Genomic DNA, 225,409 nt, shown 5'->3' on the forward strand with positions numbered 1-225,409 from the left:
ACGGCGCTGTGGTGGAAGCAGCTGGCGACCGCTGTGGTCTTTGGTCTTGGCATTGCCACCGTACTGACGCTGGTGGTGACCCCGTCCTTGCTGGCGATCCGGGTCTGGCTGTCGACCTACATGCACGCCCTCGGGCGGGTACTGTCCCGGATTACCCGTGGGCGCTCAAGCCGCATCGCACAGGATTCGCGCCTCTTCAAAAAGGCCCGCACCCTGCCCAGCACCGAAGTTCTGTGGGAAGACGACGACACCGATGCGACGACCTCCGATCCCCAGCCCCCCTCGCAAGCGCCCTCCGCAGGTGGCGACCTGCGCGCGGCTGAATAGGCTGCCCAAACAAACTGGCCCCGTCATATAGACGGGGCCAGTCCATGGCATCTCGGCCTCACCCTATGGGGGGGGAAACGTACAGTTGGTCTCGAGGCTCTTGCTTGGGGGAGGTCCAGAGCCGACCTGTCCTGAACGGGGTCAGGCCAAAGATGCGTCCCTGGCGTTAGCCAGATTTCGCCAGAACGCCGGCGTTCACGGCCGCCTGAACTTCTTCTTCGTCGGCCTCGCCGTCCGCGTTGGCATCAATCGCTGCAAAGGTTTCCGCGTCCAGCTCGGGATAGGCGGCCTGCAGCTCTTCCATCGAGAAGGTGCCATTGCCGTCCACATCGGCCTCTGCGCCGATTCCAACGCTGACGCCGGTGTTCAGGTCCAGCGCGGCAACCGGTGCAGCGGCAAGTGCGGTCAGGGCGGCGGCGGTCAGGGCAAAAGTCTTCATCTTGTATACTCCATTTTCATCTGTGTGAGAGGACGGCGCGCGAAGCCCTCGCGCGCCAAAGAAAGTCACGAGGATCAGCCTTCCTTAGTCAGCAGGCCCGCATCCACCGCGGCCTGCACTTCGTCCTCGGTTGCCTCGCCATCAGCGTCGGCATCGATGGTCGCAAAGGTCTCGGCGCTCAATTCAGGGTAGACAACCTGCAGCTCATCCAGCGAGTAGGAGCCGTCGCCATCCATATCCGTTGCGCCATCAAGATCCAGCGCTGCCAGAGGGGAAGCAGCAAGCGCGGTCACGGCAGCAGCCGTCAGTGCAAAGGACTTCATTTGAGATACTCCATTCATTCTGTTCATTTTTTCCAGACTCACGGTTTCTCCCGTGAGCCATGAACAGAGGTAAGTGGAGGCCGCGCTCCACACCAGATGCCAGCGCAGAACAGCAAATTTCCGGCGTCCGCTCGCCCAAACCCGGCCCGGGGCTGAGCGCAAAGCCGCCCCAGCGATCCGCTTGGACCTTTCTCCGCTCAACCTGAGGTGTGCATCTTGCAGGTTTCCGCCGTGCGCCTCATCCCGGACGCGGAAAGGCGCTTTTCCGGGAACTTTTTCTCAACTGCCAAAACTGACCGTGACGGCCATCAAGCGCTGTCTTGATCCGATTGCTGTCGTTGCCACAGCCGGGCATAGCGCCCCTGGCGGGCCAGAAGCTCCTGATGGGTGCCGGTTTCGGCAATCTCGCCCTGTTCCAGAACGACGATACGGTCGGCGTCAGCGATCGTGGACAGGCGATGGGCAATGGTGATCACCGTGCGCCCTTGCCCGGCACGCGCCAGGGCTCCCTGGATTTCCTGCTCGGTATCGCTGTCCAGCGCCGAGGTCGCCTCGTCCAGAAGAAGGATCGGCGGGTTCTTCAACAAGGTCCGCGCGATACCAACCCGCTGTTTCTCGCCGCCAGACAGCTTCAGGCCGCGCTCGCCCACCTGAGTGTCATAGCCTTCGGGCAAGGCCGCGATGAAGTCATGGATCTGGGCGTCCCGCGCCGCCTGCTCGATCTCTTCCTGCGTGGCGCCTTCGCGGCCATAGGCGATATTGTAGCGGATGGTGTCATTGAACAGCACCGTGTCCTGCGGCACGACGCCAATCGCCTGATGCAGGCTTTTCTGCGTCACATCGCGAACATCCTGACCATCAATGCACAACGCGCCGCCGCTGACATCGTAGAAACGGAACAACAGCCGACCGATGGTCGATTTTCCCGATCCGGTGGAGCCGACGATTGCCACGGTCTGGCCCGGCTCCACGTCGAGTGAAATCCCTTTCAGGATCTCCCGGTCCGGCTCGTAGGAAAACCGCACATTGTCCAAGGTGACCCGACCACCCGAGACCTTCAGCTCAGTTGCTCCGGGACGATCACTGACATCCGCAGGCTGCCCCAGAAGATCGAACATCTCCCCCATGTCGACAAGGCTCTGACGGATTTCCCGGTATACCGTGCCCAGGAAATTGAGCGGCACGGTGATCTGGATCATGTAGGCGTTGACCATGACGAAATCGCCCACCGTCAACCCGCCCTGCTGCACGCCGATAGCCGCCATGACCATCACGCCGATCAGGCCCGCGGTGATGATGACGCTTTGGCCGAAGTTGAGAAAGGCCAGCGAATAGGCTGTCTTCAGCGCCGCCTGCGCATAGGCCTTCATCGCGCTGTCATAGCGCGCCGCCTCACGCTCTTCGGCCACGAAATACTTCACGGTTTCATAGTTCAGCAGGCTGTCGATGGCCTTTTGATTGGCGTCGGTATCCTGCTGGTTCATCTCCCGGCGCAGCTTCACCCGCCACTCGGTAACAGCGAAGGTGAACCAGACATAAAGCGCGATGGTCCCGGCCACCACGGCAAGATAGCGCGCATCGAACAGCACTGTCAGAATGACCGCCACCAGGGACAGTTCCAGGATCAGCGGCCCGATGGAAAACAGCATGAACCGCAGCAGGAACTCGACGCCCTTCACGCCGCGCTCGATGATCCGGCTCAGACCACCGGTCTTGCGGGTAATGTGGTAGCGCATCGACAGGCGGTGGATATGGGTAAAGGTCTCCAGCGCCAGCCGACGCAGCGCGCGCTGGCCGACAGGGGCGAACACCGCATCGCGCAATTGCTGGAAACCAGTGGTGAGGATCCGTGCCACGCCATATGCCACGGTCAGCCCAACGGCCCCCAGCGCCAGCGGGGGCACGCCTTCCCCGGCGAGGGTATCGACCGCCCCCTTGTACAGCATCGGCGTGTAAACAGCGATGATCTTGGCCAGCACCAGAACCGCCAGAGCCAGCACCACCCGCAGCTTGACGCCCCGATTGCCGCGCGGCCAAAGGTACGGTCCCACTTTCCGCAAGGTGCGCAGACCGGAACGCCGTTCGGCCCTTGCGATTGCGGCGGAAGACGATGGCGCGGCGGCTTGCTCGGTCTGGCTCATGGCGGCTCCTGGCGAAGGCGGGCTGGGGTGTCTGAACCGGCACGGTTAATGCTTTTCCCGCAAAACCGCGAGAGGCGGATCAACGCGCGTGCCGACAGACGCAGGGGGAAATCACTCGGGGATCGTAAAGACCTGCCCCGGATAGATCAGATCAGGATTGCGAATGGCTTCCCGGTTGGCTTCGAACACGCGGACATACAGAAACCCGCTGCCATAGCGCTGCTGAGAAATCGCCCACAACGTGTCGCCCTTCTGGACCGTGACAGCCCGCACCAGCGGCGCAGCCGCATCCGGGGCAGGATCGTCGGTCGGCGTCGGCAAGGCTTCCGGGGCTTCCCGTTTGAACGGGGTTTCCAGACGGCTCACGACAGAACCAGTCGCGACCTCAACCTCATCCAGCCGAAGGGTGTAGATCCCGGGAGACACACCTTCCAGCCGTCCACTCCAGCGACCATCTTCCGCAGCTTCCAGCTCGGCGACGGCCCGGTTGTCCACATAGATCCGGACCCGCGACTGCGGCCGCGCGCGCCCCGAGAGTTCCACGCCACCGGTCCCATTGTAGCTGATCGCATCCAGCGCGACCTCATCGCTGAGCTCGGGATCGGCGGGTATGGCGGGCTGTACGACCTCGACCCCGTCCTGATCGGCACGCAACACCGCGACCGCCTGCCCCGGCTGCTGGTCTGCCCCCGCGGTGGCAGGCGTGGCATCCTCAGGACCGCTCTGCCCCTCGGACGTTGCGCGTCCGGTCGCCTCGGGTTGCGAGCCCGTGAGGTCCGCCCCCTGTTCGTCCACGTCCTGATTACCCTCGGACAGACTTGCGACAGTCTCCTCAGTGACCGGCGCCGTGCCCTCACTATCTCCAGCAGGCGACTGTTGCTCCGGCTCCCGCGTGCCCGCGGCGACGATCTGGTCGGCCGGGGCAAGAATGAAACTCTCGGCCGAGGCGATCTTCTTTCCTGCATGTTCAGCGAGCAGGGAAATCACCCGGGGTGTATCGCTCGGTGTGATCGTGGTCAGGACCGCGAACTCGCCCCCGGCAGGCACTTCCAGTTGCTCCAGTGGCGCGCCGTCAACCAGCACGGTCAACTGCACGCCGCCCTGTGCCTGACCGGCAATCACCACGGACCCATCACGGTCCACCCGCACCAGGTCCAGCGACGGCGCCGAAAGCGCACCATCTTGCGGCTCCCCAGCCGCCGTGGTGTCCTCCGTGCCCGAGGCAGCACTGTCCGCGCCGTCCTCCGTTGCCTCCTCAACTGCGAGATCTGTCGGGCGATCGTCTTCCGTTTTCGCCCCATCCATCTCGGGTTCTCCCGACGCCGCTGCGTCGCCAGCGATCGACGACGCGCCTTCAGGATCAAGATTTATCCCTTCAGACTCGCCGCTTGCAGCAATATCTTCATGTTCCGCTGTCGAGACATCTCCGCTCTCCGGGGCAATGTCTTGGGACCCGCCTTGATTCTGGTCACCGGCTTGCGGGGCGTGTGTTTCCGCCAGTTCCTGTCCCGCACCTTGCGTCGGTTGGTCTTCTGCGACCGCGGTCTCTTGGCTGGAACGGTTCTGCAATGGCTGACCGGATTCATCGCCAGCGCCGTCAAAATCGGCGCTCTGGGTGTTGCGGTCAGCCTCCTGCCGCGGCGTGTTGACCGCATCCGGGCCATGTATCGAAAACACGCCAAGCTGATACAGCACGACACCGCCAACGACGACCGCCGTTCCGACAATACCCCCAATGGTCAGAGCCCCGAGGCTCCTGCTTCCAGTTCCATCCGCCATTTCGATCCCTTCGACGTTTGCGGAATGTTCCCTTCCGCTTAGTTGAGCAAACCTAGCAACCTCGCTATCACTGGTCAAAACACCAATTTCGTTTCGCTTTGAAATTCCACAGAAAGGCTGGCCAATGAGCATCAAATCCGTCTGCGTCTACTGCGGGTCGCGCCACGGTGCGGATCCAGCCTATGCCGAGGCCGCGCGCGAAACCGGCACCTTGCTGGCCCAGGAAGGGCTGCAGCTGGTTTACGGTGCCGGCGATGTCGGTCTGATGGGCGAAGTCGCGCGCGCCGCACAGGCTGCGGGTGGGCGCACCTTTGGCGTCATTCCCGAGCATCTGGTCCGGCGAGAGGTCGGTAAAAGCGATCTGTCCACCTATGTCGTGACGGAGACCATGCATGAGCGCAAGAAAGTCATGCTGTGGAACGCCGATGCCATCCTGCTGCTGCCCGGCGGTGCCGGATCGCTGGATGAATTGTTCGAAGCGCTGACTTGGCGGCAGCTGGGGCTGCACGGCAAGACGATTGTCGTGCTGAACACTAATGGCTACTGGGATCCGCTGCGGGCGCTGCTTCGGCAGGTCACCGAACAGGGGTTTGCCGGACCGGAGACCGCGGACTACCTGATCTGGGCCGACACGCCGGTGGCTGCCATTGCCGCCCTGCGCGACGCGCGCTCCTGACGCAGCGCCGACATCGAGAACACCGCAACCGCGCTCCAGATCAGCACAAAGGCGGCGGCGTGCCACGGGCTGAAGGGCTCGGCAAAGATCAGCACCGCCACCAGGAATTGCAGTGTCGGGTTCAGGTACTGCAGCACCCCGACGGTGCCCAGCTGCACCCGCCGCGCGGCATAGCCGAACAGGATCAGCGGCAGCCCGGTCAGCAGGCCCGAGAACGCCAGCATCGCGGCATCACGCGTGCCGCCCAGAAAACCGCCGCCGTCGGTCAGCCAGATCAGCGGCAGCGCCAGCGGCAGCAGCAGCAGGACCTCAGCCGTGACAGAAACCACCGGTCCCAGGGGAAGCTGTTTCTTTGCAACACCATAGAGGGAAAAGCTGACCGCCAGCGCCAGTGGAATCCAGGGCGCGGCACCCAGCCCGAAAGACAGTAGCGCCACCGCAAGCCCTGCCAGCGCCACGGCCACCAGTTGGGCCGTTGCCAGACGCTCCCCGAACAGCAGCCGACCCAGCAGCACGCTCAGCAGCGGGAATACGTAATAACCCAGGCTCGCCTCGGTGGCATAGCCAGACTGCACCGAAAAGATGAAGATGAACCAGTTCAGCGAGATCATCACCGTGGCGCAGACCAAGAGCAGCGCATTGCGCCGCTCGGCAAAGGCGGCGGCCAGCTCGCGCAACCGCCCCTGCAGCATCAGGACCATGGCAAAGAAGATAAACGACCAGACCGCACGGTGCGACAGCACCTGTTCCGGCGGAATATGCGACAGCGCCTTGTAATAGATGCCCGACAGCCCCCAGACCGTACAGGCGGCGATCATCGCCAAGACGCCCTTGTGTGTTTCGCGCATGTTTTGCCCCTGCCCCGTGCCTGCCATGACAGACACCGGACAGGGGCGATGGTCAAGTCCCCGGCTCGGCCATCAGAGATCCGAAATCGCCTCTTTGACCATGTGTTCGATCTTGCTGGTTTCATGGTTGGTCAGGTTCTTCGCGACCTCGCCAATCACCTTGTCCGACACCTCCTGGTGCAGGTTCTTGCGCAGCTCGCCCAGAACCTCGGGAGCCGCGACGAGCACCAGTTGTTCAAACTCGCCCTTGTGCGCCAGCTTATAGAGGCGGTCCGCAAGGTCGGATGCAAAACGCTCCTTGGCCAGCTCGTGCCAATCAGTGTCATCCACGGCCGAACGGTGCACGCTGGGACCGTCATTGAAGCGTCCCGGCCGGTTGGCCGATTGCTCGCGGTCGGACGGGTTGTCCTGCTCATCCTTGCGCCGCACCTTCAGGTGCGGATCCTGCGTGTCGGTCACATTTTCCAGAAACAGTGCTTTCTCACTGTCAGCGACAAGCACCCAGGTGCCTTTCTTCAGCATGACCATGGTGTTACTCCTGCTCTTTCGACTTGGTGACGCGGGTCTTCCCCGCAGGTCGCGATTTCGATCGCTTCAGTTCGTCTTCGGAAGCAATGTCGCGCTGCAGGTCGCCTCCGATCCGTCCCTGTTGGGAAATCGTGCCCTGTGCGCCCGGGATCTCTTCGGTATCGCGGCGCCCGTCCTTGGATCTTTTACGTTCAGCCATCGCAACCTCCATCGTTTCAACATGTAGGGAGTCAACGCGGACGAGCGGGGCCGGGTTCCTGTCGGGCAGGAAAAAGCCCGCGCAGCCAAGGCTGCGCGGGCGACTGTATCAGCCTTGCCCCCGGCGACGGAGGCGGGCGGGAGGAATGTGATCTCAGCCCAGGCGGGACGCCACGTTTTCCCAGTTCACCAGGTTGTCCAGGAAGTTGGTCAGGTAGGCCGGACGCTTGTTGCGGAAGTCGATGTAGTAGGAGTGCTCCCACACGTCGCAGCCCAGAAGCGCGGTCTGGCCGAAGCACAGCGGGTTGACGCCGTTCTCGGTCTTGGTCACCGCCAGCGAGCCATCGGCGTTCTTCACCAGCCAGGCCCAGCCGGAACCGAACTGGCCGGCACCTGCTGCGGAAAATTCCTCTTTGAATTTGTCGACCGAGCCGAAGTTCTCAACCAGTGCCTTTTCCAGCTCGCCGGGCATCTTGCTTTCGCCCGGGCCCATCATTTCCCAGAACTGGTTGTGGTTCCAGAGCTGCGAGATGTTGTTGAAGATACCGTTTTGCGCAACGGCGTTCTTGTCGTAGGTGCCGGTGATGATCTCTTCCAGCGACTTGCCTTCCCACTCGGTGCCGGCGATCAGCTTGTTGCCGTTGTCGACATAGGCCTTGTGGTGCAGGTCGTGGTGGTATTCCAGGGTTTCCGCGGACATGCCTTTGTCGGCCAGCGCGTCATGAGCGTAGGGAAGATCGGGAAGTTCAAAAGCCATTTGGGCCCCCTGTCATTAAAGTTTGCGTTGCTGAGCAGATACATGCGATTCATAGTTGAGCAGGTCAAGAGCAGCTGTGTGAATTCCTGCATTCCATCTGCGCAATCAGTAGAGAGACCGGCCCTTGACTTCCTGGCAACGACCGACACCGCGCGGCAAGTTGGCCGCATTGTTCATCGGAAACGACGCTTTCAGTTGAAGCTCATTGCTGCCGGGTGTCAGCGTCGCGGTATAGTTCACGCGCAATTTTCCCGAGCCCCGGCTCGGCAATTGCAGTCTCCAGTTCATCCGGTACTTGCCGCGCACCGTTTTGAACTTCACATCAATCGGCTTCTCGTGCGCGTGATGGATGAACCCATCGTATGCCCGCGCCTTTCCGGTCTCTGGGTCGAAGGACAGCTGCACGCGGTCGGGCATCCAGCCATGCTGTTCGATGCTTTTGACAGTGCAGTCATAGTTCTGAACGGCCGCATGGGCCCCGGTTCCGGCGCACATCATCGCAATGGCGGCAAACATCAGTTTCTTCATATTGTTTCCAATTTCCTTCTTTTCGTCAGCCCGGCCCAGCTCCACGGCCACAACGCCGAGATTGCGCGCAGGTCGGGCAGATTCTTCAGATTTGTCCTTGAATATACAGCGGGTATGGGCTGTAGCGCCGTGACTGCACCCGGTAGCACCGCCCGGCACCCCGCACCAATTTGTTGACAGAGTGACTGGGCGCAACAACCACGCTCATCTTCAGATTGTCGACATTGAGCACGACCCGAAACCGACGTGAGCCGACAGCGTCGCCGTCGATGTCGTCGTCAACTGGCTCATGCATGGCCGAGTCCCATGTCAGCACCAGAGAGCGCGGGCTTCGGTGCCGCACGATTGCCGTCTCGATACGATCCATCACCGTGTCGACGACCTTTGCCTGCACGAACCCGCGGTCAAACTCGATCTTGTAATTCTGCGGCATCCAGCTGGAACGAGACAAAGGTGTCACCGCGCAATCATACGTGGCGCTGGCAAAGGCACTGGTAAACACAAGTGAGCAAGCCGACGCCAATACCGCACATGCCGACGCTCGCATCTGGTCCTCCCCAATTCACTATGCTCAATTTTTTTGGACCCCGGATCTGCGCCCAGGATCAAATATTTCCCCCAATAGGGGCAGAATGCCGACCAATGAAAAACGGTGCCCGACATCCCTGTCGCGCACCGTAATTGACGCAGTATCACGTCACAAGCAGAAAGCGAGTAACAACGTTAATAGACGCCAACCTTGCTCTGCGGATGGGCGGCTGTCTTCAGCAATTTGAACACATACTCCCCAACCGAGCGGAAGCAGATGATGCCAAAGCTTCCATCCTCTTCCATCCAGAAGGCCCCTGCCACCTGGGCCAGCCGCGAGCGGCGGAACTGGCCCGGACCAAAGGCCGCCGGGTCCAGATCGACCGGGCTGACCTTGGCCAGCACCTCGCGCGCGCCCTCGCCGGACAGACGCAGGAAGGTCCGTGCGTCCGAAACGTTGACGGCGAGTGCATGTTCTCCGGCCAGCGCCGCCTGCAACGCGGCGAGTTTCGCGCCCGCCTCCTCGTAGGGTACGAGGAGCAGCAGTTCGTCCGGCGACATCCACGCCACGGCGCCCTCTGCCGCGACAGAGATCCGCCCGATCCCCGGCATGCCAGCGCCAGTCGCGGCCTGCACGGCCGACTTCAGCACCACAGAGTCCAGATCGCCGCGCAGCGTGATCATCCCACGCAAACCCGCGTCAGCGACTTCCGCCAGACCTGCGTAACGGGCACCGTTCAGTTCGGAAACAGCCTTAGACATTCTGCTTTTCCCCTTCCTTGTCGTAGAAGACCGGATCAACGATCTTGGCCTTGTAGGTCTTGCCATCGGTGCCAGGGAACTCAATCACCTCGCCCATGCGCTTGGGGCCATGCTTGACCAGCCCCATGGCGATACCGCGGCCCAGCGTTGCCGAATGATAGGTCGAGGTCACGCGTCCGATCATGTTGCGCTGGCCGTTGGCATTGACGCCTTCACCCACCGCATAGGCGCCATCGGGCAGCACAGAACCATCCACGGTCTCCAGGCCCACCAGTTGCCAGCGATCCGGGTCCACCATGTGCGACCGCTGTTGCGCCCGTTTGCCCAGGTAGTCTTCCTTCTTCTTCGAGAGCGCCCAGTTCAGGCCCAGATCCTGCGGGATCACGGTGCCGTCGGTTTCGTCCCCGATCATGATGAAGCCCTTCTCGGCCCGCAGGATGTGCAGGGTCTCGGTGCCATAGGGCATGACCCCGAATTCCTTGCCCGCATCCATCAGCGCATCCCAGAATGCCTGACCTTCCGAAGCCGCAACCGCGATCTCGTAAGACAGCTCCCCCGAGAAGGAGATCCGGTAGGCGCGTGCATCAAAGCCGCCGATCTGACCATCGCGCCATTCCATGAACGGCAGCGCCTCGCGGCTGACATCCATGCCGCCACCCGCCTGCGCGTTCAGCTTTTCCAGCACCTTGCGGGCGTTGGGGCCGACCACGGCGATCTGGGCGTATTGCTCGGTCACGTTGGCGACATAGACCTTCCAGTCCCACCATTCGGTCTGCAGCCATTCTTCCATCCAGCCATGGATGTGCTCGGCGCCGCCGGTGGTGGTGTGGCACAGCCAGGTGTCCTCGTCGATGCGGGCCACGACGCCGTCGTCCATCAGGAACCCGTTTTCCGAGCACATCAGACCATAGCGGCATTTGCCGATTTTCAGCGTCGACATCATGTTCGTGTACATCATATCGAGGAACTTGCCTGCGTCCGGGCCTTTGACGATCAGCTTGCCCAGCGTCGAGGCGTCCAGCAGGCCGAGGTTCTCGCGGGTGTTCTTTACCTCGCGATTGACCGCGGCATGGCGGTCTTCACCGTCGCGCAGGTAGGCAAAGGGACGTCGCCACTGGCCTACCGGTTCCCAATCCGCGCCGTTGCGATCGTGCCAATCGTACATCGGCGTCTTGCGGATCGGCTGGAAGATCTCGCCGCGTGCTTCGCCGGCGATCGCGCCGAGCGAGATCGGATGGTAAGGCGGGCGGAACGTGGTGGTCCCGACCTGCGGAATCTCCGCATTCAGACTGTCGGCCAGGATCGCGAGACCGTTGATGTTGGACAGCTTGCCCTGGTCTGTCGCCATGCCCAGCGTGGTGTAACGCTTGGTGTGCTCGACGCTCTCGTAGCCCTCGCGGGCTGCCAATTGCACGTCCGACACCTTCACGTCGTTCTGGTAGTCGAGCCAGGACTTCATGCGCAGTTTGACGTCGGCCTTCGCAGGCATCAGCCAGACGGCTTCCATCTGGGCTTCGGCCACCGACTCGCCCTTGGCCGCAGCCACGGTCGTTGCGGGGAACCCTGCAGCCTCGGCCGCTTTTGCCCCCGCCGCAGCGGCGTCCTCCAGCAGCGCGGCCAGGCCGAACTCGCCGTTGGCGGCCCCCGCAGGCACCACGAAGCCCTGCCCCTTGTCACCCAGCGGCGGGCGCTCGGGATCGGGGCGGAAGCTGGCGGTGACTTCGTCCCAGATCAGCTTGCCGCCGCAGTGGGACCAGAGGTGAACCACCGGCGACCAGCCGCCGGACATCGCAACCGCGTCGGCCTGCACGATTTCGCGCGCACCACCTTCGCCGTTCTGCGCGCAGATCGCGACTTCGGTGACGGATTTGCCATCCTTGACCTTGGCGATGGCCCGACCCAATTCAACCCGGATGCCTTTTTCGCGCACCGCTTCCATCAGCGCGCCGCCGCCGGTCTCGCGGGTGTCGACCACGCGCACCACTTCGACGCCTGCGTCATGCAGCACCAGCGCGGTGCGGTAGGCATCATCGTTGTTGGTGGCCACGACCACGCGCTCTCCGGGTTTGACACCCCAGTTCACCACGTAATCCCGCATCGCTCCGGCCAGCATCACGCCCGGCACGTCATTGCCTGCGAAGGACAAGGGCCGTTCGATCGCCCCAGTCGCCGTAACGATCTGGCTGGCGCGGATCCGCCACAGGCGGTGGCGCGGACCACCTTGGCCGGGCGCATGATCGGTCAGACGCTCATAGCCCAGGGCATAGCCGTGGTCATAGACGCCGGACCCCATGCAGCGGTCACGCAGGGTGACGTTGTCCATGGCGCGCAGCTCACCCAGGGTCTTCTGGATCCAGGCCTCGGGGGCCTCACCGTCGATGGTGCCGCCATCGACCGGCGCGCGGCCACCCCAGTAGCTGTTCTGTTCGAGCACGAGCACCTTGGCGCCCGAAGCCGCCGCCGCCTTGGCCGCCTGCAGGCCGGCAACGCCGCCGCCGATGACCAGCACATCTGCGAAGAAGTAGAAATGCTCGTAGGTGTCAGCGTCTTTCAATTCCGCATCCGGCGCGGCACCAAGGCCCGCGGATTTGCGGATGATCGGCTCATAGACGTGTTTCCACAGCGGACGCGGGTGGATGAACATCTTGTAGTAGAAGCCTGCGGTGAGGAACCGCGACAGCTTGTTGTTGATCGACAGAACGTCGAACTCGAGGCTGGGCCAGTGGTTCTGCGATTGCGCCTGCAGGCCCGAGAACAGCTCGGTCGTGGTGGCGCGCTGGTTCGGCTCATAGCGGTCGCCGGTGCCCAGCTGCATCAGTGCATTGGGCTCTTCGGCACCGGATGCCACCACGCCGCGCGGGCGGTGATACTTGAACGAACGGCCCATCATGACCTGGCCGTTGGCCAGCAGGGCGGACGCGAGCGTATCGCCGGCGTAACCCTTCATGGTCTTGCCGTTGAAGGTAAAGTCGATCTGTTTGGAGCGGTCGATCAGCCGGCCATGCTTGGCAAGACGCGTGCTCATATTTGCTGATCCTTCAGAGGAATGTCAGATGGTTTTGTCAGGCGGCAGAGGATTTGCGGCCGTCGGAGAATTCGCGCCAGCTCCAGCCGGGGCGCTTGGCGGTGATCTTGTCACAGATCTCCTGCGGCGGCTCGGTGGTCTGGGCGGGATAGGTGCCGAACACCTCCAGCGTCATCGTGCAGCGGGCCGCGTGGAACCACTTGCCGCAGCCGTTGGCGTGGCGCCAACGCTCGAAATGCACCCCCTTGGGGTTTTCGCGCATGAACAGGTAATCATGGAACTCATCATCCGAGGAGCCGGGGCCATAGCGCTTCAGATGCGCCTCGCCGCCTGCGGCCAGTTCGGTTTCTTCGGCTTTGACACCGCAATAAGGGCATTCAAGGATCAGCATTGTGCGTGCTCCATGGTGAGGGAAACAACAGCGCCCAGGCCAGGGCCACGAGGCGTGGAGCGGGCCTGGCGCGCAAGCGCGGCCCGGTCCGCAGACGCGGCACCGGTTGAACGGTTCATCGGATGTCGGGACGAGCCCGCGGCCTGCCGCAGGACGGCAGACCCTTCGGTATCACGCACCAGACGGGCCAGCATGGTGCGACCGGTAAGAACCGGCACGCCGCCACTGCGGGCAGCGTGCCCGCGATGGTTACTGGCTTGCGCCTTCGACTTCACCTTCGATGGCGCTGCCGTCAGGCAGTTCGATGCGCAGGTCCGGTTCATCCACCGGGTTTTCGCCGCCAAGGACGAACCAGCCGATGACGGCCAGCGCGACAACGACGCCGCCGAGGATGAAGGCCAGCGCGCCCATACCGCCGCCGGAACCAGAACCGGAGTTGTTGTGGATTTCGTCAGACATGAGAGCCTCCTGTGCAGTTTGCAATTCGGGTCAACAACGCCCGAACCTGCATGGAGGTTCCCCGTCTCTGCCTGTCGCGGCTGCGGCAGGCAGGACTTTGCCAAACGGGTCTGCATCAGTGCGCCACCCCGGCCGCAACGCTCTCGTCGATGAACTTGCCTTCGCGGAAGCGCATCATCGAGAACTCCTCGGTCAGCGGCGAATGGCCGGTGGCCATCAGCTCGGCCATCGCCCAGCCGGACCCCGGGATCGCCTTAAAGCCGCCGGTGCCCCAACCGCAGTTGACAAAGCAGTTTTCGACCGGCGTTTTCGAGATGATCGGCGAGCGGTCGCCGGTCACGTCGACGATACCACCCCACTGGCGCAGCATCTTGAGACGGCTGACCATCGGGAAGGTCTCGACCAGCGCGCGCACGGTTTCCTCAATGTGGTGGAACGAGCCGCGCTGGGTGTAGTTGTTGAACCCGTCGGTGCCGCCACCGATCACCATCTCACCCTTGTCGGACTGCGACATGTAGCCATGCACGGTGTTGGCCATCACGACCACGTCCATGCAGGGTTTGATCGGCTCGGAGACCATCGCCTGCAGCGCCACGGATTCCATCGGCAGACGGAAGCCCGCCTGCTCTGCCAGAACCGAGGCATTGCCGGCCACGACCATGCCCAGCTTGTCGCAATCGATCGGACCTTTGGTGGTGTCCACACCGACGGTGCGACCGTTCTCGACCCGCACGCCGGTGACTTCGCATTTCTGGATGATGTCCATGCCCATGTCGGAACAGGCCCGCGCATAGCCCCAGGCCACCGCATCGTGGCGCGCGGTGCCACCGCGCTCCTGCCACAAGCCACCCAGAACGGGGTAACGCGGCCCGTGCAGGTTGATGATCGGAACCAGTTCCTTCACACGCTCCGGCGTGATCCATTCGGTCTGCACACCCTGCTGCTGGTTCGCATGCGCGGTGCGCTTGTAGCCGCGGATCTCATGTTCGGTCTGCGCCAGCATGATGACGCCGCGGGGGGAGAACATCACGTTGTAGTTCAGATCCTGCGACATCGTCTCATACAGGCTGCGCGCCTTCTCGTAGATCGCAGCCGAGGGATCCTGCAGGTAGTTCGAGCGGATGATGGTGGTGTTGCGGCCGGTGTTGCCGCCCCCCAGCCAGCCCTTCTCGATGATGGCGACATTGGTGATGCCGAAATTCTTGCCCAGGTAATAGGCAGTCGCGAGGCCATGGCCGCCCGCGCCGACAATGACCACATCATAATGACGTTTGGGCTCCGGCGAGCGCCAGGCGCGCTCCCACCCGGTGTGATAGCGCAGGGCTTCCCGCGCGACGGCAAAAACTGAATAGCGTTTCATGGGCGAATCCGATGGTTCGTGTCTGTTAGCCGGTATGCCTGAAATGCATGGCTGACCGACGCCGTTTATCGTCCTCTTTCTGCGCTATTGCGACATTCATGTCGGGGAGCAGCAGAGACGCCGCGGCAGTTTGGCCCTTTTGTTCCACCGTCCCCGGTTATAGATGAGGAACAAACCACGGAGACGGCATGGTATTCTGGACAGTCACCGCACTCATCGCATCCGCGGCAGCCTTTTTGCTGGCGATGATTCTCATCCGCGCCCGCGAACAGAGCGAACCCGCCGCAGCCTACGACCTGCGTGTCTATCGCCAGCAATTGCGTGAAGTTGAAAAGGATCTCGCCCGCGGCGTCATCCAGCAAAACGACGCCGAACGCATCCGCACCGAAATTTCCCGTCGCATTCTCGCGGCCGACACACAGTTGCAACAGGCCCGCAAGGGCGCGAGCCAGCCATCGGGTGTGTCGCGCACGATGGCCGCCGTGACGGCGCTGGTGATCGTCGGCGGCACTCTGGGTCTCTACTGGCATCTGGGCGCCCCCGGCTATGGGGATCTTGGCTTGCGGGACCGCATCCGACTGGCGGCCGAACGCGCCGAGAGCCGCCCCTCCCAGGCCGCCGCCGAGGCCGAGATGCCCGCGATGGGCAAACCGCAGGTCGACGAGAGCTATCTGCAACTGGTCGAACAATTGCGCCAGACCGCGGGCAGCCGTCCCGACGATGCCCAGGGGCAGGCGCTGCTCGCCCAGCACGAAGCAAACCTTGGCAATTTTTCCGCCGCATATGCCGCCAAAAGCCGTCAAATCGACCTTTTGGGACCACAGGCCACGGCCCGCGACTACACCGAACTGGCGGAGCTCCGGATCATGGCCGCCGGTGGGTATGTCTCCCCCGAGGCGGAACGCGACCTGCAACAGGCGCTGTCGCTCGACCCCACCCACGGACCTGCCCGCTACTACTGGGGCTTGATGCTGGGGCAGTTGGGGCGGCCTGACCTTGCCTATCGCGAGTGGGCCGCAACCCTGCGTGACGGCCCCGCTGGCGCGCCCTGGGTCGAAGGCATTCAGGCGCAGATTGAAGACATGGCCTATCGCGCCGGTGTCCAGTACCAGCCGATCACCCCGGGCGGATCCAACGCTGCCCCCCTGCCCGGCCCAAGCGCCGAGGACATGGAAGCCGCAGGAGACCTCAGCTCCGAGGAGCGTCAGGAGATGATCCGCGGCATGGTCAGCCGCCTGTCCGACCGGCTGGCGACCGAGGGCGGCAGCGCCGAGGAATGGGCGCGGCTGATCGGTGCCTTGTCGGTTTTGGGCGACAGCGCCCGCGCCCGCGCAATCTATGATGAGGCGAAAATGGTCTTTGCGAGCGACAGTGAAGCCCTGACGCTGCTGCAAACAACCGCCCGACAGGCAGGAGTGGCTGAATGATCCACGACGTATTCGAAGACTTCGCCGCCGCCCTGCCGCCGATGAGCGCGCTGATGGGGCTGGACCTTGGCACCAAGACCATCGGGGTTGCCGTCTCTGACCGCATCGGCGCGGTGGCGACGCCGCTGGAAACCGTGAAGCGCAAGAAATTCACACTGGACGCCGCCCGCCTGCAGGAGATCATCCAGCAACGCGACATCGGCGGCATCCTTTTAGGCCTGCCGCGCAACATGGACGGCACCGAAGGCCCGCGCTGCCAGTCCACCCGCGCCTTTGCCCGCAACCTGGCGCAGCTCAGCGATCTGCCGATCGGCTTCTGGGACGAGCGGCTCAGCACCGTGGCAGCGGAACGGGCGCTGCTGGAGGCGGATACCACCCGCAAACGCCGCGCCGAAGTGATCGACCATGTTGCGGCCTCTTACATCCTCCAGGGCGCGCTGGACCGGCTGCGGCATTTGAAGAATGGGTGAGCAATGACGGATGAGGTTTGGAAACGGGACGAGATCCAGTCCCCCTGCATCAAGATCTGCGTCGTCCACCCCGAGGCACGCATCTGCACCGGCTGCTACCGCTCCATCGACGAGATCCGCGATTGGTCGAAAATGACCAATGGCCAGCGCGCAGAGATCATGACCGAGCTGCCAGACCGCGCCAGCAGATTGGTCAAGCGCCGCGGCGGGCGCAGCGCGAGGTTGAAGCGCAGGTAGCGCCGCAGGCGACGAAGTAACGACTTGTCAACCATGCGGAATGGATGCTGACCCAATGTTTCGCGCGCGAAACATTACGGCAGAGGTGCTGACCTATCCGATCCGCGCCGCCGGCCTGTCGGGGTCAGATCACCCCTCTGCCAGCCACGCCGATGTCCAATCCGCCAACTCCGGGCGGAAATAGGCGATCATGCGGCCCTCTTCCGGCGCGCTTGCCCCCTCGCCCCAGGGCGCGACCCCGTGCAGGCACAGCCGGTGCATCAAATAGGATTCACCGGGTTTGGCATGCACCGTGATCCGCGGGCAGGTTTCGAACACCTCGGCCCGTGCGGCCGTATAGGCGTCGGTCACGTCGACATCCGCCCACTCCGCAGGCGACACCCCCTCGAACGCAGCGGCAAAGGCGCGGCGCATGATCTTGTGGCTCCCCTCCCAGATCACCAGCGGGGCCGCGTCCGGGCTGCTTTCGTTCAGCGGGATCCCCAGCACCCAGGCATGCGGCTCCTCGACCTTGCGGCGGCGGTGATCGCCGTACATCTTCACCCCGTCCACATGCGCCGCATCGCGCTTGACGCGGTAGCGGAACGCCGCCTCGCCCTCGCCGGGACGCGGGCGCGGATAGCCGGGAAAGACCGAGGATACCTGCGCCCGATGCAGGCTCGGCAAGGGGCCGTGATGGTCGGCAATGAACCGCAGCGCTTCCCCGGCCAGCGCGGGGCCGTCCGGCAGCCGACCCGCGGTATCATTGGGCAGCGCATCCACCCCGATGAACCAGGTCCGTTCGCACTGAAACCAATCGGCACAGGCCGGATCGTCGAGCGCCGCAACGCCGTACGGCAGCGCGTGCTCGGCCCAGGCCGCAAGCTGCGGATCGTACCCAAAGCGCAGCCAGCCCTTGTCCAGATAGTGAAGATCCGCGTCCTGCATCACGCCTCCGTCCGATCCCGGTCAGTAGCCAAGCGCCTTGCGCAGCATATTCAACGCCACCAGTACCAGGAACCCCCCGAACAGGCGCTTCAACGGTTTGGGGTCCATCGCATGGGCGAGCTTGACGCCCCAGGGCGCGGTGATCAGCGTCATCGCGATCACGATCACGAAGGCAGGAAGGTTGACCGCGCCGAATGTCAACGGAGGCCGATTGGCCGGATCGATCTGCAGCAGCAGGAAACCCGCCACGGAGGGAACCGCGATGATCACGCCAAAGCCCGCCGCGGTGGCAACCGCCCGGTGCACCGCGACCCCGTGCAAGGTCATCAGCGGAACGCCAAAGCTGCCGCCGCCAATTCCCATCAGAACTGACAGAAAGCCAACCACCGGCGACAGTATCACGCGCCGAATACCCTTGGGCATGGCCTCGGCCAGCCGCCAGTCCGCCTTGCCGAGCCCCAGGTAGAAACCGATCACGAGGGCGAGGCCGCCGAACACCCCCTGCAAAACCGAAGACCGCAGCGCCGAGGCCGCCAGCACGCCAACGACCGCCCCCAGCGCAATGCCGACCCACCAGCCGCGCAGGATCTGCCAGTCCACGGCGCCTTTCTTGTTGTGGCTCATGACCGAGCGAAGCGACGTGACGATGATCGTCGCCAGCGAGGTCGCCAGACAAATCTGCATCAGCTGGTCACTGCCATAGCCGAGCGTCTGAAACGCATAGAAAAACGCAGGCACCAGCACGATGCCGCCCCCCACGCCCAACAACCCCGCAAGCACGCCCGCGAACCCGCCAATGACGACCAGAAGCGCGGCCATCTGCATCAAAAGACCCGGCTCCGGCCAGAGTGCGACAGTAATGTTGGGATCGGTCATGCGGGCGGAACCTCGGGCGTATGTGTCTGTTGCGAAAGGGTTAGCGACGCCAGCGCCCCCCCGCAAGCCAATACCGGGTTACCGGGATATCAGGCCGCAGCCTGCCGGGTAACCTCAGCCAGCGCCTGTTCCACCAGCTCCGGCCCGGCCCCGCTGCGACAGGCCCCTTCGGACAGGGTGCGACGCCATTGCCGCGCACCCGGCTTGCCCGCGAACAGACCCAGCATGTGCCGCGTGATCTGGTTCAACTTGGCGCCGCCCGCCAGTTGCGCCTCGATATAGGGCAACATCCGGCGCACCGCCTCGACCGGATCGCTCACGTGACCGCCGCCATAGATCTGCAGATCTGCGGCACACAGGATATCGGCCGGCTGGTGATAGGCCGCCCGGCCGATCATCACCCCGTCCAGCCCACGCTCGAGATGTGACCGCGCGTCATCCAAGGTTGCGATGCCACCGTTGATCGAGACATGCATGTCCGCAAACGCCGCCTTCATGCGATGCACAAGGTCATAATCCAGTGGCGGGATGTCGCGGTTTTCCTTCGGGCTCAAGCCCTGCAACCACGCCTTTCGCGCATGTATCGTCACCCGATTGCAGCCCGCTGCGCGAATTTTCTCGAGAAAGTCGGGCAGCACCTGCTCCGGGTCCTGCTCATCGACACCGATGCGGCATTTGACGGTCACCTCCACGTCCACCGCCTCACGCATCGCGGCCACGCAATCGGCCACCAGCTCAGGTGTCTGCATCAATACAGCGCCGAAAGCCCCGGATTGCACGCGGTCGCTCGGGCAACCACAATTGAGGTTGATTTCATCATAGCCCGCTTCGGCACCAAGACGAGCCGCCTCGGCAAGCTCCACCGGGTCGGACCCTCCCAGCTGCAAGGCCAGGGGATGTTCCTCGGAATTGAATGTCAGCAAATGGAGCGCCCCGCCTCGCACCAAGGCCGGAGCGGTGACCATTTCGGTGTACAACAGGGTTTCGCGGCTGAGCAGCCGATGCAAGTATCGGCAATGGCGATCCGTCCAATCCATCATGGGTGCGACGGAAAGGCGGGCAGAGCGCCAAATGGGCTCATTCACTTGTTTTTCAACGATCTTGTCACTCATGCCAGTTGCTCATTCACAGCCGAATTTTGCCTGTTTCGACCCGTTTTGTCGGGCTGGAACACCAAAGGTTGTCCCGATTTCCAAAAGTGGTTCCGCTATAGCCAACATGATCGAGCGCAAGCGAAAGGGCGGTTCGACCGCTTATCTCGCACAAATTGCCATCAAAAGGAAAGGTCAATGGGGTCGTCACGGAACCCGAATGTTCGCCCAAGAGGTCTTCCGCCAACGCCTGCCCCCCAGAAGCGGCCTCAAGGCATGGCGCCGCGGGCGACGACCCGCGCAAGATCAGGGCCTTGGGGAAAACGCCTCGAGACGCGAAAGGCTGGTGGTCTCTCAACCTGCGCGCCCCGACACGCGGGGCAAAAAAGAGGGGCGGATTTCTCCGCCCCGAAGTGAGCGAGGGCATGGCAACCCTCGTCGGTCCCTCCCCTGTCAGAAACCGTAGACCAGCGAGACGCCCAGCTTGTTGTCGGTGCTCTTCAGGCCCGGCAGTGGATCGCTGTCCCATTCGGTCCGATAGGACACCCGGGTCGCAAGCCGGTCGGTGATCTTGAAGTTCACGCCGAGGTCGTTGGTCACCACCGTGTCCGAGTCCGAGAACAGCACATCGGTGTCCATGGTCAGGAAAGCGGTTTCGCTGAAGGCAAAGTAGTAGCGCGACGCCGCGATGCCTGCCACTTCGGTGGTGTCGTTACGCAGCTGATCCTCGATGTAGCGCACGCCGGGGCCCGCCTGGACCCGCCAGGTCTGGGTCGGGGTGTTGATCACCCGGTAGCCCGGTCCAAAGCCCAGAAAAGCGTCCAAACGGTTGGAGTCGAAATCGTCGTAGCGCACCGAACCAAGGCCGAACACGTAGAACTGCTCATTGAAGTAACGGTTCACATCATAGGTCAGGAAGATCTCTTCCTTGTTGCGCACGTCATTGTCCTCGGAGAATTCACCCGCGAAGCCCAGGGTGTGGTTCCACAGCCCGTGGCCGTAGCGCAGGCGGCCCGCGAAATCGAGATCGGCAGTGTCCGTGTTGCCGGTGGTGCCGGAAAACCCGAGTGACACGCTGCCGCTCCAGCCCTGGGCGTACTGGTTGGGCCCGAAGCGGTCCTTGTCGCCGCCTTCGGCCAGATCGTCGCCGACGTCCTCCTGGATGTCGTCAATGCGGTCGTCCAGATCCTCGATACCGACGATGGCGCCCTGCGCGAACACAGGCGCAGCCACGAGGAGAGCGAGGACCGACGCGGCCAGAGTGTTACGTGTTTGCATGGGTCTATCCTTTCCCAATCTAGTGACCCGTCCCGGATGGGCGGGGGCATCTCTGCCTGAGATGGAAATAGAAACTGCTGATGGATAAGTGAAATTCGTAATAATTGAGGATGACTCAATAATTACTCACTTGAAAAGCCGTTCTCAGCGTTTCCAAGCACTTCGACAATGTCATTGGTGCTCAGATCGCGCAGCTCAGCGATGACAGCCTCTTGCTCGGCGTCAATCTGTGACCGAATTGCCACAAGCGTTGCCTCGGCATTGGCCCGCACCTCGGCGTCCAGATCGTCGCGCCAGATCGACCAGACCGGATATGGAAAGCGCGGCGTGTCCGCCACCAGGTGCAGGCGGCCCTCGTCCAGGTATTTCTTGATGTAGCGGGCGGGCAGATAGGCCGCGGCCCGGCGAGAGACGATGTATTCGGCCGCCAGCGCGCCGAGCGACAGGGTCAACCCCGGGTTGGTCAACTCCGGCAACTCCAGCGCATGGGCGTGCACGAACTCCGGGCCCCAGTCGACGAAGACATAGTGGGGCACGATTTCATCGAAGGAAGCAGGCCAGGATGCCGCGAGCACCAGGTCTTCCTCGATGAACTTGTGTGCGGTCAGGCCGGGCCGCAATTGCGGGCTGTACATGAGGCCGATTTGCACCACGCCTTCGATGAGAAAGCGCATGATCCGGTCCGGCATGCCAAGCTCGGCCCGGATGTTCAGCGACAGCATTTCCCGCTGCATCGTATCAATCCAGCGGAATCCCAGACGCGGCCACAAGGAATATTGAGCGCCGATGGTGAGGGACTTGGTATAGCCCTCGGGCACACCAACCTGCTGGCGTGCCTCTTCCCAGATCTTGATCAGCGACAGCGCGTAGCGCTCGAATTCCCGACCCGCCGGTGTCAGTTCAGCACCGGCTTTGGAGCGCGTGAACAATTGCTTGCCCAAGGCCTCTTCCAATCGCTGAACGCGCAGGCTGACAGCTGACTGCGTCACGAACAATCGTTCACTGGCATTCACGAAAGAGCCGGTGGCGGCGACCTCCAGAAAGGTCCGAATGAGAGCAATGTCCATCAGCTCAATCCATAATGAATACTTGCGACAACCATAATTCCTATTCATTTTTCTGAAGATATTGAACCCCCTATGGTCAGGCCATCAAGCGGAAGGGCACTCCTGCCCTTCGCCGCACATCCCACGACGAACCCGCACCACGGGGAAGGAGACTGAAATGAAACTGAACGTGCTCTTCAAGACGACCTCTGCCGCTCTCATCTTCGCCGGGTTCGCATTGTCCGCATGCTCGGCAGATCGGGCAATAGACAACACCGTCGGCGTTGCGGCCGGAACCACGAAGGTTTTGGCCAAAGGGGCCGTCGGCGCGGGCAAGCTCGCCTACAAGGGCGGCAAGGCTCTGGTGGTTGGAGGCGAATAAGCGCCTCATCGCATTGATTTTAGCCCCCGAGCGTCTTCCGGACGGGGCAATAACGCGATGAGCCTTGGCTGTCTCGGGGACAGCTTGTTGCCAAGCGACGCATGGCACGCGGCCAGCACACAGCCGCGAATGGCATCATTGGCAATGGACTGCCCCACGGGCCGACAAAATCGGCCCGCGGGTATCATTCAGTGATCAGAGAAAGGCCTGTGCCACGATGGCCGAGCCCACATAGGTACCGGTCATCACCAGGACACCAACCACGGCGATCTTCCAGCCCGAGGTCTTGGCGATCTCGATCTCGCGCCGGGCGATGGCGACACCTGCATAGGCAAGACAGGGCGTTGCCAGCGTCAGGAAGTTCACGTGGCTCACCTTGCCCAGCACCCAGTCACTGCCCGGCGTCCAGGGCATGGTCGCGAGGATCCCGACGAGTGAGATCCAGGCCACCGACGGCAGCTTGAACGGCACGATTTTGGTCAGCAGCATTCCGATCATGCACATGATCCACAGGACGATCAGCCCCACCAATCCTTCCGGCACGGTGTTCTCGGTCGCCACGGTGTTGCCGACAAGGGCGATGACGCAGACCACCGCCAGCGCCGCCGCGTGGGCACCGAGACCGAACTTCGCTTCTTCGGACAGGTCGAGATCTTGGGTGTGTGTGTCGCTCATGGCTCAGGCTCCGGCTTTGGCGGGCTCTTTGCGGCCCAAGAGGTCATAGAGTTTTTCGGTCACCGGCAGCGCCACGAAGACGCAGAGGTAGAGGCCGGTGGCATAGGTCAGCACGTTGGACGCACCCGCGAGCGCGAGGATCTGCTCCTCCATTTCCGGCACCGCGTGCACCAGCGCGCCGGAACAGGCCGCCATCATGCTGCCCGAGCCGATGCCGCAGGCCATCGCCAGTGCCTCGACCGAGAAGGCGCCGGTGGTCGCGAGGATCGAGGCGAGGATGGCAAAGATGAAAGTGCCAAAGAGGGTGCCGATCACATAGACGCCCATGACACCGGCGCCTTCCTGACTTTTCAGGCCATATTTGTCGGCGATGATCGCGATATTGGGTTCGCGCGCCACCGAGAAGCAGGCGCCGATCGCCTCGCGGCCCATGCCCAGCACCAGAACGGCGATCGGGAAGGCCAGCACGATGGTGCCGAGGTTGCCCAGTTCCTGCAGGATAAGCGCGGGACCGGCGGCGACGATCTTGTCCATCGACGGGCCGATGATGGTGCCGAACTTGGCGATGAACGGCATGATCGCAATGACGATCATCGGCGAGGCGGCGTTCACCTGGCGGTCACGGATCAGGGCACGGGCACCGGAGATGACATTGGGGTTGATCAGAAGCCCCATCACGAAGGCATAAAGCAGCGGCAGCAGCAGGATCGAGCCAATGCCGATCGGCACGGCGATGACGCCGACCAGCTCGGCGATCACGGTGATGACCAGCATGCTCAGATGGAGCCGCCAGTCGAGGAGGATGTCTTTAATTGGCATGAGGGGACCTCTCTGTTGGCGTCCCCTTCGGGGGACGCATTGGCCGGGACCGGGCCCATACCCGGTCCGCAGCAGATTGTGAAGTGTAATTACTTTTTGATCAGCCCGGCGCGTAACCGAAGCCCTGCACAGGATTTTCCGCGGTTTCGACCCAGACGGACTTGGTCTGCGTATAGGCGGCCAGCGCCTCGCGGCCGGACGAGCGGCCATAGCCGGAGCGGCCGAAACCGCCAAACGGTGACATGACGTTGATCGTCTTGTAGCTGTTGACCCAGAAGGTGCCTGCACGTACCTGCGCCGCCATGCGGTGCGCGCGGCCCACGTCCTGCGTCCAGACCGCACCTGCCAGCCCGTAAGGCGTGGCATTGGCCAGCGCGATGGCCTCTTCCTCGGTATCGAAAGGCAGGACCGAGACCACGGGGCCGAAAACCTCCTCGTTGGCGATGGTCATCTGCGGCGTTACCTGGTCGATCACCGTGGGGGCGAAATAGAACCCGCCGCTCTGCGACAGGGCCACGGGCTTGGCTCCGCCGCTGGCGATCTCTGCCCCCTGCCCCTCTGCCTCGCGCACCATCTGGTCGATCTTGTCCCATTGCCGCGCGTTGTTCACCGGACCGACCTGCGTGGCTGGGTCCATCGGCGCCCCAACGGGGATGTTGGCGGCCGCGACGCTCAGCTTTTCGACCATTTCGGCATGAACGGACCGGTGCACCAGCAACCGCGACCCCGCTACGCAGCTTTGCCCGCAGGAAGCAAAGATCGCCGCCTGTGCGCCCACCACCGCGCGGTCGAGATCGGCATCGCCAAACACGATGTTGGCGGATTTGCCGCCCAGTTCCAGTACTGACGGCACCAGCCGCCTGGCTGCGGCACCTGCGATTTTGCTGCCCGCCTCGGCGGAGCCGACAAAGACCACCAGCGCCGTTTCCGGGTGCTCGATCATCGCCTGACCCGTGCCGGGACCGTCACCCGCGATGACATTGACAAGCCCCTTGGGCACGCCCGCCTTTTCACACAGGATGCCGACCACGATGGACGACAGCGGCGTCAGCTCCGACGGCTTGATCATCACGCCGTTGCCCGCGCAGATCGCCGGGGCAACCTGCCAACAGCAGGTGAACAGCGGCGCATTCCATGGGGTGATCTGGCTGACAACGCCCAGCGGCTCGTGGCGGGTGTAGTTCAGATGCGTCGAGGGCACCGGGATCACGTCGCCGGAGATCTTGTCGCACCAGCCGGCGTAATATTCGAACATCTCCGCCATGCGGGCAGGCTCGCCGGTTGTGTCGCGGATCGGGCGACCAGAGGAGAGCGCCTCCAGCTCGGACAGCGCCGCCGCGTTCTCGCGCAGCTGGCGGCCGATCTCGAACATGATGCGCCCGCGCTCCGAGGCGGTCTTTGCGTACCATTCCTTCTGGGCGCGACGCGCGGCCTCGGCGGCCTGGGCAACCACGTCTGCGCCTGCGTCCTTGTAGCGCGCAAAGACTTCACCCGTGGCCGGGTCGGTCAGCTCCAACTCCTTGCCGGAGCCCGGAACCAGCGCGCCGCCAACCCAGGACTGGACCTCGGACGAGCCGGTGAGTTCCTTCAACAGCCCGGCCACGCGGGCCGCCGTATCGACCGTTTCAATGGCCATCACATCTTCTCCTTTTTGCTGAGCCGATCCACCGCGGGATCGCCCATGTGCATGAAATCATCCGCGTCCTTCAGGCCCGAGTTCTCCTCGGCCCACAGCTCCGCCACCAGATCGGCCACCGGCATGGCGCAGCCGGAGCGCTGGGCCAGTTCGCGCGCGAGGCGCACGTCCTTGCGCATCAGCCCGGTGCTGAAGCCGGAGGCAAAGCTGCGTGGCAGCACCCAGTTGGGGTAGTGAATTTCCGAAATCGCGCTGCGCCCGGTGGCCGAGTTGATTACCCGCAGGGCATCCTCGGCGCCGACCCCGGCCGCCTCGGCCAGCCGCAGCGCCTCCAGCGTCGTGATCATGTGGCTGGCGACCAGCATGTTGTTGACCAGCTTGGCCACATTGCCCGCGCCGCTGGGCCCGACGTGAAGGATCTTCGCCGCCATCGCCTCCAGCGCGGGCATGGCACGGCCCGCCCATGCCTCGTCGCCGCCGAGCATGACCGAAAGCTGCCCAGCTGCCGCACCGGACGGCCCACCGCTGACCGGCGCATCGAGAAAGCCGTGCCCGGCGTCCGCCAGCTCGGCCGCCAGCTTGCGGCTGACCTCGGCCTCGGAGGTGGAGGTGTCGATGATCACCTTCGGGGCGGCACCCACCGCCAGAAGCCCGGCCCCCTGCGCCGCAGCAATCGCGGCCTGGACATGCGCCGCGGCGGGGAGCGAAAGCACGATGATCTCCGTAGTGGCAAAGACCTCCTCGGGGCTGGCCAGCGGTGCGATGCCCGCGTCGCTTGCGCGTTCCTGTGCTGCCGGTGCGGGATCGTAACCCGACACCTCGAAACCGGCCCGCGCGAGGCTCGACGCCATGCCAAAGCCCATCGCCCCTAGTCCGATCACCCCGGCCCGTTTGACCGTATCATCTGCCATGTGAATACCTGTCCCTGTCCGTTGCCGACCGCTGCCGGCCGATCCTGCAGCCAGCTAAGCGGACAAGGGGCGTTCACAGATAGGGGGTATCATGCGCACATTGCGTTGCCGCTACAGCAACACAAAACCGTCACGCGCGGAAAGCCACCATACGGTCGGACAGGAAGCTTGCGACCAGCTCCACCGATTTCGGCAGACGTCGGCGGGCGCGCACCATTAGGTGCGAGCTGACCCGATGCAGCGCCGGTTCGTCCAGTTCCACCACCGACAGGTCGCCGCTATCAGCCTGGCTGGAGGCGGAAAACCGCGGCAGGAAGGTGACGCCCATGCCCGCGCTCACGTAGCGCAGCAGCAGCGCGATGGAAGCGGTCTCCACCTGCACCCGCAGCGCAAGTCCGCGTTCGGCGGCGACCTGCCCGACAAGGTGGCGCACGGCGTGGCGGGTATCCAGCATGGCGACGGGATGGGTCAGAACCTCGGCAAGCGCCACGCGCTGGCGCCCGGCGAGCGGGGAATCGGCCGGCACCACCGCGCAAAGCGGCTGCCGCCCCACCGCCAGCGACCGGGTTGCCTCGGTCACCACCGGGTTGTAGGCAATGCCGATGTCGGCCTCGCCCTCGATCACCCGGCGCTGCAGCTCCTCGGTGCCGGCGTGATCGATGGAAAAGCGCAGATCAGGTTGCAGGCGGCCCAGCTCCGCCAGCCCGTTTTCCATCAGGTCCACGGTAAACCCCTCGCCCAGCGCGATCCGAACGGTCTGCATACGGCCGGAGCGGTAGCGGCCGATCTGGTCCAGCAGGAAGGTCTGCTCATCCTGAAGGTGAAGCGCGTGCTCGCGCAGCAGCTCCCCCGCCGCGGTTACCGTCACCCCTTTTGAACTGCGCTCGAAGAGGGTGACACCGAGACGCGCCTCGGCTTCGGAGATCTTGCGCGAGATCGCCGAGGGCACGACATTCAGCCGCTCCGCCGCACGGCGGATCGATCCCTCCTGCGCCACCGCGAGGAATTCGCGCAGGAAGCGGCTGTCGAGCGCGTCCATTGCGCGCCTCAGCCCCGCGCCGCGCGGCGGACAAGCCGCACCCAGAACTCCGCCCCGGCGGGCAGCACGGCGTCGTTGAAGTCGAACTTGGGCGAATGAAGCCCGGGGTTTTCGCCCTCGCGCGCGGCGCCGAGCCACAGATAGGCGCCCGGAACCTCGTTCAGCATGAAGGCGAAGTCTTCCGAGGCCATGCTGGGGCCAGTCATGGCCGTATCCAGCCCCATATCCGCTGCCACGTCGCGCGCCAGCGCGGCTTCGGCGGCGGTGTTGATGGTGGCGGGATAGCGGCGCTGGTAGTCGATTGTGGCGGTGCAGCCCTGCGCCGCCGCCTCGCCATTGGCAACACGGCGCAGGCGTTCTTCGATGATGTCTCCGGCCTCGGCATCGAACCAGCGGCAGGTGCCGCTCAGGACGGCGCGGTCGGGGCAGACGTTGTAGGCGGAGCCGCTGTGGATCTGGGTGACCGAAACCACGCCCGGCTCCAGCGGAGACAGCGCGCGGGCCGGGATTTCCTGCAGCGCAGCCGCCATGCGCCCGGCCGCGGCAATCACCCCGTCGGATTGCTCGGGCATGGCGCCGTGGCCGCCCTTGCCGCGGATCTCGATATCAAAGACCGAAAAAGCCGCCATCATCTTGTCGTCGCGCGCCACGAAACGGCCCGGCGCAAGACCCGGCCAGTTGTGGATGCCAAACACCCTGTCGACCGGGAACTGCTTGAACAAGCCCTGCTCGACCATCACCCGCGCGCCGCCTTCGTTTTCCTCGGCGGGCTGGAAGATCAGCGTGACGGTGCCGGACTCAACCCCTTCCTCGGCGATCTTGCGCGCGGCGAGCAGCAGCATCGCGGTATGGCCGTCATGGCCGCAGGCATGCATCTTGCCGGGAACGGTCGAGGCGTAATCGACGCCCGAAGCCTCATGTATGGGCAGCGCGTCGATGTCGGCGCGCAGGCCGATCATGGGCGCACCCTGCCCCATCTGCGCCACAACACCGGTGCCTGCAAGGCCGCGGTGCACCCGCCACCCCCAGGCGCTGAGCAGCCCGGCGATCATCTCGGAGGTCCGGTGTTCCTCGAATCCCAGCTCGGGGTGACGGTGCAGGTCGTGACGCCAGGCGATGGCCTCGGCAATGTGGTCTTGGTCGAACATGGGTCTCCTTTGGGCGCGGTTGCGCCGCGGCTTGTGTCAGGGCGCCTTGGGCGCTTCCTGGAAGGTCAGAAGAATGCCGCCCAGCCGGGCGGGCTCAGTCAGGACCAGCGCGCCGCCGGTCTCGCGGAAATCAAAGCCGCCTGCCTCAACGAAGGGGCGGACCTTGTCAAGCGCGCTGCAGGCGATGTCGAGCGACACCACCGAAGGTGCGCCATCGGGGGCAAGGTCTTGGGGCAGCGGGCCGAACAGGTCGCTGGCGGTGTCGCGGCTGAACACCCGCCAGTGCCCCCTGCCGGTGGCAACGGTAAAGCCCTGGTCCGTATCGGCAACTGCATCGGCCCCGTGCAGCGTGGCGAGCCAGTCCTTCACCGCGGGCTGGTCGTCCGGTTCGGCCAGGATCGTGGCAAAAACGAAACCATGCGCGCCGTTCGGGTGGTCCATCCACCCGGGAAATTCGATCAGGTCGCGGCGGTGCTGCTGGCAGGCGAACATGGTCAGCCGCGGCAGGCCGGGCCGGGAAAAGATCTTCAGCGTGGTTGCGGTGCGGTCGGGGGTGCCATCATCGTCGACCACGTCGCGGCCAAACTCTATGGTGCCTTCGCAATTGCCGCCGCGGGCCACCACGGCCACCTCATCCGCCGCCGCATCGGTCGAGTTGAGCGCCGTGAGCGGCACCCCTTCGCGCTCGGCCAGCCAATGCTGGACGTGGCGTCCAAAGCGGAACTCCCCGGCGGCAAAGCCATCAAGCAGGCTCTCATCGCCGATGCCCACCAACTCCAGCAGCTGGTTTTCAAAGATCACCAGTGCGGTCGAGGTGCCCCACGGGTGCATCCCCGGCGGTTTCATGCAAAAACCGAGGGACAGGTAGGTCTTATGCGCAGCCGCGAGATCGCGCACGCAGACAAGCGGATGATCGATGCCGAGCGAGGTCACGTCTGGCGCCCCTTCAGATCTGAGAGAGGTGCAAATCCGGCAAATCGGCCCGCGCCCCGGTCAGCGGCGCGCGCACCTGCGACCACGTGGCCGGGCGGCACGTCCCTGGTGACGATCGCCCCTGCCGCCACCGTCGCGCCCGCGCCGATCTCCACCGGACCGAGGATCAGCGCCCCGGCCCCGATCACGGCACCGCGGCGCAGTGTCGGGTGACGCCCCTCGCCCATATCGACAAAGTTCGAGCCAAGCGTAACGCCGTGCCAGAGGCTGACATCTTCTTCGATCACCGCGGTCTGGCCGATCACCAGCCCAAGCCCGTGATCAATCCAGACACCCCGCCCGATCTGCGCCTGTGGCCAAATCTCTACCGAGAGGGCGCGGGTGAACTGTGCCTTCACCGCAAGCGCCAGGGTTTCACGCCCGGACAGCCACAGCGCGCGGCTGAGCCTGTAGGACAACAGCGCGTGGTAGCCGTTGGCAAACAGCAGCACCTGCGGCGCGCCGCCGGGCTGATCGTCGCGCGCGCTGGTCACCAGCAGATCATCAAGAGCTGTCTCCAGCAGCTCCGCATCATTGCGAAACTGCTCGGTCGCCAATTGATGCAGCTGACCTCGGGCATCCCCTGCGGGCAGGCAGGCGGCCAGCGTCGCGCCGAGCAGATCCGGCAGATCGGACACCTCGCCCGCCTTGATCCCGACAAGCCCCGACAGCGCAGGGTCGCTGCCGAGCATGTCGCGCGTTTCGGACAGAAGCGTTGGCATTAACACGCTGGCACTCATGGGACCTCGGATCAGGAACGGCGGTTCTGCGCAAAGTTGCCCCGAAGGCAGTGCTGCGCACAAGACCGGAAACGCCCCTACCGTGTTGCCCTGAGGAGAACACCCCCCCCTGCGTCCGCGTCAGGTCGCTCCGGTGCCCACTATGTCGGGTCGATATGTCATAGCCGCCTGGATCGTTTCGAGATGCAGGCGCATCGCCGATGCTGCCTCTTGCGGATCGCGATTGGCAATTCCATCCACGACGGCATCATGTTGGTCGCTGTGAATGCTCTGGAACTCGTTGGGGGCAATTCTGCGATAGGTCCGATCCCACTCGCGTTGCCAGGCGACCCGGCGACGCGCGCCTGACAAATAGACGAGAAACCCGATCAGAACCGGATTGCGAGAGGTTTCCGCAACCGCACGGTGAAAGGCGTCATCCGCCTGTTCGCAAGCGGCGCGATCCGTAGCCCGGCGGCCCTGGGCAACTTTGTCCCGCAGGTGGAACACATCGTTCTCGTCCGCTGCCAACGCGGCCTCGGCGGCGACCTGGGGCTCCAGCAAGAGGCGGGCGCGGATGATATCCGGTGGTGTCGCGCCTTCCACCAGGAGCGTATCGCGGATCGGCAAATGCACCGGGCGGCGACCGCGAAAGGTGCCCTGCCCAACATGCCGCCAGATCAGACCTTCGGCCTCCAGCTGCGCATAGCACCGACGCAGCGTTTCGCGGCTGCACGCCAGCATGGAACATAAACTCCGCTCTGGTGGCAGACGATCGCCATTGATGGGCGCCAAACGATCAATGGCCTGACGAAGCTCGTCCAGGACCTCCTTCTGACTTCTCCGCAACGTCCCCTCCCAACCAGACAAGTTTTTCTAATACCGCAGCCAATTTTTTCTCGTTTGAGGCGACAAACCGCAAGCCTTAGAGCGGATTTTGCCCAACCAAGGGCAAATCAATGAGGCTGACATGAAAATTTTTACCGCCGCAGCGCTTGCGCTGCTGTCGTTTCCCACCGCGCTGATTGCCGCCCCCCGCAGCGAAGCCGAGGTGCAGGCGCTCGCCGCGCAGAGCTTTGCGCCGCTGATGGAAGAATTCAATGTGCCTGGCCTTGTGGTCGGCATTACCTACGGCGGGCAGGACCACTATTTCAGTACGGGTGTTGCCGCGCGCGCGGCAGGCACCGCTGCCACACCGGACACGCTGTTTGAGCTGGGATCAATCAGCAAGCTGTTCACGGCAACCCTCGCCACCATGGCCGAAGGTCGCGGACACCTCGACCTGAACCAGCAAGTTGCGGATCACGTGCCGGAGCTTGCAGGCACGGTCTTTGGCGAACTTTCCCTGCGGGAGTTGGCAACACATCAATCCGGCGGCTTGCCACTGCAGGTCCCGGACACCGCGCAAACGACAGAAGAGCTCGTGGAGTGGCTGCGCGGCTGGCGGCCTGAAACACCGGGGGCCCGAAGCTATTCCAATATCAGCATCGGCCTGCTGGGCCACATAGCGGCAAATGCCCTGGATCGCGATTTCGCCGACGCGCTGGAAGAGGATCTTTTCCCGGTGCTGGGATTGGGGAACACGTGGGTCGACGTGCCGGACCAGGCCATGCAGCGCTACGCATTTGGTTACGACCGCAAGACCGACCGCCCCATTCGGGTTAGCCCCGGTGTATTGGACAGCGAGGCGTATGGCGTGAAATCGAGCGCTCGTGACATGGTGCGTTTTCTGAACCTGCATCTGGGGCACGCAGAGGTCTCCGACGAACTCAGCGCTGCGCTGGAAAAAACACGGTATGGGCTGGCCCAAACGGAGGCCTATGTGCAAGGCATGATCTGGGAGCAATACCCCTGGCCCGTCGCCCAGGAGCAGATGATCAAAGGCAACAGCTACGCCTATATCCTGAACCCCCAGCCCATGCGCAAGCTGACCCCGGCCTTGCCGCCGCAAGAACATGTCATCCTCAACAAGACCGGAGCGACCAACGGGTTCGGCGCCTATGTCGTGTTGCTGCCCGGAGAAGATCTCGGCGTGGTGATGCTGGCCAACCGCAACATCCCCAACGAGGCCCGGATCCGCGCGACCTATGGCTTTGTCCAAAAATTGCTGACAGACCCACAGGGCTGACCACCGCTCTGCATCAGTCTTGCCTTGCAGTTCCCCGAACGCCGGGCAAGGCTGATGCGGACTTCCCGCTCCACCGCCAGGACATGCCATTCGATGGACCGCCCCAATCTCCCACTCAACGCATTGCGCGCATTCGAGGTGGCCGCCCGCCAGGGCAGTTTTACCCGCGCTGCCATTGAGCTTCGTGTCAGTCAGGCCGCCGTCAGCCACCAGATCAAGGGGTTGGAGGACCTGCTGGGCGTGGCTCTGTTCACCCGGACCCCCAAGGGGCTTTTGTTGACCGACGAGGCAATGGCATTGTTTCCGGTGATCAGCGACAGTCTGGACCGGGTGGCCCGGGTGCTCGACGGGTTTCAGGACGGGCACTACCGCGAGACTTTGCACGTCGGGGTCGTGACCACATTTGCAGTCGGATGGCTGATGCCGCGGCTCAGGGAATTTCGCAGCGCCTACCCAAGCGTTGATCTGCGGCTTTGGACAAACAACAACCGGGTGGACATCACCAAGGAAGGCCTGAACATGGCCATCCGCTTTGGGGCCGGACGGTGGAGCGGCTGTGAGGCAGTTGCCCTCATGGAAACGCCGCTGACCGTGCTCTGCGCGCCAGAGCTTGCCGCAATGCTAAGGACACCCGGCGACCTGCAGGGGCAGGTTTTGCTACGCTCCTACCGTGCCGACGAATGGCCCAGCTGGTTCGAAGCCGCCGGGGAGACTTGCCCGAATTTATGCGGCCCGGTCTTCGACAGCTCCATCGCCATGGCTGACCTCGCCGAATCCGGCGAAGGGGTGGCGCTACTGCCCGCCGCCATGTTTGCCGCACGCCTGGACCGCGGAACATTGATCGCGCCCTTTGAAACCGAAGTCACCAATGGCCGCTACTGGCTGACGCGCCCGGCCCATAAACCGGCAACCCCGGCGATGCGCTGCTTTCAGGAGTGGCTCCTTCAGCAAATGGGCGACGCTGCCGCAACAGCGCCGCAGGGCCAGCTTTGCCCTCAGCCCGCCAGCGACGGCAAGTAGAGAACGATCCCCGGGAATGCCACCAGCAGCCCGATGGTAACCGCATCGGCGATGAAGAACGGTGTCACGCCACGAAACACGTCCTGCACGCTCAAATCATCGCGCACCCCCGCCACGACAAAGCAGTTGAGCCCGATGGGCGGGGTGATCAGGCAGAACTCGGCCATTTTCACCACCAGGATGCCAAACCAGATCGCACACATCGGCCCGCTCATGCCAAAGGCACTGTCGGCCGCGGCGACGCTTTCGCCCCCGTTCAGCGCCATCACCGCCGGGTAGACCACCGGGAGCGTCAGCAGCAGCATGCCGATGGCGTCCATGAACATCCCCAGCACCGCATAGGCCAGCAGGATGCAGATCAGGATCACCATCGGTGACATCTCGAGAGAGGTGATCCAGTCGGAAAACGCCCCCGGAAGATCGGCAAAACCGAGAAAGCGCACGTAGATCAGGACACCCCAGATGATGGTGAAGATCATCACCGTCAGCTTGGCAGTCTCCAGCAGCGCAGACTTCAGTTCCGCCCACTTCATGCCGCGGTAGACCGCCATGCAGAAGACGACAAACGCGCCCAATGCCCCGCCTTCGGTCGGCGTACCCCAGGCATCGCCGCCAAAGGGATTGTATACAAAGCAGATGATGATCACGACGACAAAGATGATCGGCAAAGCGCCAGGCAGCGCCGCAAAACGCTGCCCCCAGGTGAAGCCGCGCACCGGCGGGCCAACGGATTTGAAGATCACCGCGATGCCGACGATGAGCAAGCCATAGATGACCGCCGAGAATGCGCCCGGGATGAAACCTGCCAGCAGCAGCTTGCCCACGTCCTGTTCGACGATGATTGCGTAGATCACCAGAATTGCCGAGGGCGGAATGAGCGAGGCCAGCGTGCCGCCTGCCGCCACCACGCCTGCCGCGAATTGCTTATTATAGCCGATCTTGAGCATTTCAGGGATGGCGATGCGTGCAAACACAGCCGAAGTCGCCACACTGGCGCCCGACACTGCGGCGAAACCCGCCGTGGCAAACACGGTGGAGACCGCCAGCCCGCCCGGCACCCAGGCCAGCCAGCGCTTGGCGGCCTCGAACAGCGCTCGGGTAAGACCCGCGTAATAGGCGAGGTAGCCGATCAGGATGAAGGTCGGGATGAGGCTCAGCGCCTGGCTGGAGACCTTGGAATGCGGCACCTGGCCCGCGATCTTGACCGACACGGTCAGCGCCTTGCCGAACCGGTTCGGATCAAAGCCGAACTTGGCCCAGAAAATCCAGACCAGGCCGACCAGCCCGGCGAGGCCCGCAGCAAACGCCACGCGCATCCCCAGCACAACCATCAGCAACAGCCCGCCCGTGACCCACAGGCCGATTTCAATCGGTTCCATTTTGCTTACCCCTGCCCGTTGTCACCGCGGTCGGACGCCACGGCATCGCTGTCGTGACCCTCCAGCTGTTCTGCTTCGGCCGCCGCCAGTTCCGCCGCGCTCTGGATCAGCGGCACCGCAACCGGGCGATCCAGCCCGAGAACCAGCGCCCGTCCGTACCCCCAGACCTGCAGCAGCAGCCGCACCGCCAGCACGGCAAAGGCCACCGGCGCCAGCAGTTTGGCTGGCCAGATCGGCAAACCGATATCGATAGAGCTGTCACGGCTCCACATCGGCGCGGCAAAATCGAAGGAGCGCAGGAAGTGCGACCAGCTGCCCCAGACCAGCGCAAGGATCAGCAGCAGGATCAGCAGAACCGAGAGCAGTTCGAACAGCCACAAGGCGCGCCCTTTCAGGGCACCGATGAAGATGTCCATGCGGATGTGGCCGCCACCGCGCTGCACATAAGAGATGCCCATGAAGGCAATCAGCGGCATGATCTGCTCGATCCAGTCGACATAGCCGGGCAGCGGCGCGTTGGCCGCGTTGCGCCCTCCCACCGAGACCACCGCGAGCACCATCAAAGAGAACACTGCCAGCCCACTGAGCAACGCCAGCAGGCGTTCAACCTGCACCAAGTTTCGATCAAGCCTGCTGATCAGGCTGCCATCTTCCAGCACTGCTGCGCCTGCGGCCATACCCTGCCCCCTCCTTGGAAATTTCGCCACGACAAGAAAGGGCCGGAGCAGATGCGCCCGGCCCTACCGCGTGTCACGCCCGTATCAGCTGCCTGAGCGGACGTCGTTCAGCGTCTTCTGAACCAGGTCGTACAGTTCCTGCGCGGGCAAGCCCTGATCGGTCATGTCCTTGATCCACTGCGCGTGGATCGGATCACCCGCCACCTTGCGGAACTCGGCCAGTGTCTCGTCCGAGATGACCACTTTCTCAACGCCTTTTTCCTCCAGCACGCTGTCCCATTTTTCCAGCAGCGCACCGTAGTTTTCGAGGTAATGGGCGATGGCTTCATCCACCGAGCTGTCCAGCGCTTCGCGCTCGGCATCGCTCAGGGCCTCATAGGCATCGGTGTTGACGACCACCGGGCAGTTCACGGTGCCGGGGTTCAGGTTGGAAGTCCACCAGTCGGCCTTGTTGATGGTGCCAAAGCTCAGATGTGCGTGCTGGGCAAAGGCGACGGTGTCGACAACGCCGGATTCCATCGCGTTATAGGCCTCGGTCGCGGTCACCGAGGTCGGCACCGCGCCAACCGCAGAGAACGCCTGCCCGATGCCACCGGTGGCCCGCACCCGCATGTCCTTGAACTCTGCGAGTTCGTCACGGGGCTCACCTGTGCCGACGATGTTGTACTGCGGCATCGGCGAGGTCATCAGCAGCTTCGCATTCCAGCGCGCCAGATCCGCCTGCACCGCCGGATGCGCATAGACCGCGTGAGACACCGCCACTTCTTCTTCCAGCGTGTTCACGCCCAAGAACGGCAGTTCCAAAACCGTGATCGAGGGGTTCTTGTCCCGGTGGTAGCCGGCACAGAACTGCGCCATCTCGAAGGCACCGATCGAGATGCCATCAAGGTTTTCCTTGTTCTTGGACAGGCCACCATAGCTGATGTTCATGGTGAACTCGCCGTTGGTTTTTTCCGAAACCAGCTCGGCCAGCTTTTCGACGTGCTCGGTAAAAGCGCGGCGTTTGCCCCACAGTGACACGTTCCATTCAGTTGCCGCGGCCTCCCCCGCCATTGCAACACCAGCCGTGGCCGCCACGGCAGCGGTCAAAATTCTGTTCATGATGTAACTCTCCCTTATTGCGCCCTTCTTGGCCCGGCAGCGGGCCGGAGAGGTGCGCTTGCAAATCAGGCTAGCGGCAAGGTTTAGCGCTGCCAACCCCTAAGAGGTCAGCGCAACACCAGACCTTCGACGCATCATGGCTGCGCCCCGATCCCGGCCCTGGCACAATATGCCGCAGCCGACACGGTGCCATTTGCCACGCGGTGGAGGCCCAACCCGGGGACCGCCGGGCGGCTGCGACAAGACATCACAAAAGAATATTTACACCCAAGACACTGATTTTAGGCACTAGACTTACGAAAATAGAAAAATTCTTCACATACAACTCAGACCTCGGGAAACTTCTTCACAAGCAAATGCTGAAAATCCAGATAGTTATTCACAAATTTTCAAGCTGCCGTATTATCAGGCACAGGAGGAAACGGTTTGACAGCCACGACACAGCGTTGTCGTTTGTCTTGCCAATATATTTCTGGGAGGAAACCGAATGAACGCGCTGCATGCAGACGCCGTCTATCCGCCATCCGACGAAACCGTTGCCCGTGCACATGTGGACGCCGCAAAATACCAGGAGTTGTATGACGCCTCGCTGGCCGACCCCGAAGCTTTCTGGGACGAACAGGGCAAGCGCATCGACTGGATCAAGCCCTATAGCAAGGTCAAGGACGTCGATTTCAACTTCGGCAATGTCTCGATCAACTGGTACGCCGATGGCACGCTGAACGTTTCCGCCAACTGCATCGACCGCCACCTGGAAACCCGCGGTGACCAGACCGCCATCATCTGGGAGCCCGACGATCCGAACGAGGCCGCGCAGCACATCACCTACAAGGAGTTGCACCGCAACACCTGCCGCATGGCCAATGTGCTGAAAGACCTCGGGGTCTCCAAGGGCGACCGGGTGGTGATCTACCTGCCGATGATTCCCGAAGCGGCTTACGCGATGCTGGCCTGCGCCCGAATCGGCGCGATACATTCCATTGTCTTTGCAGGGTTTTCGCCTGATGCGCTGGCCGCTCGTATCAATGGTTGCGACGCCAAGGTGATCATCACCGCCGACGAAGCCCCCCGCGGTGGCCGCAAAACGCCGCTGAAGTCCAACGCCGATGCCGCGCTGCTGCATACCAAGGACACGGTGAAATGCCTGGTGGTGAAACGCACCGGCGGCCAGACCACCTGGGTAGACGGGCGCGACCACGACTACAACGCGCTGGCCCAGAACGCCGCCGACAGCTGCGAACCGGCCGAGATGAACGCCGAAGATCCGCTGTTCATCCTGTATACCTCCGGCTCCACCGGCCAGCCCAAGGGCGTGGTGCACACCTCCGGCGGCTATCTGACCTATGCGGCGCTGACCCATGAGGTCACATTCGATTACCACGACGGCGACATCTACTGGTGTACCGCGGACGTGGGCTGGGTTACCGGCCACAGCTACATCGTCTACGGCCCGCTGGCCAATGGCGCCACCACGCTGATGTTCGAGGGCGTGCCGACCTACCCCGATGCCAGCCGCTTCTGGCAGGTCTGCGAAAAGCACAAGGTGAACCAGTTCTACACCGCCCCCACCGCCATCCGCGCGCTGATGGGCCAGGGGCCGGAGTTCGTCGAGAAATGCGATCTCAGCAGCCTCAAGGTGCTGGGCACCGTGGGCGAGCCGATCAACCCTGAGGCCTGGAACTGGTACAATGACGTGGTCGGCAAGGGCAAATGCCCGATCGTCGACACCTGGTGGCAGACCGAGACCGGCGGCCATCTGATGACGCCGCTGCCGGGAGCCCACGCGACCAAGCCGGGCGCGGCGATGAAGCCCTTCTTCGGCATCCAGCCGGTGGTTCTGGACCCCACCAGCGGCGTCGAGATCGAGGGCAACGGCGTCGAGGGCGTGCTCTGCATCAAGGACAGCTGGCCGGGCCAGATGCGCACGGTCTGGGGCGATCATGAGCGCTTCGAGAAGACCTATTTCTCGGACTACAAGGGCTACTACTTCACCGGCGACGGCTGCCGCCGGGACGAGGACGGCGATTACTGGATCACCGGTCGTGTCGATGACGTGATCAACGTCTCCGGCCACCGCATGGGCACCGCCGAGGTCGAAAGCGCGCTGGTGGCCCATGCCGCCGTGGCCGAGGCCGCCGTCGTGGGCTATCCGCATGACATCAAGGGCCAGGGCATCTACTGCTACGTGACCCTGATGAACGACCGCGAACCCTCCGAGGAGCTGCGCAAGGAACTGCGCACCTGGGTGCGGACGGAAATCGGCCCGATTGCCTCGCCGGACGTCATTCAGTGGGCCCCGGGCCTGCCGAAGACACGCTCGGGCAAGATCATGCGCCGCATCCTGCGCAAGATCGCCGAAAACGACTTTGGCAGCCTCGGCGACACCTCGACGCTGGCGGATCCGTCGGTGGTCGACGACCTGATCGCAAACCGTGCAAAATGACACGACCCGCGGTACTGATCCTGCTGGGGCCTCCGGGCGCCGGCAAAGGCACCCAGGCGCGGATGCTGGAGGATGAGTTTGGCTATGTGCAGCTGTCCACGGGCGACCTTCTGCGCGCGGCGGTGGCTGCGGGCTCGCCTGCGGGCCTCGCTGCCAAGGCAGTGATGGAAGCCGGCCAGCTGGTCAGCGACGAGATCGTGATCAACATCCTGCGCGACCGTTTGGCGGAGCCGGACTGCGCCAAGGGGGTGATCCTTGACGGCTTTCCGCGCACCACGGTGCAGGCCGAGGCGCTGGACGATCTGCTGGGCGAGACCGGCCAGAAGATCAACGCCGCCATCAGCCTCGAGGTGGACGATGCCGCGATGGTCGAACGCATCTCGGGTCGCTACACCTGCGCTGGTTGCGGCGAAGGCTATCACGACAGCTTCAAGCAGCCCGCCAAGGCAGGCACCTGCGACAAATGCGGCGGCACGGAGATGAAGCGCCGCGCCGACGACAATGCCGAAACCGTTGCCAGCCGACTGGCGGCCTATCACGCGCAGACCGCGCCGCTGATTGCCTATTATGGCGGCAAGGGCGTGCTGAAATCGACAAATGCCATGGGCGGCATCGACGATATCGCCCGTGACATGGCGGCCATCGTGACGACGGCCACCAGCTAACAAACAGAAACGGGGCCGGTGCCGACCGCGCCGGACCCCGTCTTATCCGAAATGGAAATACCCGCCGGATCCGGCAGGCCCAGCGCCTGTCGGCACGGAGGTTGCATGCCTGCGCGCCCTGACCCGCGCCGGGCAAACGGAGAGCGTGTGCCCAGCCCCCGAAGGCCGGGCCGCACAGGAGAGGAAGAAGGAGGAGCCGCTGATGGCGGAACAAACCACACATTCTGCGCAGACCGCCGAGTCCGACAAGGGCTACTGGGCGGCAAACGTGCGCATCATTCTGGTCAGCCTGGTGATTTGGGCTGTCGTGTCATTCGGCTTTGGCATCCTGCTGCGACCGATGCTTGCAGGCATCAAGGTCGGCGGCAGCGATCTGGGCTTCTGGTTCGCCCAGCAGGGATCGATCCTGGTGTTCCTGGGGCTGATCTTTTTCTACGCGTTCCGGATGAACAAGCTGGACCGCGAATACGGCGTGGAGGAAGAATAAGATGGATCAGTTTACCATCAACCTGCTGTTTGTGGGCGCGTCCTTCGCGCTCTACATCGGCATCGCGATCTGGGCCCGCGCGGGTTCCACATCTGAATTCTATGCCGCCGGCCGGGGCGTTCACCCGGTCACCAACGGCATGGCCACAGCGGCCGACTGGATGTCGGCGGCGTCTTTCATCTCGATGGCGGGCCTCATCGCCTTCACCGGTTATGACAATTCGACCTTCCTGATGGGCTGGACCGGCGGTTACGTGCTGCTGGCGCTGCTGCTTGCCCCCTACCTGCGCAAGTTCGGCAAGTTCACCGTCTCCGAGTTCATCGGCGACCGGTTCTACTCCCCGACCGCGCGCGTGGTGGCGGTGATCTGCCTGATCGTGGCTTCGACCACCTACGTGATCGGCCAGATGACCGGCGTCGGCGTCGCCTTCGGCCGCTTCCTCGAGGTCTCCAACACCGCGGGTCTGCTGATCGGCGCCTGTGTGGTCTTTGCCTATGCCGTGTTTGGCGGCATGAAGGGCGTGACCTACACTCAGGTGGCACAGTACTGCGTGCTGATCATGGCCTATACCATCCCGGCCATCTTCATCTCGCTGCAGCTGACCGGCAACCCGATCCCGGCGCTGGGCCTGTTCGGCGACCACGCTGCAAGCGGCGAGCCACTGCTGGCCAAGCTGGACGCCATCGTGACCGAGCTGGGCTTCAACGAGTACACCGCGCATCACGGCGACACCTTCAACATGGTGCTGTTCACCCTGTCGCTGATGATCGGCACCGCGGGTCTGCCGCATGTCATCATGCGCTTCTTCACCGTGCCGCGCGTGGCGGACGCCCGCTGGTCGGCCGGCTGGTCGCTGGTGTTCATCGCGCTGCTGTATCTTACCGCTCCGGCTGTCGGTGCCATGGCGCGTCTCAACATCACCGAGATGATGTGGCCCAACGGCGGCATCGAAGGCGGCGCCGTGACCGTGCAGCAGATTGAGGATGATCCCAAGTACGACTGGATGGCGACCTGGCAGCAGACCGGCCTTCTGGGCTGGGAAGACAAGAACGGCGACGGTGCGATCCAGTACTACAACGACAAGAACGCTGACATGCAGGCCGTGGCCGAAGCCAACGGCTGGGCGGGCAATGAGCTGACCAACTTCAACCGCGACATCCTGGTTCTGGCCAATCCTGAGATTGCCAACCTGCCGGGCTGGGTGATCGGCCTGGTGGCGGCGGGCGGTCTGGCGGCGGCGCTGTCGACTGCGGCGGGCCTGCTGCTGGCGATCTCGTCCGCGGTGTCGCACGACCTCATCAAGGGGTCGATCAATCCGAACATCTCGGAAAAAGGCGAGCTGTTGTCGGCGCGTATCGCCATGGCCGTAGCCATTGCGGTGGCGACCTATCTGGGTCTGAACCCGCCGGGCTTTGCGGCGCAGACCGTGGCGCTGGCCTTCGGCCTCGCAGCCGCCTCGATCTTCCCGGCGCTGATGATGGGCATCTTCACCAAGGTGAACAACAAGGGTGCCGTGGCCGGTATGCTGGCAGGTCTGATCGTGACGCTGGTCTATATCTTCCTGCACAAGGGCTGGCTGTTCATCCCGGACACCAACTCCTTCACCGATGCGGACCCGCTGCTGGGCACCGTCAAATCCACCTCCTTTGGTGCAATCGGCGCGATGGTGAACTTTGCAGTAGCCTACTTCGTGTCGAAATCGACCGAGGCGATCCCCGCCGAGATCGAAGAGCTGGTGGAAAGCGTGCGCATCCCCCGCGGCGCAGGTGCCGCGCAGGACCACTAATCCCCGCAGAGACGGGCTGTCCTCCCTGCGGCCCGCCTCTTTCCTCTTGGTCCCGCCCGGTTCACACGTGGCGGGACCATTTTTGCCTCCCCCGTATTGAAGGCAAAGCCTCCAATTGCGGAGACCATCCGGGCCAGACCAGACCCATGATCCGTGAAGGCAACGATATCCCGAAGACGGAGACGCCCTGCTGATGCCCCTGTCCGACACCGCCCTGCTCCGTTTTCTGAACTCGGTTCATCCCTATGACAGCCTGCCGCCGGTCGTGCTTCGGAAACTGGCCCCCAAATTCCATCTGATCGAGGCTCCGGCCAGAACGCAGGTCTACGCCCTCGGAGAAAATCTGGACGGGCTTTACCTGGTGCACACCGGCGAGGTGGAGGTCACCGATGAAAACGGCATTCCCGTCTCCAACCTCGGACCGCGCAATTCCTTTGGCGAACGCGGGCTGACCCGCGGCGGGCGGGCCGTAACCTCGGCCGTGACCACCGCCGACAGCCTGCTGCTGCTGCTGCCCGCAGCGGACTTTCACGGCCTGATGGCCAGCCAGCCAAAGGTCGCCCGCTTCTTTGACCGTCGCCGCCCCGGTAGCCCCGCAAGCAACACCCTGGCCACCATGCGGGTCGCCGACATCATGTCCCGCCCCCCTGTCACCTGCCCGGTTGAACAGACCTGCCAGGGCGCCGCGCAGCTGATGCGCGATCAAAACATCTCCTCGGTCTGCGTTACCCAGCGCGACCAACTGAAGGGTATCCTCACCACCCGCGACCTCACGTCGAAACTGCTGGCACAGGGATGGCCCGCCACCACGCCGGTCGCCGATGTGATGAGCCGGGATCCGCTGACGCTATCGCCCTCCGCACTCGGCTCGGAGGTCCTGCAGATGATGATGGAACACGGCATCGGACATATCCCGGTGGTCCAAGGCGACGCATTGGTCGGAATCGTCACACAGACCGACCTCACGCGGTTTCAGGCCGTGAACTCCGGCGAGCTGGTGCTGACCATCGCACGCGCCGCCAGTGTCGAGGACATGGCGCGGGCCACTGCCGAAATCCCCCGTCTGCTGGTGCAGCTGGTCGCTGCCGGAAACCGGCACGAGGTCGTGACACGTCTGATCTCCGACATCGCCGACAGCGTAACCCGCCGTCTGCTCGCGCTGGCCGAGAAGACACTGGGACCACCGCCGGTGCCTTATCTGTGGCTGGCCTGCGGCTCGCAAGGTCGGCGCGAGCAGACCGGCGTGACGGATCAAGATAACTGCCTCATCCTGGCGGACGGGCTGGCACCGGGCGACGACGCATATTTCGCCCAACTTGCGCAGATCGTCTGCGATGGCCTCCACCATTGCGGTTACATCTATTGCCCCGGCGACATGATGGCGACCAACGCAAGATGGCGCCAGCCGGTTCACATCTGGCGCAGCTATTTCCGCAACTGGATCGCGCGCCCCGATCCAGAAGCGCAGATGCTGGCCTCGGTCATGTTTGACCTGCGGCCGATCGGCGGCGACCATTCGCTGTATGGCGTTCTGCAGGGAGAAACCCTGGGAGCGGCGCGTCAGAATTCCATCTTCACCGCCCACATGGTGGCCAATTCCCTAAAACACCAACCGCCGCTGGGATTGCTGCGCGGTCTGGCGACCATTCGGTCGGGCGAACACCGCAACACGCTGGACATGAAGCACAACGGCGTTGTGCCAGTGGTTGACCTGGGCCGCATCTATGCGCTGACCGGCGCCATTCACTCCGTCAACACCCGCGCCCGCCTGGAAGCCGCTGCCGCCACCGGCCTGCTGAGCCCGGCAGGTGCGCAGGATCTGCTCGACGCCTACGACCTTATCGCCCAGACACGGCTGGAACATCAGGCGCAGCAAATCCGCAGCGGCGAAATGCCAGACAACTATCTGGCGCCGTCTGATTTGTCGGATCTTGAGAGAAGTCATCTGCGTGATGCGTTCGTTGTGGTAAAAACCATGCAATCAGCGGTGGGTTACGGCAGGAGGCTGCTGAGCTGATGTTCGCCCCGCGCAGCCTGCCGGGCGCTGGACGCCAGCGCCAAGTGAGCAAGACAGGACGGCCCCGGGCCTATGGAGAAGAGACATGTTTCTGGAACTGATCGGCGTGATTTTCGCAGGTTTCGCAGCTGCGGGTCTGGTAATGCTGCTGGGCAAGTTGCTGGGAGGTCGCCTGCCGCGCTGGCTGGCCCCCGTGGCGGCGGGCCTAGCCATGATCGCAGCGACAATCACCTCGGAATACGGGTGGTACGCGCGCAGCGCGGCTGCCCTGCCGGAGGGGGTGGTGGTCGCACAAACCGTCGAAAACCGCAGTTTCTATCGTCCGTGGACCTACGCAGTGCCCTATGTCGACCGCTTTGCAGCCGTCGACACGGCCACCCTCAAGTCCCACGTGGACCATCCCGGCATCTACCTGGCGGATGTGTATTTCTTCGGTCGCTGGTCCGCCGTGCAGAAACGGCCGGTCTGGCTCGACTGCGCGGGTGGGCGCCGCGCCCTTGCCACGACCGGCACGCCCTTCACCGACGGACGCCCCGCGGCAGAAAACTGGATCCCCGCCGCTGAGGATGACCCCATCCTGCGCGTTGCTTGCGGAGCCTGACCATGCTGTCCGCTCTTGGCCTGCGCCTGCGCATTTTCCTCTTTTTCTGCCTCCTGGCCCTCGGGGCCATCGTGGTCACTGTCGCCGCGCTCTGGCTCGGGTACAGCCGTGCAGGAGAACCGGCGTTGCGCGATGCGTTCGTCTTTGTCGGCCTCTTCAGCGGGTTCTGCATGCTCGGCCTATGCGCCGCGATCTGGCTGCTGTTCGACGAAAACGTCGCCAAACCCATCGAGCAGCTGGCGGCAGCCATGCGCGCCCGCGCCCATGCAGGCGTCAACCGCGAGCTGGACACCCATGGCGCGCGCTACCTTGGCGACCTCGCCCCGGCGGCACAGGGGCTCGCGGGGCAGCTAGGTCAGGCCGCGCTCGCCTCTGCCGAAGCCATCGCGCGGGAAACCGAACATCTGGAAGCCGAAAAGAAGCGTCTCGCCGCCCTGCTCACCGATATTCCCATCGCGACGGTCATGGCCAGCACCACCCACCAGATCGTGCTGTATGATGGACAGGCCGCCGCTGTGCTGGCACAGGAGGCCCCGCCCCGCCTGAACGCCCCCTTGTCGGACTATTTGGACCTGAACGGTCTGCAGGCCGCCTATGGCCGCATGATGCGCAGTGGTCGCGACTTGCGCACGCGCGTCAAAAGCGCAAATGGCGAGAGAGTTCATGACCTCCACCTGAAGCCATTGGGCGACGCGCCGGGCTATATCATCCTGTTCGAAGGCACCGCAGCAGACGCTGCCCCGCCGCAGTCCCGCCCTCTGGTCTATGATTTTGCCCTGCTCGATTCGAACCATGAGGAATTGAACGACCGCACGCTCGACAGTCTCAGCTACGTGGTGTTCGATACCGAAACCACCGGGCTGTTGCCCCACAAGGATGAGATCGTGCAGATCGGCGCCCTGCGCGTCGTCCGCGGCCGCATCATTCCGGGCGAAACCTTCGAGACACTGGTCGATCCCGCCATCAAAATCCCCGCCAGCGCCACGCGGGTGCATGGGATCACCGACGCCATGGTCGAGGGCGCGCCAGGCATCGCCGAAGCGGCACGCGCCTTTCATCGTTTTGCCTCCGACGCCGTGATCGTGGCCCATAACGCGCCTTTCGACATGGCCTTTCTGCACCGCCACGCCAAGCGCAGTGGCGTCACCTGGGACCAGCCTGTCCTGGACACCGTCCTGCTGAGTGCCGTGCTGTTTGGCACCTCACAATCGCACACGCTGGATGCGATCTGCGACCGGCTGGAGATCTCGATCCCTGCGAAGCTGCGCCACACCGCGATGGGGGATGCGCGGGCCACGGCGGAGGCCTTCTGCAAGATGCTGCCCATGCTGCAGGCGCGTGGCCTGACCACCTTTGAGGCACTGCTCGAGGAAACCCGACGGCATTCGCGTTTGATTGCGGATATGAACTAGGTAGACAATTGCGCCCATGCGTGGCAGGTCACTGCCCGAACCGGAGAGAAGGCGCAGGACATGGCCGACACCAGCTTTATACCAGGTCCGGACATGGTCCGGGCCTACCGCGATGCGCTCGGCTGCTTTGGCACCGGCGTGACCGTCGTCACGACCATGACCCCCAACGGACCGCTTGCAATCACCGTCAACAGCTTCACCTCCGTTTCGCTGGATCCTCCGCTGCTGCTGTGGTGCCCCGCCCGCAGTTCGCTGCGCCACGACACTTTCGTCGCCGCACAGCATTTTGCCATACACGTAATGGCGGAAGACCAGCTACTGATGGCAAAACATTTTGCCGCCCATGGCGAGGATTTTTCCCCCTTCTCTTGGGCGCCCAATGCAAATGGCGCCCCCGCCCTGGAGGGCGTTCTCGCACGGTTCGATTGCCGCCATTACGCGACCCATCCGGCAGGTGATCACAGCATCATTCTGGGCCAGGTCGACAATGTGACCACCCGCCCCGGCAAGGGGCTGATGTTCAAACGTGGTCAATACGGCGGCTTCCTGCAGCAAAGCTGAAACACGTCGAGGCAACAATTCGCGAATTGTCCGCGTGGCAGCATGCGGATGCGTTTGCGGTCAGGACACGTTCTGCCTCCGCGTCTCCGCTGTAGAAACGGAGCGAGGCGAAGCAGGCGCAAGTCGCAACGGAAGAACCGCGCCCGCGGACAAGTCCATCTGTGGTGCCAACCCCAGAGCGCGTTGCGGACATATGGAAACACACAATCCGCATTGAACGCAGTTTGTTTCAACAAGGTTCAATTCGCAGCCATTTTCCGACAGGCTCAACGCGTCCGAAGGGCATACCCAGACGCAGCTGCTGCAGCTGTTGCACAGGTCACGATCCAACACGACCGCCCCGTAGGGTGATTGGTCAGGCAACGGCACCAGCTTCCGCTCCAGGGGCAGAAGCGCCGCAGCACTGGCCCGGGCTGAATCACGACGACTGCCCACGGCCAACACTCTAGGGTCGACAGGCGCGTGCCACTCAACCCCTTGCGACAACCCTTGCAGCAACTCCCGGGAGGTGTTGAACAGCTTGATCCGATCGGCAGCGCCCAATCTGCAAGCCAGCTCGACCTCCCGCAACTGGTTACGAAGACCATGGCGGCCAATGGTCTGAAGGAAAATCATGTCGAACCCGCCGGCCAGGGCATGCAGAAGATCCGGGTGCGTGATCTTCTCGAGGCAGCAGACCGCCACCGGACAAACATCCCCCTGCAGAGGTCCGCTCATCTCTGGCACCATCGGCTCGACTTCGAACAGCAGCAATATCTGCGCGCGTCCCGTCTCCTGCTTGCGCAGGTAGGCCGCATCGCATTGGGAAATCAAAGGGAGGTCGCAGCTGCGCTTGATCAGAGACCGCAAGGCAGGACGGCCCTGAACGGCATCGCGCTTGCAACAGCCATCCACATCCGACGAGGCGCACAGGCACAACTTCTGAGGTGGACTGCCAGCCCATGCTTGCCCTTCCGAGATATAGGCGCGCATTTCTCCCATAGGATGTATATTAACACATTTATCCACACCGCAAACTTGTATGTGGGAAATTCCTCTGTTTTATCGCCCCTTTAACTTCACGATGGAATTGCATAACCCGCCGCATCATCTGACACGGCGGGTGTGGCTACCGCGACGCTGCGGGTCGCAGCAGTGTACTGCGCGACCGCACAGCGAACGCCTGCGGCCTATTTCAAGGCTGCGTCGGTGATCACATGGGTCCAGGCACCTTCCGGCTCCTTGGTAATGACGGGCGACGAACCGCCAGTCAGCAGCGTGTCCACCGTGCGCTGGTAATCTGCGGGATCAAGTGCGCCGTCGCTTCCGGACGTCAACTTGGCAATCTCACGCATCATTCGTTGCTGGTGGGTCTCCGTCTGGGCGCCCGAAGCATCGTTGTCGAGCACGATTTCTGCCGCTTCATCCGGGTTCTCTTCAGCGTATTTCCAACCCTTCATGGAGGCCCGCACGAAACGCTGCATCTTGTCGACGAACTCAGGGTCCTCCAGCTTGTCCTCCAGCACATAGAGGCCATCCTCCAGCGTTGCGACGCCCTGATCCTCGTATTTGAAGGTGATCAGCTCATCCTCGGAGACACCCGCGTCAATGACCTGCCAATATTCATTGTAGGTCATGGTCGAGATGCAGTCGGCCTGTCGCTGCAACAACGGGTCCACGTTGAAACCTTGTTTCAAGACCTCGACACCGTTTTCGCTTTTGCCTTCCGTGGAGATGCCCAGCTGGCTCATCCAGCTCATGAATGGGAATTCATTGCCGAAGAACCACACGCCCAAGGTACGGTTGGCCAGGTCCGCAGGCTCGGAAATGCCGGTGTCCTTCCAACATGTCAGCATCATCCCTGACGACTTGAAGGGCTGGGCGATGTTGACCAGCGGCAAGCCCTTTTCGCGTGCCGCGAGGGCGGCAGGCATCCATTCCACAGTGACATCGGCACCGCCGCCTGCGATCACCTGGGTCGGGGCAATGTCGGGGCCGCCGGGCAGAATGGTGACATTGAGGTCCTCTTCCTCGTAGAACCCTTTGTCCTGTGCCACATAGTAGCCGGCGAACTGCGCCTGGGTCACCCACTTCAACTGCAGGGTCACGTCATCCGCGGCCTGCACCGCGGAGCCAGCCCCCAAAGCCAAGGCCGCCGCTGTCATGATATATTTCATCGCATAGTCTCCCAGTTGGTTGTTTTTGACTTCTGTTTATTCTTGTTGTTGATCCTTCCCTGCCCGGCCTCAGCTGCGCTGCGACGGGTGCCAGAAGGTCAGGGTCTTCTCTATCAGCGCAACCAGCCCGTAAAAGGCCGAGCCAGCCAGCGCCGCCACCACGATTTCCGCCCAGACCATGTCCAGTGCCAGCTGACCGACGCTGGTGGATATGCGAAACCCCATGCCTACAGTGGGCGAGCCGAAGAACTCCGCCACGATCGCGCCGATCAGCGCGAGGGTGGTCGAGATCTTCAGCCCGTTGAAGACAAACGGCAGCGCCGCAGGCAACCGCAGCTTGAAGAAAGCCTGCCAATAGCTTGCCGCGTAGGTCTGCATCAGATCGCGCTGGATGGCCGAGGTTTCGCGCAAGCCCGCCACGGTGTTCACCAGCATCGGGAAGAACACCATCACAACCACGACCGCCGCCTTGGACTGCCAGTCAAAGCCGAACCACATCACCAGGATCGGCGCGGTGCCGACGATGGGCAGCGCGGCCACGAAGTTGCCCACGGGCAGCAGCCCGCGGCGCAGAAAATCACTGCGGTCCACCAGGATCGCGGTCAGGAAGGCCGCCGCGCAGCCGATCACATACCCCCCCAGCGCGCCCTTCAGGATGGTCTGCACGAAGTCCTGCCACAGGATCGGCAGGCTGTCGGCAAAGCGCGCTGCAATCACCGAAGGCGCCGGCAGGATCACTAGGGACACCGCCAGCCCGCGCACCAACAGCTCCCAGACCAGCAGAACTGTCATGCCAAAGATCGCCGGCACCAGCAGCTGCACTGTTCGGGTCTGCGCTGCCGGACTGGTTGCCAAACGCGCGTTCAGCCACCAGCCGAGACACCACACCACCACCGCAAGCACGACCATCACCATGGCGCACCGCCTTTCTGCCTCTTGCCGAGATACCCCTGGGTGGGTCGCACAATTGCGAGGCCGAAGCCCTCAATTAAATGGTCGATCATGCGCTGACCCCCATGCGTTTCAGAACCAGCCGTTCAATCAGCCCCAAAAGCGCCACCAGCAGCGCCGCCAGGATCGCCGCCGCAAACAGCGCCGACCAGATCTGCACGGTCTGCCCGTAATAGCTGCCCGCCAATAGCCGCGCGCCCAGACCAGACACCGCCCCTGTCGGCAGCTCGCCCACGATGGCCCCCACCAGCGACGCTGCGATGCCGATCTTGAGCGAGGCAAACAGATAGGGCATCGATGACGGCAACCGCAGCTTCCAGAACCCCTGCGATGTGCTGGCGTTATAGGTTTTCAGCAGGTCCAGCTGCATCGCGTCCGGCGCGCGCAGCCCCTTGACCATGCCGACAACCACCGGAAAGAAGCTGAGATAGGCTGAGATCACCGCCTTTGGGATGATCCCCTGCACGCCGATGGAATAGAGCACCACGATGATCATCGGCGCCAGTGCGATGATGGGGATGGTCTGGCTGACAATCGCCCAGGGCATCACCGACATGTCCATGACGCGGCTGTGCACGATCCCCACCGCCAGCAGGATCCCGAGGCCCGTACCAATGGCAAAACCAAGAAGCGTCGCCGACAACGTCACCTGCCCGTGGTAGATCAGGCTGCGTTTCGAGGTGATCTTCTTCTCGACCGTGGTCTGCCACAGCTCAACCGCGACCTGGTGCGGCGCAGGCAGGCGCGGTCGTTCCTGCACCCAGGTATCCCCGATGGCAAAGCTGTTGTTCGCCACCAGCCCCATCGTGCCCAGATCGCGGCGCGCTTTGGGGGTTGCGGGCGTCACCTCGGCCCCGGCGCGTTCGGCCTGGTCCAGCACGCCCTTGATGTTCATTGGTACGCAGGCCGCGTACCACAGCGCAATGATCGCGGCGAGCACGGTCAGGACGGCAAAAAACGTCTTCATGCCCACGCCCCCCGCAGCCCGTCGGCGGCAAACGCGGAGCGGCCGGAGATTCCAAGTTCAGTCATCGGCATGCCCCGCCCGCAGGCCTTCCCGCACCCGGTGGGCAATCTCGATGAACTCCGGACTGTCGCGGATGTCCAGCGGGCGCTCTTTGGGCAGGGTGCTGTCGATCACGTCGTGGATGCGGCCGGGCCGCGGCGACATGACGACGATCTTGGTCGAAAGATACACCGCCTCGGGGATCGAGTGGGTGACGAAACCGATGGTCTTGTTGGTGCGCGCCCAGAGCTTCAAGAGCTGCTCGTTCAGGTGATCGCGCACGATCTCGTCCAGCGCCCCGAAAGGCTCATCCATCAGCAGGATATCGGCGTCGAATGCGAGCGCCCGCGCAATGCTCGCCCGCTGCTGCATTCCGCCGGACAGCTGCCAGGGAAATTTGCCGCCAAAGCCTGACAATTCAACCAGTTCCAGCACGTCTTTCACGCGCCTTTCCTGCTCGGCCTTGGAGTATCCCATGATCTCAAGCGGCAGTTTGATGTTCTTGGAAATCGTCCGCCAGGGGTACAGCCCCGCGGCCTGAAACACATAACCATAGGCGCGATTGCGCCGTGCCTCATCCGGCGTCATGCCATTGACGGTCAGCGAGCCACCTGTCGGGGTTTCCAGCGCCGCGATGCAACGCAGAAAGGTGGTCTTGCCGCAGCCTGACGGCCCGATAAAGGAGACGAAGTCACCTTTGTTGATGTCCAGGCTCACATCTTTCAGCGCATGCACCGCGCCTTCACCGGATCCGAACGTCAGGTCCAGATTGCGCGCGGCGATCACTGGCGCGCCAAGGCTGGCATGGGGGGCGGCACTTGCGGGCCGGAGGGCCTCGGGTGGAGTTTCCATGTTCATTTCTTCGCCTTGAGTTCCAAAAGGAAAACGGGCCGCCCCGTAGGGCAGCCCGTTCCTGATTTACACGCCTGTCGCCGGAATGCCGCTGCGCTCTACCGGGCGCGGCGCTGTCAGTTCCTTCCAGGTCGACAGCGCCTTGTTCACCGTGGTGTTGGCCTCGCGGGCGACAAACTTGCCATGGCCCTCCTGGCACTTGATCTCGCCGTCGTCGACTGCCACCTGGCCGCGGGTTAGCGTATAGCGCGGCAGGCCCTTGACCTTCTGCCCCTCAAAAACGTTGTAGTCGATCGCAGACTGCTGGCTGGCGGCAGAGATGGTCTTGGTCTTGGCCGGATCCCAGACCACCAGGTCGGCATCCGCGCCGACAAGGACCGCACCCTTCTTGGGATAGCAGTTCAGGATCTTGGCGATATTGGTCGAGGTCACCGCGACAAATTCATTCGGCGTCAGCCGCCCAGTCTCCACGCCATGGGTCCACAGCATCGGCATCCGGTCCTCCAGCCCGCCGGTGCCATTCGGGATCTTGGTGAAATCGCCGACGCCATAGCGTTTCTGCTCGGTCGTGAAGGCGCAATGGTCCGTGGCCACCACCGACAAGGAGCCCGATTGCAGACCGGCCCACAGGGAGTCCTGATGCTGCTTGTTGCGGAACGGCGGCGACATCACCCGGCGGGCGGCGTGATCCCAGTCCTTGTTGAAGTACTCGCTTTCATCCAGCGTCAGATGCTGGATCAGCGGCTCGCCCCAGACACGTTTGCCCTGCATCCGGGCGCGGCGGATGGCCTCGTGGCTGTCCTCGCAGGAGGTATGCACCACATACAGCGGCACACCCGCCATATCCGCGATCATGATGGCGCGGTTGGTCGCCTCGCCCTCCACCTGCGGCGGGCGGGAATAGGCATGCGCCTCGGGGCCGGTGTTGCCCGCCGCCAACAGCTTGGCCGACAGCTCCGCCACCACATCACCGTTCTCGGCATGTACCATTGCAATGCCGCCCAGCTCCGCCAGCCGCTGGAACGACGCATAAAGCTCGTCATCATTCACCATCAACGCGCCCTTGTAGGCCATGAAGTGCTTGAAGGTATTGATGCCGCGCTCCTCGATCACGGTCTTCATGTCGTCAAAGACCTGCTCACCCCACCAGGTGACAGCCATGTGAAAGGAATAGTCGCAGTTGGCGCGGGTCGACTTGTTGTCCCAGCGCTTCAGCGCGTCCAGCAGGCTTTCGCCCGGATTGGGCAGCGCAAAGTCCACCACCATGGTGGTGCCGCCCGCCAGCCCCGCCCGGGTGCCGCTCTCGAAATCATCCGAGCTGTAGGTGCCCATGAAGGGCATCTCCAGATGGGTATGCGGATCGATCCCACCCGGCATCACGTAACAGCCGGTGGCATCCAGCTCCTCGTCCCCTTTCAGGTTCGGACCAATCTGGGTAATGACACCGTTCTCGATCAGAACATCGGCCTTGTAGGTCAGGTCCGCGGTCACGATGGTGCCGTTTCGGATGACTGTGCTCATGGTTTATTCTCCCTGGAACGGAGCGCTTTTTCGCGCTTTCCTTATCTCTTCCGCCGTCTGACGCGGCATTCTTTCATCTTTCCCGAAATACTCCGGGGGAGCGGCCCAACGGGCCGCGGGGGCAGCGCCCCCCCTATTCGACGATCTGCGCTGTCTCGACCACCGCGTGGAACAGCACGTTGGCACCGGCCTCCGCCCACTCCTTGCTGATTTCCTCCGCCTCATTGTGGCTGAGGCCATCCACACAGGGGCACATCACCATCGCCGTTGGCGCGACCCGGTTGATCCAGCAGGCGTCGTGACCCGCACCGGAAATGATGTCGAGATGCGAATAGCCCAGCCGCTGCGCCGCATTGCGCACCGCACTGACGCAGCCCTCGTCAAAGGCGACCGGGTCAAAACCACCGACCTTTTCAAAGGCGATCTCCACCCCCATCGCCTCCGCGATCTCGGTGCCTTTCTCGCGCAACCGGTTCTCCATATCAGTAATCACGCCGAGCTCCGGGCTACGGAAGTCGACGGTAAAGACGACCTTGCCCGGGATCACGTTCCGCGAATTCGGGTAGACATCGATGTGACCAGCCGCCCCCACCGCATGCGGCGCATGAGACCACGCGATTTTGTCAACTTCCTCCAGAATCCGCGCCATTGCCAAACCGGCATTCCGCCGCATCGGCATCGGGGTCGACCCAGTATGGGCATCCTTTCCGGTAATCGTCACCTGCGTCCAGCTCAGCCCCTGGCCATGGGTGACGACACCAATGTCCTTGCCTTCCGCCTCCAGGATCGGTCCCTGCTCGATGTGCAACTCGAAAAAGGCGTGCATCTTGCGGGCCCCGGTTTCCTCCTCACCGCGCCAGCCTATGCGCTTCAGCTCATCGCCGAATTTCTTGCCTTCGGCATCCTGCCGGTCGTAGGCCCAGTCCTGCGTGTGCACGCCCGCGAACACCCCCGAGGACAGCATGGCCGGCGCAAAACGTGTTCCCTCCTCGTTGGTGAAATTGGTCACCACGATCGGATGTTTTGTCTTGATGTTCATGTCATTGAGCGACCGGATCAGTTCCAGCCCACCCAAAACGCCCAGGACACCGTCATATTTGCCACCCGTCGGCTGGGTATCCAGGTGCGAGCCGACGTAGACCGGAAGCGCGTCCGGGTCCGTTCCCTCGCGCCGCGCGAACATGTTGCCCATCTGATCCAAGCCCATGGAGCACCCTGCCTCCTCGCACCATTTCTGGAACAGGGCGCGACCCTCGGCATCGGCATCGGTCAGCGTCTGGCGGTTGTTTCCGCCCGCTACACCGGGACCAATTTTGGCCATCTCCATCAGGCTGTCCCACAGCCTGTCGCCATTGATCTTCAGATTTTGTCCAAGCGACGTCATCACGAGCTTCCTTCCCTGTGGGCCTGTCGTTACAGGCTCGCCTCGGATTATGGTTCCGAGTTCGGTGGCTTCGCGGCGCTGGTCACGTGCGTGCCAGCCTGTGCCGGACCGGTTTTTGTTCCGGTCATTGATTTGACCAACTGGTCAAACTCACGCTATCACGGGACGGGTATCAGTCAAGAAATTGACGCATAGCCCCGGAAAAAACCGCGCTGCCCCCAAAAAACAGGCGTTGAATCGTGCAGTCGCACACTGGGACGGCGACAACAGACGAGGACGACCATGCCCGCACCCCGCGCGCCGACCCGGATTCAGCGAAAGAATCGAGCGACCATTCTCGAAGCCGCCCTGGATGTGTTCTCACGCAGCGGCTTTCGCGGATCGACCGTCGATCAGATCGCCAAGGCGGCGGGGCTCTCCAAGCCGAACCTTCTGTATTACTTTCCCTCCAAGGAAGCCATTTTCAACGAATTGATGGCCGGGCTGATGGACAGCTGGCTGGATCCGCTGCGGCGTCTGGATGCAGACGGTGACCCGCTTGAGGAAATCCTCGCCTATGTTCAGCGCAAGCTTCAGATGAGCCGGGATTTTCCGCGGGAAAGCCGTCTTTATGCAAATGAGATCGTGCAAGGAGCGCCGCGCCTGCATGGGGTCATCGCGGGCGAGTTGAAGGATCTGGTGGAGGAGAAGACCGCGTTGCTGCAAAGCTGGATGGACGACGGTCGCATCAATCATGCGCATCCCAAGCACCTGCTGTTCTCGATCTGGTCGTTGACGCAGCATTATGCCGACTTCGACGCACAGGTGCGGCTTCTGATGGGCGACGAAGACCCCTTCAATGCCGCCCCGGATTACCTGGAAACACTTTATCGGCGGATGCTTACACCCCAAAGCTAACCCAATCTCCACCCCTACGTCGGCACCCCTCAGTAGGATGCCACCGCTCCCTTAACGGCGTTGGGCCCGGCACCGCGCCTTCGCGGTGCCGGGCCCAACGGGAGGAGCATCTCCTGAACAGGAGATCGACGACGGGCGGGAGCGCCGCCGGATCTCGCTGAACCTCACGCCAAACCTCGGCAAACTACTCCGCTGCAGTGGCTGAGGGGTTGTTGGGATGCGTGGTCCAGTTGGCGTATTCACCCGAGACGACCTGCCCTGTGCGCTCGTCAACCTGGCCGGCAGGCACTTCCTCCATCGTGATGCAGCCCTCGACCGGGCAGACGTTCACGCACAGATTGCACGCCACGCATTCGTCGTCCTTCACCGTGAACACCCGGTCCTCGCCCATCGCGATCGCCTGATGCGAAGTGTCCTCGCAGGCGGCGTAGCAGCGACCACACTTGATGCAGTCGTCCTGGCTGATCCGCGCCTTGGTGACGTAGTTCAGATCCAGATACTGCCAGTCGGTCACATTCGGCACCGCCATGCCGATGAAGTCCTGGGTGGAGGTGTACCCTTTTTCATCCATCCAGTTCGACAGCCCCGAGATCATCTCCTGAACGACTTTGAACCCATAGGTCATAGCCGCGGTGCAGACCTGCACGTTGCCTGCCCCCATTGCCATGAATTCAGCCGCGTCACGCCAGGTGGTCACCCCACCGATGGCAGAGATCGGCAGGCCGCGGGTCTGCGGGTCTCGCGCGATTTCCGCCACCATGTTCAGCGCGATGGGCTTCACCGCCGGACCACAATAACCGCCGTGGGTGCCCTTGCCGCCGATGGTCGGCTCCGGTGCCATATTGTCCAGATCGACCGAGGTGATCGAATTGATCGTGTTGATCAGGCTCACAGCGTCGGCGTGGCCAGCATGTGCCGCGCGCGCCGGGTGGCGAATGTCGGTGATGTTCGGCGTCAGTTTCACGATCACCGGCTTGGAGTAATACTTCTTGCACCACTCGGTGACCATCTGGATGTATTCCGGCACCTGCCCCACGGCCGAGCCCATGCCGCGCTCGGCCATGCCGTGCGGGCAGCCGAAGTTCAGCTCGATCCCGTCGGCGCCGGTGGCCTCGACCTGCGGCAGGATGTCCTTCCAGGCCTGCTCCTCGCAGGGCACCATGATCGACACGATCACGGCGCGGTCCGGGTAGTCTTTCTTGACCCGGGTGATTTCCTCGAGGTTGGTCTGCAAGGGGCGGTCGGTGATCAACTCGATGTTGTTCAGCCCCAGCAGGCGGCGGTCGGCACCCCAGATCGCACCATAACGCGGACCGTTCACGTTGACGACCGGTGGACCTTCCGCGCCCAGCGTTTTCCAGACCACGCCGCCCCAGCCGGCCTCGAAGGCGCGACGGACGTTATACTCCTTGTCGGTGGGCGGCGCCGAGGCCAGCCAGAACGGGTTCGGGGACTTGATCCCAAGGAATTCTGTTGTCAGATCAGCCATTTGATCTCTCCTCTTAAGGCGAGCTTGGGTGCAGAACGTCCGCACCCGAGCTGGCTCAGCCCATCAGGCTGGAGTGAATGTCCATCGCCGCATCGCGCCCTTCGGCAACGGCCGTTACGGTCAGGTCCTCGCCGCCCGAGGCACAGTCGCCCCCGGCCCAGACCCCCGCGACCGAGGTGCGCCCGTTGGCATCAACCTTGATCTTGCCACCTTCAAGCGCGATCGCTTCCGGTTGGCCTTGCAACGTTTGACCGATCGCCTTGAACACCTGGTCGGCAACAAGCCGAAACCGTTCGCTGGTTCCCGTCACTTTGCCGCCTGAGACCTCGGTATATTCCAGTTCGATCTCGGACACGGCCCCGTCGCCATGGATCGCCACCGGCATCACGTTGAACATGAGCTTCACCCCCTTGGAGGCGGCGAGGTCCTGTTCAAATCGGCTTGCGCCCATCTCTTCGCGGCTGCGTCGATAGGCGATGGTGACGTTCTCCGCGCCCAGGAGTTTTGACTGCACGGCGGCATCGACCGCCGTCATCCCACCACCGATGACCACCACATTGCGCCCCACCGGCAAGGTGGTCAGGTCATCCGTCTGGCGCAGATCGGCGATGAATTCCACCGCGTCGCGCACCCCTTTCAGGTCTTCCCCCACGGCCCGAAGCGTGTTCACGCCCGCCAGACCGATCGACAGGAATACCGCGTCAAACTGCTCCTTCAATTCATCCAGCGAGATTTGCGCGCCAAGCTTCTGGCCATATTGCATAGTGATGCCGCCGATCTGCAGCAACCAGTCAACCTCGCGCTGCGCGAAATCATCGGTGGCCTTGTAGGCCGCGATTCCGAATTCATTCAGACCGCCCGGCTTTTCCCGCGCATCATACACTTGCACGTCATGCCCCAGCATGGCCAAACGATGCGCAGCCGCAAGTCCCGCTGGCCCGGCTCCGACCACGGCGATCCGCATTCCTGTCGCCTCTGCACGAGTAAATGGATGCTCGTTCTTTTCCATCACCCTGTCGGTTGCGTAGCGTTGCAGGCGCCCGATCTCGACGGGCTTTCCTTCGGCAGCCTCCCGCACGCAGGCCTCTTCACACAGGGTTTCGGTAGGGCAGACGCGGGCGCACATACCGCCGAGGATGTTCTGATCAAGAATGGTCTTGGCAGCGCTTTCGGGATGCCCGGCCTGAATCTCGCGGATGAACTGCGGAATGTCGATGCTGGTCGGACAGGCCGTCATGCAGGGCGCATCAAAACAGAAGTAACAGCGATCGGCCGCCACGGCAGCCTCATGCGCGTCGAACGGGGGATGCAGATCCGAGAAGTTTTCGGCAATTCCAGCCGCGTCCAAGCGCGCGGCCTGAATTCCGGATGCCTGATGGCTGGTCGCCATTGGGTGTCTCCCTGTTTTTATGTTTTCTTGCCCTCCAGAGTGCCACAGTTCGGTTTTTTATCAACTGGTAAAATTTTCTGCGGCTGCACAAAAAATGGCCGCCCTCAAAGGGCGGCCCGCAACAAGCTGAAACAATTGTATTTTTAAAGATCATTCGCCCGCGGCGCCGTGCCTCAGTTGGGCAGCACTGCGGTCGCTTCGATCTCGATCTTGGCTTCGTCTTCGACCAAGGCAGACACAACCACCATGGTCATGGCCGGAAAATGGTACCCCATAACCTCCCGGTACGCCTTGCCGACCTCGGCCTGATTGGCCAGATATTCCGCTTTGTCGGTGACATACCAGGTCAGTCGCGTGATATCCTCGGCGCGACCGCCAGCGGTTTCGACCACCTCAAGAATGTTGCGCAGCGCCTGGCTCATCTGGCCGATGAAATCCTGCGCTTCGAAAACCTGATCGGCGGTCCAACCGATCTGCCCCCCCACAAACAGCAGACGGCCCTCGGCCACCATGCCATTTGCATAACCTTTGGCGGGTTTCCATCCTTCGGGATGCACGCTGATAGCCGGCATGACGGGATTCCTTCCTTGCAACTGGTCCTAGACAGGTTGCTGGCGACCATAGCGGAGGAGCGGAATTTATTTCAAGCTTAAAACTTTGTATCCCTGCCCGCCTCGCGCTCAAAGCTTGAGTTTCTTGAACACTGGTTCCGGGATGTTGCGGATGACCGCCATCACCAGCTGCCAGATCGGCCGAACATAGATGATATTTCGGCGCTTGCGTGTCGCCCTGACAATGGCGCTCGCGACTTCTTGGGGCTGGGCGGTCAACTTCGCGGGCAGGTCCATGCCTTCGGTCATCCGGGTGGCAACGAACCCCGGCAGTACCGTCACCACATGCACCCCCGCCCCAGCCAACCGGTTGCGCAGACCGGAGAGAAAGGCGGTAAACCCCGCCTTGGCGCTACCGTAGATATAGTTTATTGCCCGTCCGCGCTCTCCGGCCACAGAGCTGATGCCCACCAACACACCGCTGCCACGTTCCGCAAAACGGTTGGCAAGATGAGCGAGGATACTGGCCGGGCCTTCGAAATTGCTCCGTAGAACCTCGGTGGCGACCATTGGCTTTGCCTCGCTGGCGGACTGCTCTCCCATAAGTCCCACAGCACAGACCGCGATCCCCGGAAGTTGCGGCAAGCTATCGATGAACCCGGCATGATCTGCGAGCGCAAGCGCATCGAACTCATGCAGGGTTACGCTTTGCCCATACCGCAATTCCAGATCGTTTTTCTCCGCCGACAATCCATTCGCATTGCGAGCGGCCAGTTGCACCGGATAACCTTCAGCAGCAAAGGCATGCGCGACGGCAAGGCCGATGTCTGAACGCGCCCCGAGGATCAGGACCGGGAGTTTCGTCATAGCGATAACCTTTGCGACTGGGCGGAACGAAACCGGCCGCTCAGCCCGCCCGCCTGCCTCATTTCCTTGAACGCCTCGACACGTGAATCCGACTGGCGCAACACATCCGCAGACATTCGACTGTCTTTGGCCAAATAAAAACGACCGCCGTGGGCCAGAGTGATCCGGTCGAGTCTTTCCATCAGCGCAAGGCTGCGGCGGCTGACCGGGAAATCAAGCGCCAACGTGTAGCCCTCCATCGGAAAGGAGAACGGCCCCGCGCCCGGGCCCAACCGTTTGAGCACCGCCAGGAATGAACCCTGCCCGGCGCTTGAGGTTTCCTCCAGCAGTGCCCGCAGGCCGTTCGTCGCCTGATCCGGCGGCAGCACGCATTGAAACTGCATGAACCCCTTGCGTCCGTAAATCCGGTTCCAGCCCAACAGCGCATCCAGCGGAAAGAAGTAGCTGTCGCAATCAGCGATCTGAAATCCTGCCCGCCGTTGCCCGGCCCAATAGTACGCGGCGTTAAAGGCCCTTACGCTGTAGCGGTTCAAAAGGAAGGACGGAAATGGCCGCGGCAGAGGTCGGCCGCGCACCCGACGCGCCGTTAAGGGCTGCGCCGCTTGCTGGGGCGGCAATTCCGCTGGGGTTGCGTGTTCGCCCAACATCACGACCGACCGCCCCAATTGCGCACCTCTGGCAAGACAGTCTATCCAGGCAACCGAATAGGAAGCGTCAACCGAACGCTCCAGGGCTTGCATTGCATCCCCGAGATCCACCGCAGGCAAGGTTTGCTGACGGATCCATGCCGAAGGCACCCGCCTCAGTCGAATTGCGGCGCGCAGAATGATCCCGGTCAGGCCCATGCCACCCGCTGTCCAGTCGAACATCTCACGGTTCTGTTCCGGTGAACAACGGCGAACCACTCCGTCCGCCCCGAGCACATCGATCCAGACCAGACAATTGCGGAAACTTCCATCGCGGTGGTGGTTCTTGCCATGCACATCGGCGGCGATAGCGCCGCCAAGCGTCACGAACTTCGTGCCCGGCACAACAAGCGGGAACCAGCCACGTGGCAAGAAAGCTGCGATAATGTCCCCCAGCAACACGCCGCTTTCCGCCTCCAGCAGGCCGGTATTCGCATCGAAAGCCAGCATCTTGTTGAAATGACGCATGTGCACGGTGGTTGGAACGCCAATGGCGCTGTCGCCATAGGCACGACCGTTGCCACGGGCGATCACCGACGGATTGCTGGCCAGCAGGTCAATAAGCAGATGCTCGCTCCGTGGCGCCAGCAAAGTCGTCTCTTTCACGGGGAAATTGCCCCAGCCTGCCAGATGTGTCACCGATCTGCCTCCGCCGCCGATCCGCTGAACACGTACTTGCGATCCAATTGGTATTTCGCGGCGTAACCGGCCGCGAGGCCAAGAATTGCCCCGGCCTCGCGAGCCGCATCGGTGCCCCAGGTCAGCCAGAACACTGTTTCAGTGATCCAGAACAGCGCCGTGGTCGCTACCCCCATCAGCGAATACAGAAAGAAGGTCCGCCCATGATGCGCAGCGCCGCGCCCCTGGTCCTGAAAAATCCAACGCCGGTCCAGATGGTATTTCACCACCAGACCGCAAAGCGTGCCGCAAGCCATCGCAAGCATGAGCATGCCTGAGCCCGTGCCCCATATCAGGACGACACGTTGCACAGCCAGATTGACGCCCGTCGATAGCACGGCAAAACTGACATACAGGAGCAAGAGCTTCTTAGCGGTCACAGCGCGCTGCTCCAGATCGCGAGCCCAAGTGTCAGAAGAAAGCACAGCTGACTGCCCCTGTCCCGCGCCGCGTACACCACCGGATCGTCCTGCATCTGGCCGCGATGCGCCAGCATAACGGTCTTGGTGATCCAATAGAGCAAGACCGCGCAGATCCCCCACAACCCCTGCGGCGTTGCATAGAGCGCTGCCACCGCGGGCGAATTCACATATAGTGCGAGCACCAGCACAGAAACATATCCCGACGCGATCGCAATCATCGAGATCATCGGAAGATCGTCGACATGATACCCCCGCCCACGCGCCGTGAGTTGTTTGCGGCGAGCGCTATCGACCAGCTCGGCCTGACGTTTGACCGCTGCGAGGGAAAAGAAAAAGAAGATCGAAAACGCCAGCAGCCAGACCGACAATTCGATCCCGGTGGCAGCACCGCCGGCGATGATACGAATAGTGTACAGCCCTGCCAGAAGGCAAATGTCCATCACGATGCGCCGCTTGAAGTACAGCGAGTAGGCTGTTGTCATAGAATAATAAAGCAAGACAACAAGCAGAAACGACACCCCCAACGGTGCCGCCGCAGCCAGCCCGGACGCAAACAACCCAGCCGCCATCCAGATCCCATGTTCGATGGGGATAGTCCCTGCGGCAAAAGGTCGGTGCCGCTTGCGCGGATGTGCCCGATCGGCCCCGAGATCAAGAAGATCATTCACCACGTAGACGCTGGAAGCGATCAGGCTGAAGCTCACGAAGGCCAGGAGCGCTTGCCCTACCGTCGGCACCTCAAGCTGATGCGCCGCCAGCATCGGCAGGAACACGAGGATATTCTTCAACCACTGGTGCGGCCGCATGGCGCGGGCATAAGCGCGCACTGTTGGCGCGCCTGTGGTCAGATGCTCAGTGCTGCGCGCCACGGCCTCGGACTTCTGGCGCAGCTTGGGGGCTGCATTCACCGTTATCGCCTTCTCCGCCACTTGCCACACCGGCAAATCCGCATAGGCGTCCCCCGCGTAGGAAAAGCCACCATCCCCAAAGCGTTTTTGCAAGAAGTCTGCCTTGATCGCGCCCTTCAAATTTCGCCCGTCACCCGTGCCGTGCACTTCGTCAAAAAGATTCAGGTGTGCAGCAATCCGTTCGGCAACGGCCTGGTCCGTGGCAGTAACCAGCACCGTCCGCCCCCCGCGATCGCGCCAAGCCTGCACGTAGGCGAGCACCTCGGCGTCATATGGCAAGGTGGTGACGTCCACGCGGCCGGTCTGGGCCAAATGCCGCTTCAGAGCAGCACGTCCCCGCAACAACGCATGCGCCGCGGTAAAAGGGCTTTTCCAGTTGCGCCCGAACGAGGACCAGAAAGTTTCATGCAGCATGTTGCTGCGCAAAAGGGTTCCGTCGAGGTCAACGGCGAGCACGCCGGGCTGACCGGCCTCAGGCGAAGGTTGTGTCGTCAAATCAGGTCAACCAAAGTATAAGCTCTTTCGGTGGATTGCTTCTACCAGCGCAGGTCAGGCCTGACTAGGCGCTCGCCCCCCCGTGCCCAGCCCACACCGACAAGTGTTGCGAACAAGCCCACTCGGTGTGGTCGCACGCGGCAGCCAATTCCATGGACGCGGACGATCAAGTATAAGACGCAAAAGACCGAGGACAGGCATGGCATTCGCGCAAATCGACACCTCCCGAAACTCTGCGGCCCTGCCGCGTGGCAGATTGATCCGTGAAACCCTGGTCGTCGTTTTTATCCTTGCAGCCCTTGTGACCAGCACCAGGCTGATGGCTGCATACGGACTCCAGATCCTGCCAGACCCCGTGCACCTGGAAACCGCTTACCAACACCTTTCAATTCGACAGCTCCACGACGACTTGTCAGGCGCTCTGCTAAACCTGCATTCCCAACCGCCTTTGTGGAACTTCTTCCTGGGGGTCGTTGCCAAGGCCTGTGCGGCTGAAGCGCCCTGCATGATCCAGCTGATCTGGCAGGTACATGTGGTGTTGACAGTCGCAACCGCGACGACGCTCTATGTCAGCTTGCGGCTACTCGCCTGCTCAATCATGATGGCGGTCCTTCTGGCCCTCAGCTATGCGCTGACGCCTGCGGCTTTCTACTACGAGAACTTCATCCAATATGCCCATGTTACGGCTGCGTTTTTCTCGTTTTCAAGTCTTGCTGCGCTGCTGCTGTTAAAAACCGGTAAAAGCCGCTACTTCGCGCTGTTCTGCGCGTTCCTAGCGATACTGTCGCTGATCTGGACCCTCTTTCATCCGATCTACATCCTGCTGGTCGGAGGGCTGCTGTTGGCCAAGGCCGGAGCAACGCCGCTGCGCGTGAGTATCCTTGCACTGACGCTGGCGGTTACCCTGCTTCCATCGGTGAAGAACAAGATGGTGTTTGGAATGTTCAGCTCTGGCAGTTGGCTGGGGCTGAACGTGTCCCAAGTCGCGCCGTCACCAGTCGAAGGCTGTTCCTTCAAGACCTTTGCCGAGACCCACGACCTGATCGGAGTACATATTGGCACCGCATTGAACGATCCGCGAATGATCCCCTATTCCAAGGATTGCCTGAAACGGTCCCTGGACGTGATCAGCGACCAGCCGCTGGCATATGTCAGCGGCGCTGTGGTGCGAACAGCAACCAGCCTGTCGCTCTGGCCGAACGAGTATCTGTTTCCACCGCTGAACTGGAATCGGTTTCCGAAAATCCCGGATACCTATCGTGAGCTGACCGCGGACAACTTGATCGTCATCCCGCCCAGCCTGTCGCGTTTCCTCACGCTGGCGCTCAATCTGTTCGCACTGATCGCGCTTGCCGAACTGGCGCGCCGCGCGCCGACCCAAGCACAGCGCGCGTTCTTTCAGGTGATGCTTCTATCCGTCGTGCTGTTTCTTGGCCTCGCACACGCGGTCAACGGTCCGGAACAGGAGCGCATGCGCTACACGCTGCATCCCTTGTTCTGGGGGCTCTATTCGGTGGTCGCTATCGAAGCTGTATCGCGACTGCGGCGTTGGTCAAAACGCTAGCAGTCGTCAATTCCGCACAAAGCCGGGCCCAGTTGAGGCCCGCCCGGCAATTAGCACCGGGCGAGCATCAGGCAGCTTACATGCCCAAGGCTTCTTTATACATTTCAAGTACCGCCTCTTCCTCGGCGATATCATTTTCATCGCGCTTGCGCAGGGCAATGATCTTGCGCAGCACCTTGGTGTCATAACCACGACCCTTGGCTTCTGCCATGACCTCTTTCTGCTGCTCGGCGATGGTTTTCTTTTCCTCATCCAGCCGCTCAAACCGTTCCACGAACTGGCGCAGTTCGCCGGCTGTCACGCGGTAGTTTTCGCTTTTCTCGTCTTCGGTCATATCCATCTGCGGCTCCGTCGGCACTTGCTGTCAGTTGCTGTCAGCGCAAGGGGATAGCGCCCCGCCCGCTGCGCCGCAAGCCGGCAAAGGCGTCGAGAGGGATTTCCCGCTCAGAACCGCATGGGCGTCTGGCAGGTGCAGCTGACTTGCGCTCCTGAGCAGGATCGGCTAGGCGCTGCGCGTCACGCGCAGGAGCAATAAACATGTTCGATTTCATCGTCTGGGCCGGAGCCGCATTGTCCATCGCCGGTTTGATTGGGCTGCTGTGGTGCATAATAAAAGTGGCCCGCGCGCGACGCCGCAGCTTGGATGACGAAGCCATGCGGGCCGTCGTCCAATCCGTGCTGCCTTACAACCTCGGCGCGTTGCTGCTGTCGGTCCTTGGCCTGATGCTGGTCATGGTCGGAATCTTCCTCGGCTGAGCATGCGTCAGCAAGACGTGATCAAAGCCAAGCGACCACGCGCAACCATCTGGTGGTACGACAGAAAATCTATGGGTGTCAGTGTTCAGACCGGGATGTTGTCGAACATTTCCTCGACAGCATCCTGAACCAGTGCAGCCTCCAGACGGCGCAAACGCCCTGGCACCGCGGCACCGTTCTGGCGCAAACGGTCGACGACCCGACTGAATTCGGGGCGCAGAGCCATGCGAACAGCCCCGTCGGCGCCGAGAATACTCGCCTCTAGCGACCGGGCGCGGTGCAACAGATCCTCGTTTGTCATGTTCAATCCTCCCTACCTGCAGGCAGTATGCCAGATTTTTGCGACAACAATGCAAAACTCGGGTAAAAACGCTCGCCGGTGATGTGAATTTGTGCAGGCTTGGGCGCAACTCGGCACGGTCTGCTGCGGGATGCAGCACGCAGACAACCGGCACCGTAAGTTTCTTCGCGGCGCAAAGGTCGTGCTTGAAACATATTCCCAAAATGATATATGAAGATCTACCCCACTTCAGGCACGAGGGAGCGCCGCCAATGACCCCCGAAGTTAAGGCCTTTTTTGATGAGGCCACCAACACGGTCTCTTACGTAGTAAAGGAACCGGAAGGCAGCGCCTGCGCCATCATCGACGCGGTTCTGGACTACGATCAGGCTGCCGGACGCACGGCCACCACATCGGCTGATGAAATCGTCGCCTGGGTCGAAGCGCGCGGATTGCAGACGCAATGGATCCTGGAGAGCCATGTCCATGCCGACCACCTGTCAGCCGCCCCCTACCTGCAAGAGCAACTCGGGGGCAAGATCGGGATCGGCGAGCAGATCACCGTTGTGCAGGACACCTTCGGCAAAGTCTTCAACGAAGGCACTCAATTCCAGCGCGATGGCAGCCAGTTCGACCTCCTGTTTCGCGAAGGCGATGTCTTCATGATCGGCCAGATGCGTGGTGAGGTTCTGCACACGCCGGGCCATACGCCCGCCTGCCTGACCTATGTGATCGGTGACGCCGCGTTTGTGGGCGATACGCTGTTCATGCCCGACTTTGGCACCGCCCGCTGCGACTTCCCCGGCGGTTCCTCGGCAGAGCTCTACCGCTCCATCCAGAAAATCCTCGCCCTGCCCGATGACACGCGGATTTTTGTCGGACACGATTACAAGGCGCCCGGCCGAAGCGATTACGCCTGGGAAACCACAGTCGGTGAGCAAAAGGCGCTGAACGTGCACATCGGGCAAGGTCGCAGCCTCGAGGAATTCGTGGAGATGCGCGATGCCCGCGATGCCACTCTGGGCATGCCGCGGCTGATCCTGCCCTCGCTGCAAGTCAACATGCGGGCAGGCCAGATGCCAGAACCCGACGAACAGGGCGACGTCTTTCTGAAAATCCCCATCAACAAAATCTGACACGATGGAGCCTGCCACGCAAATGGACTGGATCTGGGCGCTGGCTGGCGGGCTGGTGATCGGACTCGTCGGCCTGTTGGTCAGCTCTGGCACCAGGGTGCCAAACGACGGCACTTCCAGCCACAGCGTCTGCGGCCTTTCATGACTGTCGTGGCGGGGTATTGTTGCCACGATATTCGACATGCTGGCAGGTTTAGTGCCCCTCGCGGTTGCCCTCCTCCTCCGGGAGCTTGTCTGGTGGTGCGCTTGATCACGGCGATGGTTCCAAGGGGGGACGTTTTCTTTACCGCTATGGCCTGCGGCATGATTGTCGCCCAAGTCTTCAACCGGTATCTGGACCGGCAGCAAACAACCGCGTAAAGACACATCATGGAAGCACGTGAAATCACCCCCCGCTACTCGGTCTCGCCGCAGATCTCGGTCGAAGATCTGCCCGCAATTGTTGCCGCCGGTTTCAAAACGGTGATCTGCAATCGCCCGGATGAGGAAGTTCCCCCCAGCCATCACGCCGCAACCATCGGTGCCGCGGCCGAAGAACTGGGTCTGCACTTTGAAGTGCTGCCATTGACCCACCAGACGATGACGCCTGAGAACGTGGCGCGCCAGCGAGCGCTGTACGAGAACTGCGAAGGGCCGGTCCTGGCCTATTGTGCATCCGGCACTCGTTGTTCGGTGGTCTGGGCGCTGAGCCAGGCAAGTGATCTGCCGACGGAGGAAATTCTGTCGCGGACACAGGCTGCTGGCTATCAGCTTGACGGGCTGCGCCCAACGCTGGAGAGCCTAGCGAGCAGCTGACGTCAAATCACTGGCCTCGCCCTTTCGGCGCGGCCAGTTAGTGCGCGCCCGCTTTGCCCTAGGCTGATTTATGCGGTAGCTGGCTTGCCGTGTTCCGGGCAAAGCACCCACATGCGGATCCCGGGCACAGCGCACCTCCGGACACCCCACTATTTACGATAGCTGTTCCAACTCCGCCCTTGGGCACACCCCCTCACCTCAGGGCGGTGGGTTGCCTAGGTGCCTTCCTGCAAAGCAGAATCCAGCCCGGCCAATTGAGAGATTTCAAGCGCAGCATCGCCCGGATCAAAATCGCCAAGGTCCGCTGCGGGCAGGTCCGGCAGGTCTGGCAAACCTCCATCCAGCCCCGCATTAAACTCTCCCATAAGTTCATCCGCAAGATCGCCGGTCAGTCCGCCGGAAAGGTCTCCGTCGAACCCATTGGACAGGTCACCGCCCATCGCGGGCTCAAGACCACCAGCATTCCCCAAGGCAGGCGTTGCTTCCAATTGCGGCACCGCATCCAGTGCCATCGGGTCCTGCAGACCTTGGTCCGCGATGCCCATATCCAGCGTCGGCGCGCCGCCTGACAGACCATCAGCCGCAGCCGCACCGCCCTCGGAAAAGGCCATCTCATCCGCCCCGACATCGCTGACCAGCCGCGTTCGAGTCTGGTTCAGGCGCACCGCGCGTGACCCATTCAATTGCCCAAGCCGTCCTTGCGCGACCGATTGACCGCCAATCGTCAGCAAATCCGTCTCATAGAGGAATGCGGCATCCAGAGGCAGCAGGTCTCCCTCCTTCAGATTCGCAAACTCCTGCAGCGGCACGCGCATTTTGCACAGCACCGCGGAGAGTTCCGCCCTGATCGCGCCCATGTTGCCGCCCAAAGACGGTCCTTTCAAAGCGCCGCCGTTGGCCTCTTGCAGCTCTTCGGCAGTCGGCTCGGGCAGGACCAGCTTCATCACGCCCTGCATCGCCCCCGATGCGAGGTCCAGGTTCAGCTCGATCACCCGGTAATCTTCGGCCTCCAGCCCCAATACGAGGCTGCGCACGGAATCCACCTGCGCCCCGAAACGATAGCCCGAGAAGATGCCCTGATCCGTCTGCCCCTCCAGCATCGAGACCACCTTGGCGAAGCTACGCTCAAGAAACTCGGCGGTCATGGCGGCGTCGGTCGGCGTGTAGGTCCGGCCCTCGGGCGGCATACCAATCACGGCACCAATGGTCTGTTTCTGGATCAAGGCGGTCACGGTTGCCGCGTCCATACAAACCGCGCCCATGCGCCCCTGCGGGCAATCCAGCACCACCAGAAGATCGTCGTCGGACAATTGCGGTGCCAGGTCTTCGGGGGGGCGGTTACACTGCCGCGCGGCCAATACAGCCACCGGCAGGTCACACAAATCCGCTGCCGCGCGCGCGACGGAGCGGCGCAATGCCTTCAACGTTGGGGAGCTACCGGTCGAACTGGTCCCCTCTTTCGTCGCCGCAAGCTTGCGTGCAAGCACGCTCTGCTTGCCGCGGTCTGCCTCTGCTGGATTCATTTCAGACATAGGCTGCCTTACCCGCCCTTCACGCGTCTCGTTTGCCCCTTTTTAGCAGAAAAAAGGTTAACAACTCCTGTATCCAAGCCATTGTCACGCCGCCTTTATTTCGATTTCCGGAATCGAAACCCTGAAGGCACCTCCGGCGTGGTCAGCAAGGTAGGTCACGTCCCCGCCCAATCGCTGCATGACCTCGCGACAGATTGCCAAACCGAGACCTGCGCCACCGGCACGCTCGGGGCGCACGCGGGCAAATTTCTCGAAAATCATCTGCCGGTATTCCACCGGCACGCCGCTGCCATTGTCCGTAAAATCGACGTGCAGCCGCCCTCCGGACAAATTGGCGGCAATGGTCAATTCCGGCTCCGCGGCATCGCAATACTTCTGGGCGTTGGAGATCAGGTTGATGAAAACCTGGGCCAGTCGGTCTAGGTCAGACGATAGCCGGAAGGTCTCCAGTTCCGGGCTGCGCCGCACCCGCAGCGGCCGTTCGGACCCGGCAAGAGCCGCGGCGATGGCGTGATCCAGAACCTCCGACAGGCTGCCTTCGCTGAGGTTCAGGTTAACCTGACCGTTTTCCAGCACACTGAGATCCAGGAGATCGTTCAAAAGCCGTGTCAGCCGAAGGGTTTCATCGTGAATGATGCCCGCGTAGTGGCGCTGCTCCTCGGCGCTGAGCTGGCCATCGTCGCGCAGAATTTCCGAAAAGGCCCGGATCGAGGTCATCGGTGTCCGGAGCTCGTGGCTGACCTGGCTAAGGAATGCATCCTTTTGCTTGGATATCTGCGTCAGTTTTTCGTTTGTTTCCTGTAGTTTACGCGCCGTATCAGACAACTCCGCGGACTGCGCCTCCAATCGGCTGGAGTATTCCAGGATCTGCGCGGTCTCATCCGCCACCGCTAGCAGGTCCTGCACGGAAACCGAAGATCCCCCCACGATCTGACCGATCATTGCATGGGCCGCCGCAGCCCCGATCGAGGCGCTGAGTTCCCGCTCCAGTCGTTCGAGGAACACCGGGGTGGGTTCAGGCAGCGTGCCGCGCCCGCCCTGGCGGCGCAACTCGCTCTGGAACAGCGCCTGTGCCTCGGCCGCCCCAAGGATGCGCTGTGACATGATCATCAGGTCTTCGCTCTGCGCCACCGAACCGGTCCAGCCACCCGGCGCGGCGGAATGTTCAAAGACATTGACGAACTGCGCGCCCTGCAACCGCTCAAGCGGACTGGGAAAGCTGATGAGAGACACCACGCAGAACGCCAGTGCATTCAATGTTAGTGACCACATGACCGCATGAACGGTCGGGTCCAGCCCTTCAATGCCGAACAGGGCCCGCGGGCGCAGCCAGTCGAGACCAAACAGCCCCTCGCGCAGGATATGATCGGGCAGCAGCCCCCCGCCAAGCGCCGGCAGCAGCATGGTATACAGCCAGATCGTAAATCCGACCGTCAGCCCGGCCAATGCCCCGCTGCGCGTGGCGCCGCGCCAGAACAGCCCGCCAACCAGCGCAGGCAGGATCTGCGCCACACCGGCAAAGGAAATAAGCCCAATCGCCGCAAGCGCCTCTGCGCCGCCGGACAGGTGATAGTAGAAGTATCCCAGCCCCATGACGGCGGCGATCGAAACCCGACGCGCCAGGAGCACCACGTCGCGCACGTCGCCGGAGACCGAGGCCCTGCGATCTTGCAGCCGCAGCCACACCGGCATCACGATGTGGTTCGACACCATGGTCGACAGGGCCATCGCTGCGACGATCACCATCGACGTAGCCGAGGAGAACCCGCCGAGAAACGACAGCATGGCAAGCCCTTGCTGGCCCTGCTGCAACGGCAGCGTCAACACGAACATGTCGGGGTTACTGCCCTCTGGCATCAATTCAAGGCCGATGGCGGCGATCGGCACCACGAACATCGACATCAACAAAAGGTACAGAGGGAACGCCCAGGACGCGATCCGCAGATGACGCTCGTCCTCGTTCTCGACAACCATCACCTGGAACATACGCGGCAGGCAGACAAATGCGGCCGCCGCCAGAAAGGTCACGGTCGCCCAGCGGCTGCCATCCACGTTCCACTGGCCGATCTGTGATGCATCGATGCGCGCCAGCGCCTCTCCGGCTCCTCCGGCGACCCCCCAGACCACGAAAATCCCGACGGCCAGCAACGCCGCCAGTTTGACGATGGCCTCGAAGGCGACGGCCGTCACCACCCCGTGATGGCGCTCATTGGCATTGAGGTTGCGGGTGCCGAACAAGATCGCAAAGACCGCCAGCCCACAGGCCACCCAGAATACGATTGACGTCTCGTTGTGGCCCCGCTGCGGGTCCGCCTCGGCGAAGATGGCGAACGACAGCGTGACGGATTGCAACTGCAACGAAATATATGGCGTCACCCCGATCACCGCGAGGATCGTCACCCCGGTCGCCAGCAGGTTCGATTTGCCGTAACGCGATGACAGAAGGTCCGCGATCGAGGTGATGCGCTGGCTGCGGCCGATCCGCACCAGTTTGCGCAGCCCCCACCACCAGCCAACCATCACCAGCGATGGGCCGAGATAGATCGTGACGAATTCCAGTCCCGAGCGAACCGCGTACCCGACCGCGCCATAAAAAGTCCAGGCCGTACAATAGATTGACAGGGACAACGTATAGATCAGCGGCGAACGCATCCACGCCGCGCTTCGCCCGCGCGACGCCATGCGGTCGGCCCAGAACGCGATGAAAAACAGGAACGCAACGTAGGCGAGGCAAACAAAGACCAGCAGGTTCAGAGAGGCCATCACCGGCCCTCCTGCCGCCCCGGCGAGACTGCTTGCCCCGTGTCACGGCCAATCCAATGTTCCGCCCACCGCTGCACCGCAAGGCTGAAGGCAAAACAGGCCGCGATCAGCCCCGCCCAGACCGCAAAGACATAGATTATGGCGGTAGACATGCTGACGCCATCCCGCGCGGCCGGATGGGTGGAGGCTTCGGCCCACAACAGCGGCAAGGCCAGCAGCAACGCCCCAAGGACCGGCAACAACCTTGCGATATCCATCAACCGCCGACGCCGATAGGTCAGCCGTTCCGCGGGTGATCCAGTTTCACTCGGCACCTCATGGCGGAAATCCCTGCTGCGTCTGGCGCTCTTGGTCCCGTCTGGTCTGTCGAGGTCCGCCTCGGCGCTGCCTGCTTGCCTGTCGTACATGGCTGTTGCTCTGGACGTAGTGCCCGCTGGCGCCTGTCTGTCGTGGCCCTCGCCGGGTTTCATCGCGAGATCATCCCTGCCCCGCCTGAGCATGCAAGTCGCGCACCGCGGTCAACACTTCGGCGTTGGAGAACGGTTTGGTCATGAAACGGGTGACACCAGCCTTTTCGGCCATTTCACGATCGCGCAACTGACCGCGCGCCGTCAGCATTAGCACCGGCAAAGCCTGCATGTCCGGATGCGCCCGCAATTCCCGAACAATCTCCAGCCCACTTTTTCCCGGCAGCATGAGATCCAGTATCACGAGATCCGGTCCCGCCTGCCGGATCAACTCAACAGCTGCACTGCCTTCGGCGTGCGCGTCGACGTCCCAGCCATCTCGCGTCAACAGAAACCGAATGGCTTCGGTGATATTTGGTTCATCTTCAATCAGAACAACATGCCTGCCCATCCGCAGCTCTTCCTCCCGACGCACCGCCTCCGGCCGGGCCGGCGCGGAGACGCTGTCCCCCTTGTTTCGGCGCAGGTTAGCGCCGGAGTTGCCCAACTGTCAAAACTGTTCCTTTAGAATCGACGGCTCCCGGCGTGCCGGGCAGCCCCGGCGTGGACAGATCCGACAGCTGGCGCCGACCGGCTGCGCGTCCTGCGTCGGCTGTCCTGAGGGCAGGATCAGCATGACGGCGCGGTACACGGGATCGCTCCCGAAATCCGGCTGTTCCTGCGGCCAGGCAACTGCCATGCATTCGAATGCGGCTGCATTGCGCCCCTGCTGCACCACATGGCGTCGCACGGGAACATGCGGGTGGACCAAGGCCGTATACAGGGGCCACAGCGGACAGGACGCCCCAAAACGCGGCATCGCAAACCCCGTGACAGGTTTGCGGAACAACAGGGTGCCCGAGGCATCACAGATCACCAGACCGGCCTCGCGCCCCAGAACGGCTTCCGGCAACACCCCCAGTCGTCGCAGAACCGCGGGCAGACCACAGCCGAAACGCCTGGCCAGACCGACGGGATCGATGCCCGCGGATGCAATCTCGGCGGCCAGCGGCTCCATGGGCAGGTCCCGCGCATCGGACAGGTATTGCTCGAGCGCAACCTGAACCAGACTGCGCGCAGCCGCGCTCAGCTCGGCGGGGACCTCAGCCATCATATCCGCAATACCGAGTTGCCCGTCCTCCAAAGCCGGAAAATGGAATCCTTTTGACTGGAAATAATCCTCCGCCTCTTCCTGCGGCATGCCACGGCGTGGGCTGTCGGTGTCGCGCTCGTCGAGAAAACTCACGAGTGCTCGACTGCTCTCCGCGAGCCGCAGCGAATCCTCGTTCAGGTTCTTGTGGAACCGATCACGCCACTGCGGCTCCAGTTCACCCGGTTCGGCCAGGATAGAGGCGGTCGAACGGATCGCAGCCGCAGTCGACAAGACTTCGTGCACCGAGGCCGCGAGGTTGGGGTCATGGGTCAACCTGTCCGACAGGGTTTCAACCATTTGTTCAAGCGTTGCAATCCGCCTGTGGCAGGCCGCCAGCACCTCGGCCCAGCCGGGAAAGCGGCCGGCAAATTCATCGACCCGGTCCAGTTCCGCCACCGGCACACCGCTGTCTGCCGCCGCCTCGCGCAGGGTCGAGATCAGCGCCGCCTCGGCACCTTCACTCAGCATTGAGGGCTCAACTCCCAGCACTGCGGCAATATCGACCAGCAATTTCCCGCCGATTCTGCGCCGGTTGTGCTCGATCAGGTTGAGGTAGGACGCCGAAATCCCGGCCTGACGGGCCAGTTCGGCCTGCCGCAACCCAAGGATGAGCCTGCGTTCACGGATCCGGCTGCCGGTGAGAGTGTCGCGTGCCATTTTGCGGGCGCTCCCCAAAACGCTTCTATTTCAAGGGCTTTCTGCGTCGCAACATAAGGTTCTTTACAGTACACCCAAAACCACTGTTCAGTTATTTACATAATTTTCAAGCCACCAAAGGGTTTTATTGCCTGAATTTACATCGCGCTCTCATACTGATTTTGCACGAAAAGTGCTGATACCGCGCAGAAGTGAGGAGCTGCAAGGTGTCAATCACACTAGGGAGGAATACATGTCCAAATTTGACGTATCGCGTCGCGGCGTGCTGAGAACCGGCGCCATGGCCGGGGCCGGCGTGGCGCTGCCGACGATCTTTACAGCTTCATCCGCCGCGGCCTTTACAAACGAGCCCACCGGCAGCAGCGTGACCCTGGGCTTCAACGTGCCCCAGACCGGGCCCTACGCAGACGAGGGCGCGGACGAGCTGCGCGCCTATGAACTGGCGGTCGAGCACCTGAACGGCGGCGGCGACGGCGGCATGATGAACACCTTCAGCTCCAAGGCGCTGCAAGGCAACGGCATTCTCGGCAAGAAGGTGGAGTATGTCACCGGCGACACCCAGACCAAGTCTGACGCCGCCCGCGCCTCAGCCAAGTCGATGATTGAAAAAGACGGCGCGGTGATGATCACCGGCGGTTCTTCCTCGGGCGTGGCGATTGCCGTCCAGGGGCTGTGCCAGGAAGCGGGCGTGATCTTCATGGCTGGCCTCACGCACTCCAACGACACCACCGGCAAGGACAAGAAAGCCAACGGTTTCCGTCACTTCTTCAACGGCTACATGTCGGCGGCAGCGCTGGCGCCGGTGCTGAAGAACCTCTATGGCACCGACCGCGTCGCCTATCACCTGACCGCCGACTACACTTGGGGCTGGACCCAGGAAGAATCGATCGCCGCCGCCACCGAGGCGCTGGGCTGGCAGACCGTGAACAAGGTCCGCACGCCGCTGGCGGCCACCGACTTCTCCTCCTACATCGCGCCGGTTCTGAACTCGGGCGCGGATGTGCTGGTGCTGAACCACTATGGCGGTAACATGGTGAACTCGCTGACCAACGCGGTGCAGTTCGGCCTGCGTGACAAGGTGGTGAACGGCAAGAACTTCGAAATCGTGGTGCCGCTCTATTCCCGCCTGATGGCCAAGGGTGCGGGCGAAAACGTGAAGGGCATCCATGGCTCCACCAACTGGCACTGGACGCTGCAGGATGAGGGTTCCAAGGCCTTCGTGAAATCCTTCGGCACCAAATACGGCTTCCCGCCGAGCCAGGCAGCGCACACCTGCTACGTGCAGACGCTGCTTTATGCGGATGCGGTGGAACGGGCCGGCAGCTTCAACCCCTGTGCCGTCGTCGAAGCCCTTGAGGGCTATGAGTTCGACGGTCTGGGCAACGGCCCGACCCTCTACCGCGCCGAAGACCACCAGTGCTTCAAGGACGTCCTCGTGGTGCGCGGGAAGGAAAACCCGACCTCGGAATTCGACCTTCTGGAAGTGGTCGAGGTCACGCCGCGCGCGCAGGTGGAATACGCACCGGATCACCCGATGTTTGCCGGCGGCAACCTCGGCGCCTGCAATCCGGGCGCCTAAGCCCCGCAGATCCGGCCGGGCGCCCGACGCGCCCGGCCTTCCATCCCGGACCGGCAACCGGACGCGCGGCGTTCGACCGGGGGCGCGAAGCCCCTGAACCGACCGGTTTTATCTCTACCACCCAGACTAACCCCGGGGGCGGGATCCATGGACGCAATCCTTTTGCAAATCTTGAACGGGCTCGACAAGGGCTCGGCCTATGCGCTCATCGCGCTGGGTTTGACACTTATCTTTGGCACGCTGGGCGTGGTGAACTTTGCCCATGGGGCCTTGTTCATGATCGGCGCCTTCTGCGCCGTCACCCTGCAGCGGCTGCTGAACCTCAGCTATGAAGTGGTCGACGAAACGCAGACCGACTTCCTCGGCAACCCGCTGAAGGTGAAGACCCCTTATGTCGAGGCCTGGTTCGGCCCCGAGTTCGGCGGAGCCATCATCGACTGGGCGGTTCCGCTGGCCATCCTGTTTGCCATCCCGATCATGATCGGCGTCGGCTACGTGATGGAACGCGGGCTGATCAAGCATTTCTACAAACGCCCCCATGCTGACCAGATCCTAGTGACCTTCGGCCTCGCCATCGTGCTGCAGGAAGTGGTCAAGTATTTCTACGGCGCCAACCCGATCCAGACCCCGGCGCCGGACGCGCTGAACGGCGTGGTCAACCTGGGCGCCGCGATCGGCATGGACATCGTCTATCCGGTCTGGCGCGTGGTCTATTTCTTCTTTGCCGTGGTCATCATCGGGGGAATCTTCAGCTTCCTGCAGTTCACCACCTTTGGCATGGTGGTGCGGGCCGGCATGGCGGACCGCGAGACAGTGGGCCTTCTGGGCATCAACATCGACCGCCGCTTCACCATCATGTTCGGCATCGCCGCCGCCGTCGCCGGTCTGGCGGGTGTCATGTACACCCCGATCAACTCGCCGAACTACCACATGGGCATGGACTTCCTGGTCCTCAGCTTCGTGGTGGTGGTCGTCGGCGGCATGGGCTCCCTGCCCGGTGCGGTTCTGGCGGGCTTCCTCTTGGGCATCCTCGAGAGCTTTGCCTCGATGAACGAGATCAAGTCGCTGATCCCCGGCATCGACCAGATCATCATCTATCTGGTGGCCATCATCATTCTGCTGACCCGTCCGCGAGGCCTGATGGGCCGCAAAGGCGTGATGGAGGACTAAAGACATGTTCGGACTGAACAAAAAAGACACCTCTTTGCTGATCATCGTGGCCTGCCTGACGATGTTCGCCCCCTTCATCCTGAACCCCTTCCCCACCGACAGCGGGCTGGCGCAGTTCAACGCGGGCTATCCGGACCTGATGCAGCGTTTCGTGATTTTCGGGATCTTCGCCATCGGCTTCAATATCCTGTTCGGGCTCACCGGTTACCTGTCGTTCGGCCATGCGGCCTTCCTCGGCGTCGGCTCCTACTCGGCCGTGTGGATGTTCAAGCTGATCGGCATGAACGTGATCCCGGCGATTGTGCTGTCGGTGATCGTGGCGGGCCTGTTTGCGCTGTTGATCGGATTTATCTCGCTGCGCCGCTCTGGTATCTACTTCTCGATCCTGACGCTGGCATTTGCGCAGATGTCGTTCAACCTCGCCTACTCGGTGCTGACCCCGATCACCAACGGTGAAACCGGCCTGCAGCTGACACTGGAAGACCCCCGCATCCTGGGCGTCTCCGCCACAGAAGACGGCTCGATCCCGGTGACCAACCTGTTTGGCCTGGAAATGCGCTCCACCTTCGAGATGGCGGTCGGCCCCTGGGCGTTCCAGTTCAACGCGGGCTACTACCTCTGCGCCTTCATCATGCTGGCGGCCTTTTACCTGTCGATCCGCATCTTCCGCTCGCCCTTTGGCATGATGCTGCGGGCGGTGAAATCGAACCAGCAGCGGATGAACTACACCGGACTGAACACCCGGCCCTACACGCTGGCAGCCTTCGTGATTTCCGGAATGTATGCCGGTCTTGCGGGCGGGCTAATGGCCTCGATGGACCCGCTGGCCGGGGCGGAGCGGATGCAGTGGACGGCCTCGGGCGAGGTGGTGCTGATGACCATCCTCGGCGGCGCCGGTACGCTGATCGGCCCGGTGCTGGGCGCCGGTTTCATCAAGTACTTCGAAAATATCTTCTCGAAGATCAACGACAACGTGCTGCACAGCTGGTTCAGTTTCATGCCCGACGGCATGGAAGACGCGGTGGTCTTCCTGATCCACCCCTTCATCGGCAAGGGCTGGCATCTGACGCTGGGCATCCTGTTCATGCTGGTGGTGATCTTCCTGCCCGGCGGCCTGGTTGAAGGCGGTCAGCGCATCAGGGGCTGGATCCAGGGCCGCAGGGCCAAGGACAGCAGCACCGCCAAAGAAACCAACCCCGCGGAATAAGGAGACAAAGCAATGGGTATCCTTGAAGTCAAAGACGTGGGGAAACGGTTCGGCGGGCTGCAGGCCCTGTCCGATGTGAACCTCAGCGTAAAGGAAAACTCGGTCCACGCCATCATCGGGCCGAACGGCGCGGGCAAATCCACCCTGCTGAACTGCCTGGTGGGCAAGCTGATCCCCGACACCGGATCGGTGATGTTCGACGGCCAGTCGGTGCTGGGACGCGCGCCATACGAGATCAACCAGATGGGCATCTCCCGCGTGTTCCAGACGCCCGAGATCTTTGGCGATCTGACGGTGCTGGAGAACATGATGATCCCCTGTTTCGCCAAGCGCGACGGCGCGTTCGAGCTGAACGCCCTGTCGGCGGTGCTGAAACAGCAGGACATCCTGGATCGCGCTGAAGCCATGCTGGTGGAGATGAACATGGCGGACAAGCGGCACATGCATGCCGCTGCCCTGTCCCGCGGTGACAAGCGACGGCTTGAGATCGGCATGTGCCTCAGCCAGGAGCCGCGCCTGCTGCTGCTGGACGAACCCACCGCGGGTATGGCGCGGGCCGACACCAACAACACCATCGACCTGCTGAAACAGATCAGCGACGAGCGCGACATCACCATCGCCATCATCGAACACGACATGCATGTGGTGTTCAGCCTGGCCAATCGGATCACCGTGCTGGCCCAGGGCACGCCGCTGGTCGAGGACGATCCGCAGAACATCCGCGGCAATCCCAAGGTACGCGAAGCCTACCTCGGCGAGTCGGCGTAAGGAGCAGACCCCATGAACGTGAAACCCGATTTCTCGAAGAACGCCAACCAGGCCACCACCGCGCCCGCCTTCCTGTCGGTCTGGGACGTGCATGCCTACTATGGCGAGAGCTACATCGTGCAGGGCATCAACTTCAACGTCCACGAGGGCGAGATCCTCGCACTTCTGGGCCGCAACGGCGCTGGCAAGACCTCGACCCTGCGCTCGATCGCGCGCACCGGCTCCCCGATGGTGACGCGCGGCGAAATCTGGCTGGATCACCAGCCCCTTCACAAAATGGCCTCGCATGAAGCGGCGGCGGCCGGGCTGGGGCTTGTCCCCGAAGACCGCCGCATCATCCCCGGTCTGACGGTGGAGGAAAACCTGCAACTGGCCCAGATCGCGCCGCCGATCGGCTGGTCACTGGAGCGTCTCTACGACCTTTTCCCGCGCCTTGGGGAACGACGCAAACAAGAGGGCGTGACGCTGTCCGGTGGCGAACAGCAGATGCTGGCCATCGCCCGTGCCCTGGCGCGCGACATCAAGGTGCTCTTGCTGGATGAACCTTACGAAGGTCTGGCACCGGTGATCGTGGACGAGATCGAAAAGACGCTCATCCACATCAAGGAACAGGGTATGACAACCATCATCGTGGAGCAAAACGCAGTGCGCGCTCTGGAACTAGCCGACCGGGCGGTGATTCTCGACACTGGCGGCATCGTGTTCGACGGAACTGCCGCCGAGGTGCTCGAAAACGAGGAACTGCGCGCCGAATATCTGGCGATCTGAATTCTCCGCCCCCGCCGCAGGGCTTCGGCCCGTATGCGGGGGCAATTGCCGCCGGGCAAGGACACGCAAAACGAACCGAATCTTCCGCTTACCGTCGGCGATACGTCTCTACATCCACGCAGCCGTGTGCGCGGCCTGGCGAATCCAATTCGTGACTCGCGAAACTCCCCTCTTCATTTCTTCGGACAGGACGGGGTAAGACACCCGAATGAGTGACCTTGCCTTCGATCATGCCCCTGTCGGCCTCGCGGTGCTGGAGCATCGCATCATCACCCGGTGCAACCTGCAATTTGCCGAAACCTTCGGCGGTGCGCCGGGCGACTATACCGGCCTGCCGGTGGCCGACCTGTACCCGAGCCAGGAAGACTACAACCGCATCGGCACCGTCTTACGCCAACCCGAGGCCCGTTGCGGCCGATACAGCGATGAACGCATCATGCGGCGGCGCAGCGGTGCGTTGTTCTGGTGTCGCGTGCGCGGCCGCTCCGTCACGCCCGAGGAGCCATTTCAGACCGGCGTCTGGTCCTTTGCCGACATCTCCGACGACCGCCCCGTGGTGTCGCTGACACCGCGCGAGCGCGAGGTGGCAATCCTGACCTGCAAGGGGTTGTCGGCCAAGGAAATCGGCCAGCAGCTGGAGCTTTCCTACCGCACGGTGGAAAGCCATCGCGCCCATCTGCTGCAGAAGTTCGGGGCCCGCAAACTCCCGGAACTGGTGGCGAAACTGACCGGCATGCCGCTCTGAGCCGAAATACGGCACAGCAATTGCAAATCCGGGCCGAAACCTCCATGTTACGGCACGGATCGACAGCGCTTTCCTTGCGGTAATCCTTACCCTATAAGCGCCATAATTTCCTGCCCGCCGGACCGGCGGGCCTGTCGGAATTGGCTGAGGACAAAATGACCAACAAATCTCACGAAGCTGACGTGGCATTCATCAAGGCGCTGGCAGAACTGCTGCGCGACAACGATCTGACCGAACTGCAGGTCAAACGAGAATACGGCGAGGAAGACAGCCTGAATGTGCGCGTGTCGCGCCAGACTGTGATGGCCGCCGCCCCCGCTCCTGCAGCTGCCGCACCCGCCCCTGTTGCCGCTGCGCCCGCACCGGCTGCTGCCCCCGCCGCAGCACCCGCTGCCGCCAACGAAGACCCCGCCAGCCACCCCGGTGCGGTTACCTCCCCGATGGTTGGCACCGTGTATCTGCAGGCAGAACCCGGTGCACCGGCGTTCATCTCTGTCGGCAAGCAGGTCAGCGAAGGCGAAACCCTGCTGATCGTCGAAGCGATGAAGACCATGAACCACATCCCGGCGCCGAAAGCGGGCACCGTGAAGCGCATCCTGGTGGAAGACGGCGCCGCCGTGGAATTCGGGTCTCCCCTGGTCATCATCGAGTAAGGATCTGCCATGTTTGACAAGATCCTGATTGCCAACCGTGGCGAGATCGCCCTGCGCGTGATCCGTGCCTGCCGGGAAATGGGCATCAAGTCGGTCGCGGTGCACTCCACCGCTGACGCGGACGCAATGCACGTACGCATGGCAGACGAATCCGTCTGCATCGGCCCGCCGTCCGGCGCGCAAAGCTACCTGTCGATCCCGGCCATCATCTCGGCCTGCGAGATCACCGGTGCCCAGGCGATTCACCCGGGCTATGGCTTCCTGTCGGAAAACGCCAACTTCGTGCAGATCATCGAAGACCACGGGCTGACCTTCATCGGCCCCTCGGCCGAGCATATCCGCATCATGGGTGACAAGATCACCGCCAAGGAAACCGCCAAGAAGCTCGGCATCCCGGTGGTGCCCGGCTCCGAGGGCGGCGTGCCCGACCTGGCCACCGCCAAGAAGGTGGCGGCCGACATGGGCTATCCCGTCATCATCAAGGCAACCGCCGGCGGTGGTGGTCGCGGGATGAAAGTGGCTCTGAACGAAAAAGAGCTGGAGATGGCCTTCTCCACCGCCCGCTCCGAAGCCAAGGCGGCCTTTGGCAATGACGAAGTCTACATGGAGAAATACCTCCAAAAACCGCGTCATATCGAAGTGCAGGTTTTCGGTGACGGCAAGGGCACCGGCCTTCACCTGGCGGAACGGGACTGCTCGCTGCAGCGCCGCCACCAGAAGGTGTTCGAGGAAGCCCCCGGCCCATGCATCACCCCCGAAGAACGGGCCCGCATCGGCAAGATCTGCGCCGACGCGATCGGCAAGATGGGGTACTCCGGCGCTGGCACCGTGGAATTCCTCTATGAAGACGGCGAGTTCTATTTCATCGAAATGAACACCCGCCTTCAGGTCGAACACCCGGTCACCGAAGCCATCTTTGGCGTCGACCTGGTCCGTGAGCAGATCCGGGTGGCCGAAGGCCTGCCGCTGTCGTTCACACAGGACGAACTGGAGATCAACGGCCACGCCATCGAGGTCCGGATCAACGCCGAGAAACTGCCGAACTTTGCCCCTTGCCCGGGCAAGATCACCGCGTTCCATGCGCCGGGTGGTCTGGGCGTGCGGATGGATTCGGCGCTCTATGACGGCTACTCGATCCCGCCCTATTACGACTCGCTGATCGGCAAGCTGATCGTGCACGGTCGTGACCGGGCCGAGGCGCTGGCACGTCTGCACCGCGCCCTGGGTGAGCTGATCATCGACGGCATCGACACCACCGTGCCCCTGTTCCACGCGCTGCTGCAGGAGGAGGACATCCACAGCGGCGACTACGGCATTCACTGGCTGGAACGGTGGCTGGAAGAAAACCGTCCGGGCTAAGACCAACATAGACGGGGCGCACCACTGGCTGCGCCCCGTTTTACTTTTTCGCCCAAATCTGTCCTATACTCCCACTATCATGAGCCTGACCGCGGATCTTTTGCTGCACGCCTATTCAGCCGGGGTGTTCCCCATGGCCGAGCACCGTGACGACCCCGAAGTGTTCTGGGTCGATCCCAAACGGCGCGGGGTGTTGCCATTGGATGCGTTTCACATCTCGCGCTCGCTCGCCAAACGCATCCGCAACGGCGGCTTCGACGTGACCGTGAACCGGGCTTTCGCCGCCGTGGTGGATGGCTGCGCAGACCGTGCCGAAACCTGGATCAATGATGAAATCCGCGCCCGCTACCAGGAACTGCACCAGTTGGGCAACGCCCATTCCCTAGAGATCTGGAAGGATGGCGAACTGGTCGGCGGCACCTATGGCGTGTCTTTGGGCGGTGCCTTTTTCGGCGAAAGCATGTTTTCGCGCTGCCGGGATGCGTCCAAGGTCGCTTTGGCCTACCTCACCGACAGGTTGCGGCAGGCTGGCTATGTGCTGTGTGACACCCAGTTCCTGACACCGCATCTGGCGTCGTTGGGGGGTGTCGAGATTACCCGCGCCCGCTATCGCGCACAACTGCGTGAAGCGCTACAGGTCGAGGCAGACTTCACCCGCCCGCCTATTCCCAGCCCTCAGCTGTTATTGCAGCGGATGACCCAAACGTCATAGCGGCTGTGATCCAGCGCGTTCAACGCCGGGCTGGATGCGATCATCCACCCTTCGAAATGGGATGTGCCATCTTCGGGGTCATGCACGCTCAGGAAGGCATAGGCATCACCGGTTGGGTTGTCGGCGGGGTAGCGGCAATCCCGCACTGACACCAGCAGCCCAAACATGGCCGCCTTGTCCCCAACAGCGACTTCGGCGTCAATGGTGTGACCGTTGACCTTGTCCAGTGCACGCAGCACCGCCGCTGTGCCCGGCTTGGCGGTCTCACCCTGTTTTGCCTGCTCCTGAGCGTGACCAGACTGCCCTGTAAGGGGCAGCGCAAACGCGACAGCGGTCAAAAGCGCGGCCACACGCATCAGGAATCGTCCCCGCCTGCGACGAATTTCACCAGCAGCGAGATGAGACTGACCGCCCCTTGGGTGTCGACGATCTCATCCCCCGCCTCCAGGGCAAAGGGGGACCCGCCCGGCATGATTTCCACGAAGTTGCCCCCGAGAAGCCCCTCCGAGGAGATCACAACCGAACTGTCATCCGGGATCTGGATGCCCTCTTTCACCGAAAAAACGGTGTCGGCGCGGAAGGTTTCAGGGTTGAGTTCCACCCCGGTCACGGTGCCGATCTTGACACCGGCAAGGCGGACGTCGGTGCCGATGCTGACCCCTTCCAGAGAACGGAAAGACGCACTCAGATCGTAGGACGCGCCGCCCTGGGCGAGGCCCGCGGCTTGACCGGCATAAACGGCGAAAGCCACGGCAGCGGCCAGCACGATCCCGCCGGCGAAAACTTCGGTTGGATTATGGGACATTCTTATCGGCCTTCTGGCGATGGTTTACTCGGGCACCCAAGCCTCGTAGTCACGGCGCTCTTTCGGCTCTCCGCCTGCGCGGATCGATCCGGCGGGCGCATAGGCCAACATTGTGCCGGTCAGGTTTTCCTGATGGGGCTTTTCCCAAGGCTTGTGCTTCAACGGTTTCTCGCTAGGCACCTCGTCGAACGTACGATGCAGCCAGCCATGCCAATCTGGGCTGACCCGGGAGGCTTCCGCTTCGCCGTTGAAAATCACCCAGCGCTTGCTGTCATCGGCGTTGCGATAGAACACGTTGCCCTGATCATCCTCGCCCACCTTGATCCCCTTGCGGGCGGTAAAAATCGCGGTGTTGAGCGTGCTGCCGTTCCACCAGGTCACGGCGCGCAGAAGAGTGTTCAGGATTCCCATGGATGCCTCCGGATTTATCCGCAACCGATATGACCCAATTTCCCGCCAAGGTCCAGTGGCTTGGCCTCTGCAAGCCGTTTGGACGGCGGGAATTGGCAGTTTTGCCCCACAAGGGTTTCCGCCAGCCTAATGCTGGACTGATCAGGCCGGAGCCAGTGCCGTGACCTCGATCTCGATCCGGTACTTCGGATCAATCAGATTGCATTCGATCATCGTCGCCGCGGGCGGGTTGGCGCCAAAGGTTTCCGCCAATACCGGCCAGCACGGCTCGAACTCGGCCGCGTCCGGCAGGTAATAGTTCACCCGCACGACATCCGCAAAGGTGGCTCCGGCTTCCTCCAGTGCGGCTCCAATCGTCTGCAGTGCCGATCGGCACTGTTCGACCACGTTATCGCCCTGCCCAACGGTTCCCGCGACATGGACAAAACCGCCCGCCACAACCGCGCGGCAGTACCCGATTTTGGCCTCGAATTCACCGCCCGATGAAATCCGTCTGATCATCTCGAAATCCTTCAAAAGAAAACGGCGCGGAAGGCCCCGCGCCGCTATATCGGTAATCTTCGTAGGTTATCCCGCCGAGGCCGGCTCTTTCTCGGCATCGGCGTGGATCATCAGCGGCTGCGCATCGGAGGTCACGGCCTCCTCGTTGACGACAACCTTGGTGACACTGTCCATGCCCGGAAGTTCGAACATGGTATCCAGCAGGATGTCCTCCATGATCGAGCGCAGGCCACGCGCGCCGGTTTTGCGCTCGATCGCCTTGCGGGCAATCGCTTTCAGCGCTTCTTCGGTAAAGTCCAGTTCGGTGTCTTCCAGCTCGAACAGGCGCTGGTACTGCTTCACCAGGGCGTTCTTCGGCTGGGTCAGGATGATGACAAGCGCATCCTCGTCCAGATCTTCCAGCGTCGCCAGAACCGGCAAGCGGCCGACGAATTCCGGAATAAGGCCGAACTTCAGCAAGTCTTCCGGCTCCAGATCCTGGAAGATCTCGCCAACACCACGCTCGTCATTGTCACGCACATCGGCGCCAAAGCCCATTGCGGAGCCCTTGCCACGCTGCGCGATAATCTTGTCGAGGCCGGCGAACGCACCGCCACAGATGAACAGGATGTTGGTCGTATCCACCTGCAGGAACTCCTGCTGAGGATGCTTGCGCCCGCCCTGCGGCGGCACCGAGGCGACCGTGCCCTCCATCAACTTCAAGAGCGCCTGCTGCACACCCTCGCCCGACACGTCGCGGGTGATCGAGGGGTTTTCCGACTTGCGGGTGATCTTGTCGACCTCGTCGATGTAGACGATGCCGCGCTGCGCCCGTTCGACGTTGTATTCCGACGCCTGCAAGAGCTTCAGAATGATGTTCTCGACATCCTCGCCCACGTAACCCGCTTCGGTCAGCGTGGTCGCGTCGGCCATGGTGAAGGGCACGTCCAGAATCCGCGCCAGCGTCTGCGCCAGCAACGTCTTGCCGCAGCCGGTGGGGCCGATCAGCAGGATGTTCGACTTCGCCAGTTCGATGTCTGATCCTGCCTTCTGGGCGTGGTTCAGACGTTTGTAGTGATTGTGCACCGCAACGGACAGCACCCGCTTGGCGGTGGCCTGGCCGATCACGTAGTCATCCAGAACCTGGCAGATGTCCTTGGGCGTGGGCACGCCGTCGGTCGCCTTCAGGCCAGAGGCCTTGGTCTCTTCCCGGATGATGTCCATGCACAGCTCAACGCATTCATCACAGATGAACACTGTGGGGCCTGCGATCAGCTTGCGCACTTCATGCTGGCTCTTGCCGCAGAAGCTGCAATAGAGGGTGTTCTTGCTGTCGCCGCCTGAATTCGTTGCCATGATCTACCTTTCAGTCCGCTCGGTCTTTGGTGTCCGCAAGGCGGAGCAATCCTACTTTGTGCCAGCTTATGCCACTGCTCAACCCGCCACAATGTGAAAGTGCGCCCCGGTCCGAACCGGGGCACCGGTTGTGCCAAGCAGCGACGTCAGCCCTGCTCGTCATCGCCCTTGGCGCGGTTTTCGACGATTTCGTCAATCAGGCCGAATTCCTTGGCTTCCTCGGGCGACATGAAGTTGTCGCGTTCCAGCGCATTCACGATGCTGTCGTAGTCCTGGCCGGTGTGCTTCACATAGATCTCGTTGAGGCGCTTTTTAAGCTTCAGCGTTTCCTCTGCGTGGATCATGATGTCGGTCGCCTGCCCCTGGAAGCCACCGGACGGCTGGTGAACCATCACACGCGAGTTCGGCAGCGAAAAGCGCATGCCCGGCTCCCCCGCGGTCAGCAGAAGCGAGCCCATCGACGCTGCCTGGCCGATCACCAGGGTGGAAACCTTGGGCTTGATGTACTGCATCGTATCATAGATCGACAGGCCCGAGGTCACCACACCGCCGGGGCTGTTAATGTACATCGAGATTTCCTTGGACGGGTTTTCCGCCTCAAGGTGCAGCAGCTGCGCCACGATCAGGGAGCTCATCCCGTCGTGCACCGGACCATTCAGGAAAATGATCCGCTCCTTCAACAGGCGGGAAAAGATGTCGTATGCGCGCTCGCCCCGGCTGGTCTGCTCAACCACCATCGGGACCAGGGTATTCATGTATGTTTCTCTGGGATCAATCATTTCGACCTGCCTGCGTTGTTTATGTCCGGTACCATACCCGACACAGTGTTACCTGAGTCTTAGTCGCGCCCCTTTTGGGCTGCAAGAGGCGGCAGTGATTTTCGCAACGGCGCAAAGCTGCAACAGGTGTCGCAATCTGCCAGAACGCTGTCGCAATTCTTGGGCTTGAGAGAGGCATGGCATCTTAGGAAACGACTAAGAAGTCTGCAACTTGCCGGGCCCGCTACGCCCCGGCTTTCGCATTGGGAAACGTCATGACCGATGACAGCTTTGTACAGAAAGGGGCGGCAGCCAATCTGGCCATCCCCTTTGATGGCGCGCCAAAGGATTTCTACTTCCTGCTGCTGCCCAAAGCGACAATGCTACCGGTGGCTGCGGCCATCGAACCCCTGCGCATTGCCAATCAGGTTACCGGCACCCGGCTTTATCGCTGGTTCATCATGACCGAGGATGGGCATCCCGTCAGGTGTTCCAACGGCATGGTGGTGACCCCCGACATGCCGCTTCAGCCGCTGCCCGCGGAGTCGATGGGCTTTGTCTGCGCAGGCGTCGAACCGCAGAATGCAGCCAGTGAAGTCACCCTGAACTGGCTGCGCCGCGAAAGCCGCTTTGGCCGCGCCATTGGCGGCGTCTGCACCGGCGCATTCGCGCTGGCTCAGGCCGGTCTGATCAAGGAGCACAAGTTTACGCTGCATTGGGAGAACCAGCCGGGATTTCTGGAAAGCTATCCGAATCTCACCCCCTCTCCCAACATCTTCGAGATCTCGGGGCCGTTGATGACTTGCGGAGGCGGCAATGCCGCGACCGACATGATGCTGCACCTGATCGAGGAGCACCACGGCAAGCAACTGGCAATCATCGTGGCCGACATGTGCCTGCACGTGCGTTCCGGAGGTCAGGCTGCGCCGCAGAAATCGAACTATGCCGTCGCCATCGGCAGCCGCAACCAGAGATTGCTGAACGCCCTCCAGCTGATGCAGGAATCGATAGAAGAACCGTTGTCGATCGGTGAACTCTGCGACCGGCTCGACATCTCGCGCCGCCAGTTGGAACGGCTGTTCTCTCGCTATCTGAACCAAAGCCCGATGCACGTCTATTTCGACATGCGGCTGAGCCACGCCTTTGCGCTGATGAACGAAACCTCCATGAGCGTGACAGAAATCGCGCTGGCCTCGGGCTTCAACTCCGCGACGCATTTTTCGCGCCAGTTCAAACGCAAATTCGGCGCCAGCCCGCATTTCTTCCGCAAAGGCTGGAGCTGATCACGGCAGAAACCGAAAGCTTCAGGATTTGCTGCGGAAGCCTTATCACTGCCGTATTCCTGCGCGAACATCCTTGGCACGACTTTCTTTTCGGTTGCTGCCAAGACCTGCCTTTATGTTTGCAAAATTTTCCCCTTTGGGCCCGAAAACTTCCGTTGCTCCACATCGTCAAGCCTTCGTGATTGCGTTTGCCGTTGCCGGGCCGCTTCTGTTGGCCCTGTCAGCGGGCAACCTCCTGGATCCCATTCTCCGCTACGACGACTACCCGGCCTTGCTGGCACAGCCTGACGGATTTTGGGACAAGACCCTGACCGAAGGCCGCTGGCTGAACTACCTGTGGCACTTGCGCGGGCTGGTGACGCCTGCTGGCCTGAATTTTGCCCTCTACCAATTGCTTTGGGCAACAACCGCAGCCGCGCTGGCAGCTGCTGCGGCAGGCGCATATGAGCGGCGCTGGTTCACCGTGGTTCTGGCTTTGGCATTGCTGCCGACACCGCCGGTCTTTCTCATGGCACCCTGGGCCAGCACCGTCATTCCCGGCTTGGCGGTTCTGGCGCTTTATGCGTGGCTGGCCCTGCGGCTGTCTCAAAAGCACATGCGACTATTGCTGCCACCTTTCACGCTGCTCGCGTTTACTGCCTATACGACCTTTCCCATCATCATCCTGATCATCTGCGCTGTCGCGACCCGCAGGCGGTCGCTGCGTGATTTGACCAGCCTTGTCCTGCTATTTGCAGCCAGCCTCGCCGCCAGTCTGGTACTGGTCTATACGCTAAACTGGCTGGTTCACGGGATCTTCGGAATTCAACTGGACCCGCGCCGAAGCGCGGACCCAGCACAGGGACTGTCCGAAATGGCCGCCCATCTGCCACTCCTGCGTGAGACCTTCGCAGTGTTCCTTCAAAAGATGAGCTTCCAATCAGAGCTGGTGCTGGCGTTCCATATAGGACTTCTGGCTGTGTCGACTGTGGTGGTCGCGTATAGGAAACCGCTGGAGGCAATCTACCTCTGGACTGTCATGGCGCTGGGCCTCGCGCTCATGGCACTGCAGGTACTGAAACTCGGTTTTACTATCCCGGCCAGAGCCTTTCATTTTGCCTGGATCCTCTATGCCGTGCTTATCGTCCGGTCTGCCCAGGAGTTGAGCCAATCCAGCAACCTGGCTGGACGACTGGCGCGCAATGCAGTGCTTCTTGTGGCCGCAAGCTATCTGGTTCAGACAGCGGTGCAATTCACCCAGTTTCGCCCATGGCAATCCGAAACCAGGATCATCGCGCGACACGTTCAGGATCTGCCGGGCCTCGTGCTGATCAGCGGCGATGTCCGCAATTTCCCCAGCGCCCGCAAGGCAGGGGTCCATGAGGCCAGCAGCCTTGCCAGTCGACTGAACCTTCTGACCCAGCGCGACGTGATCCTCTGCGAGGACCACCCATTCAGGCAACCGCCCCCGTCGGTCTGCGACACTCTACCGGCCCATCTGCGCCAGCCAAAGCCAGAAGCCGAGCCCAGCTGGCGTATCGAGCCCTTCGCCGGAGGTCATGTGATCTTGTTCCCTCCGGCGCAAGGTCACGCTGTAACCCATCCGGCAATATCTAGTCGGACTGCGCCTTGAGATAAGCAATCACGGCGGCGATATCCTCGGCCTTTCGCAGCCCGGCAAATGACATCTTGGTGCCTTTCAGAAATGCCTTCGGCTTGGCCAGAAAGGTGCCGAGTGTCTCCTCGTCCCAAACCAGGCCATCAGCCGCAGCCGCCGACATCGCTTTGGAATACCGGAACCCCTCTACTTGCGCGACCGGCGCACCTACCACGTTATTCAGGGCCGGTCCGCTGCGGGATTGCGCCCCTTTGCCGACCTGGTGGCACGCCTTGCACTTGCGAAACACTTTTTCGCCTGCAGCAACCAGCTCTGGATCCGGCACCGGTTCCAGCGCTTTTGCCACATCACTTTGCTGGGTCACTGCCGTTTCAGGCTGGGCAGCAGCCGCTGTCTCAGGGGTCACGTCCAGTGTCCGCGCACGCATGGTGATCTCCACCGTGGTCTTGCAATTCTCCATGCAGGGCGAGTCAGTCCAGAAATGCCGCTCGACCTCCTGCCGGTCATCCACGACGAACCCCTCCCGGTTCGGCATGCGGACCTCCAGGATATTCTGGTCCGTCAGGGTAAAATCGTCGTCCACCAGGTCATTGGAATAGAGAATATAGGCGGTTACCGCGTAGACCTCATCCGCCGACAACGTCTGCGCCGCGCCAAACGGCATCGAGCGGTTGATGTAATCCCAAACCGAAGTCGCATGCGGCCAGTAGCTGCCGACAGTCTTGACCGGATCGTCATGATCCAGCGTGTCCCAGCCACCCGCAAGCTTCGGCCAATTTCCGACGCCCTCAGCGAAATCGCCATGACAGGCGGCACATTTTTCCGCGAAAATCTCTTCACCTGTCAGGACATCGCCCGATCCCTCCGGCAAGCCACTGCCATCGGGTGGGACGTCCACATCCCAGGCCGCGATTTCCTCGGGCAATGCGGGGCGGCCCAGGCCGAATTTTCCGGCTGACGCGGGCAAAGCCGCCAGGCAAACCAGCGTTGCGGTCACTGCGATGTATCGTCCGGCCTTCAGATCCGGGCGCGCCTCAAGAAACCTCGACATTCTCCGCCTCCCCGTTTGCCTTCACCCACCAGGTCTGGATGGCATTGTTGTGATAGATCGAATTCAGACCCCGGACCTCGCGCAGCTGCGCCTTGGTGGGCTGCACATAACCGCTGGTGTCCCTCGCCCGGCTTTGCAGCAGCATTTCCGCGCCGTCCCAATTGATGTCGAGGTAAAACCGTGTCAGCGCCTTGTCGGCGCCCGGAGCCGACAGCCGCGCCTGCTGCCAAGTCTTGCCGCCATCCAGCGACACATCAACGCCGCTGATTGCGCCGCGTCCCGACCATGCAAGACCGGTGATCACCAACGGCCCCTTGCCATGCGTGACCGGCGCCTGTGGGCTGGGGCTGGTGATGACGGATTTGGCGTCCATCTCCCAGGTCCATTTGCGGCTGATGCCATTGGCCAGCGTATCGGTGTATTTCGAGGTCTCCTCGCGGCTTTCCACCGGCTGGTCCATCACCTCGACCCGGCGCAGCCACTTGACCCACAGGTTGCCCTCCCAACCCGGCACCACCAGCCGCACCGGGTAGCCGTGTTCCTTGCGCAACGCTTCGCCGTTGGCCTTGAAGGCGACCAGCACATCGTCCATCGCCTTCTCAAGCGGGATCGAACGGCCGTTGGAGGAGGCATCCGCCCCCTCGACATAGACCCATTTGCCCGCCGGGCTGACTCCCGCCTCTTCCAGCAGCGTCCGAAGCGGCACGCCGGAGTATTCCATGTTGTGGATCATGCCGTGGGTGAACTGCGCGCCGTTCAGCTGGGCGCCAGCCCATTCCATCCCGGAATTCGCCGCGCATTCGCAGAAATATACCCGGTTTTCGCGCGGAAAACGTTCAAGATCCGCGTAGGTGAAGACCAGTGGCGTATCCACCAGCCCGTTGATCATCAACCGGTAGTCTTCCTTTCGCAGTTCGATCGCACCCGAATGATGCCGCTCAAACGCGCAACCCTGCGGCGTGATGGTGCCGTCCAGCGCATGGATCGGCGTGAAATTGATTGAGCTGATGGTGTCCGCCGTCAGCCACTCCACATTGCGGCGCACCACGTCGCTCTCGTATTCGATCGGCAACCCGTAGGGAGTGACGTCGACGCCATCGCCCAGACCACTGGCCCAGTCCTGCACCTCCGTAATCAGCGGATCGGGTGCGGCGGCGCGACTCGCCCCGGCAGCCATCGCCCCGGCCCCGGCTGCCGCCGCCCCGGTCAAAAACTGGCGGCGCGAGGGCGCTATGCCCTTGGCATCATCACTCATCTTGCTTGCCTCCTCACATAGATAAATTCACGTTCATGAATTCAACTGCGCAAAATTTTTTCATTGAGCGCCGGGACGGCTCCTTGCCGCCCCGGCGCCAGCGGGTACCTTCAGACGCCCGCCACCTGAACCGAGGTATTCGGGGCCAGGCTGACGGTTCCCAGCTTGCGAATGTGGTCCTCCACCACATCCCAGATCATCGGACCTTCGGTGCCCTCGTTGACGCTGGCCCAGCCAGAGACCACGTAGGATTTCGATGGATCGATCAACTCGCCGGTGCGCAGCAGGGTCATCTCGCTGATGCGTTCACCTTGCGGCTTGCTGATGTCGATGCGGTAGCCCATGCCGCCGATCCGCACCATGTCACCGCCCTGCTGGTAATAGGGGTCGGGGTTGAAGATGTTGTCAGCCACGTCTTCAAGAATGACCTTGATAAATTCCCCGGTCATCTCGGACCGGTAGGCAGCGCCATAGGACATCGAGGTGACGTTCCAGATATCCTCGCGGGTGATGTCATCGCCCGGCACCAGAGACGGCCCCCAACGCACCCCCGGCGACATGGCGATATCCGCCTCCCGCTCGCTCAGCAGCGCGTCGCAGATCAGGTCGTCCCAGGTGCCGTTAAAGTTGCCGCGCCGGTACAGCAGTGTATCCGTCTGGCCGATCACCTCCGCCAGCTGGTCCTTGAAGGGCGCGCGCTCCGCCTCGATCAGCTGCGTAACCGCCGGGTCCGGTGCAATCACGTCCGAGAACACCGGGATCAGCTTGTGCCGCAGCCCCATCAGCTGGCCGTCGCGCACATCCAGATCGACGCGGGAGACGAATTTCCCGTTGGAGCCAGACGCGATGATATGCGTCTTGCCCACCAGAACCGGCTCCGGCAGCGCATCGTGGGTGTGGCCCGACAGGATCACGTCGATGCCCTGCACCTTGCCTGCCATCTTCTTGTCGACGTCAAAGCCGTTGTGGCTGAGCACCACGACCAGATCGGCACCGGCTGCGCGGACCTCGTCCACCATGGCCTGCATGTTCTCGTCCCGGATGCCATAGGAATATTCCGGGAACATCCAGCCAGGGTTGGCAATCGGCATGTAAGGGAAAGCCTGGCCGATCACCGCCACCTTGGCGCCGCCGCGTTCAAAGAACTTATAGGGCTTGAACAGCTCGGCCGGTTCGTCCCATTCGGCATCAAAGATGTTCTGACCAAGCGCCGCAAAGGGCAGGCTTTCGACGATTTCCTGCACGCGTTCCGATCCGAGCGTGAACTCCCAATGGAAGGTCATCGCATCCGGCTTCAGCGCGTTCATCACGTTGACCATGTCCTGGCCCGCCGTGTGGTGGCAGGTGTAGGATCCGTGCCAGGTGTCACCGCCATCAAACAGCAACGCATCAGGGCGGTCGGCGCGTATAGCGTTGATGATCGTCGCAACCCGATCCAGCCCACCAACCCGGCCATAGGCCTGCGCCAGCGCGGAAAAATCATCATGGGTCAGCGCATAGGCCGACGGGCTACCATCGGCGATGCCATAGGCCTTGCGGAAATCGGCACCGGTGATGTGCGGCACATGCCCCTTGTTGGCGCCCACCCCGATATTCACCGAAGGTTCGCGGAAATAGATCGGCTTCAGTTGACCGTGGATATCGGTCACATGGATCAGGCTGATGTTGCCGTAGGTGTCGAACTCCAGCAGTTGATCCTGCGATAGCGACTGCTGAGCCGCCAGACGCGCCCAGTTGCCAAAGCCTGACACCCCCACCAATGCGGAGGCCGCCATTGAAACCTGAAGAAAATCGCGGCGCGAGATCATCGGTACCCTCATCCTCTATGCAAGCGCTACACATTCACGCGAACGAATGTTTAAAGAAAGACAAGCCCCGCGCCCTGGTTCAGGCGCGGGGCAAGTAAGTCAGTTGCGAACGGAGGGTGCTTCGACCGACAGCCCGTTTCCACGCGAAGCAACATACAGCTCCAACGCTACGAACTCCTCGGAACCCGGCGCATAGGTTTCAGCGCGGGTATCGCGCACGCACCCTTTGAAGCGCGCATGTGCCGTGTTCAGCTTTGTGTTCTTCAAGCGATAAACAGGGAAGCCGTTGATCTGGCCCTGGCTCAGATGGTCAGCGCGGATCATGTTGCCATAGTTGTCCTCGTGGCAGTTCGCGCAGGACAACTCCAACTGGCCGGTGCGGGTGTAATACATCTCGCGGCCCTTCTCCCAGACCGATTGGGCGGGACCATCAATCGCCACATTCACCGGCAGCCCGCGCGATTGCACCGAGATAAGCGCCTCCATCGCTGCCATCTTGCCGCCGGTGTATTTCCACGGCTCGGCCCCCATTTGGGTTTCGCGACAGTCATTGATCTGCATGTTCAAAGTGCGAACTTCACCGGCGGTCTCGTTCCACTTGGGATAGACCGCACGCACACCCGCCATGCTCTCCTCAACGTCACCATGGCAGCCAGCGCAAGACTTGCCCTTGGAGCCCTCAACCGTTTCCCAGGTCTCAAGCGCCTGATCCACGAACACCATGGCCGGGTTCTCGAAATCGTCCATCTGCAGCGCCTGCGTCTCATCCGAACGGAAATGCCAACCAGACATTATCTCATCCATGACATCCGACAGATGCTCCGGAGCCGCTGTTTTCGTCACCATTTCGATCTCGTCGTTCACCACGAGCGTGTCGTCATCAGGGCCAGCGCCCGCGGCGAAAGGCAGCGCCAGCGCGGCGGCGGCTGCAATTACCTGTCTCTTCATTCCTTGTCCTCCCGTGGGTGCCTGCCCTGCCCGGCCAAGCCCCGGCCAGTGCGCGTGCCTGAAGATCCGGACCGGATCAGGAAACGGCGATCTTCTTGCTTGTGTCATAGACCGAGCCGTCATCGTCGTACCAGGTGAAGACAAACTCACCCGACTCGGACACCACGGCATCGAACTGGAAGTAAGGGTTGGTCGAGATCGCAGGCTCCATCGCAACGTCCACCACCATTTCGCCGTTGAAGGCACAGGTGAAGCGGTTGATGATCGAACGCGGGATGGTGTTGCCATCCTTGTCCTTGCGCTGGCCGCTTTCCATCTTGTGACTGATCAGGGTCTTGATCGTGACCGTCTCGCCGGCGGCAGCTGTTTTCGGGACCTTGACGCGGGGTTTAACACCGGATGCCATGTCTTTGTTTCTCCTTCATAATACCGATTGGAGCGAGGCTATTTAGCCGCCGCAACCGCCGATCGTGACCTTGATCGTGGCACTGGTCTTGGCAAAGCTGCCATCGGCCAGCTTGGCGACCGCCACAACGTCCTGCGTGCCAGCCAAGCGGATCCGCGTGGACGCCGCCTGCTGCGCCGCTGCAGGGCCAAATTTGAAAGTTGCAACGCCCGGCTCGGGGTTCCCGGTCGCCAGAAGCATGATGGCAGTGGCCCCCGGTGCCTCAACCGAGATCGGTACGGTGTTGCCGTTCTCGGCGATTTCCGGTGCGTTCAGCGTGATGCCGGCATCCGCCATCTCAGCTCCACCGGTGAATTCGGCGATCCGGTCTTCAGCTTTTGCGTTCACGCGGAACGGCAGCACGGTTACCATGGCGGCGCCTAGGCCCAGGGCCAAGGTCTCACGGCGTGAGAACTCCATCTTATTTCTCCTTTGATTGTCCCGCGGTCGGTCAGCGGCTTGGAACCGCAACCAGCGTCATTCTTCCTTCAGGGTCTCCAGAAAGGCGACCACATCCTCGATTTCCTGTGCCGTCAGGATAGGCGGAAGCGGTTCCGTCCCGGCTTTCCCGGTGTAGGCATCGCCGGGGCGGATGAAGCCCTCGACCTTGTAAAATGCGGGCATCATCGTGCCCTCGAACGTCTTCTTGGCATTGGCCACAAGACCGCGCAGCTCGGCCGTTGTCCAGCGGTCTCCGGCGCCATCCAGCGAGGGGCCGATTTCGCCGTGGAACGGCACATCCGCCAACGCGCTTACCTGATGGCACGCAACACAGTTGCCCTTGGACTTGCTACCGGCAATCACCGCGCCCGCTTCTGCGTCGCCCGGCACGCCGGTCAGCGAAGTTTCCACTTCGCCGTATTCCCCGTATTGCACCGCGTTCGTCGCGACCTCCTCCGCCTGAGCCGCGGTCCCGGCCAGCGCCAGACCTGCGCCCATAGTTGCGGCCAGACCGGCGGCCTGCGCCAGTGTCACAGTTAGATGCTTCATGTGTCCTCCCGTTGGCTGCCGCACGCGCTTGGCGGCTTGGCTAGCTGCGGACCAGCCTAGGCGGCGGCCCGGGCAATACGCAACAACAAATTCAATCATGTGAATTTTTCCAAAAGCTGCGCCGACCCCCTAGTCCGTCGACCCATTGTTGCGCTCGCGGATGCGGCGCGCGTGGTAGCGCTGGAAATCTTCCTCATTGTCAAGCGCATAGCGCTTTTCATTGACCCATGTAAACATGTCCATCGTGGTTCCCGGTCCAAAAGCGCCGGGCATCACCGCCACTGCGGCCTGTGGGGCCGTTTTACCTTCCTCCACCTCTTCCGGCAGGAAAAGAATCGTCGGCGTGAACAGCAAACCCCACTTTCGGGCCATGTCTTTCTCTGCCAGAACCTCGCCGTCGAAATCGGTCACTTCGATGTCACCGTGCAGGTTCAGCTGCACAACAAAGAAGTTTTCAGCGATGTATTCGCTGATGTCCGGCCGCGACAGCACCTCTTCGTGCATCTGGGTGCAATAGATGCAGCCGCGCTGCTCAAAAATCAGCGCCAGCCGTTTGCCCTCATCGTTGGCTTCCTGCAGGTCTTCGCGCAGATCCTTGAAGGTGTCGCGCATCCAGGGCGCCTTGTGCAGACCGTCATCGCCCAGCTCAGCAGCGGCAAGCGGCGTCGCAACGGCCAACGCCACGACAAATTTTGCAAAGTATTTCAGCATGCTATCCTCCAAACCTCAGTCAACCTATTGTGCTGAACGCGGGCATCCAGCGGATCATCGCCTCGGCAATCAGCCGCACGCCGCCGGTTGCGATCAGCACCGCGAATACCACCAGCATCGCGCCCATGCCCTTTTCCACCCACGCAAAAGCCGCGCGGTGGCGCGCCACCCAGGCCAGGAACGGCCGCGCAAACAGCGCCGCAACCACGAAAGGCGCGGTCATGCCCAGCCCGTAGACCAGCAGCAGCACCCCGCCGCGCCAGATGTCCCCCATGCCCGAGGCAATCATCAGGATCGAAGCCAGCGCCGGCCCCACGCAGGGAGTCCAGCCAAAGCCGAAGGCGAGCCCCATCAGATAGGCTCCCAGCACCGTTGACGGCTCGGCACGGCTTTCCATCCGCGCCTCACGGTAGAGCAGCGGGATTTTCACGACCCCCAGGAAATGCAGCCCAAACAGCAGCAGCAGCGCGGCCGCGCCATAGGACAGGATGTCCAAGTACTGCCCGAACAGCTGCCCCAGCGCAGTTGCACCCATTCCCATCAGCATGAACACCGTCGTCACCCCGGCGGCGAAACAGACCGCCGAAATCAGCAACCGCCGCTGCGCGCCCGGCGCAATCGCGCCATTTCCGCGCAGTTCGGTCATGGACAGCCCCCCCATGTAAGACAGGTAGAACGGCACCATTGGCAAAATGCAGGGCGTGAAAAAGCTCAGCAGCCCAGCCGCCAGCGCACCAAACAGGGTTATTTCCAGCATCCCGTTCCCGCCCTTCGTTTGCCGCGCCCACAGGGTCGTCAACGGGTCCGGCTTGTATCATTCACATATTCGAATTACGTTGAATCTCAACGAACCGTCAACAGATGGATGACACGGATGCGGCGCTTTCGGCAACTGCTGACCCTGGCAGCCCTGACTCTGGCGCCCCTGCCCGCGCTGGCGGCTGAACTGGTCATGGTCGAACAAACAGGCTGCGAATGGTGCGCGCGCTGGGACGCCGAGATCGCACCGATTTACCCGAAGACAGCCGAGGGGCGCTTTGCGCCGCTGCGGCGGGTGGACCTGCAAGACATGCCACCGAACCTGCAACTGCGTCGCCGTGTCCTTTTCACTCCCACGTTTCTTCTGGTCGAAAACGGGCAGGAAATGGCCCGACTGGAAGGATATCCGGGAGAAGACTTTTTCTGGCCCCTTTGGGCCGATCTGCTCACCGACCACACAGACTTTGCCGACACCGCGCAATCATCAGACGGCAGCTGAGCGCGCTGTCGATTTCGCAAACGGTAACAGGCGCGGAACCGCCAGGAGACAAAAATGCCCCTACCGCAGTTTTCTGCTGACATGGAGCCCGAGGACATGGACCGCATGGTCAGCAATGCCGCGAAGGCGTCGAATTTCCTCAAGGCGATCAGCCACGAAGGGCGGCTGATGATCCTGTGCCACCTGGTCTCCGGCGAAAAATCCGTGACCGAGCTGGAAGAGCTTTTATCGGCACGCCAAGCCGCTGTTTCCCAGCAACTGTCGCGCTTGCGTCTCGAAGGGCTGGTGATCCCGAGACGCGAAGGCAAGGCGATCTACTACCGACTGGCCGATGACAAGCCGCGCCGCATACTTGAAGTTGTCTATGACCTCTTCTGCAAGGACGGCAGCTGATGCCCCCCGACACGAAACATGCTTGAGCTTTTGACAGAACACCAGCTCGCAGCCTTGATCGGGCTGTTTGGCGGTATTCTGTTGGGGCTGGCCGCCCGGCTGGGTCGCTTCTGTACATTGGGCGCCATAGAAGATGTCCTCTATGGCGGATCCTCGTTGCGGTTGCGAATGTGGGGCATAGCCATCGGTGTTTCGGTCATTTCCACATTCGCGCTGGCCGCCGCCGGTTTGGTCGAGATGAAAGCCTCCCTCTACCTTTCGACCCGCTGGATGCCGATGGCCTCGATCCTGGGCGGGCTGATGTTCGGCTACGGGATGGCTTTGAGCGGCAACTGCGGCTACGGCGCGATTGCACGGCTGGGAGGGGGCGACCTGCGCAGTTTCGTGATCGTGCTGGTAATGGGAATTTCCACCTACGTGGTGCTGGCAGGACCGTTGGCACCGCTTCGGCATTGGCTGTTCCCCCAAGAGGACGTGACGACGGAGCTGCCGCCTGGACTGGCCCAGATGGTCGCCGCCGGAACCGGCGTGCCGCCAACGGCAATTGGCCTCGGGTTTGGGGCGGTGATCCTGCTCGCCTCGCTCTGGGGCGGCGGCATCCGGAGGGACCCCCGCGCCTTGATGTGGGCCGCGATTGTGGGGTTTGCCATCACGTCCGGCTGGCTTGGCAGCAGCTTTCTTGCGACGACTGGCTTTGACGCCCTGCCCGTGGTCTCACACTCCTTTTCCGCCCCATTGGGAGAGAGCATCCTCTGGTGGATGACCGGCAGCCTGCGACCCGTGTCGTTTGCCGTCGGTTCTGTCGGCGGCGTGTGGTGCGGCGCTTTTCTGGGCTCATTGATCAAGGGACATTTTCGCTGGGAGGCCTGCGAAGACCCGCGCGAATTGCGCCGCCAGATCATCGGAGCCGCCATCATGGGGGCTGGCGCCGTGATTGCGATGGGCTGTACGGTCGGCCAGGGGCTCAGCGCGTTTTCTCTCTTGTCACTCTCGGCCCCGGTGACCACTGCCGCGATCTTTGTCGGCGCCGCACTGGGATTGCGCCAGTTGATCGTTGGCTTTCGCCCCGCAGCCTGATCGCCCCGCAATTATGATAATTTTATTATTTTTCATGGTGTTTCAAACAGCTGTTACAGAACCATCCATGATGCAGGCGATCCGCAGCTGAACAGCCTTGGCTGCGCCAACCGAGCGACAGAATTTGGAGCCAGACATGGACCGCAAACAGATCATCAATGATCCGCAGACCGGTAACAAGGGCGAAGCCTTCGAAGCCTATGACGACATTCCTGCCAATCCCAATCTGCAGCGCACGATAGGCGACGTCATTGCCGCCCGGTATGGTCGCCGGGAACTGCTGAAAGGCATCCTTGGCGTCTCCGCAACCACCGCGCTGTTTGGTGCGACCGCGCTCAGCGCCCCGCGCCCAAGCGCGGCTGCCGTGTCGCCCGAACAGGGGCGCTACAACTTTGCGGAGCTGCAATGGGGCAACGACGAAACCCACCACGTCGCCGACGGCTATGACGCTGACATTCTGCTGCGCTGGGGCGATCCGATTACCGCCGACGCCCCCGAATTCGACGTCATGAACCAAAGCGCCGAAGCCCAGTTGAAGCAATTTGGCTACAACAATGACTACGTCGGCTTCGTGCCACTGAACGAGGACGGCAGCCGCGGCCTGCTGTGCGTCAACCACGAATACACCAACGAAGAGGTCATGTTCCCGGGCCTTGGCCGTCAGGACCGCGCGGATTTCGCCGGTATGACCCGCGAACTGGTGGACACCGAAATGGCTGCCCACGGTGGCTCCGTCGTAGAGATTGCCCGAGGTAACGATGGAAAGTGGCAAGTGGTGCGCGATGGCAAAATGAACCGGCGCATCTCGCCGCTGCACACGGAGATGACCATCGACGGTCCGGCTGCCGGACATCCGCGGATGCAGACCAGCGCCGACCCCACCGGCACCCGCGTGATCGGCACGCTCAACAACTGCGCCGGCGGGATGACCCCATGGGGCACCTGGCTGATGGCCGAGGAGAACTTCCACGGCTACTTCTGGACCGACAAACTGGACGAAGACGGCAAGCCGGATCTCTCCGAGCAGGCGGAAGCGGAACAAATGAAGCGTTACGGTGCACCGGGGCGCTGGTACGCCTGGGGCAAGTATCATGATCGCTTCAATATCGACAAGGAACCCAACGAGCTGAACCGCTTTGGTTGGGTGGTCGAAGTTGACCCGTGCAATCCTGACGCCACACCTGTGAAGCATACCGCCTTGGGCCGCTTCCGCCACGAAGGCGCGGAAACCACCGTCTCCAGCTCTGGGCGCCTCGTGGTGTACATGGGCGATGATGCGCGTTTTGATTACCAGTATAAATATGTCTCCGACGGCGTGGTCTCCGAAGATCCCGCAGCCAACGCCCGACTGCTCAGTGAAGGTACGCTTTACGTGGCGCGGTTCGACGAGGACGGCTCGCTGACCTGGCTGCCGCTGGTGCATGGCGAGGGACCGCTGACAGCGGAAAACGGCTTTGCCAGCCAGGCGGACGTGTTGATCGACACCCGGCTGGCAGCGGATGCGCTTGGCGCAACCCCAATGGACCGCCCGGAGGACGCACAGCCGCGCGGTGACGGCATGGCCTACGTGATGTTGACGAACAATACCCGCCGCGGGGCGGATCAGGTCGATGCGGCCAATCCACGTGCCGAATCCAGCTTTGGTCACATCATCGAGATCAAGGAAGCCGGGGGTGATCATGCCGCAACCCACGGTCACTGGTCCATTCTCGTGAAATGCGGTGACCCGGCCTTGGCCGAGGTCGGCGCCGAATGGAACCCGGAGACCTCTGAAAACGGCTGGTTCGGCTCTCCGGACAATTGCGCCTTTGACGCCGAGGGTCGCCTGTGGGTCTCAACCGACCAGGGCAGCGGCTGGGGCAAGACGGGCAAGTCCGATGGGCTTTATGGTGTCGAAACCGAGGGGGAACTGCGGGGGCATTCCAAGCTGTTTTTCCGCTGCCCGGTCGGCGGAGAGCTGTGCGGCCCCTACTTCACGCCGGACAACGAAACCCTGTTCCTCGCGGTCCAACACCCGGGCACCGATGGAACCAAGGCTCTGAAGGGGTTCGAGCGCGCGTCGACGTTTGAAGATCCGGCCACCCGCTGGCCAGATTTCGATCCGAAGATGCCGCCGCGCCCATCGGTCGTCGTGGTCACCCGCCAGGGCGGTGGCAAGATTGCGGTATAACCGCCACCTACCATGACAAAAGCCTGCGCGCGCCTCGAAGGGCGCGCGCTTTTCGTCCATCCTCCTCGGCCGTGACAGGCATGGAAGCCTTACGTCCTCGCCCTCCAACGATTGCGTGTCGCCCCCGGCATGTCTGCGCAGATAGCCTGCCACTGCCTATTTCAGCGGCACCCAGGGTTTGAACGTGGGTGGATTTCCGCGCTTCGCTGCCGTCACCAAGTGTCACACTGGCGTGAGAGGGCTTGCACGCGCTGACAACCTCGGCAATCTGGCGATAATTCAACAAGCTGGACAACGGGCATGACACCGAAACATCGAGCTGCTGACGTACTGGCGCAGCGCCTTTATCAAGCAGGCTGCCGCCACGCCTTCGGCATGCCCGGCGGCGAAGTTCTGACACTGGTCGATGCCCTGACACGGGCGGGAATCGCGTTCCATCTGGCAAAGCACGAAAACTGTGCGGGTTTCATCGGCGAGGGCGTCCACCACGCGGATGGGGCCCCGGTTGTGCTAGTGGCCACCCTCGGCCCCGGCGCGCTGAACGGTGTCAACGTCGTCGCCAATGCCTTGCAGGATCGTGTTCCAATGCTGGTGCTGACAGGCTGCGTCGACGCCGACGAGGCCCATTGCTATACCCATCAGGTTCTCGATCATCAGGCAGTCATGCGCCCCATCACCAAGGCGAGCTTTCGGCTCGACGCAAATGCTGCGGGGCTGATTGCCGACAAGGCGATCTCGATTGCAACCGCACCACGCAACGGGCCGGTGCACATCGACGTTCCGATCTCCGTTGCGGATGCACCAGCCCCGAGAGCCTCGCCACGCAGCGCGCCAGCAAGTGCAACTGTGCCAGACAGCGCGGCGCTGGAGCGGGCGCACGACTGGCTCGCTGCGTCAGACCGACCGCTGGCGGTGATAGGATTGGATGCCTTGCAGGAAAATGCGGGCGATACGCTTCGCAGTTTCCTCGAGAAATTCCAGATCCCCTTTGTCACCACGTACAAGGCCAAGGGTATCATCCCCGAAGACCACCCGCTCTGTCTTGGCGCGGCCGGTCTGTCGCCGCTGGCTGACAAGTTCCTGCTGCCACTGTTGCGCGCGGCCGACCTCGTGCTGTGTTTCGGCTATGATCCGATCGAGATGCGGCCGGGCTGGCGCGATGTGTGGGATCCGGATCGACAAAGAGTGATCGACATCGCCCCCGAGACAAACACCCATTACATGCACCAGGCAGGGCTGAACTTCGTCGCAGCCCTCAACCCCACACTCACGGCCTTGTCAACTGGCGCAGCGCCTCGCGCGACCTGGACCTGCGGGCAACATCTCGAAGTCAAAGCCGCGCTGGCCGAGGCGTTTCCGCAAAATGATGCCTGGGGGCCAGCGGGCGTCATCGCGGAATGCCGCGCGACCTTGCCGTCGGATACGCTTGCCACGGCCGACAGCGGCGCGCACCGAATTCTGCTCAGCCAGATGTGGCAGTGCGACGAGCCTCGCGGGCTGATCCAGTCTTCCGGGCTTTGCACAATGGGCTGCGCCGTGCCGATGGCCATTGGTCGAAAACTGGCACAGCCGGACCGCCCGGTTGTCAGCTTCTCCGGAGACGCGGGCTTTTTGATGGTCGCAGGCGAACTCGCCACCGCGGCTGAACTGGGTGTTGCTCCGATCTTCGCGGTATTTGCAGATGCCAGTCTCGCCCTTATCGAGCTGAAGCAACGCCAGAGACAGTTGAAAAACGCCGGGGTGGACTTCGGCAGGCACGACTTCGCCGCCATGGGCCGCGCCTTTGGTGGCAATGGAGCAACCGTGCGCGATCGCCTTCAGCTGCGCGAGGCGTTGCAAGAGGCGTTGAATGCCGACACATTTACCGTAATTTCGGCAGAGATCGACGCAGGAGGCTACGATGGGCGGATCTGAACAATTACCTCACGGGGCGCTGAAGGGCGTCAAGGTTCTCGACCTGTCGCGCATTCTGGCAGGTCCTACCTGCACCCAGCTGCTGGGCGACCTCGGGGCCACGGTCATCAAAGTGGAAAACCCAGCAACCGGCGGGGATGACACCCGCCAATGGGGGCCACCCTACGTCGTGGACTCCGCTGGCAAACAATCCGATCTCTCGGCCTACTTCATGGCTGCGAACCGCAACAAGCATTCGATCGCGGTGGATATCGCCAGCGCAGAGGGCCAACGCACCATCCTCCGCCTCGCGGCGGAGGCAGACATCCTGATCGAGAATTTCAAACCCGGCGGCCTTGCAAAATACGGACTGGATTACGCGAGTCTGCGCGACGAGTTTCCAGGGCTGATCTATTGCTCGATCTCCGGCTACGGCCAGACCGGCCCGAACAGCCACAAACCGGGCTATGACATCATGGCCCAGGGTTTCGGCGGGTTCATGTCCCTGACCGGAGAGCCGGACGGCGAACCGATGAAGGCGGGCGTCGGCATCGCCGACGTGATGTGTGGCATGTATGCCTGCATCGGCATCCTGTCCGCGCTGCACCACCGGGAGAAGACCGGCGAAGGTCAGCAGATCGATCTGTCGCTGGTCGATTCCCAGACCGCCTGGCTGATCAACGAGGGTGTCGCCCATCTTAACACCGGCATGAATCCCCGGCGGCGAGGCAACGAACATCCCAGCATCGTGCCCTATGGAACCTATGAAACCGCCGATGGTCATGTCATTCTGGCCGTCGGCAACGACAGCCAGTTTCGCCGCTTCATGGAGTTTCTGAAGCTGGAAGGGCTGGCCGAAGACCCGCGATTTTCCACCAACCCGGCACGCCTGGACAACCGCGACGCTCTGAACGCGATCCTCCGCCCGGCTGTGCAGCGCCACACCACCGAGGAAGTGCTGGCGGCCATGGAAACACGCAAGGTCCCCGCTGGACCGGTGCAGGACCTGCCAACCCTCTTCAAGACAGAACAGGTGACAGCCCGCAACATGGTGGTCGATATGGATACGGTCGCCGGTCCCGTCAAACTCTTGGGCAACCCGCTTAATTTCTCCCGAACCCCGGTCACATACCGTCGACCGCCCCCCGCCTGCGGCGACAGCACCGATGAAATCCTGGGCGCGACCTCCCCCTTTGACCTGACTTAGGGCGCCGTCCTGCGGCAGGTTTTTGCCAAGTATTTCAGTTTCCGGCAAAACACCGCCAAAACGGCGGTGTTTCTGTCGTTTCTCGCCCTGAGCTCTTGCAAAAAAATCTCTAGAAATCTTACACCTGCGCCAAATTCTGCCGTCTGGACCACACGGGCAATCACCAAAGCGCGAGCGGGGTTCGCCGGAAGCAATACGATGATCTAACCTTTCTTGGACCGGCCTGACCGCGATTGCTTTACGACAGAGATTGGACCCCATGACGCATGATATCTTCGGCCAAGACACCAGCCTGACCGCTGGCGCCGCCCTGAACGACTGGAACGCGGTGCAGCTTGGGATATTGTCCCATTCCGCGTCCACGGCCCAACACCTCGCCGCAGTGCTGCAGAGCGCGCCGCGATTTACCCTCGGCCATGCGATCAAGGGACTGTCGCTTTTGATGCTGGGCCGCAGCGAACTCATCCCCTCGGCGCGAGAGGCACTTCGTGACGCCCGTGCCTGCTACGAGGCTGCCCTGCCGCGCGAGCGCAAGTATGTCGACGCCCTGGGCAGCTGGCTGCAGGGCCAGCCCAGCCGCGCAGTCAGCCAAATGGAAGAGGTCCTGGCCCGTTGGCCGCAGGACAGCCTCGCGATGAAGCTGAGCCACGGCATCCGCTTCATCCTCGGCGATGCCAAGGGGATGCGCGGTTCGCTTGAACGGGTGCTGCCCGCCTACGCCCCGGACCATCCCGGGCACGGCTACCTGCTGGGATGCCACGCCTTTGCACTTGAAGAAACCGGCGAGTACGAGCGTGCGGCAACAGCCGGGCGTCAGGCGCTCTGGACGGCACCTGACGACGCCTGGGGGCTGCACGCTGTCGCACATGTCCATGACATGACCGGCAACGCCCGAGCCGGGCTCGAGTGGCTTGAGGGCCGCGAGGGTGCCTGGGCCCACTGCAACAATTTCCGCTATCACGTGTGGTGGCACAAGGCGCTGATGTATCTGGATCTGGGCCAGATGGACCAAGCTCTCGCGCTCTATGACACGAAAGTGCGCAGCGACAAGACTGACGATTACCGCGACATTTCCAATGCCACGTCTCTCTTGATGCGGCTGGAACTGGAAGGCGTCAGCGTCGGAGATCGTTGGGAGGAGCTGGCCGAGCTCTGCGCACAGCGGACCGAAGACGGCAGCCTGGTGTTTGCTGACCTGCATTACCTGATGGCTCTGGTCGGCCACCGCCCGGAAGAGGCGCATCGTCTGGTACAGCGCATTCATTCCGATGGACGCAGCCCACAGACCGAAGCACAGACACGCATGGCCTCTCCCGGCTGCGCCGCTGCCGACGGCTTGGAGGCTTTTGGAGAAGGCAACTACGCCGCTGCCTTTGCCCACCTGTGCGCGGCGCGCCCCACCATGCAGCTGGCCGGCGGAAGCCACGCCCAGCGCGACGTCTTCGAGCGCATCACCATCGACGCAGGCTTGCGCGCGGGACGACTGAACGAGATCGAGACACTCCTCGACGACCGCCGCCGACTGCGCGGCGGCACTGAAGACAACTATTCTCTGGCCCGACGCGAATTAATTGCGGAGGCGCGGAACCCGCCCGCCCCAACGAGCGTTCCAGCGGAATAGATTGCAGCGGATTTCCGCATTCACATTTCAACCCACCAAGGACCAGAAACGACAGATGTCCACCGTTGCGCCCTTTCCCGGGCCCGTCAAAGACCCCGGCGCCGCCAATCAAGCGGTGCCGCCACAGCAAACGGCCGAAGCCCCAAGACCTGCATCGCCACGCCCACGTGATCCGCGTCTCGATTTCTATCGCGGTATCGCCATGTTCATCATCCTAGTGGCCCATATCCCCGGCAACCGGTGGGCCAACTGGATTCCGGCCAGATTTGGGTTTTCCGATGCAACGGAGATCTTCGTCTTCTGTTCCGGGATGGCCTCGGCGATTGCCTTTGGCGGCACATTCGACCGGCAAAGCTGGTGGTTGGGCACGGCGCGCGTGGTGTTCCGATGCTGGCAGGTGTTCTGGGCGCACATCGGCTTGTTCTTCTTTCTCGCGATGTCGATGGCAGCGCTGGACCTCTATGGCGGCTTCGAGAAAAGCTATGTGAACTCGCTGAACCTTGGACATTTCTTCAAGGATCCGATGACGCAGATCGTCGGCATCTTCACCCTGACCTACGTGCCCAATTATTTCGACATCCTGCCGATGTACCTTGGGGTCCTGGTGCTGCTGCCCCTGATGATGGCGTTGCACAAGGTCGGAATGTGGGCAGTGGTGACGGCCAGCTGCCTGATCTGGCTTACGGCCAACCCCTACATCCTGGGCCTCGGCCCCAACGGCATTTCCTTCCCGGCCGAGCCATGGTCGGATCGCGAATGGTTCTTCAACCCGCTCGGCTGGCAACTGCTGTTCTTTACCGGGTTCGCCTTCATGAAAGGGTGGCTGCCGAAACCCCCGGTCTCCAGACTGCTGGTGGCGCTGGCTCTGGCCTTTGTCATCCTGTCCGCCCCATTCGGCAGCCACAAGGTCTTCACCTGGGTGAACGCGGCCAGCCCGGATTTGGCGCAAATGATCGAACCCGGCCGCGAGGCGATCCGGGAATGGCGCGAGAAGACCGACTTCGGCTTGCTGCGCTACGGCCACTTCCTCGCGCTAGCATACTTGGGCTGGGTTGCGGCAGGCACCGGCGGCAAACGACTGGTTGCAGCAGGGCAGACAGTTGGTGCGCGCACATGGGCGCTGTTCCTGCGCCTGGTCACCAAGGTTGGGCAACAATCGCTGGCGGTCTTCGTGTTCTCGATGGCGTTGGCGCGCTTTATCGGGTTTGCCCTGGATCAGACCGAGCGTGCGGTCCTGACCACCGCCGCAGCCAACCTTGCAGGGTTTGCACTGATCATCGGTTGCGCCTATGGCGCTGCCTGGTTCAAATCCCAACCGTGGAGGGCGCGCAAATGACTTCGCTCACTCGTCGCTCCTTCCTCACAACCGCCCTGGGTACGACCATACTGGCGGCTCTGCCGATGAAAGGCCGGGCCGATCTCCCCTTTAGCCATGACAGGGTGGTGGAAAAGGCCCGCGCGCTGGCCCAACAGGACTACGCGGAACGCCCCACTGTACCGAAAGACTGGCTCAAACTATCCTATGACGACTACAGAACGCGCTGGTTCCGCACCGCCGACGCGTTGTGGTCTGACACGCAACGCAGCTACAACGTGGACTTCTTCCTGCCCGGCCTCTACTTCCCACGTCCCGTGCAGATCAACACGGTGACCGATGGACAAACAGCGCCGGTACCGTTCGATCTGTCCTTGTTCGACAAATCCGACAAGGCACCGGAGCTTTCGAGCGAAGGGCACCTTGGCTATTCCGGACTTCGCCTGCGCACCAATCTGGACACGGCGGACCACAAGACCGAGTTCTGCGTCTTTCAGGGGGCCAGTTATTTTCGCGCCATCGGAATCGGCAACACATACGGGCTGTCTGCCCGAGGGCTTGCGCTGAAAACCGCGGACCCGGAAGGCGAGGAATTCCCTGAATTCATCGAGTTCTGGCTCGAAGCACCCGAACCTGAGCAGCGCCATTTCATCCTGCATGCCCTGATGGATTCGCCCTCGGTCACCGGCGCCTACCGGTTTCATGTCACCCCGGGGGCCAACACCGTGATGGAAGTGGAGGCGACACTTTTCCCACGGAAGGAACTGAAACATGCGGGTCTCGCGCCCCTAACCTCCATGTTCCTGTTCGACGCCACCAATCGCCACCGCTTTGATGATTTCCGGCCCGCGGTACATGACAGCGACGGGCTGCTGGTCGCAAACGGCAATGGCGAGATCCTGTGGAGACCCTTGGCCAACCCCAACCGTCTGGAAGTCTCTTCCTTCATCGACGAAAATCCGCGCGGCTTCGGGTTGAGCCAAAGAGCGCGGAAATTGACCGATTACAACGATCTCGAGGCTCTCTACCACAAACGCCCCAGTCTTTGGGTGGAACCGAAACACGAGTGGGGCAAGGGGGCCGTCACGCTTGTCGAAATTCCGGCCGACAAGGAAATCTATGACAATATCGTCGCGTATTGGCGACCGCAGACGCCTTATGCCGCAGGGTCCGAAGTCAACCTCAGCTACCGGCTGAGCTGGGGCGCGGAACCGTCCCTGCCCCTGCCCCGCGTAGTGGAAACCGCAAGCGGCGCACGGATCTTTGGCGGGCCGGGACGGATCATGACCATCGAATATGAGCCGCACCCTCTGCACGAGGGCAATCCGGATGGGCTGACCGTGCATATCCATTCTCCGCACGTTCAAACCTCCGACGGCATCTTGCAACGCAACCCGGAAACCGGCGGCCTGCGCCTGGCGTTCTATTTCGATCCCGGAGATCGCGATCATGTGGAATTGCGCGCGCAACTGCGCAAGGATGGTGCCCCCGCGTCCGAGGTCTGGCTTTACAGGTGGACAGCATGACACGGGAGCTTTCCACATTGCAGTCAACAGAACCAAACGTGGCAACCACGCCCGCTGACAGCCTGATGCCGCCGGAGCAACCTCTGGCCATGCCCGCGCAGGATTTTGCTTGCGAGTTTCATGACAGTGCCGCTCCGGAACAGAAACCACCGAGACAGGTGGCCCTCTGGCGCCTGCTGGCCTTCTCACCCGCGATGCTGGCAACGGCCCTGTTGTGCTGGGTCATGCAGGGGTGGTTCGCCGCCGACGGTTTCATGGCGCTCGAAGTGTTGCTTCTGACGCTGATCGGCTTCAACTTCTTCTGGATCGCCTTTACGGTCTCCACCGTTCTTCTGGGGCTCTACGGGCTATCCCGCCGTCCCAGAACACGAAACCTTGGCCCGTCACGCCCAATGAAGGTCGCGTTGCTGATCCCCGTCTACAACGAGAACCCTTGGTACGTGCTGGGGAACGCACACTCCATGCTGCAGGATTTGCACGGACGCGGTGGTCAGCACGATTACGAGATGTTCATCCTGTCCGACACCCGAGACGAGGTCATCGCGGAACAGGAGCGCGCCAGCGTCGAGGCTCTGCGCAGCATGTTGCCGCCGGGCAGTCGACTGTACTATCGTCGTCGCCCGGACAACGCCGGGCGCAAGGTCGGCAACATCTCGGATTGGGTGCGCCGCTGGGGCGCGGGCTATGACGCGATGCTGGTGCTGGACGCCGACAGCCTGATGACGGGGCGCGCCATTGCCCGTTTGACCGATGCATTGTCACGCGATCCCGGAGCCGGACTGATCCAGAGCTACCCGCAACTGATCGGTGCGCAATCGGTCTTTGGCCGCATGCAGCAGTTTGCCAACGGCGTTTACGGACTGGCGCTGGCCGAAGGGCTGGCGCGTTGGGCCGGTCACGAAGGCAACTACTGGGGTCATAACGCGATCATTCGAACCCGAGCCTTTGCCGCCTGCGCCGGACTGCCGCTGCTGCGGTCTCCTTTCGGGGGCGGCGAAAAGCTGATCATGAGTCACGATTTCGTCGAGGCGGGCCTTCTGCGTCGGGCTGGGTGGTCGGTTCGGTTCCTCCCTCGCATCCGCGGCTCCTACGAGGAAACCCCTGCGACACTGATCGACCACATCCTGCGCGACCGGCGCTGGTGCCAGGGCAACCTTCAGCACCTCAACCTGCTGGGTGCCAAGGGATTCCGGGCGATCTCGCGCTTTCACCTGTTCCATGGCGCAATCGGCTATCTGATGGCCCCGGTCTGGTTTGCGCTTCTGGTCCTCTGGGCGGTGATCGGTCGAAGCGAAAAAGCATCGGTCATCCGCTATTTCAGCGAGAGCAACCCGTTCCGCCCCAGCTGGCCTGACATGTCGCAACCCAACCACGTGCTGGTCATCGTGCTGATCTACGCCATGCTGCTGGCGCCGAAATTGCTGGCGGCGATCGCCTTGCCGCTCACCGGGAGCCGGTTCTCGGAATACGGTGGTCCGCTACACTTCATGCTGTCCTTCCTGTCGGAAGTCGTGCTGGCGATCCTCTATGCCCCGATCCTGATGGTACAGCAGATGATTGCAGTCTTCCGGACCATGCTTGGCTTGCAAAAAGGGTGGGAGCCGCAGGCCCGTGACGGCGGCAGCTACGGGGTGCGCACGCTGCTTGTGTGCCATGCGCTCGAAACGATAAGCGGCGCGGCGCTATGGGCAGGGATCCTGTCGGGCGCAGTGTCCTGGTGGTTGGCTCCGATCGCCTTGTCGCTGGCTCTCGCGGTGCCGCTGTCAGCGCTGTCGGGTCTTCGGCCTGCAAACCGCATCCGCCACTGGATGGCCACCCGGGAGGAGTTCCGGGAACCCCGCATCACCTGCGCCGCGCGGGCTGCACGCGCCGAGCTGAAGGCCATGCTCGAAGGCGGCCCACGCCATCATACGCCGGCAGAATGAAAGCGATTGCGACGCGCCTCCTCGGGCGCGTCGCGCATTTTTCGCCGTCCTGTAGCTATTCTGCAGGCCAACGCGCCACGGGAAGTTTGCGCGCAATCCACCCTGGCCCATCTGCCGAGCCCAACATGCCTTCGGCGACATCGACCACATTGCTGAACCCCATATCCGCGAGGAGCCGCGCCTGTCGGGCGGAGCGCACTCCGCGCGCACAAATCAGCGCCACCGGCGCGTGTTTGTCTCCGCCCAAGGCGGCAAGCAGCTGCGGCGCAAAATCAGCGCGCCGCATGTCGATCTGCTGGCTATCCAAAGGAACGCCCGTGGCCCGCCATTCCTTTGGCGTCCGGATATCGACCAGGGTAAGGACACCAGCCTGCGTTGCCGAAAACGCCTGCGCCGCGCCAAGCTTGGGCTGTTCAGGGGAGTTCGGGCGCTGCCAAAGCGCATAGCCCGCACCGGCCATGACAGTTGCAAGGCCGAGAACGAGCACCCGACGCCGCGACCAGTCGGTGCCATCATCGCCTCTCGTGTTCATGTCTCCCTCCATTGCCGCGCCGGACGGACGTTTGCGGATGTCCCGCCACGGCCCCCCTTCCCAAGTAGTAGCCGCCACACCCCGGCCAATCACCAAAAACAGGCATTTTCGGGCGGTCAAGTTCTTGTTATTGCGCCAACGCACCCCAATTATGCCGATGACAAGCGTCCGGCTTGCACGATGGCCTGCGGCATTCCGACCGCAGCATGAGCAGCAAGGGTGGTTCTGAGCGCGAAAATCGCTTAGCACTGACCAAAAACAAGACGCGCGAAAACCGACAGGAGACCTGCACGTGTCCCTTTTCCTGATTGCGGCCCTGCCCTTTCTCGGAGCCGTTTTCCCAGCGCTATTGATCCGCGCTGGACGTAACGCCGCGGCCTCTGCCGCAGGTTTCACCACTCTTTTGGCCTTTGTCGGGCTGATGCTGCACATCCCCGCAGTCTTCCGCGGCGAAACCGTGCAAGCCAGCATAGACTGGCTGCCGGCATTGGGTCTAAACGCCAATTTCTTTCTGGATGGCCTCGGCTTCCTGTTTGCCGCGATGATCCTCGGCATCGGGCTGTTGATCATCCTCTACGCCCGTTTTTACCTTTCGCGCGAAGACCCGATGGGGCAGTTCTTTTGCTACCTGCTGCTGTTCCAGGGCGCTATGGTTGGCATAGTTCTGTCCGACAACATATTGCTTTTGCTTGTTTTCTGGGAGCTAACCTCGCTGAGCTCCTTCCTCCTTATCGGCTATTGGAAACATCTCCCCGAAGGGCGCCAGGGCGCGCGTATGGCGCTCGCCGTGACCGGCTCCGGCGGCCTGGCGATGATCGCAGGCATGCTGATGCTTGGGCACATCGTCGGCTCCTACGATCTCAGCGTGATCCTGCAAAACAAGGACGCCATTCAAGCCTCGCCGCTGTACCTGCCGGCACTGATCCTGATCCTGTTGGGCTGTTTCACCAAATCCGCGCAGTTCCCGTTCCATTTCTGGCTGCCACATGCGATGGCGGCGCCGACACCGGTTTCCGCCTACCTGCACTCGGCAACGATGGTGAAGGCCGGTCTGTTCCTGATGGCGCGGCTGTGGCCGGTTCTGGCCGGCACGCCGGAGTGGTTCTACATCGTCGCAACCACCGGACTTGTGACCATGCTGGTGGGCGCCGTGATTGCGCTGTTCAAGGACGACCTCAAAGCACTTTTGGCCTTTTCCACCGTCAGCCATCTCGGCCTGATCACCATGCTGTTGGGCTTCGGGACCAAGATTGCGGCGGTGGTGGCCGTGTTCCACATCATCAACCACGCCACGTTCAAGGCGGCCCTGTTCATGACCGCCGGTATCGTCGATCACGAAGCTGGAACCCGCGACATCAAACGTCTGGGTGGGCTGCGACACCTGATGCCTGTCACCTTTGCCATCGGTACGGTGGCAGCACTGTCGATGGCAGGCATTCCGCCGCTCAATGGCTTTCTGTCAAAGGAAATGATGCTGGAAGAAGCGGCTCATACCACCTGGTACGGCTCCGCTCTGCTGGTACCGGTTCTCGTCACCGTGGCGGCGCTGTTTTCTGCCGCCTATTCGTTCCGCTTCATCGCCCATGTCTTCCTTGGCCCCAAGCGCGACGACTATCCCGGGCACCCACATGACCCGAACACCGGCATGTGGATCGGGCCAGCTTTCCTGGTCACCTTGGTGGTGTTGATCGGCCTCGCTTCGGCCAAGATCGCCGGGCCGCTGGTGGCGACGGCTGCCGGTGCCGTGATCGGCGGCGGCGAGCTGCCTTATTACTCGCTCAAGCTGTGGCACGGGCTGACACCGGCGCTCTACATGTCGATTGTCGCCGTCATCGGTGGTGTGGTGTTCCTCGCGCTGCATGCTCAGCTCTCACGGATCTGGACTGCACTGCCGCGCCCCGAAGCCAAGCAGATCTTTGAAGCTTTGGTCCATGCCCTGACCCGCACGGCGCGGGTGGTGACGGACGGGCTGCACAATGGCGCGCTGACGCGATACGCGGCGATCATGGTGACCTTCACGGTAATCATCGGCTATGCCGCCTACCGGGGCGGTACGCTGGGCGCGGCCACGCGTGAGATGCAGACGGCCGGGCTGCTGCCCGTTGTCGGGTGGTTCGCTCTCGTCGTGTCGACGCTGTTCATCGTAGCAAAGCACCGCAACCGCCTGGTTGCCTTGGTGTTGATCGGTGTCGTCGGTCTCGTCGTCTCGATGGCGTTCAACTATCTCTCGGCACCGGATCTGGCCCTGACACAGATCTCGGTCGAAGTGGTTACCATCATCCTGATGCTTCTGGCGCTGAATTTCATGCCCAAGGAAACCCCGGTCGAGACGCCGTTGCCCACCCGTCTGCGGGATGGTGCGATCTCGGTGGTCGCCGGTCTGGGCGCAGGCGGTCTGATCTACGCCCTGATGATGCGCGATTTCGCCTTCCCGACGATCTCGGACTACCACCTGGCCAATTCCTACAAGGGCGGTGGCGGCACCAATGTCGTCAACGTGATCCTTGTGGATTTCCGCGGCTATGACACGTTCGGCGAAATCATCGTTCTCGGCATCGCCGCGATGGTGATCTTTGCCCTCACCGAGGCCGTGCTGAACAGCCGGGTGCGCGCCTATCTCCTGAACCGCAAGCCCGATCTGCCGCAGGCTGGCGATGCGCACCCGCTGATGATGGTCGTGGCAACACGGGTGATGATGCCGCTGGCACTGATGGTGGCGGCCTATATCTTCTTCCGTGGGCACAACCTGCCGGGCGGTGGCTTCATCGCTGGTCTCATCGCCGCCATTGCGATCATCATGCAGTACATGGCCTCTGGCTTTGGCTGGGCGACCGAGCGGCAGCGCTACCCGTATCATGCGATCATCGGGTCTGGCGTATTGATTGCCGCCGCCACCGGCATGGGCGCCTGGTTCAATGGCATGCCCTTCCTGACCAGCGCCTTTGGCTACATCCATTGGGAACCGCTGGAGGAATTTGAATGGGCCACCGCGGCGCTGTTCGATCTTGGCGTCTTCCTCGCCGTGGTCGGGGCGGTGCTGTTGGCACTGGAAAGCCTGTCGCGCTTTGCCTGGCAACCCGGCATCAGCTCCGAACATGCAATGGACATCAACCCGGCACGCGACGAAGCGGCCAAGACCGGGACGGAGGGATAACAATGGAACTTCTCGTCGCCTCGGCCGTGGGCATCCTGACCGCGGCCGGTATCTATCTGATCCTGCGTCGCCGCAGTTTCCCGGTGATCCTGGGCCTGTCGCTGCTGACCTATGCAGTCAACGTGTTTCTGTTCGCCTCAGGACGCCTGATGTCCGGCGCGCCACCGATCCTCAACAAATACGAGGAGGTTCTGTACACGGATCCCTTGCCGCAGGCGCTGGTGCTGACCGCGATCGTAATCTCCTTTGGCATGACCGCGGTGGTGGTGATGATTGCGCTTGGCGCCTATCTGTCGTCGCGCGATGATCGTACCGCCCTCAACGCAGAACCCGAGGGATCCGGAGGCGACGCATGATGGACCACTTGCTGATTGCCCCGGTTGTGCTGCCGGCCCTGGTGGCGCCCTTCATCATCATGGCGGTGCGCCACCACATCGACCTGCAGCGAATTTTCTCGGTCGCCAGCGCCGTTTTGCTGGCCGCGATCTCGTTGACACTGGCGGCGAAGGCCGCCGACGGCAGCGTTTACGTCTACGAGCTGGGTGACTGGCCCGCCCCCTTTGGCATCGTACTGGTTCTGGATCGTCTGTCCGGCATGATGATCGTGCTGACCGCCCTGCTGGCATTGCCAGTTCTGCTCTACGCGATCGGGTCCGGCTGGGACACCCGCGGCAGCAACTTTCACGCGCTGTTCCAATTTCAGCTGATGGGCATCATGGGCGCCTTCCTGACGGGCGACGCCTTCAACCTTTTCGTATTTTTCGAAGTCCTCCTCATCGCGTCTTACGGCCTGATGATCCACTCCGGGGGCACCCGCCGCTTTCAGGCGGGCGTGCAATACGTTGTTTTCAACCTCCTTGGGTCCACCCTGTTCCTGTTTGCACTTGGCACGCTCTATGCCGTGACGGGCACGCTGAATATGGCCGACCTCGCCGTGAAGGTCGCCCAGATCCCTGCCGAGGAAACCGCCTTGCTGCGCGTCGCCGCAGTGCTCCTGTTGCTGGTCTTCGCAATCAAGGCGGCCCTGCTGCCGTTGCACTTCTGGTTGCCCTCCGCCTATGCCAACGCGCCGATGCCGGTCGCCGCACTTTTTGCCATCATGACAAAGGTCGGTGCCTATTCGATCCTGCGGATCTACACGCTGGTGTTCGGTCCAGAGGTCGAGGCGACCAATGGGCTGACGCAAAGCTGGCTCCTGCCCGCGGCGCTGCTGACCCTTCTCGCCGGGGCAATCGGTGTGCTGGGCTCGCGCAAGCTGGGGCGCCTTGCGGCGTTCGGCGCGATCTCCTCCATGGGGACATTGCTGATTGCGATCTCGCTGTTCACCCCTGCTGCCACGGCTGCCGCGCTCTATTATCTGGTCCATTCTACCCTGGCGGCCGCACTTCTGTTCCTGGTCGCGGATCTGGTCATCGAGCGCCAGGGACGCTGGATCCTGCCCCAGTTGCCGATGCCGCAAACCGGATTGATCTCGGCGCTGTTCTTTGCCGCGGCCATCGCGCTGGCAGGGATGCCGCCGCTGTCGGGTTTCCTGGGCAAGCTTCTGGTGCTGGACGCCACCCGAAACAACACGATGGCGACCTGGATCTGGGGCGTCATCCTGGTGGGCTCTCTCATCACCATCCTGGGGATGGCGCGCGCAGGCTCGCAACTGTTTTGGAAGGGGCACGGCTTACCGCAGGAAACCGCGGATGAACCGGGGGAAGTGCCCGCTGTGGCCGCACCTGTTGCCCAGCTGCCCTTCGTTGCCTGCTTTGGCCTGCTGTTCGGACTGGTGGTGCTGACAGTCTTTGCCGGACCGGCAACCCGTTATGCCGAGGCCACAGCTGCGCAACTCTTCACGCCGACGGCCTATATCGAAACCGTACTTGGCACGGAGGCCGAATGACCTTGTTTCGCCGCCTGTTTCCGCACCCGCTGCTCACCCTGCTGCTGACCGTAACGTGGCTTTTGCTGGTCAACGGCTGGTCGCTGAACTCGCTCTTGTTCGGCTTGGGACTGGGGATACTGATCCCCTTTCTGACCCAGGCCTATTGGCCGAACCGCCCGCGGCTGAGCCGCCCCTTGAAGGTGATTGAATATGTTCTGGTGGTTCTGGCGGACATCGTGCAGGCCAATATCATCGTTGCCCGCATCGTCTTGTTCAAACCCAACGGCGAACGCCGCCCCAACTGGATCACCATTCCGCTGGACCTGAAAACGCCCGAAGCGATCACCGCCCTTGCGGGGACCATCACCATGACCCCCGGGACACTGTCGGCAGATGTCTCGGACGAAGGCCACACGCTGCTTGTCCACTGCCTTGATGCGCCAAATCCGGAAGCGGTGCGTGACGAAATCAAGGAGCGCTACGAACGCCGCCTGAGGGAGATCTTCGAATGATCGGAATTGCCACCTATTTCGCCTTTGGCTGTTTCGCGCTGGCGCTGTTGATGAACCTCTGGAAGATCGTCACGGCGCCCGATGTCGCCGACCGCATTCTGGCGCTGGATACCATGTTCATCAACGCGATCGCCCTGATGGTGCTTTATGGTCTGGCGCTGGGGAGCGCGATTTTCTTCGAGGCTGCCATGATCATCGCGATGCTCGGCTTCGTGTCCACAGTGGCTTATGCGCGCTTTATCCTGCGCGGAAACATCATCGAGTGAGGGGCGGACATGGACAGCCTGTTTGAATTTCTGGTTTCAGCCTTTCTGGTGATCGCTGGCATTTTCGGCATCGTCGGCTCCTTCGGGCTGCTCAAGCTCGACGACCCGATGTCCCGTTTGCACGCCCCCACAAAGGCCACCACTCTGGGTGTGGGCGGTGTGCTGTTGGCGTCAATGCTGAACGCGGCGGCCTTTGGCGAATACTTCTCGATGCATGAGCTGATGATCACGCTGTTTTTGTTCCTGACCGCGCCGATCACTGCTCATTTCATCGCAAAGGTCCATATCCACCGGCAGGAGACCCGCGAAACCATGCCCGCCGCCGGGGAAGACGATCATTGGGCGACCCATGACACCCCCGAAGACGAGGAACGCCGCAACGCCGCAGCAGATCCCGCAGATCTCTGAGGCCCGCAGCACAGAGGGACTGAGCCCGCCATGCACGCCCCACCTCTGCCCCTGACCCGCGACCTGGTGCTGATCGGCGGCGGCCATAGCCATGCGCTGGTGCTGCGCAAATGGGCGATGAAACCCTTGCCCGGCGCCCGGCTGACCCTGATCAACCCCGGGCCTTGCGCGCCCTACTCGGGAATGCTGCCCGGGTTTGTTGCAGGTCATTATCGCCGCGAGGAGCTGGACATAGATCTCGTCCGACTCGCACGATTTGCCGGCTCCCGCATTATATTGGGGGCCGCGGAGCATATCGACACGGTGCAGCAACGCGTGCATGTGCGGGGACGCGCGCCAATTGCCTATGATGTCGCTTCCATCGACATCGGGATCACCTCGGACATGCCCGACCTGCCGGGCTTTGCCGACCATGCGACCCCGGCGAAACCCCTGGATGAGTTTGCAGCCCGTTGGCAAACGTTCCGCGAAGAGAGCCGCCCCGCACATGTGGCAGTGATCGGTGGCGGCATTGCTGGAACGGAGCTTGTCCTGGCGATGGCGCATGCCTTGAAATCCCGAGGGCGACTTGCGCAGGCGACGTTGATCGACAGCGACAGGGCGCTGGCGACTGTCAATGACCAAGCTCGGCAGACCCTGCGGCGCGCCATGAGCACTCTGGGTGTGCGGTTGGAGGAATACGCCTCGGTCGCGCGGATCGAGAAAGATCACATCCGGTTGCAGGACGGCCGCGAGATCCTGTCGGACTTCACCACCGGGGCCGCGGGTGCCCTGCCCTACGGCTGGCTGGAAAACAGCGGATTGGACCTGCAGGACGGGTTCATCCGCGTAGGCCCGACGTTGCAAAGTTCGGCTGCCAATCTGTTTGCAGTCGGCGATTGTGCCCACATGGATCACGCACCTCGCCCCAAGGCCGGGGTGTACGCCGTGCGCCAGGCCCCCGTCCTATTTCACAACTTGCGGGCCAGCCTGACGGGCGACCCGCTGCGCACATATCATCCGCAAAAGGACTACTTGAAACTCGTCTCTCTGGGGGAACGTCAGGCCTTGGCCGAGCGCTTCGGCCGCAGCTTCAGCGGACCATTGATGTGGCGATGGAAGAACCGGATTGACCAGAGCTTCATGGAACAATTCCGCGAGCCGCCAACCATGGAGCCGCCGGAACTGCCTGCCGAGCATACTGTTGGCATGGCGGAAGCCTTGGGAGACAAGCCATTGTGCGGAGGGTGCGGCGCCAAGGTTGGTCGCGGTGCTCTGTGGTCCGCCCTGGGCGGCATCAAGACAGCGGAACGGGAGGACATCACCTCATTGCCCGGTGATGACGCAGCACTGTTGACTACTGGCGGGGCCCAACAAGTGATATCGACAGATCATCTTCGCAGCTTCTGCACTGACCCTGCGATGATGACCCGGATCTCGGCGGTGCATGCACTGGGAGACATTTGGGCCATGGGCGCCGAACCGCAAGCGGCGACTGTGAACGTCATCCTCCCCCGCATGTCACCGGAGCTTCAGACCCGCAGCCTGGCTGAAATCATGGAGGTCGCCAGCGACGTCTTTACCTCGGCAGGTGCCGCGATTGTGGGCGGTCATACCTCGATCGGGGATGAGTTGACGATCGGTTTCACCGTGACCGGTCTCTGCCCCAAAGCGCCCATCACGCTCACAGGCAGCCGCCCCGGTGACGCCCTGATCCTGACCAAGCCGATCGGCTCCGGGGTGCTGATGGCCGCCGAGATGGCCGGCAAGGCAAATGGCGCCTGGGTGGCCAGCGCGTGGCAGCAGATGTGCCAACCACAAGACATCGCCTCTCAGATCTTGAGGCCTGCGTGCCATGCAATGACCGATGTGACGGGCTTTGGCCTGATAGGCCATCTTCTAGGCATCTGCGAGGCCTCATCTGTTGGTGCAGAGGTGTTCACCGGCCAAGTTCCCCTGATGCAGGGAGCCAAGACTTTGGCTGAAGCCGGGATCCGCTCTTCTCTTTTCGGCGCAAATCAAGGGGCCACCCCCGAACTGGTGACGCGCGGCTGGAAAGAACTGCTGTTCGACCCGCAAACTGCCGGCGGCCTGCTGGCAGCCGTGCCCGCATCCGACGCCCCGGCGCTTCTCAGCCAGTTGCAGGACGCGGGATACCCGGCGGAAATCATCGGCCGGACCAATTCTGTTGCCGGCGCGATCACCTTGAGCGAGGGAAATCCCTGATCGCAACGGTCCAGAATACTCTTGAGACCGGGAGGCGAGATCAGCCGAGAGGCGCCTCACTGCGCCGCCAAAAGCTCCGCCACTTTCCGCGCGGTCTCGTCCAACCCCGTATCGTCCAACCTGTCCGTGTCAAAGCGCGCCAGCACCTTTGCCCCGATCGCCGCCCGCGACTTGCGGTAGGCCGGGTCGTAATGCTCGACCATCAGCGCTTGGGTCAAACCGGCACGGTCCCCGGCCGAAATGCATTTGAACCAGCCATCCACCACGGCCCCGGATCGATGCGCACGCAGCGGCGCCAGTTTTTCGCGCAGGCGGTCCGCATCCGACAAGATGTCGTCATAGGCGCGAACCAGATAGCTGCTGCGCGCCTCCACTGGCGCATGAATTTCCACCCGGGGGGACTTCTTCATGGCCTCCCAAAGGGTCGGCGGGAGGATGCGTTGGCCAATCTTGTTGGATTCCGCCTCGACCAGGATGGGACGTGCGGGATCCAGCTGCATCAACGCCCCGGCCACGGCCGATTCAAACGCTTTCTGCGATGGCTGCGGTGTGGACCGCTCGCCCAACAGTGACCCTCGGTGATTGGCAAGCCCTTCAAGATCCAGAACCTGCACGCCAAGCGCGCCCGCGCGCTTCAGGATTTCTGTCTTGGCCGAGCCGGTGTACCCGTCCAGCAGAACCAGTCGATGCGGCAGCTCGGTTTCATACATCGCCTGATGCACCAGCCGACGATAGCTTTGATAGCCTCCGGCCACGACCTCTGCCCGCCAGCCAATCTGCTGCAGCATCCAGGTAAACGAACCCGACCGCTGCCCGCCACGCCAACAGTAGACCAATGGCTTCCACCCGCCTTCGTGGTGGCTGAGACTGCGCTCGATGTGGTCAGCGGTGTTGCGAAACACCAATGCCGCGCCAAGTTTGCGCGCCTTGAAAGGGCTGTCCTGAACGTAAATGGTGCCGACCCGCGCGCGCTCCTCGTTGTTCAGCACGGGAAGGTTGATGGCACCCGGAACATGGTCCTCGGCGTGTTCGGCAGGGCTGCGCACGTCGATCACCGTATCGAACCCATGGGCATAAAAGTCTTGCAATGATGTGAAAGTCAGCGCCATGCCACCGGTGTAATCCGCGATCCCGCGTGGGGGAAGCGGCAATTGATCGCTTCGTGGCAATAAACCTTGCACCCTGCGCGCGACGGGCGCTATGGCAGGAGAAATCACGAAAACCACTGCGCCGCGGACGCATCCGCGGGCCGTAATCGGGAAAATGCCGCGATGGACACCGACGCACTGGACACTGACCCCCTGGATATTCACGCTCTGCCCGGCCATCTGATCCGGCGCCTGCACCAGATTTCCGTTGCCCAGTTCATGGACCGCATGGCCGAGGAAGACATTGACCTGACGCCTGTGCAGTTCTCGGCAATGGCCGCGATCCGCCGCCATCCGGGGATCGACCAAGCCACGGTGGCTGGTCTGGTCGCCTACGACCGGGCGACACTGGGCAAGGTCGTGGACAGGCTGGTCGACAAGGGGCTTGTGGCCCGACAGATTTCGTCCGTGGACAGGCGGGCCCGCGAAGTGCGGCTCACCGACGCTGGCATCGCCTTGCTGGACCGTGTTTTGCCAATCGTGAAGGCTGCGCAGACACGCTTCCTGTCCGGGTTGAACGCGGAAGAGCGCGAGCAGTTCATCAGCCTTCTGCAAAAGGCGACCCTCGCTGCGAATGAACTCAGCCGTGCGCCGCAGCGCGACCTGCCCGAGAACCAGTCCGGCGACCTGACCTAGCGCTCTGACAAACCAGTATCGGTTTCATAGCAACCGCCCCGGCGGGGTGTCCGCGGCGTGGAAGGGCTCGATCAACGCTTCCCCTTCTGCCCGGTTTGAATTCACCTGCGGGTCCACCGGATGGTAGCGCAGGATGTCCTCCGCAGCGGGCTGCATCAGGCTGGCGGCGCCATGGCCTTCCTCGCCGAGCCATTTCGCCCAGACATCCGGTTCCAGCACCAGCGGCATCCGGTGGTGAATTGCCGCGACATGTTCGTTCGCAGCGGTGGTAACGATCGCGCAGGTCTGAATGGCCTCAGTCTCGCCGCCCCAGCTCTGCCAGATCGCCGCGAAGGCCAGGATCCCCCCGTCACGACGCTGAAAATACCAGGGCTGGCGACTGCCGTCATCGGCCTTGGTCCATTCAAAGAAGCCGCTGGCGGGAACGAGGCAACGGCGCTGACGGCAGGCCTCGGCAAAGGCAGGCTTCTGCGCGAGGGTTTCTGCGCGGGCGTTGATCAGCAAAGGACCGTCGCTCGGGCTGCCATACCAATGCGGCAGGAAGCCCCAGCGCATCGAAACCAGCCGCCGCCCACTCTCAGCGGATTGCACCACATGCACAGGGTTGGTTGGACACACGTTGTAGTTCGGAACTTTGGGCAGATCGTTGCTGGGCTGCGCGGAAAATAGCTGCGCCATCGCATCGCTGGGCGTGGTTATGGCAAATCGTCCGCACATCACAGGCTCCCTCTTTGCCGGTTTGCGCCGTTTGAGACGGCCTGCGCCTGTCTCAATGCTATTTGGCGTAGGCCTTGCGTGCCAATTCCAACCGCGCATCCATCATGGAGATCTCTTTCAGAATCTCCTGACGGCGGCTTCGGTCTCCGGCCTCACGCAAGTCCTGGCGCAGGCGCTGCAACTCTCGGGACAGGCTGATGAATTCCGGGACACCGCCACTTTCACGGACCAGCCGGTTCAGTATTTCATTTTCCGGATCGTCCGAGGTCGGCAGTGGCTTGCCCGCCCCCGACAAATTGTCGAACGCCCCGTCCTTCTCGGCGGCTTCGATGCGGGCGTTTATCAGATCGATCAGCGGGTGGTCCATATCGGAATGATAGTCACGCCAAAAGGCCGCTGCAATGGCGCATCAGCAGAGCTTCGGTCCCCCAGTGCGCCGCGACGCCCCCGATCTCGCGAGCAGTGATCCGAACCCGGTTTGGGCAGTCGCCCCGGCGTTGATCTACCCAACACCGGGGCAAAGCCAGACGCCTATTTTGCGACGATGCGCCCGTCCGTGTAGGGGCTGTAGGGGCCAACCTCGGCGAGATACTCCGCCACCACATCCGCAAGGTCCGGGCCGAAGTCATAGGCGTTTTTGTCGTCGCCTGCGAACATCTTGTAGCCGTCGCCACCATTGCGAACATAGTTGTTGGAGACCACGCTGTAGGTCTTGGCCGGGTCGATCTCGGTCCAGGTTTCACCATCCTTGACCATCACGTCGGACACCCGTGCACCGGCCTCTTTCGACGCATCAAAGGCGAATTTCATACCCGCCACCTGCGGGAAACGGCCAGCGCCATCCTCGATCTGGCTGACGCCGTTTTCCAATGCGTCGATCAAGGTCTGACCAGTGACCTGGAAGGTCGACAGCGTGTTCTGGAACGGCAGCACCGAGAGCACTTCGCCCATGGTCACCTCACCCTGGTCGATCGAGGCACGCAAACCACCGCCGTTCTGGAAAGCAATGGTCACGCCCTGATCCTTGACGCGCGCCAGCATGGCGTCAGCCACCAGATTGCCCATCGCACATTCACCCGACCGGCAGGCCTCGCGTGATCCCTCGACCGCCTCGGTGGTCTCGGCCACCACGCGGGTCTTCATTTCCTCGATCGGCGCTCCCATTTCCGCGACACGCGCCGCGATGTCGGCATCTGGTGTCACCGAGGCGTCCAAAAGGATCGGCTCTCCCTCGGCGGCGGTCACGTTGCCGGCATCATCGAAGGTCACCGTCAGTTCGCCCAGATACTTCGAATAGGCGTAGGCCTGCACGACCGGAACATCGCCAGCCATCGTCGGATACGGCCCGGCGGCCTTGTCGGAGGTGTTGGACAGCAGCGTATGAGAATGGCCGCCAACCACCACGTCGATCCCTTCCACCTTCTCCGCGATCTCCAGATCCTTCGGCAAACCCACATGGGTCAGCACGATGATCTTGTTGACGCCTTCGGCCTCTAGCGCTGCAACATCGGCCTGCAGGCTTTCGATTTCATCCTGGAACACCACATTCGGCCCCGGCGAGGACGTCTCGACCGTGTCAGTGGCCAAGGCGGAGATGATGCCGATCTTCTCGCCCCCGACCTCCAGTACAACGTGGTTTCCAACCTTGCCCTTCAGCGCCGGTTCCGAGGTGAGATCGAGGTTGCCCGAAATGACCGGGAAGGAAACGGCATCGACGAATTTCTCCAGCCCGGCCGGGCCGTCATCGAATTCGTGGTTGCCGACCGCCATCGCATCGTAGCCGATCGCCTCCATGAACTCGGCCTCTGCCGCCCCCTTGTAAGTGGTGTAGAACAGCGAGCCCTGGAATGGATCCCCCGCATCCAGCAACAGCACGTTCTGCCCCTCCAGCGCCGCCCGGCGCTCGGTGACCTTGGTCATGATCCGCGCCACGCCGCCAAAGCACTTGCCCTCGGCCTCGTCCTCCGCGCCGCAGGTGGAGTCATATTTGTTGATCGACTCGATCCGGCTGTGAATGTCGTTGGTGTGCAGGATGGTCAGTTTGAATTCCGCCGCGGCGGCACCGGCAGTCAGCGCAAGCACTGCAACCGACGTAAGAAATTTTCCAGTCATACAATTTACTCCCGTTGTTATGTTTTGGAGTGATCGTGCGCTCAAATCCGCAATCCGTCAAAGGGGAAAACCGACCTTGCGCGACTTTTGCCCGAACGTTCCGAAGCGTTGCCTGCACGTCGCGCACCGCGCGGCGGGGACACGATCCGTGCCCGCATGAGGCCAGCTCCCCCTTGATTTAGCGCCCTTCGCAGGGCATCACGCGACCATGCTGATCTACAAGATTTTCCGCGCGGACGAATGGGCCGCCCTGCAAGCCGACGGCGAGACCCAAGGCGCGCCAATCGACGTGAGCGATGGATATGTTCATTTTTCCACTGCTGACCAAGCGGCAGAAACGGCCGCCAAGCATTTCGCGGGAGCAGAGGGGCTGGTACTGCTGGCCTGTGATACCAATGGAATGGCGGATGACCTCAAATGGGAAGTCTCCCGCGGCGGCGCAAAATTCCCTCACCTCTACCGCAAACTCCGACTGTCGGACGTGATCTGGAACAAACCGCTGCCGCTGGTTGACGGCGTCCACCAATTTCCGGAGGAAATGGCGTGAATCTGGTTGAAAAGCTGGGGCTTTCCGCGCTGCATCGGCTGGATCCCGAAACGGCCCATGGTGCATCGATCAAGGCGCTCAAGCTGGGGCTGACGCCCACACCTGGGCCGGTGACCTCGCCGCGTTTGCAGACTTCCCTGGCCGGGATTTCCCTGCCCAATCCGGTTGGACTGGCCGCCGGGTTTGACAAGAACGCCGAGGCATTGGCGCCCCTGTCCACAGCCGGGTTTGGCTTCATCGAAGTCGGCGCCGCCACCCCGCGTCCACAGCCCGGCAATCCCAAGCCAAGGTTGTTCCGTCTGACGGAGGACCGCGCCGCGATCAACCGCTTCGGCTTCAACAACGAAGGCATGGAGGTGATTGGCGCCCGGTTGTCACAACGGCCACGCGTTGCGGTGATCGGGTTGAACCTGGGTGCCAACAAGGACAGTGAAGACCGCGCTGCGGATTTTGCCCGTGTTCTCGCCCACTGTGGTGCGCATCTTGATTTTGCCACGGTCAATGTTTCCTCGCCCAACACCGAAAAGCTGCGGGATCTGCAAGGCAGGGAAGCGCTGTCAGCGCTGCTGGCCGGGGTGATTGACACGCGCAATGGTCTTGGCCGCCGGGTGCCGGTGTTCCTCAAGATCGCACCGGATCTCGACCGTGCGGGGATCGAGGACATTGCTGCCGTCGCACTGGAGAGCGGCATTGACGCTGTCATTGCCACCAATACCACCTTGGCCCGCGACGGTTTGCGCAGCCCCCACAAGGCCGAGGCAGGCGGGCTTTCCGGCGCGCCGTTGTTCGAAGCGTCCACCCGGGTTCTGGCGCAGTTGTCGGAATTGCTGGATGGCAAGGTACCGCTGATCGGTGTCGGCGGCATCAGCACGGCTGAGCAGGCCTACGCCAAGATCTGCGCAGGTGCATCGGCGGTGCAGTTCTATACCGCGATGGTCTATGGCGGACTGTCATTGGCGGGCGAAATTGCCACTGGGCTGGACAGGCTGCTGGAACGGGACGGCTTTGACAACGTCGCCCAAGCGGTTGGAACAAAACGGAAAGACTGGCTATGATCACCTATTGGCACAATCCCCGTTGCTCGAAATCCCGTGCTGGCCTGAAACTGCTGGAAGATCGTGGTGTCGAGACCTCACTTCGCCTCTACCTGAAGGAACCGCCATCCGTGGACGAACTTTTGGCCGTTCAATCGGCGCTTGGAGTGCCTGCCCTGCAGATGATGCGCCGCGGTGAAGCGGTGTTCAGGGAACTGGGACTGCACGCGGACACGCCTGAGGACACCCTGCTGCAAGCGATGGCGGAGCATCCGATCCTGATAGAACGCCCGATTGCGATCAAAGGTGCCAAGGCGGTGATCGGTCGCCCAACTGAAGCACTCGAAGCCCTTCTGTGACCGCGCCCGCCAAGGCACGGCGCTGTGCACGGCAGCCGGGTTCCGGCTGCCTCCACGCCTGCTCACACGGCGACCCGTGCCTCCAACTTGGGGTAGCGTAGACCCAGCGTGATCCCTCGGGCCAGGTTCAGGACCATCAGCGCCGCCCAAAGCCCGTGGTTGCCGAAGACCGGCACCAGAACGGCCAGGGCCACGACATAGGCCACCACCGACTGTATCATGGCGTTGCGCATGTCCCGGGTCCAGGTGGCGCCGATAAAGATGCCATCGAACATGTAGCTTCCAACACTCAGCACCGGGGCAACGACCACCCAGACCAAATAGGCCCGCCCGGCCTCGCGCACCGCAGGGGCCGTGGTCATGACATCAATGACCGCGGGTCCGGCCACCGCGAACCCCAGCCCCAGAAGCAGCGCACCGCCAAGGCTCCACTGCCCGGCAACAATCGCGGCGCGGCGCAGCTCTGCCCGGCATTTGGCCCCCACCGCGGAGCCCACGAGCGCCTCAGCCGCAAAGGCGAACCCATCAAGGCCGAATGCCGTCACCGACAAGAACTGCAAAAGGATCTGATTGGCTGCAAGGTTCACGTCTCCCACGCCGGAGCTGATGAACAGGAAAGTGGTAAAGGATCCGGTCAACAACACAGAACGCAACATGATGTCCGCATTCACCTGCATCATCCGTCGCAGTCGCGCCCGGTCGAACACGCGCCCCCAGTCACGCCATTGGCTACCGCCAAAGGCATCTCGGCACAGGTAGAGCCCGAGGGCCAGACCGCTCCATTCGGCAATCAAGGTGGCCAGGGCCACCCCCTCGACTCCCCAGCCCAGCCCCAACACGAACCACAGATCCAACAGGATGTTCAGCCCGTTCATCCAGACCTGCAATACGAAGACACCCCGGGTGCGCTCCACCGCGATCAGCCAGCCTGTCACGGCGTAAAGCGCGATGGTCGCGGGCGCGCCCCAGATCCGAATTTCGAGGTAGCCACGCGCCAGCGCTTCGACGTCATCGCTCGCCGGGGCGAGCGAAAAGGCCGCCCAGAACACTGCCACCTGACACAGGATGAAGGCCACCCCCGCGGCGAGGCCGAGCATCAGGCCGCGCATCAGCAATGCGCCCGTTTCCGCATCGTCCCCGGCCCCTCGTGCCTGGGCGGCGAGCCCAGTGGTTCCCATCCTCAGGAACCCGAAAACCCAGTAGATCGAGGACAGCACGACCGCGCCGATCCCAACCGCGCCAATTGGTGCCGCAGCCCCCATTTGCCCAACAACGCCAGTATCCACCGCGCCAAGGATGGGCACCGTTACATTGGACAGCACGATGGGCAGCGCGATTTTCAGCACCCGGCTGTGGGTGATCTCGGCCTGCGTCTCTGCCATCTGCGGTTCAGTCGGCGGCGTCCGTATCCTGCGGCATCAGAAAGTGGCCGGTGGCCTGGGCAAACAACTTGTCTTTGTGATCCTGCCAGGCTTCGACATGAACCGACGCATACCGGCGTCCCGAGCGGTTGACCCGCGCCCGCGCATAGGCATCCCGCGGCAAGCCAGAACGCAGATAGTCCACCGTGAAGTCGATGGTTTTCGGCTGTCTCGGCAAGGTCCCCAACGCCATTTCCGCCGGGTCCAGATCTCCGGATTCGATCCGCGGCCAAAGGTGCGACCAGTTCAGGGTGATGACGGCCGTGATCTCGAGGAAGGCGGCAGTCACGCCACCATGGATCGCCGGCAGGAACGGGTTGCCGATGAGTTTGTCATCGTAGTTCAACTGCGCCGTCAACTCATCGCCGCGGCGATCGAAGGTGACGTTCAGAAAGCGGATGTAAGGCACGGAGTCGACCAGCGCCGACAGCGCCATATCGCGCCGTTGCTTGATGACCTGGATGGGTTCGGGACGGGGGCGGCTCAAAACTTGTCCTCCACGGTAAAGGCACCGGAGGCGGTGGCCACGGGACGATCCTCGTCCTCATCCATCGCGACGGCGCGGACAAAGGCAACCGATCGGGTGATGTGATGACAGGTGGCACGGGTGGTGATGGCATGGCCCGGTGTCGCCGGACGCATGTAGTCGATGCGCAGATCGATCGTCGCGGTGCCGCCGGGTGCTGCCGGATGGCTCATCACCGCGGCACCGCAGCAGGTGTCCATCAGCGCCGAGACCGCACCCCCGTGAATGACCCCGGTGGCCGGATCGCCGATCAGCTTGTCATCATAGGGCATGCGGATCTCGGCGGTGCCGTCGCCGATCTGCGTCAGCGTCATGCCCAACTGCCGGGCATGGGGAATGGCTTCGATGAATTGCCGCGCGAGCCGGGTCTGATCCGCCATGGTTATGCTCCCCTAAAATCGTTTCACCATCTTTGGCCGCGCATCCGGCAAAGCGCAAGGGCGCGCAGCAGGCGCTTGCACTGATTGCTGCAAGTGCATAGGTTCCCCGCAAGGGAGAAGCAGGATGAGCGACAACAGACTGTCATTCAAAGAAATGTGCGCCGAGTTCGACGTCACTCCGCGAACGCTGCGCTATTACGAATACATCGAACTCTTGCAGCCGGACCGCGAAGGCCGCGCCCGGTTCTACGGCCCTCGCGAACGGGCACGCATGAAGCTGATCATGCGCGGGCGCAAGTTCGGCTTTCCCCTGGAGGAGATCCGCCAATGGCTGCTGATCTACGAAGAACAGGGCAATGACGTTCAGAACCAAGCCTTTATCGAGATGGCAGACCGGCAGCTGGTGGAATTGAAGAAGCAACGCGAGCAGATCGACGAGGCCATCACCGAATTGGCTGACCTGCGCGAAGCGACAAGGGCGCTGCTGAAATAGGCGGCGGCAAGCCAACTCCAGGGCTTCCCCCCTTCCAATAGTCTTTTTCAAAACCGACCGGCTCGCGCCGGTCAGCAGGTCTGTCTGTTCGGGTACAACCTGCCCTAGCCGCGCGGATTCGCGGCTAAACACCCCTGTTTGTCTGCCTTCCAGCCGATGTGACGCACGCGCCCGCTCTCGGAACGTTGCGTAATTTTACGAACGTTTTGCTATTGCCGCGAAGCGACCTCGAGTGACGCAACGTACAACTTACGTCAACGTCAAGTTTCTCTTGCAAGACGCCTTCGCTGATCCCAGCCTGAAGACGCACCCAGCCGTAAGAGTGACGACAATGACCGATAAAACCATGACCATCCGGGAAATGTGCGAGGCCTTTGACGTGACCCCCCGCACGCTCCGTTTCTATGAAGCCAAGGAGCTTTTGTTCCCGATCCGTGAGGGGCAAAAGCGGCTGTTCACGTCGCGCGACCGCGCCCGGTTGAAGCTGATCCTGCGCGGAAAGCGGTTCGGCTTCAGCCTGGAGGAGATCCGCCAGCTTCTGGACCTCTACCATGTGGGTGACCAGCAGCTGACCCAGCTGAGCCGCACCTATGAGATTGCCCAGGAACGCCTGGCCGACATGGAGCGCCAGCGTGAAGAGCTGACCGAGGCGATTGAAGATTTGAAGGAGCAACTGGCCTGGGGCGCACGAATGATCGCCTCCATGAAGGCCGACAAGAAGGCTGCGGAATAACCAGCCTGCCCCTTCCCCGCATCAGACATAATTCAAGACGAGGACGAAAATGCCTTCCTACACTGCCCCAGCCAAAGACGCTCAATTCATCCTGCACGACGTACTGAAAGTCGCGCAAAGCGACATCCCTGGCTATGCCGAACTGGAACCGGATTTCACCAATGCGGTGCTGGAGGAAGCCGGCAAGGTCGCCAGCGGCGTGCTGCATCCGCTGAACGTGGTTGGCGACACCGAAGGCTGTCGACTGGAAAACGGCGTTGTCCACACGCCCAAGGGCTTCCGCGAGGCTTTTGAACAGGTGAAGGAAGGTGGCTGGCCCGGCATCGACATGCCGGAAGAGTTCGGCGGCCAGAACATGCCCTATGTGATCGGCACCGCGGTGGGCGAGTTCTTCTCGGCCGCGAACCAGGCGTTCACCATGTACCAGGGCCTGACCCATGGCGCAGCCTCGGCCATTCTGGCGCATGGCACCGACCAACAGAAGGCAACATACTTGCCCAAGATGGTCAGCTGCGAATGGACCGGCACCATGAACCTGACCGAACCGCACTGCGGCACTGATCTGGGCCTGATGCGCACCAAGGCAGAACCGCAGGGTGACGGCAGCTTCAAGATTTCCGGCCAGAAGATCTTTATCTCGGCAGGCGATCACGACATGGCCGAAAACATCGTGCACCTGGTGCTGGCCAAGATCCCCGGCGGCCCCGAGGGCATCAAGGGGGTTAGCCTGTTCATCGTGCCGAAGTTCCTGGTGAATGAGGACGGCAGCCTGGGCGCGCGCAACGGCGTGTCGGTCGGCAAGATCGAAGAAAAGATGGGCATCCACGGCAACTCGACCTGCGTGATGAACTATGACGAGGCAACCGGCTACCTCCTTGGCGAGGAGCACAAGGGCATGCGCGCCATGTTCACCATGATGAACGAGGCCCGTCTGGGTGTCGGCATGCAAGGACTGGCGCAGGCCGAAGCCGCCTACCAGAACGCTGTCGAATACGCCAAGGACCGTCTGCAGGGCCGCGACGTGACCGGCGCCAAAAACCCGGACGGCCCGGCCGATCCGCTGATCGTGCATCCCGACATCCGCCGCTCGCTGATGGATCAGAAGAGCTTTGCCGAGGGCGCGCGCGCCTTCCTTCTGTGGGGCGCCACCCTGATCGACCAGGCGCACCGCGCCGACGACAAGGATGCCGACGGGCTGATCTCCTTGATGACGCCGGTGATCAAGGGCTTCCTGACTGATCAGGGCTACGACATGACGGTGCTGGCGCAGCAGGTCTATGGCGGCCACGGCTACATCGAGGAATGGGGCATGTCGCAATACACCCGCGACGCCCGCATTGCGATGATCTACGAGGGCGCCAATGGCGTTCAGGCGCTGGACCTGGTGGGCCGCAAGCTGGGCCAGCACGGTGGCAAATACGTTCTTGCCTTCTTCGACATGGTCAAAACCTTCTGTCAGGAAAACAAAGATATTTCCGAGGACTACACCAAGGACTTCATCAAACCACTGCAGGCAGCCTCCAAGGACCTGCAGGCGGCGGGCATGTTCTTCATGCAGAACGGCATGAAGGATCCCAACCAGGCACTGGCAGGGTCTTACGACTTCATGCACCTGTTCGGGCATGTCTGCCTTGGCCTGATGTGGGCCCGCATGGGCAAGGCGGCTCAGGAAAAGCTTGACGCTGGGGCCGCTGACGCGGCGTTCTATGAGACAAAGCTGGCCACCGGGCGGTATTACATGGCCCGACGCCTGCCGGCGACCAAGCTTCACCTGGCCCGGATCGAAAGCGGTGCCGATGTTGTGATGGCGCTGGACGCAGAAGCCTTCTGAGACAGCCGGGGTGCGCCCGCGCGGCGCACCCTGCCCGCGCCGCCGATGCCGCTCAAAACGCTAAGGATCAAACCATGCCCAAGCGCTTCCGCCTGACCCGACGCCTCCCCATCGCCATGACGGAAGATGGGTATCGGCGACTGAAAAGCTTCGCGCACAAAGCCGGTCTGGACGAGGGCGAGGCGCTGTCCTTCCTGTTTGAGAATTTCGACAGCGTTACAAACCATGACAACCTGACCCACCGGTTGCGGCTGTTTAATGCCGAGCTGGAAAGCCGCAAGAAGTAAACCCCACCGCGGGGAAGCACGGGGAGAGAGCGATGACCAGTAGCCAGTCCGCATGGACGACGGAAGAGCATCAGATGCTTGCCGAGATGACCGCCCAGTTCATCACCAACGAATGGGCGCCGAAGTTCGAGACTTGGCGCAAGCAAGGCATGATGGACCGCGAGACCTGGCAACAAGCCGGGGAGCTAGGCCTCCTCTGCCCTTCGGTGCCGGAGGATTTCGGCGGCGCGGGCGGCGATTTCGGCCATGAAGCTGTGATCCTGATGGAAGGCAGCCGCGCCAACCTGGCAAGCTGGGGCCACGGCATCCACTCCGGCATCGTTGCGCATTACATCCTCGCCTATGGCACCGAGGAGCAGAAGGCGCGCTGGCTGCCCAAGATGGTGACCGGCGAGCTCGTCGGCGCGCTGGCGATGACCGAGCCTTCGACCGGCTCCGACGTGCAGGCGATCAAGACCAAGGCGGTCAAGGATGGCAACGCCTACAGGCTGAGCGGCCAGAAGACCTTCATCACCAATGGCCAGCACGCGAACCTGATCCTGGTCGCCGCCAAGACTGACCCTTCGGCTGGCGCCAAGGGCGTGTCGCTGTTGGCGGTGGAAACCGACGGCGCCGGGGGCTTCAGCCGCGGCCGCAACCTCGACAAGATCGGCTGCCACGCGGCCGACACTTCCGAACTGTTCTTCGACAACGTGGAAGTGGCGCCGGAGAACATCCTCGGCGGCGCCGAGGGCCAGGGCTTTTACCAGATGATGCAGCAGCTGCCGCAGGAACGCCTGATCATCGCCTGCGGCGCGGTTGGCGCGATGGAGGGCGCAGTGGAGCGCACGATCGCCTACTGCAAGGAGCGCGAAGCCTTCGGCGGGCCGATCCTGCAATTCCAGAACACCCGCTTCAAGCTGGCCGAATGCCTGACCAAGACCAAGGTGGCGCGCGCCTTCCTCGACGAATGCATCGCCGAGCACCTAGAGGGCCGCTTGAGCGTTGAGAAGGCGGCGATGGCGAAATACTGGATCACCGACACGCAAGGAGAAGTGCTGGATGAATGCCTGCAGCTGCACGGCGGCTACGGCTACATGCAGGAATACGCCGTGGGCGAGATGTGGGCCGACGCCCGCGTGCAGCGGATCTACGGCGGCACCAACGAGATTATGAAGGAGCTGATTGCGCGGTCGCTGTAGGTGCAGGAGCCGCGGCGGCACCACGGGAGGCTGGTGATGGATTTTGAGTATTTGGGGAAAGATGAAGCAACGGCAGTGTCCCTGCCCCCAAGCCTTCGCCAAATGGGCAGGGACGACTTCACCTTTCACGGCCATCGGCTCTCCAGCCTGTACCGCGGGATCAGGGTAGCACACCGCGCGCAGACTGGGGTTAACGCCCCATCATCTTTCCAAAAATACTCCACGGGGGCGCGGGGGTTTGAAACCCCCGCTCCGCCATCCGATACAGGGAGCAACACATGACAATAGAACTGCATTGCTTCGGCGAAAGCGGCCATTCTTACAAGGCAGCCTTGGCGCTGGAACTCTCCGGGCTTGCCTGGGAGCCGGTCTTCGTCGACTTCTTCGGCGGCGCCGCGCGCTCGCCCGTGTACCGCGATTTCAACGTGATGGGCGAAGCGCCGGTGCTGGTGGACGGCGATCTGCGGCTGTCGCAGTCGGGCGCGATCCAGCAGTATATCTCGGACAAGACCGGCAAGTTCGGCGGCGCGCCGGAAGACAAATACGAAGTTCTGCGCTGGGTCCTGTGGGACAACCACAAACTGTCCAGCCAGGCCGGCATGACACGCTTCCTGATGAACTTCATCCCCGAGAACAAGCGTCCGCAGGAGGTGATTGCCTTCCTGCAAGGCCGACTGCGCGCCGCGTTCAAGACGCTAAATGCGCATCTGGAGGGCCGCGAGTGGATCGTGGGCAATGGCCTCACCAACGCCGATCTGACCTGCTGCGGCTACCTGTTTTACCCCGAGCCCTTCGGCTTCGACCGGGCCGATTGGCCCCATATCGACGCCTGGCTGGACCGCATCAGCGCCCTGCCCGGCTGGAAACACCCCTACGACCTGATGCCCGGCAAACCGTCGGACCGGACTTGAGGAGACCAAAATGACCGAAGCTTATATCTATGACGCCCTGCGCACGCCGCGCGGCAAGGGCCGCAAGGACGGCTCCTTGCACGAGGTGACCTCGGTGCGCCTCTCCGCCCTCACGCTGAACGCGGTGAAGGAGCGCAACAACCTCGAAGGCCACGCCGTCGAGGACGTGATCTGGGGCAACGTGACCCAGGTGATGGAACAGGGCGGCTGCCTGGCGCGCTCTGCCGTGCTCGCCTCGGACCTTGACGAACGCATTCCGGGCCTCGCCATCAATCGCTTCTGTGCGAGCGGCATGGAAGCCGTGAACCTGGCAGCGAACCAGGTGAAGGGCGGTGCGGGCGACGCCTATATCGCGGGCGGCGTCGAGATGATGGGCCGGGTTGCCATGGGCTCGGACGGCGCGGCAATTGCCGTGGACCCGAGCCTCGCGATGGAGACCTATTTCGTGCCGCAGGGCATCTCGGCCGATATCATCGCAACCGAGTACGGCTTCACCCGCGAGCAGGCGGACGCGCTGGCGATGGAATCCCAGCGCCGCGCCGCCAAGGCCTGGGAGGAAAAGCGTTTCGAGAAATCGGTCATCACCGTGCGCGACCAGAACGGCCTGCCGATCCTGGACCATGACGAATACATGCGCCCCGGCACCGACATGCAGACGCTCGGCTCGCTGAACCCGGCGTTCCAGATGATGGGCGAGCAGATGCCCGGCTTCGACAAGGTGGCGATGCTGAAATACCCGCATCTGGAGCGGATCAACCACATCCACCACGCGGGCAACTCCTCCGGCATTGTCGACGGCGCTGCTGCGCTCTTGATCGGTAACAAGGAATTTGGCGAACGCCACGGCCTGAAGCCCCGCGCGCGCATTAAGGCGACCGCCAAGATCGGCACCGATCCGACCATCATGCTGACCGGCCCGGTGCCGGTGACCGAAAAGATCCTGGCCGACACCGGCATGAAGATCGGCGACATCGACCTGTTCGAGGTGAACGAAGCCTTCGCCTCCGTCGTGTTGCGCTTCCAGCAGGCCTTTAACGTCGATCCGGAGCTGGTCAACGTGAACGGCGGATCCATCGCCATGGGCCACCCGCTGGGCGCCACCGGCGCGATCATCATCGGCACGCTCCTGGACGAGCTGGAGCGTCAGGACAAGGAATGCGGCCTCGCCACGCTCTGCATCGCGTCCGGCATGGGTGCCGCCACCATCATCGAGCGCGTGTAAGCGCCAAAGCCTCACCTGAACAGGGTTGGAGACACCAAGAATGACCGATTTCAAATATGACGTGGACGCCGACGGCGTCGCCATCATCACCTGGGACGCCGAAGGCAAGTCCATGAACGTGCTCACCCGCGAGGCCTTTGGCCTGGTGGAGCAATATGTCGACCGGGCGCTGGAAGACGAGAACGTGAAGGGCATCGTGATCACCTCCGGCAAGAAGGACTTTGCCGGCGGCATGGACCTGAACGTGCTGGCGACGATCCGCGAGGAGTCCGGCGAGAACCCCGCACAGGGCCTGTTCGACTTCACCATGAGCGGCCACCGCATCCTGCGTAAACTCGAACTCGCAGGCATGGACCCGAAAACCAAGAAGGGCGGCAAGCCGGTGGCCTGCGCCATCAACGGCACCTGCGCCGGCATCGGCACCGAGATCGCGCTCGCCTGCCACCACCGGGTGATGACCGACAACCCGAAGGCCAAGATCGGCCTGCCGGAAATCATGATCGGCATCTTCCCGGGCGGCGGCGGCACCACGCGCTATTCGCGCATGGTGGGCGCGATGGCGGCAGCCCCGGTGCTGCTCGAAGGCAAGATGATGGACCCGAAGAAAGCCAAGGGCGCGCAGCTGATCGACGCCGTTGCCGAGGATCCGCTGGCCGCGGCCAAAGAATGGGTTCTGAACGCCAAACCCGCCGACCTGGTGAAGCCGTGGGATGCCAAGGGCTACAAGATGCCCGGCGGCGCGCCGTATCATCCGGCGGGTTTCATGACCTTTGTCGGAGCCTCCGCAATGGTCCACGGCAAGACGCAAGGCGCCTTCCCGGCGGCCAAGGCGCTGCTGTCATCGATCTACGAGGGCGCGCTGGTCGATTTCGACACCGCCTTGAAGATCGAAGCACGCTGGTTCACCCATGTGCTGATGAACCCCTCCTCCTCCGCGATGATCCGCTCGCTGTTCCTCAACAAGCAGGCGCTGGAGAAAGGTGCGGTGCGCCCCAAGGACGTGCCAGACCAGTCGGTGAAGAAGATCGGTGTGCTGGGTGCCGGCATGATGGGCGCAGGCATCGCACTGGTCTCGGCTCAGGCGGGCATGGAAGTGGTGCTGATCGACCGGGACCAGGCAGCCGCCGACAAGGGCAAAGCCTATTCGGCCGCCTACATGGACAAGGGCATCAAGCGCGGCAAGGCAACCGAGGAGAAGAAGGAAGCCCTGCTCGGCCAGATCACCGCAACGGCGGATCTGGAGGCGCTGAAAGGCTGTGACCTGATCATCGAAGCGGTGTTCGAGGACCCGGGCGTGAAGGCCGAGATGACCCAAAAGGTCGAGGCGATCATCCCCGAGGACTGCATCTTCGCCTCCAACACCTCCACCCTGCCGATCACCGAATTGGCCAAGGCCTCCAGCCGTCCGGAACAGTTCATCGGCATCCACTTCTTCTCGCCGGTCGAGAAGATGTTCCTGGTGGAGATCATCAAGGGCCGCGAAACCGGTGACCGGGCCGTCGCCAAGGCGCTGGATTACGTGCGCCAGATCCGCAAGACGCCGATTGTTGTGAACGATGCGCGTTTCTTCTACGCCAACCGCTGCATCATCCCCTACATCAACGAGGGCATGCGGATGATCACCGAGGGTGTCTCGCCGGTGCTGATCGACAATGCTGCCCGCCAGCTGGGCTTCCCGGTGGGGCCGGTGCAGCTGACCGATGAGACCTCGATCGATCTGGGCGCGAAGATTGCCCGCGCCACCAAGGCGGCAATGGGCGATGCTTATCCGGAAAGCCCGGCGGATGATCTGATCTTCTGGATGGAAGAACAGGGCCGTCTGGGGCGCAAGGCCAATGCCGGCTTCTTCGAGTATGACGACAAGGGCAAGCGCATCGAGTACTGGAAGGGCCTGCAGGAGAAATACCCGCTGGCAGCCGAGCAACCAGACCTTATCGAAGTGCAGGAACGGCTGATGTTCGCGCAGGTGCTGGAAGCGGTGAGGGCGCTGGAGGAAGGCGTGCTGATGGACATCCGCGAGGGCGACGTGGGCGCCATTCTGGCCTGGGGCTTTGCGCCCTGGTCCGGCGGGCCGCTCAGCTGGCTCGATATCCTTGGCACGCCCTACGCAGCCGAGCGCTGCGATGCGCTGGCGGAAAAGTTCGGCGAGCGTTTCACCTGCCCGGCGCTGCTGCGCGAAATGGCGGACAAGGGGCAGAGCTTCTACACTCGCTTTGCACCGGAGAAATCCGCGGCCTGAACCGGACTGAAATACAAAAACTGCGGCCGACGTCATCGTTGGCCGCAGCTGTTTTATAGGGACGCCCGTGAAAAACGTGGTGCTGGTCAGATCAACGGCGCTTGGGTGTCTCTCGCGCCTGCGACCGTTGCAGCACTGGTCCAGCCGTCTTCCTCGGCTATCATCGCCAGCACCAAACCGCGCGCTTCATCGGCGGCAAGAACCCGATAGGCGCTCTCATCGTTGAAGACCCGCCCGCACATCAGATTGCGCGATGCGGCCGTGAAACCCAGCGTGCCTGCCTCCAGGTAAATCACCTGGTCCTGTGCGAACCGCGGGATCACCAATTCCAGTTCACCGCCCGGATGCATGCGGCGGATGCCTCGGTAACCGTCCAGCGCACAGGCGGGCACAATCGCGAAGGGATCACCCTGCGCATCCTCGACCAGCTCACTCTCCAGCAGCACCCCCTGATCCGGCATCAGCCAAAGGGGGACGCGGTTCATCAGCGCATCACGCGGAACGTACAGCGGGCAGCGAAAATCGCTCAGATGCCCCGACGGGACCGCAATGGTTTCCCGGTGCAGCTCCGCAATGACCTGCATGCCATGGTCAAAGGTCAAGACCTTGTCGCCTGGCGTCAGGGCCTCCACCGGACGCCATCCGAGGTTCGATGCCACATGCGTGCCCGCAAGCAAACCGCCCTCTGCAACAGGGACCATCGGAAAACCGCTGCCGTTCAAGAGGTCGGTCGGGCCTTGCCTGTTCTTCATCAGCCAATCCAGCATCCGCGTTCCTTTCCCGCGCCCTTGGGTGATACCACCCTGAAAACTCTACCGGGTTGTTGCCAAGCAAACGGGGCCATCGCGGACCATTTTGTGGCGGAAACCCGGCATTGTTGCCGTTTGCGCACCAGCCGCCCGAAGCATCGCGGATTTCGCCGCTATCTTCGGACAAGGTGCCCTGTCCTGTTACCGGGATACGGAAAAATCGTTAAAAGAGTATTCAAATTGCGTGATGTCATCCGAACAGGCCGTTGCCACGGCCTCCGCGCTGGCATCATCATAATAGTGCCGCCAATCGCGACGGCGCGTGCTCTCATTCACCCGCGGAAGATCCAGTTCAAAGCCGAGGTGCTGAAAAAGCGGCTGAGCATCCAGTTCAAAATGTTCCAGTCGGATGAACAGATCACATTGCTCCTGACCATCCGCGTGGCGCACGTAAGCGCGCGCGGGATGGCGCCGAAGCGCGCGCAGGGTTTGCGGATGCTGTATAAACGCGCGGAAGCTTAGCTGCTGTGCCAACCTCACGGCCGGGTGATCAAAGCTCTGCCCTGCCAGCCAGTGATAGTAACTGACCATGCGATCCCAAGGATTTCGCACGAGCGTAAAGGTGAACAGGCCGCGCAAGACGTCCTGCGGCACCAGACCTTCGATGTCTGCCAGGGTGGAGTGTTTCCACAACCTGCCCCGCGTTTGCGTCGTCTTCAGGCGGCGGCGGCGCTTCAGCGCCTTGGGGGTGTCGCCCAACATCATGTCATCCGCCATGGCACGCGCCTCCAGCGCCATGGCCAGCGCCGTGCCGCCGGTCTTGGGGATATGCACAAACAGGTATTTTCGGCCCGGCGAAAGGATCATGACCCGACACTAGGCAATCGTGGTGACGAAGAAAACGCCGTATTTGCAGGCCCGCAGGCCCGGCGGTAGGCGGGGCACCATGGCGATCCGAGCCCGATGCACCATCGGCTTCGCAAGCCCCGACCGCCTGCCCCGCTCTAGGACGAGCGCCGCGAGATGGTGATCCCTGCCGCCATGATCAACCCGATACCAAGGATCTGCCAACCGTTCAGCACCTGACCATACAGCAACCAAGCCACGCCCGGTCCCACAATCATCACCGAATATTCAAAAACCGCGACAAAGGATGCCTCCCCCAGCTGATAAGCCCGCGTGATCAGGAAGACCCCACCGACTGCGGCAAAGCCCTGCAACAGGATCAGATGGGCGATCTGCCACAGATCCCACACCCAGCCGCGGGTCAGGAAGCCGTCCGCGCCCGCCGCCACCTCTTGTGGCCAGAGCTGCAAGCCCAAGAGCATCGCTGCCCCCATGAGCCCCTGCACCAGCAGGTAGACAAGCAGCATCGACACTGTGCTTTCCCCCTGGCACAGCCGTCCGGTCGCAATGGATCCGAGGGCGTAGAACACGCCTCCCGCCACCGGTAAAAGGATCAAGGCATCAAATGCCCCCGGATCCGGTTGCAGGACCAGAAGGACCCCGACAAAACCGGCCACAACCGCTCCAACCCGCACCAGCCCGATCCGCATTTGCAGGAACAACACCGAAACCAGCACGATGATGATTGGCGACGTAAACAGACCCGCCAAAGCCTGGGCCAAAGGCATCAATGCAACCGCAGAGAAATAGAACACCATCGACACGGCGAGCAGCAGCGCCCGCAAGGTCACCGCGCCCAGTTTATCGGGTCGCAGGCCTCCCAGCCCGGCCCGGGCCATCAGCAGCAAAAGCGGCAGGGCAATCAGCGTGCGCAACAGGTAGAATTGTCCTAAACCAATATGTTCCGCCATCAGCGGAACAGCGTTGTCGGTGATCCCGATAATCAACATCGCGGCGAGCATGGACTGCGCGGCCCGCGCCTGGCGCAGCTTGTCGGCAGAAAGACTTGCAGCCGGACCTGCACCGGCTGAGGAAATGGTTGCTGAATGTTTCATACTCTTCCCTTAGCCCGCAACTTTCCGCAGTATCTGTCCTTAAAACGACATCAAAATGATTCATGCCGGGAGGATAACAATGGGGTGGATGGCAGACGAAACCGGGCTGGACAAGACAGCCGCTAACTTTGTGCCGCTGACACCTTTGTCGCACCTGAAGCGCGCCGCTCAAGTGTTTTCGGATCGCACCGCAGTTGTGTACGGTCAGCACCGGGTGACATACGCGCAATATCATGAGCGTTGCAGCCGTCTCGCCTCCGCCCTTGTTGGGTTGGGCGTTGCGCCGGGCAATGTGGTGGCAACTCTACTGCCCAACCTGCCCGCCCAGGCCGAGGCTCATTTCGGCGTGCCTGCCTGCGGGGCCGTGTTGAACACGATCAATACCCGGCTGGAGGCCGACACGGTTGCCTATATCCTCGATCATGGCGAGGCCAAGGTATTGCTGGTGGATCCGCTGTTCCTGCCGATGGCGCAGGACGCAATCGCGCGGATGGAAGGCCCCGCCCCCGTGGTGGTCGAAGTCGCCGATCCGCAAGCGGGCTTTCCTGCCAGCGGCAAGAACCTGGACTATGAAACTCTTCTGAACCAGGGCGACCCTGCCTTTGAGTGGATCATGCCGCAGGACGAATGGGAAAGCCTCGCGCTCAACTACACCTCCGGTACGACTGGGCGTCCCAAGGGCGTGGTCTATCATCACCGCGGCGCCTACCTGATGACCATGGGAACGGTGGTGTCCTGGCGTATGGTGCTGCACCCCGTCTATCTGACCATCGTTCCCCTGTTCCACTGCAACGGCTGGAACCATACCTGGATGATGCCGCTGGTGGGTGGCACACTGGTCTGCTGCCGCGATATCAGCGCCGAGAATATCTTCAATGCCATCAAACACGAAGGCGTCACCCACTTCGGCGGCGCGCCGATCGTCCTGAACATGCTGGTCAACGCCCCCGAGACCGTGCGCCAGGAGTTTGACCACCAGGTCGAGGTCTTCACCGCGGGCGCTCCCCCGGCACCCACCACCCTCGCCAAGATCGAAGCGCTTGGCTTCAACGTCACGCATGTCTACGGGCTCACCGAAACCTATGGCCACGTCACCGAGTGCTACTGGGACGCGGAACGCTGGGACGGCTTGGACGCGGATGAGACCGCGGCAATCAAGGCCCGTCAGGGCGTGGCGATGCCCATGCTGGAACCGGTGATAATCCGCGACAGCGCACACAACCCGCTGCCGATGGACGGAAAGACACAAGGCGAAATCGCCCTGCGCGGCAATGTTGTGATGAAAGGGTATCTGAAAAACCCCGAGGCCACGGCGGAGGCCTTCAAGGGGGGCTATTTCAACTCCGGTGACATCGCGGTGCAGCACCCGGACGGCTACGTGCAAATCGCTGACCGGGCCAAGGACATCATCATTTCTGGCGGGGAAAACGTCTCCTCCGTTGAGGTGGAGGGCGTGTTGATGGGGCACCCGGATGTATCGCTTGCTGCCGTGACCGCAAAGCCGGACGACACCTGGGGAGAAGTGCCTTGCGCCTTTGTGGAGCTGAAGCCCGGCGCCTCGGCCGACGAGGCCGCATTGATCTCTTATGCGCGCGAACGGCTGGCTGGTTTCAAATGCCCCAAGAAGGTGGTCTTTGCGGAGCTGCCGAAAACGGCCACCGGCAAGATCCAAAAGTTTGAACTCCGCAAAATAGCCAAGGATTTGTAGCTTTTCAGCTCTCTCAGGCTGCGTCAGGCAGCAAAGCAAATTGCCCGCCCGGTCTTATGTGATTATTCTGCCCGCAACACAGGATTGGGGACCGGGCTGGCTGCATGACGGCACTGAAGGAATTTGAACGGCTGGAAGCCGCCGGGCTTTGGCGCGCAGATCCCGAGGCGCAACGACGCGATGTCATCATCTCGCTCGGGGATGCAACTTTGACCATCGCCGACATGAACGACCGTCCGCTGGCGCATTGGTCGCTGGCGGCGGTTGAACGTTCCAATCCGGGTGATTTCCCGGCGATCTTTCACCCCGATGGCGACCCCGGCGAAACCCTGGAACTGCCGAGCGACGAAACCGCCATGCTGGATGCCATCCAGCGGGTGCAGGCCGCAATCGGGCGGACCCGCAGCCATCCCGGGCGCCTGCGCACAGTCAGCCTGGTCGGCGTGCTGGCACTGGTCATGGGGCTGCTGCTGGTCTGGTTGCCCGGTGCCATCACCCGTCACGCCGTCAGCGTGGTGCCCGAGATCAAGCGCAAGGCGATCGGACAGGCCCTGCTCGGGCGTATTGAACGTGTCTCGGGACCGGCCTGCGCCACCCGCGAAGCTGCGCCGATCCTGACAAAACTGGCGGATCGCACGGGGGTGAGGCAACTGGCCATCCTGCGTTCTGGGATTCCCGGCAGCCTTTATCTTCCGGGTGGGATCGTGCTGCTGAACCGCAGCTTTGTCGAAGACTTCGAGGACCCCGCGGTTGCGGCCGGCGCCATTCTTGTTGAACGCGCCCGGGCCGGTGTTACCGACCCGATGGCAGAACTGCTGGAGGCCGGTGGGTTTCTGGCCACGTTGAAACTGCTCACCACCGGAGAGCTGGACCGGGCCACACTGGACGCCTATGCGGAAACCACGCTGGGCAGTCCACGCCCGACGCTGCCCGATGATGTTGTTCTTGCGGAATTTGCCCGCGCTGCGCTGCCTTCCTCCCCCTATGCCTATGCACTGGATATAACGGGCGAAACAGTGCTTGGGCTGATCGAGGCGGATCCGATGGCAGGCCGGGAGCTGGAACCGGTCCTGAACGACCGTGACTGGGTGCGACTGCAGAATATCTGTGGCTGACATATCTTGAAACCCTCGCCTGCGCCTATAGGTTGGCCGTTGGCGAGGACGGCCTCCGACCATATCTGCACATCCGCCGGGACGACCCGGCCAATCAGAGGAGAGTGGCCATGCGCAACACCAAGGATCGCATCCGCCATGCCCTGTCATTTGAAATCATCGGCCTGCTGATCGTGACCCCGCTGGGGGCTTATGTCTTTCACATGCCCATGCACCATATCGGTGTTGCCGCGCTGGTTGCAGCCACGGTCGCGACCCTTTGGAACTATGTCTACAACCTGCTCTACGATCACGCGATGCGGCGCCTGTTGGGACATGTTCGCAAATCCCTGCGCCAACGCGTGCTGCACGCGGTGCTGTTCGAACTCGGGCTGCTGCTGGCGCTCATGCCCTTCTTTGCCTGGTATCTCGACATCTCGCTGCTTCAGGCCTTTGTCATGGACGCAGGCTTTGCCGCATTTTACCTGGTCTACGCATTCTTGTTCAACTGGGGCTACGACCTGCTCTTTCCCGTCGACAGCCTGCCTGCGCCGCCCTTGGCCAAGGCCGAGTGACCTTGCAATAGCAAAAGGCCGGGCATCCCCCGGCCTTCGCATAAACCACCGTCGCGGCACTTAAATCTGACGATAACCTAGCGGCTCAGCTTGGCTCCAGTGAAGCCAATCTCTCTCACTCGCGCCAACGCGGCTTCTGCGCGCTGTGGGTCCTGAAACGGCCCAGCGAGCACGACGTTGAAACTTTGCCCGCCGCGGCTGAGCCGACCGAGCCGCACCGGCAGCCCTGATGCCGCCAATTTGCGCGCCGCGGCTTTCGCCTCGCTGCCCTCCGCATAGGTCGCGGCGCGGACGTAGCGGTTGCTGACTTTGGGCTGCGCCGGGGCCTCTGCCCCAGGCGCCGAACGGGTCGACAACCGCAGCGCGGGTGCTTTTGCTTCGGCAGGGCTGCGGCTCGCCCGGCGAGACAGGGTCACCACCGGTCGATCGAGCGGCTTTTGCACCAAACGGCGCGGCAGGCCATCGGTCCAGACCTCGGCCATCTGCGCATCGCCCGTTGCGGTACGCTGACCGCGCATCGGGTTCATCCGGCCATCCTCACGTTCCACGACCTCGTACCCGGCGGGCGCACCCGAAAATGGCGTTACCATCGCTGGCCGCAGAGTGCGCTCGGCACGACGCGGATTCAGACGCCCATCATCCCACACGGGCCGATACCCGTTGGGCACCTCGAAGCTGTTTGACTGGCGGCGGGTTTGATAGATGTGGGTCTGCACCACCCGCGTATTGGGCGTCAAGACCACCGAAGATTGCTGTTCATAGGTCACAGGCGCCGCGCCCTGCGGGCCGCAGCGCGCACCGGGGGCATTGCTGTATAGACGACTGATATCGGAAAGCCCCGCACAGCCACCAGCGCTGCTTTCAGCCGGGATTGTGGGCTGTGCGCGTGGAACCACCATCGGTTTGGGATTGGCCCGAACCACAGGTTTGGCCCGCGCAGTCGACGTAGCCGCGGTGGCCGCGGCTGCCTCAACAGGTTGCGCCGTCGGGACGCTGGTCGTGCGCGCCGTGCGCTGCGGTTTCGACGTGGTCACCACCTTGGGCGGGGAGCTGGCAGCAGGTTTAGGAGAGGTCTGCGCAGACGACTTGGCGATCTGCTGATCGGGCTCAAGCGTGATCAACTCCGGGGCCGGGGCGCGTGGCGGTTGCCGCGTGGCGCCTACGACGGGTGTCGGCTCATAGCCGCAGATCTGCTTGCGGGACCGGGTCACCCGCGGCACCCAGGTCACGTTGCCGTCAATGCCCGCGCGCACATAGATGCACCCACGGCTGTCCACATACTGCTTGCCCTTGAAGGAGGCTGGTGGAAACTCCGCTGGCGGGCTGGTTGGGCGCAGGGTCTGTGCCTGTAGTCCTGCAGCGCCCGAAATCCCCGCGATGGCGGCAAGTGCAATAATTCTAGTTATTTTCATCCCTGCACCCCACAAAATATGGCGACAGGATGCCTGAAACAGGTGAGCGAGTAAAGATTCCGTGGCAACAATATGGCGCGGCGGGTGACATTTTTGCGTCCCCACCAACCACTTGCCGCAAGATGGCAAGCCAGCGCGTCGCAGCTATGCGTGCCGTGACGCGCTCTCGCCGAGACGGCCGATTTACTTGGTGCCGAACATCCGGTCGCCGGCGTCGCCCAGCCCCGGCAGGATATAGCCTTTGGCGTCAATTTCACGATCCAGCGACGCGGTGACGATCGGCACATCCGGGTGCGCCTCTTTCATCCGCGCAACACCCTCGGGCGAGGCCAGCAGGCACAGGAAACGAATATTGTTGGCGCCCGCCTTCTTCAGAAGATCAATCGCCGCCGCAGAGCTGTTGCCGGTCGCCAGCATCGGGTCCACCGCGATCACCAGGCGGTCTTCCAGCGCCTCGGGCGCCTTGAAGTAATATTGCACCGGCTCCAGGGTTTCCTCGTCGCGGTAAAGGCCGACAAAACCGACCCGGGCCGAGGGGATCAGCTCCAGCACCCCGTCCAGCATGCCGTTGCCCGCGCGCAGGATCGACACCAGCGCCAGCTTCTTGCCAGCCAGGATCGGCGCTTCCATTTCTTCCATCGGGGTTTCGATGGTGGTGGTGGTCAGCGGCATCTCGCGGGTGATCTCATAGGCCAGAAGCTGTGTCAGCTCCCGCAGCAGCTGGCGGAAACTGGCGGTGGAAGTGCCCTTTTCCCGCATCAGGGTCAGCTTGTGCTGCACAAGCGGGTGATCAACAACGGTCAGGTGGTCGGTCATGGGGCTCTCCTAAAGTCTGTTTGCAGCGCTTTTATGGGTTTGGTCGGGACTGGCAAGCGGGTTTTGACCATCAGGTCAAAGAAAGCTCTTGCCTGCCCCTTGGGCCGGAACATTCAGATGTGCCGCAACGGAGGCGGCCACATCGACGAATTTGACTTGCCCGATGGGGCCTGCGTCAAGCCCGGCGATCAGAACCGGCACCTGTTCGCGGGTGTGGTCAGACCCCGGCCAGCTGGGGTCGTTGCCATGATCCGCGGTCAGCAACAGCATGTCCCCCGGGCGCAGCCGCGGCAGCAGACGGCCCAGTTCGCTGTCAAACCACTCCAGCGCCCGGGCATAACCTGCGATATCGCGGGTGTGGCCATACAGGCTGTCGAACTCGACAAAATTGGCAAATGTCAGGCTGCCATCCTCGGCTTCTTCGACAGCATCAAAAAGATGCTCCATCAGCTTGGCATCACTCCCCTTTTTCAGGGTATCGATGCCCGACATCGTGAAGATATCACCGATCTTTCCGATTGCATGCACCTTGCGGCCCGCGTCCTGCACCCAGTTGGTCAGCACCGGCGCAGGCGGCGCAATGGCATAGTCGCGGCGGTTGGTTGTACGGCTGAAGCCCTGGTCAGAGTTGCCAATGAAAGGCCGCGCGATAACCCGCCCCACCTTCATCGCGTGCAATTCGGGCGCGATCGCCTCGCACAGCCTCAACAGCCGGTCGAGACCAAAGGCCTCCTCGTGCGCGGCGATCTGGAACACGCTGTCGGCCGAGGTGTAGCAAATCGGCCAGCCCGTCTGCAGGTGCCGTTCTCCCAATTCATTGATGATGACCGTGCCAGAGGCATGGCAATTGCCCAAGACCCCTTCCGTGCCCGCCAGCTCTGCCACCCGCGCGGTTAGATCCGCCGGGAAAGACGGCGCGGTGTCCGGGAAATAGTGCCAGTCCCAAGGCACCACCAGCCCAGCCAGCTCCCAGTGGCCGGAGGGGGTGTCCTTGCCGGGGCTAGCCTCTTTTGCGCAGCCCCAGCGCCCTTGCGATTCCGCCGAAAAGCCTGGAAACGGAACGGATGATGCCAGCCGCATCGCCGCCCCCAGGCCCAGCCGGTCAAGATTGGGTAGCTGCAACGGACCGCTGCGACCTTGCTCTGCCCGACCAGCGGCGCAAGCCTGGGCGATATGGGCCAGCGTGTTGGCGCCCAGATCCGGCAGATCGCCGTTGAAGAACTTCCCGGCATCCCCCGCGCCGCCGATGCCGACCGAATCCATGACAACAACAAAGGCACGCGGCATCAGCTGATCCTTTCATGCACCAGTGACGGCCGCTCTGGCGCCACGTCCGCAATCCCGATGGCCGCGCGGACCGCCGTTTCCGCCACATCTGCTGCCGCTTCGCTGTCGGCGTGGATCCGGGCCAGCGGCGCGCCCTTGTCGACCAGATCGCCCAGCCGCACCAGATCCGAGATACCCACGCCGGGATGGATCTGGTCCCCCTCGACCATGCGACCACCGCCAAGGCTGACGACCGCAAGCCCCAGCGCCTCGCCATTCATCGCGGCAGCATATCCCGTTTCGAGAGCCGCTACATCCCGGACGACCTCAGCCCCCGGCAGGTGATCCTGCCAGCGCGCCGCAAAATCCGCAGGGCCGCCCATATGCGCAATCATGCGCTCGAACCGCTCTGCGGCACGTCCATCGCACAAGGCTGCTTCGATCATCTCGCGGCCTGTGACAGTATCCGATGCCAGCCGGCTCTGCACCAGTGTCTCAGCCCCGAGCGCAACTGTAATTTCCGCCAGCGGGCCGCCGGTCGACATCGCCGCTGAACCGCCGGTCAGCACCCGCATGACCTCAGCCACTTCCAGCGCATTGCCAAGCGCAGGCGCAAGTGGCTGGTTCATGTCCGTAATCAGCGCGGCTGTCCGGCACCCCGCCGCATTGGCTGTTTCGCACAGCGACACGGCCAATGCGCGAGCCTGATCGGCGGTCTTCATGAAAGCACCCGAACCGATCTTCACGTCCAGCACCAGCGCATCCGGGCTGGCGGCCAGTTTCTTGGACAGGATCGAGGCCGTGATCAGGTCCAGACTGTCCACGGTTGCCGTCACATCGCGTACCGAGTACAGCCTCTTGTCGGCCGGGGCGATCTGCGCGGTTGCACCGACGATGGCACAGCCTGCGTCCCGCACGATCTGGCGCAGATGATCCTCGCTCACACTGGTGGAAACGCCGGAAATGGCCTCCAGCTTGTCCAGGGTGCCGCCGGTATGCCCCAGCCCCCGACCCGAGATCATTGGAACATAGGCACCGCAGGCGGCCAGCGCCGGTGCCAACAACAGCGAAACGCAATCGCCCACACCACCGGTGGAGTGTTTATCCAGAACCGGCCCGTCCAGATCCCACGTCAGCACGTCGCCGGTGTCCCGCATCGCCAGAGTCAGCGTGCGGCGCCCCTCAACGGTCAGGCCCTGCAGGCAAACGGCCATGGCAAACGCCCCGGCCTGCGCGTCAGACACCGCGCCATTGGCCAGCCCCTGGGCAAACCATGTGAGTGCATCGTCCGAGGGCGTTTGCCCCGACCGCAACTGGGAGATGATGCCGCGGGCATCCATCAGCTGCGCTCCATGTGTTCCGTATCAAAGGCACCGGGCAACAGGGCGCCGATACTTGTCGTCTGCTCCGCACCGTCGACGGTCGCAAGGGTAACCGGCACATCATTGCCCCCGAACTCCCGCAGCTTTTGACGGCAGCCCCCACAGGGTGGCACCGGCGATGGGCTGTCGGCAATCACATAGACCTCGGCCAGCTCGGTCTCGCCCGCGGCGACCATGGCCGCGATGGCGCCAGCTTCGGCGCAGGTGCCCTCCGGGTAAGCCACATTTTCAACATTGCAGCCAACATAGACCTGCCCCGATGCAGAGCGAATGGCGGCACCCACCTTGAAATTAGAGTAAGGCGCGTGGGCATTTTCACGCACAGCGGTGGCAGCGGCCTTCAGGCTCATGGTGATTCCCTGTTTTTACCATTTGGACAAGATGCCGCAGGATAGCGGCACGCAGCCGCAAAGGTGAACCCCTTTTGACGTAAGATCAGCCCGCACGCATCCCGTGCCCCTCGCGCTCCCCGTAGGCAAGGCACCGCCTCGCCTGCCAGAGGCTCCGTCGCTCCCGAGACTTACGAGGTTTCGTATAATCAATCAGGTTCTTTAGCAAAAATGCAGGTTGTGTCATCGGATCAAAACCCTCCGCACGCGCCGTCCGGGGCATGCGCCTAGCAAGGCCGACAGCAAACGACGGCAGGCCAAAGCATTGCAAGCGAAGGTAGCCAAGTGGCCAGAAGGCGCCCCAAGGGGGCACCGAATCCATTCACCACACGCGCTAAGCAGAGAGGTGGAAACCGCGGCCATTCTCCCCCTGCCCGCTGAATTCAGCGGGCAACAACGCGCTGGTCGGGAAAGTCCCACAGTGCAATGCGACAGTTTGGGCTAGGTTTCCGCCCGAAAAATGGTTTAACACTAAACAAACTGATTTTCGAAGGAGCGCGAGATGTCCGATTCACAGAACCTGCGCCAGGCCGCACTGAATTACCACGAGTTCCCGCAGCCCGGAAAACTGGAGATCCGCGCCACCAAACCGATGGCAAACGGTCGGGATCTGGCCCGCGCCTACTCCCCCGGCGTCGCCGAGGCTTGCATCGAGATCAAGGCAGATGCGGCCAATGCCGCCCGTTACACGTCACGGGGCAACCTTGTGGCGGTCGTCTCCAACGGTTCTGCTGTTCTGGGATTGGGCATTATCGGCGCGCTGGCCTCAAAGCCGGTGATGGAAGGCAAGGCGGTGTTGTTCAAGAACTTCGCCGGCATCGACTGCTTTGACATCGAAGTCAACGAAAGCGACCCGGAGAAACTGGCGGAGATCGTCTGTTCGCTGGAACCGACGTTTGGCGCCATCAACCTTGAAGACATCAAGGCACCTGATTGTTTCGTGGTGGAAAAGATCTGCCGCGAACGCATGAATATTCCTGTCTTTCACGACGATCAGCACGGCACGGCCATCGTTGTCGGGGCGGCGGCCAAGAACGCGTTGCACGTTGCAGGGAAATCCTTCGAGGACATCAAGATCGTCTCGACCGGCGGCGGCGCGGCCGGAATTGCCTGCCTGAACATGTTGGTGAAGCTGGGTGTGAAACGAGAAAACATCTGGCTCTGCGACATCCACGGTCTCGTCTACGAAGGCCGGACCGAGGACATGAACCCGCAAAAGGCAGCCTTTGCCCAGGCTTCGGAGAAGCGCACATTGGACGAAGTGATGGATGGCGCGGACCTGTTCCTGGGGCTGTCAGGCCCCAATGTGCTGACCCCGGACATGGTCGGCAAAATGGCGAAGCGCCCGATCATTTTTGCGCTGGCCAATCCGACGCCGGAGATCATGCCGGAAGCCGCGCGCAAAGTGGCTCCGGACGCGATCATCGCCACCGGTCGCAGCGATTTCCCCAACCAGGTCAACAACGTACTGTGCTTCCCCTTTATCTTCCGCGGGGCATTGGATGTGGGCGCGACCGAGATCAACGACGAGATGCAGATCGCTTGCGTGGACGGGATCGCGGAACTGGCACGTGCCACCACCTCGGCAGAGGCCGCTGCCGCCTACAAAGGCGAGCAGCTGACGTTCGGTGCCGATTACCTGATCCCCAAGCCCTTTGATCCGCGGCTGGTGGCGGTCGTGTCTTCAGCGGTGGCCAAGGCTGCGATGGAAAGCGGCGTTGCCACGCGCCCGATCGAGGACATCGCCGCCTACAAGCAGAAACTCAATCAAACCGTCTTCAAATCAGCCCTGCTGATGAAGCCGGTGTTCGAGGCAGCCCGCGCGGCTGCGCGCCGCATCGTCTTTGCCGAAGGCGAGGACGAGCGGGTGCTACGCGCCGCTCAGGCCATTCTGGAAGAAACCACGGAGACGCCGATTCTGATCGGACGCCCCGAGGTGATCGAACGGCGCTGCGAGAAACTCGGCCTGGACGTGCGGCCGGGCCGCGACTTCCAGCTGGTGAACCCGGAGAACGACCCGCGCTACTATGACTACTGGAACAGCTATCACAAATTGATGCAACGCCGCGGCGTGACGCCAGATCTCGCCAAGGCGATCATGCGCACCAATACCACCGCCATTGGCGCCATCATGGTGCATCGCGGCGAGGCCGACAGCCTGATCTGTGGCACCTTCGGCGAATACCGCTGGCACATGAATTATGTGGAGCAAGTGCTCGGCGGCAACAGCTATTCTCCGCACGGCGCGCTGTCGATGATGATCCTCGAGGATGGGCCGCTCTTCATCGCGGATACCCACGTTCGGATTGAGCCGACGCCTGCGCAGATCGCCGAAACCGTTCTGGGGGCCGCCCGTCACGTGCGCCGCTTCGGGATCGAACCGAAGATCGCCCTGTGTTCGCAATCGCAGTTCGGCAATATCGATTGCGACACCGGCAACCGCCTGCGTGCCGCACTCGAAATCCTCGACGACAAGCGCCGCGATTTTGCCTACGAGGGCGAGATGAACATCGACAGCGCGCTGGACCCGGAGCTGCGCGCGCGGATCTTCCCCAACTCGCGGCTGGAGGGCGCGGCGAACGTGTTGATCTTCGCCCATGCCGACGCGGCCTCGGGCGTGCGCAACATCCTGAAGATGCGTGCAGGCGGGCTCGAAGTGGGGCCGATCCTGATGGGCATGGGCAACCGCGCCCATATCGTGTCGCCTTCGATCACCGCCCGCGGGCTGCTCAACATGGCCGCGATTGCCGGAACGCCAGTGACGCACTACGGCTGACACCAGGAAGACCGACGCCGTCGCCCTGCCCGTGGCAACATGGCAGGGCGAAAGCCCCTCTCAACAGAGATGAAGCTGAGCAACGCCGTACGCGGCATGGCCGGGCATTTCGGGCACGGCCAGTTGCATCGGCGGCGCATCCCACCCCAACAGCCCGCGCAGTTCATCGAACAGGTCGCGATGCTCGGGATTGGCCGGGTCGGCCTCGGCCAGAAGGCTTTCGGCAGGCATGCCATTTGCCACCAAAATGACGTGGCGCGCACACAGGATGTGCCAGTACTCAACCTCTGCCCACTCCCGCTCGAGGCAGATTGCACTCCCGTTCAGCAGTTTCCTGGCCGGAGCCAGCGCCGCATCCTCGCCGCACAGCATAGCCACGGGCAGGCCATCGACGTAAATCCTGTGCTGCTGCGAAACCCAGGTATCGCGCTTTGGCCGCCCTTCCCCGAGTGCTCCGGCGGCGATGCGCACCGGGCGCCACTTGTCAAACCGGGATCCGGCGGGCAAGGGCAACCGCTTTGCGCCTGCCCACACCACCTCATGCGCCTCGCCAAACCAATCCAGAACCGTGTCGCCCGCGCGAAGATTTTCAACCGGCACGTCGCCCGTCACGGTGCGAATAGCCGTACCCGATGCAAAGCAAACCGGGGTAAAGACGGTGCTGCTCACCGGTTTGATGTCAACGACCAGCGCGACCGCTCCCAGGAGATTGGGTTCGCCGTCTGGAAAATGAAAATAGATGGAGCCGTTCGCTTCGAAGACGATTACCGACTTGGACGCCCCCAAGGGCACGGTAGCCCCTGCCAAATCCACGCCGGGCGTGGCGGTTCCGCTACCCAGATAGTTGATTGGATGACCGTTGAAGGTCGACAAGCCGTCATCTTGATCGGACAGAACACCATCGTCATCCGACAGTGTCCCGGTTTCCCTTGGTCCAAAGTCATTGAGCACAAGCGTCTGCTTTGAGGACAGAAGCTCCGTCGTCACCACAGAGCCATGATAGGGCGAAACGCTGATCTCGCGACTGTACATCACACACCTCATCGTTACCAAAACAACTCTAGGGTGTGATAAATTGGATTAACGGCCTTTTTAAACGAAGTTAAATCTTCATCAATTCAAGGAAACGAAAAACAGCCATGCGCATATCGCCTTCGATCCGGACGCCCCTGCCCCGGCAGTTTGCAAATTTTGCCAAACTTTTCAGTCAGCCCGACCCTGCTGGACAGTTTGCAAACAAAATGACTAACTCGGCAGGCGATCTTTGTAAAAACTGTAAATGTTGCGGGTGAGCAGGACCAATAACGGTAAATTGCTTGACGAACTTCATGCACCGTTAGCGTAAAACTTGCCCTTTGGTCGCCAAGTCGCCTACGCAGGAAGCGAGGAGGAGGACAAGACATGGGATATCAGGATATCTATTCTGCCTGGCAAAAGGATCCGGAGGGATTCTGGATGCAGGCCGCCGAGGCAATCAGCTGGGTTGAGCCACCGAAGAAAGCACTGTTCGACCGCGGCGACGGGCTGCATGAATGGTTTGCCGACGCCCGGGTAAACACCTGCTACAACGCCGTCGACCGCCATGTCGAACAAGGCCGCGGCGAACAGACTGCCATCATCTACGACAGCCCGCTGACCCAGACCAAACGTCAGATTTCCTTTGTCGAATTGCGCAATCGTGTGGCCAGCCTGGCCGGCGCCCTGCGCGCAAAAGGCGTGGAGAAAGGCGACCGGGTCATTATTTACATGCCGATGATACCGGAAGCGCTGGAGGCAATGCTCGCCTGTGCCCGAATTGGTGCGGTGCATTCGGTGGTGTTTGGCGGTTTTGCCTCAAACGAACTGGCCGTGCGGATTGACGACGCTCGCCCCAAGGCCATCATTGCCGCCTCCTGCGGCATCGAGCCGGGCCGCATCGTGCACTATAAGCCCCTGCTGGACGGCGCGATCGAACAGGCCACCCACAAACCGGAATTCTGCGTCATCTTTCAGCGCGAACAAGAGGTTGCAGAGCTTGTCCCCGGTCGTGATGTCAACTGGCACGGGTTTCAATTCGGCGTCGAACCGGCCGAATGCGTGCCTGTCGAGGGCAATCATCCCGCCTATATCCTCTACACCTCGGGCACCACTGGCCAGCCCAAGGGGGTGATCCGGCACACTGCGGGTCAGCTCGTGGCGCTAAACTGGACGATGAAAAACATCTACAACGTTGACCCGGGGGATGTCTTCTGGGCGGCCTCGGATGTTGGCTGGGTCGTGGGGCACTCCTATATCTGCTACGGCCCGCTGATCCACGGGAACACCACGGTGGTCTTTGAGGGCAAACCTGTCGGCACGCCGGACGCCGGCACGTTCTGGCGCGTCATCGCTGAACACAAGGTGAAGAGCTTCTTCACCGCGCCCACGGCGTTCCGGGCCGTAAAGCGCGAGGATCCCAAGGGCGAAGAAGTCGGGAAATACGACCTCAGCTCTCTGAAGCAAGTGTATCTTGCCGGCGAACGTGCAGATCCCGACACCATCACCTGGGCGCAGCAGCAGTTGAAAGTGCCGGTGGTCGACCATTGGTGGCAAACGGAAACAGGCTGGGCCATCGCTGCCAATCCCTTGGGTATCGAGGAACTGCCGACCAAGCTCGGCTCTCCGGCGGTCCCGATGCCCGGGTACGAGGTCGACATTCTGGACGAGAGCGGCAATCCGGTTGCACCGGGCGAGCTGGGCGCCATTGCCGTAAAGCTCCCCTTGCCACCCGGCACGCTGCCGACGCTGTGGAATGCCGAAGACCGCTACCGCAAGAGTTACCTGACCACCTTCCCGGGCTATTACGAGACCGGGGATGCCGGGATGAGGGACGAGGACGGCTATCTCTACATCATGGCGCGCACCGACGATGTCATCAACGTTGCAGGTCACCGGCTTTCGACCGGCGCCATGGAAGAAGTCCTCGCCAGCCACCCGGATGTGGCGGAATGCGCGGTGATCGGTGTGTCGGACAGCCTGAAGGGCCAGATGCCGGTCGGCCTTCTGTGTCTGAATGCCGGAGCCGAACGGGACCACGCGGAAATCGTCAGCGAAGTGATCAAGCTGGTACGCGATAAAATCGGCCCGGTTGCCGCCTTCAAGACAGCGGTCGTGGTCAACCGCCTGCCAAAGACACGGTCCGGCAAGATCCTGCGCGGCACGATGGTGAACATCGCGGATGGCACCTCGTGGAAAATGCCCGCGACCATCGACGATCCGTCAGTTCTGGACGAAATCACCGCAGCTTTGCAAACAATCGGTTACGCCCGCCAAACCGCGGCCGGTTAGCTCGGCCAGGAACCGAATTTCAATTTGCAACATCGGCTGGCACCGCCTTCGGGCGGTGCCGCTATTTCGCGCAGGAAAAAAGCTCGAATTACGCGAGACACTCCGGATTGACTTGCAACTTGCCGTCTCACGCCTAGGCTGCACGGCAGGAGGCAACTACATGACCGAACAAGACATCTGGCAGCTGAGCGCGACAGAACTCACGCGCCTTACCCGGAGCGGAGACCTCAGCGCTGAAGCCGCGGTAGAGGCCGCACTGGGGCGAATGACAGCCGTGAACCCCGACCTGAATGCCGTGGTCGAAGATCTCAGCACGCAAGCGCGAAGCCGGGCCCGCGCGCTCGACAAGGCGCGCGAAAGTGGCGTCGAACCCGGGCCACTGCACGGCGTCCCTGTCACTATAAAGATCAATGTCGATCAGGCCGGTCACGCCACCTCCAACGGTGTCGTCGCGCTCAAAGATCTCATCGCGCCCGCCGATGCCCCGGTCGTGGAGAACTTGCAAAACGCTGGCGCGGTGGTGATCGGACGCACCAACACGCCGGAATTCTCCTTTCGCGCGGATACCGACAACCCGCTTCATGGGCGCACCCACAATCCCTGGGGGCGGCATATCTCTGCCGGCGGCTCATCCGGAGGCGCCGGAGCCGCGGTAATGGCCGGTATCGGCGCGCTGGCACACGGCAATGACATCGGTGGATCACTGCGCTTCCCCGCAGCCGCAAACGGTGCCGTCACGGTGAAACCTGGACTTGGGCGGGTGCCTGCCTGGAACCCCAGCCAGCGCGCCGAACGCGGATTGCTGGCACAGCTGATGTCTGTGCAGGGGTTGATCACTCGGACGGCAGAAGATTTGCACCTGGCAATGCCCAGCCTGATCGCGCCGGACCCACGCGATCCTTTCCACGTGCCGATGCCTTGGCGCGGCGCGGACACCCAGCAGCCTCTGAAGGTCGCCTTCACGCGCAACACCCACGGCTATGACCTGCATCCCGAGGTGGAGGCGGCGCTTCTGACGGCCCGCGATGCGCTGCGCGATGCCGGTTACATCGTCGAGGAGGTCGAGCCACCCAATGTGTTCGACGCAGGTCGCAGCGGGTACCGCGCCCTGATGGGCGAAATCCATGCCTTGATGAAGGCCGACGTAGATGCAGCCGGCTCCCAGACCGTGCGGGATATCTTCGCGGTCTATTTTCAGGAGTTCCCCCCTTTCACCGGCGACGAATTGTTGAAAGTGATGGCGCAGCGAACGCATTTCGCCCGCCAATGGTCCCTGTTCATGCAGGATTACCCGCTGGTGCTGTCGCCCTTCCTGCCACAGCCGTTCTTCCGTCCCGATCGCGATACCGAAGGTGCAGCCGGTGTGCAGGAGGTGCTCGGTTGCGCCGTCTACTCCTACGCGATGAACTTCCTCGGCCTGCCCGCGGCATCCGTTCCCGCGCGGCTGGCGGAGCTGCCGGGCGGACCGCAGCCGATCAATGTGCAGATTGCGGCGCAGCGGTGGCGCGAGGATCTGGCGGTTGATGCCTGCAAGGTGATCGAGGACCATGTGGGCCGCATGTGCCTGCCACTGTGGAAGCGGATGCAGCAAGCGCAGTAAGCCTGACAGGTTGAACGTCGGGTTTATCACCCGGGGAACGGAGCACTCCGTCCCCGGGGCAGTTCCGAACCACATTCACCGTCTACCCTGACGCCATGCTGCGCGGCTTCAGTTCCGCCCGCAATGACAGCAAGCGGCACCTCACCGGTTACGCGGCACGTGCCAGCAAACAAAGGTAACCCAGACACCACTTACGCCACTGGTGCCGCTTGCGGCACCTTGGGATCAAGCGCAGGCCTGAACCAACGCTTGGAGTTCAATAATCGCACGAAGGTGTTACCAAAGTGTTCACCCGTTCCACCCATGGGCGAATGATACGCACATGGGCACAGCTCAGGTGAATTGTTCTGAGATCAGCCGCTCTTCCAGCCCATGCCCGGGATCGAACAGGATCTTGTGGCGAATGTTCAGTTCCGTCCGGATCTCGACCCAGTCGATATCGGCCACGGAAATGGAATCCGCATCCGCCATGACCGGGCGCTTTTCCGCCTCCAGCACGTCAAAGCGCACCATGGCATTGCTGGGCAGCAACGCCCCGCGCCAACGACGCGGCCGAAAGGCGGCGATCGCGGTCAACGCCAGCACATCGGCACCAATCGGCAGAATCGGGCCATGTGCCGAGTAGTTGTAGGCAGTGGAACCGGCAGGCGTGGCCACAAGCGCCCCATCGCAAACCAGCTCCGGCATGCGAATCCGCCCGTCGACCGAGACCTGCAACCGCGCGGCCTGCGGTCCCGCCCGCAACAAGGAGACCTCGTTGATCGCCAGTTCCTTGTGGACGCCCCCCTGCCGATCCATTGCCGTCATGGACAACGGGTTGATGATCTCCTGCACCGCATCCTGAAGGCGCTCTGTCAGCCCTTCGGCGCGGTATTCATTCATCAGGAAACCCACGGTCCCACAGTTCATCCCGTAGACCGGCGCGGGGTGATCGACCATGGAGTGCAATGTGCGCAGCATGAACCCATCGCCGCCGAGCGCCACGATGACATCCGCCTGCTCTGGTGACACATGGCCATATCGGGCCTCCAGCTCGGCCAGAGCCTGCTGTGCGACATCGGCCTTGCTGGCAAGAAATGCGATTCTCAAAGACATAAAATCTGTTTCCGGTGTTAGCCATGTGGTTCCGAAACAAGCACAGCTTTCCACCGAAGGCCATAGTTGCCGTTCTGTCGCACGCAAATGTCGCTTTACAGGCTTTCTGAGCAGCAAAGTTTCCGATAGGAAATCCTCAAATCTGACCCTCTACTCCAACGGAGCCACCATGACTGAAGCGACCCGTGACCCCGGATTTTTCACCCAATCGCTGGCCGAGCGCGACCCTGAGCTGCACGGCGCAATCACAGCCGAACTGGGCCGCCAGCGCGACGAGATCGAGCTGATCGCCTCCGAGAACATCGTCTCTGCCGCGGTGATGGAAGCGCAGGGCTCCGTGCTGACCAACAAGTATGCCGAAGGCTATCCGGGCCGTCGCTACTATGGCGGCTGCCAATACGTCGACGTGGCCGAAAACCTCGCCATCGACCGCGCCAAGCAGCTGTTCGGCTGCGAGTTCGCCAACGTGCAGCCGAACTCCGGCAGCCAGGCAAACCAGGGCGTGTTCCAGGCGCTGATCCAGCCCGGCGACACCATCCTGGGCATGGACCTCGCCTCCGGTGGTCACCTGACCCACGGCGCCGCGCCGAACCAGTCCGGCAAATGGTTCAACGCCGTGCATTACGGTGTGCGCGAAAGCGATTGCCTGATCGACTATGACCAGATCCAGGCCCTCGCGACGGAGCACCAGCCCAAGCTGATCATCGCCGGCGGTTCCGCCATCCCGCGCCAGATCGACTTTGCCCGCTTCCGCGAAATCGCCGACAGCGTGGGCGCCTACTTCATGGTCGACATGGCCCACATCGCCGGCCTGATCGCCGCAGGAGAGCACCCCTCGCCCTTCCCGCACGCGCATGTGGCCACCACCACCACCCACAAGACCCTGCGCGGCCCGCGCGGCGGCATGATCCTGACCAACGACGCGACAATCGCCAAGAAGGTGAACTCGGCGATCTTCCCCGGCATCCAGGGCGGCCCGCTGATGCACGTGATCGCAGGCAAGGCAGCCGCCTTCGGCGAGGCGCTGAAGCCCGAGTTCAAAGCCTACCAGAAGCAAGTCCGCGCCAACGCGGCAGCGCTGGCGGATCAGCTGATCAAGGGCGGTCTGGACATTGTCACCGGCGGCACTGACACCCATGTGATGCTGGTTGACCTGCGCCCCAAAGGCGTGACCGGCAACATCGCCGACAAGGCCCTGGGCCGTGCCCACATCACCACCAACAAGAACGGCATCCCGTTCGATCCGGAAAAGCCCACCGTGACCTCCGGTCTGCGCCTCGGTACGCCTGCAGGCACCACCCGTGGCTTCGGCGAGGCCGAGTTCCGCCAGATCGCCGACCTGATCATCGAGGTGATCGACGGGCTGGCCAGCAACGGTGAAGAAGGCAACGCGGACGTCGAGGCCTCCGTGCGCGCCAAGGTAGCGGAGCTCTGCAGCCGCTTCCCGCTGTACCCGAACCTGTAAGCCCAACAGGGTTGACGACAAGAACCGCCGCGCCCCCGGTCGCGGCGGTTTCACTTTGGGCACCGGATGAAATCTGCCTCGCTCCGGCGGCCACTTCTATACAGCGCAGACTTAAGGCTTGGGCGCGACCGCCTCGGCAGGGGCCAAGCCCCCGTCTCGCTCCCGTTGCGCGACCCTCAGCAGCCACATCGATTTGCAACGCACTTGCGCTCAACGAATAGTAGACGACCGCTGAAACAATCTTTGCGCTATGCTTCACACGTCAGGGGCAACACAGAGCGGATCACACCAGCCCGCGCCAGCGCAGCACCACGACCAGCAGCGCAATCACCGTCAGCAATGAGAAACCGATGCTGCCCAGGATGCTCAGCCACAGCCCCCGGCGGCGATCCGCAAGATCGATCTGCTCGAGGTGCGCGCGCACCTCGCGGGCAGCGCCGCGCAGCGGCTTTTCATCCAGTGTCAACCGCAGCCTGGGATGTTCGATCAAAGGCACGGCGGCCGCCAGCTTGCGGCCCTGGCGGTAGACCCGGCGCGGCAGGCGGCGGCGCGCCCGCTTCAGTGCCATTTCGAGGTCGCCCGAGGCATGCTCACGTTCCTTCAGAAGCACGCGGATCTCTTCGATATCCTGTTCCAGGCTGGCAGCCATTTCCTGCTCCTTTGGTCGGCTTGTCGCCCCACCCTAGCCTGCCCTTGTCGGGCTCTCAATGGGGCTGGCGCACGGCGCGTCAGGCGGCTATCAAGCGCCTATGCTGAACACGATCACACATGGCTCCGCCACCGAGAAACCGCCACTCCTGATTGCCCACGGGCTTTACGGCTCTGCGCGCAACTGGGGCGTCATCGCGAAACGGCTTTCAGATGAACGTCAAGTGGTAGCGGTCGATATGCGCAACCACGGCGACAGCCCCCGCATGGACAGCCACAGCTACCCGGAAATGGCTGACGACCTGGCCGAGGTGATCGACGCCCATGGCGGGCAGATGGATGTGGTCGGCCATTCGATGGGCGGCAAGGCTGCCATGATGCTGGCACTCAAGCACCCCCAGGCGGTGCGGCGCCTGTTGGTCGCGGATATCGCGCCCGTCACTTATGGGCACACGCAGATTCACTATATCGAGGCGATGCGCTCGGTGGATCTGAACCGGGTTCAACGCCGTCCCGAGGCAGCGGCACAACTGGCCGAAGCGGGGGTGGAACCGGCACTGCAAAGCTTCTTCACCCAATCTCTGGACCTGCCCAACCGGCGCTGGAAGCTGAACCTTGACGTGTTGGCCGACCAGATGCCCAATGTCATGTCTTTCCCTGAAACCACTGCAAGCTGGTCCGGTCCGGCCCTGTTCCTATCCGGGGCCAATTCGGATTACGTGCTGGCGGAACACCGGCCACTCATTCGCGCCCGGTTCCCCGCGGCGCGGTTCGCCAAGCTGCCTGAGGCAGGCCATTGGCTGCACGCCGAAAAACCACGCGAATTCGAAGCGGCCGCACGGGTCTTCTTCAACGCCTAAGCCTGCCGCGCATCTAGTTGTCGCGCAACAGTGAAGGCTCCAAGTCCGCTACCCTAGTTGTAGGCAGACGCCGAGCCGTCGCAACGGTTGCTGTCGGCTGGGTTGAAGCTAGCGAAATGCAATGCGCAAACCCGCGCCAGCGCCATTGGCGTGACAAGGCACGAAACGCACGAGCGCCCCTCGAACGGGGGAATTCCCCTTTAAAATCAGTGGTGCGGACGGCGGGACTCGAACCCGCACGGCCATAAGGCCAGGAGATTTTAAGTTATGATTGAACCACATAAAATCAGGAGCTTAGCCAAATTCGCTCCCACGGACAAAACGTAAACATACAGTGAAAGTGGGCGCGCCCTTTTCTCCCGCACGCGCCCACGTTATTCAAGTGAGATCTTGACGATTCAACCGCCATTCTTGCGGAGGCTTCGCCGATCCAATTGCGCCGAGCTATCGACACTGTTGACACGCGCAGACCACGAAACACGCGTTCGCCCCAACGACGAGGAGCTAAGTTTTTGAAGGCAGAGCGACTTGACAATGGCCTCATCAGGCTCGCGGGACCCATCTGGAAAGACGAATTTCCGGAAACACGGCTAGAGGCATGGATTGCATGGTATGAAAGAATGCATGAAGACCATGGCCATCACACCTACAGGGCTGCTGCCGAAGCGTTGAAAGCCCTAGTAAATTAGTCTATCGCTCCGTGTGAGCACTCCGTCGAGAGACAAGGCGTATCCTAGATCATTGCCACCAGAACGCCTCTGATCTGCGACGGGGATCGGTTGAGGACTTAGACGTGACAATCATACGCGTTCGCGTCTCGCGGATCGCCAGCCAATGACGCGCCACTGAGAGAGATAAAGGACTGGTCCCCAGCCCAATTCAGACGTTCGCACGATGCGCGGCGCCCCCCTCGCCGCAAGCGCGAAGGATCCAGCCAGATTTCCCGAGGGCAGACCTCTAGGGCTGCACAGTTGACCAGGGCGATGCTGCGCACTGCTCGAAGGTCGGAGGGGCGCAGGAAGTGACCGTTGCAAAGTCGACAGATCTTGCGGCTTTGCGGGCGATGCATGCCGCAGGCGCGTAAGAAGAGCTGACCTTCGCCGCAGGTGCAGCTGCCGACCACCTTCGAACGTCAGCGGAGCAAGACTTTCCTGCCATTCGCCGCCCGCTCCCAGCCCATGCCGCTCCTGCCAATACGCGCCGAAAGGCGGGCGGGAAGCGCTCTTGCGATACGGCAGCGGGCCAGCACGGACCCAAGCCGACACTTAAAAGGGTCGACTGCCAAGCCAATCTTTATGTTGCCGCCCAAAGGCTAGACGGTTCAGAATCTACCGAAACGCATTCACTGCCTGTTGGAACAATGATGTCACTTAAGGTTCCCAATTACCTGCATGCCGTCCTTGGCGATAAAACAGGTGCCTTGGCTTAAGCTAGGCAAACGATTCCCGTTTAGAGTAAGCTGCGCAGGCGTGACACCGTCTGGACAAGGAGGGATTGCCACGGAGCGCCAGCCCTTCTGTGCCATACATTGAGAAAACGCTCTTTGTCTAAGACCGGCGTTGGCATCGACAGAGTAGGTTTGCCCACCATATGTTTGCCCACCCGTGGTGTTGCAATATGTAGAATAGCCTATGTTGTTGCATGTTGTATATGTCGGCGTAGTATAAGTCGGCGTCGTCTTGATTTGCATGTTCTGCGGGACCCTTTGGGTGGCAGACACTTCGCAATCCAGCTTATCACTTTCCAAGCTCGCAGATGTCGCGCCACTCTTGTAAAAAGGCACGGGAAACGGTTTGCCTGCTTTATAAAGTTGTTCCGGTGTCATCTGCGCGGCGCAGGCCAGCATGAACGTCAGGGCGGGAAAAGATGCGAATACCAATTTCTTGTTCATTTTAAGGGAGTCCTTTGAATACGACTTACAATCAGAGCATATACGCATGAATATTCAAGGTTCATTTTCCCCGACCTGCGATTAAGCACATTTTCAATGTTGCGTGATCCACACTCGGTACAGCCTAGTCAGCCTTTGGTATTGCGTAAATGCAGCGTTTCGCACCGATAACAATGCGCAGTAATGCCGACGAACGCACGCAGAGCACCTGTTCTGGGATGGTAGACACTGACGCGCCCACGCTTCAAATACACACTCGCTGAAGAGCAGTGTAGTAAGCTTTGGGCACACTGCGGGCTTTCGGCGATGCGGCGGCAGGGTTGCAGCGGAACTTGACCAGGAAGCTTCTGTCAGACGACGCCAAGCAGCCCGAAGCAGACATGGTGCTCGACCTGGTTCGGCGCCCCATCTCCCAGCAGGTAGGGCGGATTTCGGAAGTTCGCCGCGGGCGCCTAAGCAACCCAGACTAGCCCCTAGAGCAGACATTTAGTCAATCTTATGTAGTTTGAGCTTGGATGACAGGCGCTGACAGTGGGAAGCGGTCATTTGCCGCGAACCCATTGGATGGCCGCGGTACGTAGAGAAATTACCGAGTTGCGGCAATATCAATCTATTTATTTCGTGGCCTTTCCTGAGCGCTATCAAACATATCGGCCGTCGAAGGGATGCCGAGTATCATCGCTTTGGTCCGATGATCGGCCTTCCCTAGTAACCGAACGATAGCGCTGTGGTAGTCAGCGACCTGTTTCGCAACAAAGTCGTCGAGGTGTTGGAAGGGTTGCCGTTGATTGCAGAAGGCGAAGGATTTTTGCCATCCAAAAATGCGCTTGCCTAAAGATTCCAAAGTGGCGCTTTGTGAGTGTTTGGAGTTAAGGGAGGTTCCCTTCGTGAGCGCCTCCTTGATCGCCGCCTTCGAAGATCCGAGAGTCTCCCGGACACCTTCCTTTATGTTGTCGATAGATTTCGCACTGGGAACGCACCGCTTGGGCTGAAGTGTGCACCCAAGGAAGTTTATGGATTTACTACATTCCCCTTGCGCAGCCTTCTCAGGGTCATGGGCGGGCGCATAGAGGCCGAAACCAAAATCTGTCAGGGTTTTTTCAGCATAGGCTTTGGCGGCATCGATAGACGAAAGGTCCGCACTGACCATCAAAATGTCGTCGATGTATCTCACCGCAGTCACACCCATAGTGTTTAGCGTCTGGTCCATTTCGTAGAGCAGTACATTCCCCGCGAAGGCCGATAAGGAAGACCCTTGGGCAACGCCGATGCCGCCCTTCGGAAACAGATCCGTATAGCCAATAAGCTCATCTTCATTCCCCAAGTGAACCTCAAGTGCCTTGGCGAACAGCTCAACGAATGCTGGGTCCCCGGTTTCGCGCCGAACAAATTCGACCACCTTGTCCGTGGGAATCTTGGTGAAGAACTCACGGATATCGGACTGGAAGTAGAATTTCGCACCGCTGTCAATCGCCGTCATGATTGTCTCGATGGCGGGGCGAACACCGCCATGAGGGTAGATCAATCCTCCTACGCCATACTTGGATCGATTCACATCGTTGATACGGCCAAGCCTGTCATCTCGGACGGTCTCAAATCGTGTGTTCGGGTCGCGCAAGTCCCGCGCTTGTCGTGGCTGTAGAACCTGTAGGACTGCCCGCTGAACAACACGGTTCTGGATGGTGGATATTGCAATGGGTCGGGGATTCTTACCTACGGCCAAGCGCTTACGTTTATCCTTCAGCACCCCTTCGACAGGATCGAAGGAGAGCTTGCCTGTGCGCATGTGGCGGATAATTCGCCTGAGGTGCCGCTGGTGAGCGTATTCAAACTCCGCGGCTTTGCCTCGAATATCTGCGTTACCGGAGGTCAACGCGCTACGCTTAACGTGTCGCCACGCTGAAAAGATGTTCTGTTCGGTTCTAACTTCTTCAAATAGTGTCTTCGCCATGTTCTTCGCTCGGGTCCTCCGCGCATACAATCCCGACCGTTGACGGACACCCATCCACTGCGCACGGCATGGCCGCGACTACAGACACCTCAGCGGCAACTGCCACCTTGGCGCGGTCTCCGTGGCGCACGATCCGCCTGGAAAGGTCCAGCTTCACGTCGTATGCCATGGGGACCATGGACGCTGCGGCGAGCGCGAGCAACACGCCGCGCGCGCCGGTGAGCCAGCTCAAGCGAGCCGGTTTTTCGGGGCAAGTTCACACATTTCGTCACCTTCCACCTTAGCAGGTTTTTCGCAATGTCCAGCGCGTTATGCCCCGGCCACGCCCGCCGCTTTGAATGCTTATCTGCTGCTTGGAGGCCGTCATAAGACGGAGCATTCACAGCTTCAAAGCCAACGGTCAGGTTCAGCCCATCCACTGCGCACGGCATGGCCGCGACTACAGACACCTCAGCGGCAACTGCCACCTTGGCGCGGTCTCCGTGGCGCACGATCCGCCTGGAAAGGTCCAGCTTCACGTCGTATGCCATGGGGACCATGGATGTGCTATATATAGTGGTGACACATAACCGTGCTTTCAAGAGTTTCCTTCTAAAGAATTTTGAATTGGCTCAATAGTAGAGGCTCGAACCCGCCTCTTGCGCTGCCCTTATGAACGACCGGTATGCGCTGGGAACGAAAGAGTGTGTTGCGTAAAGCAGCATGCTTCCTTGGTATGCTTCCGCAAGTAAGCTTCGAGCTCTATACGACCAATTTTCTTCGACATGGTAAACGAAGATTTCGACACGAAGCAGCGCCTCGCAGAAAAGGAGACAAAGCGCGATAGCCAACCTACCATTGCAAAAATATCGCATTGGAGGAATCAGCTTGCACCTTTTCTATTGTGACGAAACCAACCTTGAAGAACGGGCGGGTGACTTTCTCATCTATGGCGGCCTAATAATCGAAGGTGAGCGCGCTAGGGATTTCTCTGCGGCAATCGATGAATTGCGGACAAGACGCGGCGTCCCGCGTGATTATCGACTGAAATTTAATCCCGGCCCCGAAGAGTTCACGCATGAGCAGTTCATCGCGTTGAAGCAAGAGGTGCTTGAGGTGGCGGCTCGCTTCGGCGCTCGCCTAGTTGTCTATACGATCCTGCACGACATTGCTTCAAATCCGGACACCGCTCGCCGGAATGGCATCAACACTGTCTGCTATCACTTCGACTGTATCTTGCACCACTTGAATGGATCTGGACTGGTATTGATCGACCGCTTCAATGATGAGGGTAACGCTATTGACGCGCATCTTCGAGACAAGTTTACGGTTGGCATAACCGGTCTGCCATACAGCCGAGAAGTGCGTCTCGCCAATATTTGCGGCTTCCATTATTCTTCGATTGGGCAATCTCACTTTCCGAGCATTGTTGATGTTGCTTTGGGCTCGCTTCGTCTGGCGATCAACGCCCACACCCGAGAAACGGCAGGTTTGCTGGAAACCGCCAACATATTACTAAACCTACTGTCTCCGCTGTTCTGGCGACAGAATGATGCTGATCCAATCCCTGAGATGGGATTTCAGTTTAGCCCAAAGGTGGTTAAGGTACCTAAATACAAAGCCAAATATCAGGGCCTGAAGGATTTCTTGGCAGCGGGCGGAGTTCCGACCAGTCAAGAGATCACCGATCAACGCATGTTTTGATGCCGCATCTTGGCCTGCACTGCGGACCTTGGCATTTCGGACAATAATGCGCGGTACGATGAAGGTCTGCTTCTAGGAAAGCTTTGCATTTGCAACATGGCTTGTGCTGCGCCTGGCGCGAATGTCTAGTTTGGGCTGACTGGCGTCATCCCGTGGCTCATGCAAGCATCTGCTTGCCAAAATCCAGGCGCCGCATCGCCGCAAGTCCGCATTGAGCCATTTCTACCAGACGCGGGTGATCATGCGGGCACCCTCTACGTCCGGCTCTGCAATGCGTGGTAGGGGCAGACATCGTCTTCGAAGGGCACATGCCGGCGGCGAAACCCTGTGTCTTCCATCACCTCCGGGTGGCTGATCCTGTCCATTCTGAAATGCCGAAAATCGGCGCGCGCCGGGTCCCAGCCGACAAGATACCACAGGGGCTGCAGGATCAGCATGGCTTGCGGTTCCACCTCGCGCCGGGTCGCGCGCCCTTTTGCGTCTCGATAGTCAAACCGGATGAGGTGGCGACCCAGAAAGGCCCGCTCAAAAGTCGGGAGCAGATCCGGGTCCATTCGGCCCATGTCTGATAAATCCTGAAGCGGCGACACCTGACCGATGTGCAAGCACTCCAGGAACGTTCGAAGATCCTTTACCTTGTCCGGCGGCAGCGCCTTCTCGATCTTGGCAAGCCCCGCATCCGCGAGATCAGAAAACGGCAGGTTCCCGGCGGCACGCATCGCCGCGACACTGATCAAAAGGGCAAAGACCTCCGGGACCGTCAGCTTCGCGCTCGTCTGAACGGACTGCGGATCAAGTTGCAGTCCGCCGCCGCGCCCAACATCGGAATGGATGACAAAACCCGCGTCACGAAGGGCAGAGATGTCGCGCAGAACAGTGCGGCGGGACGCACCGACCTCTTGGGCCAGAGTATCTATAGTGGATGTGCCGTTGCGGCGAAGCGTCCGCACGATCGCGTCATGTCTGAGTCTTACATTCATTTCGGCACACTATCAGAAAAGGTGCCATATTTTGGCACCGTTTCTTTCTACACCGATTCCTGCAACTGAAAACAAGGAGTTTGCGATATGGAACGGACTGCGGTGAACCCATGGGACTGGTCGATCAAGCTGGGCTACAATCAGGCCGAAGTGATCGACGGCGCAACGCGGCAAGTGATCTGCGCGGGCCAGACCGCCGTGGATGGCGAAGGCAACCCGCAAAATCCCGGCGACATGCGTGCGCAGATCACCCTTGCGCTCGACAACCTCGAAGCGGTTCTGGAGCGCGCAGGGATGGACCTGAGCAATGTGATCAAGCTCGGGGTTTACGCAACAGACGTCGACGAGGCCCTTAAGAACTTCGACCTGATGGGCATGCGGTTCGGACCCCATCAGGTTGCCCCGCCCATGACACTGTTGGGCGTGACACGCCTTGCCATTCCTGGACTGCTCTTCGAGATCGAAGCGACAGCAGCGGCCTGACATCCACCAATGCGGCCATTGAGCGGACGCCGCCAACGGCCGCTTCGCCCCGCATCCCTTTCCGTTCGAAGGTGGTCGGCGGCTGCACATGCGGCGAAGGTCTGCTCTTCTTCATGCGACCGCGGCATGGATCGCGCTTCGTAGCACCAGATCCGGCGACTTTCCAAAGGGCGCTATCTGCGCCCCGCCGACCTTCGAGCGGGGCGCAGCATCGTCCTGGTCAACTGTGCAGCCCTAAAGGTCCGCTCTCGTGGAATCTGGCTGGTTCCTTCGTTCTTGCAGCGGGGGCGTCGCCGCGCATCGTGCAAACGTCCAAATTGGGCTGCGAGCGTCCGTTCGGGCCTCCTTGAAGGACATGGTAGAAGCACAGCGCAAGAAAACAGCAACAAGGCTCTAGGTCATGTTGTCGAATGTCTGAGCCAAAGCGGAAAGGGTGTAATGTCGACGAAGGCCAGGAAGCTTTCCATGGTTTTGTCGTAGCGAGCCGCCACGCGACCTGCCCTCCCTTTGTCGGCAAGCACTTAAGCCATTCGGAATTTATCAGCCTAGCCCTCAGTGAGGTCACTTGAGAGAGGCAGTCCGCACCAGGGCGGCCAGCAGCACAGCCGCCCGCCCTGGTGCCCAGAAATCATAGAATGAAGTCGTTGGCGAAGAACTGACCAGGCTTGCTGTCTTCGATCAGCAGCTGATCGCCGCCGCCGAAATCAATAAGGGTGTCGCCGCTATCGAGGCTCATCATCTTTTTAAGGGCGCGGAACGAACCAATTTCGAAGTCGCTAAGATCAATTTTTTCCGATTTACCCTTGCGCTGAAAGTCCGCAATGGTGTCATGGCCGCTGTTGGTCTTGAACACAAATCTGTCGGCGCCCTTGCCACCAAACAGCGTGTCGTCCCCGCGACCTCCAAACAGCGTGTCTTTGCCCAAACCGCCTTCGAGCCGGTCATCCCCACCTATGCCTTTCAGCCGGTTACCTCGGTTGTCGCCAACAAGCAAATCATCATAGCTGCTGCCGGTCAGATGCTCGATCCCGGTGTACGTATCCCCTGCAGCAGCGCCCAGATTGGCTGTTTCTCCCGTCAGGTCGGCGGCCACGCCGGTTTCCGATCCGGCATAGCTGGCAGTATCCTGTCCATCACCGCCGTCCAGAACATCGGCTCCATTCCCGCCGTTCAGGATGTCATTGCCGCTACCGCCGAACAGCTTGTCGTTACCGTCGCCGCCGTGCAGTACGTCGCCGCTGTCCTTGCCAGGAAGATGTTCCAGCGTCTGGCTAGTGGAAATGACTGTGCTGCTCCCGTCACTGGCAACTGCACGCACTTCAATCACGTCATCTGCGGATCTATTCAATCCGGATAGTTCCAGTTCGAAATAGCGCAGACCAAAAGGCGTGACAGTCAGATTTTCCGGGTCGAGTGTTGCCACACTTGTACCGTTTAGGAACACTTCGAGCGAACTGAGATCTGTAGCTTCGATGCCGGGATCCAGTAGCTCATCCGACAGAGCAGACGGATCCAGAACGATGGTGGTGGAGTTGTTGTTGATGCCGTCGTCGACAATGTCCAGATCGGCTTCACTGGCGCCGCTGCCCACCCCGAAGCTCTGGATCTGCACACCAAGATCCCGCAATTGCTGGACTTCATCCGTTAGCGAACCACCCTCGTTGTTGCCGCCATCCGACAGGAAATACAGGACCTTTTGCCCGTCGCTAGATGTACTGAAATGGTTAATGCTGTTTTGCAGAGCACTTTCAAAGTCTGTGCCGCCGTAATCACGCAGCCCGCGCACGTAGTCCACAACATCGGCGACACCGTTGCCGTTCAGATCTTCCGTGGCGGAGAAGGTTTGCGACAATGACGCTTCAGATCCGAAGGGCACGATGGTGATCTGTGCGTCAGGCAGATTGGCATCATTGACGATCGAGGCGTGCAGAGATTCGAAAGATGCGATTTCCGCGTCCAGAATGGTGTTGCTATAGCCGTCACCATTGCGGTCGCCCACATTGACGGATCCTGAAAACGCGTACCCTGTGCTGCCGGAGGTGTCGATTGCAAAGACAAGGTCGACATTATTGGCAACGACTTCCTCGCGCGAAATGAAGCCAGAGATTTTGGTCTTGGCGCCTTTGCCCGCGTCGTCCATTGACAGACTGACGGCGATCTCGCTGTTATCGCTCAGCTTTTCGATGGCTGTGCTTGTGACCGAAGTGACCGAACCATCGCCGTACAGAATGTCCTCTCCGTCGCCCCCCATAATGGTATCCTGGCCAAAGTTTCCGCGCAGACTGTCGTCGCCCGCGCCGCCTATCAGCAGGTCATTCCCTTTAAGTCCGCGAAGCTGGTCGTCACCACTGGCGCCCGACAATTGGTTGTCTGAGTTGTCACCCTCAAGATTGAGGTTGCGGCTGGGCAAATCCCAGTTGACGATCGAATTGATTTGTTCTGCTGACAGCCCCTCAAGCGAGCCAAGCGGCAGGTTCTCAAGCTCGGAAAGTGTTGCGGAAACGTCGCCGGAGCTGTCCCCTTGCGAGACGAAGGTTAGGAACGACGCGGTTTCCCCCGGCGCCAACGTAATGGTGAATTGATAGGTCAGATCATCATAGGACAGGGTCAGCTCACCAGCGTTGTTTCCCGCATCATTGGTGAACAGGAGCCCAGCGGGAGTGGCTGTGCCGGAGCTGTCATAGGTAGTAACCCAATTATCTTCCGAAGTCACCGCGCTGTCGCCACTGGCCGTATCGCTGGTGATAGCCCCATCGCTGCCAAAATCCGTCCGCAAGTCAAAGGTAAAGGTCTTGGTCGTGTTGGTTGCATTGGTGACGGTATCCAGAAAACGGGCATACCCGTCAGTCTGGGAGACGTAAATTTGACGTTGAGTGTAAAAGCCACTGTAGTTCACGCTGCCAACGGTTGAGAAGGTGTGGCTGTTCTCGGCAATCAGATAGTAGGAACTCCCCAGTTGGGTAAAATCCACACCGATATCAAAAGCGTCGTTGGTTCCGTCATAAATGGCGCCATCGCTTCTGATGTCCCAGATGAAGCCTGCTCCATCAGTGACGGAATGTGTGGCGCTAACAAAATTGTTACCCATAATCTTCTCCTAAAAATATCGACTGCGGAATCGTCTTAAGGAACCGTATGCAACGATGGCGAGAGTATTTCCAGAAATTTCCCCCGTTCCAGCCTACCCCGGTTCTGCCCCCGAAGACCGGAATAAGTGACGCTGATGACACCGTAATTGGCGACACGACACGCCGAAGCTCGGGCAAACAATTCCGCTCGAGCAAGCGAAAGAACTGAAAGGCTGGCTTATTAGAGGGCTTGCGAACTAACGGCACTCCGGAAACGCAAAAGCTTCACTTACTGGTCAGGCTTTCGTCCTGACAGGGTCTCTACCTTGTCGCTGCAATCCAGCAGCGCGCGCCGGTCACGAGACCAAAGGAGCTCCACCTGCTGATCGCTGAGCCAGCCGTCCGGGATACGCACTGGCGGCGCGCACGGGTCCACAGCCTCAGTGTAGCGCATTGAGCCGGCGCACCCGGCCAGGGCCGAGACAGCGAGGCACAGCAACAGGATCCGCATGGGCCTTTTCCTCCAGTTGGCGTGAGAGTTCATCGCGCGCGCGCAGCGCCTCGATCCGGGCGGCCTCCAATTTCCGGAACGCCTCAACCTGCGCCAGTTCGCGGGCCTGGTAGCTGGCGCGGTAGTCCGCGGCCCCCTGCCGATAGCCGAACGCGGCAGCGGCCGCCAAAGCCGCGAGGGCGACCAGTACAGAAGCACCTCTCATGCTTCCGCATCCAGCGCCCTCAGGCACATCGATCGCTCAGACAGGCGGCGATTGGTCAGGCCACGGATCACCCGCCCCCCTGCCCGGTTCCATCGCGGCAACTCATTGCAGGCGCCGCGCAGATCGCCTGCGTTGGCCTTGCGCACCAGCGTCGAACGGCAGGCGGCGCCTGCGCCCACATTGTAGGTCCAGGACACCAGCGCGATCTTCATACCAGCAGGCACCTTGGCGGTTAGGCATCGGTCCAGCGCGGCTTCGTAGCTGACGATTTCCCGCGCCAGCATCGCATCGCACTCTGCCTTGCTGTAGCGATCGCCGGGCGTGACACCCTTGGTTTCGCCATAGCAGACCGTCCAGACGCCAACGATGTCGCGGTAAGCCTGCGTGCGCAGCCCTTCCCACTGGCCGATGAAAGACACCGCCGAGGCGAGTGCGACCGAACCGCCCGCGATCAGGCCGACGGTCCGCTTGCGCAAGGCGCCGCTCTCATCCCGCCGGAACGCCCACCAAAGCCCCGAGGCAGGCTGCACCAGCACCCGGGCCGGAATGGCGAGCAGGTTTACCACGGTCGCCGCCAGGGCAAACCACAGCGGATCCAGACCCAGCATGTCAGGCGTGGCCAGCGACACGAACACTGGCGCGACCGACAGGACCGCCGCCAGCAACAGAAGACGAACAGACCAGGCGCTCTTCAGCGTGGCCTGCCAGTTGTCGATGAATTTCATGGGAGTTCTCCATGCCAAAAGAGCCCGCAGGCGGGCCACAGAAGTTGAATTATCGAGTGTATCAGTCCGGCAGCTGGCCGGTCATTTTCAGCCGCAGCTCATAGCGCTGCAGCCGGTAGGTCGCGATCTTGTGCCAGAGGTTCACGACGAACCCGGCAAACGCCAGGACAAATCCGCCAATGGCAAGCCACTGCGTGAGGGTGAGCGCGCCAAAGCCCGCGATCGCCGCGCCGCTTAGGGTGGAGAGGTTGGCCATGCCCTGGATCTTTTGATCAATCATGTTCCCTGCCCCTTATTGCCCGGCCAAAGCGGCCTGAAACGCTGCCGAAACATCGAAATCGGCTACCTCCGCATCAGGCAGGTCAGCGATGGCCTCCTGAACCGTTCGCTCGGCCGCGAAACAGCGCGTGGTGTGCCGCGAGATCGCCCCGGCGATGTTTTGCAGATCCGCCAGCGTCAAATCGCGCCAGCCGGTGTCGAACTTCCACGGGACAGGTTCCTCGGCCAAACCCGCTCGCAGCGCGTTGATGGTTTCGGTGAAGGCCGTGCGGGCCGCCTGGTCACTACGCACCGCAAGCCCACCCTCCAGCGTGACGCCACCGGACTGCACCTCCCAGCGCACCCCGGCCGCTTCCTCGATCAGCCTGGAACGCGCGGCCGCCGCCTTGGCCTCGGCCGTCACGACCTTGGAAAAATCAATCTTGGTGGTGCTCATACGGCTTGCTCCTGCTCCGGCTCTGTTTCTGGTTGGGGGTTGCTGTGCGGCGGCACGGGCACCGGCCCATCGCCCGCCATCGTCACCGGCCGCGGAAACCGGGTTTCCTCCGGCGCATCGGCGCCATGCGGCAGCAGCAGGGTCAGGTGGATTTCGCCGCCGATCCGCTCCACGTCCGAGGCGAGCCAGTCGCAGGCCACGGCATCGCGCGGCAATGTCGCGCCCTCTGGCAGCGGCGTGAAGTCAACAACCTCCCCGTTGATGGTCAGGGCATCGCCTTGCTTGGTGACAGTCAGCGCCTCATCCCGGCGCACGGGTGTCCAATTGATTTCCATGAAAATTCTCCTTTAGAACCAGCGTCCGACAGCGACAGCATGCACTGCGACAGCATCTCCGGAGGACCACTGCAAAGCCCCACCCTTCGTCGCATACAGCGTCAGCGCAGAACCTGCCGTAGTGCGAGAAAGTACATTGATTAAGTCCCCACCGATCCAGGTAGCCCCCGCCGGAGCAGCGCCGTCAGAGCTGTGCATTGGTGTTGTCGAGATGGTCGGACGCTCAGAGAAATCAGCAGGCAAGTCCCAAACCGTGTTCAAGTGGGTTGCCGACCCCGTATACTCCAGAAGAACACTTCCCCAACAAATCTGCGTACCATCCGCAAATCGCACGTACTCGCCATTAGCGTTACTCCCCCGTTCGATCACCGCGCCTGTGGGGACACCACCGGACTGGGAAACATTTCCGAGAATGTTCTTCTCGCTGTACAGCCGCACCCAGTCCTCATCAGGGACACCCGCAGTGTAGTTGCGGGTGGCCAGACCGCTTACAGTAAACATAAGGATCGACGTTCGGTTGGAACTGGAGCGATACGCTGCGATCCCGGGCTTGTACGCACCACCATCCGGCGGCGGCTCAACAGTCGCGCCACCGCCTCCCGCAACAAATTGCGAATAGTACGGCAGCGTGCTGAAGTCAGAAACGACATCACCCCAACCGCCGAGACCGAACGCCCCGGTCATCATCAACTTGTTTATGGTGCTATCATACCTGTGGGCCTGAGTTTGATCCTCTGCCACAACTTGTCTCCATGGAGACCACCCGTCGGCTGCGTTGTTGGAACGAACACGCCAGTACATACCGGAGAGGTTGGGGGTGCCGCTGCTTGTGTACCCGTCAATGAGTGTTTGGATCACCGCATCTCCGGTATACATCTTCTGCGTAGAGAACCACGCAAAGGAGCTCACATCAGACGGCCACGTCCCTGGGTTTACCGTGGAAACCAGCCCGCGGTCTCCTGCCTGTGCGTTGTCGATGTTGAACCCGGCGGAGCTTCCGTAGTACGTCCCAAATGCAGACAACGACGCCGCACCAGCATGACCAACAGGGACCAATTTGCTGGGCGTGCTCACATCACTCTCACTGGACTGAACCGCCTCGCCGCCGATGCTATCAGCCAGCAGCGTCGTGAACTCGCCCGCCGCGGCGGCCTTCTGTCCGATCGGCGTGCCGTTGATCTCGCCATCCTCGGTAACCCCGGCCAGCGTCTCCAGCCAGGGGATGTATTCCGTCACCAGCCAGGAGAACAGCGCGAGCGCCCGCGTGTTGAAGTTCGCCGGATCGTTGAGGCTGGGCAGCGTCGGCGCATCAGGTGCAGTGATCGTCATGTGAGACCCTCAATTTCGAGTGCAACAGTGGAGACCCCGCCCTTGCGCAGCGGGATATCGTAGTCCTGGAAAAGCCCGAAGGAGATCGCGGCGTAGTCTGCGACCAGATCCTCATGGGCGAAGTAGACGGCGGCGGTGTCGCGCAGGCTGTCCAGCACCCGCTTCACCCGCGCCGCGTCGTTGGCCTTCATCGAGAAGGTGAAGCTCACCGGGTCGGACTTCGCCCGGCTCACGATCGACCAGTTGCCGAAGCTGTCCTGCTCCTTGGTGGAGAAGGACTTCAGGCCGATGCTGGTCCCCTCGTGGGTTTCCCCGAGGGTCACGATCTTGCCGAGGGAGATCTCGCCAACCGCAGCGGTGCCGGTCCCATCGCCGATGGTGATGTCGATGCGATAGCCCGGCAGCGCGGTGAAGTCGGCGAACATCGCCAGCGTCTTGAACTCATCGAGATCGGTGGTGAAGAAGCTGAACCAGTCGACGATGTCGATGTCGTCGACCAGGTCGAGCGTGGTGTCATAGACCTTGGCCGTGTCGGTATCGAAGACCCGCACCCGGACCCGCGCCGCGTTGAGATTGAAGAAGGCAATGCCGGTGACCAGCTGATCGGTCGTGATCGAATAGGTGATCGTCCCGGCGTTTTCCGTCTGGTCAGCGAGAACCCCATCGAAGGCTTTCCAGCGATTGGTGGCGCTGATCTCGAGCCACCAGGTGCCGTCGTCAACGGTCGGGTCATTGCCGAGATTGCCGTCCTGCACGCTTTCGTAGATGCGGTGCGTGGCCGTGTCGATCACCCTGTCCAGCGCCGCGTAGGTCGTGCCGGCGGCCCATGCGCCATGGTCGTTTTCCGCCACGTTGGACGCGGTGAGCAACGCATCCGTCATGGCGATCGGCTTGATGATCTTCATTCCGTCACCTGTGTTACCTTGAGGGAGCCGGGATCACGCTCGAAGCGGGTCAGCGCGTCACCGCTGCGCTTGGCGTGTTTGATGTTCGCAAGCATGAGCTGTTGAGTGGTGTCCTCGAGGCTCTCCAGCCGCGTGTTCGCCTTCCGCAACTCGGCCACGACGTCGCGGTTATCGAGCATCGCCTTGGTTTCGCGCGGGTTGTAGATGCGCGAGGGCGCCACCAGTTCGATGTCGTTCTCACCGACGCGGGCCAAGCCTCCGCGGTGGGTGCCGCCGTTGGCAAAGGCCGGGATCCCGCCGAGGTCGCGGACCTGTTCCCGCAGCCTGTCGACCCGTTCCTGCGCCTTGGTGCGCTGGCGATTGTAGGCAAAGATCTGGTCTTCCAGCCCGCCATCGGCCCAGAACTTCTTGCGCCATGCTTCCAGATTGCTTCCTGCACTGTGCGTCACATCCTCAGCCCTGTACTGGATCTTCCCGTCATCTCCGATCTTCAGCGTATGGCCCGCGCTCAGCCAGACGCCCGTCGCACGCTCCAGCGCCCGGATCTGGTCGATGATCCCCTGCCCGTTCATCGCCTCGAAGCCTGCCACGGCCTCCGCGCCCTTTACCTGCAGTGAGGCGAGTTTCTGCGCCACCTCGCGCTGCTTTCGGTCGGCATCCACCGCTTCGCGCAGATCGTTCAGGTAGCCGCCGAGCTTGCCCATCGGGGTCGAGATCAGCGCCTTGGTCCGGTCCGCATACCAGGTCTTGAACGCGGCTTCGGGCGCGAACTTGAACTGCCCGGCAAGGGTGATCAGGCTATCGCCACCCCGGATCGCCTCGATCAGCGCCCGATTGTCACGATCGAGGCCTGCCGTTTGAATGGTCAGCTTGCGGATCGCGCGGGTTTCGCTGTTGAGCAGGAGCGCCCGCGCCTTGCCGGTAAGACGATCATCCGCGATCGCCGCGCGAATGGTTGCGAGGTAGTCGCCCTGCTGCTCCAGCAGGATCCGCCGCTTGCTGCCCTTGAGTTGGCCGAGGGAGGCATCGAGCATGGCCGCGTAGCTGCCGCTGCCACCAAGCATCCGCCGCAGCAGCTTCTGGTTGCCACCTTCGGCAAAGAGACCAGAGACCGTCACCGCGTAAGAGCCGACATTCGCCAGCGCGAGCTTTACCGCCCTGGCGTCCGCCTGCCCCAGAGACACGTTCACAATGCGCGACAGCTCGCTGTTTCCGGCCAGCGCGACCCGGGTTTGATCCGCCGTCAGATCATCCTGGAGGATGAAGCTGATATTGCGGCGCAGCTCCGAGCCCGCCGCCAGCGCCAGGCGGCGGGTCTGAGCATCGACGTCATGGCGCAGCACGAAGTCCAGCGACTTCACATGCTCGGACAGGCTGTTGACGGCCAGCCAGCGCATGTCCGGCGACAGCTCGTTGTTACGGATGATGAAGTCGAGCGAGGTGCGGATGCCGGTGTCAGCCCGATCGACCAGGCGCTGCACCCATGCCGGGGCGTTGTCCGCCAGCGACACCGCGACATCGAGGCTGCCCACCAGGTCGTCATAGCTGAAAGCCTCGGCGGTCCTGATCGCCTCTTCCAGCGCGCCGAGAGAGTTCTCGAAGGCCTCGGCCGTGCCGTCCCAATCCTCGGCCAGCGCGGCAACGCCGTCCGACAACTGACCGACTTGCTCATCCGTCAAACCTTCAAGCTGCAGAAACTGGCCGAGGCCGGTCAGCACCTCGATCTGCTGCTCATAAAGGCCGCGCAGCACGTCCTCATTGGCGCCCTCCAGCTCGGCAAGCCCCGCGAGGAAGTTGACCTGCCCCTGCACCGCGGCGGCAATGCGGCGATACTCCAGCGAGGTCGACGCATTCGCGCGGGCGCTGTTGAGGTAGGCCTTGGCCAGTTCCGGAATGTCGCGGGCGGCTTCGACATCGCCCCCGCGCGCCATGTCAAAAGCGGTCTCGAAGCGGCTGCGGTTCACCGCCAGCGTCTGCGACCGGCTGGCGGCCGTCAGGTCGGTGTTCAGCAGATCGGACAGGAAGTCGCGCAGCGTGGTCGCCGTGCGATACCAGAGCTGCGCCGATTGTTCCGTGATCCGCGCCATGTCGCGGGCCGCGCCGATCTGTACGCCGATCTCGCCGCCGATCTGATCGACAATGCCCTGCATCACTTCGGTGTAGGCGCTGACCTTCGGCAGCACCTGGTCCATTGCGCCCGAGAGGCTCAGCAGTTGGGCATACAATTCCCGCCCCGCCTCGCTGGTTAGATCCACGCTTTCCACCAGCGCCCGGAACTCGGCCCGGCTGCGCGGCAGGGACAGCCCGAGATCATCGAACTGCTCTCCCAGCCGCTCCAGCGCGCGGCGGCGCAAGGCCTCGGCCTGTTCCTCGGCGGTATAGAAGGCAGCGAAATAGGCGTTGACCGCCGCCGTCATCGCATCCGCGCCGCCAAAGGCATCGACCAGCCCAGAGGCCGCATCGCCACCGGCCGCCGACACATCGAACAGCGTATGGCTCAACAGGTCGAGCGCATCATTGGCCGCGAGCAGGCTGGTGCCAAGGCGCTGCAAGGCCTCCAGGTGGGTCTCAGACGCGCGGACGTACTCCTCCTCGGTGAGGATCAGCTTCGCCATCTCGTTCGCCGTGCGGGTCACCTGCTCCTCCAGCAGCCGCTGGATCTCTTCCTGGCTCTTGCCACTGGTCCAGATCGAGAAGGCAACGCCTTCCATATCCTTGAGCCCCTCGGTGCTGAGATCGAGCGCGGCCGAGAGGTCCAGAACGGTCTGCGCCGCCCCCTTCATCGAGGTATCCAGGGCCTCGGCCAGCTCCTGCGGCAGCGCCTTGTGCACCCACTTGTCGCTGCGGAAAAAACCGCCCTTGTAGAAGTCGAACAGGCGCCCCCCTTCGAGGCCCTCGCTGGACAAGCGCGCATCGAGGCCGCTGCCGCGATACTTGCGGGAGAAGGCCTTGGACAGGACGGCAATACCGCCTGCGATGATGCCGAGCGCGGGCAGTGCCGCGCCGAGGGCGCCAGCACTGAAGCCAGACGCGCCCGAGACCAGCCCGCCAAGGTTGGCAAAGCTCGCCCCGAGACCGCCGCCGCTGAGGATGCCGCCAAGGCCCGAGCCGACGCCCGCGATGAAGCCACCGCCACTCAGCAGGTTTGCGCCACCGCCCAGGAGGTTCAGCAGCCCGCCACCGCCACCAGCGGTACCGGCGACCTGCGCCGCTCCGCCGCCGCCCAGGACCAGCTGATCCAATCCGAGGATGCCGGTGACCGAGGCGACCACCGGAAGCACGATCTTTGCATGGGCGAACTGGTACGCGATATCGCGCAGCATGCCCTCGATCGTGTCACCGAGGCTACCGCCCTCGAAGGCCGTACGGGTGATTTCCTGTGACCACTGCGCCTGCAGCTCCGCGACCCGCTGCATGCGCTCCTCAGCTTTCTCCAGCTGCACCAACTGATCCGCCATCAGGGTCAGCTGGGCCTTGCTGACCTTGCCGCCGTCCTTGCCGAGACGCTGCTGAATGGAGATCAGCGCCTCGTACTTACGGCGCTGGTCGCCGGTCATGCCCAGGAGCTTCTGGCGCTGAGAGAGTTCCGCCTTCAGGGCGGCCACCGCGCTCTTCGTCGCCGCGCCTGCACTCTTCGCCGCTGCGCCTCCTGCCTTCGACACACTGATCAACGCGGAGGCGTTGCTCCTCAGCGCAGCCTCATATTCCTGCAGCTGTGCTTTCTGCTCATCCGTCAGCCCGTAGTCGAACCCGAACGTGCGTTCTGACGCCGAGCGCATGGTCTGTTCAAGGCGTCGTACGCGCGTTGCAACCAGCTTGTCCGCAGCATTCATGCCCGCAGTGGAGATCTCAAAATCCAGCTCGGACATCGCGTCGGCGAACGGAACGGAAAGCGAGGCCATGGCCTGCTGTAGCGCCACCACATTGCCCGCCGCCCGCAGGAAGTTCTCAGCCACCTGGCTGGCTGAAGCAGCCAATCGGTCGGACTGGTCCCCGGCATTGCCCACGTTGCCGCCAAGCTCGCCCGTGGTCGCCTCGACCTTGGAGAACACGCGGTGGGCCTCGGTCGCCTTGACCGCGAGATCGAGCACCTCATCGGACAGCTTTGCGCCCTCAGTGACGCTGCTGGAGATCGCATTGGCCACCCGCTCGGAAGCAGCGGCGATCTCCGCGGGGGTCTTCGCCTGCGCCAGCTGATCCAGCGCGTCCCGAAGCCGGTACGCCTGGGCGGCAGACATGCCAAAATCTTCCTGAAGGGTCGCGGACGCCGCCGCCACCGCCCCCTCCAGCGCCTTCACCTCGGAAGGCAGCGGCGCCATCCCGGCGGCAATCGCATCCTGCGCCTCAAGGAACGCCCGACGCGCACTGCTCAGATCCCCGATGGCGCTACGCAGCGCGGTCAGCTGCTCGCCAGCCGCGTCGGCGGCATTCGCCAGGGCGTTCTCCACCTGCTGCCTGCGCACCGCGACCAGGGCACGGTGCAACTCCCAGACCGCCCGCGCATTCTGACCGTATTCCTCCCGCAGATCCGACAGCGCGGTCTGGGCGATATCGGCCGTGCGGTCAAAATCCCCCGCCGCCTCCCCAAGCGCATCAAATGCATCGGCCAGGGCTTCGGTCTTGTCCTCGGCACCCAGCGCGGACATGGCCCATTGCCCGAGCGCCGCGGCCCCCGCGATCACGCCGATGGTCACCAGCGAGGTCGGGTTGATCACCGACAGGAAGGCGCCGCCCAAGGCCCGCACCGAAGCGGCGCCCCCGCCCATCTGGTTCAGCACCTGCGACACCTGCGTGCCCTGCTGCAAGGCAAGCATGAACGGGCTTTGCCCCGCCGCCATCATCATGCCGATATCGTTGAACTGATACGCGAGGTTGGCCGTGTGATGGGTCGCGGTCTGCGCCTGCTTGCCATACATGGCAGCCGCCTCACCGGTGCCGAGGTACTGCTTTTCCGCCATGGCAAGCAGGGAATTGGCCTCGCGCTGGCTGATCACCCCGGCGGCAAGGGCGGCGTTGGTCTGGTCGAGGACAGCCTCGTAGCGTTTCGAGGACGCATAGAGCGGATCAATGCTGGCCCGGGTGGTCTCATAGGCCGCGCGCATCCGCTGCGCTTCCTTTGCCGCCTTCTCCTGCGCCTCTGCCGCTTGCTGGGCCGCCGGCACAAGGCCGAGGTATTTCTGCGCGGCCTGCTCGAGGAACCGGTTGGCCTCGGATTGCGTCACAATGCCAGACCGCACGGCCCCCTCGATCTGCTCAACCGCGGCCTCGTATTGCTTGGAGGAAGCAAAGACGGGATCGATCGAGGCGCGCAGACGGTCATAGGACTGCGCCTGTTGATCCAGCAGCTTGGCCCAGTATTTCGCGGAGGAAGAGGAGCCCTTGGTCGCGCGATCGACGCCTGTCAGCGCGTTGATATGCGCCTGTGCCGCCGTGGTGGTCTTGTCAAAGCTGCTGCCCCAGGCGCGGGCGGCGTTCTCGGAGGATCGCACCGCTTCGCGTGTGGTCTTATGAAAGACCCCCTCAAGGCTGTTCAATGCCGAGCGGGTTTTACGCACCCCCGTTTCAAACCCGGCGGCATCGAAAGAGGCAGATGCCCGGACAACACCGATATCAATCGCCATGCCAAATCCTCATGCTGAATGACGCTCAAAAAGGTGGCCACCCGCCCGCGATCGGGCGCGCGGCCTGCTTATGTGCCCGCCAGGGCTCTCAAACCCGCCTTCAAATGCTGGGAGACCCGGCGACGTTCGGCCGGGATGCCGGGATCCTCCTCCGGTCGGTCCTCGTAGGCTGGCGAGACCTTCATCGGTTCACCGCCGCGGGCCATGCCCTCGACATAGGCCACGCTCATCGCCCGGAGCTGACTCGCCTCCCACGGCTCAAGCTGGATACCCGCGGCGCGGGAGAAGGCGTCGATCTCGGACCAGCTGTGCGGGGCAGCGCCGCCCATCGGCTCGAACGTGCACCAGCCAAGCCCCTCCGGCCCCATCATGTCCCGCAGGTACTCGACTCCGGTGATATCCGGCAAACCAAGGTCGAGGCCTTCGTCCAGCCACATCTGCATGCGGCTGGTCTTCCAGTCGTCAGGACGGGCCGCGAGAAAGCCTGCCTGACGGGCGTAGAGCGTCAGCCTGCGGAGCCGTTTCCCAGGTAGTTCGCGCGCTTGGAGGAGAACTCCGCCAGCTGCTCCGCAAAGGACTTCTCATCGCTTTGGGCGTTGAAGCGGTTCAGGTTCAGGAACCACTCCACATCCTTGGTCGTGGCAGGCTGGTCGCCCCGGTGGATGTTCTTGAAGCCGCAGACCTGGCAGGACAGCGCCTCGACCATCCGCTCGTGCAGATCATCAAAGGACAGATCATCATCCTTGTCGGCCTCCGCCGCCTTCGGCTCGCCGTCGGCCTGCGCCCGGGCCTTCTGCAGGGCGCGCCGGGCCTCGCGCACCGACGGCGCCTCGGCCCCCTTCACGATCACGATGCAGGGCTTGCCATTGTCCGCGAAGGGATCTTTCGGGTTGTCGAACAGCGGCTTGCCGGTGGCAGGGTGCCGGATATGCAGCTCGGCGCCTTTTTCGGCTGCAGAAACACTGTCGAATGCATTGAAGTCCATGGGTAAATCCTTTTGGGGTTCCGTGGTTCAGATGGGCCGAGGGGAGTGAACCACCTTCCGCCCGGCCCGAGGTCCGCCCCCGCCTTGGGAGGAGGAGGCAGGCGCGGATCAGGGAGCTGCTTTTTCGAGGATCGGGTCCGGCGTCAGCTCGATGTTGGTCGAGGCGGTGACCACGTCATCCACGCCGCCGATGTTGGGCTTGAACGACATCACCAGGCCGGTGAGGTAGTAGACCGTGCCATCCTGCAGGGTGACGGAAAAGTATGCCGGATCATCGCTGTCCAGCGCGGTCTTCATGTCGATTTGACCGAGGTCGCTGGGATCCAGCGCAAGCGAGGGGCTGAGGGCGCCATTGTTGTAGCTGCCCTTGCCTTTCTTGGTGCCTCGGGTGGCCAGCGGGTTGTGGGTGACCAGAGACCATTCCTTGCCGAACTCACCGATATTGGTGATCTCGCCAACGTTCTTGAAGGTCAGGGCGTCGAACCCCGTGACATCATGGGTGGCAGGCGGCGTCAGCGAAATGCCAAGCGTCACGCCGGAAGCAGTTTGGTGTCCCATATCGGGCTCCTTTCAGGATTGCAGTAAGCGCCCCAGCCGGGCGCAGGGGTGGAAACTCAGGACGCGGCGTCGAGGACGGGCGTCAGGCTGTCGGCAAATTCGGCCATGACTTCACCGGCAGCTTCGGTGGCCTCTGCAACCGTGCCGCGGTAGGTGACGCCGTTTTCCAGCGTGAACTCCAGGCACTCGCCGGACTTGGGCGCCTGCCCTTTGAACATCGCCACCGGATGCCCGGGCGTATTGTCCTTCAACGGCAGCCGGGTGAGGGTCACGCCCTCGACCACGCGGGGCGCGGGGGCGCTTTTGGCCATAACTTCCTGCTCCGCCGGGGCGGTTTTCTTCGTGCTCATCAGAACAGTCCTTTTGAGGTGGGTGGGTGAAGAGGTTAGTCGCGGTAGGTCAGCGCGAAGGTCAGGGAGACCCGCTGCGCAGTGTCTGCGTCCTTGCTGAAGCCATCCCGCAGGGCCGTCAGGCGCGTGCTCAGAATCGGCCCGCCCCTGTAGCCCTCCAGCGCCGCGCGCAATGCGCGGCTGATCGTAAAAGCATCGTCAAATTCAACGGCCCAGCAGTCGATCTGGACAGCCGCCCGCATCAGCCCGAGGCTGCTCAGCGTGTGCTCGCGCCGCCCGCCGACCCGAACGATCGTCACCCGCGGCATCGTCTCGCCATCACTGAAGTAGCCCCATTGGACCGGGCAGCTCAGCGCGCCGCGCAGAAGCGACAACAGATGTTCTTCCATCACCGCCTCCGCTTCGCCTTGCGCGCCATGGTCGCCTCCAGCTCGCGGCGCAACGTCGCCGCCAGCCCTTCGATGATATCTCCCCGGTGCGCTTCCCATGCCGGGGTCAGCGACGGCGTCGGAGGTGTTGCGCCCACGAACTTGCCACTCTTGTGATACCGCGGCGCGGTGCCCCATTCGAGCAGATGCGCATGCGGCGCCGACCGGGTCGAGCCAACAAACATCCGGACAGCACTCGGCCCGATTTCCGGCGCACGCTGGCCGCGCTGCAGCGTGGCCGAGACCGCAAAGGCGCGCTCATCCGAGCCCGGCCAAAGCTGGTTTGCCATCGCGGCAACCGCCTTCAGCTCCTTTGCCAGCGCCCGGCGCACCACCCCCTTCGAGGTGGCCTTGGGCAACACCGCCAGGATGCTGTCGATCTCCCGCAGGCCTTCGATCTTGAAACTCGCCGTCATTCAATCACTCCCGATCGATCTGCAGTCGCGGCCTAGGACAGGCTGCTTTCCACAACGAGGTAGATCCATCTCCTGTCCGACAGCGCATCCACCTCGCGCACGTCGTAGCGCGTGCCCGGCAGCGGATCCGCCTCGCCTGCCCCGTCCGGCAGTCCATGGCGCAGCGTGCGCATGCGATAGCCCGTATCGATGTCCAGGGCTGTTCCCATCTTGCGGATGCGCAGCTTGAACACCGCCCGCCCCTGCAAGCGCGCGGCCTCGACCGCCTCACTGCCGCGCATGTAGATGACCTCGGCCCGGCAGGTGCGGATCTCAGTCCAGACCCGTGTCTTGCCGTTCAACCCCGTGCTTGCGACCTGGTCGGGTCGATCGAAGGCAACCCTCTGGCGCATGGCCACGAACCCGCGCCCCCTGCGCGCCGATCTGCCCTGCATCGCCCCCGCCATCAAAGCACAACCCGCCAACGGGCCAGCAGCGTGTTCACCGCCGCGGGAAGGTCATTCCCGGCCCCGCCCATCTGCGCCGCATCGCGGTTCTCATACCAATGGGCGACCAGCATCTGCACCGCCACCTTCAGCGCAATTGGCACCTCGGCGGCGCCGCCAAATCCCGCCGTGATCGAGATCCGCACCGGATAGCGCACCGGCTGCAGCGCGGGCAGCGGGTATCCGCGCGCCCAGGTCAGCTGGGTGCGGCGGGACGGGTATCTATCCAGATCCCAGGCACTTGCAGGCAATTCCTGTTCCACCCCGTCCCGGTCGAGGTAGCGGACAACAACGGATTGCACCGGCTCCAGCGGCAGGCTGATCCGCCCCGGCCAGGCCTCCAGCTCCAGCAGCCATTCCTGCGTCACGATGGCCCGCCCGAGGATCCCGGACGGGCCGTTGAGGTAATCGACCGCGGCCGCGATAAACCCTTCGATCAGCTGATCGTCTTCCATGTCGTCAGCCTCGACAAGGCAGTGGCGTTTGGCCTCCTCCAGGGTGACAGGCAATTCAGCCGGTGGGGTGCTCATCGTCAGCCGCATGGCTTACCCTTTCTTCGCCGCAGGCTTGGACTTGGTGGCAGGTGTCACTGCCTTGGCGACAGGGGCCTCGGTTTGCACCTGCACCCGGGTTTGCAGTTCCACCTCGCCAGCGCCGAGATCATCCAAAGGGTTCACCAGCACGTCGCTTGTCGCGGCCTGCGTTGCGCCCTTGCTGTTCGGGTCGACCGCGACACCGCGGGCAATCAGATCCTCTGCGGTCCGGGCGTCAAACCCGGCGACCTCGCCGGGCTGATACATCAGATGCGACCGCAGGAACTTCACCGACCTCATGCCGGCAGGCGGTCCGCACCGCCGAATACCACCACCGAGGACAAGGCCGCCGTATCGGTGGCCCCTGCGCTCAGATCCGGCGTGAACTTGGCCCGCAGGTAGCGGCCCGCGCCCATGATCGGCGCCATCACCTCGTAGGTGCCGGTGACCGTGCCGCCCCCGGCAGGTCCGGTGGCCACCACGGCGCTGGCAACGACATGCAGATCCGCAGCATCGCTCAGATCACTCTCATTACCGCTTTCCAGCGTGCATGCGATCGACAGGGTTTCGCCATCGCCAAGCGTGGCCGAGAACGGCACGGCAAAGACGCAGCTCTGCGGCATACCGATCTCGGCGCGGTCCAGGATGGCGCCGATGACTTCGGTGTTGTCACCTGCACCGCCAGCCGTGGCGGCCACGTTGGCCGAAGCGCGCATCACGGAGATCAGCGCGCCGATGTTACGAAGTAGAGTGGTCATGACAGTTCTCCTCAGTCCGACCGAAAGAAAATGGCGGGCCATTGGCCCGCCGGTTCAGGATCAGGTGCCGGGCGCCCAGGTGACGCCGGTCAGGATGGAGACCGCGGGCAGATGCCGCAGGCCGATGTCGTGCTGCATGATCATGCGCATCAGTGTTTCATCGCGCGAGAACGCCGCCTGCATCTGGCCCTCGGCATCCTTGTAGGCAGCCTCGGTCGACATCGCGATCTCGATGCCCATGTGCTCGCCGACAAGGATATGGCCGGGGTGCGCCAGCATGATTTCGGATTCGTCACTGCCCGCGCCGAGGTTGTCGGGGATCTCGGTAGTGATATGCACCGGCTTCATGCGCAGCTGGCCGCTGGCCATCTCCGGATAGACCTTGTTGCCATTGCCGTCGCGCAGGTTGGTCAGGAACATCGCGGTGCGCGGTGACATGATCCAATGCGCGCCGGTCACCACCACGTTTGCATTGGCCAGCGCCAGCTCCATGCGGCCAAGGTCGTTGTCGACCTTCTGCAGGTCCGGCGCGGCGGTCATCGTCAGCACATGCGTCTTCTCCACCGGCGTGCCTTTGTGCTGGAAGCGCAGCCCCTTCGGCGCGTAATCCGTCCCCGATCCGCGCAGGAAGTGGCGGTCCTGGATCTGCGCCGCATCCGCCACCGCATCATCGCGCACCATCCGGTCGACGGCGGTCGAGGCGGTGCGCAGCAGATCATTGGAAATCGGGATGATGCCACTCAGCTTCTTGGCCGAGAGCTTCACCTGCCCGTAGCTGTAGCCAGTGGCCTTGGCATCCTGCTGCTCACCGCCATAGCCGAAGGTCGCGCCGGTCGCGCGGCGGTTGGTGGTCATGTTCCCGTTCGGCATCGGCACGATGCGCGGCCCCATCGAGGTCACCACGCTGACCGGGCGCAACAGCTCGATCACCTCGCCGCCTACATCCTCCGGCACCAGGAAGCCGCCCGCGGTGGCCCCGCCCATGTTCTGGTTGGCGAAGAGACCGCTGTCGCCATTGGCCTCCGCGATCTGCTGCGCGACGTAGTGGTTGCCCCCGGCCGTGGCGATGGTGCGCACCATGCGCGCGAAGGTGAGGCCCGGCTCTTTCGGCTGTGCGGGCGCGGTGTCGGCCGTGACGCCCGCAGGCGGCGTGGCGCCGGGCAGCGGTGCCGCCGGGCGGGCCGCAGCGGCGCGGCGGCGCTCGATGTCTTCCAGCGCACTCATCTGGGCGGCCAGCTTGTCATCCTCGGCCTTCAGACCATCGAGCGTGGCCACCTGCTCATCGGTCCAGTCCTCGTCGCTGCCGATGGACGCGGCAAGCGCCTCCATCTGGTCGATAATACCCGCACGGCGGGCTTGCAGTTCCAGGAGTTTATCCATGGTCATTTCCTCATTGCGGCCAGCCGCCGCGCTTGAATATCGGCGGCCACACGCGCACTGCGGCCCGCCCCTTGAGCCCGGGTGCGCCCGGAACCTTCCCTCAGCAGCCCCTCAAGGGTGCCGATCCGATCTGCCATGCCCGCCTCGACGGCGCGGGTTGCCGCGAGCATGCCGCCGCGGCCAAAATCCGCGCGCACCCGCTCGGCCGAGACGCCGCGCCCCGCCGCCACATCCGCGATGAACACCGCCTCGATGGCGTCGATGTCGCGCTGGATGGCCGCCCGCCCTTCCTCGGTCGAAGGGTCAGGCCGCTTGTCGGGGGCATTGCTGCTGACGATCTCGTAGCTGCGCCGACCATTGGCATCCGCCGCCTCCTGCCGCGACATCGAGGCGACCACGCCGATCGAGCCAACCGCGGCAGAGCGATCCATGATGATTTCCCGCGACTGGCTGGCCAGCCAGTAGGCCGCCGACGCGCAATTGCCGGTGACGAAGGTGACGGTGGGTTTCCTGAGCGCCCGCAGGCCTTCCGCCGCCTCGCCCAGGCCCGACACCACCCCGCCCGGGCTGTCGGCGAGGATCACGATGCGGGCGACCTCATCCGAGGCTTCCGCCACCCGGATGTCGCGCATGAAGGCATCGAGCGAGGTGCCATCGCTGGAGGCGCTCACCATGGACGCCCGCGGAAAGATCGGCCCCAGCAGCGGCACCACTGCCGCGCCGTCTCGCACCGTGCTCATTCGGGTGCCCTCAAGCCGCGTGCCGACCGCCGCCACCGCCGACATGTTCGCCGCAAGCCGCTCGATATGCCCGTCCGCAGCGATGCGTTTCAGCACATCCTCGTCCAGTGCGCGCAGCGCGATCGCTTCGATCGCATCGAGATAGTCGGGCATGATCGCCCAGGGCTGCGACCGGATGGCCGCAACCAGTGCCGTCAGTTGCTGCTTCATTCTGGATCTCCACTCGCTCCATCCGCGCCGCCCGGCGCAGGCTTTTGACCGGCGATCTCCATGTTCGACGGCCTCCAATATTCGCGTCCGGCATCGCCGGGGATGTCAGGCAGGTTTTCGTAGCGGCGCAGCTCGTTGCCGTTGGCCATGCCCATCTGCCGCTGGTACCAGTAGGCCTCCATCCGGCTCTTGAGGTCGCCCTTCACCAGGGCATCGGTCAGGTGCTCGAAGTAGAACCCCTCCCGCGCAAAGGCCTTGGTCGCCGCCTGCGCCACCCGCGTGTAGTGCGGCCCGAGGTGGAAGATCACGAACTCCAGCGACTGCTGTTCGATGTTGCTGAAGGTGGCCCGCGAAAGATCAAAGATCAGGTGCGGCGGCACCCCCCAGATCCGGGCGAGGTCCACCACCTGGAACTGCCGGGTTTCAAGGTACTGACTGGATTTCAGGTCATGGCTGAGGAAGGTCGCCTTCAGATCCTGGTCGAGCACCGCAACCATTTCGCTGTCCGGGCCGGAATACATCCGCGTCCAGTCGTCCCGGATCCGCCCCTTGTCCTCCGGTGCCACCTTCTGCTCGGTGGTCAGCACCGTCGACGGTCGCCCACCCTTGTTCCAGAACCGCGCCGCATGGTCCGAGGTGGCGATCGCACCGCCCAGGGCATCGCGGGCATATTGCACCGGGTTCAGCCCCTGGATCCCGTCGCGCGAGAACCCGGGCACGTAGAAGATATCCCGCGACGGAAAACGTTCATGGCTGCCATCCGGCAGCGTCGCGTCGAAGAACAGGAAGGTGCCCTCGGCCCGGTCGAAATACTCAACCGGCAGGCAATGGCCGGGCTTCAACCGGGTGATCGCCACCGGATCACCGCGCCGGTCGCGGCTGATATAGCCATGAAAGCCACCCGCCAGCAGGATGTCCGCCAGCAACAGCTCGAAGAAGGAAAAGGCCGTCTGGTGCGTGTTCGGCCCGCGCAGGAACAGCTTGGCCGCGGCGTTGTCATCGGCCGGCATGCGGCCCTGCTCGGTCTTCTGGTAGAAGTGCAGCGGCGTCATGGCAAAGACGCCCGTCAGGATCCGCAGCGCCTGAAGCGTCGCAGGAATGGAAAGCGCGGTCTGCTCATTCACCCGCACCCCGGCCTTGGAGGAACCGCCGACAACCTGGAACCCGTGCCACTGCCGCTCACTGGCGATGTTGTCCGAGGCCGCACGCACAGGTGGCTCCGCGCGCACGGAAGCGTCGGCCTGCGGCTCAGCCGCAGGCCGGAAGAAATCCAGCAATCCCATGGGTGTCACATCCCTGTGTACTCAAACGCCTGCGCCCCGGCGGCAACCGGATTGCGGCTCATCAACGTGAAGGCATTCATGCCTGCGATCAGCGGGTCGATCTTGGCGCGCCCTGCGGCTTCCTTTGTCATCCTCACCGCCGATCCGCGCTGCTCGACCTTGGCGTTGCCCAGCACCCACTCCATCATCGGCTGGTTGCTGTGCAGAAGGGTTCCGTCCTTCAGTTTGCGCTCCATCCCCCAGATCGCCGGGGACAGGCGCCAGTCCTGCCCGACATAGCGCAGCTGGTCCTCATCAATTCCGATCGCCATCATCTCCTCGAGGATCGAGTAGACCTGCACCGTATCCAGCCCCACCGCCGCCTCGGCAGGCAAGAGCCCCGCATTCAGCAGCTCCCCCGCGATCTGCGTGGCCCCCTCGATGTCGCCGGTGGGCTGGTCCTCTTTCAGCAGCGTCAGATCGCCAGCCTTTGCGAAGTCGTGCAGCCGCGGCGCGATTTCCTTGCGCGCGTTCAGCACCTCCGGATGCGCCCAGGCATGGAACCACATCAGCCAGTTCTTGGTCTCGCGTTCGCGCCCGACCACCGACAGGCCAAAGAGATCGTCCAGCCCGCCGCCGTCGAGGCCCAGCACCGCGACCTCGCAGCGGTTGATCAGCTCCTCCAGCCCGAACTTCTCCGGCCCGGCCTTCTTCCAGTAGAGCGCCCCGCTCCAACCACCGCCGAGGCCAACGCCGATCTCGACGTTGAAGTGCTGCGAGGCAAGAAGCTGCAGCGCCTTTGGGCCCTTCTCCCGCGCCTTCACCAGCTGATCCTCCAGGAACGCCGGATCAACCGACCGCCCGAGGTGCGGGTTCACCAGCGCCCAGGTCTCGGGCTTTTGCCAGTGCTTCGCCATCTTGCGCGGCAGCTCGTAGAGCACTGCCAGCATCGGCGACTGCAGGCGCCCGTCACGTACCGCCCGCGCCGTTTCCAGCTCGGCCTTGAACACGCCTGCTGGTTGGTCCTTCGACTGCGTCGTGATCTGCATCACGAACCCCTCCGGGCGCGAGGCCAGGGCGCCACGCAACTCAAGGAAAACCCCGTCCGCCTTGCTCTTCCTGGCGAATTCATGGGTTTCGTCGATCATCGTGTAGGTTGCCTTGCCGCCGGTGATGACATCGCCATCCGCCGCCTTGACCGAGATCTCCGCCCGGCTGACCTTGTGGGTGATCGTGCGGGCGTGGTCCTGAATGTGGAACCGCTTGTCCAGCTCGGGATCCGCCCGGATGATGCCCTTGATCTGCTTGAAGGAGATCTTCGCGATCGTCATCGTCGGCGCGATCAGCAAGAGCTCCGCCTCGGGCCGTTCGTTCATGATGCAGGCGGTCAGGATGATCGCCGCCGCGATCGCGGATTTGCCGTTCTTCTTCGGGATCAGAAGGAAAAACTCCCGCAGCATCCGCCGCTTCTTGACCGGATCATAGCTGCCAAAGACCGCCCGGACGAAGTCGAACACCCATGGCGCGCTGACCTCGCCGTAAGTCGGCTGGTCCATCAGATCCGGCACGCGCAAGCGCTTGAAGATCCGGAGGGCTTTTTCCGCCGGTTCATCGAACAGCGGCAGGTCCGGGATCAGCGACTGGCGGTTGACGATCCGCTCCTCCCAGTCCTTCACCGCCGTCGACCAGGCTGCCAGCTCGGCCGGATCGAGGAATGCATCCTTCATGGATCAGACCTCAGTTCGGCCGGAACCCGGGGAGATCAAGATCCGAGCCCCACTCGGTGCCTTCGGCACTTTCATGCGCGGCCTGCAGCGCGGCCTCCTTCTTGCCGAGCCGCTCGCTTGCCGCCGGTTTCTTAGCCTTCTGCGCCGCATCGAGTTTCCGGCCCGCGCCCATCAGGTCGTTCTTCTCCAGCATCTGCTGCAGCAGGCGTTCCGCGCCGATGTTGCCATTCTCCGCCGCCTCCCAGGCACGCTCGAACCGGCGGGCATCCAGCCGATCGCGCATCCGGTTCCGCTCCGACAGCTCGGATCTAAAATACCGTTTCAGCGTCGACTCGGAGATCGCCTGGCCGGTCCGCGGATCCACGACACAGGCCGCGATCCGCATGTTCGACCAACCCAAAGCCAGTAACATACTGACTTTACGTGCATTTTCTTCAGTGCGCTGAAACCTCGGCCGCCCCCGCTTGCCTTTGGTCGTGAAGACAGGGTTGCCGAACAGGTCCAGGCCGTCCGGAAATTCTTGATCAGCCAAAAAAAATTCTCCGCGTGAGCTAGAGCACCGGTTTGCGGCGGCGGGCCGTCACAGGGATCAGAGGCCCCCTACCCGCCGCGCCGCGGTGTCTCGGTGTTCGGCGCGCTGCTTCGCGCCATCGTGGCACGGCTTGCACAGGCACTGCAGGTTGCCGAGGTTCCAGAACTTCGCCGGATCGCCGAGGTGTCTGACCTTATGGTCGGCCACCAGCTTGGAGGCCTCCGGCTCGATGCGACCGCACAGCTGGCAGGTGAACAGATCCCGCTCCAGGCACTGCCAGCGCAGGCGCTTCCAGCGCGCGGTGTAGTACCACTTGCGCCACGCCTGCTGCTGTCGCCGCCGCGTATCATGGTCGGTTTTGAGAATGGCGACGCGCGGCGCCAGCCCCTGCAGCCTGGGCTTCAGTTGCTTGACCTTCACAGTCACCTCCAAACGCAAAAGCGCCCGGGGCGGGATCTCCGCTCCGGGCGCACATGTGGTGGCTGCACTATGTCAACAGATTGAGATTTCGGTCAAGCCCCTTTCCAAGGCGCACGCGGTGGCAGAGCGTCTGACACGGTGAAGGACGTGAGATGGCAGGCTTTTCGGAAAATGAAGCGCAGATGATGAATGGCCCTGTACCAGTCCAGGTAGCGCCGCCGCGCGGCCGCCACGTCGCGAGCCGTGTTGCTGTAGGAGACCCGGCACCACGACCCGTCCGCCTTCTTTCCCAGCTGGTCAGCTGGCCAGCGCAGCCCCGGCACCCGGCAGACCTCTGTCACCGCGAACGCCCCATGCTTGCACCGACGCCACGCCACCGGTTCGCACGTGGCCCGCGCGCCTGCCATCCAGTCCGGCACCTCGCCAACGCGCGCCAACTCGGCGATCTGCACCGCCATGCGCCGACCGCCATAGGCTTCCGGCAGGCTGGCAAGCGAGGCCGCGACCATGTCGGCGTCGTGGTGGCGCGGTGAGGACCCGCCGCCTTGCACCCGGCAGCCCAGCTTGGCCTGCTCGATCAGGATGTACTCCATCCCGACGCCCGGCCGCGCGCCGGTTTCCCGCTCGATCTCATCGAAGTCGAGGCCGATCTTCTCACGCCGAAACGCCCATTCGATCAGCTGCAGTGCGCTGACCTCCAGCTTGCCAGACCGCGGCGCGCGTACCGTGACCCTGTCGCGGTGGCGCGGTGCGAGCGCGAAGCCGTTGTTCAATGCCGCCATGTTCATGCCCGGGCCACCGCGCGCTGCGCCCGTGCCTCATCCGCGATATCGCGGCACTTCTGCAGCGCCACCCGGCGCCGATCGCGAAACGCCACCTCCTCGGCGGTGACCGCACGCCCCCGCGCTATCCGGGCCTCGATGTCTTCCAGCCGCCGCACCGGATCATCGGCGGCAGCCTTGATCTGGCTCACCGTGTAGTTCCCCGGCCACGAGCGGTTGCCTTTCAGCCAGGTCAGCAACTCCGGCGCCCAGCCCTTGGCAATTGCCTCCTGCCCCAACGACCGGCCAAACACCTCCAGCATCAGCGGCGACGGGCCGGTTTCCGGCGGCTCGATCCGCCGCGCTTCCTTCAGGATATGCAGCGCGATCGGAAAACGGTCGCGGTCCTTGCCGCCCGGGTGCCCCTCGCACCACTCGCACAGCAGCTGCAGGTTGGCCGGCTTCATGTAGGCCAGCATCTGCCGCAGCTCTTTCTTCATCGTTTCGAACTGCTCTTTGCGCATGGTGCCCGGCTTCGTCAGCCCCAGCGCCTCAAGCGGCGCGATCAACAATTCCTGTACCCGCTTTTCCCCTGCGGCCTGCTCTTTCCCGTTCATCTCCGCAATCCCTCTTTCTCAGCATCGACACGTTTTCCACATGTCAGCGGGCTGAATTGGAGCGCAACTGCCCTGCTGTCTTGTTATTTCCCTGTCTATGTCCCTATCGTGCCGGACACTTCGGGACATTTTTATAAACTACTGAAACACCTAGACATTTCCCGAAAACTGTCCTGAAAGTGTCCTGAGAACGTCCAAGAGTGTCCTGCAGACAGTTCGGAAATTGCAGCATCAGGCTGTCCCCCGAGCGCGACTGCGAGCCAGATCCATCGCGTGATTGGACCAAGCCATCATGGCCTTCTCAACCCAACTGGTGCTCCTGTAGCCGCAGCCTTGCTGGATCAGCCATTCATCCATCCATTTGACGGCCGCATCATTCTTGGAAAGCTCCACATGCAGGCCCGCAACCGTCGCGCGCAGCCGCTGCAGCCGCTTGGCGACATTGGCCGCATCACATTTGGCGCGGTTATCTTCCTTGCGGGAAATTGCCTCGGTCAGAGACTTCAGCACCATCGGGTGCATCAGCCTGACCTCCCCGTCACACAGGCATTTGGTCCACCGATGGAGCGGCCCGAAATCCAGCGCGCAGAGCGCCTTGAAGTGGCCGGGATCAACAAACACCAGCTTGGCGAGCACTTCCAGGTCCGCCGACAAAGTGCCGATGGGAGAGTTATCATAGGCGATGTTGATCAGGTCAAAGTACAGTGCCCGGCATTCTGGCGTCCCCTTAAGGCGCATATCCGAGTTCAGCCAACGCCGCCGCTCCCAGACCATGAAGTAATGGCTGTCCAACCGGTCATCGGCGGACAGCGGGTACTCTGGCAGATCGCCAGTGTCGACGGGCGTTAGCCGCCCAGCGTGGATGTTCACAGCCCAACCTCCAGTTCGTTTTGGCGGCCCCCGTCTAATACGAAGACCGGCCTGTTCATTTCCAATGCCAGAAAAGCCGCCTGCCAGACCCCGGCAGATCGCTGCCAGCCTGATAGCGTCGGCACGACAACCAGGTCCGCATGGCGCACAGCACTTGTTGGTTCCTCAACTGCCAGACCGGCCTCCGAGGCCATGAAGGCCGGAGACAGCGGCAGGATACCGACCTGCGCCAGCATCCCCATCCAGGCAACGGCGAGGTCTGAGGCCAACACCGGCCCGCCGTCGAACCCCGCGTATGGCGTGGCGAGGCAGGCAAGCTTGCCCGCAGCGCAGGAAGCTACGTCAGCCAGCAAGGCGCCCTCATGCAGCAAGGCAGCGCCTTCAGCGCGCTCGCGCAGGCGTTGCCAGTTGTGCGGGCCCGAGAAATCAAGCATGCACCACCTCCGCCATAAAAGAGGCGCGCGGCAGCGAGGCCACCACGCGCCCAAGGTCCACAGGGAGGTGATTGGGGGCCACTCGCAGGCGCGCCTGCCCCCGGTCAGCGCTCAGGCAAAGGGACATGGCGGCCCCGCCTGCGGTGTTGGGAATAATCGCGCTCGAAACGCTCATGCCGCCCGCTCCAGCGCTTTGCCGAAAAACGCGGGCGCGCCGGGATCCGTCAACATCACCAGCAGCGCGATATGGCTTGCAGGCGCAGTCACCGCGCCCCACCAGTTCAATGCCGTTTGGAAACTCACGTCACAAAACAGCGCGACCTCGCGTGGGCTGCCGAAACGAGCGCGGAAGTAGGCCGACCAAAGATCTGGCGCCTGGGCTTTCAACGCGTATGGGTCAAACTGATTTGACCAAGACTTTTGACTAAGGCCCACAGCATCATTTCGACATGACACATCGTTATTCACAATCAGGCTCAGACACGGGCGGCTCATACGGCAACCTCCACTGGCCCATGTTGCCCGCGTGGCGGGGGGTGGTCTGCCATGTATTTTATTATTCTATCTACCGTGTGAAGCGTAGGACTACTGTGGCCACTTTCCCATCTTCCCCAAGTTGCACCACCGCCAGCACCGGCCTTCTGAACGACTGTCGACGGCTTGATTCCGAAAGACGCCGCATAGCTGCGAACCTGTTCAAGAAACTGTTCCATGCGACCTACATAGGGATTTTCTTCTATGACAGTCAATCAATAATTCTACAGCCTATCCCGCTCCATAGTAGTAGATTACTACCATGACTGAGCATGAAATCATGGAACCCTTCCTCCTACGCCTCAAAGAGCGGATTGACAGCGACCCAAATCTCACAGCGGCCTCACTCTCTGTTAAGGCTGGCATGAGCAATGCGGCGATCCGTCAGTGGCTGAGCGGAAAAAGCAAAAGCCCAACCCTTGAATCCGCTAGGAAAGTTTGCGCCGCCTTAGGGACGACGCTTGAAGAATTCATGAGCGAGGCCCGAACCCCAGAAGAAAAAGAGATCGTACGCCTAGCAAATCAGCTACCCGATCACCTACTGAAAGAGCTTCTAGGCTACGGACGAGGCCTAGCTGCCGCTGCGGGTCAGTCTCGGAAAGAAGACGGCGAAGAAAGCTGATAATTTCCTGATCTGTCAATTTTAACACTCCTCAGTACTAATTCCAATAAATCAAGGAATTTCAATCACCCACCATTGACAACATCCCGACCATAGAGAGCAGACCAAAAATGGAAGATCAAAAAAACGCTTGTTACCAATCGGCCAAAATAATTGAGGAAATCTCATCCCAGCCCGATCAAAACAAACTTTCCACCGCACTTAGCATTGTTTTTCCGCACATTAGCCAAACGGAAGCCAGACTTGGAATTCTTGCCATTCTGGATGATGCCATCGAAGAGGTCTCCCTTATCCCAAATCTAACGGACACGGGCGTGTCATCCATGCTTGCAGAAATCCGTCAAATTCAAGGCAGGCTTCTAATGGCGTTGCCTCAAGAAACCGTCAAAGCCTTTAAAGCGCATGCAAAATTCGAGAACGCGATAGAGAAGCTGAACTTAATTGGCCACACGCTCGCTACAAGCCACATATCGCGCAACAAACGGTTCGACCGAAAAACCTTCCTTGCCGAAACAGAAGAGATGCTTGAAGGCATTGGAAGCGCTCCAATTAACCCCATGCAAAAATCAGTCCTTGAACTAAAGCTAAGGTCTATAATTCGCATCATGCACGAATGCGAAGGCGCTACTGACGAACAAATTCGCCGTCGCCTCAAGAACATTTTCGCAGACCTCCAAGCCGAATTTGAACACATTGACGAAGAGCAGAAGGAATTTCTGGAGAAGTTCAAAGGCTGGGTTTCAAACTCTATGAAATCAGGCGCATTTGCGCTCGGGCTTACCGCTGACACCCTTAGCGTACTAAGTATCGCCGGACCTGCCGCGGCGGCGGTACTACTGTCGTCTGCTGATCGCCCACTCATGATCGAAGGCCCAAGCCACCCCCCAGAAGAAGAGAGCACCAGCCAGCACCCTGAATAAGTCCAAACGCATAGGCTGTGCCCACGAGGGATCCAGCACTAATTGCCCAAAGCGACACTAGAAGCGTGCACCCCATACAAAGACCAAACGCGATCACGCGAACCACCCCCGCTCCGCGCGGGGTTTTCTTCTTCTGCCTGGCAAAAGATAAAGTTTGACGCCTCTCGATCATAGTAATTTTTCCCTACATCATCGTTGACATAGATATTTATCCCTATACTCTACTCTCTATCAACCGATGGAGGATTGAATGCAAGACATGACCAGTACCGCTCGCCAGATCGTTGGATCGCCCGAAGACTACCTGGACGACACACACCTATTCACTCAGGCTTGGGCCACGATGAAAGCCGCACGCGGCCAAGGCTTCGACCCCGCCCGCCTGCGTGCAGCGCACCTGATCGACCGGCCCGAACCTGCGCCGGAACCTACCGACCAGACCCTAGCCCGTGTCGGCGCAAAGGTGCGCGCACTCATCGCGGAAAAGAACATCCCGGTTCCACACCGCGATGCAGCCTGACCCGAGATCGGCCCGCGCCTGCCCGACCACAAACTCAGCGGCGAGCCGCAGTGTCCGGTCACCACCGCGGGCCCCACCCCAACAGAAATAGCCGAGTAGCGGCGCGTGATGGAGGATTGACGCGCCGCTTTTCTTTGAGGTTTCGCGCCCGTCTTGCGGCGCGGATCAACGCGGGCGGCGCAATCCTCCATTCCATCCGCCGCCCGCGACCATCCAAGGACAGGACACCGATGCCGTCGACACCCCAGGAAATCTACGCCACCGCCCGCGCCCTGCGCGCCCGATGCCGGTTTGGCCAGGCAATGCTGCTGCAAGAGTTGGGCGGCAAGCTCAGGCCGGAAAGCACCGATCCGAGCGACCGGTTCGACTTCGCGGCGACTCGCTGGCACCTCTCACTGCTGGGCCTTTCCGCCTCAGGGAACGACATGCCATCCGCACTGGATGCTTGGCTTCGCGCCGCCCGGATCCACCACACCCTCGACGGCACTCGGCGCGCGACAGATGGTCGACCTGACTGCCCTTACAATGGCGGTAAGCCATTGCCGCCAAACACTAATCGATTTAAGGATAGAATCTGAAACTGAAACCATCACACTGGACACGTTTCATCTCGCGGGACCGGCCACCCGCACCGCCGGGGCGCGGCAAACAGGCCACCACTCACACAACCGTGCCGCGCCCCACAATCCCAAAAAATGACGACCGGCTCCCTTCGCCGAAGCGCATTTGAAAGAGGATGAATAGATGGCAACCATTCAACCTGCGGCCCTACGTGAAGCCAATGCCGCCGCCTTTCTGGATCTTTCGGTGACGAAGTTCCGCTCCCTGGTCAAACATGGCGCCCTGCCCGGCCCTGTCCGGCTGGCGGACGGCGTGGAGCGTTGGCGGGCCGACGATTTGCGCGCCATACTCAGCGGCACGGCCGCACGGCCATCAGAGGACTTTGAGCTTTGAAGAAGCCTCCCAAGCCCAGGATCACCAAACCGAACCTTGCCTGGAAGTGGAACGGTCGCCGCGGCATTTGGGATCCTTACCACCGGGTCACCTGGACGGAAGGCGGCAAGCGCCGCGAGCGTGCGGTGAAACTGGATTGGCAAGGGGATGCGGAACGCCTGGATGTGCTCTACTGGGAGTGCGCTGCAGGTAAACACCAGCGGCAGAAGCTCCAAGCACAGTATACTTGGCGCGCCCTCATCGAGGCCTGGCGAAAAGACCCTCGCATCCAGGGCAAACTCTCGGACGGGACCAAAAAGACTTACCGGCGAGACATGGAGGGCATTCTCGAAAAGAACGCCGACAAGGATGTCCGGCGCACCTCCAAGGCAGCGGTGCGTGCGGCCCACGCCAAGCTCGCCGACACCCCGCGCAAGGCCGATCGCTACCTGCAGACGATCAGCCTGCTGTGGAACTATGGCGCGAACAAGCTGGACTGGCCGCTGGGTGACAATCCAACGAAGGGCGTGGATCACTACGGCAAGCAGCGGGAATATGAACCGTGGCCGCAATGGATGGTCGATAAGCTGGACGAAGCACCGGAAGATGTGCGCGCCGCGGCAACGCTGATCCTGAACACCGGCCAACGCCCGAACGCTGCAATCTCGATGCGGTTCTCGGACTTTGACGGCGAATGGATGAGCGTCCTGGACGAAAAGAACGACGAGCGGATGGAGGTCTACTGCCCCCAGGAACTGCGAAACTTCATCGCCGCAGCGCCACGCAAGGGAGCCTATGTGCTGGCGAAGAACCTCACTCAGCCGCGCGGCTACTGGGCCTTGTCCAAGGCCTTTCGGGAGTGGCGCGCCAGCCTCGGACCCGAGGCCGAGAAGTACGTGCTGCACGGTCTGCGCAAGCTCGCGATCATCCGCCTTGCCGAGGCCGGATGCAGTGATGCCGAGATCCAGGCGGTGACAAACCAGAGCGCCGAAATGGTCGCCTACTACCGCGCTCGCGCAAGCCGAAAGGCCCTGTCACGCTCCGCTCAACTGCGCCGAAAATAGGTTGGACCAGAACGGGAACGAAAGGAGACTGTGGGAGCAGGTTGTGGGAGTGGCGAAGTTTCGACGATTTCCGCCCTTCGCAAAGAGAGAGAATTTCCCTTTAAAATCAGTGGTGCGGACGGCGGGACTCGAACCCGCACGGCCATAAGGCCAGGAGATTTTAAGTCTCCGGTGTCTACCATTCCACCACGTCCGCAGGTGGCACCGGGCGGCAGTGCCACGCGTGCATGGTCTAACCTCCTGTCAGCATGACGACAATGTCTTTTCTCGCCGAATACGCGCATTTTTGCGCCGTTAGAAAACCCCGTGGGCGCGCGCTGCCGAGAACAACAGAAATCACAAGGGAGCCAGCGCCTCATCTTCCTTGACGGCCTGCATCGCCACATAGGTGGAGGTCGACGCGACATGCGGCAAAGCGGAGATCTTCTCGCCGAGCACCGCCCGGTAGTCGCTCATGGAGCGGGTGCGAACCTTCAGGAGATAGTCGAAATGCGATGCCATCAGATGCGCCTGCTCCACCTCCGGCAGCCGCGTCACCGCCGCATTGAACTTGGCCAGCGCCGCCTCCCGGGTGTCGTTCAGCTTGACCTCGACGAAAGCAACGTGATCCAGCCCCAACCGGATCGGATCAACCAGCGCCCGGTAGCCGGTGATGATCCCCTCCGCTTCCAGCCGCTTCAGCCGGGTCTGGGTCGGCGTCTTTGACAGACCGATCCGGCGTGCAAGATCAGCGATCGAAATGCGCCCGTCCGTGCTCAGCTCGTTCAGAATCGCGATATCGTGGCGGTCCAGATCAGAAAAGTCCATATGCACTCCCGAGCATCCAAATTTCATCCATTTGACCTACCTCTACACAGATTTTGGGCAGTTGTCCTGACATTTTGGATATAAAATCCACCAAAAGACCTGCACCTTTGTGGAGTTTCCCCGCATGACTGCCAATACTTCCCTGCGCCACCGTATCGACGCTGGCACCTATGTCGACCAAACCGCCATCCGTGATCAACTGATCGCCCAGGCCGCGCTGAGCGCGGAAGACCGCGCCCGGATCTCGGCCCGTGCTGCCGCGCTGGTGCGCGACATCCGCGGCCACTCGGCCCCCGGCCTGATGGAAGTGTTCCTGGCCGAGTATGGCCTGTCCACCGACGAAGGCGTGGCGCTGATGTGCCTTGCCGAAGCGCTGCTGCGGGTGCCGGATGCCGACACCATCGACGCGCTGATCGAAGACAAGATCGCCCCTTCCGACTGGGGGAAGCACCTGGGCAAATCGACATCCTCTCTGGTCAACGCCTCGACCTGGGCGCTGATGCTGACAGGCAAGGTTCTGGACGAAGAGCGCAGCCCGATTGGGGCACTGCGCGGCGCCATCAAACGTCTGGGCGAGCCGGTGATCCGCACCGCCGTCAGCCGCGCGATGAAGGAAATGGGCCGCCAGTTCGTGCTGGGCGAAAGCATCGAGAGCGCCATGAACCGCGCCGCCGGAATGGAAGCCAAGGGCTACACCTATTCCTACGACATGCTGGGCGAGGCCGCGCGTACCGAGGCCGACGCCGCCCGCTATCACCTGTCGTATTCCAAGGCGATCTCGGCCATTGCCGCTGCCTGCAACAGTGACGACATCCGCAAGAACCCCGGCATCTCCGTCAAACTGTCGGCGCTTCATCCGCGCTATGAACTGGCGCAGGACGCCAGCGTGATGGAACATCTGGTGCCGCGCCTGAAGGCGCTGGCGCTGCTGGCCAAGGCCGCCAAGATGGGCCTCAACGTCGACGCCGAGGAGGCCGACCGCCTGTCTTTGTCGCTGGAAGTCATCGAAGCGGTGGTGTCTGATCCGGCACTGGCGGGCTGGGACGGCTTTGGCGTGGTGGTGCAGGCCTATGGCCCGCGCACCGGGCTGGCAATCGACGCCCTGCACGAAATGGCAGAAAAATACGACCGTCGCTTCATGGTGCGGCTTGTCAAAGGCGCCTACTGGGACACCGAGATCAAACGCGCCCAGGTCGAGGGGGTCGACGGTTTCCCGGTCTTCACCTCCAAGGCCCTGACCGACGTGTCCTATATCTCCAACGCCCGCAAGCTTCTGGGGCTGACCAACCGAATCTACCCGCAGTTTGCGACCCACAACGCCCACACGGTCTCTGCCATCCTACACATGGCCGAGGGCATGGACAAACAGCTGTTCGAATTCCAGCGCCTGCACGGCATGGGCGAAACCTTGCACCAGATGGTGCTGGAGCAGAACAAGACCAACTGCCGGATCTACGCCCCCGTTGGCGCCCACCGTGACCTGCTCGCCTACCTGGTGCGCCGCCTGCTGGAGAATGGCGCCAACTCCTCGTTCGTGAACCAGATCGTCGATGAGAATGTCGCACCGGAAGTCGTGGCCGCCGATCCCTTCGCCCAGGTTGGCGAAATCAGCCGCAAGATTCCGACCGGCCCCGAGCTGTTTGCACCGGAGCGCCCCAACTCCAAGGGGTTCGACCTTGGCCACGCGCCGACCCTCGCCCGGATCGAGGAAGCCCGCGCGCCCTGGCGCGACCATCACTGGCAGGCCGGCCCGCTGCTGGCAGGCGAGGCCCAGCCGGAACCGGCGAAAGATGTTACCAGCCCAACCGACCTCAGCACGGTTGGCAGCGTCCGCCAGTGTAGCGAGGCCGATATCAATCTGGCGCTGAGCGCCGCCACCCCCTGGAACGCCCCGGCAGAGGAACGCGCCGCGATCCTGAACCGGGTCGCCGACCTTTATGAGGAAAACTACGGCGAGCTGTTTGCCATCCTCGCCCGCGAGGCCGGCAAGACCATCCCCGACGCGGTGGCAGAGCTGCGCGAAGCGGTGGACTTCCTGCGGTACTATGCAGCCCGCATTCCCGCGGCGCCGCCCGCCGGTATCTTCTCCTGCATCTCGCCGTGGAACTTCCCGCTGGCAATCTTCACCGGTCAGGTTGCCGCCGCCCTGGCCGCAGGCAACGCGGTCCTCGCCAAACCCGCCGATCAGACACCGCTGGTCGCCCACCGGGCGGTACAATTGATGCACGAAGCAGGCGTGCCGCGTGCCGCCATGCAACTGGTTCCGGGCCGCGGCAGCGTGGTTGGCGCCGCGATCACCTCGGATCCGCGGGTTGCAGGCGTCGCCTTCACCGGCTCAACCGCGACTGCGATGCGCATCCGCCGCGCGATGGCCGAGAACCTGAAGCCCGGCGCCCCCCTGATTGCAGAGACCGGCGGCCTCAACGCGATGATCGTCGACAGCACCGCCCTGCCCGAGCAGACGGTACAGGCGGTGATCGAAAGCGCCTACCAGTCGGCCGGACAACGCTGCTCGGCGCTGCGCTGCCTCTACCTGCAGGACGACATCGCGGACACCGTGCTGAAGATGCTGAAAGGCGCGATGGACTGCCTGCATCTGGACGACCCCTGGCACCTGTCCACAGACAGCGGCCCGGTGATCGACGAGACCGCCCGTGCAGGCATCCTTGCCCACATCGACAAGGCGCGCGCCGAAGGCCGCGTGCTGAAGGAACTGCGCGCGCCCCAAGGCGGCACCTTCGTCGCCCCGACGATGATCGAGGTGCCCAGCATCAGCGCCCTCGAGGAGGAGATCTTTGGCCCGGTCCTGCATGTGGCGCGGTTCAAGTCGCAAGATCTGGACAAGGTAATTTCCGACATCAATGCAACCGGTTACGGGCTGACCTTCGGGCTGCACACCCGCATCGATGACCGGGTCCAGCACGTCTGCGACCGGGTGCATGCGGGCAACATCTACGTCAACCGCAACCAGATCGGCGCGATCGTCGGCAGCCAACCCTTCGGCGGCGAGGGGCTTTCAGGCACCGGACCAAAGGCCGGCGGCCCGCTCTACCTCAGCCGCTTTTGCGCGCCCGACCGGCAGCAGGTGTCGGACAGCTGGACCAGCACGGTGACAGAGCTGCCCGCAGCCAGCGGCACCCCGGCACAGCCAGTGACCACCACCCTGCCGGGCCCGACCGGCGAGTCCAACCGCCTGACGGTCTCCGCGCGCCCGCCGTTGCTGTGCATGGGTCCGGGCGCACAGGCGTCCGCAGAACAGGCGCGGGAAGTGATCAGCCTCGGCGGCACTGCGATCACGCCATCCGGCATGCTGGAGCTGGACAAGCTGGAAACCATCGAGGGCATCGCCGGTGTGCTGTGGTGGGGCGACGAGGCCACCGCGCGCGAGATCGAGAAGCGACTGGCAAAGCGTGATGGTCCCATCATCCCGCTGATCCCCGGCAAGCCCGATCGCGCCCGTGTCCTGGCAGAGCGCCACGTCTGCGTCGACACCACCGCCTCGGGTGGCAACGCCGATCTGCTCGGCGGAATGGCCTGAGCTATACCATATAAGCGCTTGACGCTGGGCCCTTTACGGCCCAGCGTTCCGCAATGTTCCCGTTGCGCGACCACAACCCCTCAGGCCGGACGCCCTATGTCGTCTACGTGCTGATTGCGGTGAATATTCTGGCCTATGCCTATTACTCGGCCACCTATGCCAGCCCACGCGCGCTGGCCTATTTCTACGACAGCTATGCCATCGTGCCCGCCGAGATTAGCCACGGTTACGGGTTGGGAACGCTGTTTACCTCGATGTTCATCCACGGTGGCCTGATGCACCTGGGCGGCAACATGCTGTTCCTCTGGATCTTCGGCGACAATCTCGAAGACGAAATGGGTCACCTGCGCTTTCTCTTGTTCTACCTGGTCAGCGGTGTCGGAGCCGGTCTGATACATGTGATCTCGGCGCCGGGGTCAATGGTGCCCACGGTGGGCGCTTCCGGGGCGATTGCCGGGGTCATGGGCGGCTACCTGCTGATGTTTCCCCGCGCCCGCGTCGATATCCTGCTGGTGCTGGTGATCTACTTCCGCATCTTCACGATCCCGGCCTTCGTGATGCTGGGCGTCTGGCTGGTGATGCAATTCTTTGGCGGCCTGCGCGCCGATCCCAACCTCGGCGGGGTCGCCTACTGGGCGCACGCCGGCGGGTTTGTCACAGGGCTGCTGCTGTGCCTGCCGCTGTGGCTGCGCCGCGGTGGACCCGCGTACTGGTCCCAAACCTCTGGCCAACCGCCGCATCCTGAACGCCCGTCTTCCTACGCCGCCAGCCGCATCCCAAAGTTGCCCCGCGCACGACGCAAACCCGGCCCCTGGGGAAAGTGATCCGTGGAAATGGATGGAAAATGCGGCCTGCGCCAACTAGGTAACAGTGAACTCGTCAACACGCAGGCCGCCACCCCGAAAACTTTCAGGGCAGTATAATGGTAGGTCGCCTGCCCCTGCATTTCCGGGGAATTTTTTGGGCATGGGGTCAGCCATGAAGAAAATCAGCAGCAGGAGCATCGGAAAAGATGGCGCGTCTTAAAGCCACCTGTCACTGCGGCGCCGTGGAGATTGAGGCGGAATTCCCCAAGGGACTGGCCACAGCCGCGCGGTGCGATTGTTCGTTCTGCCTGCGGCGTGGGGCAGCCGCCGTCACCGCAATAGCCGCGAGCCTCAGGGTCCTGAAAGGGGCGGAGAACCTCAGCCTCTACACCTGGGGCAGCCACACGGCGAAACACTACTTCTGCAAGACTTGCGGGATTTACACGCACCACCAGCGCCGCTCAAACCCCTCGGAATGCGGCGTCAACCTGGGCTGCATCGAAGGCGGCAACCCAAGGACACATGCCGCGTCCCATGGCGAAATCCCATGGCACGACGGGGTCAACCATCCGGCGGACAAGACGTAACCCTGCAACTGGCCCTTCCCGACGCCGCAGTCCCAGGCCAAGTCTAACAAAAAACGCGGCCCAGAGGCCGCGCTTGATCCGTGGATACGCGATGCGTGGCTTCAGCCGCGGATCACCTTGGCGAAATTTTCGAAGATCGGCTCGTTCGAGCAGACAACGGAACCGCTGTCGATAATGCCCGCCTCCGGGTCGATCGCCTCCGCGAGGCCACCGGCTTCCTTGACGATGATGATCCCTGCGGCCAGGTCCCACGGGTTCAGACGGCGTTCCCAGAACCCCTCGTAGCGGCCAGCCGCGACATAGGCCATGTCCAGCGCGGCAGAGCCCCAGCGGCGGATACCGGCACAGGCGGGTGCCAGACGGGCAAGATCCTGCAGCGTCAGCGGCAGATCGGCGCGACCGCCAAAGGGGACGCCGGTCGCAAAAATGGACTCGATCATCCGGTGACGGCCGGACACCCGGATACGGGTGTCGTTCATCCAGGCACCTGCACCTTTCTCGGCAAAGAACATCTCGTCCTTGGCCGCGTCATAGATCACCCCGGCGACGATCTTGCCCTTGTGCTCCAGCGCAATGGAAATCGCCCAATGCGGCAGGCCGTGCAGGAAGTTGGTGGTGCCATCCAGCGGATCAACGATCCAACGGCGTGTCGGATCCTCGCCCTCGATCTCGCCGCCCTCTTCGGCAATCCAACCATAGGTCGGGCGCGCATTCGTCAGCTCGTCCTTCAGGATTTTCTCAGCCGCGATATCGGCCTTGGAGACAAAGTCGCCCGCGCCTTTCATCGAGACCTGCAGGTTTTCCACCTCGCGGAAGTCTTTCACCAGGGAACGGCCTGCCTTGCGGGCGGCCTTGATCATCACGTTGAGGTTTGCACTGCCAATCATGTCGGTTCGGTCCTGTCAGGTCGGTCGGGGAGATGCCGGGTCAATGCGTGCCTATACGCGGCCTGCCCCCGCTTGCCAAGGGGCTTTCCGGTCTTCGCCTGATCCGCAGCACAGCCGTCAAGATCCGGCGAAGCGGTTGAAATCAACCGCGAGCGCTCCCAATGTCCAATCGGTAAAACAAAGGAAGACGCCAATGTCCGAACAGATGCAACGCATTGTGCTGGCCAGCCGCCCCGAAGGCCAGGCCAGCGAACAGAATTTTCGCTTGGAAGACGCTCCCCTCCCCCAGCCTGGTGATGGCGAAGTGCTTGTCAAAGTTCACTATATGTCGCTGGACCCCTACATGCGGGGCCGCATGAATGCAGGCAAATCCTATGCGCCCCCCGTCGAAATCGGCGAGACCATGACCGCCGCCGGCGTTGGCGAAGTGGTCGCCTCTGGCAGTGACGATCTGCAACCTGGTGACTTTGTGCTGGGCATGTTCGGCTGGGCCAGCCACGGGCTCGCCCCGGCTTCCGAGGTGCGCAAACTGGATCCGCAAAAGGCGCCCATCACCACCGCGCTTGGCGTTCTTGGCATGCCGGGTTTTACCGCATGGCATGGCTTGCACGCCTATGGCCGCCCGCAAAAAGGCGAAACGCTGGTGGTGGCTGCTGCCACAGGCCCGGTCGGCTCGATGGTGGGGCAACTGGCCAAACAGGCGGGACTTCGGGTGGTCGGTGTCGCGGGCGGCGCCGAGAAATGCAAGCTGGCGGTGGACACGTTCGGCTTTGACGCCTGCCTCGATCACCGCGCCTACGCCGACGCCCCTGCACTTGCCGAAGCCCTCGCAGCGGAATGCCCCGATGGCATCGACATCTATTATGAGAACGTCGGCGGCAAGGTGCTGGAGGCGGTGCTGCCCAACATGAACAACTTCGGGCGTATTCCGGTCTGTGGCATGATCGCCTGGTACAATAGCGCCGAAACCGGCCTGACCGCCCCCGCGATCTGGCGGGACATCCTGACCAAATTCCTGTCGGTGAATGGCTTCATCATCTTCAACCACTACGACCGCTATCCCGAGTTCCTCACCGAAGTCGCCCCCTTGGTGGCCGCGGGCGAGATCAAATACCTCGAGGACGTGGCCGAAGGGCTCGCGAACGCCCCCAAGGCCTTTCTTTCGATGATGCAGGGCGGCAATACCGGCAAGCAAATCGTCAAGCTGGTCTAAGCTGACCAGCGTTTCCGCCCCACGACGTTGGCCGGATCATGCAACCGCGCGGAGCGGGCACAGGCGCCCCAAGGGGGCCGGGCCGCTCCGCGCTTTTTTTCAAGCACAGCCCCTATTGCTGCTGCAGCTTGCGGGCTTCGACCTTCGCCAGACGGATCAGCTCCTGCATGAACGGCTTGTCCCGGTCTTCGCTGCGGATCGCCGCATAGAGCCGCCGGGTGATGCCCTCCTTGGTCAGCGGGCGCGTCACGTAATCGGAGGAGTATTTCACCTCGCGCACGACCCAGTCGGGCAGCACCGACACGCCACGGTTCGAGGCCACCAGCAAGAGAATCACCGCCGTCAATTCCACCTGCCGGATCGATGCAGGTTCGACCCCTGCCGGGGTCAGCAGCTGGCTGAACACGTCGAGCCGAGATTTCTCCACCGGATAGGTGATCAAGGCTTCGCCGCGGAAATCCTCCGCCTCCACGTAAGCCTTCGCAGCCAGCGGATGCTGCGCCGAGGCAACGAAGACGGGCTTGTAATCGAACAATTCGATGAACTCGACGCCCGCGATATCTTCGGGATCGGAGGAGACAACCAGGTCCACCTCCTCCTTCTGCAGGGCGGGCAGCGCATCAAAGGCCAGCCCGGGACGGATATCCACATCGACATCGCCCCAATTCTTGCGGAAACCCTCCAGCACCGGGAACAACCATTCAAAGCAGGCGTGACACTCGATGGCGATGTGCATCCGGCCGGTATGCCCATCGCGCAACGAGGAAAATTCCGCTTGTGCCGCCTCGACTTGCGGCAAAACCTGCTCCGCCAACCGCAGCAACCTCTGCCCCGCAGGCGACAGCTTCATCGGCTTGGAACGGCGAATGAAAAGCTCGACCCCGGCCTGCTCCTCCAGCCCCTTGACCTGGTGGCTCAAGGCACTTTGGGTGATATTCAGCTGATCTGCAGCCCGGGCCAGCCCGCCGGCCTCATGAATGGCCTTGATGGTGCGCAGGTGACGGAATTCGATGTGCATCCTGTAGTGTCGCTCATGTTGTTCTTGAGAATTATGAAATTGTCTCACAATGCTGCGCATGCAACAAGGGTCGAAATCAAACAAGCGAGTGACCTGAGATGACGACGCCCAAGATTTCCTTTGAATTCTTCCCGCCGAAAAATCTCGAAGCCTCCTTCCGGCTTTGGGATACCGTTCAGGTGCTTGCTCCGATGGGGCCGCGCTTCGTGTCGGTGACCTATGGCGCCGGCGGCACCACCCGCACGCTGACCCGCGACGCGGTGGCGACCCTGCACAACTCCTCGGGCCTGAACGTCGCCGCGCATCTGACCTGCGTGAACGCCTCCAAGGCCGAAACCCTCGAAATCGCCGATCAGTTCGCCGAAGCCGGGGTGAAGGAAATCGTCGCCCTGCGCGGGGATCCGCCAAAGGGGGAAGGCAAGTTCACCCCGCACCCCGAGGGTTTTGCCCATTCAGTGGAGCTGATCGAAGCACTGGCAGCACGCGGCACGTTCAACATCAAGGTCGGCGCCTATCCAGACCGGCATCCCGACGCAGCCGACCAGAACGCCGACGTGGAATGGCTGAAGCGCAAGCTGGACGCCGGTGCCGACGAGGCGCTGACCCAGTTCTTCTTCGAGGCGGAAACCTTCTTCCGCTTCCGCGACGCCTGCGAGAAAGCCGGGATCGACGGCAGCAAGCTGACACCGGGCATCCTGCCGATTGAAAACTGGAAAGGCGCCCGCAACTTTGCCCGCCGCTGCGGCACCGTGGTCCCGCACTGGGTCGAAGAGGCCTTCGAGAAGGCGGTTCGCGATGACCGCGAAGAGCTGCTGGCCACCGCCTTGTGCACGGAACTCTGCTCCGACCTGCTGGAAGGCGGTGTGACGAACCTGCATTTCTACACCCTCAACCGTCCTGAGCTGACGCGTGATGTCTGCTTTGCACTGGGCGTCACGCCCAAGGTGGCGCTGGAGAACGTAGCGTAAGCATTGCACTGGCCGTTGCGCGGTTCCTAATGAACAAAAGCTTTCATCAGGGACCGCGCGCCATGTTCTATGCCGAAACACCCTCGGATCTCTTGACGATCGACCAGACCACGCGGATGTCCGGACTCGATTTCATGCAGGGTATTCTGGATGGGCGTCTGCCCGGCCCGCCGATTGCGCGCACGCTCGGCTACCATCTCCATACGGTCAGCGAAGGCGAGGTCGTGTTCCGCGGCACCCCGGAATTCCATGTCACGAACCCGATGGGCACCGTGCACGGCGGCTGGTACGGCACCCTTCTGGACAGCGCGATGGCTTGCGCAGTGATGACCCGCGTGCCGCAAGGCTCGGTCTACACCACGCTGGAGTACAAGATTAACATCCTGCGCCCTATTCCGCTCGGCACCATGATTGACTGCACCGGCACCGTGGACCACGCCGGGCGGTCCACCGGAGTTGCCCATGGCGACATTCGCGGCGTGGACGATGGACGGCTCTACGCCACCGGATCCACCACCTGCATCATCATGAAGGTGGCCTAGGGTCGGCCGCAGTCCCCGGCCAGCCTTGTCTTTGCAAATCCGTGGCTTATCTTCCAATCGTCACCCAGTCGCACCACGGAAGGGGCAATGATGCCGCCAAATACCCTCGCGCGGGCCACGACAGCGCGCATCCAGGTCCTGGCTCCCAAGGCTGAGCTCGATTTCTTCGATACCCGCTCCATTGATCTGCCCCGCCCGGTCACCCCGTTGGAGGCCTGGCGGCTGATGCATGCACGCCCTCTGCCCGGCCTGCGAATGGCCTTCTGGCTGCGTGATGCGATCTCGGCCTGTTTAGGCGTCCGCCGGATCGGCCCAATTTCCGGTGCGACGCCCCGGCAGCTGAGCCCCGGAGACAAGCTGGACTTCTTCCTGGTCGAGGCGATCTCTGACCGGATCCTGACCCTGACCGTGCGGGACCGGCATCTGGACGTGATGACCTGCCTCAGTTCGCACGATGGCGGGCTGACGGTGACCTCGTCAGTGAAGACGCACAACCTGTTCGGACGAGCCTACATGGTGCCGGTGCGCCCAGCGCACAAGCTGATCGTCACGCTTTGCCTGAAACGCTTGCGACAGGCACTGGAGCAGGAATAACCGCTGCCCGCGCGGCGGCGGCGAATTGACCGCGCGCCAGCGCGTTCCTGCGATAGCGGAGCCTTGGGGTCAGGTGCGGGAGAACATTGCCCGCCAGCCGCTGGCCGGGATGGGGGCATCCTTGCGCGCGGCTTCTACACTGCTGTGCAGGCGTTCGCTGGGATCCAGCCCGACCCGGCGGCGGCTGCGCAGCAGGAAAATCTTGCCCCAGCCGCGCCAGGTGCCGACCGAGGGAGCCTTGGGATCCACCGGAAAGCGCATCCGCCAATCCAGCGGCAACGGCAAGCCGCGTTCCTCGGCCTTTTCCAGCATCCAAACGAGCGAAATATTGGCGAGCGGCCGGGCTGCCTCGAACCCGCCCAGTTGGCCGCCGACATCGCCATGGGCGCCGCTAAACCAGACCTGCTCCACATGACCTTCCCAATCCGCGGGGCTGTCCCACATCACCGGGTGGAACACATCGCGCGTCTCGTCCAGCGCCAGCGCGTGATAGCCGCTTTTGACGTGGTGACCCAATTCGTGGTTGTGGAAATTGTGCTGCTTTTCCGCCCAGCGCCACAGCAGCGGCAGCCGCAGTCCCAGCGCCTTGACCGTGTCCCAGACCCCGACCATCTCGATCTCGACGGTCTCGTGGCAATAGGCACGGCTGAAGGCGGCGCCGGTCTTGCTACGCCCGTTCAGCCGGTAGTGCCGATAGGCGGTGCGAATATTGCGCACCGTGGCATGTTCCGCCTTGAGGAGACCGATCCGGTCGATCACCCCGGCGAGCGAGCGCACCGCATAAGCGCCGCGGGAGTAGCCGAACAGGTAGATCTGATCACCGGGATGATAGCGCGATGCGAGGTAGCCATAGGCACGACGGATCTGCCGGTTGATCCCACGCCCCAGCATCACGTCCGGGGCGCTGCCCCAGCCGGTCCATTGCACGCCGGATTCATAGTAGACCGACACCGGCCCCGACATCTCGCGACACAGGCGGTAAAGCTTGCCCGCGTGGGTTTCCCGCCCCTCGTCCAGCGTCGACATGGTGCCATCGAGAATGATCACATGGGCCTGCGGCCCGCGCAGCCTTGTTTCGCCCGAATGTTCCGAGCGGAGCGGCCGTCCAAGCCACTCGAGAAACCTGTTACTCAGCTGCTTTAGAAACATCCCTCAGCACTTTCCACACTCTCTGCGGGGTGAACGGCATATCCATCTGCCGCACCCCTTTGTCCCAGACCGCGTCCTGCATCGCATTGGCCACTGCCGCCAGCGCGCCGACGGTGCCAGCCTCGCCGCACCCCTTCATCCCCATCAGGTTCTGGGTCGAGGGCACTGGCTGGGACGTAAATCCGATCGTCGGGACGGTGTCGGCCCGCGGCATGGCGTAATCCATGAACGTCGCGGTCAGGAGCTGACCGTCCTCGTCATAGACGACCCGCTCCATCATGGCCTGTCCCAGTCCCTGCGCCACCCCGCCATGCACCTGGCCCTCGGCCAGCATCGGGTTGATCAGATTTCCGAAATCGTCGACTACAGTGTAGCGCTCCACCACCGATTGCCCAGTCTCTGGATCGATCACGACCTCTGCAATATGGGCCCCGTTCGGAAACGAGCGTCCCGGCAGCTTGGCCCGCGCCGCGTGACGCAGCAAATCGAGCCGCCCTTGCGCGCGGGCCATCTCTGCGGCGTCCAGCATGCTGGGCGTCAGGTTCGACCCCGGCGCCCGGAAGCTTTCGCCGTCGAAAGAAATCGCATCTTCCTCGACCCCCATCTGCTCTGCGAGGAAGGGAATGAAGGCCGCCACCATGGTTTCAACCGTGGCCAACGTGGCATTGGCCTGCGTGGTGACCGAGCGCGAGCCACCGGTGCCGCCGCCCTGGGCGATACGGTCGCTGTCGCCTTGAATGACCTGGATGTTTTCTGCCGGAATGCCGCTCTGGTCGGCCAGAAACTGTGCATAGACGGTCTCATGCCCCTGCCCGTTGCTCTGCGTGCCGACATAGATATTCACACGGCCATCCTCCAGGAATTCCACTTCTGCGCCTTCCGAAGGATCACCCAAAATACTTTCGATGTAGTAACACAGGCCAACGCCCCGGTACTTGCCGCGTTTACCATCTGCGGCGCGCCGGGCCTCGAATCCTGCCAGATCAGCCTCTTCGCAAGCGCGGTTCAGCACCAGATCGAAGTCACCCACGTCGTAAGTCTCCCCGGTCACGGTGCCATAGGGAAACGCCGCAGGCTTGATAAAGTTCCGCCTCCGCAGCTCCAGCGGATCAACCCCCAGCTCTCGCGCAGCCCGGTCCATGGCGCGCTCCAGCACATAGATTGCCTCTGGTCTTCCGGCACCGCGGTAGGCGTCAACCTGGGTGGTGTTGGTATAGATCCCCTCGACCTGCAGCCAGGCCGTCTGGATATCATAGACCCCGGCCAGCACCCGGCTGAACAGCTGCGTCTGAATTGGCTGTCCGAAATGCGAGTTATATGCGCCAAGGTTGCAGCGCGTCGTTACCCGATAGGCGGTGATCTTCAGATCTTCGTCAAAGGCCAGTTCCGCCAGCGAGGTCAGATCCCGCCCGCCATTGTCACTGAGCATCGACTCGGTGCGGTCCGCGACCCAGAACACCGGCTGCTCCAGCACCCGGGCCGCATGGGCCACGGCAAAATACTCCGGATAAGGCATCGCCTTCATGCCAAAGCCGCCACCGACATCCGGGGTGGTCACCTTCACCGCATCTTCGTGTAGCCCCAACTTCTGCGCCATCTGGGTCTTCATCGCCCAGACGCCCTGCCCGCCATAGCAGAAGTGCAAGCGTCCATCCTGCCACTCGGCATAGCAGCCGCGCGGCTCCATCGCGTTGACGATGATACGATTGTCCTCGACCTGCAGGGAGACCTTGTGCGCGGCCTCGTCAAAGGCTTTGCGGGTTGCGGCCTCGTCGCCAATGCCCCAGTCGAAGGCACGGTTGTCCGGCGCCTCGGCGTGCAGCGGCTCCCCCCCGGGTGCCAGATCGAGCTTGGCTGGCAGATCATCGATCTCCAGCTCGATCAACTCGCCGGCATCGCGGGCCTGATCCAGGGTCTCGGCGACGACAACGGCCACCGGCTCGCCGACGTAGCGGACCCGGTCGCGGGCCAGCATCGGCCGTTCGGGTGCCGCCGCCTCGCTGCCGTCGCGGTTTTTCACGGTGGTTCCGTCCAGCCGCACGTCCAGCCCCGCGGCTTCGAGATCCGCAAGCGTCAGCACAGCGTGGACGCCGTCGCAGTCGCGGGCTTCGGACACATCCAGCGCAGTGATCGTGCCATGCGCCACCGGGCTGCGCAGCACCCAGGCCCGTAATGCGCCAGCCGGGGCGACATCTTCGATGTAGCGGCCCTGACCGGTCAGGAACCTCACATCCTCGACGCGCTTTACCGGCTGGCTTTTTCCGAATTTGTCCATGCTTGCCCCCTTGTCCGCACGAGCTGGCCGCGCTGCTGATTGTCAGGGGGGAGACTACCGCTAAGCGGGCGGTTGTCCAGTCAGCTCGATCACCGTGGCGACATCCCACAGACCATAGCCGTTGAATTGCGTGCTCATGGCCGAAGAATAGGCCCCCAGACCGGGAAACAGCACATAATCGCCCGTCGCACAGTCGTCAGGAAGGGGCAGACCATCCGGCAGCCGGTCAAGACTGTCACAGGTTGGTCCAAACACCACCCGGGGTCGGCGCGGCCCGGTGCGGCGGGAGCCGTCCGGGGCGACCACCTCGACACGGCCTGGCAAGCCCATGTCGCGGATGTCGACCAGCCCGCCATAGATGCCATCGTTCAAAAAGACCACGCCGCCGTTCTGGCGCAAGCCCTTGACCCGGGCCGCTAGGGTGAAGGATTCCGACACCATCGCCCGTCCCGGCTCGCAGATCAGCTGTGGACCGTCGGCACCGAACGCCTCCTGCGCCGCTGCGCCGATGGCGCCGAAAACCCGTTCGAGATCAGGTGCGACGCCATCGCGGTTGGCGGCAAAACCGCCACCCACGTTCAACCGGGCGATGCTGACCCCGGCGGCATCGACGATCTTGCGGGCAACATGGATATATTCGACCCAGGCCGCCTCGTCCTCGCATTGGGTGCCGGGATGGAAACACAGCGACGGCCGCCAACCGCGGGCTGCCACCGCCTTCAACAGCTCGACGGCCTCGTCGGCACCAGCCCCGAACTTGCTGCCGAAATCATAGGCGGCCCCCGCCACCGGAAGGGCAAAACGCACCGCGATTTCACAGCTGCGCGGCACCGCGTCAAGCTTGTCCAGCTCGCTCAGCTCATCTACCGACCAGCTGGCCACACCATGGCGGATCCCGGCTGCGATCTCGGCCTCGGAGCGCACAGGGTTGTTGTAATGCATTACCGCATCCGCACTGGCCCCGCGCACCGCTTCCATCTCGGCAGGTGACGCAACATCAAAGGCAGTCACGCCCGCCGCGACCAGGTTCGACAAGACCGCCGGATGCGGATTGGCCTTGACCGCGTAGGTCACCAGACCGGGAAAGCCCCGCTGGAACCGTCCCGCAACCTCATGCAGGACACGCGGTGAGAAATACAGGATCGGGTGATCCGGCGCCGTGCGGGCCAGGTGCGTTTCCGGAGAGAGCCAAAGCGGAGGAATGTGCTGCATCAATGTAAACCTCTGTGTGTTGATTTATTTTTGGCAGAATGACCGTCGATTCCTCCCCTCAAACTGACTAAACTGGCGCTCCAGATCGTCAAAATGCAGGCCAAAAATGAAAACTGACGACATCGATCAGCACCTTGTCAGCCTCTTGCGCGAAAACGCCCGCCGTCCGGTATCGGAACTCGCCCGCCAGCTCGGGCTGGCGCGAACCACCGTGCAGGCCCGCCTTGAGCGGCTTGAGAACAGTGGCGTCATCACGGGCTATACGCTGCGCACCTCTGCATCGGCACGACCGCCGCTGCAGGCAACCGTGTTGATGTCGATCGAGCCCCGTTCCGGCCCGGAGGTGCTGTCCCGGCTGCGCAGCCTGCCGGGTGTCGAGGTGGTCCACACCACCTCGGGCCGGTTCGATCTGCTGGCGCAGGTTGTCGCCCACAGCACCGCCGAACTGGACGACACAATCGACCGCATTGCCGAGGCGCGCGGGGTACGCTCCTCCGAGAGCCTGATCCATCTTGCCACCAAGCTGGACCGCACCAACGCCTGAAACACCGCCCGACCGGGTCGCGGTCAAAGAAATACCGCGATCCGCCTTTCCCTTCGCTGTGCCATTGGGTAATTGAACCCCAATTGCATGAGGGATGTAGTGATGGCGATGGAAAAGACATTCAACGCAGCGGAAGCGGAAAGCCGCCTGTACAAAGCCTGGGAAGAAGCGGGCTGTTTCAAGGCCGGGGCCAATGCCAAGCCCGGGGCTTCGACCTATTGCATCATGATCCCGCCGCCGAACGTCACCGGCGTTCTGCACATGGGACATGCCTTCAACAACACCCTGCAGGACATCCTGATCCGCTGGAAGCGCATGCAGGGCTTTGACACCCTGTGGCAGCCCGGCTGCGACCATGCAGGCATCGCGACCCAGATGGTCGTCGAGCGTGAGCTGGCCAAGGAGGGCAAGAAGCGCACCGATTTCTCCCGCCCCGACTTCCTCGCCAAGATCTGGGAGTGGAAGGAAAAATCCGGCGGCACCATCGTCGAGCAGCTGAAACGTCTTGGCGCCTCCTGCGATTTCGAACGCACCGCCTTCACCATGGCGGGCGCCCATGGCGACACCCGCACCGGCCACGAGAACTCTCCCAACTTCCATGATGCCGTGATCAAGGTCTTCGTGGAGATGTACAACAAGGGTCTGATCTACCGCGGCAAGCGACTGGTCAACTGGGACCCGCATTTCGAGACCGCGATCTCCGACCTCGAGGTCGAGAACATCGAGGTTGCGGGCCACATGTGGCACTTCAAGTACCCGCTGGCAGGCGGCGAGACCTATACCTACGTCGAGAAGGACGAAGACGGCAACGTCATCTTCGAGGAGGAGCGCGACTACATCGCCATCGCCACCACCCGCCCCGAGACAATGCTCGGCGACGGCGCGGTCGCGGTGCATCCTTCGGATGAGCGCTATGCCCCCATCGTCGGCAAACTGGTGGAAATTCCGGTCGGCCCCAAGGAGCACCGCCGTCAGATCCCGATCATCACGGATGAGTACCCGGACAAGGACTTCGGCTCGGGCGCGGTGAAGATCACCGGCGCGCATGACTTCAATGACTACCAGGTCGCCAAGCGCGGCGGCATCCCGATGTACCGCCTGATGGACACCAAGGGCGCAATGCGCGCTGACGGTGCGCCCTATGCCGAGGAGGCCGCCAAGGCCCAGGCCCATGCCAAGGGGGCCGCTTTCACCGAGAACGAGGTGGATGCGATCAACCTCGTGCCCGATCACCTGCGTGGTCTGGACCGTTTCGAGGCCCGCAAGAAGGTGGTTCAGGAGATCACCGACGAAGGTCTTGCGGTTATGCAAACCATCACCAAGACGGTGACGGACGAGGACGGCACCGAGCGCGAAGTCACCGAGACCGTGCCCTTCGTCGAGAACAAGCCGATCATGCAGCCCTTCGGCGACCGCTCCAAGGTTGTGATCGAGCCGATGCTGACCGACCAGTGGTTCGTGGACGCGGAAAAGGTCGTTGGCCCGGCGCTGGATGCGGTGAAGAACGGCGACGTGAAGATCCTGCCGGAAAGCGGTGAGAAGATCTATTACCACTGGCTGGAAAACATCGAGCCCTGGTGCATCTCGCGCCAGTTATGGTGGGGCCACCAGATCCCGGTCTGGTATATCCCCGGCGAGGAAGACTGGTACCCGATCTGCGCCGCCACCGAGGAAGAGGCGCTGGAAAAAGCGCGCCTGCAATCTCCTGAAGGAACCGAGTTCCGCATCGTGGCCGATCAGCAGAAAGCCATCGAGATCCTGGCCGAACAGCGCAAGCTGCTGGACGTGAAAGACGAAGGCGCCATCCGCAGCTTCGAAGGCCCGATGCAGGTGCCGATGTTCCGCGATCCCGACGTGCTCGACACCTGGTTCTCCTCCGGTCTCTGGCCGATCGGCACCCTGGGCTGGCCGGAAGACACGCCGGAGATGCAGAAATACTTCCCGACCTCGACGCTGGTCACCGGTCAGGACATCCTGTTCTTCTGGGTCGCCCGGATGATGATGATGCAGCTGGCCGTGCTGGACGAAAACCTGCCGGTAAAGGACCGCATCCCGTTCGACATCGTGTACCTGCATGGCCTGGTGCGCGATGCCAAGGGCAAGAAGATGTCGAAATCCACCGGCAACGTGGTCGACCCGCTGGAAATCATCGAGGAATACGGCGCCGACGCGCTGCGCTTCACCAATGCGGCCATGGCCTCGCTCGGTGGCGTGCTGAAGCTCGACATGCAGCGTATCGCAGGCTACCGGAACTTTGGCACCAAGCTGTGGAATGCGGTGAACTTTGCCCATTTCAACAAGGTCTATGACGCAGACCGTCGGGCCTATGACATCCCCGATGCCAAGGCCGCCGTGAACCAGTGGATCATCGGCGAGACCGCCAAGGTTCGGGTTGAAGTGGACGAGGCGCTGGAAGCCTTCCGCTTCAACGACGCCGCGCTCAGCCTCTATGCCTTTGTCTGGGGCAAGGTCTGCGACTGGTACATCGAGCTGAGCAAACCGCTGTTCAACTCGGAAGATGAAACCGTGATCGCCGAGACCCGCCAGACGCTGGGCTGGGTGCTGGACCAGTGCATGATCCTCTTGCACCCGATCATGCCGTTCATCACCGAAGAGCTGTGGGGCAACACCGCCAAGCGCGACAACATGCTGGTTCATCAGGACTGGCCGACCTATGGCACCGAACTGGTCAACGCCGAGGCCGATGCCGAGATGAACTGGGTCATCACCGCGATCGAGAACATCCGCTCGACCCGGGCGCAGATGCATGTACCGGCAGGCGCCAAGATCCCGATGGTGGTCACCGAGTTCTCCGACCAGGCCCGCGTGGCCTGGGAAAAGAACGAGGCGATGATCCAGAAGCTCGCCCGCATTACCACCCTGGAACAGGTTGATAGCTTCCCCAAGGGCTGCGCGGCCGTGTCCGCCCCCGGTGCCTCCTTTGGCCTGCCGTTGGCCGATGTGATCGACGTCGCTGCGGAAAAGGCGCGCCTGGAGAAGACACTGGGCAAACTTGCCAAGGAGCTGGGCGGATTGCGCGGGCGTCTCAACAACCCCAAATTCGCCGCGTCCGCTCCCGAGGAGGTGGTGGCCGAAGCCCGCGCCAACCTCGCGGCGCGCGAGGAGGAAGAAGCCAAGGTCAAGGAAGCGCTTGCGCGGCTGGCCGAGATCGGCTGACCGGCTCACCCACCTGAAACGCGACACACCCGCAGGTCTGGCCTGCGGGTGTTTTGCTATGTAATTCAATCGCCTGCTTTGTATCCGCTGGCACAGACCGGGTGAAATTCCCCGCAAAGCCCCCATTGTCTTTGCCGCGGAATTGTTTCAGCGTGCTTGCAATCTGGACACTTCCTAGGAGACCCTCGCTCATGCCCAAAGGATACTGGGTTGCCCATGTCGACGTCGAGGACATGGACCGCTACAAGGACTACGTCAGCGCCAATGCCAAACCCTTTGCGGACTACGGCGCCCGCTTCCTGGTGCGGGGCGGCCACAAGGAAGTGCGTGAGGGCCAGATGCGGGCACGCACGGTGGTGATTGAATTCAAGGATTTCGCAACCGCCAAAGCGTGTTATGATTCCGTTGCCTATCAGGACGCCAAAGCCTTGCGCGACCCGGTGTCCAGGGGTGACATGGAAATTATCGAAGGCTACGACGGCTGACACCGCTGCCTCATCTGCACGCGCACACCGAGGATCCCGCATGCCCCTGCTCAAGAAATTCTTTCAGGCCTTCCGCCCTGCCGAACCGCCCGCCCTGCCCGATCCCGATGTGGAGCTGGCACTGGGCGCGCTTCTGGTCCGGGTGGCGCAATCGGACCGGGACTATCAGCTGGAGGAGATCAGCCTGATCGACCGGATCCTGGCCCGCCTTTACCAGCACAACGCGATCGAGGCCGCCAAGGTGCGTGCGACGTGCGAAAAACTGCACGCCGCGGCCCCGGAAACCGACACCTTCGGTCGCCTGATCCGCGAGACGACCGGGCTGGAGGAACGGATGGCCGCGCTCGACGCGCTCTGGGAGGTGGTGTTGGCTGACGGCAATGCCCACGAAGGCGAAGTGAAGATCGTCGAGGAGGCTCGCAGCGCCATGGGCCTGTCCTACGCTGACAGTCAGGCGGCCCGCGCCCGCGCCGAGGAAAAACTCGCCCGACCGGCAGGAGACCACTGATGTTCAAGGACCTGTTGCGCCGCTTGCTGGATCCCGCCCCCAAGCAGTTGGACGACGAGGGAGCCCGGCTCGCCTTGACCGCCCTCCTGGTCCGGATCGCGCGGTCTGACCACAATTATTCCGAGGTCGAAAAAGATCGCATCGACCGCATCCTCGGCACCCGCTACGGCCTGGACACCGGCGGTGCGCTGATCCTGCGCGAACAGGCAGAGGCGCTCGAAGCCGAGGCCCCCGATACTGTCCGTTTCACCCGCGCCATCAAGGATGCCGTGGCCTATGAGGACCGTATCGCGGTGATCGAGGCGCTGTGGCAGGTGGCACTGGCCGACGGTCAGCGGGATGTGAACGAGGACGCGCTGCTGCGGCTGTCCGCCAGCCTGCTCGGGGTCAGCGACATGGAAAGCGCGCGCGCACGCCAACGCGCGGAGGCGGCGCTGTGATCGCATACCTGGGCATGTATGATCGCCCCGAAACCGCCGCCGCCAACGACCGCCTGTGGGCTCTCATTCGCGCACACCTGGGGTCCGGCCCCGAGCAGCTGACCCGTGAGGCGGATGGCGATCCCTGGCGGATCTGGACCTCGCCGCAACTGTTGCTTGCACAGACCTGCGGCTGCCCCTACCGCACGCGGCTCTATGGCGAGGTGGAACTTGTCGCCACGCCCGACCACGGTTTGCCCGGCTGCGCCCCCGGGTTCTACAACAGCGTGTTTGTCGCAAGGGCGGAGCGCAGCGGTCAACCGATCAGCGCGTTTGACGGCGCCACCTTCGCCTATAACGACGGGCTGTCGCAATCGGGGTGGGCCGCGCCAATGATCCACCTGCACGATCGCGGTCTCCTGCCCGGGGCCTTGCTGGCCACCGGCGGGCATCAGCAATCCGCCAGGGCCGTGGCCGAAGGGCGCGCCGACTTTGCCGCGCTGGACGTGGTCAGCTGGCAGATCATCCGGGAGCATGACGCCTTTGCCGCGTCGCTCTGCGAGATCGACCATACCGCTCCGTCTCCGGCGCTCCCCTATATCACGGCCGTGGGCACGAACCCGACGCCGCTGTTTTCCGCGCTGGAATCAGCCATCGCGGAGCTCGGAGAGGCGGACCGCCAGACCCTGCGCCTGCAGGGTCTCGTGCGGTTCACGCCAAGCGATTACCTCGCGGTGCCCACGCCGCCCGGCCCTGTGCTGACCGAACAGCGCATCCGTCAAGGCAGCCGGGCGTAACGTCATCTCCGTTTTGCGCGCTCCGAAGCTCCAATTCGTCAGCTGATCCGCCAGATCTGCGGTTTGAACATTGCAATCAGGCTTTTTTTCGGTCCAATAAGAACGAATTTCCATTCACAGGGACAGACACGCCTTGACCGATACTTCGCCCGTTCTGCAAATCCGCGACCTCCATAAATCCTATGGTGAGCTGGAGGTGATCAAAGGTGTGGACATCACCGCTCGCAAGGGGGACGTGGTTTCTCTGATCGGGTCCTCCGGCTCTGGCAAGTCCACACTCCTGCGTTGTTGCAACCTGCTGGAGGACAGCCAGCAAGGCGACATCCTGTTCAAGGGCGAGCCGATCACCTGGACCGGCAGCGGCCTCGCACGGCGCCCCGCCGATCCCAAGCAAGTGCTGCGGATTCGCACGAATCTCAGCATGGTGTTCCAGCAGTTCAACCTGTGGGCGCACATGACGATCCTGCAAAACGTGATGGAAGCCCCCGTCACCGTTCTGGGTCGGGACCGCGCCGAGGTCGAGGAAAAGGCCCGGCACTACCTGGCCAAAGTGGGCATCGGCGACAAATGCGACGCCTATCCGGCGCAGCTGTCCGGCGGCCAGCAGCAGCGGGCGGCCATCGCCCGGGCCCTGTGCATGGAGCCGGAGGCACTTTTGTTCGACGAACCCACCTCCGCGCTCGATCCCGAGCTGGAGCAGGAAGTCGTCAAGGTTATCAAGGATCTTGCTGCCGAAGGGCGCACGATGATGATCGTGACCCACGACATGAAGATGGCGGCAGACGTCTCCAGCCACGTGGTGTTCCTGCACAAGGGGCTGATCGAGGAAGAAGGCACGCCTGACGAAGTGTTTGGCGGAACCCGTTCGGAACGGTTGCGCGGGTTCCTGTCATCGACACGCCACGACCAATAAATTCAAATCAATAACCAACCAAATGGGAGTACTTTCATGAAATCTCTGTTCCTTGGCACCGCCGCCCTGGCGCTGACCGCCACCATGGGCCTGGCCGACACCGTACGCCTGGGCACCGAGGGCGCCTACCCTCCGTACAACTTCCTGAACGACGCGGGTGAAGTCGACGGATTCGAGCGCGAGCTGGGCGACGAGCTGTGCAAGCGCGCCGAGCTGACCTGCGAATGGGTCACCAACGACTGGGATTCGATCATCCCCAACCTGCTGTCGGGCAACTACGATGCCATCATCGCTGGCATGTCCATCACCGACGAGCGCAAGGAAGTCGTGAACTTCACCCAGGGCTACACCCGCCCGTCGCCCTCCGCCTACGCGGCGCTGTCGGATGACGTGGACCTCGAAGGCGGCGTGATCGCGGCCCAGGCTTCGACCATCCAGTCCTCGCATGTGGCCTCCACCGGCGCGACCCTGGTTGAATTCCCGAACCCCGACGAAACCGTCGCGGCCGTGAACGCCGGTGAAGTGGACGCGGTGATGGCCGACAAGGACTTCCTGATCCCGATCGTCAACGAGACCGAGCTGCAGTTTGTCGGCGAAGACGTGTTCCTGGGCGACGGCATCGGCATGGCGTTCCGCCAGTCCGATGACGAGCTGCGCAACAAATTCGACGCCGCCATCGCCAGCATGAAGGAAGACGGCTCGCTGAACGCGCTGCTGGACAAGTGGGAAATCGAGGGCAAGTTCTGAGCTGCCGACGCATTCCAAATCACGGAAGGGGGGCGTTATTGCCCCCCTTCGCCCCTGACCGGACGCCCTGAGAGGCCCGCGGCGCCACCTGCGGCACGCCGCGCCCCCAGGCCCAGATCATCAAGAGGCCCGCCATTTTCGCCTATTGCCTAGACCCGGCCAGCCTGGAGGGTATCCAGTGGCTGACCTGCTATCTGACCACCGGAAAGCATCTGTCTTTCTACCTGTCCTTCGGCACGGTGTTGCTGCTTCTGGCGGTGACCGCCCCGGCTGCGCTGCTGTTGGGATTTGGCGGGGCCATTGCCGCGCGCTCGCCGCTGCCGCTGCTGTCCTGGCCCGGCAAGGCCTATATCGCGGTGGTCCGCGGTGTGCCCGACATCGCATTTTTCCTCTTCTTCGTGATCGCGCTGGACCAGGCCATCGAATGGCTGCGACACAAGGTGAAATGCTCTGATTGGGAACAACCGATCCGCCAGGGCAATGACTTCGTGGTCTGCGAAATCGCCAAGATGCCGCTGGGAACCTCGCCGCAGTGGGTTCACGAGGTCTATGGCTTCAGCCTGGCCGTGGTCACCTTCGCGATCGTTTTCGGCGCCTTTGCCGCCAATGTGCTGTTCGGCGCGATGCAGGCCGTGCCGCGCGCGCAGATCGAAACCGCCGAGGCCTATGGGCTGAGCCGTCGCCAGTCCTTCTGGCGCATCCTGGTTCCGCAGATGTGGGTCTATGCCCTGCCCGGCCTGTCCAACCTCTGGATGGTGTTGATCAAGGCGACGCCTCTGCTGTTCCTGCTGGGGGTCGAGGACATCGTCTATTGGGCCCGCGAGCTGGGGGGATCGAAGACGGCCCGCTTCACCGACTATCCGCACCCGGACTGGCGCATGTGGTACTTCCTGGGTCTGCTGGTTTTCTATCTCCTCTTCACCAAGCTGTCCGAAGTGGTTCTGGAGCGGATCAGCACCCGCCTGTCGCGCGGCCAGGCAACCGTTGCAGGTGAGAAGCAAAGGAAAGCGGCATGAGCTGTCTTCAGACAATCCAGGATTACGGCCTGCGCTCGATCGGGTTCGGCGAACGCCTGCTGCCGCGCAGTGACTTCACGCTGTGCGACCAGTTCACGCTAATCGGCTCAGGCATGATCTGGAACATCTACTTTGGCACCCTTGCCGTGCTGGCGGGCTTCGTGCTGGCGAATGCACTGGCGGTGGCCAAGGCGTCCGACAACGCGCTGCTGCGCAAACCGGCCGACTGGTTCATCTTCCTGTTCCGCGGCTCGCCGTTGTTCATCCAGTTCTTCTTTGCCTACTTCCTGTTCCTGAACCTCAAAAGCGTCCACCCGGTGTTTGATTCCTTCACCTCGGCGTGGCTGGGCGCGCTGATCGTACTGTTCCTGAACACCGCCGCCTACTCGGCAGAGATCTTCTACGGCGCCCTGCGGTCCATCCCCAAGGGCGACGTGGAAGCGGCGGACGCCTATGGCATGACCGGCTGGCGGCGTTTCCGGCGGATCACTTTTCCGACCATGATGCGGCTGGCCTGGCCTGCCTACACCAACGAGGCGATCTTCCTGTTCCACGCCACGACGCTGGTGTTCTTCTCGGGCTTTCCTGCCTGGCGGCAGAAGGGCGACGCGCTCTACTACGCCAACTACTTCGCCGACAAGACCTTCAACCCCTTCATTCCCTACCCGATCCTGGCCTTCTATTTCATCCTGCTGACGCTGGTGATCATCGCGGTCTTCGGAATGGTGAACAAACGGCTCAACCGGCATTTGCCGCAGGAAAAGCGGACCAAGACGAAACTTCGGTTCAACCTGATCCGATGACCTCTCGACCCAGAACACTGAAATGGCTCCCACGGGGGCCATTTTTTTATGCCGATGTCGCTGCAAACGGCACAATGTGAAGCGCCCTCACGGCTCAGGTGATTTTTTTGATCAAATTTCTTGGCGAATGAAATTTGCTGCGCTAGGGTTGGCTCAGTGAAATCATGGAGCCTCCAATGGACCTGTCCGCTTTGAAAACCATCCGCATCGCCGCCTGTGACATGAATGGCCAGATGCGCGGCAAGCGCCTGCCTGCTGAGATGGCGGGCAAACTGGCCGAAGGCGCGGCGCGGATGCCGATTTCGACCTTGAACGTCGATCTCTGGGGCCGCGATGTCGAAGACAACCCGCTGGTGTTCGAAACCGGGGATGCCGACGGGGTCATGTTGCCGACCAACCGTGGCGCAGTGCCCATGCCCTGGCTCAACAGCCCCTCGGCGCTGGTACCGATGGCGATGTACTGGGAGGACGGCAAGCCATTCCTGGGCGATCCGCGCCATGTGCTCGGGGACGTGCTGGCCCGCTACGCCGCGCGCGGC

The 225,409-nt window shown here is 62.4% G+C and carries 224 protein-coding genes, 1 tRNA gene and 1 pseudogene (2 of these 226 only partly in view); 97 read left to right on the top strand and 129 right to left on the bottom strand.

The genetic code is table 11. The annotated features are described in order from the left end of the window. Positions 1-327, top strand: partial view of an efflux RND transporter permease subunit gene (locus ACZ52D_RS00320; protein ID WP_464442090.1) — the 3' portion only. The gene continues 3,498 nt to the left of window position 1, outside the view; the window shows 327 of its 3,825 coding nt (coding positions 3,499-3,825); its start codon lies off the left edge, out of view; the stop codon is at positions 325-327. A 166-nt stretch (positions 328-493) separates the two neighbouring features. Here ACZ52D_RS00320 and ACZ52D_RS00325 read toward each other — a convergent pair whose 3' ends face one another. The 4 genes from ACZ52D_RS00325 to ACZ52D_RS00340 form a co-directional block, all read right to left on the bottom strand. Next, positions 494-766, bottom strand: a complete 273-nt coding sequence (locus ACZ52D_RS00325; RefSeq protein ID WP_222453665.1) for an EF-hand domain-containing protein — start codon at positions 764-766, stop codon at positions 494-496. Between the two features lie 74 nt (positions 767-840). Continuing rightward, a complete protein-coding gene (locus ACZ52D_RS00330) occupies positions 841-1,089 on the bottom strand; it encodes an EF-hand domain-containing protein (RefSeq protein ID WP_222453666.1) in 249 nt (82 codons plus the stop codon). Positions 1,090-1,397: 308 nt separating this feature from the next. Then, positions 1,398-3,230: an ABCB family ABC transporter ATP-binding protein/permease gene (locus tag ACZ52D_RS00335; protein WP_464442091.1), complete on the bottom strand. Its 1,833-nt coding sequence runs from the start codon at positions 3,228-3,230 to the stop codon at positions 1,398-1,400. Between the two features lie 111 nt (positions 3,231-3,341). Beyond that, positions 3,342-4,535 (bottom strand): LysM peptidoglycan-binding domain-containing protein, encoded by a 1,194-nt coding sequence (locus ACZ52D_RS00340; protein ID WP_464442092.1) that lies wholly within the window; start codon positions 4,533-4,535, stop codon positions 3,342-3,344. Between the two features lie 153 nt (positions 4,536-4,688). On the opposite strand from ACZ52D_RS00340, the gene ACZ52D_RS00345 reads away from it, so the two are divergent. Together ACZ52D_RS00345 and ACZ52D_RS00350 are read left to right on the top strand one after the other, a co-directional pair. Continuing rightward, on the top strand, positions 4,689-5,051 hold the full coding sequence (locus tag ACZ52D_RS00345) for a hypothetical protein (RefSeq protein WP_464442093.1): 363 nt from the start codon (positions 4,689-4,691) through the stop codon (positions 5,049-5,051). A gap of 82 nt (positions 5,052-5,133) precedes the next feature. Continuing rightward, positions 5,134-5,685 (top strand): LOG family protein, encoded by a 552-nt coding sequence (locus ACZ52D_RS00350; protein ID WP_464442094.1) that lies wholly within the window; start codon positions 5,134-5,136, stop codon positions 5,683-5,685. On the opposite strand, the gene rarD is transcribed toward ACZ52D_RS00350, so the two are convergent. The 11 genes from rarD to ACZ52D_RS00405 form a co-directional block, all read right to left on the bottom strand. Then, positions 5,622-6,533: an EamA family transporter RarD gene (gene rarD / locus ACZ52D_RS00355; RefSeq protein ID WP_464442095.1), complete on the bottom strand. Its 912-nt coding sequence runs from the start codon at positions 6,531-6,533 to the stop codon at positions 5,622-5,624. The genes ACZ52D_RS00350 and rarD overlap by 64 nt on opposite strands. A gap of 72 nt (positions 6,534-6,605) precedes the next feature. Next, a complete protein-coding gene (locus ACZ52D_RS00360) occupies positions 6,606-7,061 on the bottom strand; it encodes a host attachment family protein (protein WP_464442096.1) in 456 nt (151 codons plus the stop codon). A 4-nt stretch (positions 7,062-7,065) separates the two neighbouring features. Then, positions 7,066-7,260 (bottom strand): hypothetical protein, encoded by a 195-nt coding sequence (locus tag ACZ52D_RS00365; RefSeq protein WP_464442097.1) that lies wholly within the window; start codon positions 7,258-7,260, stop codon positions 7,066-7,068. Between the two features lie 153 nt (positions 7,261-7,413). Continuing rightward, positions 7,414-8,016, bottom strand: a complete 603-nt coding sequence (locus ACZ52D_RS00370) for a superoxide dismutase (protein ID WP_222453674.1) — start codon at positions 8,014-8,016, stop codon at positions 7,414-7,416. Between the two features lie 105 nt (positions 8,017-8,121). After that, positions 8,122-8,544 carry a hypothetical protein gene (locus tag ACZ52D_RS00375; protein WP_464442098.1) on the bottom strand — a complete coding sequence of 141 codons (423 nt, stop codon included), beginning with the start codon at positions 8,542-8,544 and terminating at the stop codon, positions 8,122-8,124. An 85-nt stretch (positions 8,545-8,629) separates the two neighbouring features. Further along, entirely contained in the window at positions 8,630-9,091 is a 462-nt protein-coding gene (locus ACZ52D_RS00380) for a hypothetical protein (RefSeq protein ID WP_464442099.1), read from the bottom strand. 176 nt (positions 9,092-9,267) lie between these two features. Beyond that, positions 9,268-9,834 (bottom strand): sarcosine oxidase subunit gamma, encoded by a 567-nt coding sequence (locus ACZ52D_RS00385; protein WP_464442100.1) that lies wholly within the window; start codon positions 9,832-9,834, stop codon positions 9,268-9,270. Further along, entirely contained in the window at positions 9,827-12,859 is a 3,033-nt protein-coding gene (locus tag ACZ52D_RS00390) for a sarcosine oxidase subunit alpha family protein (protein ID WP_464442101.1), read from the bottom strand. The genes ACZ52D_RS00385 and ACZ52D_RS00390 overlap by 8 nt, the downstream gene beginning before the upstream one ends. Before the next feature lie 37 nt (positions 12,860-12,896). After that, a complete protein-coding gene (locus ACZ52D_RS00395) occupies positions 12,897-13,250 on the bottom strand; it encodes a sarcosine oxidase subunit delta (protein ID WP_222453679.1) in 354 nt (117 codons plus the stop codon). Positions 13,251-13,499: 249 nt separating this feature from the next. Then, complete coding sequence (locus ACZ52D_RS00400) at positions 13,500-13,709, bottom strand: hypothetical protein (RefSeq protein WP_222453680.1); 210 nt, start codon at positions 13,707-13,709, stop codon at positions 13,500-13,502. 115 nt (positions 13,710-13,824) lie between these two features. Continuing rightward, positions 13,825-15,069 (bottom strand): sarcosine oxidase subunit beta family protein, encoded by a 1,245-nt coding sequence (locus ACZ52D_RS00405; RefSeq protein ID WP_222453681.1) that lies wholly within the window; start codon positions 15,067-15,069, stop codon positions 13,825-13,827. A gap of 188 nt (positions 15,070-15,257) precedes the next feature. Here ACZ52D_RS00405 and ccmI point away from each other — a divergent pair, with 188 nt between their 5' ends. From ccmI to ACZ52D_RS00420, 3 genes are read left to right on the top strand one after another with little or no spacing between them, the layout of a single operon-like run. Beyond that, entirely contained in the window at positions 15,258-16,496 is a 1,239-nt protein-coding gene (ccmI, locus tag ACZ52D_RS00410) for a c-type cytochrome biogenesis protein CcmI (RefSeq protein WP_464442102.1), read from the top strand. Next, a complete protein-coding gene (gene ruvX, locus ACZ52D_RS00415; RefSeq protein WP_222453683.1) occupies positions 16,493-16,966 on the top strand; it encodes a Holliday junction resolvase RuvX in 474 nt (157 codons plus the stop codon). The genes ccmI and ruvX overlap by 4 nt, the downstream gene beginning before the upstream one ends. A gap of 3 nt (positions 16,967-16,969) precedes the next feature. Next, positions 16,970-17,203 carry a DUF1289 domain-containing protein gene (locus ACZ52D_RS00420; protein WP_222453684.1) on the top strand — a complete coding sequence of 78 codons (234 nt, stop codon included), beginning with the start codon at positions 16,970-16,972 and terminating at the stop codon, positions 17,201-17,203. A gap of 129 nt (positions 17,204-17,332) precedes the next feature. Here ACZ52D_RS00420 and ACZ52D_RS00425 read toward each other — a convergent pair whose 3' ends face one another. The 5 genes from ACZ52D_RS00425 to ACZ52D_RS00445 form a co-directional block, all read right to left on the bottom strand. Beyond that, complete coding sequence (locus ACZ52D_RS00425; RefSeq protein WP_464442103.1) at positions 17,333-18,130, bottom strand: phytanoyl-CoA dioxygenase family protein; 798 nt, start codon at positions 18,128-18,130, stop codon at positions 17,333-17,335. Between the two features lie 21 nt (positions 18,131-18,151). Then, on the bottom strand, positions 18,152-19,006 hold the full coding sequence (locus tag ACZ52D_RS00430) for a sulfite exporter TauE/SafE family protein (RefSeq protein WP_464442104.1): 855 nt from the start codon (positions 19,004-19,006) through the stop codon (positions 18,152-18,154). Positions 19,007-19,095: 89 nt separating this feature from the next. After that, positions 19,096-20,118, bottom strand: a complete 1,023-nt coding sequence (dusA, locus tag ACZ52D_RS00435) for a tRNA dihydrouridine(20/20a) synthase DusA (RefSeq protein ID WP_464442105.1) — start codon at positions 20,116-20,118, stop codon at positions 19,096-19,098. A 432-nt stretch (positions 20,119-20,550) separates the two neighbouring features. Continuing rightward, entirely contained in the window at positions 20,551-21,375 is an 825-nt protein-coding gene (locus tag ACZ52D_RS00440; protein WP_464442106.1) for a DUF481 domain-containing protein, read from the bottom strand. A gap of 122 nt (positions 21,376-21,497) precedes the next feature. Then, complete coding sequence (locus ACZ52D_RS00445) at positions 21,498-22,442, bottom strand: LysR family transcriptional regulator (RefSeq protein ID WP_464442107.1); 945 nt, start codon at positions 22,440-22,442, stop codon at positions 21,498-21,500. Positions 22,443-22,599: 157 nt separating this feature from the next. Here ACZ52D_RS00445 and ACZ52D_RS00450 point away from each other — a divergent pair, with 157 nt between their 5' ends. After that, positions 22,600-22,803 (top strand): hypothetical protein, encoded by a 204-nt coding sequence (locus ACZ52D_RS00450; protein WP_222453690.1) that lies wholly within the window; start codon positions 22,600-22,602, stop codon positions 22,801-22,803. 195 nt (positions 22,804-22,998) lie between these two features. Here ACZ52D_RS00450 and ACZ52D_RS00455 read toward each other — a convergent pair whose 3' ends face one another. From ACZ52D_RS00455 to ACZ52D_RS00495, 9 genes are all read right to left on the bottom strand, one after another. Next, complete coding sequence (locus tag ACZ52D_RS00455; RefSeq protein ID WP_464442108.1) at positions 22,999-23,478, bottom strand: hypothetical protein; 480 nt, start codon at positions 23,476-23,478, stop codon at positions 22,999-23,001. Positions 23,479-23,481: 3 nt separating this feature from the next. Next, entirely contained in the window at positions 23,482-24,297 is an 816-nt protein-coding gene (locus ACZ52D_RS00460; protein WP_222453692.1) for a DUF3100 domain-containing protein, read from the bottom strand. Between the two features lie 100 nt (positions 24,298-24,397). After that, positions 24,398-25,933 carry an aldehyde dehydrogenase family protein gene (locus ACZ52D_RS00465; protein WP_464442109.1) on the bottom strand — a complete coding sequence of 512 codons (1,536 nt, stop codon included), beginning with the start codon at positions 25,931-25,933 and terminating at the stop codon, positions 24,398-24,400. After that, positions 25,933-26,844, bottom strand: coding sequence for an NAD(P)-dependent oxidoreductase (locus tag ACZ52D_RS00470; protein ID WP_464442110.1), 912 nt, complete (start codon positions 26,842-26,844; stop codon positions 25,933-25,935). Before ACZ52D_RS00470 ends, ACZ52D_RS00465 begins: the two co-directional genes overlap by 1 nt. Before the next feature lie 130 nt (positions 26,845-26,974). After that, positions 26,975-27,883 carry a LysR family transcriptional regulator gene (locus tag ACZ52D_RS00475; protein ID WP_464442111.1) on the bottom strand — a complete coding sequence of 303 codons (909 nt, stop codon included), beginning with the start codon at positions 27,881-27,883 and terminating at the stop codon, positions 26,975-26,977. A gap of 8 nt (positions 27,884-27,891) precedes the next feature. Further along, on the bottom strand, positions 27,892-29,031 hold the full coding sequence (locus ACZ52D_RS00480; RefSeq protein WP_464442112.1) for a M20 aminoacylase family protein: 1,140 nt from the start codon (positions 29,029-29,031) through the stop codon (positions 27,892-27,894). Between the two features lie 36 nt (positions 29,032-29,067). Beyond that, positions 29,068-29,964 carry a VOC family protein gene (locus ACZ52D_RS00485; RefSeq protein ID WP_464442113.1) on the bottom strand — a complete coding sequence of 299 codons (897 nt, stop codon included), beginning with the start codon at positions 29,962-29,964 and terminating at the stop codon, positions 29,068-29,070. Further along, the gene (locus tag ACZ52D_RS00490) at positions 29,961-30,725 is read right to left on the bottom strand and encodes a serine acetyltransferase domain-containing protein (RefSeq protein ID WP_417475123.1); all 765 of its coding nucleotides are present in this window, start codon (positions 30,723-30,725) and stop codon (positions 29,961-29,963) included. The genes ACZ52D_RS00485 and ACZ52D_RS00490 overlap by 4 nt, the downstream gene beginning before the upstream one ends. 138 nt (positions 30,726-30,863) lie before the next feature. Next, positions 30,864-31,592, bottom strand: coding sequence for a FadR/GntR family transcriptional regulator (locus ACZ52D_RS00495; RefSeq protein WP_464442114.1), 729 nt, complete (start codon positions 31,590-31,592; stop codon positions 30,864-30,866). A gap of 100 nt (positions 31,593-31,692) precedes the next feature. On the opposite strand from ACZ52D_RS00495, the gene ampC reads away from it, so the two are divergent. Then, positions 31,693-32,850: a class C beta-lactamase gene (gene ampC, locus ACZ52D_RS00500; RefSeq protein WP_464442115.1), complete on the top strand. Its 1,158-nt coding sequence runs from the start codon at positions 31,693-31,695 to the stop codon at positions 32,848-32,850. Positions 32,851-32,943: 93 nt separating this feature from the next. Beyond that, entirely contained in the window at positions 32,944-33,870 is a 927-nt protein-coding gene (locus tag ACZ52D_RS00505; protein WP_464442117.1) for a LysR family transcriptional regulator, read from the top strand. On the opposite strand, the gene ACZ52D_RS00510 is transcribed toward ACZ52D_RS00505, so the two are convergent. The 3 genes from ACZ52D_RS00510 to ACZ52D_RS00520 form a co-directional block, all read right to left on the bottom strand. Further along, positions 33,846-35,249: a TRAP transporter large permease gene (locus tag ACZ52D_RS00510; RefSeq protein ID WP_369926438.1), complete on the bottom strand. Its 1,404-nt coding sequence runs from the start codon at positions 35,247-35,249 to the stop codon at positions 33,846-33,848. The two genes, ACZ52D_RS00505 and ACZ52D_RS00510, sit on opposite strands and share 25 nt — an antisense overlap. 5 nt (positions 35,250-35,254) lie before the next feature. After that, on the bottom strand, positions 35,255-35,926 hold the full coding sequence (locus ACZ52D_RS00515; protein ID WP_222453703.1) for a TRAP transporter small permease subunit: 672 nt from the start codon (positions 35,924-35,926) through the stop codon (positions 35,255-35,257). An 84-nt stretch (positions 35,927-36,010) separates the two neighbouring features. Beyond that, complete coding sequence (locus ACZ52D_RS00520) at positions 36,011-37,027, bottom strand: C4-dicarboxylate TRAP transporter substrate-binding protein (protein ID WP_222453704.1); 1,017 nt, start codon at positions 37,025-37,027, stop codon at positions 36,011-36,013. A 487-nt stretch (positions 37,028-37,514) separates the two neighbouring features. Between ACZ52D_RS00520 and acs the strand changes: the two genes are divergently transcribed. The 8 genes from acs (at position 37,515) to ACZ52D_RS00560 (ending at position 46,999) form a co-directional block, all read left to right on the top strand. Further along, positions 37,515-39,470, top strand: coding sequence for an acetate--CoA ligase (acs, locus tag ACZ52D_RS00525; RefSeq protein WP_464442119.1), 1,956 nt, complete (start codon positions 37,515-37,517; stop codon positions 39,468-39,470). Next, positions 39,467-40,135, top strand: a complete 669-nt coding sequence (locus tag ACZ52D_RS00530; RefSeq protein WP_464442120.1) for an adenylate kinase — start codon at positions 39,467-39,469, stop codon at positions 40,133-40,135. The genes acs and ACZ52D_RS00530 overlap by 4 nt, the downstream gene beginning before the upstream one ends. Before the next feature lie 202 nt (positions 40,136-40,337). Beyond that, positions 40,338-40,622, top strand: coding sequence for a DUF4212 domain-containing protein (locus ACZ52D_RS00535; RefSeq protein WP_222453707.1), 285 nt, complete (start codon positions 40,338-40,340; stop codon positions 40,620-40,622). Position 40,623: 1 nt separating this feature from the next. After that, positions 40,624-42,408 carry a sodium:solute symporter family protein gene (locus ACZ52D_RS00540; RefSeq protein ID WP_369926445.1) on the top strand — a complete coding sequence of 595 codons (1,785 nt, stop codon included), beginning with the start codon at positions 40,624-40,626 and terminating at the stop codon, positions 42,406-42,408. Positions 42,409-42,601: 193 nt separating this feature from the next. Continuing rightward, complete coding sequence (locus ACZ52D_RS00545; protein ID WP_464442123.1) at positions 42,602-44,425, top strand: DUF294 nucleotidyltransferase-like domain-containing protein; 1,824 nt, start codon at positions 42,602-42,604, stop codon at positions 44,423-44,425. An 85-nt stretch (positions 44,426-44,510) separates the two neighbouring features. After that, complete coding sequence (locus ACZ52D_RS00550) at positions 44,511-45,026, top strand: hypothetical protein (protein ID WP_464442125.1); 516 nt, start codon at positions 44,511-44,513, stop codon at positions 45,024-45,026. A 2-nt stretch (positions 45,027-45,028) separates the two neighbouring features. Further along, complete coding sequence (locus ACZ52D_RS00555; RefSeq protein ID WP_464442127.1) at positions 45,029-46,438, top strand: 3'-5' exonuclease; 1,410 nt, start codon at positions 45,029-45,031, stop codon at positions 46,436-46,438. A gap of 60 nt (positions 46,439-46,498) precedes the next feature. Continuing rightward, a complete protein-coding gene (locus tag ACZ52D_RS00560) occupies positions 46,499-46,999 on the top strand; it encodes a flavin reductase family protein (RefSeq protein WP_222453712.1) in 501 nt (166 codons plus the stop codon). A 60-nt stretch (positions 47,000-47,059) separates the two neighbouring features. On the opposite strand, the gene ACZ52D_RS00565 is transcribed toward ACZ52D_RS00560, so the two are convergent. The 7 genes from ACZ52D_RS00565 to ACZ52D_RS00595 form a co-directional block, all read right to left on the bottom strand. Next, positions 47,060-47,971, bottom strand: coding sequence for a 4Fe-4S dicluster domain-containing protein (locus ACZ52D_RS00565; RefSeq protein ID WP_464442129.1), 912 nt, complete (start codon positions 47,969-47,971; stop codon positions 47,060-47,062). Positions 47,972-48,168: 197 nt separating this feature from the next. After that, complete coding sequence (locus tag ACZ52D_RS00570; protein WP_464442131.1) at positions 48,169-49,155, bottom strand: ABC transporter substrate-binding protein; 987 nt, start codon at positions 49,153-49,155, stop codon at positions 48,169-48,171. A gap of 69 nt (positions 49,156-49,224) precedes the next feature. After that, positions 49,225-50,070, bottom strand: coding sequence for an ABC transporter permease (locus ACZ52D_RS00575; RefSeq protein WP_464442133.1), 846 nt, complete (start codon positions 50,068-50,070; stop codon positions 49,225-49,227). Positions 50,071-50,155: 85 nt separating this feature from the next. Continuing rightward, complete coding sequence (locus ACZ52D_RS00580) at positions 50,156-51,073, bottom strand: ABC transporter permease (protein ID WP_222453716.1); 918 nt, start codon at positions 51,071-51,073, stop codon at positions 50,156-50,158. A 57-nt stretch (positions 51,074-51,130) separates the two neighbouring features. After that, the gene (locus ACZ52D_RS00585) at positions 51,131-51,970 is read right to left on the bottom strand and encodes an ABC transporter ATP-binding protein (protein ID WP_464442135.1); all 840 of its coding nucleotides are present in this window, start codon (positions 51,968-51,970) and stop codon (positions 51,131-51,133) included. Positions 51,971-52,030: 60 nt separating this feature from the next. Continuing rightward, on the bottom strand, positions 52,031-53,485 hold the full coding sequence (gene hydA / locus ACZ52D_RS00590; RefSeq protein WP_369926463.1) for a dihydropyrimidinase: 1,455 nt from the start codon (positions 53,483-53,485) through the stop codon (positions 52,031-52,033). A gap of 133 nt (positions 53,486-53,618) precedes the next feature. Next, positions 53,619-54,869 carry a Zn-dependent hydrolase gene (locus tag ACZ52D_RS00595; protein WP_464442137.1) on the bottom strand — a complete coding sequence of 417 codons (1,251 nt, stop codon included), beginning with the start codon at positions 54,867-54,869 and terminating at the stop codon, positions 53,619-53,621. Positions 54,870-55,151: 282 nt separating this feature from the next. On the opposite strand from ACZ52D_RS00595, the gene ACZ52D_RS00600 reads away from it, so the two are divergent. After that, on the top strand, positions 55,152-55,766 hold the full coding sequence (locus ACZ52D_RS00600; protein ID WP_464442139.1) for a TetR family transcriptional regulator C-terminal domain-containing protein: 615 nt from the start codon (positions 55,152-55,154) through the stop codon (positions 55,764-55,766). Between the two features lie 184 nt (positions 55,767-55,950). Here the strand turns inward: ACZ52D_RS00600 and preA are convergent, their stop codons facing one another. From preA to ACZ52D_RS00635, 7 genes are all read right to left on the bottom strand, one after another. Further along, complete coding sequence (gene preA, locus ACZ52D_RS00605; protein WP_464442140.1) at positions 55,951-57,255, bottom strand: NAD-dependent dihydropyrimidine dehydrogenase subunit PreA; 1,305 nt, start codon at positions 57,253-57,255, stop codon at positions 55,951-55,953. Positions 57,256-57,310: 55 nt separating this feature from the next. Beyond that, positions 57,311-58,645, bottom strand: coding sequence for an NAD(P)-dependent oxidoreductase (locus ACZ52D_RS00610; protein WP_464442141.1), 1,335 nt, complete (start codon positions 58,643-58,645; stop codon positions 57,311-57,313). A gap of 173 nt (positions 58,646-58,818) precedes the next feature. Next, positions 58,819-59,217, bottom strand: coding sequence for a RidA family protein (locus tag ACZ52D_RS00615; RefSeq protein WP_417475167.1), 399 nt, complete (start codon positions 59,215-59,217; stop codon positions 58,819-58,821). 108 nt (positions 59,218-59,325) lie between these two features. Beyond that, positions 59,326-60,063, bottom strand: a complete 738-nt coding sequence (locus tag ACZ52D_RS00620) for an SDR family oxidoreductase (RefSeq protein WP_464442142.1) — start codon at positions 60,061-60,063, stop codon at positions 59,326-59,328. Then, a complete protein-coding gene (locus tag ACZ52D_RS00625; RefSeq protein ID WP_464442144.1) occupies positions 60,060-61,388 on the bottom strand; it encodes an FAD-binding oxidoreductase in 1,329 nt (442 codons plus the stop codon). Before ACZ52D_RS00625 ends, ACZ52D_RS00620 begins: the two co-directional genes overlap by 4 nt. Then, on the bottom strand, positions 61,385-61,807 hold the full coding sequence (locus tag ACZ52D_RS00630) for a GtrA family protein (RefSeq protein ID WP_464442146.1): 423 nt from the start codon (positions 61,805-61,807) through the stop codon (positions 61,385-61,387). The genes ACZ52D_RS00625 and ACZ52D_RS00630 overlap by 4 nt, the downstream gene beginning before the upstream one ends. After that, entirely contained in the window at positions 61,804-63,213 is a 1,410-nt protein-coding gene (locus ACZ52D_RS00635) for a UbiA family prenyltransferase (protein WP_464442148.1), read from the bottom strand. Before ACZ52D_RS00635 ends, ACZ52D_RS00630 begins: the two co-directional genes overlap by 4 nt. Positions 63,214-63,451: 238 nt before the next feature. Here ACZ52D_RS00635 and ACZ52D_RS00640 point away from each other — a divergent pair, with 238 nt between their 5' ends. Beyond that, the gene (locus ACZ52D_RS00640) at positions 63,452-64,816 is read left to right on the top strand and encodes a hypothetical protein (protein WP_464442149.1); all 1,365 of its coding nucleotides are present in this window, start codon (positions 63,452-63,454) and stop codon (positions 64,814-64,816) included. A 76-nt stretch (positions 64,817-64,892) separates the two neighbouring features. Here ACZ52D_RS00640 and ACZ52D_RS00645 read toward each other — a convergent pair whose 3' ends face one another. After that, complete coding sequence (locus tag ACZ52D_RS00645; RefSeq protein WP_222453729.1) at positions 64,893-65,156, bottom strand: DUF2312 domain-containing protein; 264 nt, start codon at positions 65,154-65,156, stop codon at positions 64,893-64,895. A 197-nt stretch (positions 65,157-65,353) separates the two neighbouring features. Here ACZ52D_RS00645 and ACZ52D_RS00650 point away from each other — a divergent pair, with 197 nt between their 5' ends. Beyond that, positions 65,354-65,572 carry a hypothetical protein gene (locus ACZ52D_RS00650; RefSeq protein WP_222453730.1) on the top strand — a complete coding sequence of 73 codons (219 nt, stop codon included), beginning with the start codon at positions 65,354-65,356 and terminating at the stop codon, positions 65,570-65,572. A gap of 85 nt (positions 65,573-65,657) precedes the next feature. Here the strand turns inward: ACZ52D_RS00650 and ACZ52D_RS00655 are convergent, their stop codons facing one another. After that, entirely contained in the window at positions 65,658-65,873 is a 216-nt protein-coding gene (locus ACZ52D_RS00655; RefSeq protein ID WP_222453731.1) for a hypothetical protein, read from the bottom strand. 251 nt (positions 65,874-66,124) lie between these two features. Here ACZ52D_RS00655 and ACZ52D_RS00660 point away from each other — a divergent pair, with 251 nt between their 5' ends. From ACZ52D_RS00660 to ACZ52D_RS00670, 3 genes are all read left to right on the top strand, one after another. Further along, on the top strand, positions 66,125-66,988 hold the full coding sequence (locus ACZ52D_RS00660; RefSeq protein ID WP_464442151.1) for an MBL fold metallo-hydrolase: 864 nt from the start codon (positions 66,125-66,127) through the stop codon (positions 66,986-66,988). A 22-nt stretch (positions 66,989-67,010) separates the two neighbouring features. Next, a complete protein-coding gene (locus ACZ52D_RS00665) occupies positions 67,011-67,133 on the top strand; it encodes a hypothetical protein (protein WP_464442152.1) in 123 nt (40 codons plus the stop codon). A gap of 224 nt (positions 67,134-67,357) precedes the next feature. Next, a complete protein-coding gene (locus ACZ52D_RS00670) occupies positions 67,358-67,783 on the top strand; it encodes a protein tyrosine phosphatase family protein (protein WP_464442153.1) in 426 nt (141 codons plus the stop codon). 215 nt (positions 67,784-67,998) lie between these two features. Here the strand turns inward: ACZ52D_RS00670 and ACZ52D_RS00675 are convergent, their stop codons facing one another. The 5 genes from ACZ52D_RS00675 to ACZ52D_RS00695 form a co-directional block, all read right to left on the bottom strand. Next, positions 67,999-69,315, bottom strand: coding sequence for a FliM/FliN family flagellar motor C-terminal domain-containing protein (locus ACZ52D_RS00675; protein WP_464442154.1), 1,317 nt, complete (start codon positions 69,313-69,315; stop codon positions 67,999-68,001). Between the two features lie 84 nt (positions 69,316-69,399). Next, positions 69,400-72,078: an ATP-binding protein gene (locus ACZ52D_RS00680; RefSeq protein ID WP_464442156.1), complete on the bottom strand. Its 2,679-nt coding sequence runs from the start codon at positions 72,076-72,078 to the stop codon at positions 69,400-69,402. Continuing rightward, on the bottom strand, positions 72,078-72,485 hold the full coding sequence (locus tag ACZ52D_RS00685) for a hypothetical protein (RefSeq protein WP_464442158.1): 408 nt from the start codon (positions 72,483-72,485) through the stop codon (positions 72,078-72,080). Before ACZ52D_RS00685 ends, ACZ52D_RS00680 begins: the two co-directional genes overlap by 1 nt. A 70-nt stretch (positions 72,486-72,555) precedes the next feature. Continuing rightward, positions 72,556-72,936: a response regulator transcription factor gene (locus ACZ52D_RS00690; RefSeq protein ID WP_369927656.1), complete on the bottom strand. Its 381-nt coding sequence runs from the start codon at positions 72,934-72,936 to the stop codon at positions 72,556-72,558. A gap of 99 nt (positions 72,937-73,035) precedes the next feature. Beyond that, a complete protein-coding gene (locus tag ACZ52D_RS00695; RefSeq protein ID WP_464442160.1) occupies positions 73,036-74,334 on the bottom strand; it encodes a short-chain fatty acyl-CoA regulator family protein in 1,299 nt (432 codons plus the stop codon). Positions 74,335-74,566: 232 nt separating this feature from the next. On the opposite strand from ACZ52D_RS00695, the gene ACZ52D_RS00700 reads away from it, so the two are divergent. From ACZ52D_RS00700 to aat, 9 genes are all read left to right on the top strand, one after another. Next, complete coding sequence (locus ACZ52D_RS00700) at positions 74,567-75,913, top strand: substrate-binding protein (protein ID WP_222453739.1); 1,347 nt, start codon at positions 74,567-74,569, stop codon at positions 75,911-75,913. A 147-nt stretch (positions 75,914-76,060) separates the two neighbouring features. Beyond that, on the top strand, positions 76,061-77,083 hold the full coding sequence (locus ACZ52D_RS00705; protein WP_058287187.1) for a branched-chain amino acid ABC transporter permease: 1,023 nt from the start codon (positions 76,061-76,063) through the stop codon (positions 77,081-77,083). Between the two features lie 4 nt (positions 77,084-77,087). After that, positions 77,088-78,290: a branched-chain amino acid ABC transporter permease gene (locus ACZ52D_RS00710; protein ID WP_464442161.1), complete on the top strand. Its 1,203-nt coding sequence runs from the start codon at positions 77,088-77,090 to the stop codon at positions 78,288-78,290. A gap of 12 nt (positions 78,291-78,302) precedes the next feature. Next, on the top strand, positions 78,303-79,058 hold the full coding sequence (locus ACZ52D_RS00715; protein WP_222454187.1) for an ABC transporter ATP-binding protein: 756 nt from the start codon (positions 78,303-78,305) through the stop codon (positions 79,056-79,058). Positions 79,059-79,070: 12 nt separating this feature from the next. Further along, positions 79,071-79,826 carry an ABC transporter ATP-binding protein gene (locus ACZ52D_RS00720; RefSeq protein ID WP_222453741.1) on the top strand — a complete coding sequence of 252 codons (756 nt, stop codon included), beginning with the start codon at positions 79,071-79,073 and terminating at the stop codon, positions 79,824-79,826. A gap of 208 nt (positions 79,827-80,034) precedes the next feature. Beyond that, the gene (locus ACZ52D_RS00725; protein ID WP_222453742.1) at positions 80,035-80,571 is read left to right on the top strand and encodes a LuxR C-terminal-related transcriptional regulator; all 537 of its coding nucleotides are present in this window, start codon (positions 80,035-80,037) and stop codon (positions 80,569-80,571) included. Positions 80,572-80,726: 155 nt separating this feature from the next. Continuing rightward, positions 80,727-81,224 carry an acetyl-CoA carboxylase biotin carboxyl carrier protein gene (gene accB, locus ACZ52D_RS00730; protein ID WP_464442164.1) on the top strand — a complete coding sequence of 166 codons (498 nt, stop codon included), beginning with the start codon at positions 80,727-80,729 and terminating at the stop codon, positions 81,222-81,224. A gap of 9 nt (positions 81,225-81,233) precedes the next feature. After that, positions 81,234-82,583, top strand: a complete 1,350-nt coding sequence (gene accC, locus ACZ52D_RS00735; RefSeq protein ID WP_222453744.1) for an acetyl-CoA carboxylase biotin carboxylase subunit — start codon at positions 81,234-81,236, stop codon at positions 82,581-82,583. Positions 82,584-82,662: 79 nt separating this feature from the next. Continuing rightward, positions 82,663-83,295: a leucyl/phenylalanyl-tRNA--protein transferase gene (gene aat, locus ACZ52D_RS00740; RefSeq protein WP_464442167.1), complete on the top strand. Its 633-nt coding sequence runs from the start codon at positions 82,663-82,665 to the stop codon at positions 83,293-83,295. On the opposite strand, the gene ACZ52D_RS00745 is transcribed toward aat, so the two are convergent. The 6 genes from ACZ52D_RS00745 to ACZ52D_RS00770 all read right to left on the bottom strand — a co-directional run bounded on the left by ACZ52D_RS00745 (position 83,259) and on the right by ACZ52D_RS00770 (position 87,126). After that, positions 83,259-83,654 carry a DUF2155 domain-containing protein gene (locus tag ACZ52D_RS00745; protein WP_464443148.1) on the bottom strand — a complete coding sequence of 132 codons (396 nt, stop codon included), beginning with the start codon at positions 83,652-83,654 and terminating at the stop codon, positions 83,259-83,261. The two genes, aat and ACZ52D_RS00745, sit on opposite strands and share 37 nt — an antisense overlap. Continuing rightward, a complete protein-coding gene (gene mlaD, locus ACZ52D_RS00750) occupies positions 83,651-84,100 on the bottom strand; it encodes an outer membrane lipid asymmetry maintenance protein MlaD (protein WP_417475204.1) in 450 nt (149 codons plus the stop codon). The genes ACZ52D_RS00745 and mlaD overlap by 4 nt, the downstream gene beginning before the upstream one ends. Positions 84,101-84,124: 24 nt before the next feature. Then, complete coding sequence (locus tag ACZ52D_RS00755) at positions 84,125-84,511, bottom strand: NADH:ubiquinone oxidoreductase subunit NDUFA12 (protein WP_222453748.1); 387 nt, start codon at positions 84,509-84,511, stop codon at positions 84,125-84,127. Positions 84,512-84,652: 141 nt separating this feature from the next. Next, on the bottom strand, positions 84,653-85,012 hold the full coding sequence (locus ACZ52D_RS00760) for a RidA family protein (protein ID WP_222453749.1): 360 nt from the start codon (positions 85,010-85,012) through the stop codon (positions 84,653-84,655). A gap of 66 nt (positions 85,013-85,078) precedes the next feature. Continuing rightward, on the bottom strand, positions 85,079-86,347 hold the full coding sequence (gene clpX / locus ACZ52D_RS00765; protein ID WP_222453750.1) for an ATP-dependent Clp protease ATP-binding subunit ClpX: 1,269 nt from the start codon (positions 86,345-86,347) through the stop codon (positions 85,079-85,081). 146 nt (positions 86,348-86,493) lie between these two features. Further along, complete coding sequence (locus ACZ52D_RS00770; RefSeq protein ID WP_369927362.1) at positions 86,494-87,126, bottom strand: ATP-dependent Clp protease proteolytic subunit; 633 nt, start codon at positions 87,124-87,126, stop codon at positions 86,494-86,496. A 254-nt stretch (positions 87,127-87,380) separates the two neighbouring features. On the opposite strand from ACZ52D_RS00770, the gene ACZ52D_RS00775 reads away from it, so the two are divergent. Then, positions 87,381-88,388, top strand: a complete 1,008-nt coding sequence (locus ACZ52D_RS00775) for a GlxA family transcriptional regulator (protein ID WP_222453751.1) — start codon at positions 87,381-87,383, stop codon at positions 88,386-88,388. A gap of 115 nt (positions 88,389-88,503) precedes the next feature. Then, the gene (locus tag ACZ52D_RS00780) at positions 88,504-90,000 is read left to right on the top strand and encodes a hypothetical protein (RefSeq protein ID WP_464442171.1); all 1,497 of its coding nucleotides are present in this window, start codon (positions 88,504-88,506) and stop codon (positions 89,998-90,000) included. Here ACZ52D_RS00780 and ACZ52D_RS00785 read toward each other — a convergent pair. The 9 genes from ACZ52D_RS00785 to ACZ52D_RS00825 form a co-directional block, all read right to left on the bottom strand. Beyond that, complete coding sequence (locus tag ACZ52D_RS00785; protein ID WP_464442173.1) at positions 89,981-91,036, bottom strand: c-type cytochrome; 1,056 nt, start codon at positions 91,034-91,036, stop codon at positions 89,981-89,983. The two genes, ACZ52D_RS00780 and ACZ52D_RS00785, sit on opposite strands and share 20 nt — an antisense overlap. Next, positions 91,020-92,291 carry a sulfite dehydrogenase gene (soxC, locus tag ACZ52D_RS00790; protein ID WP_464442175.1) on the bottom strand — a complete coding sequence of 424 codons (1,272 nt, stop codon included), beginning with the start codon at positions 92,289-92,291 and terminating at the stop codon, positions 91,020-91,022. Before soxC ends, ACZ52D_RS00785 begins: the two co-directional genes overlap by 17 nt. A 110-nt stretch (positions 92,292-92,401) precedes the next feature. After that, entirely contained in the window at positions 92,402-94,099 is a 1,698-nt protein-coding gene (gene soxB / locus ACZ52D_RS00795; protein ID WP_464443149.1) for a thiosulfohydrolase SoxB, read from the bottom strand. 99 nt (positions 94,100-94,198) lie between these two features. Continuing rightward, entirely contained in the window at positions 94,199-95,047 is an 849-nt protein-coding gene (gene soxA, locus ACZ52D_RS00800; RefSeq protein ID WP_464442176.1) for a sulfur oxidation c-type cytochrome SoxA, read from the bottom strand. A gap of 76 nt (positions 95,048-95,123) precedes the next feature. Then, positions 95,124-95,453 carry a thiosulfate oxidation carrier complex protein SoxZ gene (gene soxZ / locus ACZ52D_RS00805; RefSeq protein ID WP_222453757.1) on the bottom strand — a complete coding sequence of 110 codons (330 nt, stop codon included), beginning with the start codon at positions 95,451-95,453 and terminating at the stop codon, positions 95,124-95,126. A 42-nt stretch (positions 95,454-95,495) separates the two neighbouring features. After that, complete coding sequence (gene soxY, locus ACZ52D_RS00810) at positions 95,496-95,912, bottom strand: thiosulfate oxidation carrier protein SoxY (protein WP_369927375.1); 417 nt, start codon at positions 95,910-95,912, stop codon at positions 95,496-95,498. Between the two features lie 57 nt (positions 95,913-95,969). Then, entirely contained in the window at positions 95,970-96,482 is a 513-nt protein-coding gene (soxX, locus tag ACZ52D_RS00815) for a sulfur oxidation c-type cytochrome SoxX (RefSeq protein ID WP_464442179.1), read from the bottom strand. 129 nt (positions 96,483-96,611) lie between these two features. Further along, positions 96,612-97,193: a thioredoxin family protein gene (locus tag ACZ52D_RS00820; RefSeq protein WP_464442181.1), complete on the bottom strand. Its 582-nt coding sequence runs from the start codon at positions 97,191-97,193 to the stop codon at positions 96,612-96,614. A 19-nt stretch (positions 97,194-97,212) separates the two neighbouring features. Beyond that, positions 97,213-97,950, bottom strand: a complete 738-nt coding sequence (locus ACZ52D_RS00825) for a cytochrome c biogenesis CcdA family protein (protein WP_464442183.1) — start codon at positions 97,948-97,950, stop codon at positions 97,213-97,215. Between the two features lie 117 nt (positions 97,951-98,067). Here ACZ52D_RS00825 and ACZ52D_RS00830 point away from each other — a divergent pair, with 117 nt between their 5' ends. The 10 genes from ACZ52D_RS00830 (at position 98,068) to mdoH (ending at position 111,578) form a co-directional block, all read left to right on the top strand. Continuing rightward, entirely contained in the window at positions 98,068-98,451 is a 384-nt protein-coding gene (locus tag ACZ52D_RS00830; RefSeq protein WP_464442185.1) for a hypothetical protein, read from the top strand. Positions 98,452-98,505: 54 nt separating this feature from the next. Further along, on the top strand, positions 98,506-98,844 hold the full coding sequence (locus ACZ52D_RS00835) for an ArsR/SmtB family transcription factor (RefSeq protein WP_222453763.1): 339 nt from the start codon (positions 98,506-98,508) through the stop codon (positions 98,842-98,844). An 18-nt stretch (positions 98,845-98,862) separates the two neighbouring features. After that, positions 98,863-99,921 carry a YeeE/YedE family protein gene (locus ACZ52D_RS00840; RefSeq protein ID WP_464442187.1) on the top strand — a complete coding sequence of 353 codons (1,059 nt, stop codon included), beginning with the start codon at positions 98,863-98,865 and terminating at the stop codon, positions 99,919-99,921. Between the two features lie 136 nt (positions 99,922-100,057). Continuing rightward, entirely contained in the window at positions 100,058-102,091 is a 2,034-nt protein-coding gene (locus ACZ52D_RS00845) for a PhoX family protein (protein ID WP_464442189.1), read from the top strand. A gap of 300 nt (positions 102,092-102,391) precedes the next feature. Then, positions 102,392-104,005, top strand: coding sequence for a thiamine pyrophosphate-binding protein (locus ACZ52D_RS00850; protein WP_464442190.1), 1,614 nt, complete (start codon positions 102,392-102,394; stop codon positions 104,003-104,005). Further along, positions 103,992-105,191 (top strand): CaiB/BaiF CoA transferase family protein, encoded by a 1,200-nt coding sequence (locus ACZ52D_RS00855; RefSeq protein WP_464442192.1) that lies wholly within the window; start codon positions 103,992-103,994, stop codon positions 105,189-105,191. Before ACZ52D_RS00850 ends, ACZ52D_RS00855 begins: the two co-directional genes overlap by 14 nt. Before the next feature lie 259 nt (positions 105,192-105,450). Continuing rightward, a complete protein-coding gene (locus ACZ52D_RS00860) occupies positions 105,451-106,812 on the top strand; it encodes a tetratricopeptide repeat protein (RefSeq protein WP_464442194.1) in 1,362 nt (453 codons plus the stop codon). Positions 106,813-106,867: 55 nt separating this feature from the next. Beyond that, entirely contained in the window at positions 106,868-108,148 is a 1,281-nt protein-coding gene (locus ACZ52D_RS00865) for an OpgC family protein (RefSeq protein WP_464442195.1), read from the top strand. Further along, positions 108,145-109,653, top strand: coding sequence for an OpgD/OpgG family glucan biosynthesis protein (locus ACZ52D_RS00870; RefSeq protein WP_464442197.1), 1,509 nt, complete (start codon positions 108,145-108,147; stop codon positions 109,651-109,653). The genes ACZ52D_RS00865 and ACZ52D_RS00870 overlap by 4 nt, the downstream gene beginning before the upstream one ends. Continuing rightward, positions 109,650-111,578 carry a glucans biosynthesis glucosyltransferase MdoH gene (gene mdoH / locus ACZ52D_RS00875; protein WP_464442198.1) on the top strand — a complete coding sequence of 643 codons (1,929 nt, stop codon included), beginning with the start codon at positions 109,650-109,652 and terminating at the stop codon, positions 111,576-111,578. The genes ACZ52D_RS00870 and mdoH overlap by 4 nt, the downstream gene beginning before the upstream one ends. Positions 111,579-111,633: 55 nt before the next feature. Here the strand turns inward: mdoH and ACZ52D_RS00880 are convergent, their stop codons facing one another. Next, the gene (locus tag ACZ52D_RS00880; protein WP_464442200.1) at positions 111,634-112,110 is read right to left on the bottom strand and encodes a rhodanese-like domain-containing protein; all 477 of its coding nucleotides are present in this window, start codon (positions 112,108-112,110) and stop codon (positions 111,634-111,636) included. A gap of 292 nt (positions 112,111-112,402) precedes the next feature. On the opposite strand from ACZ52D_RS00880, the gene ACZ52D_RS00885 reads away from it, so the two are divergent. Genes ACZ52D_RS00885 through selD form a run of 7 tightly spaced genes read left to right on the top strand, consistent with a single transcriptional unit; the run spans position 112,403 to position 120,525 of the window. Beyond that, the gene (locus ACZ52D_RS00885) at positions 112,403-115,264 is read left to right on the top strand and encodes a monovalent cation/H+ antiporter subunit A (RefSeq protein WP_464442201.1); all 2,862 of its coding nucleotides are present in this window, start codon (positions 112,403-112,405) and stop codon (positions 115,262-115,264) included. Positions 115,265-115,266: 2 nt separating this feature from the next. Beyond that, positions 115,267-115,620, top strand: a complete 354-nt coding sequence (locus ACZ52D_RS00890; RefSeq protein ID WP_222453774.1) for a Na+/H+ antiporter subunit C — start codon at positions 115,267-115,269, stop codon at positions 115,618-115,620. Continuing rightward, positions 115,620-117,152 carry a monovalent cation/H+ antiporter subunit D gene (locus ACZ52D_RS00895; protein WP_464443150.1) on the top strand — a complete coding sequence of 511 codons (1,533 nt, stop codon included), beginning with the start codon at positions 115,620-115,622 and terminating at the stop codon, positions 117,150-117,152. Before ACZ52D_RS00890 ends, ACZ52D_RS00895 begins: the two co-directional genes overlap by 1 nt. After that, complete coding sequence (locus ACZ52D_RS00900) at positions 117,149-117,646, top strand: Na+/H+ antiporter subunit E (protein ID WP_464442202.1); 498 nt, start codon at positions 117,149-117,151, stop codon at positions 117,644-117,646. The genes ACZ52D_RS00895 and ACZ52D_RS00900 overlap by 4 nt, the downstream gene beginning before the upstream one ends. Next, a complete protein-coding gene (locus ACZ52D_RS00905; protein ID WP_222453777.1) occupies positions 117,643-117,912 on the top strand; it encodes a K+/H+ antiporter subunit F in 270 nt (89 codons plus the stop codon). Before ACZ52D_RS00900 ends, ACZ52D_RS00905 begins: the two co-directional genes overlap by 4 nt. A gap of 9 nt (positions 117,913-117,921) precedes the next feature. After that, positions 117,922-118,320 carry a Na+/H+ antiporter subunit G gene (locus tag ACZ52D_RS00910; RefSeq protein WP_222453778.1) on the top strand — a complete coding sequence of 133 codons (399 nt, stop codon included), beginning with the start codon at positions 117,922-117,924 and terminating at the stop codon, positions 118,318-118,320. Between the two features lie 30 nt (positions 118,321-118,350). Next, positions 118,351-120,525 carry a selenide, water dikinase SelD gene (gene selD / locus ACZ52D_RS00915; RefSeq protein WP_464442203.1) on the top strand — a complete coding sequence of 725 codons (2,175 nt, stop codon included), beginning with the start codon at positions 118,351-118,353 and terminating at the stop codon, positions 120,523-120,525. Positions 120,526-120,581: 56 nt separating this feature from the next. On the opposite strand, the gene mnmH is transcribed toward selD, so the two are convergent. Further along, complete coding sequence (gene mnmH, locus ACZ52D_RS00920) at positions 120,582-121,634, bottom strand: tRNA 2-selenouridine(34) synthase MnmH (protein ID WP_464443151.1); 1,053 nt, start codon at positions 121,632-121,634, stop codon at positions 120,582-120,584. A 162-nt stretch (positions 121,635-121,796) separates the two neighbouring features. Here mnmH and ACZ52D_RS00925 point away from each other — a divergent pair, with 162 nt between their 5' ends. After that, entirely contained in the window at positions 121,797-122,309 is a 513-nt protein-coding gene (locus tag ACZ52D_RS00925; RefSeq protein WP_222453781.1) for a MarR family winged helix-turn-helix transcriptional regulator, read from the top strand. Positions 122,310-122,333: 24 nt separating this feature from the next. Here the strand turns inward: ACZ52D_RS00925 and ACZ52D_RS00930 are convergent, their stop codons facing one another. The 3 genes from ACZ52D_RS00930 to ACZ52D_RS00940 form a co-directional block, all read right to left on the bottom strand. Next, entirely contained in the window at positions 122,334-123,026 is a 693-nt protein-coding gene (locus ACZ52D_RS00930; protein WP_464442205.1) for an SOS response-associated peptidase, read from the bottom strand. A gap of 58 nt (positions 123,027-123,084) precedes the next feature. Continuing rightward, positions 123,085-123,393: a DnaJ family domain-containing protein gene (locus ACZ52D_RS00935; RefSeq protein ID WP_464442207.1), complete on the bottom strand. Its 309-nt coding sequence runs from the start codon at positions 123,391-123,393 to the stop codon at positions 123,085-123,087. A gap of 164 nt (positions 123,394-123,557) precedes the next feature. After that, a complete protein-coding gene (locus ACZ52D_RS00940; protein WP_464442209.1) occupies positions 123,558-125,138 on the bottom strand; it encodes a bifunctional metallophosphatase/5'-nucleotidase in 1,581 nt (526 codons plus the stop codon). Between the two features lie 208 nt (positions 125,139-125,346). On the opposite strand from ACZ52D_RS00940, the gene ACZ52D_RS00945 reads away from it, so the two are divergent. The 3 genes from ACZ52D_RS00945 to arsC are packed head-to-tail and all read left to right on the top strand — an operon-like array spanning position 125,347 to position 127,078. Next, the gene (locus tag ACZ52D_RS00945; protein ID WP_464442211.1) at positions 125,347-125,685 is read left to right on the top strand and encodes a DUF952 domain-containing protein; all 339 of its coding nucleotides are present in this window, start codon (positions 125,347-125,349) and stop codon (positions 125,683-125,685) included. Then, complete coding sequence (locus ACZ52D_RS00950) at positions 125,682-126,740, top strand: quinone-dependent dihydroorotate dehydrogenase (RefSeq protein ID WP_464442213.1); 1,059 nt, start codon at positions 125,682-125,684, stop codon at positions 126,738-126,740. The genes ACZ52D_RS00945 and ACZ52D_RS00950 overlap by 4 nt, the downstream gene beginning before the upstream one ends. Then, positions 126,737-127,078, top strand: coding sequence for an arsenate reductase (glutaredoxin) (gene arsC / locus ACZ52D_RS00955; protein ID WP_222453787.1), 342 nt, complete (start codon positions 126,737-126,739; stop codon positions 127,076-127,078). Before ACZ52D_RS00950 ends, arsC begins: the two co-directional genes overlap by 4 nt. A gap of 62 nt (positions 127,079-127,140) precedes the next feature. Here the strand turns inward: arsC and ACZ52D_RS00960 are convergent, their stop codons facing one another. From ACZ52D_RS00960 to ACZ52D_RS00970, 3 genes are read right to left on the bottom strand one after another with little or no spacing between them, the layout of a single operon-like run. Then, positions 127,141-128,460, bottom strand: a complete 1,320-nt coding sequence (locus ACZ52D_RS00960) for an MATE family efflux transporter (protein ID WP_464442215.1) — start codon at positions 128,458-128,460, stop codon at positions 127,141-127,143. Between the two features lie 7 nt (positions 128,461-128,467). Continuing rightward, entirely contained in the window at positions 128,468-128,986 is a 519-nt protein-coding gene (locus ACZ52D_RS00965) for a PaaI family thioesterase (protein WP_464442217.1), read from the bottom strand. Next, positions 128,983-129,405, bottom strand: coding sequence for a PaaI family thioesterase (locus ACZ52D_RS00970; RefSeq protein ID WP_222453790.1), 423 nt, complete (start codon positions 129,403-129,405; stop codon positions 128,983-128,985). The genes ACZ52D_RS00965 and ACZ52D_RS00970 overlap by 4 nt, the downstream gene beginning before the upstream one ends. Before the next feature lie 124 nt (positions 129,406-129,529). Here ACZ52D_RS00970 and ACZ52D_RS00975 point away from each other — a divergent pair, with 124 nt between their 5' ends. The 8 genes from ACZ52D_RS00975 to ACZ52D_RS01010 all read left to right on the top strand — a co-directional run bounded on the left by ACZ52D_RS00975 (position 129,530) and on the right by ACZ52D_RS01010 (position 138,302). Further along, on the top strand, positions 129,530-129,898 hold the full coding sequence (locus tag ACZ52D_RS00975) for a MerR family transcriptional regulator (protein ID WP_369927427.1): 369 nt from the start codon (positions 129,530-129,532) through the stop codon (positions 129,896-129,898). 331 nt (positions 129,899-130,229) lie between these two features. After that, the gene (locus tag ACZ52D_RS00980; protein ID WP_222453792.1) at positions 130,230-130,631 is read left to right on the top strand and encodes a MerR family transcriptional regulator; all 402 of its coding nucleotides are present in this window, start codon (positions 130,230-130,232) and stop codon (positions 130,629-130,631) included. A gap of 49 nt (positions 130,632-130,680) precedes the next feature. Next, on the top strand, positions 130,681-132,462 hold the full coding sequence (locus tag ACZ52D_RS00985) for an acyl-CoA dehydrogenase C-terminal domain-containing protein (protein ID WP_464442219.1): 1,782 nt from the start codon (positions 130,681-130,683) through the stop codon (positions 132,460-132,462). Between the two features lie 74 nt (positions 132,463-132,536). After that, positions 132,537-132,749 carry a hypothetical protein gene (locus ACZ52D_RS00990; protein WP_464442220.1) on the top strand — a complete coding sequence of 71 codons (213 nt, stop codon included), beginning with the start codon at positions 132,537-132,539 and terminating at the stop codon, positions 132,747-132,749. A 32-nt stretch (positions 132,750-132,781) separates the two neighbouring features. Continuing rightward, the gene (locus ACZ52D_RS00995) at positions 132,782-133,930 is read left to right on the top strand and encodes an acyl-CoA dehydrogenase family protein (protein ID WP_464442222.1); all 1,149 of its coding nucleotides are present in this window, start codon (positions 132,782-132,784) and stop codon (positions 133,928-133,930) included. A gap of 278 nt (positions 133,931-134,208) precedes the next feature. Then, positions 134,209-134,841, top strand: coding sequence for a glutathione S-transferase family protein (locus tag ACZ52D_RS01000; RefSeq protein ID WP_464442224.1), 633 nt, complete (start codon positions 134,209-134,211; stop codon positions 134,839-134,841). A 10-nt stretch (positions 134,842-134,851) separates the two neighbouring features. Continuing rightward, positions 134,852-136,063 carry an acetyl-CoA C-acetyltransferase gene (locus ACZ52D_RS01005; RefSeq protein WP_464442226.1) on the top strand — a complete coding sequence of 404 codons (1,212 nt, stop codon included), beginning with the start codon at positions 134,852-134,854 and terminating at the stop codon, positions 136,061-136,063. A 40-nt stretch (positions 136,064-136,103) separates the two neighbouring features. Next, positions 136,104-138,302: a 3-hydroxyacyl-CoA dehydrogenase NAD-binding domain-containing protein gene (locus tag ACZ52D_RS01010; protein ID WP_464442228.1), complete on the top strand. Its 2,199-nt coding sequence runs from the start codon at positions 136,104-136,106 to the stop codon at positions 138,300-138,302. 86 nt (positions 138,303-138,388) lie between these two features. Here ACZ52D_RS01010 and ACZ52D_RS01015 read toward each other — a convergent pair whose 3' ends face one another. The 3 genes from ACZ52D_RS01015 to ACZ52D_RS01025 form a co-directional block, all read right to left on the bottom strand. Then, a complete protein-coding gene (locus tag ACZ52D_RS01015) occupies positions 138,389-139,069 on the bottom strand; it encodes a Hint domain-containing protein (protein ID WP_464442229.1) in 681 nt (226 codons plus the stop codon). Between the two features lie 183 nt (positions 139,070-139,252). After that, positions 139,253-139,918, bottom strand: coding sequence for a sulfotransferase family 2 domain-containing protein (locus tag ACZ52D_RS01020; RefSeq protein ID WP_464442230.1), 666 nt, complete (start codon positions 139,916-139,918; stop codon positions 139,253-139,255). A gap of 137 nt (positions 139,919-140,055) precedes the next feature. Continuing rightward, positions 140,056-141,012, bottom strand: coding sequence for a DMT family transporter (locus ACZ52D_RS01025; protein WP_464442232.1), 957 nt, complete (start codon positions 141,010-141,012; stop codon positions 140,056-140,058). Positions 141,013-141,091: 79 nt separating this feature from the next. Here ACZ52D_RS01025 and ACZ52D_RS01030 point away from each other — a divergent pair, with 79 nt between their 5' ends. The 3 genes from ACZ52D_RS01030 to ACZ52D_RS01040 all read left to right on the top strand — a co-directional run bounded on the left by ACZ52D_RS01030 (position 141,092) and on the right by ACZ52D_RS01040 (position 144,389). Then, positions 141,092-142,720, top strand: coding sequence for an AMP-binding protein (locus ACZ52D_RS01030; RefSeq protein WP_464442233.1), 1,629 nt, complete (start codon positions 141,092-141,094; stop codon positions 142,718-142,720). Positions 142,721-142,824: 104 nt separating this feature from the next. Then, on the top strand, positions 142,825-143,835 hold the full coding sequence (locus ACZ52D_RS01035) for a hypothetical protein (protein WP_464442234.1): 1,011 nt from the start codon (positions 142,825-142,827) through the stop codon (positions 143,833-143,835). Between the two features lie 110 nt (positions 143,836-143,945). Continuing rightward, positions 143,946-144,389: a PACE efflux transporter gene (locus tag ACZ52D_RS01040; protein WP_417475288.1), complete on the top strand. Its 444-nt coding sequence runs from the start codon at positions 143,946-143,948 to the stop codon at positions 144,387-144,389. 77 nt (positions 144,390-144,466) lie between these two features. On the opposite strand, the gene ACZ52D_RS01045 is transcribed toward ACZ52D_RS01040, so the two are convergent. From ACZ52D_RS01045 to ACZ52D_RS01065, 5 genes are all read right to left on the bottom strand, one after another. Continuing rightward, entirely contained in the window at positions 144,467-145,906 is a 1,440-nt protein-coding gene (locus ACZ52D_RS01045) for an SPOR domain-containing protein (protein ID WP_464443152.1), read from the bottom strand. A gap of 78 nt (positions 145,907-145,984) precedes the next feature. Next, a complete protein-coding gene (gene upp, locus ACZ52D_RS01050; RefSeq protein ID WP_222453806.1) occupies positions 145,985-146,617 on the bottom strand; it encodes a uracil phosphoribosyltransferase in 633 nt (210 codons plus the stop codon). A gap of 75 nt (positions 146,618-146,692) precedes the next feature. Then, the gene (locus ACZ52D_RS01055) at positions 146,693-147,904 is read right to left on the bottom strand and encodes a phosphopentomutase (RefSeq protein WP_464442235.1); all 1,212 of its coding nucleotides are present in this window, start codon (positions 147,902-147,904) and stop codon (positions 146,693-146,695) included. After that, on the bottom strand, positions 147,904-149,223 hold the full coding sequence (locus ACZ52D_RS01060; protein WP_464442237.1) for a thymidine phosphorylase: 1,320 nt from the start codon (positions 149,221-149,223) through the stop codon (positions 147,904-147,906). Before ACZ52D_RS01060 ends, ACZ52D_RS01055 begins: the two co-directional genes overlap by 1 nt. Then, on the bottom strand, positions 149,223-149,615 hold the full coding sequence (locus tag ACZ52D_RS01065; protein WP_464442239.1) for a cytidine deaminase: 393 nt from the start codon (positions 149,613-149,615) through the stop codon (positions 149,223-149,225). The genes ACZ52D_RS01060 and ACZ52D_RS01065 overlap by 1 nt, the downstream gene beginning before the upstream one ends. Positions 149,616-150,156: 541 nt before the next feature. Here ACZ52D_RS01065 and ACZ52D_RS01070 point away from each other — a divergent pair. Beyond that, complete coding sequence (locus ACZ52D_RS01070) at positions 150,157-152,430, top strand: NADP-dependent malic enzyme (RefSeq protein ID WP_464442241.1); 2,274 nt, start codon at positions 150,157-150,159, stop codon at positions 152,428-152,430. Between the two features lie 60 nt (positions 152,431-152,490). Here ACZ52D_RS01070 and ACZ52D_RS01075 read toward each other — a convergent pair whose 3' ends face one another. Beyond that, positions 152,491-153,462: a Hint domain-containing protein gene (locus tag ACZ52D_RS01075; protein ID WP_464442242.1), complete on the bottom strand. Its 972-nt coding sequence runs from the start codon at positions 153,460-153,462 to the stop codon at positions 152,491-152,493. A 369-nt stretch (positions 153,463-153,831) separates the two neighbouring features. On the opposite strand from ACZ52D_RS01075, the gene prpE reads away from it, so the two are divergent. Together prpE and ACZ52D_RS01085 are read left to right on the top strand one after the other, a co-directional pair. Next, complete coding sequence (gene prpE, locus ACZ52D_RS01080; protein WP_464442244.1) at positions 153,832-155,736, top strand: propionate-CoA ligase PrpE; 1,905 nt, start codon at positions 153,832-153,834, stop codon at positions 155,734-155,736. Positions 155,737-155,896: 160 nt separating this feature from the next. Beyond that, positions 155,897-157,336, top strand: coding sequence for an amidase family protein (locus ACZ52D_RS01085; RefSeq protein WP_464442245.1), 1,440 nt, complete (start codon positions 155,897-155,899; stop codon positions 157,334-157,336). Between the two features lie 333 nt (positions 157,337-157,669). Here ACZ52D_RS01085 and ACZ52D_RS01090 read toward each other — a convergent pair whose 3' ends face one another. Then, complete coding sequence (locus tag ACZ52D_RS01090) at positions 157,670-158,431, bottom strand: NAD kinase (protein WP_464442247.1); 762 nt, start codon at positions 158,429-158,431, stop codon at positions 157,670-157,672. Between the two features lie 169 nt (positions 158,432-158,600). On the opposite strand from ACZ52D_RS01090, the gene glyA reads away from it, so the two are divergent. After that, a complete protein-coding gene (glyA, locus tag ACZ52D_RS01095) occupies positions 158,601-159,896 on the top strand; it encodes a serine hydroxymethyltransferase (protein WP_222453815.1) in 1,296 nt (431 codons plus the stop codon). 283 nt (positions 159,897-160,179) lie between these two features. On the opposite strand, the gene ACZ52D_RS01100 is transcribed toward glyA, so the two are convergent. Next, complete coding sequence (locus ACZ52D_RS01100; RefSeq protein WP_369927469.1) at positions 160,180-160,545, bottom strand: hypothetical protein; 366 nt, start codon at positions 160,543-160,545, stop codon at positions 160,180-160,182. 100 nt (positions 160,546-160,645) lie between these two features. On the opposite strand from ACZ52D_RS01100, the gene ACZ52D_RS01105 reads away from it, so the two are divergent. Further along, positions 160,646-161,404 carry an alpha/beta fold hydrolase gene (locus ACZ52D_RS01105; protein ID WP_464442250.1) on the top strand — a complete coding sequence of 253 codons (759 nt, stop codon included), beginning with the start codon at positions 160,646-160,648 and terminating at the stop codon, positions 161,402-161,404. A 1,366-nt stretch (positions 161,405-162,770) separates the two neighbouring features. Here ACZ52D_RS01105 and ACZ52D_RS01110 read toward each other — a convergent pair. After that, positions 162,771-163,295, bottom strand: a complete 525-nt coding sequence (locus ACZ52D_RS01110; protein ID WP_464442251.1) for a hypothetical protein — start codon at positions 163,293-163,295, stop codon at positions 162,771-162,773. Positions 163,296-163,905: 610 nt separating this feature from the next. Next, positions 163,906-165,246: a reverse transcriptase domain-containing protein gene (locus tag ACZ52D_RS01115; protein ID WP_464442252.1), complete on the bottom strand. Its 1,341-nt coding sequence runs from the start codon at positions 165,244-165,246 to the stop codon at positions 163,906-163,908. 867 nt (positions 165,247-166,113) lie between these two features. Between ACZ52D_RS01115 and ACZ52D_RS01120 the strand changes: the two genes are divergently transcribed. Next, on the top strand, positions 166,114-166,929 hold the full coding sequence (locus tag ACZ52D_RS01120) for a hypothetical protein (RefSeq protein ID WP_464442253.1): 816 nt from the start codon (positions 166,114-166,116) through the stop codon (positions 166,927-166,929). Positions 166,930-167,183: 254 nt separating this feature from the next. Here the strand turns inward: ACZ52D_RS01120 and ACZ52D_RS01125 are convergent, their stop codons facing one another. Further along, positions 167,184-167,909 (bottom strand): helix-turn-helix transcriptional regulator, encoded by a 726-nt coding sequence (locus ACZ52D_RS01125; RefSeq protein ID WP_464442255.1) that lies wholly within the window; start codon positions 167,907-167,909, stop codon positions 167,184-167,186. An 87-nt stretch (positions 167,910-167,996) separates the two neighbouring features. Here ACZ52D_RS01125 and ACZ52D_RS01130 point away from each other — a divergent pair, with 87 nt between their 5' ends. Next, positions 167,997-168,392: a RidA family protein gene (locus ACZ52D_RS01130; RefSeq protein ID WP_464442257.1), complete on the top strand. Its 396-nt coding sequence runs from the start codon at positions 167,997-167,999 to the stop codon at positions 168,390-168,392. Between the two features lie 398 nt (positions 168,393-168,790). Here the strand turns inward: ACZ52D_RS01130 and ACZ52D_RS01135 are convergent. The 32 genes and pseudogenes from ACZ52D_RS01135 to ACZ52D_RS01290 form a co-directional block, all read right to left on the bottom strand. Continuing rightward, positions 168,791-168,892 (bottom strand): annotated as a pseudogene (locus tag ACZ52D_RS01135) (IS5/IS1182 family transposase); the annotation flags it as partial. Positions 168,893-169,020: 128 nt separating this feature from the next. Next, positions 169,021-171,480 carry a VWA domain-containing protein gene (locus ACZ52D_RS01140; protein ID WP_464442258.1) on the bottom strand — a complete coding sequence of 820 codons (2,460 nt, stop codon included), beginning with the start codon at positions 171,478-171,480 and terminating at the stop codon, positions 169,021-169,023. A 420-nt stretch (positions 171,481-171,900) separates the two neighbouring features. Continuing rightward, the gene (locus ACZ52D_RS01145; RefSeq protein ID WP_464442259.1) at positions 171,901-172,176 is read right to left on the bottom strand and encodes a hypothetical protein; all 276 of its coding nucleotides are present in this window, start codon (positions 172,174-172,176) and stop codon (positions 171,901-171,903) included. Further along, complete coding sequence (locus tag ACZ52D_RS01150) at positions 172,173-172,901, bottom strand: lysozyme (RefSeq protein WP_464442261.1); 729 nt, start codon at positions 172,899-172,901, stop codon at positions 172,173-172,175. Before ACZ52D_RS01150 ends, ACZ52D_RS01145 begins: the two co-directional genes overlap by 4 nt. 61 nt (positions 172,902-172,962) lie before the next feature. After that, positions 172,963-173,181: a phage holin family protein gene (locus ACZ52D_RS01155; protein ID WP_222453826.1), complete on the bottom strand. Its 219-nt coding sequence runs from the start codon at positions 173,179-173,181 to the stop codon at positions 172,963-172,965. Positions 173,182-173,193: 12 nt separating this feature from the next. Further along, positions 173,194-173,616 (bottom strand): DUF4376 domain-containing protein, encoded by a 423-nt coding sequence (locus tag ACZ52D_RS01160; RefSeq protein WP_464442262.1) that lies wholly within the window; start codon positions 173,614-173,616, stop codon positions 173,194-173,196. Beyond that, positions 173,613-173,951, bottom strand: a complete 339-nt coding sequence (locus ACZ52D_RS01165) for a hypothetical protein (RefSeq protein ID WP_464442263.1) — start codon at positions 173,949-173,951, stop codon at positions 173,613-173,615. The genes ACZ52D_RS01160 and ACZ52D_RS01165 overlap by 4 nt, the downstream gene beginning before the upstream one ends. 12 nt (positions 173,952-173,963) lie before the next feature. Then, the gene (locus ACZ52D_RS01170; protein ID WP_464442265.1) at positions 173,964-175,280 is read right to left on the bottom strand and encodes a hypothetical protein; all 1,317 of its coding nucleotides are present in this window, start codon (positions 175,278-175,280) and stop codon (positions 173,964-173,966) included. Beyond that, positions 175,277-176,185 (bottom strand): hypothetical protein, encoded by a 909-nt coding sequence (locus ACZ52D_RS01175; protein WP_464442266.1) that lies wholly within the window; start codon positions 176,183-176,185, stop codon positions 175,277-175,279. Before ACZ52D_RS01175 ends, ACZ52D_RS01170 begins: the two co-directional genes overlap by 4 nt. After that, a complete protein-coding gene (locus ACZ52D_RS01180; RefSeq protein WP_464442267.1) occupies positions 176,182-181,806 on the bottom strand; it encodes a phage tail length tape measure family protein in 5,625 nt (1,874 codons plus the stop codon). The genes ACZ52D_RS01175 and ACZ52D_RS01180 overlap by 4 nt, the downstream gene beginning before the upstream one ends. A gap of 68 nt (positions 181,807-181,874) precedes the next feature. After that, positions 181,875-182,249 (bottom strand): hypothetical protein, encoded by a 375-nt coding sequence (locus ACZ52D_RS01185; protein WP_464442017.1) that lies wholly within the window; start codon positions 182,247-182,249, stop codon positions 181,875-181,877. 62 nt (positions 182,250-182,311) lie between these two features. Continuing rightward, the gene (locus ACZ52D_RS01190) at positions 182,312-182,791 is read right to left on the bottom strand and encodes a hypothetical protein (RefSeq protein ID WP_464442018.1); all 480 of its coding nucleotides are present in this window, start codon (positions 182,789-182,791) and stop codon (positions 182,312-182,314) included. Between the two features lie 108 nt (positions 182,792-182,899). Then, positions 182,900-183,349 carry a hypothetical protein gene (locus ACZ52D_RS01195; protein WP_464442019.1) on the bottom strand — a complete coding sequence of 150 codons (450 nt, stop codon included), beginning with the start codon at positions 183,347-183,349 and terminating at the stop codon, positions 182,900-182,902. Positions 183,350-183,405: 56 nt separating this feature from the next. Then, entirely contained in the window at positions 183,406-183,699 is a 294-nt protein-coding gene (locus ACZ52D_RS01200; RefSeq protein ID WP_464442021.1) for a hypothetical protein, read from the bottom strand. Between the two features lie 35 nt (positions 183,700-183,734). Beyond that, on the bottom strand, positions 183,735-184,088 hold the full coding sequence (locus ACZ52D_RS01205; RefSeq protein WP_464442023.1) for a hypothetical protein: 354 nt from the start codon (positions 184,086-184,088) through the stop codon (positions 183,735-183,737). Then, entirely contained in the window at positions 184,088-184,543 is a 456-nt protein-coding gene (locus ACZ52D_RS01210; protein ID WP_464442024.1) for an HK97-gp10 family putative phage morphogenesis protein, read from the bottom strand. The genes ACZ52D_RS01205 and ACZ52D_RS01210 overlap by 1 nt, the downstream gene beginning before the upstream one ends. Before the next feature lie 32 nt (positions 184,544-184,575). Further along, entirely contained in the window at positions 184,576-184,977 is a 402-nt protein-coding gene (locus ACZ52D_RS01215) for a phage head completion protein (protein ID WP_464442026.1), read from the bottom strand. An 11-nt stretch (positions 184,978-184,988) separates the two neighbouring features. Further along, positions 184,989-185,558, bottom strand: a complete 570-nt coding sequence (locus tag ACZ52D_RS01220) for a head-tail connector protein (protein ID WP_464442269.1) — start codon at positions 185,556-185,558, stop codon at positions 184,989-184,991. Between the two features lie 15 nt (positions 185,559-185,573). Next, positions 185,574-185,861 (bottom strand): hypothetical protein, encoded by a 288-nt coding sequence (locus tag ACZ52D_RS01225; RefSeq protein WP_464442030.1) that lies wholly within the window; start codon positions 185,859-185,861, stop codon positions 185,574-185,576. Then, positions 185,858-186,319: a hypothetical protein gene (locus ACZ52D_RS01230; RefSeq protein ID WP_464442032.1), complete on the bottom strand. Its 462-nt coding sequence runs from the start codon at positions 186,317-186,319 to the stop codon at positions 185,858-185,860. The genes ACZ52D_RS01225 and ACZ52D_RS01230 overlap by 4 nt, the downstream gene beginning before the upstream one ends. A gap of 60 nt (positions 186,320-186,379) precedes the next feature. Beyond that, positions 186,380-187,699 carry a phage major capsid protein gene (locus tag ACZ52D_RS01235; RefSeq protein ID WP_464442271.1) on the bottom strand — a complete coding sequence of 440 codons (1,320 nt, stop codon included), beginning with the start codon at positions 187,697-187,699 and terminating at the stop codon, positions 186,380-186,382. Between the two features lie 2 nt (positions 187,700-187,701). Further along, a complete protein-coding gene (locus tag ACZ52D_RS01240; RefSeq protein WP_222453843.1) occupies positions 187,702-188,649 on the bottom strand; it encodes a S49 family peptidase in 948 nt (315 codons plus the stop codon). Continuing rightward, positions 188,646-189,932, bottom strand: a complete 1,287-nt coding sequence (locus tag ACZ52D_RS01245; protein WP_464442272.1) for a phage portal protein — start codon at positions 189,930-189,932, stop codon at positions 188,646-188,648. Before ACZ52D_RS01245 ends, ACZ52D_RS01240 begins: the two co-directional genes overlap by 4 nt. A 5-nt stretch (positions 189,933-189,937) precedes the next feature. Beyond that, on the bottom strand, positions 189,938-191,638 hold the full coding sequence (locus ACZ52D_RS01250) for a terminase large subunit domain-containing protein (RefSeq protein WP_464442274.1): 1,701 nt from the start codon (positions 191,636-191,638) through the stop codon (positions 189,938-189,940). A gap of 10 nt (positions 191,639-191,648) precedes the next feature. Then, positions 191,649-192,170 carry a hypothetical protein gene (locus tag ACZ52D_RS01255; RefSeq protein WP_464442275.1) on the bottom strand — a complete coding sequence of 174 codons (522 nt, stop codon included), beginning with the start codon at positions 192,168-192,170 and terminating at the stop codon, positions 191,649-191,651. 57 nt (positions 192,171-192,227) lie between these two features. Continuing rightward, complete coding sequence (locus ACZ52D_RS01260) at positions 192,228-192,590, bottom strand: HNH endonuclease (RefSeq protein WP_464442276.1); 363 nt, start codon at positions 192,588-192,590, stop codon at positions 192,228-192,230. A 92-nt stretch (positions 192,591-192,682) separates the two neighbouring features. Then, positions 192,683-193,372, bottom strand: coding sequence for a hypothetical protein (locus ACZ52D_RS01265; protein WP_464442278.1), 690 nt, complete (start codon positions 193,370-193,372; stop codon positions 192,683-192,685). A gap of 2 nt (positions 193,373-193,374) precedes the next feature. After that, positions 193,375-193,968: a hypothetical protein gene (locus ACZ52D_RS01270; protein WP_464442279.1), complete on the bottom strand. Its 594-nt coding sequence runs from the start codon at positions 193,966-193,968 to the stop codon at positions 193,375-193,377. Between the two features lie 231 nt (positions 193,969-194,199). Beyond that, positions 194,200-194,838 (bottom strand): hypothetical protein, encoded by a 639-nt coding sequence (locus ACZ52D_RS01275; protein WP_222453850.1) that lies wholly within the window; start codon positions 194,836-194,838, stop codon positions 194,200-194,202. After that, complete coding sequence (locus ACZ52D_RS01280; protein WP_464442281.1) at positions 194,835-195,272, bottom strand: TIR domain-containing protein; 438 nt, start codon at positions 195,270-195,272, stop codon at positions 194,835-194,837. Before ACZ52D_RS01280 ends, ACZ52D_RS01275 begins: the two co-directional genes overlap by 4 nt. Then, positions 195,265-195,447 carry a hypothetical protein gene (locus tag ACZ52D_RS01285; RefSeq protein WP_464442282.1) on the bottom strand — a complete coding sequence of 61 codons (183 nt, stop codon included), beginning with the start codon at positions 195,445-195,447 and terminating at the stop codon, positions 195,265-195,267. Before ACZ52D_RS01285 ends, ACZ52D_RS01280 begins: the two co-directional genes overlap by 8 nt. Continuing rightward, positions 195,444-195,767 carry a hypothetical protein gene (locus ACZ52D_RS01290; protein ID WP_464442284.1) on the bottom strand — a complete coding sequence of 108 codons (324 nt, stop codon included), beginning with the start codon at positions 195,765-195,767 and terminating at the stop codon, positions 195,444-195,446. The genes ACZ52D_RS01285 and ACZ52D_RS01290 overlap by 4 nt, the downstream gene beginning before the upstream one ends. Positions 195,768-196,068: 301 nt before the next feature. Here ACZ52D_RS01290 and ACZ52D_RS01295 point away from each other — a divergent pair, with 301 nt between their 5' ends. From ACZ52D_RS01295 to ACZ52D_RS01320, 6 genes are all read left to right on the top strand, one after another. After that, positions 196,069-196,428 carry a helix-turn-helix domain-containing protein gene (locus tag ACZ52D_RS01295; RefSeq protein ID WP_464442285.1) on the top strand — a complete coding sequence of 120 codons (360 nt, stop codon included), beginning with the start codon at positions 196,069-196,071 and terminating at the stop codon, positions 196,426-196,428. Positions 196,429-196,538: 110 nt separating this feature from the next. Then, positions 196,539-197,348: a hypothetical protein gene (locus ACZ52D_RS01300; protein ID WP_464442287.1), complete on the top strand. Its 810-nt coding sequence runs from the start codon at positions 196,539-196,541 to the stop codon at positions 197,346-197,348. A gap of 259 nt (positions 197,349-197,607) precedes the next feature. Then, positions 197,608-197,868, top strand: a complete 261-nt coding sequence (locus ACZ52D_RS01305) for a hypothetical protein (RefSeq protein WP_464442289.1) — start codon at positions 197,608-197,610, stop codon at positions 197,866-197,868. A 230-nt stretch (positions 197,869-198,098) separates the two neighbouring features. Then, positions 198,099-198,446, top strand: a complete 348-nt coding sequence (locus tag ACZ52D_RS01310) for a hypothetical protein (RefSeq protein ID WP_464442291.1) — start codon at positions 198,099-198,101, stop codon at positions 198,444-198,446. A 166-nt stretch (positions 198,447-198,612) separates the two neighbouring features. Beyond that, positions 198,613-198,822: a helix-turn-helix transcriptional regulator gene (locus tag ACZ52D_RS01315; RefSeq protein ID WP_222453860.1), complete on the top strand. Its 210-nt coding sequence runs from the start codon at positions 198,613-198,615 to the stop codon at positions 198,820-198,822. Continuing rightward, entirely contained in the window at positions 198,819-199,865 is a 1,047-nt protein-coding gene (locus ACZ52D_RS01320; protein ID WP_464442293.1) for a tyrosine-type recombinase/integrase, read from the top strand. Before ACZ52D_RS01315 ends, ACZ52D_RS01320 begins: the two co-directional genes overlap by 4 nt. Positions 199,866-199,975: 110 nt before the next feature. On the opposite strand, the gene ACZ52D_RS01325 is transcribed toward ACZ52D_RS01320, so the two are convergent. Continuing rightward, positions 199,976-200,061 (bottom strand) — tRNA-Leu (locus ACZ52D_RS01325). A gap of 140 nt (positions 200,062-200,201) precedes the next feature. Continuing rightward, the gene (locus ACZ52D_RS01330; RefSeq protein WP_222453862.1) at positions 200,202-200,672 is read right to left on the bottom strand and encodes an Lrp/AsnC family transcriptional regulator; all 471 of its coding nucleotides are present in this window, start codon (positions 200,670-200,672) and stop codon (positions 200,202-200,204) included. A 124-nt stretch (positions 200,673-200,796) separates the two neighbouring features. On the opposite strand from ACZ52D_RS01330, the gene putA reads away from it, so the two are divergent. From putA to ACZ52D_RS01345, 3 genes are all read left to right on the top strand, one after another. After that, entirely contained in the window at positions 200,797-204,210 is a 3,414-nt protein-coding gene (gene putA, locus ACZ52D_RS01335) for a bifunctional proline dehydrogenase/L-glutamate gamma-semialdehyde dehydrogenase PutA (protein ID WP_464442295.1), read from the top strand. Between the two features lie 53 nt (positions 204,211-204,263). After that, on the top strand, positions 204,264-205,034 hold the full coding sequence (locus ACZ52D_RS01340) for a rhomboid family intramembrane serine protease (protein ID WP_464442296.1): 771 nt from the start codon (positions 204,264-204,266) through the stop codon (positions 205,032-205,034). Between the two features lie 188 nt (positions 205,035-205,222). Then, on the top strand, positions 205,223-205,603 hold the full coding sequence (locus ACZ52D_RS01345) for a GFA family protein (RefSeq protein WP_464442298.1): 381 nt from the start codon (positions 205,223-205,225) through the stop codon (positions 205,601-205,603). A gap of 101 nt (positions 205,604-205,704) precedes the next feature. Here the strand turns inward: ACZ52D_RS01345 and ACZ52D_RS01350 are convergent, their stop codons facing one another. Then, a complete protein-coding gene (locus ACZ52D_RS01350; RefSeq protein ID WP_222453866.1) occupies positions 205,705-206,490 on the bottom strand; it encodes an inositol monophosphatase family protein in 786 nt (261 codons plus the stop codon). 193 nt (positions 206,491-206,683) lie between these two features. On the opposite strand from ACZ52D_RS01350, the gene ACZ52D_RS01355 reads away from it, so the two are divergent. After that, a complete protein-coding gene (locus tag ACZ52D_RS01355) occupies positions 206,684-207,703 on the top strand; it encodes an NADP-dependent oxidoreductase (protein ID WP_464442300.1) in 1,020 nt (339 codons plus the stop codon). A 112-nt stretch (positions 207,704-207,815) separates the two neighbouring features. Here ACZ52D_RS01355 and ACZ52D_RS01360 read toward each other — a convergent pair whose 3' ends face one another. Next, the gene (locus ACZ52D_RS01360; RefSeq protein WP_222453868.1) at positions 207,816-208,721 is read right to left on the bottom strand and encodes a LysR family transcriptional regulator; all 906 of its coding nucleotides are present in this window, start codon (positions 208,719-208,721) and stop codon (positions 207,816-207,818) included. 98 nt (positions 208,722-208,819) lie between these two features. Here ACZ52D_RS01360 and metF point away from each other — a divergent pair, with 98 nt between their 5' ends. From metF to ACZ52D_RS01375, 3 genes are all read left to right on the top strand, one after another. Then, positions 208,820-209,689 (top strand): methylenetetrahydrofolate reductase [NAD(P)H], encoded by an 870-nt coding sequence (gene metF / locus ACZ52D_RS01365; RefSeq protein ID WP_464442302.1) that lies wholly within the window; start codon positions 208,820-208,822, stop codon positions 209,687-209,689. Between the two features lie 62 nt (positions 209,690-209,751). Continuing rightward, positions 209,752-210,231, top strand: a complete 480-nt coding sequence (locus ACZ52D_RS01370) for a PaaI family thioesterase (RefSeq protein WP_464443153.1) — start codon at positions 209,752-209,754, stop codon at positions 210,229-210,231. A 90-nt stretch (positions 210,232-210,321) separates the two neighbouring features. Continuing rightward, entirely contained in the window at positions 210,322-210,825 is a 504-nt protein-coding gene (locus ACZ52D_RS01375; protein WP_464442304.1) for a DUF2867 domain-containing protein, read from the top strand. A 69-nt stretch (positions 210,826-210,894) separates the two neighbouring features. Here the strand turns inward: ACZ52D_RS01375 and ACZ52D_RS01380 are convergent, their stop codons facing one another. The 3 genes from ACZ52D_RS01380 to ACZ52D_RS01390 are packed head-to-tail and all read right to left on the bottom strand — an operon-like array spanning position 210,895 to position 215,461. Further along, the gene (locus ACZ52D_RS01380; protein WP_464442305.1) at positions 210,895-211,974 is read right to left on the bottom strand and encodes a DUF2235 domain-containing protein; all 1,080 of its coding nucleotides are present in this window, start codon (positions 211,972-211,974) and stop codon (positions 210,895-210,897) included. After that, complete coding sequence (locus ACZ52D_RS01385; RefSeq protein ID WP_464442306.1) at positions 211,952-214,249, bottom strand: xanthine dehydrogenase family protein molybdopterin-binding subunit; 2,298 nt, start codon at positions 214,247-214,249, stop codon at positions 211,952-211,954. Before ACZ52D_RS01385 ends, ACZ52D_RS01380 begins: the two co-directional genes overlap by 23 nt. Before the next feature lie 60 nt (positions 214,250-214,309). After that, on the bottom strand, positions 214,310-215,461 hold the full coding sequence (locus tag ACZ52D_RS01390) for a type III PLP-dependent enzyme (protein WP_464442307.1): 1,152 nt from the start codon (positions 215,459-215,461) through the stop codon (positions 214,310-214,312). A gap of 106 nt (positions 215,462-215,567) precedes the next feature. On the opposite strand from ACZ52D_RS01390, the gene ACZ52D_RS01395 reads away from it, so the two are divergent. From ACZ52D_RS01395 to ACZ52D_RS01445, 11 genes are all read left to right on the top strand, one after another. Next, positions 215,568-216,005, top strand: coding sequence for an Lrp/AsnC family transcriptional regulator (locus tag ACZ52D_RS01395; RefSeq protein WP_222453875.1), 438 nt, complete (start codon positions 215,568-215,570; stop codon positions 216,003-216,005). Positions 216,006-216,107: 102 nt separating this feature from the next. Continuing rightward, entirely contained in the window at positions 216,108-219,182 is a 3,075-nt protein-coding gene (locus ACZ52D_RS01400) for a valine--tRNA ligase (RefSeq protein ID WP_464443154.1), read from the top strand. Between the two features lie 191 nt (positions 219,183-219,373). Continuing rightward, a complete protein-coding gene (locus tag ACZ52D_RS01405) occupies positions 219,374-219,667 on the top strand; it encodes a DUF1330 domain-containing protein (protein WP_222453877.1) in 294 nt (97 codons plus the stop codon). Positions 219,668-219,713: 46 nt separating this feature from the next. Further along, positions 219,714-220,175 carry a tellurite resistance TerB family protein gene (locus ACZ52D_RS01410; RefSeq protein WP_369927663.1) on the top strand — a complete coding sequence of 154 codons (462 nt, stop codon included), beginning with the start codon at positions 219,714-219,716 and terminating at the stop codon, positions 220,173-220,175. Beyond that, positions 220,175-220,615: a tellurite resistance TerB family protein gene (locus ACZ52D_RS01415; RefSeq protein WP_369927577.1), complete on the top strand. Its 441-nt coding sequence runs from the start codon at positions 220,175-220,177 to the stop codon at positions 220,613-220,615. The genes ACZ52D_RS01410 and ACZ52D_RS01415 overlap by 1 nt, the downstream gene beginning before the upstream one ends. Then, positions 220,612-221,391 carry a phosphate/phosphite/phosphonate ABC transporter substrate-binding protein gene (locus tag ACZ52D_RS01420; RefSeq protein ID WP_464442309.1) on the top strand — a complete coding sequence of 260 codons (780 nt, stop codon included), beginning with the start codon at positions 220,612-220,614 and terminating at the stop codon, positions 221,389-221,391. Before ACZ52D_RS01415 ends, ACZ52D_RS01420 begins: the two co-directional genes overlap by 4 nt. Before the next feature lie 133 nt (positions 221,392-221,524). Then, positions 221,525-222,304 (top strand): ABC transporter ATP-binding protein, encoded by a 780-nt coding sequence (locus ACZ52D_RS01425; RefSeq protein ID WP_222453881.1) that lies wholly within the window; start codon positions 221,525-221,527, stop codon positions 222,302-222,304. A 36-nt stretch (positions 222,305-222,340) separates the two neighbouring features. Continuing rightward, entirely contained in the window at positions 222,341-223,051 is a 711-nt protein-coding gene (locus tag ACZ52D_RS01430; RefSeq protein ID WP_222453882.1) for a transporter substrate-binding domain-containing protein, read from the top strand. A 134-nt stretch (positions 223,052-223,185) separates the two neighbouring features. Next, on the top strand, positions 223,186-224,067 hold the full coding sequence (locus ACZ52D_RS01435; RefSeq protein WP_369927665.1) for an ABC transporter permease: 882 nt from the start codon (positions 223,186-223,188) through the stop codon (positions 224,065-224,067). After that, positions 224,064-224,870: an ABC transporter permease gene (locus ACZ52D_RS01440; RefSeq protein ID WP_222453884.1), complete on the top strand. Its 807-nt coding sequence runs from the start codon at positions 224,064-224,066 to the stop codon at positions 224,868-224,870. Before ACZ52D_RS01435 ends, ACZ52D_RS01440 begins: the two co-directional genes overlap by 4 nt. 176 nt (positions 224,871-225,046) lie before the next feature. Then, positions 225,047-225,409, top strand: partial view of a glutamine synthetase family protein gene (locus tag ACZ52D_RS01445; RefSeq protein ID WP_417473586.1) — the beginning only. 957 nt of this gene lie beyond the right edge of the window; the window shows 363 of its 1,320 coding nt (coding positions 1-363); its start codon is at positions 225,047-225,049; its stop codon lies beyond the right edge, outside the window.

The sequence above is a fragment of the Leisingera sp. S2M4 genome (assembly GCF_055398055.1).

Excerpts from the sequence above, each read along its gene's own strand:
- ACZ52D_RS01210 (WP_464442024.1), bottom strand. The coding sequence starts at position 184,543 with ATGACGGCGAGTTTCAAGATCGAAGGCCTGCGGGAGATCGACAGCATC.
- ACZ52D_RS01190 (WP_464442018.1), bottom strand. The coding sequence starts at position 182,791 with ATGGACTTCAATGCATTCGACAGTGTTTCTGCAGCCGAAAAAGGCGCC.
- ACZ52D_RS00720 (WP_222453741.1), top strand. The coding sequence starts at position 79,071 with ATGAACGTGAAACCCGATTTCTCGAAGAACGCCAACCAGGCCACCACC.
- ACZ52D_RS00840 (WP_464442187.1), top strand. The coding sequence starts at position 98,863 with ATGCTTGAGCTTTTGACAGAACACCAGCTCGCAGCCTTGATCGGGCTG.
- ccmI (WP_464442102.1), top strand. The coding sequence starts at position 15,258 with ATGGTATTCTGGACAGTCACCGCACTCATCGCATCCGCGGCAGCCTTT.
- ACZ52D_RS01055 (WP_464442235.1), bottom strand. The coding sequence starts at position 147,904 with ATGCCGCGTGCCTTTGTTGTTGTCATGGATTCGGTCGGCATCGGCGGC.
- ampC (WP_464442115.1), top strand. The coding sequence starts at position 31,693 with ATGAAAATTTTTACCGCCGCAGCGCTTGCGCTGCTGTCGTTTCCCACC.
- ACZ52D_RS00615 (WP_417475167.1), bottom strand. The coding sequence starts at position 59,217 with ATGCCGGCTATCAGCGTGCATCCCGAAGGATGGAAACCCGCCAAAGGT.
- ACZ52D_RS01215 (WP_464442026.1), bottom strand. The coding sequence starts at position 184,977 with ATGCAGGGCAGATCGGCGCGCAGGGGGCGCGGGTTCGTGGCCATGCGC.
- ACZ52D_RS00855 (WP_464442192.1), top strand. The coding sequence starts at position 103,992 with ATGGGCGGATCTGAACAATTACCTCACGGGGCGCTGAAGGGCGTCAAG.
- ACZ52D_RS00830 (WP_464442185.1), top strand. The coding sequence starts at position 98,068 with ATGCGGCGCTTTCGGCAACTGCTGACCCTGGCAGCCCTGACTCTGGCG.
- soxY (WP_369927375.1), bottom strand. The coding sequence starts at position 95,912 with ATGGAGTTCTCACGCCGTGAGACCTTGGCCCTGGGCCTAGGCGCCGCC.
- ACZ52D_RS00780 (WP_464442171.1), top strand. The coding sequence starts at position 88,504 with ATGTTTGCAAAATTTTCCCCTTTGGGCCCGAAAACTTCCGTTGCTCCA.
- ACZ52D_RS01430 (WP_222453882.1), top strand. The coding sequence starts at position 222,341 with ATGAAATCTCTGTTCCTTGGCACCGCCGCCCTGGCGCTGACCGCCACC.
- soxB (WP_464443149.1), bottom strand. The coding sequence starts at position 94,099 with ATGATCTCGCGCCGCGATTTTCTTCAGGTTTCAATGGCGGCCTCCGCA.
- ACZ52D_RS00835 (WP_222453763.1), top strand. The coding sequence starts at position 98,506 with ATGCCCCTACCGCAGTTTTCTGCTGACATGGAGCCCGAGGACATGGAC.
- ACZ52D_RS01005 (WP_464442226.1), top strand. The coding sequence starts at position 134,852 with ATGACCGAAGCTTATATCTATGACGCCCTGCGCACGCCGCGCGGCAAG.
- ACZ52D_RS00420 (WP_222453684.1), top strand. The coding sequence starts at position 16,970 with ATGACGGATGAGGTTTGGAAACGGGACGAGATCCAGTCCCCCTGCATC.
- ACZ52D_RS01385 (WP_464442306.1), bottom strand. The coding sequence starts at position 214,249 with ATGGACAAATTCGGAAAAAGCCAGCCGGTAAAGCGCGTCGAGGATGTG.
- ACZ52D_RS01160 (WP_464442262.1), bottom strand. The coding sequence starts at position 173,616 with ATGAGCACCACCAAGATTGATTTTTCCAAGGTCGTGACGGCCGAGGCC.
- ACZ52D_RS00960 (WP_464442215.1), bottom strand. The coding sequence starts at position 128,460 with ATGGCAGAGACGCAGGCCGAGATCACCCACAGCCGGGTGCTGAAAATC.
- ACZ52D_RS00975 (WP_369927427.1), top strand. The coding sequence starts at position 129,530 with ATGAGCGACAACAGACTGTCATTCAAAGAAATGTGCGCCGAGTTCGAC.
- ACZ52D_RS01030 (WP_464442233.1), top strand. The coding sequence starts at position 141,092 with ATGGGGTGGATGGCAGACGAAACCGGGCTGGACAAGACAGCCGCTAAC.
- clpX (WP_222453750.1), bottom strand. The coding sequence starts at position 86,347 with ATGGCAACGAATTCAGGCGGCGACAGCAAGAACACCCTCTATTGCAGC.
- ACZ52D_RS01060 (WP_464442237.1), bottom strand. The coding sequence starts at position 149,223 with ATGGATGCCCGCGGCATCATCTCCCAGTTGCGGTCGGGGCAAACGCCC.
- ACZ52D_RS01125 (WP_464442255.1), bottom strand. The coding sequence starts at position 167,909 with ATGAATGTAAGACTCAGACATGACGCGATCGTGCGGACGCTTCGCCGC.
- ACZ52D_RS01075 (WP_464442242.1), bottom strand. The coding sequence starts at position 153,462 with ATGTACAGTCGCGAGATCAGCGTTTCGCCCTATCATGGCTCTGTGGTG.
- ruvX (WP_222453683.1), top strand. The coding sequence starts at position 16,493 with ATGATCCACGACGTATTCGAAGACTTCGCCGCCGCCCTGCCGCCGATG.
- ACZ52D_RS00770 (WP_369927362.1), bottom strand. The coding sequence starts at position 87,126 with ATGATTGATCCCAGAGAAACATACATGAATACCCTGGTCCCGATGGTG.
- ACZ52D_RS01305 (WP_464442289.1), top strand. The coding sequence starts at position 197,608 with ATGACCAGTACCGCTCGCCAGATCGTTGGATCGCCCGAAGACTACCTG.
- ACZ52D_RS01270 (WP_464442279.1), bottom strand. The coding sequence starts at position 193,968 with ATGAACGGGAAAGAGCAGGCCGCAGGGGAAAAGCGGGTACAGGAATTG.
- ACZ52D_RS00530 (WP_464442120.1), top strand. The coding sequence starts at position 39,467 with ATGACACGACCCGCGGTACTGATCCTGCTGGGGCCTCCGGGCGCCGGC.
- ACZ52D_RS00535 (WP_222453707.1), top strand. The coding sequence starts at position 40,338 with ATGGCGGAACAAACCACACATTCTGCGCAGACCGCCGAGTCCGACAAG.
- ACZ52D_RS01380 (WP_464442305.1), bottom strand. The coding sequence starts at position 211,974 with ATGTTTCTAAAGCAGCTGAGTAACAGGTTTCTCGAGTGGCTTGGACGG.
- ACZ52D_RS01375 (WP_464442304.1), top strand. The coding sequence starts at position 210,322 with ATGCCGCCAAATACCCTCGCGCGGGCCACGACAGCGCGCATCCAGGTC.
- ACZ52D_RS00600 (WP_464442139.1), top strand. The coding sequence starts at position 55,152 with ATGCCCGCACCCCGCGCGCCGACCCGGATTCAGCGAAAGAATCGAGCG.
- ACZ52D_RS01350 (WP_222453866.1), bottom strand. The coding sequence starts at position 206,490 with ATGATTGGCAGTGCAAACCTCAACGTGATGATCAAGGCCGCCCGCAAG.
- ACZ52D_RS00985 (WP_464442219.1), top strand. The coding sequence starts at position 130,681 with ATGCCTTCCTACACTGCCCCAGCCAAAGACGCTCAATTCATCCTGCAC.
- preA (WP_464442140.1), bottom strand. The coding sequence starts at position 57,255 with ATGGCTGATCTGACAACAGAATTCCTTGGGATCAAGTCCCCGAACCCG.
- ACZ52D_RS00775 (WP_222453751.1), top strand. The coding sequence starts at position 87,381 with ATGACCGATGACAGCTTTGTACAGAAAGGGGCGGCAGCCAATCTGGCC.
- ACZ52D_RS00845 (WP_464442189.1), top strand. The coding sequence starts at position 100,058 with ATGGACCGCAAACAGATCATCAATGATCCGCAGACCGGTAACAAGGGC.
- ACZ52D_RS00540 (WP_369926445.1), top strand. The coding sequence starts at position 40,624 with ATGGATCAGTTTACCATCAACCTGCTGTTTGTGGGCGCGTCCTTCGCG.
- ACZ52D_RS01310 (WP_464442291.1), top strand. The coding sequence starts at position 198,099 with ATGCCGTCGACACCCCAGGAAATCTACGCCACCGCCCGCGCCCTGCGC.
- ACZ52D_RS01300 (WP_464442287.1), top strand. The coding sequence starts at position 196,539 with ATGGAAGATCAAAAAAACGCTTGTTACCAATCGGCCAAAATAATTGAG.
- ACZ52D_RS01345 (WP_464442298.1), top strand. The coding sequence starts at position 205,223 with ATGGCGCGTCTTAAAGCCACCTGTCACTGCGGCGCCGTGGAGATTGAG.
- ACZ52D_RS01285 (WP_464442282.1), bottom strand. The coding sequence starts at position 195,447 with ATGAGCGTTTCGAGCGCGATTATTCCCAACACCGCAGGCGGGGCCGCC.
- ACZ52D_RS01360 (WP_222453868.1), bottom strand. The coding sequence starts at position 208,721 with ATGCACATCGAATTCCGTCACCTGCGCACCATCAAGGCCATTCATGAG.
- ACZ52D_RS01265 (WP_464442278.1), bottom strand. The coding sequence starts at position 193,372 with ATGGCGGCATTGAACAACGGCTTCGCGCTCGCACCGCGCCACCGCGAC.
- ACZ52D_RS00570 (WP_464442131.1), bottom strand. The coding sequence starts at position 49,155 with ATGAAATATATCATGACAGCGGCGGCCTTGGCTTTGGGGGCTGGCTCC.
- ACZ52D_RS01025 (WP_464442232.1), bottom strand. The coding sequence starts at position 141,012 with ATGAAACATTCAGCAACCATTTCCTCAGCCGGTGCAGGTCCGGCTGCA.
- ACZ52D_RS00575 (WP_464442133.1), bottom strand. The coding sequence starts at position 50,070 with ATGGTGATGGTCGTGCTTGCGGTGGTGGTGTGGTGTCTCGGCTGGTGG.
- ACZ52D_RS00640 (WP_464442149.1), top strand. The coding sequence starts at position 63,452 with ATGGCATTCGCGCAAATCGACACCTCCCGAAACTCTGCGGCCCTGCCG.
- ACZ52D_RS00825 (WP_464442183.1), bottom strand. The coding sequence starts at position 97,950 with ATGCTGGAAATAACCCTGTTTGGTGCGCTGGCGGCTGGGCTGCTGAGC.
- ACZ52D_RS01165 (WP_464442263.1), bottom strand. The coding sequence starts at position 173,951 with ATGGAAATCAATTGGACACCCGTGCGCCGGGATGAGGCGCTGACTGTC.
- ACZ52D_RS00935 (WP_464442207.1), bottom strand. The coding sequence starts at position 123,393 with ATGGACCACCCGCTGATCGATCTGATAAACGCCCGCATCGAAGCCGCC.
- ACZ52D_RS01130 (WP_464442257.1), top strand. The coding sequence starts at position 167,997 with ATGGAACGGACTGCGGTGAACCCATGGGACTGGTCGATCAAGCTGGGC.
- ACZ52D_RS00475 (WP_464442111.1), bottom strand. The coding sequence starts at position 27,883 with ATGGACGCGCTCGACAGCCGCTTCCTGCGCGAATTCCTCGCGGTGGCG.
- ACZ52D_RS01405 (WP_222453877.1), top strand. The coding sequence starts at position 219,374 with ATGCCCAAAGGATACTGGGTTGCCCATGTCGACGTCGAGGACATGGAC.
- ACZ52D_RS00555 (WP_464442127.1), top strand. The coding sequence starts at position 45,029 with ATGCTGTCCGCTCTTGGCCTGCGCCTGCGCATTTTCCTCTTTTTCTGC.
- ACZ52D_RS00325 (WP_222453665.1), bottom strand. The coding sequence starts at position 766 with ATGAAGACTTTTGCCCTGACCGCCGCCGCCCTGACCGCACTTGCCGCT.
- ACZ52D_RS00580 (WP_222453716.1), bottom strand. The coding sequence starts at position 51,073 with ATGAAGACGTTTTTTGCCGTCCTGACCGTGCTCGCCGCGATCATTGCG.
- ACZ52D_RS01185 (WP_464442017.1), bottom strand. The coding sequence starts at position 182,249 with ATGCAGATGTGGCTGGACGAAGGCCTCGACCTTGGTTTGCCGGATATC.
- ACZ52D_RS00450 (WP_222453690.1), top strand. The coding sequence starts at position 22,600 with ATGAAACTGAACGTGCTCTTCAAGACGACCTCTGCCGCTCTCATCTTC.
- ACZ52D_RS00380 (WP_464442099.1), bottom strand. The coding sequence starts at position 9,091 with ATGCGAGCGTCGGCATGTGCGGTATTGGCGTCGGCTTGCTCACTTGTG.
- putA (WP_464442295.1), top strand. The coding sequence starts at position 200,797 with ATGACTGCCAATACTTCCCTGCGCCACCGTATCGACGCTGGCACCTAT.
- ACZ52D_RS00725 (WP_222453742.1), top strand. The coding sequence starts at position 80,035 with ATGAGTGACCTTGCCTTCGATCATGCCCCTGTCGGCCTCGCGGTGCTG.
- ACZ52D_RS01245 (WP_464442272.1), bottom strand. The coding sequence starts at position 189,932 with ATGGGATTGCTGGATTTCTTCCGGCCTGCGGCTGAGCCGCAGGCCGAC.
- ACZ52D_RS01340 (WP_464442296.1), top strand. The coding sequence starts at position 204,264 with ATGTTCCCGTTGCGCGACCACAACCCCTCAGGCCGGACGCCCTATGTC.
- ACZ52D_RS00680 (WP_464442156.1), bottom strand. The coding sequence starts at position 72,078 with ATGGCCTCTCTGAACCTGCTGGTCTTTGTTTGCCTCGCCTACGTTGCG.
- ACZ52D_RS00335 (WP_464442091.1), bottom strand. The coding sequence starts at position 3,230 with ATGAGCCAGACCGAGCAAGCCGCCGCGCCATCGTCTTCCGCCGCAATC.
- ACZ52D_RS00385 (WP_464442100.1), bottom strand. The coding sequence starts at position 9,834 with ATGTCTAAGGCTGTTTCCGAACTGAACGGTGCCCGTTACGCAGGTCTG.
- mlaD (WP_417475204.1), bottom strand. The coding sequence starts at position 84,100 with ATGTCCCATAATCCAACCGAAGTTTTCGCCGGCGGGATCGTGCTGGCC.
- ACZ52D_RS01295 (WP_464442285.1), top strand. The coding sequence starts at position 196,069 with ATGACTGAGCATGAAATCATGGAACCCTTCCTCCTACGCCTCAAAGAG.
- ACZ52D_RS01150 (WP_464442261.1), bottom strand. The coding sequence starts at position 172,901 with ATGAAATTCATCGACAACTGGCAGGCCACGCTGAAGAGCGCCTGGTCT.
- ACZ52D_RS00350 (WP_464442094.1), top strand. The coding sequence starts at position 5,134 with ATGAGCATCAAATCCGTCTGCGTCTACTGCGGGTCGCGCCACGGTGCG.
- ACZ52D_RS00705 (WP_058287187.1), top strand. The coding sequence starts at position 76,061 with ATGGACGCAATCCTTTTGCAAATCTTGAACGGGCTCGACAAGGGCTCG.
- ACZ52D_RS00620 (WP_464442142.1), bottom strand. The coding sequence starts at position 60,063 with ATGACGAAACTCCCGGTCCTGATCCTCGGGGCGCGTTCAGACATCGGC.
- ACZ52D_RS00445 (WP_464442107.1), bottom strand. The coding sequence starts at position 22,442 with ATGGACATTGCTCTCATTCGGACCTTTCTGGAGGTCGCCGCCACCGGC.
- ACZ52D_RS01395 (WP_222453875.1), top strand. The coding sequence starts at position 215,568 with ATGAAAACTGACGACATCGATCAGCACCTTGTCAGCCTCTTGCGCGAA.
- accB (WP_464442164.1), top strand. The coding sequence starts at position 80,727 with ATGACCAACAAATCTCACGAAGCTGACGTGGCATTCATCAAGGCGCTG.
- ACZ52D_RS00755 (WP_222453748.1), bottom strand. The coding sequence starts at position 84,511 with ATGGGAATCCTGAACACTCTTCTGCGCGCCGTGACCTGGTGGAACGGC.
- ACZ52D_RS00460 (WP_222453692.1), bottom strand. The coding sequence starts at position 24,297 with ATGCCAATTAAAGACATCCTCCTCGACTGGCGGCTCCATCTGAGCATG.
- ACZ52D_RS01110 (WP_464442251.1), bottom strand. The coding sequence starts at position 163,295 with ATGAACAAGAAATTGGTATTCGCATCTTTTCCCGCCCTGACGTTCATG.
- ACZ52D_RS00375 (WP_464442098.1), bottom strand. The coding sequence starts at position 8,544 with ATGAAGAAACTGATGTTTGCCGCCATTGCGATGATGTGCGCCGGAACC.
- ACZ52D_RS00665 (WP_464442152.1), top strand. The coding sequence starts at position 67,011 with ATGGACTGGATCTGGGCGCTGGCTGGCGGGCTGGTGATCGGACTCGTC.
- ACZ52D_RS01105 (WP_464442250.1), top strand. The coding sequence starts at position 160,646 with ATGCTGAACACGATCACACATGGCTCCGCCACCGAGAAACCGCCACTC.
- ACZ52D_RS00850 (WP_464442190.1), top strand. The coding sequence starts at position 102,392 with ATGACACCGAAACATCGAGCTGCTGACGTACTGGCGCAGCGCCTTTAT.
- rarD (WP_464442095.1), bottom strand. The coding sequence starts at position 6,533 with ATGCGCGAAACACACAAGGGCGTCTTGGCGATGATCGCCGCCTGTACG.
- ACZ52D_RS00905 (WP_222453777.1), top strand. The coding sequence starts at position 117,643 with ATGATCGGAATTGCCACCTATTTCGCCTTTGGCTGTTTCGCGCTGGCG.
- selD (WP_464442203.1), top strand. The coding sequence starts at position 118,351 with ATGCACGCCCCACCTCTGCCCCTGACCCGCGACCTGGTGCTGATCGGC.
- ACZ52D_RS00990 (WP_464442220.1), top strand. The coding sequence starts at position 132,537 with ATGCCCAAGCGCTTCCGCCTGACCCGACGCCTCCCCATCGCCATGACG.
- ACZ52D_RS01015 (WP_464442229.1), bottom strand. The coding sequence starts at position 139,069 with ATGCTGGATTGGCTGATGAAGAACAGGCAAGGCCCGACCGACCTCTTG.
- ACZ52D_RS00700 (WP_222453739.1), top strand. The coding sequence starts at position 74,567 with ATGTCCAAATTTGACGTATCGCGTCGCGGCGTGCTGAGAACCGGCGCC.
- ACZ52D_RS00470 (WP_464442110.1), bottom strand. The coding sequence starts at position 26,844 with ATGGCAGATGATACGGTCAAACGGGCCGGGGTGATCGGACTAGGGGCG.
- prpE (WP_464442244.1), top strand. The coding sequence starts at position 153,832 with ATGGGATATCAGGATATCTATTCTGCCTGGCAAAAGGATCCGGAGGGA.
- ACZ52D_RS01020 (WP_464442230.1), bottom strand. The coding sequence starts at position 139,918 with ATGATCCTTTCGCCGGGCCGAAAATACCTGTTTGTGCATATCCCCAAG.
- ACZ52D_RS00660 (WP_464442151.1), top strand. The coding sequence starts at position 66,125 with ATGACCCCCGAAGTTAAGGCCTTTTTTGATGAGGCCACCAACACGGTC.
- ACZ52D_RS01355 (WP_464442300.1), top strand. The coding sequence starts at position 206,684 with ATGTCCGAACAGATGCAACGCATTGTGCTGGCCAGCCGCCCCGAAGGC.
- ACZ52D_RS00670 (WP_464442153.1), top strand. The coding sequence starts at position 67,358 with ATGGAAGCACGTGAAATCACCCCCCGCTACTCGGTCTCGCCGCAGATC.
- ACZ52D_RS00405 (WP_222453681.1), bottom strand. The coding sequence starts at position 15,069 with ATGAAACGCTATTCAGTTTTTGCCGTCGCGCGGGAAGCCCTGCGCTAT.
- dusA (WP_464442105.1), bottom strand. The coding sequence starts at position 20,118 with ATGAGTGACAAGATCGTTGAAAAACAAGTGAATGAGCCCATTTGGCGC.
- ACZ52D_RS00490 (WP_417475123.1), bottom strand. The coding sequence starts at position 30,725 with ATGCCAACGCTTCTGTCCGAAACGCGCGACATGCTCGGCAGCGACCCT.
- ACZ52D_RS01195 (WP_464442019.1), bottom strand. The coding sequence starts at position 183,349 with ATGGGACACCAAACTGCTTCCGGCGTGACGCTTGGCATTTCGCTGACG.
- ACZ52D_RS00360 (WP_464442096.1), bottom strand. The coding sequence starts at position 7,061 with ATGGTCATGCTGAAGAAAGGCACCTGGGTGCTTGTCGCTGACAGTGAG.
- mdoH (WP_464442198.1), top strand. The coding sequence starts at position 109,650 with ATGACACGGGAGCTTTCCACATTGCAGTCAACAGAACCAAACGTGGCA.
- ACZ52D_RS00890 (WP_222453774.1), top strand. The coding sequence starts at position 115,267 with ATGGAACTTCTCGTCGCCTCGGCCGTGGGCATCCTGACCGCGGCCGGT.
- ACZ52D_RS01390 (WP_464442307.1), bottom strand. The coding sequence starts at position 215,461 with ATGCAGCACATTCCTCCGCTTTGGCTCTCTCCGGAAACGCACCTGGCC.
- ACZ52D_RS01090 (WP_464442247.1), bottom strand. The coding sequence starts at position 158,431 with ATGTCTTTGAGAATCGCATTTCTTGCCAGCAAGGCCGATGTCGCACAG.
- ACZ52D_RS01440 (WP_222453884.1), top strand. The coding sequence starts at position 224,064 with ATGAGCTGTCTTCAGACAATCCAGGATTACGGCCTGCGCTCGATCGGG.
- ACZ52D_RS00645 (WP_222453729.1), bottom strand. The coding sequence starts at position 65,156 with ATGGATATGACCGAAGACGAGAAAAGCGAAAACTACCGCGTGACAGCC.
- ACZ52D_RS01400 (WP_464443154.1), top strand. The coding sequence starts at position 216,108 with ATGGCGATGGAAAAGACATTCAACGCAGCGGAAGCGGAAAGCCGCCTG.
- ACZ52D_RS00870 (WP_464442197.1), top strand. The coding sequence starts at position 108,145 with ATGACTTCGCTCACTCGTCGCTCCTTCCTCACAACCGCCCTGGGTACG.
- ACZ52D_RS00520 (WP_222453704.1), bottom strand. The coding sequence starts at position 37,027 with ATGAACAGAATTTTGACCGCTGCCGTGGCGGCCACGGCTGGTGTTGCA.
- ACZ52D_RS01040 (WP_417475288.1), top strand. The coding sequence starts at position 143,946 with ATGCGCAACACCAAGGATCGCATCCGCCATGCCCTGTCATTTGAAATC.
- ACZ52D_RS00425 (WP_464442103.1), bottom strand. The coding sequence starts at position 18,130 with ATGCAGGACGCGGATCTTCACTATCTGGACAAGGGCTGGCTGCGCTTT.
- aat (WP_464442167.1), top strand. The coding sequence starts at position 82,663 with ATGAGCCTGACCGCGGATCTTTTGCTGCACGCCTATTCAGCCGGGGTG.
- glyA (WP_222453815.1), top strand. The coding sequence starts at position 158,601 with ATGACTGAAGCGACCCGTGACCCCGGATTTTTCACCCAATCGCTGGCC.
- ACZ52D_RS00900 (WP_464442202.1), top strand. The coding sequence starts at position 117,149 with ATGACCTTGTTTCGCCGCCTGTTTCCGCACCCGCTGCTCACCCTGCTG.
- ACZ52D_RS00650 (WP_222453730.1), top strand. The coding sequence starts at position 65,354 with ATGTTCGATTTCATCGTCTGGGCCGGAGCCGCATTGTCCATCGCCGGT.
- ACZ52D_RS00440 (WP_464442106.1), bottom strand. The coding sequence starts at position 21,375 with ATGCAAACACGTAACACTCTGGCCGCGTCGGTCCTCGCTCTCCTCGTG.
- ACZ52D_RS00585 (WP_464442135.1), bottom strand. The coding sequence starts at position 51,970 with ATGAACATGGAAACTCCACCCGAGGCCCTCCGGCCCGCAAGTGCCGCC.
- mnmH (WP_464443151.1), bottom strand. The coding sequence starts at position 121,634 with ATGGCGCTGACTTTCACATCATTGCAAGACTTTTATGCCCATGGGTTC.
- ACZ52D_RS00365 (WP_464442097.1), bottom strand. The coding sequence starts at position 7,260 with ATGGCTGAACGTAAAAGATCCAAGGACGGGCGCCGCGATACCGAAGAG.
- ACZ52D_RS00390 (WP_464442101.1), bottom strand. The coding sequence starts at position 12,859 with ATGAGCACGCGTCTTGCCAAGCATGGCCGGCTGATCGACCGCTCCAAA.
- ACZ52D_RS00370 (WP_222453674.1), bottom strand. The coding sequence starts at position 8,016 with ATGGCTTTTGAACTTCCCGATCTTCCCTACGCTCATGACGCGCTGGCC.
- ACZ52D_RS00515 (WP_222453703.1), bottom strand. The coding sequence starts at position 35,926 with ATGGCCGCAGGCGCAGCAGTGCTGGAAGATGGCAGCCTGATCAGCAGG.
- ACZ52D_RS01180 (WP_464442267.1), bottom strand. The coding sequence starts at position 181,806 with ATGGCGATTGATATCGGTGTTGTCCGGGCATCTGCCTCTTTCGATGCC.
- soxC (WP_464442175.1), bottom strand. The coding sequence starts at position 92,291 with ATGAGTGATGATGCCAAGGGCATAGCGCCCTCGCGCCGCCAGTTTTTG.
- ACZ52D_RS01200 (WP_464442021.1), bottom strand. The coding sequence starts at position 183,699 with ATGAGCACGAAGAAAACCGCCCCGGCGGAGCAGGAAGTTATGGCCAAA.
- acs (WP_464442119.1), top strand. The coding sequence starts at position 37,515 with ATGAACGCGCTGCATGCAGACGCCGTCTATCCGCCATCCGACGAAACC.
- ACZ52D_RS00340 (WP_464442092.1), bottom strand. The coding sequence starts at position 4,535 with ATGGATGGGGCGAAAACGGAAGACGATCGCCCGACAGATCTCGCAGTT.
- ACZ52D_RS00690 (WP_369927656.1), bottom strand. The coding sequence starts at position 72,936 with ATGGGCAGGCATGTTGTTCTGATTGAAGATGAACCAAATATCACCGAA.
- ACZ52D_RS00860 (WP_464442194.1), top strand. The coding sequence starts at position 105,451 with ATGACGCATGATATCTTCGGCCAAGACACCAGCCTGACCGCTGGCGCC.
- ACZ52D_RS00505 (WP_464442117.1), top strand. The coding sequence starts at position 32,944 with ATGGACCGCCCCAATCTCCCACTCAACGCATTGCGCGCATTCGAGGTG.
- ACZ52D_RS01240 (WP_222453843.1), bottom strand. The coding sequence starts at position 188,649 with ATGAAGCAGCAACTGACGGCACTGGTTGCGGCCATCCGGTCGCAGCCC.
- ACZ52D_RS00925 (WP_222453781.1), top strand. The coding sequence starts at position 121,797 with ATGGACACCGACGCACTGGACACTGACCCCCTGGATATTCACGCTCTG.
- ACZ52D_RS01415 (WP_369927577.1), top strand. The coding sequence starts at position 220,175 with ATGTTCAAGGACCTGTTGCGCCGCTTGCTGGATCCCGCCCCCAAGCAG.
- hydA (WP_369926463.1), bottom strand. The coding sequence starts at position 53,485 with ATGAGCACAGTCATCCGAAACGGCACCATCGTGACCGCGGACCTGACC.
- ACZ52D_RS00395 (WP_222453679.1), bottom strand. The coding sequence starts at position 13,250 with ATGCTGATCCTTGAATGCCCTTATTGCGGTGTCAAAGCCGAAGAAACC.
- ACZ52D_RS00980 (WP_222453792.1), top strand. The coding sequence starts at position 130,230 with ATGACCGATAAAACCATGACCATCCGGGAAATGTGCGAGGCCTTTGAC.
- ACZ52D_RS00785 (WP_464442173.1), bottom strand. The coding sequence starts at position 91,036 with ATGTCGAGGTTTCTTGAGGCGCGCCCGGATCTGAAGGCCGGACGATAC.
- ACZ52D_RS01155 (WP_222453826.1), bottom strand. The coding sequence starts at position 173,181 with ATGATTGATCAAAAGATCCAGGGCATGGCCAACCTCTCCACCCTAAGC.
- ACZ52D_RS00610 (WP_464442141.1), bottom strand. The coding sequence starts at position 58,645 with ATGGCGACCAGCCATCAGGCATCCGGAATTCAGGCCGCGCGCTTGGAC.
- ACZ52D_RS01330 (WP_222453862.1), bottom strand. The coding sequence starts at position 200,672 with ATGGACTTTTCTGATCTGGACCGCCACGATATCGCGATTCTGAACGAG.
- ACZ52D_RS01235 (WP_464442271.1), bottom strand. The coding sequence starts at position 187,699 with ATGGATAAACTCCTGGAACTGCAAGCCCGCCGTGCGGGTATTATCGAC.
- ACZ52D_RS00710 (WP_464442161.1), top strand. The coding sequence starts at position 77,088 with ATGTTCGGACTGAACAAAAAAGACACCTCTTTGCTGATCATCGTGGCC.
- ACZ52D_RS01225 (WP_464442030.1), bottom strand. The coding sequence starts at position 185,861 with ATGAGGTCGGTGAAGTTCCTGCGGTCGCATCTGATGTATCAGCCCGGC.
- ACZ52D_RS01065 (WP_464442239.1), bottom strand. The coding sequence starts at position 149,615 with ATGAGCCTGAAGGCCGCTGCCACCGCTGTGCGTGAAAATGCCCACGCG.
- ACZ52D_RS00865 (WP_464442195.1), top strand. The coding sequence starts at position 106,868 with ATGTCCACCGTTGCGCCCTTTCCCGGGCCCGTCAAAGACCCCGGCGCC.
- ACZ52D_RS01290 (WP_464442284.1), bottom strand. The coding sequence starts at position 195,767 with ATGAGCCGCCCGTGTCTGAGCCTGATTGTGAATAACGATGTGTCATGT.
- ACZ52D_RS00655 (WP_222453731.1), bottom strand. The coding sequence starts at position 65,873 with ATGACAAACGAGGATCTGTTGCACCGCGCCCGGTCGCTAGAGGCGAGT.
- ACZ52D_RS01205 (WP_464442023.1), bottom strand. The coding sequence starts at position 184,088 with ATGGAAGAACATCTGTTGTCGCTTCTGCGCGGCGCGCTGAGCTGCCCG.
- ACZ52D_RS00820 (WP_464442181.1), bottom strand. The coding sequence starts at position 97,193 with ATGCTGAAATACTTTGCAAAATTTGTCGTGGCGTTGGCCGTTGCGACG.
- ACZ52D_RS01250 (WP_464442274.1), bottom strand. The coding sequence starts at position 191,638 with ATGAAGGATGCATTCCTCGATCCGGCCGAGCTGGCAGCCTGGTCGACG.
- metF (WP_464442302.1), top strand. The coding sequence starts at position 208,820 with ATGACGACGCCCAAGATTTCCTTTGAATTCTTCCCGCCGAAAAATCTC.
- accC (WP_222453744.1), top strand. The coding sequence starts at position 81,234 with ATGTTTGACAAGATCCTGATTGCCAACCGTGGCGAGATCGCCCTGCGC.
- ACZ52D_RS00565 (WP_464442129.1), bottom strand. The coding sequence starts at position 47,971 with ATGCGCGCCTATATCTCGGAAGGGCAAGCATGGGCTGGCAGTCCACCT.
- ACZ52D_RS01140 (WP_464442258.1), bottom strand. The coding sequence starts at position 171,480 with ATGGGTAACAATTTTGTTAGCGCCACACATTCCGTCACTGATGGAGCA.
- ACZ52D_RS00910 (WP_222453778.1), top strand. The coding sequence starts at position 117,922 with ATGGACAGCCTGTTTGAATTTCTGGTTTCAGCCTTTCTGGTGATCGCT.
- ACZ52D_RS00465 (WP_464442109.1), bottom strand. The coding sequence starts at position 25,933 with ATGGCCATTGAAACGGTCGATACGGCGGCCCGCGTGGCCGGGCTGTTG.
- ACZ52D_RS00930 (WP_464442205.1), bottom strand. The coding sequence starts at position 123,026 with ATGTGCGGACGATTTGCCATAACCACGCCCAGCGATGCGATGGCGCAG.
- ACZ52D_RS00880 (WP_464442200.1), bottom strand. The coding sequence starts at position 112,110 with ATGAACACGAGAGGCGATGATGGCACCGACTGGTCGCGGCGTCGGGTG.
- ACZ52D_RS01220 (WP_464442269.1), bottom strand. The coding sequence starts at position 185,558 with ATGAGCACCCCACCGGCTGAATTGCCTGTCACCCTGGAGGAGGCCAAA.
- ACZ52D_RS00995 (WP_464442222.1), top strand. The coding sequence starts at position 132,782 with ATGACCAGTAGCCAGTCCGCATGGACGACGGAAGAGCATCAGATGCTT.
- upp (WP_222453806.1), bottom strand. The coding sequence starts at position 146,617 with ATGACCGACCACCTGACCGTTGTTGATCACCCGCTTGTGCAGCACAAG.
- ACZ52D_RS00550 (WP_464442125.1), top strand. The coding sequence starts at position 44,511 with ATGTTTCTGGAACTGATCGGCGTGATTTTCGCAGGTTTCGCAGCTGCG.
- ACZ52D_RS00430 (WP_464442104.1), bottom strand. The coding sequence starts at position 19,006 with ATGACCGATCCCAACATTACTGTCGCACTCTGGCCGGAGCCGGGTCTT.
- ACZ52D_RS00715 (WP_222454187.1), top strand. The coding sequence starts at position 78,303 with ATGGGTATCCTTGAAGTCAAAGACGTGGGGAAACGGTTCGGCGGGCTG.
- ACZ52D_RS01370 (WP_464443153.1), top strand. The coding sequence starts at position 209,752 with ATGTTCTATGCCGAAACACCCTCGGATCTCTTGACGATCGACCAGACC.
- ACZ52D_RS00760 (WP_222453749.1), bottom strand. The coding sequence starts at position 85,012 with ATGATCAGACGGATTTCATCGGGCGGTGAATTCGAGGCCAAAATCGGG.
- ACZ52D_RS01175 (WP_464442266.1), bottom strand. The coding sequence starts at position 176,185 with ATGAAGATCATCAAGCCGATCGCCATGACGGATGCGTTGCTCACCGCG.
- ACZ52D_RS00675 (WP_464442154.1), bottom strand. The coding sequence starts at position 69,315 with ATGTCTGAAATGAATCCAGCAGAGGCAGACCGCGGCAAGCAGAGCGTG.
- soxX (WP_464442179.1), bottom strand. The coding sequence starts at position 96,482 with ATGAAGCATCTAACTGTGACACTGGCGCAGGCCGCCGGTCTGGCCGCA.
- ACZ52D_RS00595 (WP_464442137.1), bottom strand. The coding sequence starts at position 54,869 with ATGACGTCGCTTGGACAAAATCTGAAGATCAATGGCGACAGGCTGTGG.
- ACZ52D_RS00455 (WP_464442108.1), bottom strand. The coding sequence starts at position 23,478 with ATGAGCGACACACACACCCAAGATCTCGACCTGTCCGAAGAAGCGAAG.
- soxA (WP_464442176.1), bottom strand. The coding sequence starts at position 95,047 with ATGAAGAGACAGGTAATTGCAGCCGCCGCCGCGCTGGCGCTGCCTTTC.
- ACZ52D_RS00945 (WP_464442211.1), top strand. The coding sequence starts at position 125,347 with ATGCTGATCTACAAGATTTTCCGCGCGGACGAATGGGCCGCCCTGCAA.
- ACZ52D_RS00560 (WP_222453712.1), top strand. The coding sequence starts at position 46,499 with ATGGCCGACACCAGCTTTATACCAGGTCCGGACATGGTCCGGGCCTAC.
- ACZ52D_RS00545 (WP_464442123.1), top strand. The coding sequence starts at position 42,602 with ATGCCCCTGTCCGACACCGCCCTGCTCCGTTTTCTGAACTCGGTTCAT.
- ACZ52D_RS01000 (WP_464442224.1), top strand. The coding sequence starts at position 134,209 with ATGACAATAGAACTGCATTGCTTCGGCGAAAGCGGCCATTCTTACAAG.
- ACZ52D_RS01010 (WP_464442228.1), top strand. The coding sequence starts at position 136,104 with ATGACCGATTTCAAATATGACGTGGACGCCGACGGCGTCGCCATCATC.
- ACZ52D_RS01035 (WP_464442234.1), top strand. The coding sequence starts at position 142,825 with ATGACGGCACTGAAGGAATTTGAACGGCTGGAAGCCGCCGGGCTTTGG.
- ACZ52D_RS00895 (WP_464443150.1), top strand. The coding sequence starts at position 115,620 with ATGGACCACTTGCTGATTGCCCCGGTTGTGCTGCCGGCCCTGGTGGCG.
- ACZ52D_RS01170 (WP_464442265.1), bottom strand. The coding sequence starts at position 175,280 with ATGACGATCACTGCACCTGATGCGCCGACGCTGCCCAGCCTCAACGAT.
- ACZ52D_RS01100 (WP_369927469.1), bottom strand. The coding sequence starts at position 160,545 with ATGGCTGCCAGCCTGGAACAGGATATCGAAGAGATCCGCGTGCTTCTG.
- ACZ52D_RS00685 (WP_464442158.1), bottom strand. The coding sequence starts at position 72,485 with ATGTACGACAGGCAAGCAGGCAGCGCCGAGGCGGACCTCGACAGACCA.
- soxZ (WP_222453757.1), bottom strand. The coding sequence starts at position 95,453 with ATGGCATCCGGTGTTAAACCCCGCGTCAAGGTCCCGAAAACAGCTGCC.
- ACZ52D_RS00510 (WP_369926438.1), bottom strand. The coding sequence starts at position 35,249 with ATGGAACCGATTGAAATCGGCCTGTGGGTCACGGGCGGGCTGTTGCTG.
- ACZ52D_RS00940 (WP_464442209.1), bottom strand. The coding sequence starts at position 125,138 with ATGACTGGAAAATTTCTTACGTCGGTTGCAGTGCTTGCGCTGACTGCC.
- ACZ52D_RS00970 (WP_222453790.1), bottom strand. The coding sequence starts at position 129,405 with ATGGCGGATCAGACCCGGCTCGCGCGGCAATTCATCGAAGCCATTCCC.
- ACZ52D_RS01315 (WP_222453860.1), top strand. The coding sequence starts at position 198,613 with ATGGCAACCATTCAACCTGCGGCCCTACGTGAAGCCAATGCCGCCGCC.
- ACZ52D_RS00330 (WP_222453666.1), bottom strand. The coding sequence starts at position 1,089 with ATGAAGTCCTTTGCACTGACGGCTGCTGCCGTGACCGCGCTTGCTGCT.
- ACZ52D_RS01085 (WP_464442245.1), top strand. The coding sequence starts at position 155,897 with ATGACCGAACAAGACATCTGGCAGCTGAGCGCGACAGAACTCACGCGC.
- ACZ52D_RS01230 (WP_464442032.1), bottom strand. The coding sequence starts at position 186,319 with ATGACCACTCTACTTCGTAACATCGGCGCGCTGATCTCCGTGATGCGC.
- ACZ52D_RS01280 (WP_464442281.1), bottom strand. The coding sequence starts at position 195,272 with ATGCTTGATTTCTCGGGCCCGCACAACTGGCAACGCCTGCGCGAGCGC.
- ACZ52D_RS00480 (WP_464442112.1), bottom strand. The coding sequence starts at position 29,031 with ATGTTCGACCAAGACCACATTGCCGAGGCCATCGCCTGGCGTCACGAC.
- ACZ52D_RS01145 (WP_464442259.1), bottom strand. The coding sequence starts at position 172,176 with ATGAGAGGTGCTTCTGTACTGGTCGCCCTCGCGGCTTTGGCGGCCGCT.
- arsC (WP_222453787.1), top strand. The coding sequence starts at position 126,737 with ATGATCACCTATTGGCACAATCCCCGTTGCTCGAAATCCCGTGCTGGC.
- ACZ52D_RS00400 (WP_222453680.1), bottom strand. The coding sequence starts at position 13,709 with ATGTCTGACGAAATCCACAACAACTCCGGTTCTGGTTCCGGCGGCGGT.
- ACZ52D_RS01070 (WP_464442241.1), top strand. The coding sequence starts at position 150,157 with ATGTCCGATTCACAGAACCTGCGCCAGGCCGCACTGAATTACCACGAG.
- ACZ52D_RS01115 (WP_464442252.1), bottom strand. The coding sequence starts at position 165,246 with ATGGCGAAGACACTATTTGAAGAAGTTAGAACCGAACAGAACATCTTT.
- ACZ52D_RS00695 (WP_464442160.1), bottom strand. The coding sequence starts at position 74,334 with ATGGCACGCGACACTCTCACCGGCAGCCGGATCCGTGAACGCAGGCTC.